At 67.4% G+C, this 230,686-nt stretch carries 192 protein-coding genes, 3 tRNA genes and 1 pseudogene (2 of these 196 cut by a window edge); 91 read left to right on the plus strand and 105 right to left on the minus strand.

The window, feature by feature from the left end; translation table 11 throughout:
* A protein-coding gene (gene oxlT, locus B9N97_RS04900; protein ID WP_085083918.1) for an oxalate/formate MFS antiporter crosses the window boundary here: on the minus strand, positions 1–1,131 show its 5' portion. 165 nt of this gene lie to the left of the window's left edge; only the first 1,131 of its 1,296 coding nucleotides appear in the window; its start codon is at positions 1,129–1,131; its stop codon lies off the left edge, out of view.
* 376 nt (positions 1,132–1,507) lie between these two features.
* Here oxlT (B9N97_RS04900) and B9N97_RS04905 point away from each other — a divergent pair, with 376 nt between their 5' ends.
* Entirely contained in the window at positions 1,508–1,720 is a 213-nt protein-coding gene (locus B9N97_RS04905; RefSeq protein ID WP_085083920.1) for a hypothetical protein, read from the plus strand.
* 17 nt (positions 1,721–1,737) lie between these two features.
* On the opposite strand, the gene B9N97_RS04910 is transcribed toward B9N97_RS04905, so the two are convergent.
* The 7 genes from B9N97_RS04910 to B9N97_RS04940 form a co-directional block, all read right to left on the minus strand.
* Positions 1,738–2,142: a hypothetical protein gene (locus B9N97_RS04910; RefSeq protein WP_085083922.1), complete on the minus strand. Its 405-nt coding sequence runs from the start codon at positions 2,140–2,142 to the stop codon at positions 1,738–1,740.
* Between the two features lie 197 nt (positions 2,143–2,339).
* A complete protein-coding gene (locus B9N97_RS04915) occupies positions 2,340–2,828 on the minus strand; it encodes a YajQ family cyclic di-GMP-binding protein (protein ID WP_085083924.1) in 489 nt (162 codons plus the stop codon).
* 119 nt (positions 2,829–2,947) lie between these two features.
* On the minus strand, positions 2,948–3,973 hold the full coding sequence (locus tag B9N97_RS04920; RefSeq protein ID WP_085083926.1) for a peptide ABC transporter ATP-binding protein: 1,026 nt from the start codon (positions 3,971–3,973) through the stop codon (positions 2,948–2,950).
* A complete protein-coding gene (locus tag B9N97_RS04925; RefSeq protein WP_085083928.1) occupies positions 3,973–4,962 on the minus strand; it encodes an ABC transporter ATP-binding protein in 990 nt (329 codons plus the stop codon). Before B9N97_RS04925 ends, B9N97_RS04920 begins: the two co-directional genes overlap by 1 nt.
* A 4-nt stretch (positions 4,963–4,966) precedes the next feature.
* Entirely contained in the window at positions 4,967–5,890 is a 924-nt protein-coding gene (locus B9N97_RS04930) for an ABC transporter permease subunit (RefSeq protein WP_085083930.1), read from the minus strand.
* 9 nt (positions 5,891–5,899) lie between these two features.
* Positions 5,900–6,910, minus strand: a complete 1,011-nt coding sequence (locus B9N97_RS04935) for an ABC transporter permease subunit (protein WP_085083932.1) — start codon at positions 6,908–6,910, stop codon at positions 5,900–5,902.
* 226 nt (positions 6,911–7,136) lie between these two features.
* On the minus strand, positions 7,137–8,735 hold the full coding sequence (locus B9N97_RS04940) for an ABC transporter substrate-binding protein (RefSeq protein WP_085083934.1): 1,599 nt from the start codon (positions 8,733–8,735) through the stop codon (positions 7,137–7,139).
* A gap of 401 nt (positions 8,736–9,136) precedes the next feature.
* On the opposite strand from B9N97_RS04940, the gene B9N97_RS04945 reads away from it, so the two are divergent.
* Both B9N97_RS04945 and B9N97_RS04950 read left to right on the plus strand, forming a co-directional pair.
* On the plus strand, positions 9,137–10,099 hold the full coding sequence (locus tag B9N97_RS04945) for a DMT family transporter (RefSeq protein WP_085083936.1): 963 nt from the start codon (positions 9,137–9,139) through the stop codon (positions 10,097–10,099).
* Between the two features lie 72 nt (positions 10,100–10,171).
* Positions 10,172–11,035 (plus strand): ChbG/HpnK family deacetylase, encoded by an 864-nt coding sequence (locus B9N97_RS04950; protein WP_085083938.1) that lies wholly within the window; start codon positions 10,172–10,174, stop codon positions 11,033–11,035.
* 9 nt (positions 11,036–11,044) lie between these two features.
* Here the strand turns inward: B9N97_RS04950 and B9N97_RS04955 are convergent, their stop codons facing one another.
* Entirely contained in the window at positions 11,045–12,679 is a 1,635-nt protein-coding gene (locus tag B9N97_RS04955; RefSeq protein WP_085083941.1) for an AMP-binding protein, read from the minus strand.
* Positions 12,680–13,034: 355 nt separating this feature from the next.
* Positions 13,035–13,538, minus strand: coding sequence for a hypothetical protein (locus tag B9N97_RS04960; protein WP_085083943.1), 504 nt, complete (start codon positions 13,536–13,538; stop codon positions 13,035–13,037).
* 955 nt (positions 13,539–14,493) lie between these two features.
* Between B9N97_RS04960 and B9N97_RS04965 the strand changes: the two genes are divergently transcribed.
* A complete protein-coding gene (locus B9N97_RS04965; RefSeq protein ID WP_085083944.1) occupies positions 14,494–15,297 on the plus strand; it encodes a response regulator in 804 nt (267 codons plus the stop codon).
* Positions 15,298–15,321: 24 nt separating this feature from the next.
* Here the strand turns inward: B9N97_RS04965 and purU are convergent, their stop codons facing one another.
* Complete coding sequence (gene purU / locus B9N97_RS04970) at positions 15,322–16,188, minus strand: formyltetrahydrofolate deformylase (protein ID WP_085083946.1); 867 nt, start codon at positions 16,186–16,188, stop codon at positions 15,322–15,324.
* Positions 16,189–16,440: 252 nt separating this feature from the next.
* Between purU and B9N97_RS04975 the strand changes: the two genes are divergently transcribed.
* Positions 16,441–16,827 (plus strand): hypothetical protein, encoded by a 387-nt coding sequence (locus B9N97_RS04975; protein ID WP_109074646.1) that lies wholly within the window; start codon positions 16,441–16,443, stop codon positions 16,825–16,827.
* A gap of 148 nt (positions 16,828–16,975) precedes the next feature.
* On the opposite strand, the gene B9N97_RS35495 is transcribed toward B9N97_RS04975, so the two are convergent.
* A complete protein-coding gene (locus B9N97_RS35495) occupies positions 16,976–17,143 on the minus strand; it encodes a hypothetical protein (protein ID WP_167393191.1) in 168 nt (55 codons plus the stop codon).
* Positions 17,144–17,412: 269 nt separating this feature from the next.
* Here B9N97_RS35495 and B9N97_RS04980 point away from each other — a divergent pair, with 269 nt between their 5' ends.
* The 3 genes from B9N97_RS04980 (at position 17,413) to B9N97_RS04990 (ending at position 20,592) form a co-directional block, all read left to right on the plus strand.
* Positions 17,413–18,249 (plus strand): N-acetylmuramoyl-L-alanine amidase family protein, encoded by an 837-nt coding sequence (locus B9N97_RS04980; RefSeq protein ID WP_085083948.1) that lies wholly within the window; start codon positions 17,413–17,415, stop codon positions 18,247–18,249.
* A gap of 222 nt (positions 18,250–18,471) precedes the next feature.
* Complete coding sequence (locus tag B9N97_RS04985; protein WP_085083950.1) at positions 18,472–19,077, plus strand: BON domain-containing protein; 606 nt, start codon at positions 18,472–18,474, stop codon at positions 19,075–19,077.
* 12 nt (positions 19,078–19,089) lie between these two features.
* On the plus strand, positions 19,090–20,592 hold the full coding sequence (locus B9N97_RS04990; RefSeq protein ID WP_085083953.1) for a hypothetical protein: 1,503 nt from the start codon (positions 19,090–19,092) through the stop codon (positions 20,590–20,592).
* 30 nt (positions 20,593–20,622) lie between these two features.
* On the opposite strand, the gene B9N97_RS04995 is transcribed toward B9N97_RS04990, so the two are convergent.
* The 7 genes from B9N97_RS04995 to B9N97_RS05025 all read right to left on the minus strand — a co-directional run bounded on the left by B9N97_RS04995 (position 20,623) and on the right by B9N97_RS05025 (position 29,453).
* A complete protein-coding gene (locus B9N97_RS04995; protein ID WP_085083955.1) occupies positions 20,623–21,621 on the minus strand; it encodes an NAD(P)H-quinone oxidoreductase in 999 nt (332 codons plus the stop codon).
* A gap of 399 nt (positions 21,622–22,020) precedes the next feature.
* Positions 22,021–22,938, minus strand: coding sequence for an IclR family transcriptional regulator (locus tag B9N97_RS05000; protein WP_085083957.1), 918 nt, complete (start codon positions 22,936–22,938; stop codon positions 22,021–22,023).
* A 123-nt stretch (positions 22,939–23,061) separates the two neighbouring features.
* Positions 23,062–23,937, minus strand: coding sequence for a succinate--CoA ligase subunit alpha (gene sucD, locus B9N97_RS05005; protein WP_085083959.1), 876 nt, complete (start codon positions 23,935–23,937; stop codon positions 23,062–23,064).
* A 1-nt stretch (position 23,938) separates the two neighbouring features.
* Positions 23,939–25,138 carry an ADP-forming succinate--CoA ligase subunit beta gene (sucC, locus tag B9N97_RS05010; protein ID WP_085083962.1) on the minus strand — a complete coding sequence of 400 codons (1,200 nt, stop codon included), beginning with the start codon at positions 25,136–25,138 and terminating at the stop codon, positions 23,939–23,941.
* A gap of 310 nt (positions 25,139–25,448) precedes the next feature.
* A complete protein-coding gene (gene frc, locus B9N97_RS05015) occupies positions 25,449–26,723 on the minus strand; it encodes a formyl-CoA transferase (RefSeq protein WP_085083964.1) in 1,275 nt (424 codons plus the stop codon).
* A 59-nt stretch (positions 26,724–26,782) separates the two neighbouring features.
* Positions 26,783–28,546 (minus strand): oxalyl-CoA decarboxylase, encoded by a 1,764-nt coding sequence (gene oxc, locus B9N97_RS05020; RefSeq protein WP_085083966.1) that lies wholly within the window; start codon positions 28,544–28,546, stop codon positions 26,783–26,785.
* A 43-nt stretch (positions 28,547–28,589) separates the two neighbouring features.
* A complete protein-coding gene (locus tag B9N97_RS05025; RefSeq protein ID WP_244560558.1) occupies positions 28,590–29,453 on the minus strand; it encodes a GntR family transcriptional regulator in 864 nt (287 codons plus the stop codon).
* A gap of 121 nt (positions 29,454–29,574) precedes the next feature.
* Between B9N97_RS05025 and B9N97_RS05030 the strand changes: the two genes are divergently transcribed.
* Positions 29,575–30,408 (plus strand): IclR family transcriptional regulator, encoded by an 834-nt coding sequence (locus B9N97_RS05030; RefSeq protein ID WP_085083970.1) that lies wholly within the window; start codon positions 29,575–29,577, stop codon positions 30,406–30,408.
* A 1-nt stretch (position 30,409) separates the two neighbouring features.
* The gene (locus B9N97_RS05035) at positions 30,410–31,498 is read left to right on the plus strand and encodes an AraC family transcriptional regulator (protein ID WP_143266357.1); all 1,089 of its coding nucleotides are present in this window, start codon (positions 30,410–30,412) and stop codon (positions 31,496–31,498) included.
* Here the strand turns inward: B9N97_RS05035 and B9N97_RS05040 are convergent.
* Both B9N97_RS05040 and B9N97_RS05045 read right to left on the minus strand, forming a co-directional pair.
* Entirely contained in the window at positions 31,379–32,122 is a 744-nt protein-coding gene (locus B9N97_RS05040) for an SDR family oxidoreductase (protein ID WP_085083972.1), read from the minus strand. The genes B9N97_RS05035 and B9N97_RS05040 overlap by 120 nt on opposite strands.
* A gap of 113 nt (positions 32,123–32,235) precedes the next feature.
* Entirely contained in the window at positions 32,236–33,156 is a 921-nt protein-coding gene (locus B9N97_RS05045; protein WP_085083974.1) for a LysR family transcriptional regulator, read from the minus strand.
* A gap of 262 nt (positions 33,157–33,418) precedes the next feature.
* Here B9N97_RS05045 and B9N97_RS05050 point away from each other — a divergent pair, with 262 nt between their 5' ends.
* Positions 33,419–34,228 carry a hypothetical protein gene (locus tag B9N97_RS05050; protein ID WP_143266358.1) on the plus strand — a complete coding sequence of 270 codons (810 nt, stop codon included), beginning with the start codon at positions 33,419–33,421 and terminating at the stop codon, positions 34,226–34,228.
* 71 nt (positions 34,229–34,299) lie between these two features.
* Here B9N97_RS05050 and gcl read toward each other — a convergent pair whose 3' ends face one another.
* Positions 34,300–36,069 carry a glyoxylate carboligase gene (gene gcl / locus B9N97_RS05055; protein WP_085083978.1) on the minus strand — a complete coding sequence of 590 codons (1,770 nt, stop codon included), beginning with the start codon at positions 36,067–36,069 and terminating at the stop codon, positions 34,300–34,302.
* Between the two features lie 124 nt (positions 36,070–36,193).
* A complete protein-coding gene (gene uraH, locus B9N97_RS05060; protein ID WP_085083980.1) occupies positions 36,194–36,544 on the minus strand; it encodes a hydroxyisourate hydrolase in 351 nt (116 codons plus the stop codon).
* Positions 36,545–36,726: 182 nt separating this feature from the next.
* Here uraH and puuE point away from each other — a divergent pair, with 182 nt between their 5' ends.
* Positions 36,727–37,656 carry an allantoinase PuuE gene (gene puuE, locus B9N97_RS05065; protein WP_085083982.1) on the plus strand — a complete coding sequence of 310 codons (930 nt, stop codon included), beginning with the start codon at positions 36,727–36,729 and terminating at the stop codon, positions 37,654–37,656.
* Positions 37,657–37,664: 8 nt separating this feature from the next.
* On the plus strand, positions 37,665–38,177 hold the full coding sequence (gene uraD / locus B9N97_RS05070) for a 2-oxo-4-hydroxy-4-carboxy-5-ureidoimidazoline decarboxylase (protein WP_085083984.1): 513 nt from the start codon (positions 37,665–37,667) through the stop codon (positions 38,175–38,177).
* Positions 38,178–38,254: 77 nt separating this feature from the next.
* On the opposite strand, the gene B9N97_RS05075 is transcribed toward uraD, so the two are convergent.
* From B9N97_RS05075 to oxlT (B9N97_RS05105), 7 genes are all read right to left on the minus strand, one after another.
* Positions 38,255–39,649: an NAD(P)(+) transhydrogenase (Re/Si-specific) subunit beta gene (locus tag B9N97_RS05075; protein ID WP_085083986.1), complete on the minus strand. Its 1,395-nt coding sequence runs from the start codon at positions 39,647–39,649 to the stop codon at positions 38,255–38,257.
* A 4-nt stretch (positions 39,650–39,653) separates the two neighbouring features.
* Positions 39,654–40,073, minus strand: a complete 420-nt coding sequence (locus tag B9N97_RS05080; RefSeq protein ID WP_085083988.1) for an NAD(P) transhydrogenase subunit alpha part 2 — start codon at positions 40,071–40,073, stop codon at positions 39,654–39,656.
* Between the two features lie 13 nt (positions 40,074–40,086).
* Positions 40,087–41,256 (minus strand): Re/Si-specific NAD(P)(+) transhydrogenase subunit alpha, encoded by a 1,170-nt coding sequence (locus tag B9N97_RS05085; RefSeq protein WP_085083990.1) that lies wholly within the window; start codon positions 41,254–41,256, stop codon positions 40,087–40,089.
* A gap of 153 nt (positions 41,257–41,409) precedes the next feature.
* Complete coding sequence (locus tag B9N97_RS05090) at positions 41,410–41,895, minus strand: CBS domain-containing protein (RefSeq protein ID WP_085083992.1); 486 nt, start codon at positions 41,893–41,895, stop codon at positions 41,410–41,412.
* 77 nt (positions 41,896–41,972) lie between these two features.
* Complete coding sequence (locus B9N97_RS05095; protein ID WP_085083994.1) at positions 41,973–43,004, minus strand: 2-dehydropantoate 2-reductase; 1,032 nt, start codon at positions 43,002–43,004, stop codon at positions 41,973–41,975.
* Between the two features lie 229 nt (positions 43,005–43,233).
* On the minus strand, positions 43,234–43,977 hold the full coding sequence (locus B9N97_RS05100) for a sulfite exporter TauE/SafE family protein (protein WP_085083996.1): 744 nt from the start codon (positions 43,975–43,977) through the stop codon (positions 43,234–43,236).
* A 276-nt stretch (positions 43,978–44,253) separates the two neighbouring features.
* Entirely contained in the window at positions 44,254–45,561 is a 1,308-nt protein-coding gene (gene oxlT, locus B9N97_RS05105) for an oxalate/formate MFS antiporter (RefSeq protein WP_085083998.1), read from the minus strand.
* A gap of 513 nt (positions 45,562–46,074) precedes the next feature.
* Here oxlT (B9N97_RS05105) and B9N97_RS05110 point away from each other — a divergent pair.
* Positions 46,075–46,518: a GNAT family N-acetyltransferase gene (locus B9N97_RS05110; RefSeq protein WP_085084000.1), complete on the plus strand. Its 444-nt coding sequence runs from the start codon at positions 46,075–46,077 to the stop codon at positions 46,516–46,518.
* 90 nt (positions 46,519–46,608) lie between these two features.
* Here the strand turns inward: B9N97_RS05110 and B9N97_RS05115 are convergent, their stop codons facing one another.
* Positions 46,609–46,830, minus strand: a complete 222-nt coding sequence (locus B9N97_RS05115; protein ID WP_085084011.1) for a hypothetical protein — start codon at positions 46,828–46,830, stop codon at positions 46,609–46,611.
* Positions 46,831–47,228: 398 nt separating this feature from the next.
* Between B9N97_RS05115 and B9N97_RS05120 the strand changes: the two genes are divergently transcribed.
* Positions 47,229–47,687 carry a CBS domain-containing protein gene (locus B9N97_RS05120; protein ID WP_085084013.1) on the plus strand — a complete coding sequence of 153 codons (459 nt, stop codon included), beginning with the start codon at positions 47,229–47,231 and terminating at the stop codon, positions 47,685–47,687.
* A gap of 71 nt (positions 47,688–47,758) precedes the next feature.
* Positions 47,759–48,688 (plus strand): histone deacetylase family protein, encoded by a 930-nt coding sequence (locus B9N97_RS05125; RefSeq protein ID WP_085084015.1) that lies wholly within the window; start codon positions 47,759–47,761, stop codon positions 48,686–48,688.
* Between the two features lie 125 nt (positions 48,689–48,813).
* On the opposite strand, the gene B9N97_RS05130 is transcribed toward B9N97_RS05125, so the two are convergent.
* The 3 genes from B9N97_RS05130 to B9N97_RS05140 all read right to left on the minus strand — a co-directional run bounded on the left by B9N97_RS05130 (position 48,814) and on the right by B9N97_RS05140 (position 52,059).
* The gene (locus tag B9N97_RS05130; RefSeq protein ID WP_085084017.1) at positions 48,814–50,538 is read right to left on the minus strand and encodes a pyruvate, phosphate dikinase; all 1,725 of its coding nucleotides are present in this window, start codon (positions 50,536–50,538) and stop codon (positions 48,814–48,816) included.
* The gene (locus B9N97_RS05135) at positions 50,535–51,116 is read right to left on the minus strand and encodes an NAD(P)-binding domain-containing protein (RefSeq protein ID WP_085084019.1); all 582 of its coding nucleotides are present in this window, start codon (positions 51,114–51,116) and stop codon (positions 50,535–50,537) included. The genes B9N97_RS05130 and B9N97_RS05135 overlap by 4 nt, the downstream gene beginning before the upstream one ends.
* A gap of 142 nt (positions 51,117–51,258) precedes the next feature.
* A complete protein-coding gene (locus tag B9N97_RS05140) occupies positions 51,259–52,059 on the minus strand; it encodes an NUDIX hydrolase (RefSeq protein WP_085084021.1) in 801 nt (266 codons plus the stop codon).
* 199 nt (positions 52,060–52,258) lie between these two features.
* On the opposite strand from B9N97_RS05140, the gene pyk reads away from it, so the two are divergent.
* Positions 52,259–53,728, plus strand: a complete 1,470-nt coding sequence (pyk, locus tag B9N97_RS05145; protein ID WP_085084023.1) for a pyruvate kinase — start codon at positions 52,259–52,261, stop codon at positions 53,726–53,728.
* Between the two features lie 136 nt (positions 53,729–53,864).
* On the opposite strand, the gene B9N97_RS05150 is transcribed toward pyk, so the two are convergent.
* Together B9N97_RS05150 and B9N97_RS05155 are read right to left on the minus strand one after the other, a co-directional pair.
* Complete coding sequence (locus B9N97_RS05150) at positions 53,865–54,554, minus strand: GntR family transcriptional regulator (protein ID WP_085084025.1); 690 nt, start codon at positions 54,552–54,554, stop codon at positions 53,865–53,867.
* A gap of 171 nt (positions 54,555–54,725) precedes the next feature.
* Positions 54,726–55,370: a thiamine phosphate synthase gene (locus B9N97_RS05155; RefSeq protein ID WP_085084027.1), complete on the minus strand. Its 645-nt coding sequence runs from the start codon at positions 55,368–55,370 to the stop codon at positions 54,726–54,728.
* A gap of 376 nt (positions 55,371–55,746) precedes the next feature.
* Here B9N97_RS05155 and oxlT (B9N97_RS05160) point away from each other — a divergent pair, with 376 nt between their 5' ends.
* Positions 55,747–57,054: an oxalate/formate MFS antiporter gene (gene oxlT / locus B9N97_RS05160; protein WP_143266359.1), complete on the plus strand. Its 1,308-nt coding sequence runs from the start codon at positions 55,747–55,749 to the stop codon at positions 57,052–57,054.
* A gap of 44 nt (positions 57,055–57,098) precedes the next feature.
* On the opposite strand, the gene B9N97_RS05165 is transcribed toward oxlT (B9N97_RS05160), so the two are convergent.
* The 4 genes from B9N97_RS05165 to B9N97_RS05180 all read right to left on the minus strand — a co-directional run bounded on the left by B9N97_RS05165 (position 57,099) and on the right by B9N97_RS05180 (position 59,206).
* The gene (locus B9N97_RS05165; protein ID WP_085084032.1) at positions 57,099–57,509 is read right to left on the minus strand and encodes a flagellar basal body-associated FliL family protein; all 411 of its coding nucleotides are present in this window, start codon (positions 57,507–57,509) and stop codon (positions 57,099–57,101) included.
* Between the two features lie 173 nt (positions 57,510–57,682).
* The gene (panC, locus tag B9N97_RS05170) at positions 57,683–58,564 is read right to left on the minus strand and encodes a pantoate--beta-alanine ligase (protein WP_085084034.1); all 882 of its coding nucleotides are present in this window, start codon (positions 58,562–58,564) and stop codon (positions 57,683–57,685) included.
* Positions 58,565–58,767: 203 nt separating this feature from the next.
* Positions 58,768–58,932 carry a sugar tyrosine-protein kinase gene (locus B9N97_RS05175; RefSeq protein WP_085084036.1) on the minus strand — a complete coding sequence of 55 codons (165 nt, stop codon included), beginning with the start codon at positions 58,930–58,932 and terminating at the stop codon, positions 58,768–58,770.
* A 199-nt stretch (positions 58,933–59,131) separates the two neighbouring features.
* A tRNA-Val gene (locus B9N97_RS05180) sits at positions 59,132–59,206 on the minus strand.
* A 160-nt stretch (positions 59,207–59,366) separates the two neighbouring features.
* On the opposite strand from B9N97_RS05180, the gene B9N97_RS05185 reads away from it, so the two are divergent.
* Entirely contained in the window at positions 59,367–60,248 is an 882-nt protein-coding gene (locus tag B9N97_RS05185; RefSeq protein WP_085084038.1) for a DUF3108 domain-containing protein, read from the plus strand.
* Here B9N97_RS05185 and B9N97_RS05190 read toward each other — a convergent pair.
* Positions 60,193–60,426, minus strand: coding sequence for a hypothetical protein (locus tag B9N97_RS05190; protein ID WP_208621145.1), 234 nt, complete (start codon positions 60,424–60,426; stop codon positions 60,193–60,195). The two genes, B9N97_RS05185 and B9N97_RS05190, sit on opposite strands and share 56 nt — an antisense overlap.
* A 1,100-nt stretch (positions 60,427–61,526) precedes the next feature.
* Between B9N97_RS05190 and istA the strand changes: the two genes are divergently transcribed.
* The 4 genes from istA to B9N97_RS05205 all read left to right on the plus strand — a co-directional run bounded on the left by istA (position 61,527) and on the right by B9N97_RS05205 (position 64,497).
* On the plus strand, positions 61,527–63,047 hold the full coding sequence (gene istA, locus B9N97_RS05195) for an IS21 family transposase (protein WP_085084042.1): 1,521 nt from the start codon (positions 61,527–61,529) through the stop codon (positions 63,045–63,047).
* Positions 63,034–63,765, plus strand: a complete 732-nt coding sequence (istB, locus tag B9N97_RS05200) for an IS21-like element helper ATPase IstB (RefSeq protein WP_085084044.1) — start codon at positions 63,034–63,036, stop codon at positions 63,763–63,765. The genes istA and istB overlap by 14 nt, the downstream gene beginning before the upstream one ends.
* Before the next feature lie 220 nt (positions 63,766–63,985).
* Positions 63,986–64,219, plus strand: coding sequence for a hypothetical protein (locus B9N97_RS34725; protein WP_143266360.1), 234 nt, complete (start codon positions 63,986–63,988; stop codon positions 64,217–64,219).
* Positions 64,216–64,497: a hypothetical protein gene (locus B9N97_RS05205; RefSeq protein WP_143266361.1), complete on the plus strand. Its 282-nt coding sequence runs from the start codon at positions 64,216–64,218 to the stop codon at positions 64,495–64,497. Before B9N97_RS34725 ends, B9N97_RS05205 begins: the two co-directional genes overlap by 4 nt.
* Positions 64,498–64,554: 57 nt before the next feature.
* On the opposite strand, the gene B9N97_RS05210 is transcribed toward B9N97_RS05205, so the two are convergent.
* Together B9N97_RS05210 and B9N97_RS05215 are read right to left on the minus strand one after the other, a co-directional pair.
* Positions 64,555–65,742 carry a tyrosine-type recombinase/integrase gene (locus B9N97_RS05210; protein ID WP_085084048.1) on the minus strand — a complete coding sequence of 396 codons (1,188 nt, stop codon included), beginning with the start codon at positions 65,740–65,742 and terminating at the stop codon, positions 64,555–64,557.
* A gap of 225 nt (positions 65,743–65,967) precedes the next feature.
* Positions 65,968–66,060: transfer RNA gene (locus B9N97_RS05215), tRNA-Ser, on the minus strand.
* A gap of 282 nt (positions 66,061–66,342) precedes the next feature.
* Here B9N97_RS05215 and B9N97_RS05220 point away from each other — a divergent pair.
* On the plus strand, positions 66,343–66,579 hold the full coding sequence (locus tag B9N97_RS05220; RefSeq protein ID WP_014188024.1) for a hypothetical protein: 237 nt from the start codon (positions 66,343–66,345) through the stop codon (positions 66,577–66,579).
* 55 nt (positions 66,580–66,634) lie between these two features.
* On the opposite strand, the gene B9N97_RS05225 is transcribed toward B9N97_RS05220, so the two are convergent.
* Entirely contained in the window at positions 66,635–68,413 is a 1,779-nt protein-coding gene (locus tag B9N97_RS05225; protein WP_085084050.1) for a PAS domain-containing sensor histidine kinase, read from the minus strand.
* Positions 68,414–68,578: 165 nt separating this feature from the next.
* Positions 68,579–70,030: an Asp-tRNA(Asn)/Glu-tRNA(Gln) amidotransferase subunit GatB gene (gene gatB, locus B9N97_RS05230; protein WP_085084052.1), complete on the minus strand. Its 1,452-nt coding sequence runs from the start codon at positions 70,028–70,030 to the stop codon at positions 68,579–68,581.
* A gap of 268 nt (positions 70,031–70,298) precedes the next feature.
* Here gatB and B9N97_RS05235 point away from each other — a divergent pair, with 268 nt between their 5' ends.
* Positions 70,299–71,039, plus strand: coding sequence for a Clp protease/crotonase-like domain-containing protein (locus B9N97_RS05235; RefSeq protein WP_085084054.1), 741 nt, complete (start codon positions 70,299–70,301; stop codon positions 71,037–71,039).
* Here B9N97_RS05235 and B9N97_RS05240 read toward each other — a convergent pair.
* Together B9N97_RS05240 and fliN are read right to left on the minus strand one after the other, a co-directional pair.
* Complete coding sequence (locus tag B9N97_RS05240) at positions 71,020–72,279, minus strand: diaminopropionate ammonia-lyase (RefSeq protein ID WP_085084692.1); 1,260 nt, start codon at positions 72,277–72,279, stop codon at positions 71,020–71,022. The two genes, B9N97_RS05235 and B9N97_RS05240, sit on opposite strands and share 20 nt — an antisense overlap.
* Positions 72,280–72,440: 161 nt before the next feature.
* Entirely contained in the window at positions 72,441–72,743 is a 303-nt protein-coding gene (gene fliN / locus B9N97_RS05245) for a flagellar motor switch protein FliN (RefSeq protein ID WP_085084056.1), read from the minus strand.
* A gap of 239 nt (positions 72,744–72,982) precedes the next feature.
* On the opposite strand from fliN, the gene B9N97_RS05250 reads away from it, so the two are divergent.
* A complete protein-coding gene (locus B9N97_RS05250; RefSeq protein ID WP_085084058.1) occupies positions 72,983–73,825 on the plus strand; it encodes a sulfurtransferase in 843 nt (280 codons plus the stop codon).
* Between the two features lie 229 nt (positions 73,826–74,054).
* Here the strand turns inward: B9N97_RS05250 and murJ are convergent, their stop codons facing one another.
* Positions 74,055–75,605, minus strand: a complete 1,551-nt coding sequence (gene murJ / locus B9N97_RS05255) for a murein biosynthesis integral membrane protein MurJ (RefSeq protein WP_085084060.1) — start codon at positions 75,603–75,605, stop codon at positions 74,055–74,057.
* Positions 75,606–75,737: 132 nt separating this feature from the next.
* Here murJ and B9N97_RS05260 point away from each other — a divergent pair, with 132 nt between their 5' ends.
* The gene (locus B9N97_RS05260) at positions 75,738–76,520 is read left to right on the plus strand and encodes an alpha/beta fold hydrolase (RefSeq protein WP_085084062.1); all 783 of its coding nucleotides are present in this window, start codon (positions 75,738–75,740) and stop codon (positions 76,518–76,520) included.
* A 147-nt stretch (positions 76,521–76,667) separates the two neighbouring features.
* Positions 76,668–77,945, plus strand: a complete 1,278-nt coding sequence (gene eno / locus B9N97_RS05265; protein ID WP_014188015.1) for a phosphopyruvate hydratase — start codon at positions 76,668–76,670, stop codon at positions 77,943–77,945.
* Positions 77,946–78,012: 67 nt separating this feature from the next.
* Here the strand turns inward: eno and B9N97_RS05270 are convergent, their stop codons facing one another.
* The gene (locus tag B9N97_RS05270; RefSeq protein ID WP_085084063.1) at positions 78,013–79,077 is read right to left on the minus strand and encodes an extracellular catalytic domain type 2 short-chain-length polyhydroxyalkanoate depolymerase; all 1,065 of its coding nucleotides are present in this window, start codon (positions 79,075–79,077) and stop codon (positions 78,013–78,015) included.
* A gap of 399 nt (positions 79,078–79,476) precedes the next feature.
* Positions 79,477–80,100: a peroxiredoxin gene (locus B9N97_RS05275; protein WP_432264183.1), complete on the minus strand. Its 624-nt coding sequence runs from the start codon at positions 80,098–80,100 to the stop codon at positions 79,477–79,479.
* A 341-nt stretch (positions 80,101–80,441) separates the two neighbouring features.
* On the opposite strand from B9N97_RS05275, the gene B9N97_RS05280 reads away from it, so the two are divergent.
* Together B9N97_RS05280 and B9N97_RS05285 are read left to right on the plus strand one after the other, a co-directional pair.
* Positions 80,442–82,070 carry a type I secretion system permease/ATPase gene (locus B9N97_RS05280; RefSeq protein ID WP_244560559.1) on the plus strand — a complete coding sequence of 543 codons (1,629 nt, stop codon included), beginning with the start codon at positions 80,442–80,444 and terminating at the stop codon, positions 82,068–82,070.
* Positions 82,071–82,118: 48 nt separating this feature from the next.
* Complete coding sequence (locus tag B9N97_RS05285) at positions 82,119–83,534, plus strand: HlyD family type I secretion periplasmic adaptor subunit (RefSeq protein ID WP_085084070.1); 1,416 nt, start codon at positions 82,119–82,121, stop codon at positions 83,532–83,534.
* Between the two features lie 200 nt (positions 83,535–83,734).
* Here the strand turns inward: B9N97_RS05285 and B9N97_RS05290 are convergent, their stop codons facing one another.
* Positions 83,735–84,070 (minus strand): hypothetical protein, encoded by a 336-nt coding sequence (locus B9N97_RS05290; protein ID WP_244560560.1) that lies wholly within the window; start codon positions 84,068–84,070, stop codon positions 83,735–83,737.
* Positions 84,071–84,568: 498 nt separating this feature from the next.
* Between B9N97_RS05290 and B9N97_RS05295 the strand changes: the two genes are divergently transcribed.
* The 4 genes from B9N97_RS05295 to B9N97_RS05310 all read left to right on the plus strand — a co-directional run bounded on the left by B9N97_RS05295 (position 84,569) and on the right by B9N97_RS05310 (position 89,311).
* A complete protein-coding gene (locus tag B9N97_RS05295; protein ID WP_143266440.1) occupies positions 84,569–86,308 on the plus strand; it encodes a PHA/PHB synthase family protein in 1,740 nt (579 codons plus the stop codon).
* Positions 86,309–86,478: 170 nt separating this feature from the next.
* Positions 86,479–88,524 (plus strand): protein kinase family protein, encoded by a 2,046-nt coding sequence (locus B9N97_RS05300; protein WP_244560561.1) that lies wholly within the window; start codon positions 86,479–86,481, stop codon positions 88,522–88,524.
* Positions 88,525–88,545: 21 nt separating this feature from the next.
* On the plus strand, positions 88,546–89,037 hold the full coding sequence (locus B9N97_RS05305) for a hypothetical protein (protein WP_085084074.1): 492 nt from the start codon (positions 88,546–88,548) through the stop codon (positions 89,035–89,037).
* Positions 89,038–89,071: 34 nt separating this feature from the next.
* Positions 89,072–89,311, plus strand: coding sequence for a hypothetical protein (locus B9N97_RS05310; protein ID WP_085084077.1), 240 nt, complete (start codon positions 89,072–89,074; stop codon positions 89,309–89,311).
* Between the two features lie 20 nt (positions 89,312–89,331).
* Here the strand turns inward: B9N97_RS05310 and bla are convergent, their stop codons facing one another.
* Positions 89,332–90,249 carry a class A beta-lactamase gene (gene bla / locus B9N97_RS05315; RefSeq protein ID WP_085084699.1) on the minus strand — a complete coding sequence of 306 codons (918 nt, stop codon included), beginning with the start codon at positions 90,247–90,249 and terminating at the stop codon, positions 89,332–89,334.
* A gap of 164 nt (positions 90,250–90,413) precedes the next feature.
* On the opposite strand from bla, the gene B9N97_RS05320 reads away from it, so the two are divergent.
* Positions 90,414–90,650: a hypothetical protein gene (locus tag B9N97_RS05320; RefSeq protein WP_085084701.1), complete on the plus strand. Its 237-nt coding sequence runs from the start codon at positions 90,414–90,416 to the stop codon at positions 90,648–90,650.
* 6 nt (positions 90,651–90,656) lie between these two features.
* Here B9N97_RS05320 and B9N97_RS05325 read toward each other — a convergent pair whose 3' ends face one another.
* Positions 90,657–91,925 carry a cytochrome P450 gene (locus B9N97_RS05325; protein WP_143266362.1) on the minus strand — a complete coding sequence of 423 codons (1,269 nt, stop codon included), beginning with the start codon at positions 91,923–91,925 and terminating at the stop codon, positions 90,657–90,659.
* A gap of 221 nt (positions 91,926–92,146) precedes the next feature.
* Here B9N97_RS05325 and B9N97_RS05330 point away from each other — a divergent pair, with 221 nt between their 5' ends.
* Positions 92,147–92,518 (plus strand): ArsR/SmtB family transcription factor, encoded by a 372-nt coding sequence (locus B9N97_RS05330; protein ID WP_085084081.1) that lies wholly within the window; start codon positions 92,147–92,149, stop codon positions 92,516–92,518.
* A gap of 87 nt (positions 92,519–92,605) precedes the next feature.
* On the opposite strand, the gene B9N97_RS05340 is transcribed toward B9N97_RS05330, so the two are convergent.
* A complete protein-coding gene (locus B9N97_RS05340; protein ID WP_085084085.1) occupies positions 92,606–95,884 on the minus strand; it encodes an efflux RND transporter permease subunit in 3,279 nt (1,092 codons plus the stop codon).
* Positions 95,884–96,939, minus strand: a complete 1,056-nt coding sequence (locus B9N97_RS05345; protein WP_085084087.1) for an efflux RND transporter periplasmic adaptor subunit — start codon at positions 96,937–96,939, stop codon at positions 95,884–95,886. The genes B9N97_RS05340 and B9N97_RS05345 overlap by 1 nt, the downstream gene beginning before the upstream one ends.
* Before the next feature lie 86 nt (positions 96,940–97,025).
* Between B9N97_RS05345 and B9N97_RS05350 the strand changes: the two genes are divergently transcribed.
* From B9N97_RS05350 to B9N97_RS05365, 4 genes are all read left to right on the plus strand, one after another.
* Positions 97,026–97,373 carry an ArsR/SmtB family transcription factor gene (locus B9N97_RS05350; protein WP_085084089.1) on the plus strand — a complete coding sequence of 116 codons (348 nt, stop codon included), beginning with the start codon at positions 97,026–97,028 and terminating at the stop codon, positions 97,371–97,373.
* Positions 97,370–97,573: a YgaP family membrane protein gene (locus tag B9N97_RS05355; protein ID WP_085084090.1), complete on the plus strand. Its 204-nt coding sequence runs from the start codon at positions 97,370–97,372 to the stop codon at positions 97,571–97,573. Before B9N97_RS05350 ends, B9N97_RS05355 begins: the two co-directional genes overlap by 4 nt.
* A gap of 96 nt (positions 97,574–97,669) precedes the next feature.
* Positions 97,670–98,959 carry an NAD(P)/FAD-dependent oxidoreductase gene (locus tag B9N97_RS05360; RefSeq protein ID WP_085084092.1) on the plus strand — a complete coding sequence of 430 codons (1,290 nt, stop codon included), beginning with the start codon at positions 97,670–97,672 and terminating at the stop codon, positions 98,957–98,959.
* Between the two features lie 117 nt (positions 98,960–99,076).
* Positions 99,077–99,700, plus strand: a complete 624-nt coding sequence (locus B9N97_RS05365) for a glutathione S-transferase family protein (RefSeq protein ID WP_085084094.1) — start codon at positions 99,077–99,079, stop codon at positions 99,698–99,700.
* 72 nt (positions 99,701–99,772) lie between these two features.
* On the opposite strand, the gene B9N97_RS05370 is transcribed toward B9N97_RS05365, so the two are convergent.
* The 7 genes from B9N97_RS05370 to B9N97_RS05400 all read right to left on the minus strand — a co-directional run bounded on the left by B9N97_RS05370 (position 99,773) and on the right by B9N97_RS05400 (position 108,329).
* Positions 99,773–101,002 (minus strand): phenylacetate--CoA ligase family protein, encoded by a 1,230-nt coding sequence (locus tag B9N97_RS05370; RefSeq protein WP_085084096.1) that lies wholly within the window; start codon positions 101,000–101,002, stop codon positions 99,773–99,775.
* A 53-nt stretch (positions 101,003–101,055) separates the two neighbouring features.
* Complete coding sequence (locus tag B9N97_RS05375) at positions 101,056–101,838, minus strand: ABC transporter ATP-binding protein (RefSeq protein WP_208621169.1); 783 nt, start codon at positions 101,836–101,838, stop codon at positions 101,056–101,058.
* Between the two features lie 147 nt (positions 101,839–101,985).
* Positions 101,986–103,266, minus strand: coding sequence for an ABC transporter substrate-binding protein (locus B9N97_RS05380; protein ID WP_085084100.1), 1,281 nt, complete (start codon positions 103,264–103,266; stop codon positions 101,986–101,988).
* A 53-nt stretch (positions 103,267–103,319) separates the two neighbouring features.
* Positions 103,320–104,393, minus strand: coding sequence for a branched-chain amino acid ABC transporter permease (locus B9N97_RS05385; protein ID WP_014187950.1), 1,074 nt, complete (start codon positions 104,391–104,393; stop codon positions 103,320–103,322).
* A gap of 7 nt (positions 104,394–104,400) precedes the next feature.
* The gene (locus tag B9N97_RS05390) at positions 104,401–105,288 is read right to left on the minus strand and encodes a branched-chain amino acid ABC transporter permease (protein ID WP_085084102.1); all 888 of its coding nucleotides are present in this window, start codon (positions 105,286–105,288) and stop codon (positions 104,401–104,403) included.
* 189 nt (positions 105,289–105,477) lie between these two features.
* On the minus strand, positions 105,478–107,421 hold the full coding sequence (locus B9N97_RS05395; protein ID WP_085084104.1) for a long-chain fatty acid--CoA ligase: 1,944 nt from the start codon (positions 107,419–107,421) through the stop codon (positions 105,478–105,480).
* On the minus strand, positions 107,421–108,329 hold the full coding sequence (locus B9N97_RS05400; protein ID WP_244560562.1) for an ABC transporter ATP-binding protein: 909 nt from the start codon (positions 108,327–108,329) through the stop codon (positions 107,421–107,423). Before B9N97_RS05400 ends, B9N97_RS05395 begins: the two co-directional genes overlap by 1 nt.
* A gap of 199 nt (positions 108,330–108,528) precedes the next feature.
* Between B9N97_RS05400 and B9N97_RS05405 the strand changes: the two genes are divergently transcribed.
* The 3 genes from B9N97_RS05405 (at position 108,529) to B9N97_RS05415 (ending at position 111,685) form a co-directional block, all read left to right on the plus strand.
* Positions 108,529–110,280 carry an AMP-binding protein gene (locus tag B9N97_RS05405; RefSeq protein ID WP_244560563.1) on the plus strand — a complete coding sequence of 584 codons (1,752 nt, stop codon included), beginning with the start codon at positions 108,529–108,531 and terminating at the stop codon, positions 110,278–110,280.
* Between the two features lie 71 nt (positions 110,281–110,351).
* Positions 110,352–110,921, plus strand: coding sequence for a TetR/AcrR family transcriptional regulator (locus tag B9N97_RS05410; protein ID WP_085084106.1), 570 nt, complete (start codon positions 110,352–110,354; stop codon positions 110,919–110,921).
* Between the two features lie 257 nt (positions 110,922–111,178).
* Positions 111,179–111,685: a hypothetical protein gene (locus B9N97_RS05415; protein WP_085084108.1), complete on the plus strand. Its 507-nt coding sequence runs from the start codon at positions 111,179–111,181 to the stop codon at positions 111,683–111,685.
* Positions 111,686–111,691: 6 nt separating this feature from the next.
* Here B9N97_RS05415 and B9N97_RS05420 read toward each other — a convergent pair whose 3' ends face one another.
* The 7 genes and pseudogenes from B9N97_RS05420 to B9N97_RS36940 form a co-directional block, all read right to left on the minus strand.
* Positions 111,692–114,658, minus strand: a complete 2,967-nt coding sequence (locus B9N97_RS05420; protein ID WP_085084110.1) for a methyl-accepting chemotaxis protein — start codon at positions 114,656–114,658, stop codon at positions 111,692–111,694.
* Positions 114,659–114,933: 275 nt separating this feature from the next.
* Complete coding sequence (locus tag B9N97_RS05425; protein ID WP_085084112.1) at positions 114,934–115,428, minus strand: Lrp/AsnC ligand binding domain-containing protein; 495 nt, start codon at positions 115,426–115,428, stop codon at positions 114,934–114,936.
* A gap of 144 nt (positions 115,429–115,572) precedes the next feature.
* Entirely contained in the window at positions 115,573–117,192 is a 1,620-nt protein-coding gene (locus B9N97_RS05430; RefSeq protein WP_085084114.1) for a sensor histidine kinase, read from the minus strand.
* Positions 117,173–117,997 carry a response regulator transcription factor gene (locus B9N97_RS05435; protein WP_085084116.1) on the minus strand — a complete coding sequence of 275 codons (825 nt, stop codon included), beginning with the start codon at positions 117,995–117,997 and terminating at the stop codon, positions 117,173–117,175. Before B9N97_RS05435 ends, B9N97_RS05430 begins: the two co-directional genes overlap by 20 nt.
* Positions 117,998–118,025: 28 nt before the next feature.
* A complete protein-coding gene (locus tag B9N97_RS05440) occupies positions 118,026–118,721 on the minus strand; it encodes a hypothetical protein (RefSeq protein WP_085084118.1) in 696 nt (231 codons plus the stop codon).
* Between the two features lie 720 nt (positions 118,722–119,441).
* Positions 119,442–120,044 (minus strand): hypothetical protein, encoded by a 603-nt coding sequence (locus B9N97_RS05445; RefSeq protein WP_085084120.1) that lies wholly within the window; start codon positions 120,042–120,044, stop codon positions 119,442–119,444.
* A gap of 33 nt (positions 120,045–120,077) precedes the next feature.
* Positions 120,078–120,269: pseudogene (locus tag B9N97_RS36940) on the minus strand (type IIL restriction-modification enzyme MmeI); the annotation flags it as partial.
* Positions 120,270–120,288: 19 nt separating this feature from the next.
* Here B9N97_RS36940 and B9N97_RS05450 point away from each other — a divergent pair.
* Positions 120,289–121,133 (plus strand): IS5 family transposase gene (locus B9N97_RS05450; protein WP_244560564.1). Its coding sequence is split into 2 segments (ribosomal slippage): positions 120,289–120,664 and positions 120,664–121,133, totalling 846 coding nucleotides; the frame shifts between segments, so codons are not numbered across the junction.
* On the opposite strand, the gene B9N97_RS05455 is transcribed toward B9N97_RS05450, so the two are convergent.
* From B9N97_RS05455 to B9N97_RS05490, 8 genes are all read right to left on the minus strand, one after another.
* Entirely contained in the window at positions 121,119–123,974 is a 2,856-nt protein-coding gene (locus tag B9N97_RS05455) for a class I SAM-dependent DNA methyltransferase (protein ID WP_143266364.1), read from the minus strand. The two genes, B9N97_RS05450 and B9N97_RS05455, sit on opposite strands and share 15 nt — an antisense overlap.
* A gap of 330 nt (positions 123,975–124,304) precedes the next feature.
* A complete protein-coding gene (locus B9N97_RS05460) occupies positions 124,305–125,204 on the minus strand; it encodes a hydroxymethylglutaryl-CoA lyase (protein WP_085084124.1) in 900 nt (299 codons plus the stop codon).
* 2 nt (positions 125,205–125,206) lie between these two features.
* Positions 125,207–127,210 carry an acetyl/propionyl/methylcrotonyl-CoA carboxylase subunit alpha gene (locus tag B9N97_RS05465; protein ID WP_085084126.1) on the minus strand — a complete coding sequence of 668 codons (2,004 nt, stop codon included), beginning with the start codon at positions 127,208–127,210 and terminating at the stop codon, positions 125,207–125,209.
* 5 nt (positions 127,211–127,215) lie between these two features.
* On the minus strand, positions 127,216–127,998 hold the full coding sequence (locus tag B9N97_RS05470) for an enoyl-CoA hydratase/isomerase family protein (RefSeq protein ID WP_085084707.1): 783 nt from the start codon (positions 127,996–127,998) through the stop codon (positions 127,216–127,218).
* Positions 127,999–128,009: 11 nt separating this feature from the next.
* On the minus strand, positions 128,010–129,617 hold the full coding sequence (locus tag B9N97_RS05475) for a carboxyl transferase domain-containing protein (protein WP_085084128.1): 1,608 nt from the start codon (positions 129,615–129,617) through the stop codon (positions 128,010–128,012).
* A gap of 30 nt (positions 129,618–129,647) precedes the next feature.
* Positions 129,648–130,781: an acyl-CoA dehydrogenase gene (locus B9N97_RS05480; protein ID WP_085084131.1), complete on the minus strand. Its 1,134-nt coding sequence runs from the start codon at positions 130,779–130,781 to the stop codon at positions 129,648–129,650.
* A gap of 68 nt (positions 130,782–130,849) precedes the next feature.
* The gene (locus tag B9N97_RS05485) at positions 130,850–132,031 is read right to left on the minus strand and encodes an acetyl-CoA C-acyltransferase (RefSeq protein WP_085084133.1); all 1,182 of its coding nucleotides are present in this window, start codon (positions 132,029–132,031) and stop codon (positions 130,850–130,852) included.
* 43 nt (positions 132,032–132,074) lie between these two features.
* On the minus strand, positions 132,075–133,247 hold the full coding sequence (locus tag B9N97_RS05490) for an isovaleryl-CoA dehydrogenase (RefSeq protein WP_085084135.1): 1,173 nt from the start codon (positions 133,245–133,247) through the stop codon (positions 132,075–132,077).
* A 299-nt stretch (positions 133,248–133,546) separates the two neighbouring features.
* On the opposite strand from B9N97_RS05490, the gene B9N97_RS05495 reads away from it, so the two are divergent.
* Positions 133,547–134,542, plus strand: coding sequence for a bile acid:sodium symporter family protein (locus B9N97_RS05495; protein WP_085084137.1), 996 nt, complete (start codon positions 133,547–133,549; stop codon positions 134,540–134,542).
* A 15-nt stretch (positions 134,543–134,557) separates the two neighbouring features.
* Here the strand turns inward: B9N97_RS05495 and B9N97_RS05500 are convergent, their stop codons facing one another.
* Complete coding sequence (locus B9N97_RS05500) at positions 134,558–135,976, minus strand: hypothetical protein (RefSeq protein WP_085084139.1); 1,419 nt, start codon at positions 135,974–135,976, stop codon at positions 134,558–134,560.
* Entirely contained in the window at positions 135,973–137,079 is a 1,107-nt protein-coding gene (locus B9N97_RS05505; RefSeq protein ID WP_085084141.1) for a hypothetical protein, read from the minus strand. The genes B9N97_RS05500 and B9N97_RS05505 overlap by 4 nt, the downstream gene beginning before the upstream one ends.
* Positions 137,080–137,480: 401 nt before the next feature.
* Here B9N97_RS05505 and B9N97_RS05510 point away from each other — a divergent pair, with 401 nt between their 5' ends.
* Entirely contained in the window at positions 137,481–137,885 is a 405-nt protein-coding gene (locus B9N97_RS05510) for a 6,7-dimethyl-8-ribityllumazine synthase (RefSeq protein WP_085084143.1), read from the plus strand.
* 224 nt (positions 137,886–138,109) lie between these two features.
* On the plus strand, positions 138,110–138,472 hold the full coding sequence (locus tag B9N97_RS05515; protein WP_085084145.1) for a hypothetical protein: 363 nt from the start codon (positions 138,110–138,112) through the stop codon (positions 138,470–138,472).
* 11 nt (positions 138,473–138,483) lie between these two features.
* Here B9N97_RS05515 and B9N97_RS05520 read toward each other — a convergent pair whose 3' ends face one another.
* From B9N97_RS05520 to B9N97_RS05530, 3 genes are all read right to left on the minus strand, one after another.
* Positions 138,484–139,488, minus strand: coding sequence for a LysR family transcriptional regulator (locus B9N97_RS05520; protein ID WP_085084147.1), 1,005 nt, complete (start codon positions 139,486–139,488; stop codon positions 138,484–138,486).
* Between the two features lie 29 nt (positions 139,489–139,517).
* Positions 139,518–142,001: a PAS domain-containing hybrid sensor histidine kinase/response regulator gene (locus B9N97_RS05525; protein ID WP_085084149.1), complete on the minus strand. Its 2,484-nt coding sequence runs from the start codon at positions 141,999–142,001 to the stop codon at positions 139,518–139,520.
* A gap of 120 nt (positions 142,002–142,121) precedes the next feature.
* Positions 142,122–143,045, minus strand: coding sequence for a LysR family transcriptional regulator (locus B9N97_RS05530; protein WP_085084151.1), 924 nt, complete (start codon positions 143,043–143,045; stop codon positions 142,122–142,124).
* Between the two features lie 75 nt (positions 143,046–143,120).
* On the opposite strand from B9N97_RS05530, the gene B9N97_RS05535 reads away from it, so the two are divergent.
* Together B9N97_RS05535 and B9N97_RS05540 are read left to right on the plus strand one after the other, a co-directional pair.
* Positions 143,121–144,362 (plus strand): MFS transporter, encoded by a 1,242-nt coding sequence (locus B9N97_RS05535; protein ID WP_085084152.1) that lies wholly within the window; start codon positions 143,121–143,123, stop codon positions 144,360–144,362.
* 5 nt (positions 144,363–144,367) lie between these two features.
* Positions 144,368–144,913, plus strand: coding sequence for a GNAT family N-acetyltransferase (locus B9N97_RS05540; RefSeq protein ID WP_085084154.1), 546 nt, complete (start codon positions 144,368–144,370; stop codon positions 144,911–144,913).
* 67 nt (positions 144,914–144,980) lie between these two features.
* On the opposite strand, the gene B9N97_RS05545 is transcribed toward B9N97_RS05540, so the two are convergent.
* On the minus strand, positions 144,981–145,235 hold the full coding sequence (locus B9N97_RS05545) for a hypothetical protein (protein ID WP_085084156.1): 255 nt from the start codon (positions 145,233–145,235) through the stop codon (positions 144,981–144,983).
* Positions 145,236–145,376: 141 nt separating this feature from the next.
* On the opposite strand from B9N97_RS05545, the gene B9N97_RS05550 reads away from it, so the two are divergent.
* Positions 145,377–146,276 (plus strand): LysR family transcriptional regulator, encoded by a 900-nt coding sequence (locus B9N97_RS05550; protein ID WP_085084158.1) that lies wholly within the window; start codon positions 145,377–145,379, stop codon positions 146,274–146,276.
* A 391-nt stretch (positions 146,277–146,667) separates the two neighbouring features.
* Positions 146,668–151,491 carry an NAD-glutamate dehydrogenase gene (locus tag B9N97_RS05555; protein ID WP_085084709.1) on the plus strand — a complete coding sequence of 1,608 codons (4,824 nt, stop codon included), beginning with the start codon at positions 146,668–146,670 and terminating at the stop codon, positions 151,489–151,491.
* A gap of 253 nt (positions 151,492–151,744) precedes the next feature.
* On the opposite strand, the gene B9N97_RS05560 is transcribed toward B9N97_RS05555, so the two are convergent.
* The 4 genes from B9N97_RS05560 to B9N97_RS35500 form a co-directional block, all read right to left on the minus strand.
* Complete coding sequence (locus B9N97_RS05560; protein WP_085084160.1) at positions 151,745–152,878, minus strand: glycosyltransferase family 9 protein; 1,134 nt, start codon at positions 152,876–152,878, stop codon at positions 151,745–151,747.
* Positions 152,875–155,514, minus strand: coding sequence for a tetratricopeptide repeat protein (locus B9N97_RS05565; RefSeq protein WP_280174736.1), 2,640 nt, complete (start codon positions 155,512–155,514; stop codon positions 152,875–152,877). The genes B9N97_RS05560 and B9N97_RS05565 overlap by 4 nt, the downstream gene beginning before the upstream one ends.
* 533 nt (positions 155,515–156,047) lie before the next feature.
* Complete coding sequence (locus tag B9N97_RS05570) at positions 156,048–156,851, minus strand: helix-turn-helix domain-containing protein (RefSeq protein ID WP_085084162.1); 804 nt, start codon at positions 156,849–156,851, stop codon at positions 156,048–156,050.
* Positions 156,852–157,077: 226 nt separating this feature from the next.
* On the minus strand, positions 157,078–157,242 hold the full coding sequence (locus B9N97_RS35500; RefSeq protein WP_167393192.1) for a hypothetical protein: 165 nt from the start codon (positions 157,240–157,242) through the stop codon (positions 157,078–157,080).
* Positions 157,243–157,916: 674 nt separating this feature from the next.
* Between B9N97_RS35500 and B9N97_RS05575 the strand changes: the two genes are divergently transcribed.
* The 4 genes from B9N97_RS05575 (at position 157,917) to B9N97_RS05590 (ending at position 162,643) form a co-directional block, all read left to right on the plus strand.
* On the plus strand, positions 157,917–158,864 hold the full coding sequence (locus B9N97_RS05575; RefSeq protein WP_085084164.1) for a replication initiator protein A: 948 nt from the start codon (positions 157,917–157,919) through the stop codon (positions 158,862–158,864).
* Positions 158,865–158,968: 104 nt separating this feature from the next.
* Positions 158,969–159,991 carry an AAA family ATPase gene (locus B9N97_RS05580; RefSeq protein ID WP_085084166.1) on the plus strand — a complete coding sequence of 341 codons (1,023 nt, stop codon included), beginning with the start codon at positions 158,969–158,971 and terminating at the stop codon, positions 159,989–159,991.
* Positions 159,981–160,835 carry a ParB/RepB/Spo0J family partition protein gene (locus tag B9N97_RS05585; RefSeq protein ID WP_085084168.1) on the plus strand — a complete coding sequence of 285 codons (855 nt, stop codon included), beginning with the start codon at positions 159,981–159,983 and terminating at the stop codon, positions 160,833–160,835. The genes B9N97_RS05580 and B9N97_RS05585 overlap by 11 nt, the downstream gene beginning before the upstream one ends.
* Before the next feature lie 287 nt (positions 160,836–161,122).
* On the plus strand, positions 161,123–162,643 hold the full coding sequence (locus B9N97_RS05590) for an ABC transporter substrate-binding protein (RefSeq protein ID WP_244560565.1): 1,521 nt from the start codon (positions 161,123–161,125) through the stop codon (positions 162,641–162,643).
* Positions 162,644–162,731: 88 nt separating this feature from the next.
* Here the strand turns inward: B9N97_RS05590 and B9N97_RS05595 are convergent, their stop codons facing one another.
* Positions 162,732–163,508 carry a glycine-rich domain-containing protein gene (locus B9N97_RS05595; RefSeq protein ID WP_208621146.1) on the minus strand — a complete coding sequence of 259 codons (777 nt, stop codon included), beginning with the start codon at positions 163,506–163,508 and terminating at the stop codon, positions 162,732–162,734.
* A gap of 147 nt (positions 163,509–163,655) precedes the next feature.
* Positions 163,656–165,593 carry an ATP-binding response regulator gene (locus B9N97_RS05600; RefSeq protein WP_244560566.1) on the minus strand — a complete coding sequence of 646 codons (1,938 nt, stop codon included), beginning with the start codon at positions 165,591–165,593 and terminating at the stop codon, positions 163,656–163,658.
* A gap of 221 nt (positions 165,594–165,814) precedes the next feature.
* Here B9N97_RS05600 and B9N97_RS05605 point away from each other — a divergent pair, with 221 nt between their 5' ends.
* From B9N97_RS05605 to B9N97_RS05665, 13 genes are all read left to right on the plus strand, one after another.
* Positions 165,815–168,976, plus strand: a complete 3,162-nt coding sequence (locus tag B9N97_RS05605) for a response regulator (RefSeq protein ID WP_085084174.1) — start codon at positions 165,815–165,817, stop codon at positions 168,974–168,976.
* Positions 168,977–169,122: 146 nt separating this feature from the next.
* Positions 169,123–169,698 carry a hypothetical protein gene (locus B9N97_RS05610; RefSeq protein ID WP_085084176.1) on the plus strand — a complete coding sequence of 192 codons (576 nt, stop codon included), beginning with the start codon at positions 169,123–169,125 and terminating at the stop codon, positions 169,696–169,698.
* Positions 169,695–171,071 (plus strand): 7-cyano-7-deazaguanine synthase, encoded by a 1,377-nt coding sequence (locus B9N97_RS05615; RefSeq protein ID WP_085084178.1) that lies wholly within the window; start codon positions 169,695–169,697, stop codon positions 171,069–171,071. Before B9N97_RS05610 ends, B9N97_RS05615 begins: the two co-directional genes overlap by 4 nt.
* A complete protein-coding gene (locus B9N97_RS05620; protein ID WP_085084180.1) occupies positions 171,064–172,254 on the plus strand; it encodes a helix-turn-helix domain-containing protein in 1,191 nt (396 codons plus the stop codon). The genes B9N97_RS05615 and B9N97_RS05620 overlap by 8 nt, the downstream gene beginning before the upstream one ends.
* Positions 172,255–172,270: 16 nt before the next feature.
* The gene (locus tag B9N97_RS05625) at positions 172,271–172,891 is read left to right on the plus strand and encodes a DNA-binding protein (RefSeq protein ID WP_244560567.1); all 621 of its coding nucleotides are present in this window, start codon (positions 172,271–172,273) and stop codon (positions 172,889–172,891) included.
* Between the two features lie 217 nt (positions 172,892–173,108).
* A complete protein-coding gene (locus tag B9N97_RS05630; RefSeq protein WP_085084184.1) occupies positions 173,109–173,852 on the plus strand; it encodes a hypothetical protein in 744 nt (247 codons plus the stop codon).
* Positions 173,853–174,003: 151 nt separating this feature from the next.
* On the plus strand, positions 174,004–174,888 hold the full coding sequence (locus B9N97_RS05635) for an SMP-30/gluconolactonase/LRE family protein (protein ID WP_085084186.1): 885 nt from the start codon (positions 174,004–174,006) through the stop codon (positions 174,886–174,888).
* A gap of 2 nt (positions 174,889–174,890) precedes the next feature.
* Complete coding sequence (locus B9N97_RS05640; protein ID WP_085084188.1) at positions 174,891–175,841, plus strand: LysR family transcriptional regulator; 951 nt, start codon at positions 174,891–174,893, stop codon at positions 175,839–175,841.
* 182 nt (positions 175,842–176,023) lie between these two features.
* Positions 176,024–176,560: a formate dehydrogenase subunit gamma gene (locus tag B9N97_RS05645; RefSeq protein WP_085084190.1), complete on the plus strand. Its 537-nt coding sequence runs from the start codon at positions 176,024–176,026 to the stop codon at positions 176,558–176,560.
* Entirely contained in the window at positions 176,557–178,137 is a 1,581-nt protein-coding gene (locus tag B9N97_RS05650) for a formate dehydrogenase beta subunit (RefSeq protein WP_085084192.1), read from the plus strand. The genes B9N97_RS05645 and B9N97_RS05650 overlap by 4 nt, the downstream gene beginning before the upstream one ends.
* Positions 178,138–178,160: 23 nt before the next feature.
* Complete coding sequence (gene fdhF, locus B9N97_RS05655) at positions 178,161–181,016, plus strand: formate dehydrogenase subunit alpha (RefSeq protein WP_085084194.1); 2,856 nt, start codon at positions 178,161–178,163, stop codon at positions 181,014–181,016.
* A 20-nt stretch (positions 181,017–181,036) separates the two neighbouring features.
* A complete protein-coding gene (gene fdhD / locus B9N97_RS05660) occupies positions 181,037–181,864 on the plus strand; it encodes a formate dehydrogenase accessory sulfurtransferase FdhD (RefSeq protein WP_085084196.1) in 828 nt (275 codons plus the stop codon).
* A 31-nt stretch (positions 181,865–181,895) separates the two neighbouring features.
* Positions 181,896–182,123, plus strand: a complete 228-nt coding sequence (locus B9N97_RS05665; protein WP_085084198.1) for a formate dehydrogenase subunit delta — start codon at positions 181,896–181,898, stop codon at positions 182,121–182,123.
* Positions 182,124–182,149: 26 nt separating this feature from the next.
* Here the strand turns inward: B9N97_RS05665 and B9N97_RS05670 are convergent, their stop codons facing one another.
* The 3 genes from B9N97_RS05670 to B9N97_RS05680 are packed head-to-tail and all read right to left on the minus strand — an operon-like array spanning position 182,150 to position 184,832.
* A complete protein-coding gene (locus tag B9N97_RS05670) occupies positions 182,150–182,911 on the minus strand; it encodes a class I SAM-dependent methyltransferase (RefSeq protein WP_085084200.1) in 762 nt (253 codons plus the stop codon).
* Positions 182,912–182,950: 39 nt separating this feature from the next.
* Entirely contained in the window at positions 182,951–183,331 is a 381-nt protein-coding gene (locus B9N97_RS05675; RefSeq protein ID WP_085084202.1) for a VOC family protein, read from the minus strand.
* A 7-nt stretch (positions 183,332–183,338) separates the two neighbouring features.
* On the minus strand, positions 183,339–184,832 hold the full coding sequence (locus B9N97_RS05680) for a L,D-transpeptidase family protein (protein ID WP_085084204.1): 1,494 nt from the start codon (positions 184,830–184,832) through the stop codon (positions 183,339–183,341).
* A gap of 356 nt (positions 184,833–185,188) precedes the next feature.
* Between B9N97_RS05680 and urtA the strand changes: the two genes are divergently transcribed.
* The 7 genes from urtA to B9N97_RS05715 all read left to right on the plus strand — a co-directional run bounded on the left by urtA (position 185,189) and on the right by B9N97_RS05715 (position 191,710).
* The gene (gene urtA, locus B9N97_RS05685; RefSeq protein WP_085084206.1) at positions 185,189–186,499 is read left to right on the plus strand and encodes an urea ABC transporter substrate-binding protein; all 1,311 of its coding nucleotides are present in this window, start codon (positions 185,189–185,191) and stop codon (positions 186,497–186,499) included.
* A gap of 127 nt (positions 186,500–186,626) precedes the next feature.
* Positions 186,627–188,249 (plus strand): urea ABC transporter permease subunit UrtB, encoded by a 1,623-nt coding sequence (gene urtB / locus B9N97_RS05690; RefSeq protein WP_085084208.1) that lies wholly within the window; start codon positions 186,627–186,629, stop codon positions 188,247–188,249.
* Between the two features lie 4 nt (positions 188,250–188,253).
* Entirely contained in the window at positions 188,254–189,405 is a 1,152-nt protein-coding gene (gene urtC, locus B9N97_RS05695; RefSeq protein ID WP_085084210.1) for an urea ABC transporter permease subunit UrtC, read from the plus strand.
* Between the two features lie 3 nt (positions 189,406–189,408).
* Positions 189,409–190,155 (plus strand): urea ABC transporter ATP-binding protein UrtD, encoded by a 747-nt coding sequence (gene urtD / locus B9N97_RS05700; protein WP_085084212.1) that lies wholly within the window; start codon positions 189,409–189,411, stop codon positions 190,153–190,155.
* A gap of 14 nt (positions 190,156–190,169) precedes the next feature.
* The gene (gene urtE, locus B9N97_RS05705; RefSeq protein WP_085084214.1) at positions 190,170–190,865 is read left to right on the plus strand and encodes an urea ABC transporter ATP-binding subunit UrtE; all 696 of its coding nucleotides are present in this window, start codon (positions 190,170–190,172) and stop codon (positions 190,863–190,865) included.
* A gap of 114 nt (positions 190,866–190,979) precedes the next feature.
* On the plus strand, positions 190,980–191,375 hold the full coding sequence (locus B9N97_RS05710; RefSeq protein ID WP_143266365.1) for a COG4315 family predicted lipoprotein: 396 nt from the start codon (positions 190,980–190,982) through the stop codon (positions 191,373–191,375).
* A gap of 137 nt (positions 191,376–191,512) precedes the next feature.
* Positions 191,513–191,710 (plus strand): hypothetical protein, encoded by a 198-nt coding sequence (locus B9N97_RS05715; protein ID WP_085084216.1) that lies wholly within the window; start codon positions 191,513–191,515, stop codon positions 191,708–191,710.
* A gap of 39 nt (positions 191,711–191,749) precedes the next feature.
* On the opposite strand, the gene B9N97_RS05720 is transcribed toward B9N97_RS05715, so the two are convergent.
* Both B9N97_RS05720 and B9N97_RS05725 read right to left on the minus strand, forming a co-directional pair.
* Positions 191,750–192,631, minus strand: coding sequence for a 5'-nucleotidase, lipoprotein e(P4) family (locus B9N97_RS05720; RefSeq protein WP_085084218.1), 882 nt, complete (start codon positions 192,629–192,631; stop codon positions 191,750–191,752).
* Between the two features lie 369 nt (positions 192,632–193,000).
* Complete coding sequence (locus tag B9N97_RS05725; RefSeq protein ID WP_085084220.1) at positions 193,001–193,633, minus strand: glutathione S-transferase family protein; 633 nt, start codon at positions 193,631–193,633, stop codon at positions 193,001–193,003.
* Positions 193,634–193,758: 125 nt separating this feature from the next.
* On the opposite strand from B9N97_RS05725, the gene B9N97_RS05730 reads away from it, so the two are divergent.
* The gene (locus B9N97_RS05730) at positions 193,759–194,658 is read left to right on the plus strand and encodes a LysR family transcriptional regulator (RefSeq protein WP_085084222.1); all 900 of its coding nucleotides are present in this window, start codon (positions 193,759–193,761) and stop codon (positions 194,656–194,658) included.
* 18 nt (positions 194,659–194,676) lie between these two features.
* Here B9N97_RS05730 and B9N97_RS05735 read toward each other — a convergent pair whose 3' ends face one another.
* On the minus strand, positions 194,677–195,627 hold the full coding sequence (locus B9N97_RS05735) for a formylglycine-generating enzyme family protein (RefSeq protein ID WP_085084224.1): 951 nt from the start codon (positions 195,625–195,627) through the stop codon (positions 194,677–194,679).
* 257 nt (positions 195,628–195,884) lie between these two features.
* Here B9N97_RS05735 and B9N97_RS05740 point away from each other — a divergent pair, with 257 nt between their 5' ends.
* Positions 195,885–196,406, plus strand: coding sequence for a ferritin-like domain-containing protein (locus B9N97_RS05740; RefSeq protein ID WP_085084226.1), 522 nt, complete (start codon positions 195,885–195,887; stop codon positions 196,404–196,406).
* A gap of 89 nt (positions 196,407–196,495) precedes the next feature.
* Here B9N97_RS05740 and B9N97_RS05745 read toward each other — a convergent pair whose 3' ends face one another.
* Positions 196,496–196,708: a hypothetical protein gene (locus B9N97_RS05745; RefSeq protein ID WP_244560569.1), complete on the minus strand. Its 213-nt coding sequence runs from the start codon at positions 196,706–196,708 to the stop codon at positions 196,496–196,498.
* A 195-nt stretch (positions 196,709–196,903) separates the two neighbouring features.
* On the opposite strand from B9N97_RS05745, the gene B9N97_RS05750 reads away from it, so the two are divergent.
* The 7 genes from B9N97_RS05750 to B9N97_RS05780 all read left to right on the plus strand — a co-directional run bounded on the left by B9N97_RS05750 (position 196,904) and on the right by B9N97_RS05780 (position 202,067).
* Positions 196,904–197,662 (plus strand): outer membrane lipoprotein, encoded by a 759-nt coding sequence (locus tag B9N97_RS05750; protein ID WP_085084228.1) that lies wholly within the window; start codon positions 196,904–196,906, stop codon positions 197,660–197,662.
* 75 nt (positions 197,663–197,737) lie between these two features.
* The gene (locus B9N97_RS05755; RefSeq protein ID WP_085084230.1) at positions 197,738–198,250 is read left to right on the plus strand and encodes a PaaI family thioesterase; all 513 of its coding nucleotides are present in this window, start codon (positions 197,738–197,740) and stop codon (positions 198,248–198,250) included.
* A gap of 182 nt (positions 198,251–198,432) precedes the next feature.
* Positions 198,433–198,897, plus strand: coding sequence for a 50S ribosomal protein L13 (rplM, locus tag B9N97_RS05760; protein WP_085084232.1), 465 nt, complete (start codon positions 198,433–198,435; stop codon positions 198,895–198,897).
* Between the two features lie 2 nt (positions 198,898–198,899).
* A complete protein-coding gene (gene rpsI, locus B9N97_RS05765) occupies positions 198,900–199,388 on the plus strand; it encodes a 30S ribosomal protein S9 (RefSeq protein ID WP_085084234.1) in 489 nt (162 codons plus the stop codon).
* A gap of 133 nt (positions 199,389–199,521) precedes the next feature.
* Positions 199,522–200,586: an N-acetyl-gamma-glutamyl-phosphate reductase gene (gene argC / locus B9N97_RS05770; protein ID WP_085084236.1), complete on the plus strand. Its 1,065-nt coding sequence runs from the start codon at positions 199,522–199,524 to the stop codon at positions 200,584–200,586.
* Positions 200,587–200,763: 177 nt separating this feature from the next.
* The gene (locus tag B9N97_RS05775) at positions 200,764–201,300 is read left to right on the plus strand and encodes a gamma carbonic anhydrase family protein (protein ID WP_085084238.1); all 537 of its coding nucleotides are present in this window, start codon (positions 200,764–200,766) and stop codon (positions 201,298–201,300) included.
* A 170-nt stretch (positions 201,301–201,470) separates the two neighbouring features.
* Complete coding sequence (locus tag B9N97_RS05780) at positions 201,471–202,067, plus strand: OmpA family protein (RefSeq protein WP_085084240.1); 597 nt, start codon at positions 201,471–201,473, stop codon at positions 202,065–202,067.
* 137 nt (positions 202,068–202,204) lie between these two features.
* Here the strand turns inward: B9N97_RS05780 and B9N97_RS05785 are convergent, their stop codons facing one another.
* On the minus strand, positions 202,205–202,879 hold the full coding sequence (locus B9N97_RS05785; protein ID WP_085084243.1) for a pyridoxamine 5'-phosphate oxidase family protein: 675 nt from the start codon (positions 202,877–202,879) through the stop codon (positions 202,205–202,207).
* Between the two features lie 121 nt (positions 202,880–203,000).
* Between B9N97_RS05785 and B9N97_RS05790 the strand changes: the two genes are divergently transcribed.
* Positions 203,001–204,503, plus strand: a complete 1,503-nt coding sequence (locus B9N97_RS05790; RefSeq protein ID WP_085084245.1) for a MocR-like pyridoxine biosynthesis transcription factor PdxR — start codon at positions 203,001–203,003, stop codon at positions 204,501–204,503.
* Here the strand turns inward: B9N97_RS05790 and B9N97_RS05795 are convergent.
* Positions 204,500–205,429 carry a glycosyltransferase gene (locus B9N97_RS05795; RefSeq protein WP_085084247.1) on the minus strand — a complete coding sequence of 310 codons (930 nt, stop codon included), beginning with the start codon at positions 205,427–205,429 and terminating at the stop codon, positions 204,500–204,502. The two genes, B9N97_RS05790 and B9N97_RS05795, sit on opposite strands and share 4 nt — an antisense overlap.
* Before the next feature lie 293 nt (positions 205,430–205,722).
* Here B9N97_RS05795 and treS point away from each other — a divergent pair, with 293 nt between their 5' ends.
* Together treS and glgB are read left to right on the plus strand one after the other, a co-directional pair.
* Complete coding sequence (gene treS, locus B9N97_RS05800; protein WP_085084249.1) at positions 205,723–209,058, plus strand: maltose alpha-D-glucosyltransferase; 3,336 nt, start codon at positions 205,723–205,725, stop codon at positions 209,056–209,058.
* A gap of 339 nt (positions 209,059–209,397) precedes the next feature.
* The gene (gene glgB, locus B9N97_RS05805) at positions 209,398–211,602 is read left to right on the plus strand and encodes a 1,4-alpha-glucan branching protein GlgB (protein WP_244560590.1); all 2,205 of its coding nucleotides are present in this window, start codon (positions 209,398–209,400) and stop codon (positions 211,600–211,602) included.
* Between the two features lie 100 nt (positions 211,603–211,702).
* Here the strand turns inward: glgB and B9N97_RS05810 are convergent, their stop codons facing one another.
* A complete protein-coding gene (locus B9N97_RS05810) occupies positions 211,703–216,469 on the minus strand; it encodes a TIR domain-containing protein (RefSeq protein ID WP_208621147.1) in 4,767 nt (1,588 codons plus the stop codon).
* A gap of 439 nt (positions 216,470–216,908) precedes the next feature.
* Between B9N97_RS05810 and glgX the strand changes: the two genes are divergently transcribed.
* The 4 genes from glgX (at position 216,909) to B9N97_RS05830 (ending at position 222,833) form a co-directional block, all read left to right on the plus strand.
* Positions 216,909–219,047, plus strand: coding sequence for a glycogen debranching protein GlgX (gene glgX, locus B9N97_RS05815; RefSeq protein WP_085084252.1), 2,139 nt, complete (start codon positions 216,909–216,911; stop codon positions 219,045–219,047).
* Positions 219,048–219,201: 154 nt separating this feature from the next.
* Positions 219,202–220,299 (plus strand): response regulator, encoded by a 1,098-nt coding sequence (locus B9N97_RS05820; RefSeq protein ID WP_085084254.1) that lies wholly within the window; start codon positions 219,202–219,204, stop codon positions 220,297–220,299.
* Between the two features lie 106 nt (positions 220,300–220,405).
* The gene (gene malQ, locus B9N97_RS05825) at positions 220,406–222,598 is read left to right on the plus strand and encodes a 4-alpha-glucanotransferase (RefSeq protein WP_085084256.1); all 2,193 of its coding nucleotides are present in this window, start codon (positions 220,406–220,408) and stop codon (positions 222,596–222,598) included.
* Positions 222,599–222,759: 161 nt separating this feature from the next.
* Positions 222,760–222,833: transfer RNA gene (locus tag B9N97_RS05830), tRNA-Gln, on the plus strand.
* A 560-nt stretch (positions 222,834–223,393) separates the two neighbouring features.
* On the opposite strand, the gene B9N97_RS05835 is transcribed toward B9N97_RS05830, so the two are convergent.
* From B9N97_RS05835 to B9N97_RS05860, 6 genes are all read right to left on the minus strand, one after another.
* A complete protein-coding gene (locus B9N97_RS05835) occupies positions 223,394–227,689 on the minus strand; it encodes an nSTAND3 domain-containing NTPase (RefSeq protein WP_085084258.1) in 4,296 nt (1,431 codons plus the stop codon).
* Entirely contained in the window at positions 227,679–228,560 is an 882-nt protein-coding gene (locus B9N97_RS05840; protein WP_085084260.1) for a hypothetical protein, read from the minus strand. Before B9N97_RS05840 ends, B9N97_RS05835 begins: the two co-directional genes overlap by 11 nt.
* Before the next feature lie 35 nt (positions 228,561–228,595).
* Positions 228,596–229,108, minus strand: a complete 513-nt coding sequence (locus tag B9N97_RS05845) for a GNAT family N-acetyltransferase (RefSeq protein ID WP_085084262.1) — start codon at positions 229,106–229,108, stop codon at positions 228,596–228,598.
* Between the two features lie 3 nt (positions 229,109–229,111).
* Positions 229,112–229,420, minus strand: a complete 309-nt coding sequence (locus B9N97_RS05850) for a type II toxin-antitoxin system TacA family antitoxin (RefSeq protein WP_136704085.1) — start codon at positions 229,418–229,420, stop codon at positions 229,112–229,114.
* A gap of 418 nt (positions 229,421–229,838) precedes the next feature.
* Positions 229,839–230,042 (minus strand): hypothetical protein, encoded by a 204-nt coding sequence (locus B9N97_RS05855; protein ID WP_085084264.1) that lies wholly within the window; start codon positions 230,040–230,042, stop codon positions 229,839–229,841.
* On the minus strand, positions 230,042–230,686 hold the 3' portion of the coding sequence (locus tag B9N97_RS05860) for a GIY-YIG nuclease family protein (protein WP_244560570.1). The gene runs 309 nt beyond the window's last position; only the last 645 of its 954 coding nucleotides appear in the window; the start codon falls outside the window, past its right edge; its stop codon occupies positions 230,042–230,044. The genes B9N97_RS05855 and B9N97_RS05860 overlap by 1 nt, the downstream gene beginning before the upstream one ends.

Here is a 230,686-nt window from a genome sequence, read left to right on the forward strand (position 1 = left end):
GCTGCTGATCGGGACCAGCAGCGCCGCCGTGCCCTTGGCGGTGTAGAGCATGCCGGCGTTGGTCGTCGCGAACTTCGAGCCGAAGGTGTCGCCGGCGGTGGCCGGGAACAGGCTGTAGATCTCGCCGAACACGCAGAAGAACATCGCCGTGAAGATCACGAACATGATCGGGTTGCGGCCCAGCTGCGTCACCAGGATGATGGCGATGGCGGCGGTGCCGAAGGCGATGAACATGGTGTTCTCGCGGCCGATGCGGTCGGACACCCAGCCGAAGAAGGGGCGTCCGGCGCCGTCCAGCACGCGGTCCAGCGAAATCGCCAGGGTCAGGGCCGGCAGGATGAAGCCGAACATGTTGATCGGCGAATCGGCGACGTGGAAGTCATGGGCGATCGGCGCGATCTGGGCCGCCGCCATCAGGCCGCCGGACGCCACCATCACGAACATCAGGTAGAGCAGCCAGAAGACCGGCGTGCGGATGACGCGGGCCGGCGGATGGTCGATCTTGGTCTGGGCCGGGCCGGTCCTGCGCGCCGCCGCGTTCGACTTCGGCGCCTTGCGCAGGAAGAAGGACAGCACGAAGATCACCACGCCCTGCCCGATGCCGAAGACCAGGAAGGCATGCTCATAGCCCTGGTTGGCGATCATGTTGGCGATTGGAATGACCGTGGCGCCCGCACCGGCGCCGAAGCCGGCGGCCGTGACGCCGGCGGCCAGACCGCGCTGCTGCGGAAACCATTTCAGCGCGTTGCCGACGCAGGTGCCATAGACGCAGCCGGCGCCGATGCCGGAGATCACAGCCGCGGTGTAGAGCATCGGCAGCGACGAGGCCTGGCTGTCGATCACCCAGGAGCCGCCGACCAGCAGGCTGCCGACCAGCACCACCGCCTGCGGGCCGTAGCGGTCGACGAACCAGCCTTCGATCGGGACCAGCCAGGTTTCGGTGAAGACGAAGATGGAAAAGGCGATCTGGATGGCTGCACGTCCCCAGCCATGCTTGGCGTCGATGGGATCGACGAACAGCGTCCAGCCATATTGCAGGTTGGCGATCATCGCCATGCACAGCAGGCCGACGCTGAGCTGGAACCATTTGTTTGTCAGAAGACCGCGGTCTTCGGTCGTCTCTGTGGTCATGCCCCAAAGTCCCGTTGAGCGTGGGGGCGCAGGAGTCTCGGAGTGCGGCGGTCCATCCGTATCGCACCGCGTCATGCGCCGTTCGGAGATGACTGTGCGCCCCAACTGTTCGTATTCCAAATACCGGATACTGAACGCGTAATTCTTTTCCACATTGTGGAATGCATTGAAAAGGCTCGCTTTTTCGCGATTGCTGGCATGCACACATTGCTTGACTTACGAACAAAACTGTCAAAGACAAGCCATGCGGCGCACACATATTTGAAATACGGTATCTGGTATACATAATATCTTGCTGCAGCGCAGAGCCGGGCGCATGATCCGCTCATGGTCGACGGCGCCGGCGGACGGTGCCGCAGCAAGGGGAAATCGCACGATGTCGAGCATTCTGAGCCGCCTGTTCGCCGGTCCCGCCGCCCTGGCGCCTGCCGGCATCGCTCCCGCCGGGTTCACCTTTGCCGAGGCGCTGCCGCAGATCGCGATGGCGGACCTGTTCGCCGGCCTCCGCACCCGGCATGGCGGCGGCAAGCGCAAGCCGGAATCGCCGGACGTCGCGCAGTCCTGGGCCGAGTTCGGTCGGGGCTTCTGAGCGATCCGCTTAAAGCACTACGCCGCGGAGTTCTGCGTCAGCAAAGTGGTGAGCCAGCGGAAGTTGGTTCCGTCGCCGGCCTGGATGGCGCTTTCAACCACCTGCATCGCGGTCGCGGGGTCCTGCGGATCGGGCACCATCGATGCAGGGTCCATGGCGGCGTCGCCCTGCCCCTCTTCCTGGGCGAACAGGGTGACGGCGCCGACGCCGAGACGGACGGAAGGCTGGGCGTTCGGCACCACCCCGGTGCCGTCGGCGGAGGTTCCGGCCTCCCCCACCCCATTGAGGGTTTCCAGCATCGCCGCGAACTGGCCGGCCAGCGCCCCCGCCTGCCGGGACGCGGACGTCCCTTTGCGCTCCAGGACGTCTTCCGCCCTGATGCGCATGGCTTGCGTGGCCTCGCTGTTGGCCATCATCGACATGGGACGATTCCCTGCGGTTAGTGGCGAACCGCAGGGACACACGCAATAATCACGCCATCAACACAACCGGCGGAACGCAAGGGCTCTACCCACTCCTGCGACGATTTGACCGGCAAAAATTTCCCAGCCGCCCGGCAGAAGTTTCCCAGCGGCCGGCAAGCCTTGCCGGCCAATGGCGTTCCATCAGTCGCGGCCCATCAATCCCGAAAATTCTGGTACTGCAGCGGCTGCTCGATGCCCAGCCGCTTGACCAGGGCGATGGCGTCCTGCAGGTCGTCGCGCTTCTTGCCGGTCACCCGCAACTCGTCGCCCTGGATCGAGACCTGGACCTTCATCTTGCTGTCCTTGATCCCTTTGACGATGGTCTTCGCCAGATCCTGCGCGATTCCCTGCTTGATGGTCACCGGCTGGCGAAGCGCGTCACCGGCGGCCCGCTCCGGCTTGGCGGAGAAGTCGAGCGCGGCGGCATCCAGCTTGCGGCGGGTCACATAGACGCGCAGCAGCTCCTGCATCTGCTCCAGCTTGGTGGCGTCGTCGGCCAGCAGAACGATCTCGTTCTCGGTCCGCTCGACCGTGCATTTGGAGCCCTTGAAGTCGAACCGGGTCTCGATCTCGCGACGGACGCCGGCGATGGCGTTGTCGACCTCGTGGACGTCCGTCTTGGACACGATGTCGAAGGACGGCATGGCGGTTCTCTCCCTGATAGGACGGCTGAAGAACGAATCGGCCGCACCGTAAAGAAGACGGCCGCCGCACTCAACAGCCGCCTTCCGCACATCTGCTCTCCAAACAACCGCCGGGCAGGTCAGTTCATCTCTTCGGCGTAGTGGCAGGCCACCAGCCTTTCATCGACCGGACGCAACGGCGGGACCTCCGTGGCGCAGCGGTCGGTGGCGAAGGGGCAGCGCTTGTGGAAGGCGCAGCCCGGCGGCGGGTTCAGCGGCGACGGCAGTTCCCCCTTCGGCACCACCCGGTCGACCCGCAGTTCCGGATTCACCCGCGGCGTCGCCGCCAGCAGGATGCGGGTGTAGGGATGGCGCGGCCGGGTGAAGACCACGTCCTTGGCGCCATGCTCCACCGGCTTGCCAAGATACATCACCATCAGCGAATCGGCGATGTGCCGCACCACGCTGAGATCGTGGGAGATGAACAGGTAGGCGAGGTTCAGCTCCTCCTGCAGATCCATCATCAGGTTCAGCACCTGCGCCTGGATCGACACGTCGAGCGCCGATACCGGCTCGTCCGCCACCACCACCCGCGGGTTCAGCATCAGCGCGCGGGCGATGGCGATGCGCTGGCGCTGGCCGCCGGAGAACATGTGCGGATAGCGGTCGACCTGATCGGGACGCAGGCCCACCTTCCCCATCATGGCCACCGCGCGGTCGCGCCGTTCGTGCTTGTCCATGTCGGTATTGATGACCAGCGGTTCGGTCAGGATGGATCCCACCGTCTTGCGCGGGTTCAGCGAGCCGTAGGGGTTCTGGAACACCATCTGCACCGTGCGGCGCAGTTCCTTCATCTCCGCCGCGCTGCGGCCGACGACCTCGCGGCCGTCATAGAGCAGCTCGCCCGAGGTCGGCGGCTCGATCATGGTGACGGAGCGGGCCAGCGTCGACTTGCCGCAGCCCGACTCGCCGACCACCGCCAGCGTCCTGCCGGCCTGCAGGCGGAAGGACACGCCGTCCAGCGCCTTCACCGTCGCCATCGGCTTGAAGGCGCCGCGCTTGACCGCATAGTGCTTGCGCAGATCGCGGGCCTCCAGGACGACCGACGAACCGGCGGTGGCCTCGAAGATGTGGGGTTCGGTCTGAGGCTGGGTCTCGGTGGTCATCACAGCGCCTCCCCGGCGGCGGGATGGCCGTCCGGCAGCGGGTAGAAACAGCGGGCGCGCCCGTCGTCCACATCGAACAGGGCCGGGCGCTCCGCACGGCAGCGGGCGTCGGCGAAGCGGCAGCGCGGGCTGAACAGGCAGCCGGCCGGTCGGTCGGCGATGCCCGGCACCATGCCGGGAATCGTCGGCAGCCGGCGCTTGCCCAGCGCCCGCTCCGGCAGCGCGTCGAGCAGAGCGCCGGTGTAGGGGTGGCGCGGCCGCTCGAACAGGGAATGGACCGGTCTCGTTTCCGCCACCTGGCCCGCATACATGACGACGACGCGCTGGGCCGTCTCCGCCACCACGCCCATGTCGTGGGTGATCAGGATCAGCGCCATGCCGCGCTCGCGCTGCAGATGGACCAGCAGGTCGAGGATCTGCTTCTGGATGGTGACGTCCAGCGCGGTCGTCGGCTCGTCCGCCACCAGCAGGCGCGGGTTGCAGGCGATGGCGATGGCGATCATCACGCGCTGGCTCATGCCGCCCGACAGCTGGTGCGGGAAGGCGGACAAGCGCGTTTCCGGCGCCGGGATGCCGACCTGCTCCAACAGAGCGATGGCGCGGTTGCGCAGCGCCTTGCCGGACAGCCCCTCGTGCACCCGCAGGGTTTCCATGATCTGGAAGCCGACGGTGAAGCAGGGGTTCAGGCTGGTCATCGGCTCCTGGAAGACCATGGCGACGTCCTTGCCGGTGATCTTCCGGCGCTGGGCGGCGGGCATGGTCAGCAGGTCGTTGCCGGCGAACATCATCCGGTCGGCGACCACCCGGCCGTTGGAGCCGAGAAGCCCCATCACGGCCAGCGAGGTCACGGACTTGCCGGAGCCGGATTCGCCGACGATGCCGACGACCTCGCCTTCGTCCACGGTCAGGTCGATGCCATCCACCGCGCGGAAGGTGCCGGCGCGGGTGGTGAACTCGACCGACAGGTTCTTGATGTCGAGAAGAGGCATGAGGTCAACGTTTCAGCTTGGGGTCGAGCGCGTCGCGAAGACCGTCGCCCAACAGATTGAAGGCCAGCACGGTCACCAGGATGGCGATGCCGGGCCAGGTCACGACCCAGGGCGCGCGCTGGAGGAACTGCAGCGAGGAGGCCAGCATGGTGCCCCATTCCGGCGTCGGCGGCTGCGCACCGAGGCCGAGGAAGCCCAGGGCGGCGGCGTCCAGGATGGCGGTGGAGAAACCCAGCGTCGCCTGCACGATCAGCGGCGCCAGACAGTTCGGCAGAACCACGATCAGCATCAGGCGCAGCGGCCCGGCCCCGGCGACGCGCGAGGCGACGACGTAATCCTTGTTCACCTCCGCCAGCACGGCGGCGCGGGTCAGGCGGGCATAATGCGGGATCACCACCACCGACACCGCCAGCATGGCGTTCACCAGCCCCGGCCCGAGGATGGCGGCCACCACGACGGCCAGCAGCAGCGACGGCAGCGCCAACAGGATGTCCATGGCGCGCATGATCAGCACGTCGGTCATCCCGCCGAAGAAGCCGGCGAGCAGCCCCAGCCCCAGCCCGACGGCCAGCGACAGGGTGACGACGATCATGCCGATCATCATCGACAGCCGCGCCCCGTACATCAGGCGGGACAGCATGTCGCGGCCGATGTCGTCGGTACCCAGGATGTAGCTCCAGCTGCCGCCATCCTGCCAGACCGGCGGGGTCAGGATTGCATCGCGGTACTGGATGTCGGGATCGTGCGGGGCGATGACGCCGGCGAAGATGGCGATCAGCGCGATCAGCGCGATGACCACCAGACCGCCCAGCGCGCCCTTGTTCTGGCGGAAGTGATACCAGAACTCGGTCAGCGGATGCGGTGGGCGCGAAACGGCGATCGGTTCGGGGGTTGCCGGCTCTGCGTTGGTCGAAAATTCAGCGGACATGGATTGGCCTCACCGCGCGTGACGGATGCGGGGGTTGAGGACGCCGTAAAGCACGTCCACCAGCAGGTTGACCAGGATCACCGAGGTGGCGATCAGCAGGACACCGCCCTGCAGGGCCGGATAGTCGCGGCGGTTGATCGATTCGATCAGCCATTTGCCGACGCCCGGCCAGGAGAAGATGGTCTCGGTCAGGATGGCGCCGCCCAGCAGCGTGCCGACCTGCAGGCCGATAACGGTCACCACCGGGATCAGCGCGTTGCGCAGCGCATGCATGCCGATGACCCGGCCGTCGGCCAGACCCTTGGCGCGGGCGGTGCGGATGTAATCCTCGCCCAGCACCTCCAGCATGGCCGAGCGCGTCATGCGCGCCACCACCGCCAGCGGCACGGTGCCCAGCACGATGGTCGGCAGCACCAGATGGCCCAGCGCGGAGCGGAACGCCTCGTAATCGCCGACCATCAACGTGTCGATCAGCATGAAGCCGGTCGCCGGCTCCACGTAATAGACCAGATCCAGGCGGCCCGACACCGGGGTCCAGCCCAGCCCGACCGAGAAGAACAGGATCAGCAGCAGGCCCCACCAGAAGATCGGCATCGAATAGCCGGTCAGGCTGAGGCCCATCACGCCGTGGTCGAACAGCGATCCGCGCTTGACCGCCGCCAGGATGCCGGCGGGCAGCCCGACCAGCGTCGCGAACAGCATGGCGCACAGCGCCAGTTCAAGCGTCGCCGGGAACAGCGTCAGGAATTCACGCAGCACCGAATTGTGGGTGATCAGCGACAGGCCGAAATCCCCATGCAGCACGTTGCCGACATAATCGAGGAACTGGTGCCAGAGCGGCCGGTCAAGGCCCATCTCGTGCCGCAGTTCGGCCAGCCTTTCAGGCGCGATGCCTCTCTCGCCCGTGCGCACCTCGATGGGGTCGCCGGGAACCAGCCGGATCAGGATGAAGGTCAGAAAGGTGATGCCGAGAAAGGTCGGAATCACCAAGCTCACCCGCGTCAGGATGAAGCGAAGCATCGACGGGTACTCGTTTTTTAAAAATTCGGTGAAAACCGGAACGGAGCGCCGAACCGACGACGCCCCGTTCCCTCAGGGGCACCTGCCCCACCTCGATCCCGCCGCCCGCTTTCGCAGGCGACGGGCACTGTCTCTCAACTCAGACCGGGGCGGGAGAGTGTTCATCACACCCCCGCCCCGGCAACCGGCTGCGAACGCGCCCCCTCTTGCGAGGAAGCGCCCCGCATCACTTCAGGTCGACGCCTTCGAAGCGATGGATGCCGAACGGATCCATCTTGTAGCCGACGACGTTCTTGGCGAGGCCCATGTAGACCACCGAATGGGCGATGGTGTACCAGGGGGCCTCTTCCTTGAAGATGACCTGCGCCTGCTCGTACAGCTTGGTGCGGGCGGCGATGTCGTTGGTGCGCTTGGCCTGGACGACGAGGTCGTCGAACTCCTTGTTGCACCACTTCGACAGGTTGTTGCCGCCCGGACGCGCCGCCTCGCAACCCAGCAGGGTGTAGAGGAAGTTGTCGGGGTCGCCGTTGTCGCCGGTCCAGCCGAGCATGCCCATCTGGTGCTCGCCCTGCTGCATCCGCTTGCGGTATTCGCCCCACTCGTACTGCACGATCTTCGCCTTGATGCCGACCTTGGCCAGATCGGCCTGCATCATCTCGGCGACGCGCTTGGCGTTCGGGTTGTAGGGGCGCTGCACCGGCATCGCCCACAGGTCGGTCTCGAAGCCGTTGGGGTAGCCGGCATCGGCCAGCAGCTTCTTCGCCCGCTCGACGTCGTACGGGTAATCCTCGATCGCGTTGTTGTACGACCACATGGTCGGCGGGATCGGGTTCTTGGCCGGGACGCCGGCGGCCTGATAGACCGCGGAGACGATGGCCTTCTTGTCCATCGCCATGCTGACGGCGCGGCGGACGCGGACGTCGTCGAACGGCTTCTTCGTCACGTTGAAGGACAGGTAGCCGACGTTCAGGCCTTCCTGCTCCTGCACGACGATCGAGCTGTCCTTCTTCATGCCGTCGATGTCGGCCGGGTTCGGGTACGGCATCACCTGGCATTCGCCGGCCTTCAGCTTGGCCAGCCGGACCGCCGCGTCGGGCGTGATCGCGAAGACGAGGTTGTCGAGCGGCTGCTTGCCGCCCCAATACTGGTCGAACGCCTTGTAACGGACGACGGCGTCCTTCTGGTAGGCGACGAACTGGAAGGGACCGGTTCCGACCGGAACCTGGTCCAGCTTCTCCGGCGTGCCCTTCTTCAGCAGCATCGCGGCATATTCGGCCGACATGATCGGCGCGAACGGCATGGCGAGGTTGGCCAGGAACGGCGCCTCGACCGCGTTCAGCGTGAAGCGGACCGTCAGGTCGTCAACCTTCTCGATCGACTTCAACAGCTTGGGCATCGCCATGTCGTTGAAGTAGTCGTAGGCGCCGCCCGACACCTTGTGGAAGGGGTTGTCCGCCTTCCACTGGCGCTCGAACGAGAAGATCACGTCGTCGGCGTTGGCGTCGCGGGTCGGCTTGAAATCGCCGACGCTGTGCCATTTGGCACCGGCACGCAGCTTGAAGGTGTAGACCAGACCATCGTCGGAGATGGTCCAGGACTCGGCAAGGCCGGGAATGACCTTGGTGCCGCCATGCTCGAACTGGACGAGATTGTTGTAGACCGGGAGAGCAACGTCGAAACTGGTGCCGGTCGTGTTCAACATGGGGTTGAAGTTTTCGGGGCTACCCTCGGAGCAATAAACAAGGGTCTTCGCCGCCTGGGCCGGCGCCGACAGCGCCAGCGCCGCGGCCATACCAAGCCCGGCACCCAGCAGGATGCGCTTCATTCGTCTTGCCTCCCGATTCCGGTTGGAGCGTACGGAAATTTGCCAGAACGCCTTTGGAAATAGCGCCGCCATTTGGCGCGTGGCAAAGCCGCCTGTCAACGCCAACATGCATACGTGGCTATACCGTGGCGCAGAGCATATTTTTGGGCACCAATACGTCCGTATGGACACATTTTCGCCGCCGAAAACGAAACAGTTGCAAAGCCAACCATCCGGTTGACCGAATCGGTAGATTCCTTCCCTTGCGACTCAGGTTATCCGGGTGGGCCATTCCGGCAATGCGCGCAGCCGATGGGAGTCGGACGGCTGCCATGCACAGCCGCCGTGAAGGGTGCTTTCGCCCGTCATGCTAGGCTCGGTTGCACCTGTCATGGAACCCCTTTTCGGATACCGGTCCGGCGATGTCGCTTCCGCTCCTGCCGTCTTTCCTGCGAACCGGTCCGCTGGCCGGCCCGCTGGCCGCCTATGGCCTCTACATCGTCGGCTCCGCCCTGCTGGCCTCCAACCCGGTGGTCGGGCGGGCGGTCGCGCATGTGGTGCCGCCGATCGGGCTGGCCTTCTGGCGCTGGCTGATCGCCTTCCTGATCGTGCTGCCCTTCGCCCTGCCGGGGCTGCTGACCCACCGCAACCAGTTGAAGCGGCAATGGCGGCGCTACCTTCTGCTGGGCGTGCTGGGCCAAGGGATTTCGGGCGCCATCGTCTATTACGGGCTGGAGCGGACCAGCGCCACCAACGCCAGCCTGATCTACGCCACCAGTCCGGCGATGATCCTGGCGCTCGCCGCCGTCTGGCTGGGCGACGCGATCCGGCCGCGGCAGGTGCTGGGCATCCTGCTGGCGATGGCGGGCGTTCTGGTGATCCTGACCCGCGGCGAGCTGGAGGCCTTGCGCCACCTGTCCTTCAACAGCGGCGACCTGCTGGTGCTGACCGGGGCGGTGTCCTGGTCGGTCTACACCATCCTGCTGCGGCAATCGGGCACACCCCTGCCGGTGGTCACCGCCTTCGCCGCCAACGCCTTCGCCGGGGTGCTGGTGCTGGCGCCCTTCTACGCGTGGGAGACGGTGGCGGTGCGGCCGGTGCCCTTCTCCGTCTCCACCATCCTGTCGATCGTCGCGGTGGCGCTGTTCGCCTCGGTCCTGGCGCTGCTGGCCTATCAGAAGACCATCGCGATGATGGGGGCCGCGCGCGCCTCCACCGCGCTGTACGTCTCGCCGCTGTGGGCGGCGCTGGCGTCCTGGGTCCTGCTGTCCGAGCCGCTGCAGGGCTTTCACCTGATGGGGGTGGCGCTGGTCCTGCCCGGCGTGATGCTGGCGACCCTGCAGGCGCGCAAGCCGGCGGCGGAGCCGGTGACCGAAGCCGCCTGAACGGAGTTGCTTGATCGGCACCCGCCGCCCGCCCATCTTGGCCGGAACCCCGCATCCTGCCTCCGTCCGGTCATGCCCGATACCGCGCCCACCCCGCTCCTGCTCTGCGCCGACGACTATGGTCTGGCGCCCGGCGTCAACGCCGCCATCCGCGACCTGATCGCCCAGGGGCGGCTGACCGCGACCTCCGTCATGAGCCTCTGTCCGCATTGGCGTGAGGATGCCGCGGCACTGCGCGAGTTGAAGTTCAAGGCCGATGTCGGGCTGCATTTCACCCTGACCGACCAGCCGCCGCTGGGCTCCATGCCGACGCTGGCGCCGGATGGGCGGCTGCCGCCGCTGGGCCGGCTGATGGGTTGGGCCTATCGCGGGAAACTGAACGCACCGACAGCGAGGGCGGAGATCCGTGACGAACTGTCGCGCCAGATCGCCGCCTTCACCGACGCCTGGGGGGGGGCGCCCGACTACATCGACGGCCACCAGCACATCCACCAACTGCCCGGCGTGCGCGAGGCGGTGGTGGAGGCGCTGGCCACCCTGCCCGGCGCCTATGTCCGCCTGTGCGGGGAGCCGGTGGCGGCGGTGCTGCGCCGGGGCGTGGCGGTGCCGAAGACGCTGCTGATCGGCGGGCTGGGCGGTGGGCTGAGGCGCATGGTGCGGGCGCGCGGCATCCCGGCCAACGACCGCTTCGCCGGCGTCTACGACTTCGCCGGCAGCCGGCCCTTCGCCGAACTGATGCCCCGCTTCCTCGATGGCATCGGCGGCCGCACCCTGGTGATGGTCCACCCCGGCCTACCCGACGAGGAACTGCGCCGCGTCGACACCCTGGTCGAGCCGCGGCGCACCGAATACGACTATCTGCGTGGGCCGGAGTTCGCCGCCCTGCTGCGGGCGCGCAACATCCGTCTGACCCGCTTCGCCGGCTTTCCCCGGTAGAGGGCCGTCCTACTCCTTGTCGTCCGGCTGCCAGGCCCGGCGGCGCAGCTTGAAGCGCTGGACCTTGCCGGTCTCCGTCCGCGGCAGCGCGTCGAGGAATTCCACCGCGCGCGGATACTTGTAGGGCGCGATGTGCTCCTTGACGAAGCTCTGTAGCTCCTCCGCCAGGCGCTCGTCGGGGCGGACGTCGTCGCGCAGCACGACGAAGGCCTTGGGGATGGTGCCGCGCACCGGGTCGGGGGCGGCGATCACCGCGCATTCCTGCACCGCCTCGTGGCTCAGCAGGATGTTCTCGACCTCCAGGCCGGAGATCTTGTAGCCGGCCGAGACGATCAGGTCGTCGGTGCGGGCGTGATACCAGAAGAAGCCGTCCTCATCGACGTGGAAGGCATCGCCGGTCAGGTTCCAGCCCTGCTGGACATAGCTTTCCTGGCGCGGATCGTCGAGATAGAGACAGCCGGTCGCCCCGCGCACCGCCAGCCGGCCGACCTGACCGGGGGGCAGCCGGCGGAACTGGTCGTCGACCACCATCGCCTCGTAGCCCGGCACCGGCTTGCCGGTGGAGCCCGGCCGGACATCGCCGGGGACGGCGTGCAGCACGGCGTTCAGCAGCTCGGTGGTGCCCAGGCTGTCGAGGATCTGCAGCCCGGTGGCGTCGCGCCAGCCCTCGAAGGTCTGCTGCGGCAGCGGCTCCCCGGCGGAGACACAGAGGCGCAGCGAGGACAGCCCCTTCGCCAGCCCGGGTTCGGCGGCCATGCGGCCGATCATGCCGCGATAGACCGTGGGCACGGTGAACATCACCGTCGCCCGATGGCGGGTGGCGGCCTCCAGCAGCCGGTCGGCGGTGCCGCGCTCCAGCAGGATGACCGACGCGCCGATGCGCAGCGGGAACAGCAGCAGCCCGCCCAGCCCATAGGCGAAGGCCAGCGTCGGCGAGCCGCAGAACACGTCCTCGGCCGTGGTGCCCAGCACGGAGCGCGGCGACAGGTCGGAGATCGCCAGCAGATGGCGGTGGAAATGGGCGGCCGCCTTCGGCGTCCCGGTGGTGCCGGAGGTGAAGGCGATCAGCGCGACGTCGTCCTGCGCCGTGTCGGCGGCCTCGAACCCGGCCGGCTTGGTGGCGATGCGGTGTTCCAGTTCGCCGTCGCGGAAGCCGACGATGCGCAGCGACGGCAGCGCCGCCTCTTCCAGATCGTCGAGGAAATGGGTGTCGCACAGCGCCATGTCGATGGCGGCGCGTTTCAGCACGTCGGCCAGTTCCGGCGCGCGCAGCAGCGGCATCGTCGGCACCAGGACGCCGCCGGCCTTGATGACCGCCAGCCAGCAGGCGGCCAGCATCGGCGTGTTGGGGCCGCGCAGCAGGACGCGGTTGCCGGGGACCAGCCCGTAATCCTCGGTCAGGACCCGGGCGATGCGGTCGACGGTGTCGCGCATCCGGCCATAGCTCCACACCTCGCCGTCGCCGCCGATCAGGCAGGGACGGCCGTCCCAGCCGCGCTCGCGCCAGCCGTCGATCAGGGCGGAGGCGGCGTTCAGCCGCTTCGGGTACTGGAGTTCGGGGCGTTCGAGAATCAGGTCGGGGCGTTGCGCCGGCGCCGGCAGCCGGTCACGGGTGAAGCTGTCCAGATGTCCGGATGGCGTCATACGCGGTGCTGCCTCCCCCCATTGGCTGACGGGGAGGATGGGGCCGGCGTGATCGGTGGGCGGAACCGGCCGCCACACGCGCGGTTCAGACACGGCCATGCCATCGGCCGGCGCGAATGCGCATCCCTTCATGGGCAATGCTCCATCTCCCCCCGCAGAGGACGCATGAACACGCCTCCGTCTTATCTTTTATGCTCCGACTATAGTGCCAGGGGGCGCGCGTGAGCCATGCAACGAACGAATGGTGGGTGCACCATCAATCGCCATTCGTGCCGGGACAAGTGACTGAAAATGCCTGTTTTTCGTTGGTAAGACGCATGATTCGGACCGAAAGTACGGGTCGGCGTACCAACCTTCAGCCGTTCTGCAGATAGATGTCGATCTCGCCCTGCTCCATCACATGGGCGGTGCCGTGGATGATCCCGTTGGCAACCTGGATGATGCGGTGGATCATCGCGACGGAGGCCTGGCAGTCCATCCGCAGCTTGTCGGGATCGCCGCTGTCGATGTCGGTGCCGATCCGCTCCAGCGTGTGGGCGATCACCTGATGGGCCTGGGCGATGGTGTCCTCGAAGGGGCGGAGGAACTTCGACGGCACATGGCCGTACGCCTCGATCGCCAGTTCCTTGTCGGAAAAGCCGCTGTCGCGGAAATGCTCGGCATAGCTCTTGGGCTGCCAGATGCGGCATTCCTCCAGCATGTCCGGCATGTCCGGGATCATCTCGATCAGCATCACGATTTCGTTGAAGTGATTGAGATAGTCGGTCGCCAGCAGCGTCTTTTCCGAGATGTTCGTGCCGCGCACGCGCTCCCGCCACCGGACGAAGTCGGCCAGCTCATCCGGCGGAATGCCATCCATCAGGGACCGATCCAACTCTTGGTCTTCCATGCACAAACCCGGACCCGATGCGGCAGCCCACGCGACACCCCGGCCGGCACGATCCGGCCGGCCCGTCACACGGACGGTGCGTCCCAGGACGCCCAACCCCAACCGTGTGCCGATGTCCTTAACGTTGGATTAAACGGCTTGCAAGCGTCGGGTTGTGAAAGTCACCAATTGACGAAATGGAAAAGGCGACAGGGCCGTTATCCATCCAGATAAAAATTCGCCGCCGGCACCCGTCCGCATGATGTCGCGGCGGCGCCCGGCGGCGATGAGGACTGGCGGTTCAGGGAGGAATCACACCATTGGCGGTTCCAACACCGCTCCTGCCGGTTGGTTCCCGGGCGTCATGCTTGGTTTTTTCAATCGCCGGACCGCGGTACCCGAAAGCGACGGCGCGCGGAAAGAAAAAACGCGCCGGCCTGGGGGTGGCCGGCGCGTTCGAGGATCGGGAACACTCGCCTCGCCCTCACACGGCAGATGCGCGGCAGATGCCGGAGGGCAATGTCAGAGTAGGCCGGTAAGTCTTTCGGAACGGTTAAGCCGTCTCCTCCACCAACCCCTATGCGGCGGGGGTCATAGACCGCCGGTCATTGCCATGGGGCCAGTTCCGGCCGTGCTTCATATTATGCATACTGAGTAATCCGTTGCAGGTATCTCGAATAAATCTTTCGGGTTCACTCCCGTTAGGCCGTGGACTGCGCCATATGAATTTGACCGTTGCAGGTCGCGATGCGTCAGTCTGCTGTGGAGGCAGCGTTGATGGCGTCGCGATCTCCGGCGGGAACCGACCTTCGGAATTTGTCGCCGGGATTCGTCGCCGAGCACCAAGCCCGGAAGGATCGGGTTGCACCGGCCGCATCCGGGTACCCGGAGCGGCATGTCGGGTGGTTGCCAGGAACACGCGCCGCAGAAAGGCACGGGGAGAGAGATGGAGCAGTACACCGGTCACTTCATGCAGCATTTGCCCTACCTGCGCCGCTATGCCCGCGCGCTGACCGGGACGAACGGGCGGGGGGACGCCTTGGTGACCCGCACCCTGGAATGGTATCTGGAGGCGGACGAGGCGGAGACCGGCCGGGGCGGCGACCTGTCGCGCGGCACGCTCTATCGCCATCTGAACGAGTTGCAGGACGAGGAAGGCGCGCCCCCGGCGGTGGCGCCGTACCATCCGGTCGAATCGGCCCTGATGACGCTGGAGGAGACCGACCGCCGGCTCTACCTGCTGGTCAATCTGGAGGATTTGCCGGTCGGCGATGCCGCCATCGTCCTGGGGATCGCCCCGGAAGAGGCGATGGAGCGGCTGAACCACGCCCGCGAGCGTGTCCGCGCCCGGCTGACCGCCACCATCCTGATCGTCGAGGATGACGCCATCATCGCCTACGATCTGGCGGAAACGGTGCGCGGCATGGGCCACATCGTCTGCGGCAACGCGGCGACGATGGACGAAGCGCTGTCGCTGGCGGCGGAACACCGGCCGACGCTGGCCCTGATGGACATCCGGCTGGCCGACGGCGACAACGGCCTGGAGGTGGCGCGCGAGCTGCGGGCCCGCCGGTTCCTGCCGGTGATCTTCGTCACCGCCTTCCCGGACGATCTGGCCAAGCATGGGCTGGAGCATCTGGGGCCGGTCATCCCGAAGCCCTTCACCCGCGACCAGATCGAACAGGCGATCACCCGCGCGGTGTTCATGCCCCAGCCGGAAGACGCACGCGAGACGGCGCAGCCCCACTGAGGGGCGGCGCCGCCTGATCCGGCTTTAGCGGAAGACCACCGTCTTGTTGCCGTTCAGCAGCACGCGGTGTTCCACGTGATAGCGGACGGCGCGGGCAAGGACGATGTTCTCGATGTCACGCCCGATGGCCACCAGGTCGTCGGGCGTCATCGTGTGGTCGACGCGCTCCGCCTCCTGCTCGATGATCGGGCCTTCGTCGAGGTTGGAGGTGACGTAGTGCGCGGTGGCCCCGATCAGCTTGACGCCGCGGGCATGGGCCTGATGGTAGGGCTTGGCGCCCTTGAAGCTGGGCAGGAAGCTGTGGTGGATGTTGATGACCCGGCCGGCCATCCGCTCGCACAGCGCCCCCGACAGCACCTGCATGTAGCGGGCGAGCACGACGAGGTCGACCTTCTCCTCCTCCACGATCTCCAGCAGGCGGGCTTCCTGCTGCGCCTTGTTGCCGGGGGCGACCGGCAGATGGTGGAACGGGATGTTGTGCCACGCCGCCAGCTGGTAGAAGTCGCGGTGGTTGGAGACGATGGCCGGGATTTCGATCGGCAGGTAGCCGGTGCGGTAGCGGTACAGCAGGTCGTTCAGGCAGTGGCCGAACTTCGACACCATGATCAGCACGCGCGGCCGGCGGCGGGCGTCGTGGATCTGCCAGGTCATGCCGAAGCGTTCCGCCACCTGGGCGGCGAATTCGGCCTCCAACTGCTCCTTCGTCGGCCCGGCGGGGTTGCCGTTGAAGCTGACGCGCATGAAGAACAGGCCGGAGATGCGGTCGCCGAACTGCGCGCTGTCGATGATGTTGCAGCTCCGCTCCGCCAGGAAGCCGGACACCGCGAAGACGATGCCGACGGTGTCGGGGCAGGAAACGGTGAGGATATAGTCGGAGCCGGTCTCAGACATCGCGCGTCCACCATGGCGTACAGCAAGAAAAGGGGGAAGCTTCCCTAGCACGAACGCCGCGATGTTGCACCCGCTTCATGAGCAGATGCGCACATGGCTGTATCGTCGCGTGGGCTGCACCGTCGCTTGGACTGCACCGTCAATCGGGATCGTCCGCCACTCCGGCGGCCCACGCCGCTCTGGCGTGGACGGGCCGGCGGTGCGACAATCGGCGGCGGCCGGACTGGCCGGCGAAGAGAGGCGGGATCACCCATGGCAACCGGCGGCAAGATCATCGGTGAATACACCAAGGGCAAGGTCGACAAGCTGATGACGGCGGACGCCGCCGACAGCAGCCGCAGCCAGCGCATCCGCCATTTCCTGGAAAACATGGATGCGGCGATCCTGGAGGCCAACTGCGAGGTCATCGGGCGCGAACTGCCCAACCTGGACCGCGACAGCTTCCTGCGCATGGCGGTGCGGGTGGCGGAACTGCGCGCCGACTATATCCGCGCCGGCCTGAAGATGTCCGAATCCCGGCACCCCGACTCCTCGACCGTCACCGACCTCGCCCGCCTGCGCGCGGCCTACGAGGAGATGCTGGCCGTCTATGAAGCCGCCGAACGGGTGATCGAGCGCGGATACGCCAAGCTGGGATGAAGGGCGGGGGATAGCTAGCCCTTTCCCCGAAAACAAAAATCCCCTCCCCCGCGATCCTGCGGAGAAGGGGCGCGACCGATCGGTCACATATTCAGTGGCGACCTTCCAAAGCGACGCCCGGTGGCCGGATGATGGCCGGCATTGGGTGTTACACGTCGTGGAAATGCTCCAACTCACGACGAAGGCTGGTCGCTTCCTGCCGCAGGCCGACGATCCGGCGGACGTCGGGACTGGGCTGCTGTTCCTCGCGTTCGAGCTTGTCCTCGATATCGCGCTGCTCTTGCCGGATGATGTTGAACAAGGCTTTCCTCAACATCGACACCTCCCGAGCTGATCGCTAAAATTTTAGCGCTTTTCCAATCGGTCATCAAGCAACCAATCACCTCTGTCGAATCCTCAGCCTGTCAAGTGTGCCCATATGACCGGAGGCTCACAAATATTCAGAAACGGTAACCTGCCCAGCCTTGACAATACTTTTTTGCAGCCGCATTGGTTAATGAATCAGGCTAGACCAACGGGTGGCACGGCGGGTCGGGCGACCTGACGCCGCGGTCTCCCCACCTTTGCAGCATGGTATTTCTGGCAATGGATCGACGGCAGCTGCTTGGGCTCGGGCTGAGCAAACTTTGGTTAACCGCTTTCGGCACGGCGGCGATGGCGCTGGCCCAGACGCCGGGCCCGGCGCTGGCTGCGGAGCGGCGGCCCGGCCGCAAGCCGGCCGGCGGCGCTTCGTCGCGGCCCCGGCTGGTCATGCTCGATCCCGGCCATGGCGGCAACGATCCCGGCGCGATCGGCACCCGCGGCACCTTCGAGAAGGAGGTGACGCTCGACATCGCCCGCGAGGTCGCCCGCATCCTGGCCGGCCGGACCAACGTCGCGGTGAAGCTGACACGACGCGACGACCGTTTCCTGGCGCTGGACGAGCGGGTGGCGCTGACGCGCGAGGCCGGGGCCGACCTGTTCGTGTCGATCCACGCCGACAGCGCCCCCAATGCCGATGCGCGCGGACTGTCGGCCTACATCCTGTCGGAAAAGGCGTCCGACTCCTTCGCCTCGCGCCTCGCCCAGCAGGAGAATCAGGCGGACCGCTTCGGAAAGCCGGGATCCTTCGGCGGTGGGCGCATCGTCAAGGACATCCTGCTGGACCTGACGGCGCGCCACACCCGCCATGCCTCGCTGGCCGCCCGCCAGCTTCTGGTGGAAGGCGCGGGCAAGGAGCTGCGCCTGCTGGAAAACCCCATGCGCTCGGCCAATTTCGCGGTGCTGAAGGCGCCGGACGTGCCGTCTGTGCTGGTGGAGACCGGCTTCCTGTCCAACCCCAGGGATGAGGAAATCCTGCGCGACGCCACGGCGCGGCGGGTGGTCTCGCGCGTGCTGGCCCGCGAAATCGCGGGTGTGCTCTCCAACCCAGCTTTCGCCTGATTTTGCCCCGAGACTGCACGAGGCGCTGCGACGAATCTGCTGTCTCAGCAGGCCCTTCGCAATCGCAGCGACTGCAACATCCGTGCATCACCTCGGGACAAAGTGACGATGACTGGTGAAAGCCCTGAATTTCCCCATTGCAAAGACCGTTCCGCCGTGACTTTTTCCGGCCGCGCGCCGCATCCGCCCGGCGCTCGACACGCAGGCAGGGGGAGGCACGCTGTGACGGGTTTGAGCCGCCTTTGGACGATGTTCGCGCTTGCCTGCGCCGCAGGAACCTCGCTGTCCGGTTGCGGGCCGCTGGTGCTGGGAACCGCCGGCGGCGCCGCCGTCGTGGCCTCGCAGGAGCGCGGCTTCAGCGGCTTCGTCAGCGACACCGAAATCCGCGCCCGCATCAATTCGCTGTGGCTGCAGCATTCGATCGATCTGACCAACCGGATCGGCCTGACCGTCGACCAGGGCCGCGTGCTGCTGACCGGCCGCGCCGCCGACGCGCAGATGCGCCTCGACGCGGTGCGGCTCGCCTGGCAGGCGGACGGCGTCAAGGAAGTCATCAACGAAATCCAGATCGACAACGGGTCCAGCATCGTGGACACCGCGCGCGACACCTGGATTTCAACCCAGATTCGCAGCCGCATCACGTTCGATGCGGATATTCATAGCCAAAACTACAGCATCGATACCGTCGATGGAGTTGTCTATCTGATGGGTGTCGCCAGCTCGCAGGAAGAGCTGGACCGCGTGCTCCAGCATTCCCGTTCGGTGCCCAACGTTCAGCGTGTCGTCAGCTACGTCCGTCTGCTCTCAAACCCAAACCTCCAGGGTTGAAACCCGACCGCCATGGCCTCCGCCCTATCCCGCGTCCTCGCCGTTCTCCGCACCGCCGCCGTCGCCGCAGCCCTGATCCTGCCGGCGGCGGTCGCGGCCGGTCCCGTTTCGGCACAGGACGCGGTGATCCAGGGCGATGTGATGGCCTCGGAAGCGATGATCCAGAAGGTGGCGGCCGAAACCGTGGTCGCCCAGGATCAGGTGGCGCAGGACCAGGTGGCCCAGGATCAGGACGGCGGCGGGGCGGATTCCCCCGCCGCCGGCACGCCGGGTCCGGCCAACCGTCTGTTCGTGCAGGCTCTGCAGCTGATCCGGCAGGCCGACAACACCTATGACGTCGCCGAGGAGTCGCGCCTTCTGAAGGAGGCGGACAAGCTGTTCAACGAGATCGTGACGAAATACCCCGACAGCCCGCTGGCGGTGCAGCTCGTCACCAACCAGTTCGTCGGCGACTTCGACTTCTACGAATTCCGTTCGCGCATCCGGGCGCTGGTCTGCAACGACGCGCTGAGCAGCCTGTGCTTCCTCCACCGCATCGGCGAGATGCTGCCGCCGGTGGAGACGCCGATCACCGCCGCGCGCTGGGACTGGCTGTCGCTGGCGGTCGCCTACCAGCAGCTGGGCGATCCCGGCCGCGCCAAGGAGATCATGGCGCCCTTCGTCAGCGCGGTGCGCCGCGGCGGCGTCGCCGACAGCTCCGGCCAGGATCTGTTCGTCGCCCGCGCCCTGTCGCTGATGGGGCAGTCGCCGCTGGCGCTCGACATCACCCGGCAGATCAACGACTGCTCGACCCGCATCTACAACCTCGCCGACATCGCCAAGGCGGCGTCCTGGCGCGGCGACGCGGCATTGACCAACGCGCTGGCCGACGAGGCCAAGAGCTATGCCTCCAGCCACAACTGCTCGTGGGAGCTGGGGCTGGTCGCCCAGACGCTGCTGCGCGCCGGCAAGGAGGCGCAGGCCCGCACCCTGTTCCTGAACACGGTCGAGACGCAGTTCTCCAAGTTCAAGGAAACCCGCGGCGACTGCTGCCCGCCGGAACTGGCGGTGGCGGCGGCCGACATCGGCGAGCCGAAGCTGGCGCTGGGGCTGCTCAGCACCGTGCAGGACGAAAACCCGTGGACGATCCCGGCGGTGCTGGGGCGGCTGGCCAAGCGCGGCGAGACGGCGATGGCCGTCGCCTATGCCGAACAGGTCGCCGACATCGACACCCGTGGCGAGGCCTATGCCGAGCTGATCGAGGCGGCGATGAAGCGCGGCGAGCCGGCCGTCGCCAACGACCTGATGAACCGCCTGAACAAGCTGGCGGACGACTCCGCCGGCCGCCGCCCCGGCCTGCTGGCGCAGCGGGCCAAGGCGGAAAAGGCCTTCTACAACGACGACCGCTGGCGCCGCACCTTCCAGCAGGCGATCAACGCGGCGGAAAAGGCCAGCAACTTCGTCCGCCGCGACATCGGCGCCCCGCTGCTGGCCGCACTGGTCAGGATCGAGACCGGCCTGCCGATGCTGGATTGAGGCGCTGGATCGAGGGGGAGGGAAACTCCCTCACCCCACCGCCAGCACCAGCTTGCCGACATGCTGATTGCTTTCCATCAGCCGGTGGGCGTCGGCGGCCCGGTCGAGCGGGAAGACCTCGTGGACGACCGGCTTGACCTTGCCCTGCTCGATCAGCGGCCAGACGCGGGCCTTCAACTGGTCGGCCACCGCCTGCTTGTAGGCGACCGGACGCGCCCGCAGGGTGGAGCCGGTCAGCACCAGCCGCTTGGTCATGACGGGGAAGAAGTTCACGTTGGCCGTCGCCCCGCGGACGAAGCCGATGCAGACATAGCGACCCTCGACCGCCAGCGCGTCGATGCTGCGGGCGACGTAATCGCCGCCGACGATGTCCAGCACCACATTGACGCCGGCACCGCCGGTCGCCTCCTTGACCACCGCGACGAAATCCTCCTCGGCATAGTCGACGGCCCGTTCGGCGCCCAGCCGGACGCAGGCGCCGCATTTCTCCGGCCCGCGGGCGGTGGCGAAGACGCGGGCGCCGAAGGCCGCGCCCAGTTGGATCGCCGTGGTGCCGATGCCCGACGTGCCGCCATGCACCAGCAGCGCCTCGCCGGGCTGGAGCGCGCCGCGCTCGAACACGTTGGACCAGACGGTGAAGAAGGTCTCCGGCAGGGCCGCCGCCTCGGCCATCGACAGGCCGGCGGGAATCGGCAGGCATTGCGCCGCCGGCACCACGCAGAACTCGGCATAGCCGCCGCCGGCCAGCAGGGCGCAGACCGGATCGCCGACCCGCCAGCCCTCCACCCCCTCGCCCAGCGCGTCAACCGTTCCGGCGACCTCCAGACCGGGGATGTCGGTGATGCCCGGCGGCGGGTTGTATTTGCCGAGCCGTTGCAGCACGTCGGGCCGATTGACGCCGGCCGCCTGGACGGCGATGCGGATCTCGCCCGGCGCCGGATCCGGGACCGGACGGCGGGCCGGGACAAGCACCTCCGGCTTGCCGGGCTGGCTGACCTCGATGGCCGTCATGCTTCTGGAATCTGTCATTCGGATCGCTCCCCTGCCCTGTCGTCGTGATGGGTTTGGCGGCACTGTGTCGCCGGGGCGAACCACCCGTCCACGCGGCGATGGATCCGATTTCGCCCAGCGGAAAAGGCAAAAAAATGGCCGTGCTGCACACAGCACGGCCAGTCTCCGAGAGAAGCGCGAACATGCAAAACAACACATCCGCCCGATGAGAAAGGAACGCCTTTCCCGAGACAGACAATCGCACCGATCCGTCCGATTTGCCCGAGAAAAACGACGCTTTTCCATTCCGTGGAAACGGCTCTTTTCTCAAGAAAAAGGGCCGCGTCCCGTGAGGAACGCGGCCCTAAGTGCGCCAGGGAGGAATGCCAACGTGCACCACCTGCCGTCAGCTCTTGGCGTTACTGGTCCGTGCAAGGGTCAGTTGGAAACCGGCACGCGGCCGCCCAATTCCTGCGTCACCGCGGCGGCGGCGCGCTTGACCATCTCGCCCAGGGCGCGCAACCGCGCGTCCTCGATGCGCCGGCTGGAGCCGGACAGCGACAGGGCGCCCATCACACGGGAATTCTCGTCGAAAATCGGGGCGGCGACACAGCGCAGGCCGGACACCCGCTCCTCCTGGTCCAGGGCATAACCGCGGGTGCGCACCAATGTCAGGTCGCGGTAGAGCGCCGGCAGCGACGACAGGGTGCTGCGGGTGAACTGGCGCATGCCGCGCTGGGTGACGATGGTCTGGACTTTGGTCTCCGGCATGCCGGCCAGCAGAGCCTTGCCGACGGCGGAGCAGTGCAGCAGCGTGCGGTCGGTCTGCGGAACCGCGACCTGGGCGGCGCGGGGACCACCGACGCGGGCGAGATAGAGCGCCTCGCCATTTTCCTCGACGGCGAGGTTCACGATCTCGCTGCTCTCCTCCATCAGGCGGCGCATGCGCGGACGGGCGACATCGACCAGATTGCGGGTCTTCAGGAAATTGGCGCCGGTCATATAGGCCTGGACGCCGACCACCCAGCCGCGCGCGCTCTGGTCGAAGCGGACGTAGCGCTCGTACTGCAGGGTCGTCAGCAGGCGATGGGTGGTGGAGGGCGACAGGTTCGCGGCCTCCGACAGTTCGGTCAGGGTCATCGGCCCGTCATTGGAGCCGAGGATCGTCAGGATGTTCAGCGCGCGGCACAGCGACTGGACCACCTGGCCCCGATCGGCCTTGGCGTCCTTGCCGTTGTCGTTCTTCACCCGCGGCGTCTCGATGATCGCGGTCTTGATGATCGCGGCGGCACCCTCGCTGGGGTCGTCGTGGATGATGCGGCGGGCCAGGATGCTGTTTTGGGCTTGCGCTTTCATGTCCCATCTCCCTCGGGGTCCGGCGCTTTGGCTGCGCCTGTCTGTTGCGGCTGATGGCGTGAGTGACAGAAGCTTCGATCAGGCCGCGGGACCGTCGCGGACGGCGGTCCCGCGGGATGGCGGTCAACCTTTGAAAATGGCCTGCATGGTGGAGCCCAGGCTGGCGGGGCTGTCGGCGACGGCGATGCCGACCGACTTCATGAAGTCGATCTTGAAGTCGGCGGTGTCGTTGCCGCCGGAGATCACCGCGCCGGCATGGCCCATGCGGCGGCCCGGAGGCGCCGTGCGGCCGGCGATGAAGCCGACGACCGGCTTCTTGGTGCCCGAGGCCTTGATGAACTCGGCGCCGCGGACTTCGGCGTCGCCGCCGATCTCGCCGATCATGATGATGCCCTCAGTCTCCGGGTCCTTCACGAACAGCTCCAGGCTGTCGACGAAGTTGGTGCCGTTGACCGGGTCGCCGCCGATGCCGATGCAGGTGGTCTGGCCCAGGCCGGCCGCCGTGGTCTGCGCCACCGCCTCATAGGTCAGCGTGCCGGAGCGCGAGACGATGCCGATCTTGCCGCGCTTGTGGATGTGGCCCGGCATGATGCCGATCTTGCACTCGTCCGGCGTGATGATGCCGGGGCAGTTCGGGCCGATCAGGCGGGTCTTGGAACCATTCAGGGCGCGCTTGACGCGGACCATGTCGAGCACCGGGATGCCTTCGGTGATGCAGACCACCAGCGGGATCTCGGCGTCGATCGCTTCCAGGATCGCGTCCGCGGCGAAGGGCGGCGGCACATAGATCACGCTGGCGTTGGCGCCGGTCTTCTCGACCGCCTCGGAGACGGTGTCGAAGATCGGCAGGTCGAGGTGCTTGGCGCCGCCCTTACCGGGCGTGACGCCGCCGACCATCTTGGTGCCGTAGGCGATGGCCTGCTCGGAGTGGAAGGTGCCCTGGGCTCCGGTGAAGCCCTGGCAGATCACCTTCGTGTTCTTGTCGACGAGAACAGCCATCTCACGCGGCCTCCTTCTTGACGGCGGCGACGATCTTCTTGGCTGCGTCGTCCAGATTGTCGGCGGACAGGATCGGCAGGCCGGAGTCTGCCAGGATCTTCTTGCCGAGAGCGACGTTGGTGCCTTCCAGGCGGACCACCAGTGGAACGTGCAACTGCACGTCGCGGGCCGCGGCGACGACGCCCTCGGCGATCACGTCACAGCGCATGATGCCGCCGAAGATGTTGACCAGGATGCCTTCGACCGCGCTGTCGGACAGGATCAGCTTGAAGGCTGCGGTGACGCGCTCCTTCGTGGCGCCGCCGCCGACGTCGAGGAAGTTGGCCGGCTCGGCGCCGTACAGCTTGATGATGTCCATCGTCGCCATGGCGAGGCCGGCGCCGTTGACCATGCAGCCGATGTTGCCGTCGAGCTTGACGTAATTCAGCTCATGCTTCGCCGCTTCGATCTCCGCCGGGTCTTCCTCGGCCTCGTCGCGCAGGGCGGCGACCTCCTTGTGGCGGAACAGCGCGTTGTCGTCGAAGCTCATCTTGGCGTCGAGAGCCAGGATGTCGCCCGAACCGGTAACGATCAGCGGGTTGATCTCGACGATGGCGCAGTCCAGCTCGGTGAAGGCCTTGTAGGCGGCCTGGATGAACTTGGCGGCGGCACCGATCTGCTTGCCTTCCAGGCCCAGCGCGAACGCCACCTTGCGGGTGTGGTAGCCCTGGATGCCGGTGGCCGGGTCGACGGCGACCTTGACGATCTTCTCCGGCGTGTTGTGGGCGACCTCCTCGATCTCCATGCCGCCTTCGGTCGAGGCGATGATGGTGACGCGCCCGGTGGCGCGGTCGATCAGCAGGCCGAGATACAGCTCGCGCTTGATGTCGGCGCCTTCCTCGACATAGAGGCGCTTAACCTCCTTGCCCGCCGGGCCGGTCTGCTTGGTGACCAGCACGCGGTTCAGCATCTCGGCGGCGTTGGACGCCACCTCTTCGACCGACTTGACGACGCGGACGCCGCCCTTGCCGGCCGGGTTGTCCTGGAACCGGCCGGCACCACGGCCGCCGGCATGGATCTGCGACTTCACCACCCAGACCGGACCGCCGAGTTCACGGGCGACCGATGCAGCCTCTTCCGGGGTGAAGGCCACGCCACCGCGCGGAACGGCGACGCCGTACCCCCGCAGCAGATCCTTGGCCTGATATTCGTGAATGTTCATGGTTTGCGTCTCAACCCTGTCGGGAATGGTCTTTTGGATGCCGCGGGGAGCCGGGAATTCATCGGCTGACGGGCGGCGGATTTTTAAAAACTGCGGGCTTCGGCTCTCGGGCGACCGGGAAGGGGACGGTCGGGGGAGAGCGAGGCGCGTTTCAAAAAAGCGATAGGCAACTTGAATTCTTGGGGCATTAGACCCCCACCTATCCTCCCCCGCTGGGCGGGGGAGGGACTGCCGCCACTCTCCCGCCTTAGTACCTGCTCCCTCCCCCGCCCAGCGGGGGAGGGTTGGGGTGGGGGTAATGGCGCGGAACCTACTCCGCCGCTAACCGCTCCACGACGCCGATGGCGCCGCTGTCGCGGATTTCGACGATCTCGCGCTCACCGAAACCCAGGACGTCACGCAGGATTTCGTCGGTGTGCTCGCCCAGCAGCGGGGAGCGGGTGACCTCCGTCGGGCTGTCGGACAGCTTGATCGGGTTGCCGACCGTCAGGTAGCTGCCGCGGGTCGGATGCTCCACCTCGACCAGCGTGCCGGTCTCGTAGAGCGACTTGTCCTCGGCGATCTCCTTCATCGACAGGATCGGGCCGCAGGGGATGTCGTACTTGTTGAGGATGTCCATAACCTCGAACTTGGTCAGGGTCTTGGTCCACTCCTCGACCGTGCCGAAGATCTGCATCAGGCGCGGCAGGCGGGCCACCGGGGTGGCATAGTCGGGATCGGTGATCCACTCTTCCTTGCCGATGACCTTGCAGATCGACTTCCAAACCGGCGCCTGGGCGATGAAGTAGATGTAGGCGTTGGGATCGGTCTCCCAGCCCTTGCACTTCAAAATCCAGCCCGGCTGGCCGCCGCCCGAGGCGTTGCCGGCGCGCGGCACGGTGTCGCCGAATTCGCCGTTCGGGTATTGCGGGTATTCCTTCATCGGCCCGTGGGCCAGACGCTGCTGGTCGCGCAGCTTGACGCGGCACAGGTTCAGAACCGCGTCCTGCATGGCGGCCAGCACCTTCTGGCCCCGGCCGGTCTCCTTGCGCTGGTAGAGCGCGGTGACGATGCCCAGCGCCAGATGGAGGCCGGTGCCGCTGTCGCCGATCTGGGCGCCGGTGACCATCGGCGGGCCGTCGTCGAAGCCGGTGGTCGAGGCCGCACCGCCCGCACATTGGGCGACGTTCTCGTACACCTTGCAGTTCTCGAACGGCCCGGGCCCGAAGCCCTTGACCGACGCGACGATCATCGCGGGGTTCAGTTCCTGGATGCGTTCCCAGGTGAACCCCATGCGATCGAGCACGCCGGGGGCGAAGTTTTCGACCATCACGTCGCAGGTCTTGATCAGAGCCTCCAGCACCTCCTTGCCCTTGGGCGTCTTGGTGTCGAGGGTGATGGACCGCTTGTTGTGGTTCAGCATGGTGAAATACAGGCTGTCGGCGTCCGGCAGGTCGCGCAGCTGGCTGCGGGTGATGTCACCCTCGCCCGGCCGTTCGACCTTGATGACGTCGGCGCCGAACCAGGCGAGCAACTGGGTGCAGGTCGGTCCCGACTGCACATGCGTGAAGTCGAGAATCCGCACGCCCTGAAGTGCCTTGCCCATGTATTTCTCCCCCTGCTTTTTGGTGTCGTGTGGTCGGCCCAGTTTCTTAAGGCCGTCTCTTAGGACGGCATTTTGCGGACCGAACTGGTCGGGTTCAGGCTGCCGATGTTGCCGCTTTCGGTGCCCGCCGCCGGATCGATGACGGCGTTGATCAGGGTCGGACGACCGCTGTCCATCGCCTCGCTGACCGCGCGGTACAACTCGTCCGGGTTGGTGACATGGACGCCGACGCCGCCGAAGGCTTCCATCATCTTGTCGTAACGGGAACCGGGGACGAAGACCATCGGCGACGGGTCGGCCCCGCCGGTCGGGTTGGTGTCGGTCCCGCGATAGATGCCGTTGTTGTTGAAGATGACGATGCAGACCGGCAGGTTGTAGCGGCAGATCGTCTCCACCTCCATGCCGGAGAAGCCGAAGGCGCTGTCGCCTTCCACCGCCAGGACCGGCTTGCCGCTCTCCACCGCGGCGGCGACGGCGTAGCCCATGCCGACGCCCATCACGCCCCAGGTGCCGACGTCCAGACGCTTGCGCGGCTCGTACATGTCGATGATGCCGCGGGCGAGGTCGAGGGTGTTGGCGCCCTCGTTGACCAGCATGGCGTCCGGCCGCTCCTTGATGACCCGGCGCAGAGCGCCGAGCGCACCGTGGAAGTTCATCGGCGACGCGTTGCTCATCAGCTTCGGCGCCATCTTGGCGACGTTCTGCTCACGCTTGGCCGCGACGGTGGCCATCCACTCGGTCGGCGGGGTCAGGCCGCCGTCGATGCCCTTCAGCATCACTTCCATGACCGACGCGATGTCGCCGACCAGCGGAGCGTGGATTTCGACGTTGCTGTCCATCTCCTTCGGCTCGATGTCGATCTGGATGAACTTCTTCGAGCCGGGCTTGCCCCAGGTCTTGCCCTTGCCGTGCGACAGCAGCCAGTTCAGGCGGGCGCCGACCAGCATGACCACGTCGGCTTCCTGCAGCACCAGCGAACGGGCGGCACCGGCCGACTGCGGATGGGTGTCGGGCAGCAGGCCCTTGGCCATGCTCATCTGCAGGAAGGGGATGCCGCTCTTCTCGACGAAGGAGCGGATGGTCTCGTCGGCCTGGGCATAGGCGGCGCCCTTGCCGAAGATGACCAGCGGACGCTTGGCGCCCTTCAGCAGGTCGAGCGCGCGGTTCACCGCGTCGGCCGACGGATACTGCGCCGGGGTCGGATCGACCACCTTGACCAGCGACTTGGCGCCTTCGGCCGCGTCCATCACCTGCGAGAACAGCTTGGCCGGCAGGTCGAGATAGACGCCGCCCGGGCGGCCCGACACGGCGGCGCGGATGGCGCGCGCCACGCCGATGCCGATGTCCTGGGCGTGCAGGATGCGGAAGGCGGCCTTGCACAGCGGCTTGGCGATGGCGAGCTGGTCCATCTCCTCATAGTCGCCCTGCTGCAGGTCGACGATCTCGCGCTCCGACGAGCCGCTGATGAGGATCATCGGGAAGCAGTTGGTCGTGGCGTTCGCCAGCGCGGTCAGGCCGTTCAGGAAGCCCGGTGCCGAAACCGTCATGCAGACGCCCGGCTTCTTGGTCATGAAACCGGCGATCGCGGCGGCGTTGCCGGCATTCTGTTCGTGGCGGAACGAAACGACGCGCATGCCCTCGGCCTGCGCCATGCGCAGCAGGTCGGAGATCGGAATACCGGGGACGACATACAGGTTGTTGATGTCGTTGAGCTTGAGCGCGTCGATGACGAGCTGGAAGCCGTCGGTCAGCGCCGGCGCGTCTTCGACAACAGATGCTTCCGTGGCCTGGTTCTTAGTGATCGTTGCAGCCGCAGTAGACATATGGGTGACTCCTCCCCGAGGCTCCAAAAAGGTTCAAGATCGGTTAGTCGAGGAAGGCGCAATGCCGTTCCACGTACTGTGCGAGACCGAGCGTGTGTTCCCGGACGCGGCGTTCCGCGAGATCGGCATCGCGGGCGGCAAGCGCCTCGATGATGTCCCGATGCTCGTGGATGGACTGGTCGGCACGGTCGCCGAGGCCCATCGTCGCGCGGCGGATCGCACGCATATGGATGAAGAAGCGGTCGGTCAGGTCCGAGATCAACGCGGAGCCGGAAGCCTGGACGATGCTTTGGTGGAAGACGATGTTGGCGTCCGAATACTCGGCGACATGTTCCGCCAACTCGGCTTTCGTGTATTTATCGAACGCGGCATGCAGGAGTTCCAGCTTTTCCGTGGTGGCGTTTTCGACGAACAGGCGTGCCGCCATGCCTTCCAGGGCGGCACACACCGTGATCATCTCCACCAGTTCGGCCTTCGTCTTGCGCACCACGAAGATCCCGCGCCGCGGTTGGGAGCGGATGAACCCCTCCTGTTCCAGCAGCGCCATTGCCTCACGCACCGGGGTGCGGCTGACACCCAACGCCTCGCACAGACGGCGTTCGTCCAACCTGATCTCGTTGCTCTGGCCGTAGATGTTCATCTGCGTGATGGCCTGTCGCAGCGATTGGTAGGCCTTGGCCTTGAAGCTCATCCCCTGCTCGAGGGGCTCGACACTGAATCTTTCCCGGTTCATCACGTTTCCGACCCTTTGCGCGCCGACGCCATCGGCGCCGCTTGTTGTCGTGAGCGTTCCTGTGCGAGCGTTCGGATGATCGCCCTCTGGTGCGTCGTTGTGAGCGGCGCGTCGTTTTGAATTATCGATACGGTATACCAGATGCCAGACACCCGCAACATCAATTGCGGGCACCTCGAACTATTTCTGCCGCAGACGGAGTTATGGGCGGTTTTGTTCGATTTTTCTGGCTATTGCGCGGTAATCGCCCTAACTTGGCCGTCCTGGGACCGCTCTTCGGGGAAGGAGCCATCGCATGGCCGACACGCAGCATCTGGCCAAGGCCACGGACAGCACATCGTCCGGCGCCGCGGAGGAGGCGTCCGACCCGAATTTCATGACCTCGCTGGCCCGTGGGCTGTCGGTGATTCGCGCCTTCACCGAACGCGAGCCGAACCTGACCATCGCCGACATCGCCAAGATCACCGGCCTGCCGCGGGCGGCGGCGCGGCGCTGTCTGCTGACGCTGATGCAGCTGGGCTATGCCGGTTCGGACGGCCGGACCTTCCATCTGAAGCCGAAGATCCTTGCGCTCGGCTATTCCTTCCTGTCGTCGGCCCCGCTGGCGACGATCCTCGATCCGCTGATCGAACAGGTGAGCGGGGCGGTGCAGGAATCCTGCTCCGCCGCCGTGCTGGACGAGGACGACGTGGTCTATATCGCCCGCGCGGCGACCAAGCGGATCATGTCGGTCGGGCTCAATGTCGGCAGCCGGCTGCCGGCCTACTGCACGTCGATGGGCCGCGTCCTTCTGGCGGCGCTGCCGGAGTCGGAACTTGACGCCTATCTGACGCGGGTGCCGCTGAAGCCCTATACGGAGCGGACCATTACGGCGGCCGACGCCCTGAAGCGCGAGCTGGAGCGGGTGCGCGACCGCGGCTTTTCACTGGTGGACCAGGAGCTTGAGCTGGGGTTGCGCTCCATCGCCGTGCCGATCCGCACAGCCACCGGCGGCGTGGTCGCGGCGATGAACATCAGCGCCCAGGCCGCCCGCGTCACCTGCCCGGAGATGGAGGTGCAGTTCCTGCCCCACCTGACCCGCGCGGCGGAAGAGGCGCGGGTGCTGCTGGTGCGGGCGCGGGGGGTGTGAGGTGGAGGTCCGCCCTTCTGCGGACGGCGATCCACTCTCGGACATCCTGACGCTGGCGGGCAGCCGCTGCGCCGTGTCCGGCCGGCTGGCGGCCGGCGGGGATTGGGCGTTGCGCTTCCCCCCGCCGGGGATGATCAAGTTCATCGCCATCATGACGGGCAACGTCTGGCTGGCGGTGGACGGGATCGACGAGCCGCGGCACCTTGACACCGGCGATGTGATCATGCTGGCCGCCGAGCGGCCTTTTCGGCTCGGCAGCGACCTTGCCCTGCCGGCGGAGGACGGAGCCGACGCCTTCGCCGCAGCGGCCGGCGATCCGACGAAGGGTGACCGGGTGACGGTCGGCAACGGCGCGGAGTTCCTGGCGGTCGGCGGGCATGTCACGCTCGACCCAACCCGTGGCCACCTGCTCCGGGACGTTCTGCCGCCGCTGATCCATGTCCGTTCGGGAGCGCCGGAGGCGCCGGCCATGCGCTGGCTGCTTGAGCAGCTCGGGGCGGAATTGGCAGGAGGACGGCCGGGCACCATGCTGGTGGCGGGACAGTTGGCGCAGATGCTGTTCGTCCAGATCATCCGCGCCCATCTCGCCACATCCGGCCCGCTCGGCCACGGTTGGACCGGCGCGTTGCGCGACCCACGCCTCGCTCCCGCCCTGCGGCTGATGCACGGCGATCCCGGCCGCCCCTGGCAACTCGGGGAACTGGCGCGGGCGTCGGGCATGTCGCGGACGGCCTTCGCCGTGCGATTCAAGGCGGCGGCCGGGGTCGGGCCGCTCACCTATCTGCTGAACTGGCGCATGCGGCTGGCCGAACGGGAGCTGTGCTGCGACACGACACCGGTGTCGGCCATCGCCCTGTCGCTCGGCTACCAGTCGGAAAGCGCGTTCAGCAACGCCTTCAAACGGACCTTCGGGATGGCACCGAGCCTCTACCGAAACCGGTATGCGACAACCGGGCCGTCGGCGCGGCGGTCAGGCCTGCGCGGTGGGGCGCACGATGATCTCGTTGATGTCGACATCGGCAGGCTGGTCGATGGCGAAAGCGATGGCACGGGCGACGGCGTCCGGCGGGATCCCAAGCGCGTCGCGTGATGCGGCATACCGCGCCCGCAACTCCGCACTGGCGATGCCGTCGATGAAGTCGGTGCTGATGAAGCCGGGCGACACGACCGTCACCCGAACGGTCTCGCCGGCCTCCTGCCGCAGCCCTTCGCAGATCGTCCGGACTGCGACCTTCGTTCCGGCATAGACGGCCATGGTCGGCACCGTGCGGTGCGCGGCGGTCGACGCCGTGGTGACGAAATGGCCGCTCCCCTGGGCGCGGAAGACCGGCAGCGCCGCGGCGATGCCATAGAGGACGCCCTTGATGTTGACGTCCACCATGTCTTCCCAATCCTCGACCCGCAACTCGTCGAGCGGCGAGATCGGACCGATCCCGGCATTGTTGATCAGAACGTCGAGCCGGCCGAACCGCTCGCACGCCAGCCCGACCAGAGCGGTCAGGTCATTGCGCCGACGGACATCGGTCGGCAGGAAGACCGCTTCGCCGCCGGCCTGCGCAATGCGTCGAGCCAATGCTTCCAGCCGATCCGCCCGGCGGGCGCCGAGGACGAGCTTCGCGCCGGATGCGGCCAGGCGCAGGGCCGTCGCCTCGCCGATGCCGCTGCTGGCACCGGTGATCGCCACGACCTTCGGAGTGGATGCTGAGGTGTTCATGAATCGTCTCCGCTGCGGTGGACGGAAACGATAGCCGTCGGGCGCCGAACGCTGAATGCGCTGGCGTTCGCAAGATCTGCGCGACCGTTCAGGAAACGACGGCGTTCACCGCCTTACAGGATCGTATCCGGCGAAATCGCCGTCAGCGCCGCCTTGATCTTCGGCACCATATGGTCGGCGAAGGCCCGCACCTTCGCCGGCACCAGCGCGCGGTGGGGATAGAGGACCGCCAGCGTCACCGGTTCCGGCGGGAAGTCCGGCAGAACCGGCACAAGCGCGCCGCTGGCGAGATGCTCGGCCACCTCCCACAGCGGCTTCATGGCGATGCCGCGGCCGTCCAGCGCCCAGCCCGTCAGCACGTCGCCGTCGTCGGCGTCGAAACGGCCGGACACCGGCAGCTTCACCGGTTCGCCGCCCTCCAGCACGCTCCATTGATATTGTTGGGTGCCGGGAAAGCGCAGCAGCAGGCAGTTGTGCCCGGACAGGTCCGCCGGCTTCGAAGGCACCCCGCGCTCCGACAGATAGGCGGGGGCGGCCACCAGCACGCGGCGCACGTCGGCGATCTTGCGCACGACGAAGCTGGAATCCTTCAGCGCCGCCATCCGCACCGCCACATCCACCGCCTCGCGCAGCAGGTCGAGCAGATGGTCGGACAGGCGCAGCCGCACCTCCACCAGCGGGTGGGCGGCGCAGAAGTCGGGGACCAGCGGCGACAGGATGCGGCGACCGAAGCCCAGCGGCGCCGTCACCCGCACGCTGCCCGACGGCACGCCGGACCCGGCGGCGATGCTGCTGTGCGCCCGCTCCACCGCCTCCAGCACCTCAAGGCAGCTCTGGTAGAAGTCCATGCCGGTCTCGGTCGCCTGCAACTGCCGCGTCGTGCGGTTCAGCAGCCGGACGCCGAGATGGGTTTCCAGCTGCTGGATGCGGTGGCTGACCATGGCCGGCGACATGCGCAGGTTCCGTCCGGCCGCCGACAGACTGCCCAACTCTACGACGCGGACGAAGATGCGCATGTTCTCAAGCAACGCCATGCTCGCGCGGACTCCCTGGCGGACGATTGGGCCGGACCGGTGGGTTACAGGTCGGGACGGACGCTAGCACGCCTCGCCCAGCCCTGGGAATTTGCCACTCCCGTTCGTGGCGTTGCAGTGCAAAAACTTACTCGTCCGGCGATCCAGGCGGAGATATGTACGGATGCCCGACCGGCCGGCCGTCGCGCGGCAGCCTATCGTCAACGGAAGGTCGCGCGGCATGCGGCCTTCGACAACGCAGGCGGTCAATCGGGAGGGCAGCATGTTCGAAGGCGATCGGTCCGGCAATTACGGCGGCAATTACGGCGGCGGTCATGGTGGGCACCATGGCAACGGCTGGGGCCACTGGAAGGGGCATGGCAGGGGGCATGACCATCATGGCGATGGTGACGGCGGGGGTGCCTACGAGGGGCTCTATGTCGTCGATGTCCAGGGTACCATCGACCTGCCCGTCCCCTTCCTGGACGAGGCGGTGCAGACCGGCGACCCGTTCCGCATGACGGTGGCGATGCTGTTCGACGATCCCGTCGTCACCACCGACGACACCAGCTTCCGGCGCTATTTCGACGACCAGCCCAACAAGTTGCTTCTGTCGGTGCAGGTCGGCGACAGCGAGGTGGAGCATGTGGTGGAGGCCACCGTCCATCCCGACGACGGCACCACGCTGGTGATCGGCGACGACACGCTCTACCGCGAATTCCTGGTGATCCCGGAGCCGCCGCGGACGCCGGAGGATCTGCTCTCCGTCATCGCCGCCGGCACCTCGACCGATCCGGCCAACGGACAGGAGGTTTGGCTGCGGGCGCAAATCAATGTGACCGATCCCACAGGCGCCATGATCGACGACCTGAACCTGGAGGACAGCGCCACCTTCGTCCCGCCGCCCGACAGTGAATCGGTGGCGAATTTCTCCCGCTTCCGCGAGGGACCGATCAATTTCGACGCCAACCTCTATGGCATCGTCACCTCGGTCTCGCTGAACAGCATCGACCCGACCGACGTGTTCTCGGCGGACAGCCTCGCGGCTATCGGCTATCCGCTCCAGACCGGTGGCGGCTGTTTCGCCGCCTGATGGGCGACCGGCCCGAAAAACGCAAAAGGCGCGCCGCCGGGCGCGCCTTTCGCTTTGAGAAGACCGGCCGTTCAAACCAGAACGGTCTCGCTCTCCTCCACCGGCAGGTCCAGCGTCTCCTCGAACTCGGTGACGTTGTCGATGTCGGTGCCCATGGAGATGTTGGTCACCCGCTCCAGCACCAGCTCGACGACGACCGGCACCTGATACTCGTCCATCCAGGCCTGGGCCTGGGTGAAGGCGTCCTGGATGCGGTCGGGTTCGGTGACGCGGATCGCCTTGCAGCCCAGCCCTTCGGCCACCGCGACATGGTCGACGCCATAGACGCCGATTTCCGGCGCGTTGATGTTCTCGAAGGACAGCTGCACCTGGAAGTCCATCTGGAAGGCGCGCTGCGCCTGCCGGATCAGGCCGAGATAGGCGTTGTTCACCAGCACGTGGATGTAGGGCAGCTTGTGCTGGGCGCCGACCGCCAGTTCCTCGATCATGAACTGGAAGTCGTAGTCGCCGGAGAGCGCCACGATGCGCCGCTTCGGATCGGCCACCCGGACGCCCAGCGCCGCCGGCAGGGTCCAGCCCAGCGGGCCGGCCTGGCCGCAGTTGATCCAGTGCCGCGGCTTGTAGACATGCAGGAACTGGGCGCCGGCGATCTGCGACAGGCCGATGGTGGTGACGTAGGTGGTGTCCTGGCCGAAGGCGCTGTTCATCTCCTGATAGACGCGCTGCGGCTTCATCGGCACCTGATCGAAGTCGCTGCGGCGGTGCATCGACCGCTTGCGGCCCTGGCAGTCCTTGACCCAGGCTCCGAGGTCCTTGAACTTGCCGGCGGCCTTCCACTCCTTCGCCACCGCGATGAACATGTCCAGCGCCGCGCCGGCGTCCGACACGATGCCGAGGTCGGGCATGAACACCCGGCCGATCTGGGTCGGTTCGATGTCGACATGCACGAACTTGCGGCCCTTGGTGTAGACCTCGACCGAGCCGGTGTGGCGGTTGGCCCAGCGGTTGCCGATGCCCAGCACGAAGTCGGACTTCAGCATCGTCGCGTTGCCGTAGCGGTGGGCGGTCTGCAGCCCGACCATGCCGGCCATAAGCGGGTGGTCGTCGGGGATGGTGCCCCAGCCCATCAGCGTCGGGATCACCGGCACGCCCAGCAGCTCAGCGAACTCCACCAGCTTGTCGGAGGCATCGGCGTTGATGATGCCGCCGCCGGCCACCACCAGCGGACGCTCCGCCGCCGCGAACATCGCCAGCGCCTTTTCAACCTGCTGGCGGGTGGCGGCCGGCTTGTAGACCGGCAGCGGCTCGTAGGCCTCGTCGTCGAACTCGATCTCCGCCATCTGGACGTCGATCGGCAGGTCGATCAGCACCGGGCCGGGACGGCCGCTGCGCATCAGATGGAAGGCCTGCTGGAAGACATAGGGAACCTGGGCCGGCTCCAGCACGGTCAGCGCCCACTTGGTCACCGGCTTGGCGATGTCCGGCACGTTGATGGCCTGGAAATCCTCCTTGTGCAGGCGGGCGCGCGGCGCCTGTCCGGTGATGCACAGGATCGGGATCGAGTCCGCGATCGCCGAATAGAGGCCGGTGATCATATCGGTGCCGGCCGGGCCGGAGGTGCCGATGCACACGCCGATGTTGCCGGCATTTGCCCGCGTGTAGCCCTCGGCCATGTGCGAGGCGCCCTCCACATGGCGGGCCAGCACATGGCGCATCGTGCCGCGCCGCTGCATCGCCGCGTAGAAGGGGTTGATCGCGGCGCCGGGGACGCCGAAGCAGACGTCGATGCCCTCCCGCTCCAGCACCCGCACCGCCGCTTCCGCCGCCGTCATTCTCGCCATCGCTCGACTCCTCACCAAACGCGATTATTCCTGAGGACAGCTAAGCGCGCGGATGGTGGGTACGGCAAATCAACGGGTTGCCTTTTCCACAGGCTGGAAAGCGGCGCGAAGGGGGGAGAGCGCGTCAGCTGCCGCGATAGGTGGAATAGGCCCAGGGCGAAACCAGCAGCGGCACATGGTAATGCTGGGACGCATCCTTGATGCCGAAGCGCAGCGGCACCTCGTCGATGAAGTCCGGGCCGTCGCCGGAGATGGCGCCGACGCGGCGGAAATATTCGCCGGCCATGAACAGCAGCTCATAGCGTCCGGGTTTGAAATCCTCGCCCTGGAGCGCCGGGGCATCGAGCCGACCGTCGGCGTTCGTTGTGAACTCGCCGAGAATGACGCCGGTGTCGAGCGCCGTCAGGCGGATGCGCATGCCCGGCGCCGGACGCCCGGCGGCGATGTCGAGGACGTGGGTGGTGAGGCGGCCCATGGCTTTGCGGTCTCCGGGACGATGCATCTCTGGATGCCGCAGCTTAAGCCCAACCGCCCTCCCCTGCCCACCCACCGAAATCCGGAAACTGTCTTCAGCCCCGCGCCCAATCCGCCGATTGAACCCCCTGCCGCCAATGGCTTAGCGTATGTCCCGCTTCGACCGCAGCGAGCGAGACGACGATGACCGACAGCGCCCAACCCCAGGGCTATCCCCGCGACATGATCGGCTACGGCGCCACCCCGCCGCAGGCCAACTGGCCGGGCGGCGCCCGGGTGGCCGTTCAGTTCGTCATCAATTACGAGGAGGGCGGCGAGAACTGCGTCCTCCACGGCGACGCCGCGTCGGAGGCCTTCCTGTCGGAGATCGTCGGCGCCCAGCCGATTCCCGGCGCCCGCCACATGAACATGGAGTCGATCTACGAATACGGCTCCCGCGCCGGTTTCTGGCGGCTGCACCGCCTGTTCACCGAGCGCAACCTGCCGGTCACCGTCTATGGCGTCGCCATGGCGCTGGAGCGCAATCCAGAGGTGGTCGCCGCGATGAAGGCCGCCGGGTGGGAGATCGCCACCCATGGCTGGCGCTGGATCGACTATCAGCATCTGCCGCCCGAGGTAGAGCGCGAACACATGCTGCGCGCCATCGATGTCCACACCCGCGTGACCGGCTCCCGCCCGCTCGGCTGGTATCTCGGGCGCTGCAGCCCCAACACCTGGCGGCTGGTCGCCGAGGAGGGCGGCTTCGTCTACAACGCCGATTCCTATGCCGACGACCTGCCCTATTGGGACGACAGCCATGGCCGGCCGCAGTTGATCGTGCCCTACACGCTCGACGCCAACGACATGCGCTTCGCCACCAACCAGGGCTTCAACAGCGGCGACCAGTTTTTCGCCTATCTGAAGGACAGCTTCGACACGCTCTATGCGGAGGGGGAGACGGCGCCGAAGATGATGTCCATCGGCCTGCATTGCCGTCTGGTCGGCCGGCCGGGCCGCGCGGCGGCGCTGGCGCGCTTCCTCGACTATGTGCGCAGCCATGACAAGGCGTGGGTGGCGACCCGGCTCGACATCGCCCGCCACTGGATCGCCGAACACCCCTACGTAGCGAAGTGAGAGCGCAGATGCCCTACAGCCTGGACGATCTGAACCGGATGGACCGCGCCGCCTTCGTCGCGGCGTTGGGCGCGGTGTTCGAGGAAAGCCCCTGGGTGGCCGAAGCCGCCTGGGACCAGCGCCCCTTCGCCGATGCGGCCGGCCTGCGTGCGGCGATGACCGGCATCGTCCGGAATGCCGGGACGGAGCGGCAGCGCGCGCTGATCCTCGCCCACCCCGACCTCGCCGACCGCGCCAGCCGCCCGGCCACCCTGACCGCCTTTTCCCAGACCGAACAGGCGAAGGCGGGCTTGAACGAACTGACAGAGGCGGAGGCGCAGGAACAGCGCAACCTGAACTGCGCCTATCGCGAACGCTTCGGCTTCCCCTTCATTATGGCGGTGCGCTTCAGCAGCAAACAGGAAATCCTGGCGGCGATGCGCGAGCGCGTGGCGAACGAGCCGGAGGTGGAGTTCGGCCGGGCGCTGGAGGAGATCTACAAGATCGCGGGGTTCCGGCTGGACGATCTGGTGGTGGGGTAGCGCCGGCCTACATCTCTCCAAAAAGAAAGCGCGCCGCCCCAGCCGGAGCGGCGCGCTTCATTACCGAACAACCTTCGTTACGCTTCCATCGCCTTGACCACCTCTTCGGTGACCTTCTTCGCATCACCGAACAGCATCATCGTATTCGGCCGGAAGAACAGCTCGTTCTCGACACCGGCATAGCCCGCCGCCATGCCGCGCTTGATGAAGAACACCGTCTTGGCCTTCTCCACGTCGAGGATCGGCATGCCGTAGATGGCGCTCGACGGATCGGTCTTGGCGGCCGGGTTGGTCACGTCGTTGGCGCCGATGACGAAGGCCACATCCGCCGTGCCGAAGTCGCGGTTGATGTCCTCCAACTCGAACACCTCGTCGTAGGGCACGTTGGCCTCGGCCAGCAGCACGTTCATGTGACCGGGCATGCGGCCCGCCACCGGGTGGATGGCGTACTTCACGTCGACGCCCTCATGCTTCAGCGCATCGGACATCTCGCGCAGGGCATGCTGCGCCTGGGCAACGGCCATGCCATATCCCGGCACCACGATCACCGACTGGGCGTTCTTCATGATGTAGGCGGCATCCTCGGCCGAGCCGGCCTTGACGCTGCCCTGCGGACCCTTGGCCTCGCCGCCCGCCGCGGCACTCTCGCCACCAAAACCACCGAGCACGACGTTGAAGATCGAGCGGTTCATGCCCTTGCACATGATGTAGGACAGGATCGCGCCCGAGGAGCCCACCAGCGCGCCGGTGATGATCAGCAGGTTGTTCTGCAGGGTGAAGCCGATGCCGCAGGCCGCCCAGCCCGAATAGCTGTTCAGCATCGAGATCACCACCGGCATGTCGGCGCCGCCGATCGGCAGGATCAGCAGGAAGCCCAGGGCAAGGGCGACCGCCACGATCAGCCACATCGCCGCATCGGCGTTCGACTGCACCAGCCAGAGGATCAGCACCACCGTCAGCACGCCCAGCGCCGCGTTCAGCGGGTGCTGCATCGGGAACACCAGCGGCTTGCCGGTGACCAGACCCTGCAGCTTGGCGAAGGCGACGATGGAGCCGGTGAAGGTGATCGCACCGACCGCCGTGCCCAGCGCCATCTCGACCAGCGAGCCCTTGGCGATGGCGCCGCGGACACCGATGCCGTAGGCCTCCGGCGAGTAGAAGGCAGCGAGCGCCACGAAGACGGCGGCCAGACCGACCAGCGAGTGGAAGGCGGCGACCAGTTGGGGCAGCGCCGTCATTTCGATCTTCTTGGCGACGACGTAGCCGATGGCGCCGCCGATGGCGATGCCCAGCACGATCATCCAATAGGACTGGACGATGGGCGAGGCCAGCGTGGTCAGGATGGCGATGGTCATGCCGACCATGCCGTAGATGTTGCCCTGGCGCGAGGTCTCCGGGCTGGACAGCCCGCGCAGCGCCATGATGAAGCAGATGGAGGCCGCCAGATAGAGAAGGGCCGACAAGGTTTCCATGGTCTTACTTGCCCTTCTTCTTGAACATGGAGAGCATGCGCTGGGTCACGAGGAAGCCGCCGAAGATGTTGACGGACGCCAGGATGACGGCGAGGAAGCCCAGGACCTTGGAGAAGCCGAACCCGGCGGGTCCGGCGGCGATCAGGGCGCCGACGATGATGACCGACGATACGGCGTTGGTGACCGCCATCAGCGGCGAGTGCAGGGCCGGGGTGACGCGCCAGACGACGTAATAGCCGACGAAGCAGGCGAGAACGAGCACCGTCAGGCCGGTGACGAAGAAGCTGCCATGGCCGCCGGCGGCCTCGGTGACGGGCTGAGCGCTGTGCGCGACCTGGGCGGCGAGCATATCGACCTGATTGCTCAGGTTCGCCAGGGTTTCACGGAATGCGGCGATGTTGCTTGCGGGATCCGGGTGTTCCATGGGATCCGCCTCCTCACGCGGGTTGCGCTTCGCGGGCGTCCGCGAAGGCAGGATGCACGATGGCGCCGTCGCGGGTCAGCGCGATGGCCTTGACGATCTCGTCGTCCCAGTTGACGGCCACGCCCGTTTCCTTGCCATGCAAGGACGTCAGCAGCGCCAGCAGGTTCTTGGCGTACAAGAGCGAAGCGCTCTCGGCGATGCGGCTGGCGTAGTTGGCATGGCCGACGATCTTCACGCCGTTGGCCGTGGTCACCACCTCGCCCAGCTTGGCGCCCTCGACGTTGCCGCCCTGCTCCACCGCCAGATCGATGATGACCGAGCCCGGCTTCATCGACGCCACATGCTCCGCCGTCACCAGGATCGGCGCCTTGCGGCCGGGGATCAGCGCGGTGGTGATGACGATGTCCTGCTTCTTGATGTGCTCGGCGACCAGAGCGGCCTGCTGGCGCTTGTAGTCGTCCGACATCTCCTTGGCGTAGCCGCCGGCGGTCTCCGCCTGCTTGAACTCGTCATTCTCGACGGCGACGAAGCTGCCGCCCAGCGACTGCACCTGCTCCTTCACCGCCGGGCGCACGTCGGTGGCCGAGACGATGGCGCCGAGACGCTTGGCGGTGGCGATGGCCTGCAGGCCGGCGACGCCGACGCCCATGATGAAGGCGCGCGCCGGCGGAACGGTGCCGGCGGCTGTCATCATCATCGGGAAGGCGCGGCCATACTCCGAAGCGGCATCGACGACGGCCTTGTAGCCGGCGAGGTTGGCCTGGGAGGACAGCACGTCCATGACCTGGGCGCGGGTGATGCGCGGCATGAACTCCATGGCGAAGGCGTTCACGCCGGCATCGGCGTAGGCCTTCACATGGTCGCGGCTGTTGTGGGGGTTGAGGATGGCGAACAGCAGCGCGCCCTTGCGCATCAGCGAAAGTTCGTCCACGTCCCCTTCGGCGGCGATCAGCGGGCGCTGCACCTTCAGCACGATGTCGGCATCGGCCAGCGCCGACGCCTCGTCGGCGGCGATGGACGCCCCCGCCGCCTCATAGGCCGCGTCGGTGATGCTGGAGCCGAGACCGGCCCCGCTCTCCACCACCACGTCCAGACCGAGAGTTTTGAATTTCTTGACGGTTTCGGGAGACGCGGCGACGCGGCGCTCGCCCGGGCGGCGCTCCCTGGGTATCGCGATCTTCATGTCGTTTGCTTTCGAAGGCCGGCCATGGCGGCGGGCAGAATCCACCCGCTTCCGGATCGGGGCCGGATCCGTGCTGGATCTGGGCGGGCAAGCGCCGAAGCGGCAAAGTCGGGCGGGCCGGCAACCGGCTTGCGCCGGCCCCACCGGCACCGGTCACTGGTTGGCGACGACCGGGAAGTCCCAGCTTTCGGCGGCCGAGGCCGCGATGGGCAGTTCGCCAGCCGGCAGATTGTCCGCCGGCAGCTCTTCCAACTGGCGGCGGATCAGGTCGCGGACGCTGACGACGCCGACCAGGGTCGTGCCCTCCAGCACCGGGACATGGCGGATGCCGTGCTCGTCCATCAGGCTCAGCACATGGCGCACCGAATCCGACGGGCTGCAGCAATAGGGATCGCGCGTCATCAGCCCCGAGACCGCCTGATCCAGGATGCCCGGTCCACGATCAACCAGCGCGCGGACCACGTCGCGCTCGGAAATGACGCCGACCACCGTGTTGCCTTCGGTGCGGCAGACGTCCTTGACCACCAGCGCGCCGGTGTTCTCCGCCTTCATCAGGCGCAGTGCGGTGGCGACCGTCTCGTTGATGCGCACCATGCCGATGCGCGTGCCCTTCTTGCGGAGAATGTCCTCGACCTTCATGACGCTCCTCCCCCTGTTCGATGCGGCCGGCCCCGTGAACCTTTCGGGTTCGACGCCGGCCGCGCCACCTGCCTTGTTTAGTGGACCGCGACCACTTCCGGTGCGGCAGCGGGAGCCGCCGCGGGCTGCGGCCGGCTGTAGCAGCCGGCGTTCTCGCCCCGCTGCTTCACCAGCGCCAGCACCACGTCTATGGTCGGCGTCGGCACGCCCACCATGCGGCCCATCTCCTGCACCACCGACAGCAGCGGATCGATCTCCATCGGCCGGCCGCGCTCCAGGTCCTGCAGCATGGAGGTCTTGTGCGCGCCCACCGCGGCGGCGCCGTTGATGCGGCGCTCCACGTCGACGCGGAAATGGACGCCCAGCCTGTCGCCGATGTCCTTGGCCTCCAGCATCATCGCCTTGGCGACGGCGCGGGTGTCCGGATCGCCGCAGATGCCTTCCAGCGTGCCGTGGGTCAGCGCGCTGATCGGGTTGAAGCACAGGTTGCCCCACAGCTTCAGCCAGATCTCGTCGCGGATTCGGTCGAGCACGGGGGCGCGCAGGCCGCCGGCCTCCATCGCCTTGGACAGGGCGACCACGCGCTCCGACTTCGAGCCGTCGGGTTCGCCGAGCGAGAACTTGTCGCCATAGACATGCTGGATGACGCCGGGCTCCACCACCTCGGTCGCCGGATAGACGACGCAGCCGATGGCGCGCTGCGGACCGAGACCGTTCCACTGGACCGCACCCGGATCGACCGTCTCCAGGGTGCGGCCGTCGAATTCGCCGCCGGTGCCGTGGAAATACCAATAGGGGATGCCGTTGACCGCGGTGACGACGGCGGTGTCGTCACCCAGCAGCGGTTGCATCGCGGGCACGACACCGGGGACGGAGTGGGCCTTCAGCGCGATGATGACATAGTCTTGCGGGCCGAGCTCGGCCGGGTTGTCGGTGCAACGGGGGTGGACGACGGTCTTCTCCTCCCCCATCAGCAAGGTGACGCCGTTCTCGCGCATCGCCGCCAGATGCGCACCGCGCGCCACCAGACTGACTTCGGCACCCGCCTGGTGCAGGCGCACGCCGAGATAGCCGCCGATGGCCCCGGATCCGTAGATGCAGATCTTCATGCCGGATTCCCCTCTCCCCCGATTTCACTTTTTGAATGCTGTGGGGCTGGACGACGCCAGCCTGCCCACACCGGCCGCATCCATCGGCAGACCGGTTGCTTTGCAGCGGCATCCAACAGTCTGTCGCGCAAACTGTGTTTGGAGTTTGGTATACCACATACCGTATGTCAATGCGGAATGTGGGGGGTTGCGGCAGAAGATTGCGGATCCGGGCGCCTACCCGATCGAATCAGGCTCCTTTCGCAAAGAAGTAGAGGGTCAGCGCCGTTCCGATGATGACCACCAGCGTTTTCAACAGCTTCGGGTCGACCCGCTTGGCCCCCATGGCGCCGGCATAGCCGCCGGCCACCGCCGCGACCGCCATGGCCAGCGTTTCCGGCCAGGACACGGCTCCGGCGACGATGAAGGTCCCGACCGCCGCGGCGTTCATCAGCATCGCCAGCAACAGCCGCAGCCCGTTCATGGCGTGGATGTCGCGCAGCCCGAACAGGGTCAGCGCCGCCAGCATCAGGAAGCCGATGCCGCCGCCGAAATAGCCGCCATAGATCGAGATCACGAATTGCACCACCAGCACGCTGCGCCCGCCCAGCCGCAGCCTGGACACGATTCCGGGTGCATAGGCGCCGACGGCGAAGACGGCGGTGGCGAACAGCAGCAGCCACGGCACGAAGCGCGCGAACACCGCATTCGGCGTCAGCAGAAGAAGCAGCGCGCCGATCAGCCCGCCGACAAGGCTGAGTGCGGCGAAGACCGGAACATTCACCTGCCCGCCGGCCGCGATCTCCCGCCGGTAGGCCCAGCTGCTGGCGGCCTGTCCGGGAAACAGCGCCACCGTGCTGGTGGCATTGGCGGCGACCGGCGCCACCCCGGCGAACAGCAGGGCCGGAAAGGTGATGAAGGCGCCGCCGCCGGCAACGGCATTCAATGCGCCCGAGGAAAAAGCCGCCAGCATCAGGACGACGATACCCAGCATGATCGATCCACCCCTTCCGATCGGTGTTGACGGTGCAAACCGTATTCTGTATACAGAATATCAGCCTTTGAAGCGGGCTCTGCCGGGACGGGTTGGTTTGTGACGCTCACCTCCTCGAGCGGTTCACGAAGCAGCCTCCCAAAACGCGACAAACCGACACCGGGACCAATGCGGTGGTCCCGATGCCGGCTTGTCTTGTCGTTCGGCGGTGATCTGTGCCGCCTTTTATCTGGAGTCCCGGCCGGCCCCCCGGTCGGCGGGGACTTCCCTTTCCTTTCAGTCGGCGCCCTCGGTGGCCAGCTTGCCGCCGACCGGCTGGACGGTGTCCTCGGCGATCTGGCGGGCACGCATCGGCTTCAGGACGAACAGGGCCATGAAGGCGGCGATGGCGTTGACCGCGGCGGCGAAGAAGAACACCGTCTGCCAGGACCCGCTGGAGGCCACTATGATGTTGGCGAAGGGAACGACCAGAGAGGCAGTGCCCTTGGCGGTGTAGAGCAGGCCGGCGTTGGTGGTGGCGAACTTCGACCCGAAGCTGTCGGCGCAGCAGGACGGGAACAGGCTGTAGATTTCACCCCAGGCGAAGAACACCAGACCGGTCAGGATGACGAAGGCGACCGGGTTGTGACCCCACTGGTTCAGCGCCAGGATGCCGACCGCTTCGATGGCGAAGGCGACGAACATCGTGTTCTCACGGCCGATGTGATCCGACACCCAGCCGAAGAAGGGACGGGTCACGCCGTTCAGCACGCGGTCGATGGTCAGCGCGAAGGTCAGCGCCGGCAGGGTCAGGCCCATGATGCTGACGGGGGCACCGTCGAGGTGGAAGTCCTTGGCGATCGGGCCGAGCTGGGCGGTGGCCATCAGACCGCCGGCGGCGACCATGACGAACATCAGGTACATCACCCAGAAGACCGGCGACTTCAGCGTCTCCTGCGGGGTGTAGTTGCGGCGGCTCTGGTTGACGGCGGACTTGCCCTTCGGCAGCAGGGCCGGGTTGGCTTCCTTCAGGAACCAGGCCAGCGCGAAGACGATCAGGCCCTGGCCCAGACCGAACACCAGGAAGGTCTGCTGGAAGCCGGAGGTCTGGATCATGTTGGCGATCGGCACGACCGTCAGGGCGGACCCTGCACCGAAACCGGCAGCCGTCAGGCCGGCGGCCAGACCGCGGCGATCCGGGAACCACTTCAGCGCGTTGCCGACGCAGGTGCCGTACACGGCGCCGGCACCGACGCCGCCCACGGCCGCGCCGATATAGAGCAGCGCCAGCGAGTCGGCGAACGAGTTGATGACCCAGGCCAGCGCGCAAAGAATGCCGCCGACCACGACGACGATGCGGGGACCGAACTTGTCGACGAACCAGCCTTCGACCGGCACCAGCCAGGTTTCGGTCACGACGAAAATGGTGAAGGCGACCTGAATGGCGGCACGGCCCCAATGGTACTTTTCATCGATGGGGTTGACGAACAGCGTCCAGCCATATTGCAGGTTCGCGATCATCGACATACAGATCACGCCGATGACCAACTGCATCCAGCGGCCGCCGAGCGGTGCTCCCTGCGCCTCCGAATTCGTATGCTGCATCTTCTATCTCCTCCTAGGAAGCGGTTTTCTGCCGGTTCGGGCGTCGCTTCTGTTTTGATGCTTAGGCTTTTACCTTTGGCGTCTTCTTAGATGCGTTCAGAGATTTGACGCTATTGTTCGCTTGTGCTTGGCAGCGCGGCGAGGATGCGGCCTCGGGGCGCTGCTCTGCTTGGGTGACGGATTTTCGCCTCCCGCCAAACCGGTGCGGTCCTGGTCCGATCTGGAATTATCAATATGGTATACCAGATGCCGGACACCTGACAAGCGATTAGTGGAATGGGCGAACTGTTTCTGCAGGCTGCATTCGCTTATGAGCCGGGGGCGAGAGTCGCGTTTTGATTTTCCGGCACGCGGAAAGCGGGGCGGCGTAGCTTTCGGCCGGACAATCTATTGGCATATGGTATGCCAGTTCCGACGGCACGGTTCGGCCCGGCAACCGCCGGCCGGCACGGTCTCCGCCGCCGGCGCTGACGCCCTTCCCGGCAGAACCCATATGATAAGGAGTCGACCGCCATGGACCAGCAGCAGAACATCGAGATCGTCGTGGCGCGTGACGATGCCGATATCGCCGCCAGCTACCCGATCATGAAGGAGCTGCGGACCCACATGACCGACCCCGAGGCCTACCGCGCGCAGATTCGCCGCCAGATGGACGACGGCTACAACCTCGCCCTTCTGCGGCTGGACGGCGAGATCGCCGGCTGCGGCGGCTTCCGCGTCCACGAGACGCTGTCGCGCGGTCGCTATATGTATGTGGAGGATCTGGTCACCAGCTCCGCCAAGCGGTCCTATGGGCTGGGCGACAAGCTGTTCGACTGGCTGGCGGGCGAAGCGCGGGAGCGTGGCTGCGCCCAGATGGAGATCATCTCCGGCATCCAGCGCGGCGAGGCACACCGCTTCTATCACCGCAAGCGGATGACCATCAAAAGCTTCCAGCTGGTGCTGCCGCTCGCCTGACCGGGGCGCGCGCCGCCCAGGCGCAGAAACGAAAAAGACGGCCTGGAATGGCCGTCTTTCTCACGAACTCGGGGGGTGTGGACCCGCGGATCAGAAGGCGCGGGGGAAGCTTGCCCAGGCGGGACCCGGCGGCAGCTCGTCTTCCGGTTCCTTGAGATCGGCTTCGGTCGGATTGGCGAGGCGAAGCGGCGCGGAAGAGAAATCGCGCTGAGACTTGCCCGCGGCGGCGATCTGCATCGACAGGATGTAGTGGACCGTGCCGCCGAAGACGGACAGCACAAGCGCCAGAACCAGCATTTCCAACATGTTCATCGCTCCAGTGTCTCGGTGGGGTGCTTTTTTTGTTTGGTCGGCTTCGGCGTGACCATTCTGTTATGACGCGCCGCAGCATTCGGTTCAAGTTTTTTGGTATACAAGGTACAAGATGCCGGACATGCGCATGCCGCATGCCTCCGGCCGTTTGCATGCGTATCAAACATATCGCATATCAAACATTTTGCCTCTTATGCTTTGGCATTACGGGTCCAACAGCGCGGCGGCGATTGCGCTGCACAATCGAATGGACCGCGGTCGAAATTGTTTGCGTGGCGTACTGTATCTGGCATACCATATTCAAAGCACGACGCCCGGCCGGGCGCCTTGCCGTCCCGAAGGGGAGCCGCCCGACAGACGGTTTTCCTGCCAGCCGCCAGCCGATCAGGAGTCACGCCATGAAGGTCGAACATATCCTGCGCACCAAGGAATCCCGCGTCGTCGCCGTGCGGACCAGCGCCACGGTCGCCGAGGCCGTCAAGCTGATGAAGGCGGAGAACATCAGCGCCCTGATCGTCAAGGATGTCTGCCGCACCGAAGGCAACACGCTGGCCGGCGTGCTTTCGGAGCGCGACGTCGTCCACGCCCTGCTGGAGCGCGGCGGCTCGCTGCTGTCCATGCCGGTGTCGCAGCTGATGACGCGCCAGCCGGTGACCTGCACCCCGTCCGACAGCGTCCAGCAGGCGCTGCAGCTGATGGACAAGCACCATATCCGCCATCTTCCGGTTCTGGAGGACGGCCATCTGGTCGGCGTCGTCAGCGCCCGCGACTTCACCCGCCTGCATCTGCAGGAGCTTGAAGGCACCGTCGCCTCGGTCGCCGAGCCGCCGCCGGCGCCCACCAGCTACGCCCACTGAACCATTCCCCGACCATGGCGCCGCCGGCACATCCTGTCCGGCGGCGCCTTTCCTATGGGAGAGGCCGCACCGTGACCACCCTGATCTTCACCCATCACGACTGCTTCGCGCATGACACCGGCCCCGGCCATCCGGAGGCGCCGGAACGGCTGGCGGTGGTGTGGCAAGTGCTGGACCGGCCGGAGTTCCGCGACCTGGAGCGCCGATCCGCCCCCGAGGCCGATGTGGAGCAGCTGTCACGCGTCCATGACCGCGCTTACGTCGATGCCGTGCTGGCCGCGGTGCCGGCCAACGGGTATCAGCGGCTGGACGGCGACACGCTGCTGTCGCCGGGGTCGCGCGGCGCCATCCTGCGCGCGGCCGGATCGGTCTGCGCCGCGGTGGACGCGGTGCTGGCCGGCGAGGCGACCAACGCCTTCTGCGCGGTGCGCCCCTGCGGCCATCATGCCGAACCGGCCCGTGCCATGGGCTTCTGCGTCTTCAACAACATCGCCGTCGGAGCGGAGCATGCCCGCAAGACACACGGGCTGACCCGCGTCGCCGTGGTCGATTTCGACGTGCATCACGGCAACGGCACCCAGGCGATGTTCGCCGACGACCCCGACCTGTTCTTCGCCTCCACCCACCAGTCGCCGCTCTATCCCGGCACCGGCAATTCGTGGGAGCGCGGCGTCGACGGCAACATCCTGAACCTGCCGCTGGAGCCCTACAGCGGCTCCGTCGAGTTCCGCCAGGCGGTGGAGCGCGCCATCCTGCCGGCGCTGGAGGCGTTCCAGCCGGAATTGCTGCTGATCTCCGCCGGCTTCGACGCCCACAAGCGCGATCCGCTGGCCCAGCTCGGCCTGACGGCGGAGGATTTCGAATGGGTGACGCGCAAGCTGGTCGAGCTGGCCGACCGTGTCTGCGGCGGCCGGGTGGTGTCGGCGCTGGAAGGTGGCTATGACGCGACCGGTCTGGCGGAGGGCTGCGCGGCGCATCTGACGGCGCTGATGCGGGGGTGACTGGTCCCCTCCCCCGCCCAGCTCTCGCACAAAGCTTCGCTTTGTGCTGACGCGGCAGGCGGACCGTAGGTCCGCTGAGAGCGGGGGAGGGTCAGGGTGGGGGTCTAACTCCGCACCCCTCCACCTCAATCCGCCGCCAACCCCACCCCGCACTCCCGCGCCCAATCCAGCAGCCGGGCGGTCGCACCGTCCGGCTCCGGCCGCTGCAGCGTCGCGGTTCCCAGCACCACGGCGCCATTGCTGCCGTCGATGGTCAGCAGGTCGCCGGTTCGGACGGTCACCTCGCCGGCCCGCATCACCTTCTCTTCCAGGTCGATGCGCAGCCCGCGGGCACCGCAGACGCAAGGGCGGCCCATGCCGCGCGCGACGGTGGCTGCGTGGCTGGTGAAGCCGCCGCGGGCGGTGACGATGCCGACGGCGGCCTGCATGCCGTGGATGTCCTCCGGCGAGGTTTCCGGCCGGCACAGGATCACCGGTGCGCCGCCGCGCGACAGACGCAGCGCGTCCTCCGTCGTGAAGGCGGCCCGCCCGGTCGCCGCGCCGGGCGAGGCGGGAAGCCCGGTCGCGATGGCGGCGGCCAGCGCCTCCGGCGTCAGGGTCGGGCGCAGCAGCTCGTCGAGCGCCTGCGGATCGACGCGGCGCACCGCCTCGTCGCGGGTGATGATCCCCTCCTCCGCCATGTCGACGGCGATACGGACGGCCGCTTCGGACGAGCGCTTGCCGCTGCGCGACTGCAGGATGAACAGGCGCCCGCCGTCCACGGTGAACTCGATGTCCTGCATGTCGCCGAAGGCGCGTTCCAGCCGTTCGGCCACCGCGCAAAGCTCCGTATAGACCGCCGGCATGCGGCGTTCCATCGAGCGGTCGGGGTGGGACTGGCTGGCGCTCAGCGGGTCGGGGTCGCAGGTGCCGGACACCACATCCTCGCCCTGGGCATCGGCCAGGAACTCGCCGCACAGGCCGGGCGCGCCGGTGGAGGGATCGCGGGTGAACAGAACGCCGGTGCCGGATTCCGCCCCGCGGTTGCCGAACACCATCGCCTGCACCGTCACCGCCGTCCCCAGATCCTCCGGGACATCGTGCAGGGCGCGGAAGGCGACCGCCCGCGGGTTCATCCAGGAACGGAAGACCGCCGCCACCGCCAGACGCAGCTGTTCGGCCGGATCCTGCGGAAAGGGACGGCCGCAGCGCGTCTCCACCAGCCGCAGGAAGCGCGGCATCAGGCTTCGCCAGTCCTCCGCCGTCAGCTCGCCGTCGCGCTGAAGCCCGCGCTCCTCCTTGTATTCGTCCAGCAGCGCCTCGAACCGGTGGCCGGGCACCCCCATCACCACGCAGCCGAAACACTGGACCAGCCGGCGATAGCAATCATAGGCGAAGCGCGCATCGCCCGAGGCCGCCGCCAACCCCTGCACCGTCCGGTCGTTGAGACCGAGATTGAGGATGCTGTCCATCATGCCCGGCATCGACACCGCCGCGCCCGAGCGGACGGACAGCAGCAGCGGACCGCCCCCTCCCGTGCCGTCGCCGAAACGCCCGCCCGCCTGCCGCTCCAGCGCCAGGACGGCGGCGTCGATCCGCTTCAGCAGCCCCGCCGGCAGCGCGTCGTCCGCGCCCAGCTCGCGCCCGGCCTCCGCGGCGATGACGAAGCCCGGCGGCACCGGAATCCCCAGCGCCGCCATCTCCACCAGACGCGCGCCCTTGTTGCCCAGCCGCTCCACATCGGCCCGCCCGGCGACCAGACCGGCGGCAAGCCCGGCCCCGAAAGGGACGATCACGTCATGTGCGGTCGCGAAGAGGCTGGAGGCCCGGCGGCGCATCGGGGCGATGTCGGGAGCGGTGGAGGTGTTCATGATGTGCCCAACCTGGATTCAGCCGGCCCGTCGAAGGCCATCAGACGCAGCAGCCGGTGCAGTCCATCCGGATCGTCGCTTTTCCTGTCCGTCCTCTTGCTGTCCGACATCTTCCTGTCTGACAGGCGGAGCAGACGCCCCCGCTGCCCCGAACCGGGACCGCCGGCACGGACGACGCCATCGGTAAACAGCCGCAGCAGCGGTTCGGCCCGCACACAGGCCGCGTCGCTGCCGCCGACATCGATGACCGGGCCGCTGCCGACCGGTGCATCGACCAGAAGCCCGCCCAGATCGGCGAGCCGCGCGGCGTTGGCCGAAGCCTCCGCCGGCGGCAGGACCGACAGGTCGATCACCAGCGCGCCCGGCGGCAGGGCGGCGGCAAAGCCGTCCTCGGCGAACAGGGCGCTCTCGACCGCGCAGGCGTCGGGCAACAGCATCATCACCACGTCGCACGCGCCGGCCCGGTCGCGGAAGGCGCCTCGGCCATGGGGGTGGCGGTGCAGCCGGTGCCCGGCCTCCCGCAGCCTGTCCATGATCGCCTCGGCCATCTCCCCGTCCCCGATGAATCCGACATCCATTCCGCGATCCTCCCGCCTCCGCGCGGAGCGCCGTCATCCGGCGCCGAGCGTCAGGCTGGAGATTGATTGCTCATGTCGCGTCGCACAATAGCACGCCCGCGCAATTTTCACATCGCGGAAACCCGCCTGAGCTTACCTAATCTTACCCAAGCCTAACACTTTCGGCGGAGGTCTCCAGTGGCAAAAAGCCGCAGCCGGCCGGAATCCGGAACATTGGGCCGGCGGCCGTTTCCACCAATTGCGGCAGGATCGGCGCGGGTAAGCCTTGGGCGGACGCCGCCGCAGAGGCTATCGCCGCACAGGCCATCGCCGCCGCCATGTCGGCGCATCCCGCCAGCCGCAGCAGGGTCATCCGGGTGGCGAAGACCAGCCGGCGGCGCCCGGCCTCCTCCTCCGCCAGCAGTCGGCGCGGGGTGGCCCACAGCGCGGCGACCGCCTCTCCGCCATCGCAGACCGGTTCCTGCCCGTCCGGTGCCGTGACCAGAAAGAACAAGGTGTCGAACCGGCGCGGCAGCATCTCCGGCGTGATCCAGCGGGCCAGCACCGCCATGCGGTCGAGCGCGGGGGCGACTCCGACCCGCGCCAGCGCCGCGGCGAAACCCTCCCCCGCCGCCAGCCCGCGGCGCAGTTCCGCCAGCGCCGCGGAGGAAGGCGGGGCGCAGGTCGGCAGCATGCCGCACTCCTCCACGCACTCCCGCAAGGCGGCGATCCGGTGCGCAAGGTCGGCAGGAGGCTCTCCCTGCGGCCAGCGGGCACGCCACAGCGGGTCATGGTCCGCCGGCTCCAGCCGCCCGCCGGGAAAGACGGTGGCGCCGGGGGCGAAGCGCAGGCCGGCGTGGCGTTCCATCACCAGCAGTTCCAGCCCGTCCGGGCCGTCGCGCAGCAGGATCAGCGTGGCGGCCGGATGGGGCGGAACAGGGCTTGGATTGGTCGTCTCGGACATGCCCCAGTGTCGCCGACGGGCGGTTCGGCTGTCCATGTGCGGCAGGAAGAACCACTCTCACGATGCGGAATAAGGGACGGGTGCCGTTTGACCGTCCGGCCTAGGACTTCCAGCATCCCGGCAACACCGAACCTCGCTCATCATCATTCGCCAGACCCGTCCCTTCTTGCAAAGGGCCGGGCGGAGGAAGGCTGTCGTCATGCCGTTTCACCGCAGCACAAAGATCGTCGCCACGCTGGGTCCCGCCAGTTCTTCGGAAAGCCAGATCACGGCCCTGGCCCAGGCCGGCGTGAATGTCTTCCGCCTGAACGCCAGCCATGGCACCCAGGCCGAGCATGCGGAGCGCTATGCCCGCATCCGCGCCGCCGAAAAGACGCTGGGCCGGCCGATCGGCGTCCTGCTCGACCTCCAGGGGCCGAAGCTGCGGGTCGGGACTTTCGGGTCCGGGCCGGTGGATCTCGCCATCGGCGACCGCTTCCGCCTGGACCTCGACCGCACTGCGGGCGACAGCCGCCGCGTCTGCCTGCCCCATGTGGAAGTGTTCGCCAGCCTGGAGCCCGGCCTCGACCTGCTGCTGAACGACGGGCGCATCCGGCTGCGCGTGCTGGACTGCGGCCCCGACTTCGCCGAGACGGAGGTGGTGGCCGGCGGCACCCTGTCCGACCGCAAGGGCGTCAATGTGCCGGGCGCGGCGCTGGCGCTGAGCGCTTTGTCGGAAAAGGACCGCAGCGACCTCGCCTTCGGCCTCGACCTCGGGGTGGACTGGATCGGCCTCAGCTTCGTCCAGCGGCCGGAGGACATCCTGGAGGCGCGTGAGCTGATCGGCAACCGCGCCCAGGTGATGACCAAGATCGAGAAGCCGGCCGCCCTGCCGACGCTGGACCGTATCATCGAGCTGTCCGACGCGGTGATGGTGGCGCGCGGCGATTTGGGCGTGGAACTGCCGCCGGAAGACGTTCCGGGCCTGCAGAAGAAGATGATCCGCCTCAGCCGTGCCATGGGCAAGCCGGTGATCGTCGCCACCCAGATGCTGGAATCCATGGTGTCGGAGCCGACCCCGACCCGCGCCGAGGCGTCCGACGTCGCCAATGCCGTCTATGACGGCGCCGACGCGGTGATGCTGAGCGCCGAGTCCGCCTCCGGCCGCTATCCGGTGGAAGCGGTGGCGATGATGGAGCGCATCGTCCGCCGGGTGGAGGGCGATCCGCTCTATCGCCGCATCATGGACGCCGATCATCCCAGCCCGGAGGCGACCGCCCCCGACGCGCTGACCGCCGCGGCGCGACAGGTGGCGGAAACCATCAGCGCCGCCGCCATCGTCACCTACACCACCACGGGTTCAACCACGCTGCGCGCCTCGCGCGAGCGGCCGACCGTGCCGATCCTCGGCCTCAGCGCCAACCACGCGACGGCGCGGCGGCTGTCGCTGGCCTGGGGCGTCCATGCCGTGCTGACCGACGACGTGGCGAATTTCTCCGAAATGGTCGGGCGGGCGCTGACCGCGGCGGCGGAGACCGGCATCGGCAGCACCGGCCAGTCGCTGGTGGTCACCGCGGGCGTGCCGTTCGGGACGCCGGGCAAGACGAACTCCCTGCGGGTGGTGACCATCGACGGCGACGACATGCCGAAGTTGGAGGCGGCGCAGAAGGAGGCGGTAACGGCTGCTTGAGGTTCGGGGGCGCTAGCCCCCCACCCTGACCCTCCCCCACTCTCAGCGGACCTACGGTCCGCCTGCCGCGTCAGCACAAAGCGAAGCTTTGTGCGAGAGCTGGGCGGGGGAGGTTAGGTGGGGGTCTAACTCCGCCTCACTCCAGGAAATCGCAATGCTTCTCCACATGCGCGGCCAAGCCCATGGTGTGCTCGCGCACCAGCCGTTCGGCGAGGTCGGCGTTGCGCTCTTCCAGGGCCTTGATGATGGCGCGGTGGTCGTGGATGGAGCGTTCGGCCCGGTCCTCCTGGCCGATGGTCAGCTTGCGGATCGCCCGCATGTGGATGAACAGGTTGTCGGTGACGTCCTGGATCAGCTTCGACCCGCTCAGCTGGATGATGCTCTTGTGGAAGGCGATGTTGGCGTCGGAATATTCGCTGACATGGTCCTTCGGGCTGCGCTGCTCGAAACTGCCGAACAGGTCCCACAGCTTGTGGATCTCCGCCGCCGGCGCATGTTCGGCGGCCATGCGGGCGGCCATGCTTTCCAGAGCCGCCCAGACCTGGATCATCTCGACGATCTCGGTCTTGGTCTTGCGGACGACGAAGATGCCTCGGCGCGGCTGCAGGCGGATGAAGCCCTCCTGCTCCAGCAGGGTCAGCGCCTCGCGGATCGGGGTGCGGCTGACGCCGAGCTTGTCGCTGAGCTGCCGTTCGTCCAGCCGGATCTCGCGGTCATGGTCATAGATGTCCATCTCCGTGATCGCCTGCTTCAGCGCGTGGTAGACCTGACTGCGGAAGGTGGTTCCGGTGTCGAGGGGCTGGACGTTGAGAGCGGGAAAAGTCATGGAGTGGATGTCCTCATGTCTCGCCGGCGGTCGCGGCGCACCCGGTAAGCCCCTAAGCGATGATCCATGGCATGGTTACGCATTAGGCTTCCGGCATTTTCGTATCCTACATACCAGATGCATGCAAGCCGTTGAAATGTCCAGTGCGACCGGCGTGAAACGCGCCTGGGGTCAGCGGGGGGACGGCAAGGCTGCCTTGTTCGGCGCCAGCGCGGCCAGCAGCGGCGCCAGCGCTTGCGGGTCGCGCATCGCCAGCCCCATCACCGCCACGCCCACCGCCCCGGCCGCCCGGCATTCCGCCACCGCGCCGGCATGGTCGATGCCGCCCAGCCCGATCACCGGCACACCCAGCTCTACCCATCGCCGCAGTCCCGCAGCACCCAGGCAGGGCCCATAGCCCGGCTTGCTGGCGGATGGGAAGACCGGCGACAGGGTCACGTAATCGGCCTGCTCCCTGCCCCGCTCGATCACTTCGGCACCGTCCGAGTCGTGGAGTGAAAGCCCGATCAGCGCCCCCGGCCCCAGAAGCGCACGCGCCGCCGCCGGATCGCCGCCGGAGGGCAGATGCACCCCATCCACCCCCGCCGCCGCCGCCAGCGCCGGGTCGCCATGCAGGGTGACGCAGGCCCCCCACGGCCGGGCGCGCACCATCAATGCGCGAGCCAGCTCCAGCCGCTCGGAATCGGGCAAATCCTTGTCCCGCAACGACAACCAGCGCACGCCGGTTGCGAACAGGCGTTCCGCCACCTGCGGCAACGGCTGCTTGGCCAAGCGGCGGTCGGTGACGACCAGCAGCAGCGGGTCGGGCAACGGCATAGGTCGGGGTCCTCCTGTTCGGCCAATCATCCTCGCGACGGCTTGGCGTGTTCGACCAGCCGCGAAGCACCGTATTTTCCGGATCGTGAAATTCCAGCGGATTCACATGGACAATTCGCATGCATGTCACTGCGTCGGCAAATGGTTCGTATTGACATAGTCAGTCAAACTGATGATCGTGAAGGAGGCATGGGGCATTTGGCATGCCAGCAACCATAAGTTGGCAGCAGAAGATCCCGTCCCGCCACCTTTTCCGAACCGGACAGCAGGAACCGAAAAACAAGGTCGAAGACCATACAAGTCCGGACATCCGAACAGAAGATGCCGAACAAAAGACGCCGAACAGAACATGTCGGGTGCAATGGGGAGGAAGGACATGGTGCGTGAAACGCACGGCAGCACGGCTCAGGTCGCACCCTGGGGCGGGCGCTGGATGCAGCTTGCCATCGGCATCGTCTGCATGTCGATGATCGCCAATCTGCAATATGGCTGGACCCTGTTCGTCGAGCCGATCGACGACAAGCATGGCTGGGGCCGCACCGCGATCCAGGTGGCCTTCACCATCTTCATCGTCACCGAAACCTGGCTGGTTCCGGTGGAGGGCTGGTTCGTCGACAAATTCGGCCCGCGCATCGTCGTGCTGGTGGGCGGCGCGCTGTGCGCCCTGTCCTGGGCGCTGAACGCGGTGGCCGATTCGCTGGCGCTTCTCTATCTGGCCGCGGTGATCGGCGGCATCGGCGCCGGCGGCGTGTACGGCACCTGCGTCGGCAATGCGCTGAAATGGTTCCCCGACCGCCGCGGGCTGGCGGCCGGCCTGACCGCCGCCGGATTCGGCGCCGGCTCCGCCCTGACGGTGGTGCCGATCGCCACCATGATCGAGTCCTCCGGCTTCGAGACCACCTTCATGACCTTCGGGCTGGGCCAGGGGCTGGTGATCCTGGTGCTGGCCTGCTTCATGACCGACCCGCCGAAGCTGGGCTATGGACAGGCGCGCGGCGCCACCGCCCCGCAGCGCCGCCACTACGCCCCGCAGGAGATGCTGCGCACCCCCGTCTTCTGGATCATGTACGGCATGTTCACCATGGTCGCCGCCGGCGGTCTGATGGTGACGGCCCAGCTCGGCCCCATCGCCGCCGACTTGGACCTGATCGACGCGCCGGTCAGCCTCCTGGGCCTGACCCTGCCGGCGCTGACCTTCGCCCTGTCGATCGACCGGGTGATGAACGGCATCACGCGGCCCTTCTTCGGCTGGGTGTCCGACCATATCGGGCGCGAGAACACCATGTTCATCGCCTTCACCATCGAGGCGGTCGGGGTGATGGCGCTCAGCGCATACGGCGCCGATCCGGTGGCCTTCGTCATCCTGACCGGACTGGTGTTCTTCGCCTGGGGCGAGATCTTCAGCCTGTTCCCGGCCTGCTGCGCCGACACCTTCGGCTCGCGCTTCGCCGCGACCAACGCCGGCATGCTCTACACCGCCAAGGGCGTGGCCGCCCTGATGGTCCCCGTCGGCAACCTGATGGTGGAGGCGACCGGCAGCTGGCAGACGGTCTTCTACAGCGTCGCCATCGTCAATGCGCTGGCCGCCTTCCTCGCCCTGTTCGTCCTGAAGCCGCTGCGCGCCCGCTATGTCGCGGCGGCCAGCAGCGCCGCCCCGCGCCTGACCACCCGGCTGGCCGACTGACCTTGTCCAATCACCTCGTCCAAGGGGGCCGGACGTTTCCGGCCCTACCTGACCACCATGCGGTCCAGCAGGATTTCCCTCACCCGCACGCCGCGCAGTTCGCGGTCGAGCACGCCGGCGATGGTGCTCTTCATCAGCTTCGCCCCGTCGGCGCCGGTCAGCTGCTCGGGGTCGATCTGGCGCATACGGTCGGACAGTCGGTCGGTGATGCGCGGGACATAGGGGTCGGCGACCTTGCCGTCCACCGACGGATCGATCTCCAGCAGGACCTTGACGTCCACCATCCGCGCATCGCCGCCGCCGAGGCTGAATGTCATCATCGGTAGGGCGGCGTATTTCTTGTCGGGACCCGTCTGCGCCTGCGGCGCCGGAGCCCGGTTGCGGCCGGCGATCACGGCGCCGCCCGCGCCGAGCGCCGCCAGCGTCAGCAGGAGGCCGGTCAGAACGAGCGGCATCAGGGAAACCGTTTCCCCCCGCCGGTTGCGACGGACGAGCCGCAAGATCGCCTTTCCGCCCCCATCGCGGGGGTCCGATTCCCATCGGGACCATGCCCGACGGAAATCATGTTAGGCGCGCAACAAATGCCGGTCAAATGCCATCGGGACAGCGGCCCTCATTCTCCGGTATGTCAACCGACGGGAGTCACCGGCACATTGTCGATCAGGCGGGCCTTGCCCATCCAGGCGGCGGCCAGCAGGCGGGCCGGACGGGTGACGGCGGTCACCGGCTCCAGCGTTTCGGCGTCGCGCAGTTCGACATAGTCGATGGCGCCGAATCCCGCCTCGGCGATGCGCCCGCGGATGCCGGTCAAGGCGCCGTCGGGCTCCGCCCCGCGCGCCAGCGCCTCGGCCGCCGCGGTCAGCGCCCGGTGCAGTTCGGGGGCGCGGGCGCGCTCGTCGGCGCTGAGATAGGCGTTGCGCGACGACATGGCGAGCCCGTCGGCCTCCCGCACCGTCGGCAGCCCTTCGACCCGAACCGGAATGTCGAGATCGCGGGTGAAGCGGCGGATCACCATCAGCTGCTGGTAATCCTTCTCGCCGAACACCGCGACGTCGGGCAGGGCCTGCAGGAACAGCTTGGTCACCACCAGCGCGACGCCGCCGAACATCTGCGGCCGGAAGGCGCCGCACAGCCCCTCCGCCGGGCCGCCGACCGAGATGGCGGTGGCGAAGCCCTCCGGATACATGGCGCGCACGGTCGGCGCATAGAGCGCGTGGCAGCCGGCCGAGGCCAGCTTGGCGGAATCGCCGCTCTCGTCGCGCGGGTAGCGGTCGAAATCCTCGTGCGGGGCGAACTGGGTCGGGTTGACGAAGACGCTGGCGACCACCCGGTCGGCCAGTTCGCGGCCGCGCCGCACCAGGCCCAGATGGCCGTCATGCAGCGCCCCCATGGTCGGCACCAGCGCGACGGTCAGCCCCTCCCGCCGCCAAGCTGCGACCTGGGCTCTCAGATCCTCCACCGTCCTCAGGATCGGCAGCGGACTGGAGGTCTGGGCAGTGGTCGGCGTCATGGCGTCGGTCCTTGGCGCAGCAAGATCGGGGGGCACGGCAAGATCGGGGGCACACCGACTATCGGGAGCACGGCGAAACCGGGCGCTGGATAACCCGACGGACCGTTCCTGTCCAGAAAAGCTTTCCGCGGGACAGACTGTTGCCGGACCCCAGGGGTTCGGCATCCGCGGCGGGGAAGGCTGCGCCCCGCCGCGGAACTGGATCAGCGCTTAATCGTGATGCCGACCAGATAGGCCAGATTGGCCCAGGCCAGCAGCGTGGCCAGCAGGGCGGTGAAGGACGGGACGAAGACCACCGAACCGATGATGACGGCGAGCACGGCGACCAGCAGGCCGAGGGAGAGCAAAGCGATACGGGTATCGTCCATCTGATTGGCTTTCCGAAGCGGGTGACAGGGATGGCCCCCCTATTACCGCATTGCAGCGCGAAGAGGGCTGATCTGCGTCAATCGACCGCGGATTCGTCAATCATATAAGCATTATATAATGAAGGTTTTCGTGCGGCCCACAACCGCCGGTGCCGAAAAGCAAAAAAGCTCCGGACTTTCGTCCGAAGCCTTTTCGTGATGGTGGGCGCGACAGGGATTGAACCTGTGACCCTTCGCGTGTGAAGCGAATGCTCTCCCGCTGAGCTACGCGCCCGAACCGTGAAACTCTTACCGAACTCTTTTGCGCCGCTGCCGTCTTTCGTCGGCCCCGCCGCTGCGGTGGGCGGGTTTCTACGGCCTTCCCCACCGGGTGTCAAGCACCAGTTTAATCCCCATCTTAAAAAAAGATCAGCCGCCCGCAGGAGCCCCGGACCGTGCCCCAGCCCAGCCCCCGCCGCCTTCCCAATCCTGTCCGGGCAGCCCTGATGGCGGCCGGCCTGTCCCTTTCCCTGCTTCCCCTCGCTGCCGCCAAGGCGTCGGCGGAGCCGGTCAAGGCGACCTACCGCGTCTTCGTCGGCGGCATCACCGCGCTCGACGTCGAAGCGATGCTGGAGGTGACCGGCGACCGTTACCGGATCGAGGTGTCGGCGGTGACCGGCGGCGCCATCGGCCGCCTGTTCAGCTGGCGCACGGATTCGCTGACAAACGGTTACGTCCGCGGCGACGACCTGCGGCCGGCCAGCCACCGCCAGACCAGCCAGCTTCGCGGCGAGCCGCGCAACGTCACCCTGACCTACGGGCCCCAGGGCGATGTCGACGCCAGCGTCACGCCGCCGCCGGAGAAGGACGACCGCGAGCCGGTGCCGCCGGCGCTGCAGCGCGGCACCCTGGACCCGCTGAGCGCCGTGCTGGACCTGCTGTTCGCGGTCGGGGCGAGCCAAGGCTGCGACCGGTCGCTGCCGGTGTTCGACGGCCGCCGCCGCTACGACATGGTGTTCAGCGAGGTGGGGCGGCGGATCGTCGACCCGTCGCGCTATTCGGTCTTCGCCGGCGTCGCCCAGCAATGCCGGGTCACCTACAAGCCGGTCGCCGGCTATGGCCGGTCATCGCCGACCGGCCGTTTCTGGCAGCGGAGCAACCCGGCCGACAGGCCCCCGGTCGATTTGTGGCTGGCCCCGGTCGCCGCCGGCTATCCGCCCCTGCCGGTTCGGCTGGAGACGGACAGCGATTTCGGCAGCGTGGTGGTCCACCTGACCGGCGTCACGCCGCCAGCGGCAAACCGCCGAACCGGTGCGATGCCGCCGCCGGCGCGCTGACCGCGGCAGGAGACCGGGTGTCCAGAATCAGGTCGGAGGGCGTGATGCCGGCCTGCCGCAAGGCCTCCGTCAGTGCCGGGACCGACGGCCAGAGGATGCGGCTGTCGAGTTCAAGCAGCGTGCCGTCCAGCAGCGCCGCATAGCCGCCCAGTTTGCCCATATGAACGATCCGAGCCATGCGAGAAACCATGGTGGAGTTCCTTCCCATCGGCCACCGCCGTGACGCCGGCCGGGCGGCGGCATGACGCGCCGCCGCCCGACCCGCACCCGGCAGGTTCTTGATTGCTTGTTGTGCCTGCCGGTTGCGGCCAGCGTCAGCAGCAGGAGGGTGGCGATGAAGGTCAGCGGACCGACCATCAGGGCATCCTCCTGCATCATGGCGCGTCCTCCCCCGGATCGACGTCCTGCCGCCCGGCGGAACCGGATCGACCCTAACAGTTTAGGGGCTTTAGCGAGCCGGTACGCGGGTCCTGAGGGATACCCCTGCTGTCCAAAGGGATAGTATCAGTGTATGCGACCGTCGGTGCCGCGTCCTGTACCGGCCGCGGTCCGGTTGGGGGGCGAGTTCACAAGAGGCGGCACTGCGCCTTCCTCCCAAGGATGGGGGAATTGCGCGCCGGCTTGCCGACCATTGGAAAGGTGGATGTGCCCCGAATTTCTCCATCGGCGCACCAATGGACCGTGCGCCATTGGTGCACGCTGAACACTTCAATCATTCGGGAAATTCAATGGCTTGGCACCTGCCAAGCAAGGTGGCGGAGGGGATGTCCGAAAATCCCCTATTAGATACAGCGCCTTAGACAAGCAACCACTTCAAAACCCATCATTCTACCCAACATCGTCTTCCCGATCGTCAGCGACGGCCAGCGAAGAATCAATGCGACTCGGGGCGTCCTCCAACCTGTCGCATTTCCTCTCGTGCAGCCTGTCGCCGATCAACTCCCACAGCGCGTCGCACAGCACTTCGACTTCCAAATACCCAACCAACGAAGCACACATTCATATTCGCATAACAATGCAACTGGGAACGTCAATAGAAGAACCACTATACAGACAGCAGAAATCACATTTTGTTTCGCCCTTATTTCCCAAAAATGTAATTTCAGGCACCGCTTCGTAGTGTTTTCACTTGATGCCCTCCGCCTGAAGGGTAACGCTGAATTGTGCATCGGCCTGCAACACTGGGCCAGTTTCAGGGGTGATCGGCGTCCAATAACCAGCCACCCCTGATCTGGCAGACTACCACCCTGGGTTTGGACGACAGGGTGGCGGACAGGGATGTTGACGGTGGAGACGATCGCACGGATACGACGCGAGCACGCGAAGGGGAAAAGCATCCGGGCCATTGCCCGGTCGCTGAAGGTGTCGCGGGAGACGGTGACGAAATACCTGCGCTCGGGCGAGACGGCGCCGCGCTACGAGCGCCAGCACCAGCCGCTTCCGAAGTTGTCCGGGTTCCAGGAGGAGCTGGAACGGCTGATCACGGAGAACGAGCGGCGGCCAGCCCGCGACCGGCTCGACTACCTGGGGCTCTTCGGACGGCTGAAGGATGCCGGGTTCCAGGGCGGCTACGACACGGTGCGGCGCTACATCAAGCGCTTCAAGCAGCGCCAGCCGCCGAGTGGGCCGGTGAACGCCTACGTTCCGCTCACCTTTGCCCCGGCCGAGGCGTACCAGTTCGACTGGGCGGAAGAGTGGATCATCCTGGACGGCGTGACGACCAAGGTGCAGGTGGCCCATGCCCGCCTGTGCCACAGCCGCATGCCGTTTGTGGCGGTCTACCCGCGCCAGACCCAGGAGATGGTGTTCGACGCCCACGCCCGTGCCGCGGCCTTCTACGGCGGCCTGTGCGAGCGCGGCATCTACGACAACATGAAGACGGCGGTGGACGCCGTATTTGTCGGCAAAGAGCGCCGCTTCAACCGCCGCTTCGCCCAGATGTGCTCGCATTACCTGGTCGAGCCGGTGGCCTGCACCCCGGCTTCGGGCTGGGAAAAGGGCCAGGTCGAGAACCAGGTCGGCACCTTGCGCCAGCGGCTGTTCACGCCGCGGCTGCGGGCCAAGACGCTGGAAGAGGTGAACGAACGCCTGCACGACGAGGTGATCGTCTGGGCCCAACAGACGCCGCATCCAGAGGATAGGAGCCGGACGGTGTGGGAGGTGTTCCAGGCGGAGCGGCCGGCGCTGATCACCGTGAGCGATCCTTTCGACGGCTTCCACGAGGCCACGCTCAGCGTCTCGAAAACCTGCCTGATCCACTTTGACCGCAACCGCTACAGCGTGGCCGCGATCGCCGCCGGCAAGCCGGTGCAGGTCCGCGCCTACGCGACACGGATCGTGGTGTGGTTCAACGGCGCGATCGTCGCCGAGCACCCACGAGCTTTCGGGCACGGCCACACGCGGTACAATCCGCTGCACTACCTGCCGGTTCTCGTCCGCAAGCCGGGGGCGCTGCGCAACGGGGCGCCGTTCCGGGACTGGGATTTGCCGCCAGCCCTGGCGACGGTGCGGACCCGCCTGGGCCGCGGCGACGACGCTGACCGGCAGTTCGTTGGCGTGCTCGCCGCCATCCTCACCGATGGCCTGGAGGCGGTGGAGGTCGCCTGCCGCGAGGCACTGGCGAGCGGTACGCACAGCCGGGACGTGATCCTGAACATCCTCGCCCGGCGCCACGACGTCACACCGGCACCGGCCATGGCGGTGCCGACGGCGTTGACGCTGTCCATTGAGCCGGCCGCCGACTGCGGGCGCTACGACCGCCTGCGCGCGGTGCGGGAGGGCTGCCATGGAACGGCATGAGCTGATGGCGATGATGGCCGAGCTCAGCCTGGCCGGCATGCGTGCCGCCTACGACGAGGTAATGAGCGATGGACTGAAGCGGCAGCGCACCGTCCAGCAGATCCTGGGCGACCTGCTGGCGGCGGAGCGGGCGGAGAAGCAGGCGCGCTCGATCCGCTACCAACTCGGCGCCGCCAAGCTGCCTCTGGCCAAGACGCTGGCCGAGTTCGACTTCACCGCCAGTCCCCTCAACGAGGGGCTGGTGCGCGACCTGCACGATGGCGGCTTTCTGGAAACCCAGCGCAACGCCGTGTTCATCGGGGGAACCGGGACCGGCAAGACGCACATGTGCATCGCCATCACGGCCAACTGCGTGCGCCGCGGCGCCCGTGCCCGGTTCTTCAACGTCATCGACCTGGTGAACCGGTTGGAGGCCGAAGCCCGGACCGGGCAGGCGGGCAAGCTCGCTGACCAGTTGACCCGCGTTGATCTCGTGGTGCTGGACGAACTCGGCTACCTGCCGTTCTCCCAGAGTGGCGGCCAACTGCTGTTCCACGCGCTCAGCCAGTTGTACTCGCGGACCTCGGTGTTGATCACCACCAACTTGAGCTTCGCTGAATGGCCGACGGTGTTCGCTGGCGACGCCAAGATGACCACCGCTTTGCTCGACCGGCTGACGCATCACTGCGACATCCTGGAAACCGGCAACGAGAGCTGGCGGTTCAAGAACCGCTCCTGATCCAAAGCCTTCCCCCTATCCGTTGCCCAGGGGGGCCCACAGGCCCCTCCCACGCGCGCCGCTGCGTCAGCCATAAGGGCACTCCGCGGCGCGCGCGGGACCCTCCCGTGGACTCCCTGGACAACAGGTTCTGCAACCGCAAGCGTGGCTGGAAATTGCAAGCCGATGCCGGCTGGAATTTGGAAGCCGATTGACAGCAGCCGCAGTTGCGACTCTACCCGTGGTCGCCATCACCACATCCACTCCTTCCGATCCTATACGCGAAGAACTCATGGCGATGTTCAACGAGTTGCCTCCAGAGGATACGGCGCATGTTGCTCGACTGGCCTGGGCTATGGCGAACCGGGACGTCGACGGAATGCTCAATGAAGCCGATGCACTCGGACTCAGGGAACCGGTGGAGGCCGACATCCATGCAGACCCCGAACGGTACGCTCACGGAGGTGCAGCATGATCGATCGTCGATCTATGTTGGCCGGCACTGCGGCGACCGTTGCCGTTGCCGCCCTGCCCACCACGGCATCGGTTACGTCTAGAATGACCGATCCCGACATGGCCGAGTTCGCTGCAGACCTCCAAGCGGCGCCTCTACCCGTGCGCATCGCCATCGGGCAGTTGATGCGGGGTATGGTGACCGGCGATCCGGACATGATGCTCACCGCTGCCGACAAGCTGGATTGTCGAGGTGAGGTAGAGGCGTACATCGAGCGAAGAGGAAGCCGACTCGCCTGACCTGTACCAGGGGAGGGCCACCGCGCCCTCCCACCTGACCGCTTCTGAACCGGCCCGTCATCCGGAGAGGAAAGCGGCCCACCCTTCCATCAACGCCCGCCGCTTTTCGAACAGGTCGCCGCGCTGATAGGCGGCCACCACCTTGTCGCCCTGGGTGTGCGCGAGTGCCGCTTCGGCCACTTCATGCGGCGCCGACGTGCATTCTGCCGCCCAGGTGCGAAAGGTAGAGCGGAACCCGTGCGGCGTCGCGTCCACCTTCATGCGGCGCAGAACCATCGCCATCGACATGTTGGACAACGGCTTTCCGGTCGTCATCCCCTCGAAAACGAATTCGCCTCGCTGGATCGCCGCCATCTTCTTCAGCAGCGCCAGCGCGGGATCCGTCAGCGGAACGCGGTGGGTGACGCCCGCCTTCATCCGCTCCCCTGGAATGGTCCAGGTGCGGGCGCCAAGGTCGATCTCCGACCATTTGGCGCCCAGCGCCTCGCCGGTCCGCGCCGCGGTGAGGATCGTGAACTCCAGCGCCCGCGCGCTGGCGCCGTCCTGGACCTGGAGGCGTGGCCAAAGGGCCGGCATATCCGAATAGGGCACGCTCGCATGGTGCTCGACCTTGGCGACCGCCGCCTTCGCCGGAAGGATCAGATCCAGGTGCCCTTTCCAGCGGGCAGGGTTCTCGCCGCTGCGCAGACCGGTCACCTTCGCGAAATCGAGCACCGATTCGATTCTCCCCCGGAGCCGGCTCGCCGTCTCGGTCTTCGTGGTCCAGATCGGTTGCAGCACCTGCAGGACGAGGGTCGTGTCGATGGCCGCCACGGGCAAGGCACCCAGCGTCGGGAAGGCATAGGTCTCCAGTGTCGCAACCCATTGGGCGCCGTGCTTGGCGTTCTTCCAGCCGGCCTTCATGGAGGCGATGTAGTCGACCGCGCATTCCTTGAAGGTCGCGGCCTTCGCGGTTTCCTGCAACTGAGCGGCCGCTTGCGCCTTGCGGGCTTCCAGCGGATCGACGCCGGCCGCCACCAGCTTCTTCGCCTCTATCGCCTTATCACGGGCCTGCGCCAAGCTGACCACGATCGCGCTGCCAAGCCCCATGTCGCGGCGCCGGCTACCCATGGCAAAGCGATAGATCCAAGACCGGGCGCCCGATGCGGTCACTTGCAGGTACAGGCCGTTCCCATCGGCGAACAGCCCAGGCGTCTTGATCGTCTCAACCTTCCGAGCTGTGAGCCCAGCGGCCTTTCGCGGCATTCCTACGCTCCGAATCAGCAGGCCCCGTTGATGGGTGCCGGATGATGGGTGCGGGTGTCCAAAGCCGTTCGGCATGATGGGCGGGACCGCTACCCACTAACGGACCCATCATCGGAACGCAGATTCCGGCGGTCAACGGCGAGCCGCAGCGGATTTCCCATTTAATTGGGAGCGTTGATTTCGTTGGGATTTTCGAAGCGCGGCGAAGCGGCGCGAGTGCCAAGGTGGCGGAGGGGATGGGATTCGAACCCACGATAGGGCTTTAAACCCTATGACGGTTTAGCAAACCGTTGCCTTCAGCCACTCGGCCACCCCTCCAGCCAGTGCGGTTGCCCGTGGGGCACCGCTGGCGTGGGGAGCGTTCTAACGGCCGGCCGTAGCCTTGTCAACGCTTACGGACACACAAATCCGCTTTTCCCGAAAATCGACAGAGAAGGACAAATCTGTATAAAATTTTAGGTACTTTTTAACGGAAGGCGGATATGATGCCACCATGAGCAATAAAAAGCCTGGGTGACGCACAACTCGGTCGCGCGGGGGTATCGCGAAGGCCCGCCCCGCCGGACAGTGACGCCGCACCCCGTCGCCGTGGAGGATGCCATGACCCTGTCACGCCGTTGCGCCGAAACGCTGATCGACCTTGTCGAGATCAAGCTGAGCTGCCTGGAGATCACCGACCGCGAGGACCAGCGCGAAAAGGAACTGCTGCAGCGCTGCGTCCAGGAACTGAACGCCGAGCTGCGCGGGGAAAACGGTGCGCTCGCCAATTTCGCGGCCCCCAAGCGCCGCGGCCGGCGGCCCAAACATCTGCAGTTTCACGAACTGCACGTCGCCTGATCCACCCGTGGCCTGATCCACCGCCACCCGCCGCCTGACCGGCCGCGAAACCGCCTCAGCCCAATGCCGGCTCCTCCGCCAGGGCCGGCTGCATGGCCGGCGCCTCGCGCGGCAGCAGGATGGTGAAGCGGGTGCCCTGCCCCGGCCAGGACTGCACCGACACGGTGCCGCCCAGCGGACCGGTGACGGTGTTGAACACGATGTGCAGCCCAAGACCCGACCCGCCCTGCCCGCGCTTGGTGGTGAAGAAGGGGTCGAAGACCTTCGACAGATGCTCCGGCGCGATGCCGGCGCCGTCGTCGATGAAGTCGATCCGCACCTTGTCGGACCCGTCCGGCTGGGCGGTGATCCTGATCGTGCCGGACGGCGTCTCCGACAGGCGCTCGCCGTCGCCATAGGCGTGGACGACGGCGTTGATCACCAGATTGGTCAGCACCTGCCCCAGCGCGCCGGGGAAACTGTCCATCGTCAGCTCGTCGTCGCACTCTACCGCCACCTTCAGGTTGGTGCGCTTCAGACGGGGCCGCAGCGAGAACAGCAGTTCGCGGATATAGCTGCCCAACTCGAACACCCGCCGGTCGCCGGAGGACTGGTCGACCGCCACCTGCTTGAAGCTCTGCACCAGCGACGCCGCGCGGTCCATGTTGGCCATCAGCAGGCGGCTGCTCTCGCTCAACCCATCCAGGAACTCCAGGAAATCCGAACGCCGCAACGTGTTGCCGGCGAAGCGCTCGCGCAGGGCCTGTGCCTGTTCGCCGATGTGGCTGGCGGCGGTCAGGCCGATGCCGATGGGCGTGTTGATCTCGTGCGCCACCCCCGCCACCAGCTGGCCCAACGACGCCATGGTTTCGGCCTGGATCAGGCTTTCCTGCGCCTCGCGCAGGTCGGCCAGCGCCTGTTCGGCCTCCTCCCTGGCCTGGTTCATCGCCGACTCGGCGACCTTGCGGTCGGTGATGTCGTAGAGCCAGGTCAGCAGCGCCGATTCGCCGTCCAGTTCGATGCTGTTCCATGAGGACAGCACCCAGACGATGCTGCCGTCCGGCCGGCGGAAGCGGATCTCGGCATTGCGGAAGGCGCCCTCGCGGTCGAACCGGGCGATCAGCGCCTCGCGGTCGGCGGGGTCGGCATAGAGGTCCGCCACCGGCGACCGCATCAACTCCGACCGGCCGCGCCCCATCAGCCGCGCCGACTGGGCGTTGCAGAACAGCCAGCGGCCGTCGCGGGTGGTGACGTTCACGGCGATGGGCGCCGCCTCCATGATCTTCAGCAGCCGTTCCTCGCTGGCGCGCAGGCGCTCCTCCTGCCGGCGGGCCTCGGTGATGTCGGTCATGATGCCGGCATAGCGCACCGCCCGGCCGCTCTTGTCGCGGAAGGCGCGGCCCTTGGCGGCGATCCACACCCAGCCGCCGGCCTCGTGGCGCAGGCGGTAGGAATAGGCGTAGGCCGAGGTCTCCCCCGCCAGATGCGAGGCGATGTGGGCCAGCACCCGGTCGCGGTCCTCCGGATGCAGCCGCCGTTCCCAGAAATCGGGCGGCATGGCCGGCCGGCTGCGAAAGCCCAGCATGCGCGGGAAGGTGTCCGACCACCAGCAGGTGCCGGCCACCAGATCGGCGTCCCACACGGCGGCCCCGGTCGCCTCCAGCGCCATTTCCAGCCGCTCGCCGATCTCCGGTTCATGGAGGAGCGGCGCCGCGACCTTGCCGGACCCGGTGCCCGAACCAATACCCGGCGGACGGGCGGCCGTCCGGCGCCCGGCATACCGGCCCAGCAGCACCCCGAGCAGACCGCCGGCCGCACCAGCCGCCAGCGCCATCATCACCGGCTCCGCCGCCATGGTTCCTCCACCGTTTCCAGCACTGTGGCGACGGAAACCGGGAAAATTCAACTGCGGCTTTACCGTACAGACGGACGATACCCAAGAAAAAAGCCCCTCCGCCGGACGGAGAGGCTTTCTTTCGGACAGGGCGGCGATTTCGCCCCGCCAACAGGCTGTGGCCGCTTAGCCTTTCAGCTTCTTGGTCAGGATTTCGTTCACCATGGCGGGGTTGGCCTTGCCCTGGGTCGCCTTCATCACCTGACCGACAAAGAAGCCGAACAGCTTGTCCTTGCCGCTGCGGAATTCCGCCACCTTGTCGGGGTTGGCGGCCAGGACGGCGTCGATCGAGCCTTCGATGGCGCTGGTGTCGGTGACCTGCCGCAGCCCCTTCTTCTCGACGATGTCGGCCGCCTTCTCGCCGGTCTCGAACATCGTCTCGAAGACTTCCTTGGCGATGCGGCCGGAGATGGTGTTGTCGGCGATCAGGTCGATCAGGCCGCCGAGATTCTCGGCCGACACCGGGCTTTCCTCGATCTCCTTGCCGGCCTTGTTCAGATAGCCGAACAGCTCGCCGGTGACCCAATTGGAGGCCAGCTTCGGATCGCGGCCCTTGGCCACCGCCTCGAAATAGTCGGCCTTCGACTTCTCCGAGACCAGCACGCCGGCGTCATAGACCGACAGCTTGTAGTCCTCGATGAAGCGGGCCTTCTTGTCGTCCGGCAGTTCGGGCAGCGTCTTCTTGATGTCCTCGACCCATTCCGGGTCGAGTTCCAGCGGCAGCAGGTCGGGGTCGGGGAAATAGCGGTAGTCGTGCGCCTCTTCCTTCGACCGCATGGAGCGGGTCACGAACTTCGTCGTGTCCCACAGCCGGGTCTCCTGGTCGATCTTGCCGCCTTCCTCGATGATCTCGATCTGGCGGCGGGCCTCATACTCGATCGCCTGCATGACGAAGCGGATCGAGTTGACGTTCTTGATCTCGCAGCGGGTGCCGAAGGGTTCGCCCGGCTTGCGCACCGACACGTTGACGTCGCAGCGCATGGAGCCTTCCTCCATGTTGCCGTCGCAGGTGCCGAGATAGCGCAGGATCGACCGCAGCTTGCGCACGTAGGCGCCGGCCTCCTCCGAGCTGCGCATGTCGGGTTCCGACACGATCTCCATCAGCGCCACGCCCGACCGGTTCAGGTCGATGTAGGTCTTGGACGGGTGCTGGTCGTGCAGCGACTTGCCGGCGTCCTGCTCCAGATGCAGGCGGGTGACGCCGACGGTGCGGCTGGTGCCGTCCGGCAGGTCCAGCACGATCTCGCCCTTGCCGACGATCGGCTGCAGGAACTGGCTGATCTGATAGCCCTGCGGCAGGTCGGCGTAGAAGTAGTTCTTGCGGTCGAAGACCGAGTTCAGGTTGATCTGCGCCTTCAGGCCCAGACCGGTGCGCACCGCCTGCTCGACGCAATATTCGTTGATGACGGGCAGCATGCCGGGGAACGCGGCGTCGACGAAGCTGACCTGGCTGTTCGGCGCGGCCCCGAATTCGGTGGCGGAGCCGGAAAACAGCTTCGCGTTCGAAATCACCTGGGCATGGACCTCAAGCCCGATCACCACTTCCCAATCGCCCGTTTCACCCTGGATGTACGACATCGTTCCGCTCTTCGACGTTCACGGCACGGGACCGGACGGGCGCCGCCCTGGAAAAGGGCGCCCCGGCCATACCCTTGGAATCCTGTTTCTTCTAACGCCCTTTGCGCCCGCGCGCACGCTTTATCGCGCCGCCGCCTTCCTGCCACGGCTCATACCCCGGCCCATACCCCGGCCCATACCCCGATTGTGCGGCCGGCCACAGACGGTTCGTTAACCTTCAGGCAAGCTTTGCCCGCCACGCTGAACCGGACGAGCGCGGGAGGGTCTGATGTCGGTGCGAAAGCTGCTGCGGAAGGTCGGGTTCGGTGTCGGTCTGGGCGCACTGCTGATGGCGGGCGCCGCCCTCGGCCATGCCGCCACCCGGCCGGACGGCCTGTCGCTCGGCCCGGCCGGCCCCGCCCCGGCCGTCGTGAACCCGGTCGTCGTGAACCCGGTCACCGTCAACCCGGCGCCCGCCGCGCCCTCCCCGTCCGACTATCCCGATGCCGCCATGTCCCGCGACGACCAGGGCGACATCACCATCCTGCGGCTGGACGGCATCATCACGCCGGGGGCGGAGCGCCGCTTCGTCGATGCCCTGCACACCCTGCCGGCCCAACGCCCGCTGGTGATCGAACTGTCGAGCCCGGGCGGCTTCACCGCCGCCGGCTACCGGATGATCGACGCCGTGCTGGCCGAACGCCGGGGCGGGCGGCCGGTCGCCACCCGTGTGCGCGATGGCGAGTCCTGCGAAAGCATGTGCGTCGGCCTCTATCTGGCCGGTTACCCGCGCTATGCCGCGCCGCGTGCGGAGTTCATGGTGCATGCGCCGCGCATGGCGGAGAATGGCCGGATGACGTTGCGCTCGACCCGGATGATGGTCGACCGTCTGGTGTCGCTCGGCGCCTCGCCGGCCTGGGTCCAGCGGGTGACGGCGGAGGGCGGCTTCTCCGGCGCCCGCGATTACCGCGAAACCGCCGACCGGCTGAGCGCCGACGGCGCCAACATCGTCACCGACCTGCTGCGCTGACCAGACCTTCTGCGACCGCCTCCGGCGTACGGCCGACGATCCGCTCATAGACCTCCGGGTCGGTCGCGCCCTCGGTCCCGAACACCAGCACGCGGGCGTCGGGCACGAGGCCCAGCGCGCGCCGGGTCTCCTCATGGGCCGCGGCGCAGAGCAGCCCGGCCAGTCCGGCGACGCCGGATTCTCCCGCTACCACCGGACGGCCGCCATGCCTGCCGTCCGCCAGCTTGCGCATGGCGGCGATCGCCCCTTCGTCGGGGATGGTCAGGAAATCGTCGGCGCCGCGTTCCAGGATCGCCCAGGCCAGCAGAGAGACCTCGCCGCAGGCAAGCCCGGCCATCACCGTGTCCAGGTCGCCCTCCGACCGCACCGGACGCCCGGCCACCGCGCTCTGGTACAGGCAGTCGGCGCTGTGCGGCTCCACCACCACGAAGCGCGGGCGCTGCCGGCCCCAGCTTTCCCACAGATGGCCACAGACCGCGGCCGGCAGCGCGCCGACGCCGCCCTGCACGAAGACATGGGTCGGCCGCTCGCTGGCGGGCAGCTGCGAGATCGTCTCCTCCACCATCATGGTGTAGCCCTGCATCACGTCGCGCGGCACATCCATATAGCCGGTGTAGGAGGTGTCGGAGACGACGAACCAGCCATGCTCCGCCGCATCGGCGGCGGCACGGCGAACCGCATCGTCGTACGACCCGTCGACCACCACCACCCGCGCCCCGTACGCCTCGATTGCGTCGCGGCGGCCGGGCGTACAGGCAGCGGGCACGTACACCACGCAATTGCAGCCGAACACCTGCGCGCCCCAGGCGACCGACCGGCCATGGTTGCCGTCGGTCGCCGTGGTGACGGTCAGCGTCCGCGTCACCTTGGCATAGCGGCCGACGACGAGATCCAGCGCGGTCACCGGCACGCCGGGCACCCGCGCCGTCACCTCCCGCGCAAGCAGCCGCAGCACGGCGTACGCCCCGCCCAGCGCTTTGAAGCTGCCGAGTGCGAAGCGGGCGCTTTCGTCCTTGTACCAGAGGCGGTCGATCCCGGCCTCCCGCGCCAATCCCGGCAGGGAGCGCAGCGGGGTGGGCGCATAGCCGGGCCAGGCGCCGATCTCCGCCATCGCCTCCTCGAAGGCGGCGCGGCTGAGGATCGCGCGTTCCGACGGGCCATAGACCCGCTCATGGTCGGCATGCGGATTGGAAAAATGGCGCGGCAGGCAGGAGGATGGGGAGACGGCGTGGTCGGTCATGGCATCGCTCTCCAGGCCGGCGATGCCGTCGGCGACGGCACATCCCACGACCACGCATAACGAGACCAAAAGCCACCGCCCGCCGTCAAGCCGCCAGCGCGGGCGCGGCTGCTACCGAATGAAGCATTACCAACGGTGCGCCCAAAGCCGGCATGCCGCGCTCAGCGCTTCCATTCGCGGCTGGACTTGATGAAGTCGGTCAGGGTGACGCCGATCTTGTCGTCGATGATCGCCACCTCGCCGCGGGCGACCAGCACGCCTTCGACATAGACGTCGGTCGGGTCCTTCAGGTGGCGGTCGAGTTCCACGACGGCCCCGCGGCCCAGCTTCAGCAGATCGCGGACGCGGAGCATGGCGGTGCCGATGACGACCTTGATCTCCACCGGCGCGTCGCCGATGGCGAAGGACGAGGCGTCGCCGTCGTTGGGATCGGCGGCGCCGAGCAGGTCGTCGATGTTGGCCATGGCTGTCCAAGCTCCCGCGCCGGAAATGGCGCCTTCTTACACGAACGGGACATCCTACACCCCGGACGGGTTACCCGGCAACGCCACCGACCGATGGGGATTGCGACAAGATTGGGCTTTTCCCATACCGGCGCTTCGCCCACACTGTCGGCCCCGCCCGCCTGCCGGTCTTTTCGTTGCCGCTACGCAACAATCCAGGCACCGCAGGGCATCGACCAACCGGAACCGGGTTCACCCTGATGACCGACAGCAGCATTTCCCCGCTTGTGGACGCCCCCTGGCTGAAAAGCCGGCTCGACAGCCCCGGCATCGTCGTCCTCGACGTGCGCACCCCGCCCGCCGGCGGCTTCGTTCCGGGATCGCTTCATTCCGACTACGCAACGGCCGGCTGGCGGACTGTGGTCGGCGGCGGGGCCGGAATGCTGCCGGAACCGGATGTTCTGGCGGGGCTGATCGGCGGGCTGGGGGTCGGCAACGGCGACCATGTCGTTCTGGTGGCGGCCGGCGCCAATGCGTCGGACATGGGCAACGCCACCCGCGTCTACTGGACCTTCAAGATGCTGGGTCATGACGCGGTGTCGGTGCTGGACGGCGGTTTCGCCGCCTGGACCGCGGCCGGCGGCCCGGTCGAACCGCAGCCGGCGGTGCGCAAGCCGGCGACCTTCACCGTCCACCCCCGCGCCGACCTGCGCGCCACCCTGGAGCAGGTCGAGGCGGCGGTGCAGGCCGGCGGCACGCCGTTGCACGATGCCCGCTCGCCCGAGCAGTTCGCCGGCAAGGCCAAGAGCCCGCAGGCCCGCGCCGCCGGCACCATCCCCGGCGCGGTCAATCTCGACATCGCCGCCCTCTTCTCCCCGGCGGAGCACCGCTTCGCCTCGCCCGAGGCGGTGAAGGCGATGGCCGACCAAGCCGGACTGCCCTTGCGCGACCAGCCCATCACCTTCTGCAACACCGGCCACCTCGCCTCGGTGTCCTGGTTCGCGCTCAGCGAGATCGCCGGCGTGCCCGGCGTGCGGCTCTATGACGGCTCCATGTCGGAATGGAGCGCCGACCCGCAGCGGCCTTTGCAGACGGAAGGGTGAGGCAGGAGGATATTTGGAAAGGAGCAGGAGGGTTCGGCAAGATCGACACGGATTTCACGGATTAGATCACGGATTTCACGGATGGCTTCACCGCAGCGTGCAGCGCCACCGCCAACCCGCAACAAGGCAAGCCAGAAGAAAAATCCGTGTAATCCGTGTCTAAATCCGTGACATCCGTGTCAATCTTGCCTGACAAAACAGTACGACGACAAAGCGTCATCCACCCGATTCACGCCTTCGCCCGGCGACGGCGCAGACGGCCGAGGTCGCTGCGCCGCACCAGCCCCAGCAGCACCGCGGCGACGGCATAGACCGCCAGCCCGACGACCGCCAGCACCAGCAGCCCGCCCAGCCGCTCCACCACCCCGGCGGCGCCCAGCCAGGGGGCAAGCCGCTCCGTCGCCAGCCATAGGGCGCCGGCCATGGCAGCGGCGGCGATGGCCATGCGCGGCAGATTCCGGGTCAGCCGCGCATCGGCGCGGAACAGGCCGCGCCGGTGCAGCAGCAGCGCCAGCAGCCCGGCATTCACCCAGGCGCCGACGGAGGTGGCGACCGCCAGACCGACCTGGGCCAGTGGTCCCATCAGCGCCAGCTTCAGCGCCACATTGATGCCGACCGCCGCCAGCGCCACCCGCACCGGCGTCGCCGTGTCGTGGCGGGCGTAGAAGCCGTTGACCAGGCTGCGGATCACCACGAAGGCCGGCAGCCCCAGCGCATAGGCCTGCAGGGTGAACGCCGATGCGGCGGCGTCCGACGGGCCGAAGGCGCCGCGCTGGAACAGCACCGACAGGATCGGCGTGCCCGCCACCAGGAAGGCGACGGCCGCCGGCAGGGTCAGCAGCAGCGACAGCTCGATGGCGCGGTTCTGGCTGTCGACCGCGCCGGCCTCGTCGCCGCTCTTGATCCGCTTGGACATTTCCGGAAGCAGAACGGTCCCGACGGCGATGCCGATCACCCCCAGCGGCAGCTGGTTCAGCCGGTCGGCGTAATAGAGGTAGGACACCGCGCCCGTCGGCAGGGCGGAGGCGATCAGCGTGTCGGCGAACAGGCTGATCTGGGTCAGTCCCGATCCCAGCGCCGCCGGCCCCAGCACCGTCAGGAAGCGCTTCACGTCGGGCGACAGGCGCGGCATCACCGGCCGCAGAGTCATGTCGGCCCGCCGGGCGTCCCAGGCCAGATAGAGATACTGCGCAACGCCGGACGCCAGCACGCCCCACGACAGCGCGTGTCCCGCCGTCGGCATCAGCGGCGTGCCGACCACCAGCGCCGCGATCAGGCAGAGGTTCATCAGGATCGGCGCCGCCGCCGCCGCTCCGAAGCGGCTCATGCTGTTCAGCACGCCGCCATAGAGCGAGACCAGCGAGATCAGCAGCAGATAGGGGAAGGTGATGCTGGTGAACAGCACCGCCAACCGGAACTTCTCCGGGTCGTCGGCGAAGCCGGGGGCGAAGACCGTCATGAACTGCGGCATGAAGGCCAGCACCGCCAGCAGCAGCAGCATCTGCACGATGACCAGCAGGGTCATCACCTCGTCGGCGAAGCGGCGGGCGGCAGCGGCGCCGTCCTGCACCAGCTTGCCCGAGAACAGCGGCACGAAGGCGGAGTTGAAGGCGCCCTCGGCGAACAGCGCGCGGAAATGGTTCGGCAGCCGGAAGGCGACGAAGAAGGCGTCGGCCACCGGCCCCGCCCCCAGCAGCGCCGCGGTCAGCACGTCGCGCAGGAAACCGAGCACCCGGCTGGCCAGGGTCAGGCCGCCGACGGACAGGATATGACGGAACACGATGGCAGGGTCGCTTCTGTGATGCGGATGATGCCCGGCGGCATCCTAGCGATGCCGCCGCATTCGTCATAGGATCGCCGCCCGGATTCGTCCAGAACGCATCTCCCGACATCACAGGTCGAAGGCCCCGACATGCCGCAGCAAGCCCTCCCCCTGACCTATCTGGAAGCCGGCGAAGCCAATGGCGGAACGCCGATGCTGGTCCTGCACGGGCTGTTCGGCTCGGCCCGCAACTGGCAGACGCTGGCCCGCCGCTTCGGCGAGCAGCACCGGGTCTATGCGCTTGACCTGCGCAACCACGGCGGCGCCCCCTGGGCCGAGAGCATGAGCTACCCGGACATGGCGGCCGACGTGCTGCGCTTCCTGGACGACCGCGGCTTCGCCCGCGCCACTGTCGTCGGCCATTCGATGGGCGGCAAGACCGCCATGGCGCTGGCGCTGGCCCATCCCGACCGGGTGGAACGGCTGGTGGTGGCCGACATCGCCCCCGTCGCCTACACCCACACCCACGCCCCCTATGTCGCCGCGATGAAGGCCGCGAAGCTGGAAGGCGTCACCCGTCGGCCGGAGGTGGAGGCGCAGCTGGCCGACGCCGTGCCGGAGGCGCCGCTGCGCTCCTTCCTGATGCAGAATCTGGTGCTGGAGAACGGCGTCTTCTCCTGGCGGATCAATCTCGACTCCATCGGGACGAACATGGAGGGGCTGATCGGCTTCCCCGATTTCGGCGGCGCCCGCTATGACGGCCCCACCCTGTTCATCGGCGGCGGCACGTCGGACTACATCCGGCCGGAGCACCACGACGCCATCCGCCGTCATTTCCCCAAGGCGGAAATCCGCATGATCGAAGGGGTCGGCCACTGGCTGCATGCCGAACGTCCGGCCGAATTCGCGGCAATGGTAGAGGGTTTCCTCTGATTTCCGCGGCAAAACCCCGCATTTTCGCGTGGTTGTAAGCCGAAGCAGATATTGCATCGCCCGGACGTCGGGGCTATCAAGCCTGCGCGCCTTAAAACGCGGCCTGCGAGACAACGCGGCTGCCATTCCTCGAAGGATCGACCGACCATGAGCGTCATCACCGAGATTCACGCCCGCGAAATCCTGGACAGCCGCGGCAACCCGACCGTCGAAGTCGACGTTGCGCTGGACAGCGGCGCCTTCGGCCGCGCCGCGGTGCCGTCGGGTGCCTCCACCGGCGCCCACGAGGCGGTCGAGCTGCGCGACGGCGACAAGGGCCGCTTCGGCGGCAAGGGCGTGCTGAAGGCGGTCGAATCGGTCAACGGCGAGATCTACGATGCGCTCGCCGGCCTGGACGCCGACGACCAGCGCGCCATCGACCTCGCCATGATCGACCTGGACGGCACCGAAAACAAGAGCCGGCTCGGCGCCAACGCCATCCTGGGCGTGTCGCTGGCCGTCGCCCGCGCCGCCGCCGAGGATGCCGGCCTGCCGCTCTACCGCTATGTCGGCGGCGCCTTCGCCTCGCTGCTGCCGGTGCCGATGATGAACATCATCAACGGCGGCGCCCATGCCGACAACCCGATCGACATCCAGGAATTCATGATCATGCCGGTGGGTGCCGAGACCGGCGCCGACGCCATCCGCATGGGCTCCGAGATCTTCCAGTCCCTCAAGAAGAAGCTCAAGGACGCCGGCCACAACACCAACGTCGGCGACGAAGGCGGCTTCGCCCCCAACATCGGCTCGACCGACGAGGCGCTCGGCTTCGTCATGAAGGCCATCGAGGCCGCCGGCTACAAGCCGGGCGACGACGTCATGCTGGCGCTCGACGCCGCCTCGACCGAGTTCTTCAAGAACGGCAAGTACGAGCTGGCCGGTGAAGGCAAGTCGCTGTCGCCGGAACAGATGGTCGCCTACTGGTCCGATCTGGTCGGCCGCTTCCCGATCATCTCGATTGAGGACGGCATGGCGGAAGACGATTGGGAAGGCTGGAAGGCGCTGACCGACGCCATCGGAAACAAGGTGCAGCTGGTCGGCGACGACCTGTTCGTCACCAACCCCAAGCGTCTGGCCCAGGGCATCCGCCAGGGCGTCGCCAACTCGATCCTGGTGAAGGTCAACCAGATCGGCACGCTGTCGGAGACGCTGGAAGCGGTGGATATGGCGCACAAGGCCGGCTACACCGCCGTCCTGTCGCACCGTTCGGGCGAGACCGAGGACAGCACCATCGCCGATCTGGCGGTCGCCACCAACTGCGGCCAGATCAAGACCGGCTCGCTCAGCCGTTCGGACCGTCTGGCCAAGTACAACCAGCTGATCCGCATCGAGGAGCAGCTCGGCGTCGCCGCCCGCTTCGCTGGCCGCGGCATCCTGAAGGCGTGATCGCCCTGATGTGAAAGAGCCCCTCTCCGGGATGCCGGAGAGGGGCTTTTTTATGCGGAGCGGGTGCTCACTCCCCCGCCAGCGCGCCGATCATCTTGCGGACGGCGGTCATCTGGAAGCCGCCCTTGCGGGCGAAGTCGTAGCCGGTGTAGCCGAACCAGTCCCAGCAGGCCTTGGGGTTGGAGGACAGCTTGGCGTCGCCGTCGATCTGCGGATAGAGCACGACAATGTTGTTGACGTCGGCCCAGCGGTTGTAGCCGGCATGCACGGCGAAATGGTCGCCGATCAGGTTCGACGCCATCTTGCAGCCATGGAAGGCGACATGGATGCGGCAGGTCTGCTTGCCGCCGTCGCAGGCTTCCGGAACATAGACGTAGCCGGTCTTGGCCATGCCGCTGCGGCTGGTGTCGCCGACGAAGGGCGCCTGGTTGAACAGCTGCGGCTGGCGGGCCGCGGCCGGGGCGTTCGGAATCTTGGCGTCGGCGTAGAAGAAGCGGACGATGGCACCGGCCTGATCGTACTGGCAGTTGTTGATGTATTCGCTCTTCTCATCCTCCTTCGGGATGAAGTCGCAGGCGGCGCCATAGCCGTCGGTGATGTAGGCATGCGCCGCCTTCGGCAGTTTCACATAGGTGAAATTGGCGTCCGTCACGCCCAGCGCCTTGTAGAACTGCTCGGTGGCGTCGGCGACCGGGCGCTTCACCGTCACGTCGTTGTCGCCGTTGAACAGGTAGATCTTCGACTTCGCCATGTTGACCAGCGGGTCGATGTCCTTGGCTTTCTCGCGCGCCTTGGCGTTCTCAACCAGTTTGCCGACGTCGGGCGCGCCCATCGCCACATCCATGCAGCGCTTCAGCGCCACCACCGCCGGGGCGATGCCGCCCTCCGACACCTCGGCACAATCATAGGGACCGCCGGCGACGAGGCCGGCCGCCTTGACCAGCCCCGAATAGGCGACCTGGAACTGCCCGGCCATATAGGCGCCGGAGGAGATGCCCGACACCGTGGTCTGAGCCGGGTCGATCTTCAGCTTCAGATCCGACAGCTTGACTTGCGCGGCGGCCGGAAGCGGCGCCAGGACGACGAACGCCGCCAGCGCGGATTTCAAAATGACTTGCTTGGAAATGCTCATCGGAAGGTCACCTTTGCCCTGCTAGGGGTATCAACGTCGCACGGACAGCGGCGATCTGCGCCCCGCCCCTTCGTCGCGTCTTCCGTCCCCGCCGTGCCGATCCTGTCCCGGCAAGCCGGGCGGCGCACGATCAGATTGTTGCCGGCCGCCTGGGAAACCGGAACCCTGGCTGAAGCCTGCGAAGAAGGTAGCAATGCAATGATGATTGTCTAATAAAAAGAATATCTGCCGCCGCAATACACGCATCCATACGCAATGCCGCACCCTGCCGTCGTCGGTGCCGCAGGCGCGGTGCGGACATGGAAAAGGCCGGCGGAGCCTTCGCCCCGCCGGCCTGTCACCCTGTACTCTGCATCCCGTCCCGCTCTCCGGCCCCCGGTGGACGCCGAATCGGGCGGGTCAGCTCCGCAGGTAAGCCAGAACGGTCTCCGGCGAGGATTCGCCGTAGGGATCGCCGTTCTCGCCCTCATCGTTGATGCCCGGCTCCTCGAAGAACTTTTCGATGACGCCGTCCTTCACAACCATGGCATAGCGCCAGGACCGATGGCCGAAGCCGACATGGTCCTTGTCGATCAGCATGCCCATGCGGCGGGTGAAATGTCCCGACCCGTCTGGGATCAGCTTCACCTTCTTCAGGTTCAGGCTCTTGCCCCACTGGTACATGACGAAGGCGTCGTTGACGCTGAGGCAATAGACCTCGTCGATGCCCAAATCCTTGAATTCGTCATAGAGCCGCTCGAAGGCCGGGCACTGCTCGTTGGAGCAGGTCGGCGTGAAGGCGCCGGGCAGGGAGAACACCACCACCCGCTTGCCCTGGAACAGGTCGTCGCTCCGCACATCCTGCCAACGGAACGGGTTGGGTCCGCCGACGCTCTCGTCGCGCACGCGGGTCTTGAACACCACCGAGGGGACCTTGCGCCCTTCCATCATCTTCTCCGGCTGTGGTTGGGGTGGACCGGCGGAACCGCCGCCGCGGGCCACGATAGCGGCAATGCCCGCCGCCACCAACCGGCCATAGGTCATGCGTCCCCGGCCGCCAAGCGGAGCAAATTACCCCGAAAGACCAATCAATACCGGAGTAAGTCTGCGCAAAAGTGGTGGCATCCGGTGGCAATCCTGTGACGTCCCCGAATGTTAAGGTCCCATTTACCAAGAAGGCGTTCTCTGACCTCGCCTGCATCCAGTGGGCACTGTGCCGACCGGTGACAATTGGAGGGCTGTTCATGCCTGTTTCTACCAAGACCAACTCTTTGCGACAGCCCGGCAACAATAAGCCGGAAGCCGCTTACGATCGCGGTTATTTCACCAGGATACTCGTTAGTACATTTGTCTTCAGCGCCACCATCAATGCCCTGATGCTGGCCATGCCGCTATATTCGCTGCAGGTGTTCAGCCGCGCCATTCCGTCCGGCAACTACGACACCCTGATCATGCTGACGCTCATCGTCGTGCTTGCGCTGACGCTGAGCGGGTTGCTGGAAATGGTGCGCTCGCGACTGCTGGCCCGCGCCGGCAACGCGCTGGAGGTGCGGTGGCGCCGCCGGCTGACCGCCGACGCGCTGGACGCCGCCGGCCGCGGCCGTCCGGACAACGGCCCGCTCGCCGACCTGATGGAGCTGAAGGGCGCCTTCTCGCGTCCGTCGCTGCCGGCGCTGATGGATCTGCCCTGGGCGCCGCTCTACGTCATCGGCATCTACGTCATCCACCCGATGCTGGCGCTGGTGCTGGTGGTGTCGATGGCGATCATGGCGGTGATGGGCTGGATCGGCTATGTGGCCGTCAAGGACATCAACGACGAAAGCAAGCTGCCGGCCGGCCGCGCCCAGAAGCTGTTCGAGGCGCTGGCCTCCCGTTCCGACACCGTGCGCGGCCTGCGCATGGGCAATGCCTCGCTGGACGCCGTCAACCGCGACTTCCTGACCGCCAGCGCCATGCAGGGCCAGGGTTATGAGCGCAGCGCCGCCATCGGCGCCGCCACCAAGTGGGTCCGCATGGTCCTGCAGATCGCCGTGACGGGCATCGGCGCCTGGCTGGTGATCGAGCAGCACCTGTCCTTCGGCGGCATGATCGCCACCTCGATGCTGGTCGGCCGCGGCCTCGCCCCGATCGAGCAGACCGCCGGCGCCTGGGGCGGGCTGGTCCGTTCCGCCCAGGCCGTCCGCCGCCTGCTGCCGCTGCTGAAGCGCCTGTCGCGTGAGCCGGAGCGTCCCTCCGTGCCCGTCGAGAGCGAGCGCCTGACCGTCGAGAACCTGCTGTTCGTCTCCCCCCGCGACCAGAAGCCGATCCTGCGCAGCGTCACCCTGTCGGTCGAGCCGGGCGAGACCGTCTGCATCGCCGGCCCCAACCGCTCGGGCAAGTCGGTTCTGGCCCGCCTGCTGGCCGGTGTCGCCCTGCCGTCGGCCGGTACGGTGCGTCTCGGCGGCCTGTCCGTCGCCACCCTGACCCCCGACAGCCCCGAACAGGGCATCGGCTACCTGCCGCAGCAGGTCGATCTCCTGCCCGGCAGCATCGCCGACAACATCGCCCGCTTCACCAGCGCGACCCGCGAACAGGTGGAGGAGGCCGCCAAGGCCGTCGGCATCCACGAGTGGATCGAAAGCCTGCCCATGGGCTACGAGACCGAGGTCAACGATCCGCTGTCCCCGATCACCGGCGCCAGCGCCCGCCTGATCGGCCTTGCCCGCGCCGCCTTCGGCCAGCCGCCGCTGCTGGTGCTGGACGAGCCGACCGCCGGCCTGGACGAACTGGGCATCAAGGCGGTCCGCGCCTTCGTCGCGGCCTGCAAGGAGCGCGGGGCGACCACCATCGTCATGACCCACGCCCCGATCTTCGTCGACATGTCCGACCACACCTATGTCCTGAAGAACGGCATGGCGATGGAGCTGCCGCGTCCGGACCAGCAGCAGGCCCAGCCCGGCGCCGTCAACCTCGCCCGCCTCCGCAATCTCGGCCCTCAGGGTCCGTCCGCCGCCACGGCGGGGGCCGCCGGCTGACCGCCGGCACCGCCCTAAAGACCGACCCGACAGAGCCAAGGAAGCACCATGACCACGATGACCACGACCTTTCCCGCCCCGCTGTCCGGTGACAACGGTTCCGAAACCCCCGCCGGCAAGCCGTCGCGCAAGACGGCAACCATCACCTCGATCCATGCGCTGCGGGCGACGATGCCGGAAACCAGCGTGCGCGGCCTGCTGCTGGGCGGCTTCCTGGTCCTGGCGGTCGGCTTCGGCGGCATGACCGGCTGGGCGGCGGTGGCCCCGCTGCACAGCGCGATCAGCGCCATGGGCTCGCTGGCGCCGGAGACCGGCCGCAAGGTGGTGAAGAACACCGAGGGCGGCGTCATCAGCGCCATCCTGGTCCAGGAAGGCGACCGCGTCGAAGCCGGTCAGGTCCTGATGCGGCTGGACAGCACCGAGGCGCAGACCCGCCTCGACATGCTGAACGCCGCGCTGGTGGACACGCTGGCCGCCGAAGCGCGCCTGTCGGCCGAGCTGTTCGAGAAGCCCGCCATCGAATGGCCGGCCGCGCTGACCGCTCGCCGCGGCAAGGAGCCGGCGGTCGACAACGCCATGCTGAACCAGGAGAAGCTGTTCCAGGTCCGCCGCAACCAGCTGGAGACCGAGGCCAAGCTGACCCAGGACCGCATCGCCACGCTGGGCGACGAGGTGAAGAGCCTGGAGCAGCAGCGCGCCTTCCTGAACCGCGAGATCAAGCTGTCGGACGAGGACATCCAGATCACCCAGGGCCTGCTGGACCGCGGCAACTCCACCCGCACCAAGCTGGTGGCGGCGCAGAAGGAGAACGCCCAGCTCCACGCCCAGGACCATGAACTGGAAGCCCGCATGTCGCAGTCGCGCCAGCAGGCGGTCGACGCCCAGGGCGATCTGGTCCGCCGCCGCAGCGACTTCCGCGAGAAGGTGCTGGTCGAGCTGGACAAGGCGCGCGGCGACGCCCAGAAGCTGGCCGAGCAGATCCGCGACGCCAAGAACCGCCTGGACAACCGCACCATCAAGGCGCCGGACGCCGGCAACGTCGTGATGTACGGCCACCCGGCCGTCGGCGGCACCATCACCGCGAACGAGCCGGTGCTGGACATCGTCCCCGACGACAAGGCCCTGCTGGCCGAGGTCCGCATCCAGCCGAAGGACATCAAGTCGATGGCCGTCGACCTGCCGGTGAAGGTGCAGCTGACCGCTTATGACAGCCGCGTCGTCGGCACCATCGACGGCACCGTCTCCTACGTCTCGGCCGACCGCCTGACCGACAACGCGACCCGCCAGGAATATTACCTGGCCCGCATCCGGCTGAAGGATGCCGACAGCCACGAGGTCCGCAACATGAAGATCAAGGCCGGCATGCCGGTGGAGGCCCGCATCGTGCTGTCCGCCCGCACTCCGCTGGACTATCTGATCCAGCCGCTGAGCCAGTCCTACGTGAAGGCGTTCATCCAGGAGTGATGCTGACGGCGTTAGACCCCCACCTTAATCCTCCCCCGCTGGGCGGGGGAGGAGACTGCCGCCACTCTCCCGAACAAGCACTCTCTCCCTCCCCCGCCCAGCGGGGGAGGGTTGGGGTGGGGGCATCGTCAGCCATCCCCTCCCCAAACAGAAAAAGCCCCCGTCCATCCGGCCGGGGGCTTTTTCTTTGCACAGGAACCTCAGCTTTTGCCCGGCCGCAAATCCGGCTTCGGCGGAATCGCCATCGGGGTCGGCAGCGGCTCCGGCATCTGGATCGCTTCCGTCTGCGTCCGCGTGCGGCGGGATGCCGCACGGTCCTCGGCGAGACGGTCCATCGCCTGCTGGCGCTGCGCCTCGGTGGTCAGGTCGGTCGGGCGCGGCGGGACCGTACCCAGGTTGGGGTAGTCGGTCCGCTCCCCGGTCATGTTGCGGATAGGCGACGAATTGTCGCTGACCGGCGAAGGCTCGCCGGTGACGGCGCCCAGAAGGCCGGTGTCCAGCGCCCGGTCGCTGCAGGCCGACATCCCGAAAACCATTGGTATTCCGACGACTAGGGCGCCGAATACCCGTCCGGCCGCCGCGATGCCCCGACCGTCCCCCTGATTGCCCGTTGCCATCATCCTTCCCCATCCCTGGCCGATACGCCACACTTGTGCGACGATCTATGAAATGAAATGTTCACATCAGCGGTGTATGAGAGGTTCCGGATTTCTCCCGCACCGCAACCGAAGGCCGGACCTCCGCACGCCATCGACAGCGACGCCACCAACAGCGACAAGGTGCAGACCGCCCCCAGAGAACGCCCGCAAGCCTATATAGCCGCCCGTCCGCAAGGCCCAAAGCCCAATCTGGGGCATGGCGGGCCGAGGCGGACCCCGGTGGCCGAGACGATGTGACCGAGACGACGCGACACCCGCCCAAAGAAGAAGGACCGTGCTCATGGCCGAGACCAAGGCCCCCCCCAGGCTTCCACCCCGGCTTCCCCCCAGGTGCCCGACGTCAAGCTTCCCGATCCGGTCGAGATGTCGCGGGCGATGACCCGCATCGCCGAACAGAGCCAGCGGCTGGTCTCCGAATTCCTCGCGCGCCAGGCCTCCGACGGCGCCGGCCCGAAGAGCCCGGATCCGATGGGCGTCGGCCATGCCTTCCTCGAGATGACCACCCGCATGATGGCCGACCCGGCCAAGCTGATGCAGGCGCAGATGTCGCTGTGGCAGGACTACCTGACCCTGTGGCAGCGCACCACCCAGCGCTTCTTCGGGCAGGAGACGCAGCCGGTCATCGCGCCCGCCAAGGACGACCGCCGCTTCAAGGACGCCGCCTGGGACGAGAACACGCTGTTCGACTTCATCAAGCAGTCCTACCTGCTGAGCGCCCGGTGGATGCAGTCGACCGTCAATCAGGTCGACGGTCTGGACGACCACACCGCCAAGAAGGTCGATTTCTACACCCGCCAGTTCGTCGACGCGATGGCGCCCTCCAACTTCGTCATGACGAACCCGGAGGTGCTGCGCGCGACCATCGAGAGCGGCGGCGAGAATCTGGTCAAGGGGCTGGAGCATCTGCTGAAGGACCTGGAGCGCGGCAAGGGCGAGCTGCGCATCTCCATGACCGACTACGACGCCTTCCAGCTGGGCAAGAACATCGCGGTCACGCCGGGCAAGGTCGTCTTCCAGACCAGCCTGATGCAGCTGATCCAGTACACCCCGACCACGCCGGACGTGAACAAGCGTCCGCTGATGATCGTGCCGCCCTGGATCAACAAGTTCTACATCCTCGACCTGCGCGAGAAGAACAGCTTCATCAAGTGGGCGGTCGACCAGGGCCACACCGTCTTCGTCCTGTCCTGGGTCAACCCGGACGAGACGCTGGCGGCCAAGGGCTTCGAGGACTACATGGTCGAAGGCCCGCTGGCCGCGCTGGACGCCATCGAGAAGGCGACCGGCGAGAAGGACGTGAACGCCATCGGCTATTGCCTGGGCGGCACGCTGCTGGCCTCGACGCTGGCCTACATGGCGGCCAAGAAGGACGACCGCATCAAGTCGGCCACCTTCTTCACCACCATGCTGGACTTCACCGAGGCCGGAGAGCTGTCGGTCTTCATCGACGAGGAGCAGCTGACCTTCATCGAAGGGCAGATGGCCGAGCAGGGCTATCTCGACGGCTCCAAGATGGCGACCACCTTCAACATGCTGCGCGCCAACGACCTGATCTGGTCGTTCGTCGTCAACAACTACCTGCTGGGCAAGGACCCGTTCCCGTTCGACCTGCTGTACTGGAACGGCGACAGCACCCGCATGCCGGCGGCGATGCACAGCTTCTATCTGCGCAACATGTACCAGAAGAACATGCTGGCGCAGCCGGGGGCGGTGACGCTGAAGGGCGTTCCGATCGACCTGGGCAAGGTCAAGGTCCCGACGCTGTTCCTGTCGGCGCGCGAGGACCACATCGCCCCGTGGAAGAGCACCTACAGCGGCGCCCAGCTGTTCAGCGGCCCGGTGAAGTTCGTGCTCGGCGCCTCGGGCCACATCGCCGGCGTCGTCAACCCGCCGGCGGCCAACAAATACTGCTACTGGACCAGCGACAAGCTGGCCAAGACCTCCGACGAGTGGCTGGAGAAGGCGACCCAGACCCCCGGCTCCTGGTGGCCGGAATGGAACAAGTGGGTCGGCCAGTATGCCAACGGCAAGGTTCCCGCCCGCCAGCCCGGCGACGGCGCCCTGCCCGCCCTGGAGGACGCGCCGGGGTCCTACGTCAAGGTCAAGAACGGGTAAGTCAGGGTTCGCCCGCTTATCCCTACGGAAAACCCCCGCCCCTCCCGGCGGGGGTTTTCCTTTCCGGTCCAATCCGATAGTGTTACGCACGCGCACGTTAAGGGTTTGTTTGCCCTTTTCACGCCACCTAAGGCCTGCGCACATTCGCACGCCCCGGGGATCCGCCGTCCATGCCATCCGATGCCCAAACCGCTACGATGGGAGCCGCCACGGCGGCGATGGCGAACGCCGAACCGGTGAAGCTCGCCGAACGCTACGAGATTCAGCCGGGCGCGCCGATCCCGCTGCTGAACGCGGTCGGCGGCAACGCCTTCACCGCCAAGGCTCTGCGCGAGAAGCGGATCGAGCCCTTCGCCGTCATCTGCCACGCCTCGATCCTGCCGCGGATGGACATCTGCTCCACCGTCGGCAGCCTCGACAACGCCACCCACATGCGGCTGCTCGACTGGGGGCTGGTGGACTGGCCGCAGGACCGCGGGCGGCGCTATTGCCTGGTGTTCGAACGGCCGGGCGGCAAGCGGCTGATGGGCTCGCTGACCGACACGCTGGATCCGATGCCGGAAGACCAGCTGACCCGGCAGATCATCCACCCGCTGGTCTCGGCGCTGAAGGAGCTGTCGAGCCGCGGCGTCGTCCATGGCGCGATCCGCCCGACCAACCTGTTCTACCGCGACCTCGCCGGCGGCGGGCTGATGCTGGGCGAGTGCGTGTCGGCGCAGCCCGGCTACGGCCAGCCGGTCCTGCTGGAGACGATCGAGCGCGGCATGGCCAATCCCGCCGGGCGCGGCACCGGCACCATGGCCGACGATCTCTATTCGCTGGGCGTCACCCTGCTGATCCTGGCGCTCGGCCGCAACCCGCTGTCCGGGCTCGACGACGAGGCGGTTCTGCAGGCGAAGCTGGAGCGCGGATCCTACCCGGCGCTGGTCCAGCAGCACCGGCTGCCGCTGGCGATCAACGAGGTGGTGCGCGGCCTGCTGGTGGACGATCCCAAGCAGCGCTGGACCCTGAACGACCTCGACCTCTGGGTGGCGGGCCGCCGGCTCAGCCCGAAACAGCCGCAGATCTCCCGTCGCGCCGCCCGGCCGCTGGAATTCCAGGGGTCGGAATACTGGCATTGCCGGACGCTGGCCCGCGCCTTCGCCCGCCATGCCCCCGCCGCCGCCTCCGTCATCGAAAGCGGCGAACTGGACAAGTGGCTGCGCCGGTCGATGGGCGACGACGTGCGGGCGGAGGCGGTCAACAACGCCATCCAGACCGCCTCCAGCGGCAAGGGCGGCAGCCAGGGCGACCGGCTGGTGGCGCGCGTCTGCATCGCGCTCGACCCCGCCGCCCCCATCCGCTACCGCGGCCGGGCGATGATGCCGGACGGTATCGCCACCATGCTGGCCGACGCCTTCATGCGCGGCGAATCCCCCCAGGCGGTGGCGGAGGTGATCGCCAACCAGCTTCCGATGTTCTGGGTCAACGTCCAGACCGACTTCAAGCCGGAATTCGTGCCGCTGGTGCAGACCTTCGACCAGCTGCGCGGCTTCCTCGACCGCTCCAGCCACGGGCTGGGGGTGGAGCGCGTGCTGTACGAGATGAACCCGACCATGCCCTGCATGAGCAGCCTGGTCGCCAAGCAGCTGCCGACCTCGCCGGCGGAGTTGCTGCGGGCGCTGGACTGGATCGCCGCCGGGGGCGAGCGACACAAGGACCCCATCGACCGCCAGATCGCCGCCTTCCTGGGCGCCCGCAACAAGCGCGGTGACGAGTTGCTCTATACCCAGCTCGGCAGCGGGGTGGAGCCGATGCGGCGCATCATCGCCATGCTGACCATCCTGTCCGACATCCAGGCCCGCACCGGCGTCGATGGGCTAACCCATCTGGCCAGTTGGGTGGTGGCTCTGCTCGACCCCGCCTTCCGCCGCTTCCACAACCGGCCGCAGCAGCAGGAGGTGCGCAAGATGGCCGACGCCGCCGCGCACAACGGCCGGCTGACCGAGCTTTTGAAGGTGGTGGACGATCCCGAGGCGCTGCGCCGCGACCGGCTGGCGTTCGAGGCGGCGCAGATCGCCTACCGCGAGGCCGATGCGGAGATGGACAAGATCCGCCACACCATCGCCGACCGCAATTCCATCATCGAGACGTCGGGCCGGCAGGTCGCCGCCATCGCGTCCAGCCTGCTGTCGACCGTGCTGGTCGCCGGCATCATCCTGTTCTTCGCCTTCTGACCGGAAAACGGGGGGATCGCCATGGCGCGCAAGAAGAAGAAGAAGGGCGGCGGCCTCACGCTGATCCTGCTGATCATCCCGGCGGCGCTGATCGTGCTGCCGACGACCATCCTGTTCGGCATCGGCATGATCCCGACCATCGTCGCCTATGTCGTCGACCGCGACCCCGACAAATCGGCGCCGATCACCGTCGGCGGGCTGAATTTCTGCGGCTGCATGCCCTTCGCCATCGATTTGTGGAAGCACCAGCACACCATCGGCGCCGCCGCGAAGGTGTTCGCCGACCCGCTGGCCTGGCTGGTGATGTATACCGCCGCCGCCGTCGGCTGGGGCCTCTATTACGGCATCCCGCCGCTGGTCGCCGGGATGGAGGTCACCCGCGCCGAAAAGCGGGTGGAGGTGCTGAAGCAGAAGAAGGTGGCGCTGGTCCAGGAATGGGGGCCGGACGTCGCCGGTGACTATTTCGACGAGTCCGGCGGCATGGAGCCCGACGCCGGGATGGAAGGCGCCTGACGGACGATCTTGCAACCGACACCATCGCCGGTGCATGATCGGCGGCGAAGGTCGCAAGGTCGGCCATGAGGTTCGGATGTTCAGCGTCAGCCAGGATGAAGCCGCCGCAATCCAGAAGGCGTTTCACGAGAGCGGCGAGTGGGCGGCGGTCGTCGAGTTGCGGCGGCATTTCCACATTCAGGACAATGTGCACGCCCTGAACGCCGTGCGGTCCATCGTGCGATGGGCCCAGCCCCCACAACCGCAGCAACCGGCGCCCGCATCTCCCGCCTGACCCCACCCGCTTGACATGCCTCAGACGGTCAGGGCGGCCACCGCCCGCGCCACCTCGGCATGGATGGAGTCCTGCTGCTTGAAGCCCTCCGCCGTTTGCGTCAGGTAGCTGGCGACCAGCAGCGGCGCGCGCCCCTCCGGCCAGACGATGGCGATGTCGTTGGCGGTGCCGTTGGTGCCGGTCCCCGTCTTGTCCCCCACCCGCCAGCCGGCCGGCAACCCGGCGCGCAGGCGTTTGTCGCCGGTCTTGTTGGCGACCATCCAGTCGATCAGCTGCCGGCGCGAGTCCGGCCGCAGCACGTCGCCGAGCATGAGCCGCTGCATGCTGCGCACCATGGCGGCGGGCGTGGTGGTGTCGCGCGGATCGCCGGGGATGGCGGTGTTCAGCGTCGGCTCGTTGCGGTCCAGACGGGTGGTCTTGTCGCCGATGCCCCGCATGAAGGCGGTGAGGCCGACCGGATTGCCGATGCCCGGCAGCAGCAGGTTGGCCGCGACATTGTCGCTGAGCGTCACCGCCGCCTCGCACAGTTCCGCCACCGTCGGCGGTGTGCCGTTCAGCCGCGTTTCGGCGAAGGGCGCATAGGGCACCAGATCGGCCTTGGTCACCGGGATCCGCCGGTCCAGCCGGTCCTTGCCCTGGTCCACAGTCTTCAGCACGGCGGCAGCCAATAGAAATTTGAAGGTGCTGCACATCGGGAAGCGTTCGTTCCCGCGCCAATCATGCAGCGTGCCATTCCCGCTGTCGAGCACCGCGACGCCCAGCCGGCCGCCGCTGCGCGCCTCCAGTTCCGTCATCTTGGCGGCCAGCGCATCGCTGCCCGATGCCTTTCCGGCCTTGGATTTGTTGCTTTCCGCAGCCTGCGCCCCAGCCACCGCCCCACCCGCCGACAGCAGCAGAACCCCGCCGGTCGCCGCCAGGAATCCCCGTCTTCCGATCATCTCCAACCCCGTTTTCCGCTGTTGCGATGGCCGGACGATAGAAAGCCGGGGGTCCGCGAACAAACGAGCTTTCCTTACGGAAGGTACAAATTAAACTTATGCCTCGCTTCGGCGGCGCCATGGCAGGCTATGGGCCGCCGCGGATCAGGGAGGGGAACGGGCCGATGCCTTTGCGTCAGGAGATGGAAACGGACCGCTTCGAGGCGACGGCCGAGGACGGCAGCACCCATGCCGTGGTCGAGACGACCAGCTTCATCCAGATGGTGACCTTCCGCGGCCCCGCCGGCTGGGTTCCGGAGAGCAAAAGCTATCGCGTCGACGGCGGCGAAGCGGTGGAGCCGACGCCGGACGGCGGCTTCCGCCTCGCCGCGTCGGGGCTGTCGCTGCGGCGCATCGGCTGAGCCGCCTCACGCCCCCTGCCTGACATTGCGCAGGATGAAGCCGCTCTGCGGCGGCGCCGGCATGCGCGACAGGTCGATGGTCAGGTCCTGCGGCGGCACCTCGTAGCGCATGGCTCCGCACAGTTGGCGCAGGGCGCCCTTGACCAGCGCGATGGTGATCCATTCCCCCGGACAGCGGTGACCGGCCCGGACGTCGCCGCCGCCCTGCGGCACCAGCGCATTCTCATCGGGCGGCTCGGGCGGCAGAAAGCGCTCCGGCCGGAAGGCCTCGGGGTCGGGCCACAGGCGGGGGTCGTGATTGGTGCCGTGCAGGTCCGCCAGCACCCAGTCCCCCTCTTCGAAGCGATGCCCGCGCCATTCGAAGGGCTGCAGCACCCGTCCGCCGATCATCGGGAAGAAGGGATAAAGCCGCCGCACCTCCTGGGTGAAGGCCTCCAGCTCCGCGTCGCTTCCGCCCGCCAGCCGCTCGCGCCACTCCGGATTGCGGTGCAGGGCATGGGCGGCGAAGACGATGTAGAGCGCGACGGCGACGGTGGGGCGCAGCAGGTTGATCAGTTCCACCGCCGCGACCTTCGCCGGCAGCGGCGATCCGTCGGCGTCGCGATGGCTGGCGACCGCCTGCAGCGCGCTATCCGCCGGCACGCTCAGCCGGCCCTGCCGCACCTCCTCGACCAGCCCGCGGATCCAGCGCTCCGACCGCCGGCGCAGCAGCTGTCCGCGCCAGTTGCGCGGCCCCGCCGTGCCCGACCCGTCGATCATCGCCGCGAATTCGCGCGTCCGTTCCTCCAGCTCGCCCTCGCCCAGCGGCACGCCGGCCCAGTCGCAGGCGGCGCCGCACAGGATCTCGCGGACCTCGTCGAGCAGGACGATGTCCCCGCCCCGTGCCTCCCACCCGCGGATGCGCGCCTGCCATCGTGCGTCAGCCAGCGCCACCAGCCGCTGGATGGACTGGGGTGACATCAGCCCCAGAAACAGGCGCTTGCGCTGGCGGTGCGCCTCGCCGTCCAGGGTCTGGACGCTGCCGCGGTCCTGCAGCAGGGTCAGCGTGGTGGTGGGCATGGCGCCCCTGCGGGTGAAGCGGCCGGGCACATAGAACTGCGCCACCGCGTCGCGCCCGCTGATGCAAACCGCCCGGCGCAGCATCAGGCGCGTCGTGAACACATCGCTGTGCAGGCGTCGGCAGCGCCGCGGAATGAAGTCGTAGCCCTCCCGCAGCAGCGCCAGGGTGCTGTCCCAGGCGCCGTCGCTGGGCAGGCCGTTCGAACGTCCGGTCATCGTCATCGCCAGGCCGACCCTCCTGCAGCCCCACCTCCTCCGGCCGGGGCGCCGTCGGTTCCGGGGACTGACGCCCAGTCAACACCGGGCGGCGCCTTCCGTTTCCGGGCTTGGTGCAGCGTGCCGCCCGCACGGACGACAAATCCCTTGAACCCACTCCGCCAAGGGATATGTTAGTTTATCCTAATTTACAGGCTTCCGACGTCAGGATGGTCCAGGCGATGACCTCAACGCTGGGCGACACAGAACTCAACACCTCGGATTTCGAGACACGGGCCGCGGAGGCGGAAGGCTTCCTGCGCTCCATCGCCAGCCGCCACCGGCTGATGATCCTGTGCAGCCTTCTGGAAGGCGAGATGCAGGTGGGCGAGCTGGTGCGCCGCCTCGGCCTGTCGCAATCCAATCTGTCGCAGCACCTCGCCAAACTGCGCGAGGAGGGTCTGGTCGCCACCCGCCGCCAGGGCACCGCGATCCATTACCGCATCGGCTCCGACCGCGTGCGTCCGATCCTCGGCGACCTCTACCACCTGTTCTGCGCCACGGGCGATCCCGGTGAAATCCCCCTCTCCCCCCCGGGGAGAGGGTCGGGGTGAGGGGGTCGCACGGCGGGACCCTTGTGAAAATCCTGCAACGCACCCCCCTCACCCTAACCCTCTCCCCGGGGGGGAGAGGGGACTCCCTCACGTCCCCACCAACTCCCCCGCCGCCGCCACCTTTTGCTGCCTCGCCCCCCGCTGCGGCGGCAGGGTGGGCGCGTCGCCACGCAGCACGACGTAGATCGCCGGGATCACCAGCACGGTCAGCAGCGTCGAGCTGAGCAGCCCGAACAGCAGCGAGATCGCCAGCCCCTGGAAGATCGGGTCGGTCAGGATGAACGCCGCGCCGATCATCGCCGCGACCGCCGTCAGCAGGATCGGCTTGAAGCGGATCGCCCCCGCCTCCAGCACCGCCTCGCGCACGCTCATTCCGCGCTCGCGCAGGTGTCGGACGAAGTCCACCAGCAGGATGGAGTTGCGGACGATGATGCCGGCCAGCGCGATGAAGCCGATCATCGAGGTCGCGGTGAAGGCCGCCCCGAACAGCCAGTGGCCGAGCACGATGCCGATCAGCGTCAGCGGCACCGGCACCAGGATCACCAGCGGAAGCTTGAAACTGCCGAACTGGCCGACCACCAGCAGATAGATGCCGAGGATCGCCACGCCGAAGGCCGCCCCCATGTCGCGGAAGGTGACATAGGTGATCTCCCACTCGCCCTCCCACAACAGCGCCGGCTTGCTCTGGTCCTCGGGCTGGCCGTGCAGCAGGATTTCCGGCTCCGCCCCCAGACCGGCGGCCTTCCAATCGACCGCCTTCAGGCGGTCCTGCACCGCCAGCATGCCGTAAATCGGCGCCTCGAACCGGCCGGCGAGGTCGGCCATCACCATCTCGGCATAGCGGCCGTTGCGGCGGAACAGCGGGTAGGAGGCCGGCTCCCGCGCCATGGTGACGAGGTCGCCCAGTTCCACGGTTCCACGCGCACCCGGCACCGGCGTGGCGAGGATGCGTTCGGACAGGAACAGCCCGGATTTCGGCAGCTGCACCGCGATCTCGATCGGATTGCGTCCGGCGCCGCGGTGGGAATAACCGACCGGCACGCCGCCGACCAGCGCCTGCAAGGTGTCGTAGACCGCCTGTTCCTCGACGCCGTGGAACTCCAGGCTTTCATGGTCGAGCGCGAAGCGCAGCCGCTCGCCCGGCGGACGGACGGTGTTGTCGACGTCGACGATGAAGTCGACGCTGCGGAAGGCGTCCTCGACGATGTGCGCCGCCTTCTGCCGCGTCGCCGCATCCGGGCCATAGACCTCGACCAGCAGGGTGGAGAGCACCGGCGGGCCGGGCGGCACCTCGACCACCTTGACCGTCGTGCCGTCCGGCACCGCCAGCGCCTTCAGCCGGGCGCGGACGTCGAGCGCGATCTCGTGGCTGCTGCGGCTGCGCTCGCCCTTCGGCGCGAGGTTGACCTGCAGGTCGCCCTGCTCCGGCTGGTCGCGCAGGTAATAATGCCGGACCAGACCGTTGAAGTTGAAGGGAGATGCGGTGCCGCTGTAGGCCTGGACGCTTTCCAGCTCCGGCAGGTCGGCGATCGCCCGCGCCGCATCCAACAGCACCCGCTCGGTCTCCTCCGGCGAGGCGCCGTGCGGCAGGTCGACGACGACCTGCAGTTCCGACTTGTTGTCGAAGGGCAGCAGCTTCACCGCCACGTCCTTGGTGTAGAACAGCGCGGTCGAGGCCAGCGTCGCCACGCCGACCACCAGCAGGAAGGTCCAGGCCCGCCGCTTGCTGCGGATCAGCGGCCGTGCCACCGCCAGATACATCCGCCCCAGCCTGCCGCCGCCGTCATGACCTTCGCCGTGACCGCCGCCGCCATGCCCGGCGGCCGGCGTTTCGCCGGGGCGCAGCTTCACCATCAGCCAGGGCGTCAGCACCATGGCGACGAAGAAGCTGAACACCATCGCCGCGGAGGCGTTGGCGGGGATCGGGCTCATGTACGGCCCCATCAGGCCGGACACGAACATCATCGGCAGCAGCGCGGCGATGACGGTCAGGGTGGCGATGATGGTGGGGTTGCCGACCTCGGCCACCGCCTCGATGGCGGCCTGCACCTTGGACCGGCCGTCCTTCATCGCCCAATGGCGGTCGATGTTCTCGACCACGACGATGGCGTCGTCCACCAGGATGCCGATGGAGAAGATCAGGGCGAACAGGCTGACCCGGTTGATGGTATAGCCCATCAGCCAGGACGCGAACATGGTCAGCAGGATGGTGGTCGGGATGACGATCAGCGTCACGATGCCCTCGCGCCAGCCGATGGCCAGCACGATCAGCGCGACGATGGTGACGGTGGCGAGCGCCAGATGGAACAGCAGCTCGTTCACCTTCTCGTTGGCGGTCTCGCCGTAGTTGCGGGTGACGGTCAGCGTCAGGCCCTTCGGCAGCGACTCCCTTTCGATGGCATGGACGCGCTCCAGCACCCGCTCGGCGATGGTGACGGCGTTGGCGCCGGCCCGCTTGGCAATGGCGAGGGTGACGGCCGGCGTGCGGACCAGCCCGCCCTTGCCGTCCGGCGTCATCGTCCAGGCCATGCTCTCGTCCGTCCGCGAGCCGACGACGATGTCGGCCACATCCTTGACATAGACCGGGCGTCCGTCACGGGTGGTGACCAGCAGCAGGCCGATGTCCGCCGTCCCCTGCAGGGTCTGGCCCGCCACCACCGGCAGGCTGCCGCCCTGGGCCCGCACCGATCCGACGATGAAGGACCGGTTGGCGTTCTTCACCTTGTCGACCAGCTGGTTCAGCGTCACCCCATAGAGCGCCAGCCTTTCCGGGTCGGGTTCCACCCGGATCTGGTCGGGCCGCCCGCCGACGAGATAGCTCTTGCCGACATCCTCGACCTGGACCAGCTGGGCCAGCAGCTCGTCGGCGACGCCGTGCAGCGCGGTGTCGGTCCAGCGCCCCGCCTCCTCCGGCTTGGGCGACAGCGTCAAGGTCAGGATCGCCACGTCGTTGATGCCGCGCCCGACGATCAGCGGCTCGGGAATACCAAGCGGGATGCGGTTCATGTTGGCGCGCACCTTCTCGTGCACGCGCAGGATGGCGTCGTCGGACGAGGTGCCGACCAGGAAACGGGCGGTCACCACCACCCGGTCGTCCATGGTCTGGCTGTAGGTGTGCTCGACCCCGTCGATGCCCTTGACGATCTCCTCCAGCGGCTTGGTCACCAGCTCGACCGCGTCGTCCGCCTTCAGCCCGTCGGCGCGGACCAGGATGTCGACCATCGGCACGCTGATCTGCGGTTCCTCCTCGCGCGGCAGCGACATCAGCGCGACGGCGCCGACCACCAGCGAGGCCAGCAGCAGCAAAGGTGTCAGGGGCGAGCGGATGAAGGTCCGCGTCAGCACCCCGGAAATGCCGAGCTTCATCACACGCCCTCCGGCCGGACGATCACGTCGCCCGGCTTCAATCCCGACAGCACCTCGATCCCGCCGGGCCGGCCGTCCAGCGCGGGGATCGGCCCGCCGACCTGGACCGGCGTTTCGCTGCCGTCGGCCAGCCGCAGGAAATCGGTGCCGAAGCGGCGGACGATCCAGTCCGGCGGCACCACGATGGCCTGCCGCGTGCCGGTCGCCACATAGACGCGCACCCGTTCGCCGACGAAGAAATCGCCCAATCCGCTGACCGTCGCGTCGGCGACCACCTGCCCGCCCGACAGCTCCGGATAGACCTGCCGCACCGTGCCGCGCTTCAACGCCGCATCGGCGGCCGGGGCAGTAGCCTGTGGCGAGGCCGGCGCCAGCCCGCGGTTGCCGACCAGCACCGGGTCGCCCTCATGCATGAAGCGGGCATGGCGCTCCGGCAGGTGCAGGCGCAGCACGTAGGTCTCGGTGGCGATGCTCGCCACCGTCTCGCCGGGCACCACCACCGCGCCGTCGATCGCCTTGACCTGCAGGATGCGGCCGTTGGCGGGCGCCAGCACCTCCCCCTCGCGCAGCTGCTGCTCGACCACCGAGCGCTCCGCCTTCATGGCGGCGATCTGGGCGCGGGCGACGTCCACCGCCGACTGCGCGTCGTCCAGCCGCTGCTGCGTGCCCGTCCCGCTGGCGCGCAGGCGCCGCGCCCGGTCCAGCTCCAGCTCGGCCTGATGCTGCTGCGCCTGCAAAGCCTGGATGCGGGCGTCCAGCGAGGCGATCTGCAGGGGCAGCTTCGGATCGCGGACGGTGGCGATCAGCTGTCCGGTGGTGACCTTGTCCCCCTCCTTCACCTTCAGCTCGGCGATGGTGCCGCCGATGCGGGTGCGGGCCAACGTCTCGTGAACGCTTTCCACCGTGGCGAAGACGGCCTTCAGATCCTCCACCGGGCGGGGCTGGATGGTGATGCCGGCCGGCTGCTGGGCACGTGACGCCGATGGAAACGCCACGGACAGCAGGGCCAGGGCGAGTGGGGCGGCCAGACGGGCTGGAAAGGATCGACGGGACATGGGGCCACCTCGGACGGCAGGAACGAACGGATAGGTGCGGCGGACGCCTGTTGACCTTTAATTTAGAATACTCTAATTTAGTGTCAATGAATGATTCGGATGGCCGCCATATCCGCTCCGCGGCGCGCCTGCTGAAGGCGATCGCCAACGAACGGCGCCTTTCCATCCTCTGCCATCTGGCGCACGGGGAGATGTGCGTCGGCGCGCTCGTGGCCGCCATCGGGCTCAGCCAGTCGGCCCTGTCGCAGCATCTGGCCCGGCTGCGCGCCGACGGCCTCGTCCGCACCCGGCGCGACGGACACTCGATCGTCTACGCGCTGGCCAGTGCCGAGGCCGCCGCGGTGATCGGCGTGCTGTCGGGCCTCTATTGCGACGGACCGCCGCCGGACCATTCCTCGACACCCCCTCCCTCCCCACCGGAGACACGGACATGAGCATCGATCGTATCGTGATGGCCTTCGCCGGGACCATGATCCTGGTCAGTCTGGTGCTGTCGCAGTTGCACAGCCCGCAGTGGCTGTGGCTGACCGCCTTCGTCGGCGCCAACCTGCTGCAGGCGTCCTTCACCCGCTTCTGCCCGCTGGCGATGATCCTGAAGCGGCTGGGCGCGCGCTCCGGCGTCGCCTTCTCCTGACGGGGCGGCGGCGCACATCTTCCACAAATGCAAGGCCCGCCGGTCGATCCGTCGAGATGACCGAGAAGAAGGCCTGCCTTAGGAGAGGAAACAGCAATGGCGCATATCGTCGTTCTCGGCGCGGGCATCGGGGGAATCCCGATGGCCTACGAGATGAAGGAACTGGCACGGCCGGAGGACCGGATCACCGTCGTGTCGAACAGCGACAGCTTCCAGTTCGTGCCGTCCAACCCCTGGGTGGCGGTCGGCTGGCGCAAGCGGGAGGACATCACCGTCCCGCTTGCCGAGCCCTTCGCCCGCAAGGGCATCGCCTTCACCCCCGTCGGCTGCCGCCAGGTGCGGCCGGAGGAGAACCGGCTGGAACTGAACGACGGCACCAGCCTCGACTACGACCAGCTGGTGATCGCCACCGGTCCCGAGCTTGCCTTCGACGAGATCGAGGGCTTCGGTCCGCAGGCCAACACCATCTCCATCTGCCATGTCGACCATGCGGTGGAGGCGGCCGAGCGGTGGGAGGCCTTCTGCCGCGACCCCGGCCCGCTGGTGATCGGCGCTGTGCAGGGCGCCTCCTGCTTCGGCCCGGCCTACGAGTTCGCGATGATCGCCGACGCCGACCTGCGCCGCCGGAAGATCCGCCACAAGGTCCCCATCACCTTCATCAGTTCGGAACCCTATGTCGGCCATCTCGGGCTGGGCGGCGTCGGCGACACCAAGGGGCTGCTGGAATCGGCGCTGCGCGAGCGTCACATCAAGTGGATCGTCAACGCCCGCACCGACCGCTTCACCCCCGACGCCGTGCATGTCACGGAAATGGACGAGGCAGGCCGGGAGAAGGCAACGCATGTGGTCGAAAGCCGTTTGACCATGATGCTGCCGGCCTTCCGCGGCATCGCCGCCCTGCGCGGCGCCGACGGGCTGGTCAACCCGCGCGGCTTCGTCCTGGCCGACAAGCACCAGCGCAACCCGACCCACCGCAACGTCTTCGGCGTCGGCGTCTGCATCGCCATCCCGCCGGTGGAAAAGACGCCGGTGCCGGTCGGCGTGCCGAAGACCGGCTATATGATCGAAACGATGGTCACCGCCGCCGCGCGCAACATCCGCTCCCTGCTCGACGGCAAGGAGCCGGTGGAGGAAGCGACCTGGAGCGCGCTGTGCCTCGCCGATTTCGGCGACAGCGGCGTCGCCTTCGTCGCCATGCCGCAGATTCCGCCGCGCAACGTCAACTGGTCGTCGCACGGGCGCTGGGTCCATTTCGCCAAGATCGGGTTCGAGCGATATTTCCTGCGCAAGGTCCGCAAGGGCATCAGCGAACCGGTGTACGAACGCTATGTGCTGAAGCTGCTGGGCGTGAAGCGGGTGCAGGAGCCGGCGACCGGCGAGGTTTGAGGCTGCGAGGAGGTGGGCGCGGTTTCCGCTGGCGCGGCCGGGCCGGTTGAGGCCATGCTCCCTGCAATGCCGGACACCGGTCGATCCGGTGTCCGCAATCCAGGGAGACAGAGCAAAGTGACCGCGCCCTTCATCCTCTACGGCAACGTGAATTCCCAGCCCGCGACCCGCATCGGGCTGTTCTTCCGCCTGGGTGGCATTCCCTTCCAGTACCGCCATATCGACCTGCGCAACGGCCAGCAGAAGTCGCCCGAGTATCAGGCGATCAACCGCTTCGGCCGGGTGCCGACATTGGTGCATGGCGACCGCTCGATTTCCGAATCCAGCGTGATCCTGACCTATCTGGCCGAGCAGACCGGCCAGTTCGGCGGCCGTGACGATCTCGAAAAGATCCGCCTCGCCGAATGGCTGAGCTGGCTGGCCGACGTGCTGCTGCCGGTCCAGCGCGCCCGCGCGGTGCGCAAGTTCAACGGCGACGCCAACGCCCTGCCCTGGATCGATGCTTCGGCTGCCAGCGGCCTGAAGCTGTTCGACCAGCATCTGGCCGGCCGCAGCTTCATCGAGGGCGAACGTCTGACCATCGCCGACATCTTCGCCTTCCCCTGGATCGACCTGCTGAACGAATCGGGGATCGACGCCAAGGACTACCCCAACGTCCAGGCCTGGGCCGACCGCATCCGTGCCCAGCCGGGCTACAAGCCGCAATACGAGCTGATGCCGTCGGCGGATGCGGAGTGCTGAGGGTCGTATTCTAGCGGAGTTAGACCCCCACCCTAACCCTCCCCCGCTGGGCGGGGGAGGATAGGTGGGGGTCTAACTCCGCATATCGTCGATCACCTTGCCGTCGTTCGCCAAGCTCCCCGGCGCCACGAACTCCACCGCGCCCTTCAGCTTGGTCACCGACGCCAGCGTCTCGCGGATGGCGGCGGACAGCGCCTCTCCGCTCTCCTCCGCCTCGCAGCGCAGCGTCATCGTATCGCTGGCATCCTGCCGCCCCACCACCAGACGGGCGCGGCCGATCTGCGGATGGCGGCGCAGCACCTCCGCCACCTGGGACGGGTGGACGAACATGCCCTTGACCTTGGTGGTCTGGTCGGCGCGGCCCATCCAGCCCTTCAGCCGCATGTTGGTCCGGCCGCAGGGGCTGGTCCCCGGCAGCACCGCCGACAGGTCGCCGGTGGCGAAGCGGATCAGCGGATAGGCCGGATTGAAGATGGTCACCACCACCTCGCCGACCTCGCCGTCGGGAACCGGGTCGCCGGTGCCGGGGCGGACGATCTCGACGATGCAGCCCTCGTTCACCACCAGCCCCGACCGCGCCTCGGTCTCATAGGCGACGATGCCGAGATCCGCGGTTCCGTAGCACTGGTAGACCTCCAGCCCGCGCGCCTCGTAGAAGGCGCGGGCGTCGGGCAGGTAGGGACCGCCCGACACGCTGGCGATGCGGATCGACGACACGTCCAAGCCCAGCGCGTCGCCCTTCTCCAGGATGATCTTCAGGAAGTCGGGCGTGCCGATATAGCCGCGCGGCTTCAGGCTGGCGACGACCTGGGCCTGCATCTCGGTGTTGCCGGTGCCGGCGGGAATGACGGCGCAGCCGACGGCGTGCGCCCCGGTCTCGAACATCGAGCCGGCGGGTGTCAGGTGATAAGCGAAACAATTGTGGGCGAGGTCGCCGGCGCGGAAACCGGCGGCGAACAGCGCGCGGGCGCTGCGCCAGGGATCGACGCCATGCGGCTCCGGATCGTGGATTGGGCCGGGGGAGGCGAAGACGCGGGCCAGCCGGCCGATCTCCACCGCCGCCAGACCGCCGAAGGGCGGGTTCGCCTGCTGCAGCGCAATCAGGTCCGACTTCCGCGTCACCGGCAGGGTGGCCAGCGCGTTCCGGTCGTGGATCGACGCCGGGTCGATGTCGGCCAGCAGCGCGCGGAAATAGGGCGCCGCGTCCTTGGCATGGTGCAGATGGGCGGGCAGCGCCGCGAACTGCTCGGCCTCGCGCCGGTCGGAGGAACGGGTTTCGAGGTCGTCGTAGAAATCGGTCATGGTCGTTCGTCCGTTCAGGGGTCGGCCGAGGTGACACGGGAGAGTTGCCGCCCTCAAATCCAGCGCTTGCGCCGCTTGAAGCTCTTCAAGTTCTTGAAGCTCTTGCGCTCCTCGTTGCCGCCGCCGAGGTAGAATTCCTTCACGTCCTCGTTGTTGCGCAGCTCTTCGGCGGTGCCGTCCAGCACGACCTTGCCGTTCTCCATGATGTAGCCGCGGGATGCTGCCTGCAGCGCCATGCGGGCGTTCTGCTCCACCAGCAGGATGGTGACGCCAAGGTCCTTGTTGATCTGCTGGACGATGCTGAACACCTCCTTCACCATCAGCGGCGACAGCCCCATGCTGGGCTCGTCCATCAGGATCAGCTTCGGCCGGGCCATCATCGCGCGGCCGATCGCCAGCATCTGCTGCTCGCCGCCGGACAGGTAGCCGGCAAGGCCGGTGCGTTCCTTCAGCCGGGGGAAATAGCTGAAGACCATGTCCAGGTCGTCCTTCACCCCGCTGTCGCGGCGGGTGTACGCGCCGAGCCGCAGGTTCTCCAGGCAGGTCATGTCGGCGATGATGCGCCGGCCCTCCATCACCTGGAAGATGCCCTTGCGGACGATCTGGTCGGGGTCGATGCCGTTGATGCGCTCGCCGTTGAAGGTGATGTCGCCGCGGGTGACCTCGCCGTCCTCGGTCTTCAGCAGGCCGGAGATCGCCTTCAGCGTCGTCGATTTGCCGGCGCCGTTGGCGCCCAGCAGGGCCACGATCTCACCCTCCGGCACCTCCAGGCTGAGGCCGCGGAGCACGAGGATCACGTCGTTGTAGACGACCTCGATGTTGTTGACGGACAGCATCATCCGCTTCGCAGCCGTGACGGGCGGTGCGACTGGAGCGTTGGTCGAAGCGGCCGTGGCGGTGGTCAGCATGCGGCACCTGAACTGTTCGGAAGAAGGGGGGCGCCCCCGCCGGAAACGGGGCGGAGGCGCCGGGTACTTGTCGACTTACCAGCCCAGCCATTCCGGCTTGCGCGGGACGTCGACGGTGGTCAGCTTCTCCAGCTTGATCGTGCCGGCCTTGACCAGCTCGTCCACGCTGGCGCCGGTGTCGCCGCCGACCTTGGCGCGGTAGATGTTGACCGCCGTCATGCCGCGGTGGTCGTTCTCGGTCCAGGTCGACGGAACGCAGACGCCCTCAAGCCCGGCCGGGACCCAGTCCTTCTTCTGGTACATCGCCTTGCGGATGTTCGGACCGGTGACGCCGCCGTTCTTCGACGCCCAGTCCATCGCCTCCTTCATGATGAAGGCGGTGCAGACGCCGGCCATGTAATGCACCGGACGGTAGGCGGTGCCGGCCGCGTCGGACATCTTGGAAATCTCCTTCAGCGTCTTCATGCCCGGCACCTCGGCGTTCCAGGTCACCGCGGTGCGCATCGGGAACACCACGCCGTCGGCGGCCGCGCCGGCAGCCTTGGCGGCGTTCTCATCCATGCCCCAGACGTTGCCCATGAACTGCACCTTGGCGCCGACCGTCTGGCAGGCCTTCAGCACCGAGATGTTGGAGCCGGCCGTGTTGCCGAGATAGGCGTAGTTGACGCCGGACTGCTTCAGCGTCAGGCACTGGGCGGTGTAGTCGCCGGGGGTCAGGGCGAACTGCACGGCCGGCAGCACCTCGAATCCCAGCTCCTTGGCCAGCTGCTCGCCGGCTTCCTTGGGCGCGTTGGGATAGGGGTGGTTGGCGCCCATGTGGACGTATTTCGGCTTGCCCTGGCCGCCCTGCTTCTTCCAGTCCTCCGCCGCCCACATCAGCATGCCGCGCAGCGCGTCGGAATATGAGGGACCGTAGAAGAAGTTGTAGGGCGCCGGCTTGGAGCCGTGCGGGCCCTTGCCGGTCGGGTCGGTCAGGTGGCCGGAGTAGGAACCGGAATAGGCCGGGATCTCGTCCTTGCCGACGAAGCCGGTCAGCGCCTCGGTGTCGGCGGTGCCCCAGCCCTGCAGGGCCGCGATCTTGTCGCTGCCCGACGACCACTTCTTGTACTGGCTGATGGCGCGCGGCGCCTGATAGCCGTAGTCGACGGTGTCCACCGCCAGCTTGGTGCCGTTGACGCCGCCATGGGCGTTGATATAGGCCAGCGCGTCCGACACGCCCTGCGCATAGGGCACGCCGACGTCGGAGGTGGCGCCGGACTGGTCCGCCAGATGGCCGACCGGGATGTCGGCGTAAGCCGTGGCGGAGGTCGCCAGCAGGAGCGCAGAGGTCGCGAAGAGCGCGGTCTTGATCGACATGGTGCGTTTACTCCCCATTCTGTTCTGTTTGTTGATCGGCAAAAGCGTACGCGTCAGTGCGAGAAGGGATAGAGCTTCCAATAGGCCTTGATCTGCTTCCAGCGGTGGGCCAGCCCGTCGGGCTCGAACACCAGGAACAGGATGATGACGAGGCCGATCGACATCTCGCGCAGGAAGGCGATGTTGTCCTTCAGGTTCAGCGCGGTATCGATGGCGGTGCCGCTGACCAGCTTGGTCAGGGCCTGCATCGCCTCGGGCAGGAAGACCATGAAGGCGGTGCCCATCAGCGTGCCCATGATCGAGCCGAGACCGCCGATGATGATCATGCCCAGGAACTGGATCGAGAAGAGGATGGTGAAGCCCTCGACCGACACGAACTGCAGGTAATGGGCGTAGAGCGCGCCGCCGATGCCGGCGTAGAAGGCGGAGATGCCGAAGGACATCGTCCGGTACTTCGTCAGGTTGATGCCCATGATCTCGGCGGAGAGATAATGGTCGCGCACCGCCACCAGGGCGCGGCCGTCGCGGGTCCGCATCAGGTTGGTGGCGAGGATGTACATCACCACCAGCGCCACCAGGGCGACGTAGAAGTACCGCTCGTCGGTGTCGAAGGCGAAGCCGAAGATGGTCAGCGGCTCGGCGATGGTGCCGGCGGTGCCGCCGGTGAACCAGTCGGCGCGGGCGAAGAAGTCCTGCAGGATATACTGCGCCGCCAGCGTGGCGATGGCGAGATACAGGCCCTTCAGCCGCGCCGCCGGCATGCCGAACAGCAGCCCGACCAGCGTGGTGACCACGCCCGCCAGCGGGATGGCCAGCGCCACCGGGACGCCCAGGCTGTTGTTCAGCCAGGCCGAGGCGAAGGCGCCGAAGCCGAAGAAGGCGGAATGGCCGATGGAGATCTGGCCGGTGAAGCCGACCAGGATGTTCAGGCCCAGCGCCGCGATGCCGAGATAGCCGATCTGGATCAGCAGGCTGAGCCAGTAGCGGTCCATGAAGGCCGGGCAGGCCAGCAGCAGGACCACGCCCAGGATCGCGAAGTTGCGGCTGGTCTTCGTCGGGAAGATGGTGGTGTCGGTCCCGTAGGACGTCTTGAAATCGCCGCTCGGGATGATGCTGATGTTCGCCATGGGGGCCTCACACGCGCTCGATGTCTTTGGTGCCGAACAGGCCGTATGGCTTGATCATCAGGATGGCGATCAGGACGTAGAAGGGCGCGATCTCGTACATGTTGCCCCAGTTCAGCCACTGGCTGTCCAGGTAGTGCGCCATGTTCTCCAGCACGCCGACGATCAGGCCGCCGACCACAGCACCGATGACGCTGTCGAGACCGCCGAGGATCACCGCCGGGAACACCTTGATGCCGAAGAAGGACAGCGCCGACGACACGCCGTTGACCACGCCCACCGTCACGCCGGCCACCGCAGACACCATGGCGGAGATCGCCCAGCTCATCGCGAACATGTGGCGGACCGAGATGCCGAGAGACTGCGCCACCTGCTGGTCGAAGGCGGTGGCCCGCATGGCGAGGCCGGTCCGCGAGTATTTGAAGAACCAGCCGAAGGCCGCCATGATCAGGATCGAGATGACCAGCGACATGACGTAGACGGTCTGCACCTCCAGCCCGAACAGGTTGACGGTGGGGCTGGCGAAGATCGGCGGGAAGGGCTTGGCGAAGACGCCGAACATCCACTTCATCGCCGCCTGGAAGACGATGGACAGGCCGATCGTCACCATGATGACGGAGATGATCGGCTCGCCGATCATCGGCCTCAGGACGACGATCTGCAGGATGACGCCGAAGGCCAGCATGAAGACCAGCGTGATCGGGAAGCCGATCCAGAAGGGCAGCTGCCAGCTGGTCAGCAGCCACCAGCAGGTCCAGGCGCCGATCAGCAGGAATTCGCCCTGCGCGAAGTTGACGATGCGGCTGGCCTTGTAGATCAGCACGAAGGACATGGCGACCACGCCATACAGCGCGCCGACGATCAGGCCGTTGACGAGAAGCTGAAACAGAAGGGTCATGGCGTGGCCTCTTTCTGTCCCTCTCCCGCCCCGGGAGAGGGGGACCGCGAAGCGGTCGGGTGAGGGGTCATCCAAGGATCAGGGCGCCCGTTTCTTGCCGGACCCCTCACCCTCCCCGTGCTGCGCACGGGTCCCCTCCCTCTCCCGGGGCGGGAGAGGGTGTGATTGGCGGTGTGCATCGCAATCTCCTCACGCCGCAACCGGCTGCCGCGGCGCCTTGGCGGCGGCGGGAGCCAAATCGATGACGGTCAGCGTCGTGCGGATGCGCTGCTTGGTGCCGTCCTGGAAGGCAATCGTGGTGTCCACGTCGATCTTCGGCTGGCCGGCATAGATGCTGTCGATGATGGTGCCGTACTTCTCGCCGATGACGCCGCGGCGCACCTTGCGGGTGCGGGTCAGTTCGCCGTCGTCGGCGTCCAGCTCCTTGTAGAGCAGCAGGAACTTGGAGATGCGCTGGTATTCGGGAAGCGTCTGGTTCACCCGCTCCACCTCCGCCCGCAGCAGGTCGTAGACCTCCTGCTTGGACGACAGGTCCGAGTAGGTCGTGAAGGCGATGCGGTTCTTCTCCGCCCATTTCGACACGATGGGGAAGCGGATGCAGATGATCGCCGACAGATACTCGCGCTTGTCGCCCAGGATCACCGCCTCCGCGACATAGGGCGAGAACTTCAGCTTGTTCTCGATGTATTGCGGGCTGAAGCGGTCGCCCTGGGCGGTGGTGGCGATGTCCTTGATGCGGTCGATGATGACCAGATGCCCCTTCTTGTCGAAGAAGCCGGCGTCGCCGGTGTGCATCCAGCCGTCGCGCATATCGGCGACGGTCGCCTTCTCGTTCCGGTAATAGCCGGCGAACATGTTGGGGTGGCGGGTGACGATCTCGCCGACGCCGTTGTGGTCGGCGTCGATCACCTTCACCTCGATGCCGCCGTCGAAGGGCACGCCGACCGTGTCGAAATCCACGTCGGTGCCGCGATGGACGGTGTAGGCGCCCATCGTCTCGGTCTGGCCGTAGATCTGGCGGAGCGGCACGCCCAGCGCCTGGAAGAACTTGAAGGTGTCGGGGCCGAGCGCCGCGCCGCCGGTCGCCGCCGATTTCAGGTTGGTGAAACCCAGCCGGTCGCGCAGAGCCTTGAACAGGATGGCATCGGCCATCGCCGAGCGCTGCCCCTTGGCCAGCGCCTCCAGCCCCAGCTTCATGCCGAGTTCGAACATCTTCTGCTTGAAGGGCGAGGCGTCCATCATGCGGGCGCGCACGTCGGCGGCGATCTGCTCCCACAGGCGCGGGGCGAACAGCACGAAGCTCGGCCCGATCTCGCGGAAGTCGTGCATCATCGTCTCGGCTTCCTCGACGAAGTTCACGCGCATCCGCGACACCATGCCCATGCCGACGGCATAGACCTGCTCCATGATCCAGGACAGCGGCAGGACCGAGACATACTCGTCCTCCGGCCCCTTGGGATCGGCCGACAGATAGCTGGCGACATGGCGGATCAGCCGTCCGGCCGGTAGCATCGCCATCTTCGGGTTCGACGTGGTGCCCGAGGTGGTGCAGAGGATGGCGACCTCCTCCCCCTTCGTCGCGGCGACCATGCGGTCGTAGAGGTCCGGCTGCTGCGCGTGCAGCTCCTCGCCCATGGCCACCAGATCGGTGACCGGCATCAGGCGCGGATCGTCGTATTTGCGCATGCCGCGCGGGTCGGAATAGATGATGTGCTGCAGCGTCGGCAGCCGCTCGGCAAGGTTCAGCAGCTTGTCGACCTGCTCCTCGTCCTCGGCGAACACCACCTTCACGTCGGCATAGGTGATGAGGTACGCGACCTCCTCGTCCAGCGCGTCGCGGTAGATGCCCAGGCTGTAGCCGCGCACCGCGTGGGTGGCGATCTCGCCCATCACCCAGTCGGGGCGGTTGTCGCCGAGAAGCCCGACGACCTCGCCGGGCACGACGCCCAGCTTGGTCATGCCCAGTGCGAAGGCGCGGACGCGGGTATGGACCTGGCTCCAGGTGAAGGTGCGCCAGATGCCGAAATCCTTCTCGCGCATGGCGATGTCGCCGCCATGCTCGCGGGCATGCAGGGCCAGCAGCTTCGGCAGGGTGTCGTTGGCCACCAGATCGGGAAGCGTGTTGGTCGTCATCACGCGACCTCCTTCCGGGGCGGAGGAACGGCGGCGGACACGGCGGCAACCGGCGCCTCCTCCTCGTCATCCTCGCCCAGATAGGCGCGGCGGACGCGGGGATCGGCCAGGACCTCCTCCGGCTTGCCCTCGGCGATCTTCTTGCCGAATTCCAGCACCATCACCCGGTGCGAGATGTCCATCACCACGCCCATGTCGTGTTCGATCATGACCACGGTCATGCCGAATTCCTCGTTCAGGTCGACGATGTAGCGGGCCATGTCCTCCTTCTCTTCCAGGTTCATGCCGGCCATCGGCTCGTCCAGCAGGATCAGGTCCGGCTTCAGCGCCATGGCGCGCGCCAACTCCACCCGCTTGCGCAGGCCGTAGGACAGCGTGCCGGCGGTCGCCTTGCGCACATGCTGGATTTCGAGGAAATCGATGATCTCCTCCACCTCGCGGCGGTGGGCCAGCTCCTCCTTCCTGGCCCCGGTCAGCCAATAGAGCGACCCGGTCAGGAAGTTGTTCTTCAGCAGGTGGTGGCGCCCGACCATGATGTTGTCGAGCACGGTCATGTGCCCGAACAGCGCCAGATTCTGGAAGGTGCGGCCGATGCCGAGCGAGGCGCGATGGTTCGGGGTCAGCCCCGTCACGTCGCGGCCCTTGAAATAGACCTTGCCGTCGGTCGGCCGGTAACGGCCGGAGATGCAGTTGACCATCGAGGTCTTGCCGGCCCCGTTCGGGCCGATGATCGAAAACAGCTCGCCCCTGCGGATGCCGAAGCTGACGTCGGTCAGCGCATGGACGCCCCCGAAGCGCAGATTGACGCCCCGAGCCTCGAAAATGGTCTCCGCCTGGGTGGTGGGCGAATTTTGGCCAAGGGAATTTTGGCCAGGGCCGGGGTGTGGTGCGACGGGCGCGCCTGACATTTCCTCCTCCGTTGCTGTTGGTACCGCTTCTCGGGGTCACGATCCGGCTCTTGGGGGCCGGCGGGGTCCATATTGTGGACCGTTTCATGAGCAACTTCCGCACTATATACCGAGCCTCATTCTGTTTTCAACACTGACATTCCGCCACTGCATGTTTTTTGTTGCGATAAGCGGCCGCACGGTCCATATGATGGACCTCATGAACAGCCCCGCCGACATCGCCCCCTCTCCGGCCGCTCCGAATGCGGCGGGCGGCACCCAGAGCCTGGAGCGCGCCATCGCCCTGCTGCGCGCGGTCGCCGACGCCGAGACCGGCGGCGCGCGGCTGGCCGACCTGATGACCGGGGTCGGGTTGTCGAAGGCGACCGCACACCGTCTGCTGATGGCGCTGGCGCGCGACGGGCTGGTGGAGCAGGACGCCCGCAGCAAGCGCTATCACCTCGGCCCCGATCTGGTGGCGCTGGGCGATCTGGCGGCGCTGCGCCACCGCCCGCCTGCGCCTCCCCCTGCCGCCCAGCCCCAAACCTCCGCCCAGCCCCCGGAAGCAGCGCCACCCTCGCCGGCACCACCTCCGCCGCCCGCCCTGATGGTGCGGCCGTCGGCCTTCCTGCGGCCGGAGTACCGCGGCGACTCCATCGCGCTGGCGACGCTGCTGTGCGACCGCCATGTCCGCGCCGCCGACGGCGCGCGGGCGGCGTTGCTGCATGAGAGCGTGGCCGGCCAGACGACGGAGCTGAGCTTCGCCCGGCTAGCTCGCGATTCGGCGCGCTTCGCCGCCGTGCTGGCCGGCATGGGGGTCGGCGCGGGCGACCGGGTGGCGGTGCTGCTGCCCAAGGGGCCGGAGCTGCTGATCACCGCGCTGGCGATCTGGCGGCTGGGCGGCGTCTATATGCCGCTGTTCACCACCTACACCGCCTCGGCGGTCGCCTACCGGCTGGCCGACAGCGAGGCGCGCGCCATCGTCACCAACGGCTTCCTCCGCCGCAAGGTGCCGCGCGACAACACCCGCCCGGTGGTGACGGTGGAGGGCGACGAGGCCTTCGGTCCCGACGCCGTGCCCTTCTGGTCGTCGCTGCACGAGGCCGCCCCGCTGGCCGAGGTGGCGCGCTACCGCGAGGGCGACGCCTTCGCCCTGATCTACACCTCGGAATCGGAACCGACGCCGCTCGGCGTGTCCCTGCCGGTCAAGGCGCTGTCGGGGATCGAGCAGTATATGCGCATCGGCCTCGACCTGCGCGACGACGACATCTACTGGAACATGGCCGATCCCGGCTGGGCCTATGGCGCCTATTACGGTCTGGTCGGGCCGCTGCTGCTGGGGCGGACGACGATCTTCTGCGACGGCCCCTACGACGTGCGGCAGGGCTACCGTATGCTGACCAAGTTCGGCGTCACCAACCTGACCGCGGCGCCGTCGCAGATCCGGGCGTGGCACGGCGCCGATCCCGGCGTGTCGCACCAGTTCGCCCTGCGCATCCTGTCGGTGGTGGGCGAGCCGCTGCCGCCCGACCTGATCGCCTGGGCCAATCGCACGGTGAAGGTCCCTCTGCTCGACCAGTATGGCCAGCGCGAGACCGGCATCTTCATCGTGAACCGTTACGACCCCGACGGGATCGGCCGTTACGAGTCCGACGCGCCGGAGGACGGCGACGCGGTCCAGCCGCCCAGCGGTTCGCTCGGCCGGCCGATGCCGGGCTTCCGCGTCGTCATCCTCGATCCCGACGGGCGGGAGGCGCCGGTGGGCGGCGCCGGCGAGATCGCCATCGACGTCGACCATTCCCCGCTGTTCTGGTTCGAATCCTATTCGAACAATCCGGAACGCACCGCCCGGCGGTTCCGCCACGGCCGGCGCTATTACCTGACCGGCGACCGCGCCTTCCTCGACGCCGACGGCAACATCCATTACCGCGGCCGGGCGTCCGACGCGATCCAGATGCAGCAGGGCGAATAGGCAGCGGCCCTGCTTTTCGGGTATAGATCGCCTCCGAGGATGCGGCAGCCGGAAAAGCGCGAAGGACGGGTATGGAATCCAAGACGAAGAACCGCGAATCCTGGCTGGCCGCCGCCTTCGCGGCACTGGCCGAAGGCGGCGTCGACAAGGTCCGGGTGGAGTTGCTGGCCAAGGCCCTGAAGGTGACCAAGGGCAGCTTCTACTGGCATTTCCGCGACCGCACCGACCTGATGAACGCCCTGCTCGACAGCTGGAAGACGGGCCGCATCGCCGCCATCAAGGAACAGACCCGGCTGGACGGCCGCGAGCCGGCGCAGCAGCTGCGCGACCTGCTGGCGCTCTATGGCGGCAGCAAGCCGCGCGGCATGGCGATCGAGCTGGCGGTGCGCGACTGGGCCCGCCGCGCGCCCGAGGCGGAAAGCGTGATCGCCGAGGTCGACCGCGAGCGCCTGCACAGCGTCGCCGGCCTGTTCGTGGCGCTCGGCCTGCCCCCCGACCAGGCCTTCGCCCGCGCCTACCTGTTCTACGCCTTCGCCTTCGGCCAAGGCCTTCTCGCCCCCGGCGCCGCCGCCGACCGCGCCGAGGTGGTGCGGGCGATCTGCGCCGACGTGCTGGTGCCGGCCGCCCAGGAAGACGCCTGAGATAAACGCCTGGGTAAGATGCCCGAGACACGCGTCCGGCGCCATGCGGCGGCCTCCGGCCCTGCCCCGCGACTATGCTGTTGAGGGAGATTGTCAGAAGGGCGCATTGGCGGTGGAATGGAAACCCTGGATCGCACCGAGGCATTGCAGGCGACGGTCCAGGACATGCCGGAACGGAGGCGGCGCCTTCCGGACCGGACGGACGCGCGCCTGCAGAACCTTGAACGCCATTCACCGCCTGAAGAAGGGGAAGCGCCATGCCCCAGACAAACCTCCCCGAGGATCATACCGAAGACCGGCGCGCCGATGCCGAAGACTGGCGGCACGGCGAGGAACGCCGCACCAGGGCGGAAGAGGCCCGCGACGCCGCCGAGCGGCGGCGCGAGGAGGCCGAAGAACAGCGCAACGCGATGTTCGAACGCCACATGGAGGCGGAAGACGCCCGCCTGATGGCCGAGGAGGGACGGATTACCGGCGAGACCCAACGGCGGGAAGCCGAAGACTGGCGGATCGATGACGAAAATCATCGCCGGGCCGAGGAAGTGGACAGGCGCTCGGCGGAGGAGAGCCGCCAAGCCGAAGAGCGGGCGCGCCGGCACCATGAGGAGGCCCGCTTTTCGGCCGAGCAGGCCCGGGCTTATGCCGAGCAGGCGCGGATCGAAGCCGAACGGGCGCGCGCGGCGGCCGACGAGCAGCGTCAACTGCTGGAGGAGATGCGCGAAACCGTCCGACGTTACGAAGCCCTGCTGGCACGGAACGGGTGAGTCCCGTCAGGAGGTATAGGCCAGCCGCAGGTTGCCCCAGTGACGGCCGCGCACGACGATCGGCGCATCGACCTCCTTCAGCCGCACCATCTGGCCGCCGCCCATGTCGCGGCGGTAGGCCTGCAGCAGGAACGGGCGGGTGTTGCGGGCGGCGGCGAGGCCGGAGCGGTCGGCGAAGACGCGCCGGTTGCGGCAATGGGCGGCGTTCCAGTCCGCGTCGCCCGGCCGCTGCTTCTCGGAATAGCGGGCGTTGTGGGTCGGCAGATAGCCGACGGCGTTGACCGCGGCACAGAACTGGAAGCGCGGGTTGGAGGCCAGCACCGGCTCCTGGATCGCCGGGAACAGCCGGTCGGTCAGCTCGGTGAAGGGGGCGAGGCACTGTTCCGGCTCGGTGCCGGGGATGGTGGACAGCTCCGTCGAGAACAGCGCCTCCTCGCCGATGCTGCCGTTGGACAGCGCCCCGTCCAGCGCCTTGGCCAGCGCCGCCGCGGTGTCCTGCACGGTGCGGATGATGGCCGAATCCGCCTCGATCATCGCGGTGTAGGCACGGTCCAACTGGGCGGTCTGGGCGTCCGACAGCTCGTCGAAGGCCAGATGCAGGCCGAGGTCGCTGGTGCCGGCGACGATGGCCGGCAGGTCGCCGACATTGCGCAGAGTCACGGTCAGCCGCGTCTGCTCGGCCAGCTCCGGCAGCCCCTTGCTCTCCACCAGCAGCCCGTCCAGCGACAGGTCGAGCATGGTGACGCTGCGGCGGTCGCCGGCAACCGTCAGGCCGATGGGCTCCTCGCACGGGATGCGGTCGGAGACGCGGCGGTCGCCCGCCACCGACTGGCGCAGCGCGATGACCAGCCGGCGCTTCAGGTCGGCCACCGCGCACTGGGTGTCGGTCATGCGGCGGCTGACGTCGGTGGCGATGCCGGTGATCTCGTCGGTCTGGTCGCGGATGTGCAGCACGCTGCCCGACACCTGCGAGGCGCCGCCGGCCGAGTTGGTGGCGCTGCGCCCGATCTCGGCATTGGCGGCCGACTGCTCCTCCACCGCGGCGGCGGTGGCGGCGGCGGCCTCGTCGATCTCCTCGATCACCGAGATGACGGTCTGGATGGCGCTGACGCTGCCGCCCACCGCCTGCTTCAGCTGTTCGATCTGGCGGGCGATGTCCTCGGTCGCCTTCGCCGTCTGGTTGGCCAGCGTCTTCACCTCGCTGGCGACGACCGCGAAGCCCTTGCCCGCCTCCCCCGCCCTTGCGGCCTCGATGGTGGCGTTCAGCGCCAGCAGGTTGGTCTGGCCGGCGATCTCGTTGATCAGGTTGGCGACCTTGGCGATCTCCTCCGTCGCGACCTCCATCTGGCCGATGGCGGTGGCGGAGCCGCGGGCGCTGTCCACCGCGCGCCGCGCCACCTCGCTGGAGCGCGCCGCCTGCCGGGCGATCTCGTGCCCGGCGGAGTTCAGCTCCTCCGTCGCGGCGGCGACCGACTGGGCGTTGGCGCTGGCCTGTTCGGAGGCGGCCGACACCACCACCGTGTTCTCGCGCACCACGCCCAGCGACTGCATCAGGTGCCGGATGCCGTCGCCGGCGCGGTTGCTGGCCAGTTCCACCCCGATCCAGGTGGCGTCCAGATCGCTCTCGATCGATTTGCAGGTCTCCAGCAGGGCCTGACGGGTCAGTGCCTTCTGGCGCAGTTCGGTCTCGTGCTTCTCGTGGATGCCATAGGCCAGCTTCGCCTTCATGGCGTTCAGTTCCGACGCCACGCGGCGGAATTCCGGCACGCCGACGGGCGGCATCGGGTCGGTCAGGGCGCCGCGGGCGATGCGCTCGAAGGTCCGTTCCAGCACCGCCAGCGGACGGCGCACCGTGCGCAGGATCGCCCAGCCGAACAGGGCGGCGAGCAGGGCGCTCAGCAGCATCGCCACGGCGACCTGGACGACGCGGCGTCCGTAATCCCGCTCCGCCTTGTCGAACTCCTCCCGCGCGACGCGGATCTGAAGCTCCAGCAGGGCGTCGGACACCCGGCGCAGGTCGGCGAAGGCCGGTCGGGTGGTGCTGCGCAGATGGGCGTCCAGCCCGGCGGCATCCTTCTGCTTGGCCAGCGCCAGCGCCGGTTCGATCCCGCGCTGCAGATAGGTCCCGACCAGCGGCTTGAACGTCTCGGCGAGGACGGCCTCCTCCGGGGTCAGGTAGGTCGCCAGATAGTCGGCCAGCAGGCGCCGCATCGCAGCGGCGTTGTCCGCCACCTCCTTCTCCACGGCGATCAGTTCACCGGCGCCGCTTCCCGTCCGCAGGTCGGCGGCAAGGTCGGTCAGGCGCTGCCGGCTGTCGCGGGCGAGGTTCTGGATCTCGCCGATCTGATAGGCGGGAACCGTGCGGTCCTCATACACCGTGCGCAGCGACCGGTTGGAATTCGACATGCCGTCCAGGCCGAGCCAGCCGGCCAGCAGCACCGCCAGGATCAGCAGCCCGAACACCGCGCCCAGCCGCCCCGACAGGCTGGCCCAGGCGAAGGCCGCGGCGCGGCCGGCGCGGCTCTTCCGCACCAGGGAACCTTCCGCCAGCGCCAGCGCGGCGCGGCCGTCGCGCATCTCCGCATAGAGCGCCTCGGCCGCCGCGACATCCTCGCGCGCCGGCTTTGAGCGGATGGAGATATAGCCGGTGACGGCGCCGTTCTCGACCACCGGGGTGACGTTGGCCAGCACCCAATAGTAATCGCCGCCCTTGGTCCGGTTCTTCACCAGCCCTTCCCAGGGCCGTCCCGTCTTCACCGTCGCCCACAGGTCGGCGAAGGCCTCCTTCGGCATGTGGGGGTGGCGGACGATGCTGTGCGGAGCGCCGATCAGTTCAAGTTCGTCAAAGCCGCTGATCTCGACGAAGGCCTGGTTCACGAAGGTGATGCGCCCGCCGGTGTCGGTGCGGGACACCAGGGGAACCCCCTCGGTCAGATGGACTTCCCGGTCGGTGATCGGAGTGTTGACGCGCATGACGGGGTTCCGCTCCAGCCAAAGCCTCGAAGGAATCGGCCGGGTGTGGAGGCGGAACGAAAGCCGCCGGACGACCATATCGGTCGCCACCCCGGTCCGGACCTTTCGCTGCAAGCGGTATGCCGGATCATTTTGTCAGCAAACGAACAAACTTCGCGTTGCCCCACAACGGCGGAGCGAAGTCCACCCGTCACATTCTTCGCAAAATGCATCCGGAAAAGAGGACTGGCCCAAAAGTATTATGCATTTTGGAAAATGCTTTGCTGTCTGATCATTCAGCCGCGCAACGACCCGTTGGACAGCCCGTCCAGCGGGATCGCGGTGACGCTCTTCACCTCTTCCATTACCGCGTAGGTGTGGGTTTCCCGCACGCCACGGGCGGTGGACAGCAACTCGCCCAGGAACAGGCGGTATTCGTTCATGTCGCGCACGCGGGCCTTGACCAGATAGTCGAAGCCGCCGGCCACCATGTGGCATTCCATGATCTGCGGCATGCGCAGCACGGTGGCCTTGAAGTCGTCGAAATTGTCGGGCGTGGTGCGGTCCAGCACCACCTCGACGAAGACCAGCATCCCCGCTTCCAGCCGGTGCGGGTCGAGCAGCGCGACATAGCGCTGGATGATGCCGTCGGCCTGCAGCCGCTTCACCCGCTCCAGGCAGGCGGCCGGGCTGAGGTTGATGCGGCGCGCCAGCTCCACATTGCTGAGGCGGCCGTCATCCTGCAGTTCGCGCAGGATCTTGATGTCGGTGGAATCGAGGCTGCGGTCCATCGGCGGCTCGGAATGCTGTTCGGCTGGCAGCCCCGATCCTAACGGAAAAAACGGGATCAGGCCATGCCGGACCATAGCCGGAGCGGCAAAGACGATGCCGCCCCGAAGCCCGTTCACCTGCAGCCCGGCCGAACGGGATCCCGGTCAGGCCGCCAGCGGCAGGGCCACCGTCATGCGCAGGCCGCCGGTCGGGCGGTTCTCGGCGAGGACACGGCCGCCGAAGGCCTCGATGTTGCGCCGGACGATCCACAGCCCGATGCCGAAATGGGCCGCGCCGGCCTGATGCGCCGCCGCCTCGTCCTCCGGCATGCCGCGGCCGGGCTCGCGGTGGGAGAAATAGCGCTCGAAGATGCGGTCCAGGTTGGCGGGATCGACACCCGGACCCTCGTCGTCCACCACCAGCTCGGCCCAGGCCCCTGTTCGGGTCAGGCGGACGCTGACCGTCCCCTCGGGCGGCGAGAAGCTGACGGCATTCTCCACCAGATTCTCGACGATGGTCTCCAGCGTCTCCTCGCTGGCGCGCACCACCAGCCCGGCATCGATGCGCGAGCGCATGTGCAGGCGGCGTTCGGCCAGCAGCCCGGTATAGCCGCCGGCCATCCGCTCCACCAGCTGCGACAGGTCGACCCGGCGGCGCGACGGGGCCAGCAGGTCGGCCGCCGCCTCGTCCATGCGGCGGGCGAAGGACACCAGCCCGTCCAGCTTGTCCAGCGACTTCTCGATCATGGTCAGGGCGCGCTGGCTGCGGGCGTTCTCCGCCGGCAGGGCGCGGCGCAGCGGTTCCACCGACTGGCGGATCACGGCAATCGGCGTCTTGAAGGCGTGGGCGTTGTCCTCGGCGGCCCGGCGCAGCGACTGGGCGCTGTCGCGCAGGGTGGACACCAGCCGGTCGAAATCCTCGGCCACGCCGGCCAGTTCCGGCACGGTGTTGCGCGCGGCGAAGGAGGCGTCGCGGTCCTCGCGCTCCGGCGTGTCGTCGCCGCCGACGATGCGGCGGGCCAGATCGCCGAAGCGGTTCAGGTTGCGCCAGATGCCGGCCAGCACCGCCAGCACCAGGGCGGCCATCGCCAGATAGATCGCGGCGGCGGCCTGGACCGCCGGCGTGCTCCAATAGGGCCGGCCGATGGAGGAGGAGATGTAGGCTTCCGTCGCGTGGCTGGTCACCAGCGCCCAGCAGCCGAAGCTGGTCTTGATCGGGGTGATGGAGGACAGCACCTCCTCCCCGCCTTCCAGATGGGGGACGCGCATCGCCAGCGTCGAATTGCCGGCGCAGCTCGACCCCAGCCGGTCCAGCACGCCCTGTTCCAGCAGCAGGCGCCGTTCGGCGTCGATGTCGGCGGTGGACAGGCTGGGGGCGGCGGCGACGTAGAAGAAGGGCTCCGGCCCGGCCTTGGCGCCGGACGGGGTGGTGGCGGCGCCGGATGCTGCCACGCGCGGGCGCACCAGCAGCTTCAGCCGCGTGCGGTCGTCGCCATAGCGGGCGAGCGCGATGCTCAGGCTGGGCAGCGCCGTGCGGTCGACGCCCAGCAGTTCGGGTTCCAGCGCGCGGGCGATCAGCTCGCCCTGGCGCTGGGCGCTTTTCAGCAGAAGCTGCTGCGACGCCTCGTCGGCGCGCTGGAACTGGTCATAGAGCAGGACCGGCACTGCGATGAAGACAAGGGTGAGCAGCAGCAGGCGGCTCGCCATCGAGCGCCAGAGCCAGAGCAGGCGGGCGGACGCCCGTCGGGGCGCCCGCATCGCGAGGTCAATCGGCAGCAGCGCCATCGATCAGCATATCCTCGCCCATACCATCCTCGTCGCGGCCCTGGTTGGCCGCGTTCTCGCCCTTGCCCCAGCGATAGCCGAAGCCGGGATAGTTCTCGATGCAGGCGAAGTTGGCGTCGACCGAGCGGAACTTCTGGCGGATGCGCTTGATGAAGGCGCGGACGTTGGCGCGGTAGCCCGACGGGCCGTAGCCGGCGACGAAGCCCTTGCCGTGGACGAGGTCGTAGATCTCGCGGTACGACACGTCCTCTTCCGGGCGGGTCGACATCAGCTTGACGATGTTGAACTCGGTCAGCGTCAGGTCGATGCGCTTGCCCTTCCAGAAGGCGCGGCTGTTGTCCAGGCGCAGCTCCAGCTCGCCCAGGCGGTGGCTGGTGCTGTTGCCGCCGGCCTCCGCATCCTCCGCTCCCTTGGCCGCATCGCCCTTGATGCCGTCGAGGATCAGGCGCATGCGCTTCAGCAGGATCGACAGGCTGCGCGACTTCTCGACGAAGTCCAGCGCGCCGCCGGCCAGGGCGGCCTCTTCGTAAATCTGGTCGGACAGCACGGTCAGGAAGATGACCGGCGTGGCGATGCCGCGGGCACGCATCTGGCGCAGAACGTCGATGCCGTCCAGCTTGGGCATGCGCCAGTCGAGGAGGACGATGTCGACCGACCCGCCTTCGGCGAAGAAGTCGAGCGCCGGTTCGCCACGGTCGAAGGTGATGACCTCGAACCCCTCGTCGCCGAGGTTGAGGCTCAGCGACTCGCGGAACAGGTCGTCGTCGTCCACCAGAGCGATGCGGGCAATGGTCGGATCGGTCATTGCGGACATTCCCTTGTTCGACTCCGCCTTACTGAATCCCGGCGCGGACAGGGCGCCCTGCGTCAGCTTGAGCGAGGAGTTGGGCGAAGCATCGGTGGTCGGCGTCAGGGACATTTTGGCTGCTCTTCATATCGTAGGAGAGGGCGCGGAAGTCCTGGGACGAGGTCATATCCATGAAGAAGAACACCTTGAGGGTGCAATCGCCCTTGGCATACCGCCAGATCTTGGCGGGAGGCGCCTCTTCCCGTGCAACGGGGGACCCCAGGAGTTTGAGAGTCTGGACTTCGTCCAGCCCGACAAGACTGTCGGGGTCGGCGTTGGTGGTTGCGGATTGGGTGGGCGTGCCCCCCGTCGGCGGTGCCGCCGCTTGCGCGGCGCTGTCGGAACCGATGGCCGCCAGATGGGCGGAGGCCTGATCGGCGGATTGGGCGGCGGTCAGCTCCCCGGCCGTCACCGGCGGCCCCGGCTGCGGCATCGGCAGGGCCGGCGCCAGGGTGGCGGCTTCGGAAGCCTTCCGGACCGGCTTGGGCTTCGGCACCGGCGGGGAGGCCGGATGGGCGTTCGGGCGGGCCGCCGTCACGTCCGCTCCCCCCCAGGGTCCGGCCGTGTTGGCCGGGCAACCGGCCAGCAGCAGGACCGCGACCAGCAGGCCCGCATGTCGGCCCCGGCCGGCGGCGTAGGCGCCGTACTGCGCCACATCGCGGAGGACTGCCGGCACGGTCATGGGGGCGGGCCTTTCAAATCCAAAGGGAAACGGGCATATCGGCATTAACACGGGACGAACCATTTCCATCTAGCCTGGAAGTCAACTTCGCGTGCTGGTTGGAGTTGGCCGCGTCTGATGTGCCTAAACTCAATCCAGTCTGGTTAATGGCGCGTTAAAGCCACAGCCCTTACCCCCATTTTGCGAAAGCCCATCAATATTTTTCGAAGTTTCGTTTGATTTTCGAGCGATTCCGGCAGGAGCTGCCGAGGTCTTTGCTCAAAAGTGGTATGAAATTCGGCAAAATCCATTACGCGCTGACCGCTGGCTCGGCGAATTGCGGAGCGGCACAGGACGTGACAGAAATGAGGCGGGAGGATGGCGGGGATCGGGCGGGGCCGTGGCGATTGCCCAAAAAACAGACGGCAAAAAACAGTCTGCCAAAAAACAATCGGCGGCGGAGCCACCCGGGTATGGCTCCGCCGCCGAACAGCCGGACGGGCAACAGGTCATGTGGCGGCGCGCGATGAGCGGCCGTGGGTCGTTGCCACTGGAACTCCAGCCGTGGTTCCGACCGATGCTCAGACCGGTCGGCGTCGTGGGAACAATGCGTTTTCGGCACCATCCATCACGCCGACCATGATGCGCCGGCCGGTCCGGATCGTCAAGTTTGTAGTACGTACAATTTAGTGGTCCGCATATCCGGACGATGCGGGCGGCGACCGACCGCGACGGTTCCGGTCAAGGCGCATAGCGGTCGTTGACCTGCCGGGCATGGCCGACCGACACCAGGATGTCGAGCAGTTCCTTGACCCGCGGCGACCGGGCGCCCTTGAACTGGCGGGCGAGGCTTTCGGCTTCGACGGCACGGCCGCAGCGGTTCAGCGCCGCCATCAGGCTGTGGACCTGTTCGGTCGGCGCCTTCGGCCAGACGATCCGCTTCGCCGTATCCGCCGCGATGTCGAGCGTCGCCGCGATCTGCACGGCGGGGCCCTGCCCGTTCGGGTTCTGGTACTCCGGCCGCAGCCAGCGGACGAGGCCGTCGCGTTCCTCGCGGTGACGTTCGGCGTTCAACGCCACGAGATTTTCCAGAACCCGCGCATCCTCCAGATCGGCCGGCCAGCCATAGGCGTCCGCCACCGCATGATCGATCCGGCTGTGGAGGTCCAGCATCACGCCGACCTGCCCCAGCTGGTAGATCTCCATCTCGCGCGCGGTCAGCTCCTCCCGGCTCCGTCCCTTCTCCAGCACATTGTAAAGCTCGGTCAGCGTCAGCCGGTCGGGATGCTCGGCCAGCACCCGCTTGCGATGGGCGTCGAGTTCCTCGGCAAGCTGACCGATCACCCGCTTCTGATGCGGCGTGGCATTGGGGAAGGGGAAGGTGTCGAAGCAGCGGGTTTTGTTATATACCGGCCTATCTTCAAGTGTTCCTCCGGTGGAAAGCGCCCAGTTCACGTGGAAAGCGCTGCTAAGAACCCCTAATACATACTGATCTTCTGACAGCCCGTTTCGAAAGTTGTCGCTGACGTGGTGAGGGTCTGACGTAAAGGCTGTTGGCAGGGGACACACACCCTGCCGGAGGCCGCCGATGTGGACGCCCGAGGACCGCCGGCTGGTTGGCGATTACGGCGCCGGCCAAGCCCTGAGCGATGACCAGTACCGCTTGATCGAGCCCCTGATTCCGTCAGCCAAGCCCGGTGGACGGCCCCGCAGTACGGACATGCGTCGGTTGCTGGACGCCCTGTTCTATGTGGTGCGGACCGGCTGCCAATGGCGCCATTTGCCGCCCCCGCCGGCCTTTCCGCCCTGGCCCACGGTTTACCGCTACTTCCGCGCCTTCCTGGAAGCCGGCGTGTGGGAGGCCCTTCGCCACCATCTGGTGGTGATGCTGCGCGAGCAGGAAGGCCGTGATCCGACACCCTCGGCCGCCATCCTCGACACCCAGAGCGTCAAGACGACGGAAAAAGGGGCGCCCGAGGCTTTGACGCGGCCAAGAAGATCAAGGGCCGCAAGCGTCACATCGCCGTCGACACCTCGGGCTTCCTGCTCGGCGTCCTCGTCCACGCCGCTGACATTCAGGACGCCGACAGCGCCGGAGCGCTGCTGACGCGGATCAAGCGGCTCTACTGCTGGCTGCGCGCCATCTTTGCCGACAGCATCTACAATCGGATGCCGGTGATCCTCGCCTGCTTCCTGCTCGGGCTGACGCTGATCATCGTCCGGCGCATCGCCGGCGGCGGCTTCATCCTCGTTCCCCGCCGCTGGGTGGTCGAACGATCATTCGGCTGGCTCGGACGGTGGCGACGCTTGTCAAAGGATTACGAGGAGCGCACCGACGTCGCCGAGGCCATGGTCACCATTGCCGCCATCAGGATCATGATACACCGCCTCGCTCACCCAAACCGAAAGCGGCTTCCTTCACCAGACTTTTGAAACGGGCTGTGAGGCAAAGCACACGATCCTGTTATCTGGAATAATATTTATCTCAATAAACTGAAATGATCGGTGCTTAGACGTCTCAATAGTTGCTATATATCTACCGATTCCACGGAAAGCCGACCGTAACTCCTTTCTTGGCTCACCAAACACCCACCAGTTCTCACGATATGACTGCCTGCCATTGGAGTTCCGTTCCGGCTTCACGCGATCCAACAGCCACTGATAAACCTTAGGATACTTCTGCCTGACTTCGGCTTCCGTCATGCCGAACAGGTCGATCACCATTATCCCACGGGAGCGCCCGGTCAGATCACGGCCATTCCGGTATTCGCGTATCCTCTGTTCCAGTCCAGCGATCCGCCCCAAGCCGAGAGCGCGCGCCTCTGCCGGGGTGACGAGAAAGCCCGACCCATGAAGCTTCACGCCGGGAGAGGACAGCCCGTCATTTGCCTTGAGCGCTTTCGCTGCCGCCACATCCGCTCCGACGGTCAGGTTCGCATGTATGCGCCCTTGCCGGACGGCGAGCACCACCGGCACCGCCCCGTCGCGATCCGGTGCCTGTCCCTCATGCACCACCGTCTTCAACAAGCCCGTCCGTTCGTCATGCTCGACGAGCGCGCCCACCGTCATCGCCACCCGCACCGCCGCCGCGCCCTGCCCGTCGGCCCAGGGGTGGTCCGGGATGGCGAAAGCCAGATACAGCGGCGTCTTCGCGTCCAGATGACGTTGGATGACCCGGCGGCTGAAGGTCTGGGTGATGCTGTTGGTGGTGATGAAGCCGAAGCGCCGGGCCGCTCCCTTGCGCACCAGATCGGCCGCCTTGTCCCACCAGTAGGTGACGAAGTCGGCGCCGCCGGGCATGTGAGGATAGGCCCGCCACAGCGCCTCGGCATAGCCGTCGCCCAGTTCGGCGCGCAGGTCCTTGCCGGCGATGAAGGGCGGGTTGCCGACGATGTAATCGGCCTCCGGCCAGTCCGCCGGCTTGGCTCCGACATGGCGTTGCAGCGGAACCGTCCGGCTTTCGTCCGGCACCTCCTGACCGGTGAAGGGGTCGGTCTTCCAGCTGAGGCCGTCCCACTTCACCCGCGGCTGGCCGGCTTCGTCCAGCATCGGTTCCACCCGCTCCCAGGACAGCACCGCGTCGCACTGCCGGATGTTGTCATAGGAATGGAGGATCGGCTCGCTCAGGCTTTCCGGCCCGCGCTGGCGTAGGTGGCATTGCAGATGGCCGATCCAGATAACCAGTTCGGCAATCGGCACGGCGCGGGGATTCTTCTCCAGCCCAAGAAGCTGGTGCGGCCCGACCGTGTGCCCGGCAAGGTCGAGATTGGCTTGTGTTCCGCCGCCGATGTCCTCCAGCGTCGCAATGACCTCCCCTTCCAGGGCCTTCATCTTCTCCAGGGCGACGTAAAGAAAATTTCCACTTCCACAAGCGGGATCCAAGACCCTGACAGAACAGAGCTTCCGATGGAAATCCTTGATTTCCTTGATGACCTGCGCCGGTTCTTTCTTTCGCTGGGCGTTCTCGGCGATCACCTGCGCCGCCCGCCACTCCGCCATCAACGGTTCGATCACGGCCGGCACCACCAGCCGGTCCACATAGGCGCGTGGCGTGAAGAAGGCGCCGTATTGGCTGCGCTCGCGCTTGCTCAGCGCGTTTTCCAGCAGGGTGCCGAAGATCGCCGGCTCCACATTCTTCCAGTCGCGTGAGCAGGCGGCGATCAGCTCGCCGATCTCCTGTTCGTCGAGCGCCAGCGCCTCGGCTTCGCGGAACAGCCCGCCGTTGAAATGCCGGACGCGCGAGCGGATGGTGATGTCGTGGTCGCTGCCCTTGTCCATGCTGCGCCAGAAGGGTTCCAGATAGCGCGGCAGGAACTGCGGGTTCGGCCGGGCGTCGTTCAGCACGCCGGTGAAGGCGCCGTCCGGCAGCAGCCCGACATTCTGCGCGAAGGCGGTGAACAGGCAGCGCATCAGGAACAGCGCCACCTGTTTCGGCTCGTACCGCTTTTCCAGGCTCTGCGCCAGCCGGGCGAGGCGCTGCGCGATGTCCCGCGTCACCTCGGCCCGCCGGGCGCTGGGGTCGAGGCTCTTGGGCGTTTCCCAGATCGCCTTCAGCCGCGCCCGTATCTCCGGATCGGCGAGATCCGCCAGCCTGATCCGGTGCGACCGGCTGTCGGGAAAGGGCATGTAGGCCTTGCCCAGCCCGGTGAAGTCGGCATAGGTCTCGATCACATGCCCGACATCGACGACGATCAGGAAGGGCGGCCAGCCATGATCGGTCGGCAGCGCCTTGGCATAGCGTTCGGCCTGGGCGCGCGCCTGCCGCATCAGCCGGTCCCATGACGGCCGCGTCCCGGCAGGCGGGGAGCTGTGGGGCAGCCCGCCGAACAGATCGCTCCCCTCCTGCCCGCCGCGCTGACGCTTGCGCGACTGCTTGGCCTCCAGAACGAAGCAATCCCGCTTGTAGCAGTCGAGATAGTTGTTGCGCCCGTCATCGCCCTCCAGGTCGAGCGCGCGAACCCTCTTCTCATAGACATAATTGTTGAGCGCGTCCTGTTCCGACGACGCTTCCGGCTCCGCCGTCCCGATCAGGGCGCAGAGCTGATTGATGAATTTCTGATAATTGGCGCGCTCCGACCCGCCCTTGTCGCTCCAATATTTGATGAAGGCTTCGGGGGAATGATGCGCGGCGGAATCGACAGCGACGCATCTGCCGTCAGCAACAGGACCGGAATGTGAGTCAATATGCAACTCGTGAGAGCTACATCCCTGTCTTACATCGCCCCTCATCCCATCACCACGGACAAATTCCCTAAATACGAGAAATTCGACCATGCGATAGATATTTTTATGCTGTCAAAACCTTCCCGCCGCTAACCGATAGATGCAAGAATGGATACACAAATCCGATAACTTAGCGGAAGCTGTCCGCAGAGTTGGCGACTAAATTCCTCATACAAAAGAAATCTATCAGGACATCTCAGCCGACTCGATACAAATAATACATTGGCGTGCAATGATCGGCTTTTCTTTTTGTTTTTATATGCTTGAGTATCATTAACAATCAACAAGGAATTTCCAACATCCCCATGCATTCATCTCCCTCAAATACGAAAGGGCCGCGCCCCCTTTCGGAAGCGCGGCCCTTCGTTGCCGAAGATTCCCTCACGCACAACCACGAGCGCGGGCCACCTTCGATGCGGTGGGGCGGCCGATGGCGTCGCTGATGAACGCTCCGGCCGCGATCAGCTTGTCCAGGTCCACCCCGGTCTCGATGCCCAGGCCGTTCAGCATGTACAGCACATCCTCGCTCGCCACGTTGCCGCTGGCGCCCTTGGCATAGGGGCAGCCGCCCAGGCCGGCGACGGAGCTGTCGACCACCGCCACGCCCATCTGCAGCGCCGCCAGGATGTTGGCCAGCGCCTGCCCATAGGTGTCGTGGAAGTGGACGGCGATCTTCTCCACCGGCACCCGCTCCGCCACCGCGGCGATCATCAGCTGCGCCTTGGTCGGCGTCCCCGTTCCGATGGTGTCCCCCAGCGAGATCTCGTAGCAGCCCATGGCGAACAGTCGCTCCGCCACGTCGGCCACCGCTCGTGGCGCGATCTCCCCCTCATAGGGGCAGCCGAGCACGCAGGAGACATAGCCCCGCACCGGCACGCCCGCCGCCTTGGCCTGCTCCATCACGGGGGCGAAGCGGTCCAGGCTCTCGGCGATGGAACAGTTGATGTTCTTCCGGCTGAAGCTTTCCGAGGCGGCGCCGAACACCGCCACCTCGTCGGCCTTGGCCGCCAGCGCGCCCTCCAGCCCCTTCACATTCGGGGTGAGGGCGGCATAGCGGACACCGGGCTTGCGGGTGATGCCGGCCAGCACCTCGGCGCTGTCGCCCATCTGCGGCACCCATTTGGGCGAGACGAAGCTGGCCGCCTCGACCACGCTCAAGCCGGCGTCGGACAGGCGGTCGACCAGCTCCACCTTCACCGCGGTCGGCACCATCGACTTTTCGTTCTGGAGGCCGTCGCGCGGGCCGACCTCCACCATGCGGACGAATTTCGGCAGTTGCATCATCAGCCCTCCGCGATGTCGAGAACCAGCAGGTCGACGCCTTCGGACACCTGATCGCCCGCCGCGAAATTCACGGCGCTGATGGTGCCGGCCGCCGGCGCCTTGATGGTGTGCTCCATCTTCATGGCCTCCAGCAGCATCAGCGGCGCGCCGGCCTCGACGCTCTGGCCGGCTTCGACCAGCACGCGGACCACGGTGCCCGGCATCGGCGCGGTGAGGCGGCCGGAGCCGCCCTCCTGCTCCGCCGCACGGGCACTGGGGTCGTCCAGCGTCAGGCGGGACACCGCGCCGTCGATCAGCACCGTGATGTCGAGCCCCTGCTGCACCACGGTGGCGCGGGTGCGCATGCCGTCCAGCGTCGCGGTCAGCAGCCCGTCCGACAGGCTGACGCCGGTCACCGGCATCGCCTTGCCGCCATCCACCGCGACCTCGTAGCCGTCGCTGCGGAAATGCAGCGTCACCTCGCGCGCGGTGTCGCCGTCCATCAGGCGCAGGTCGTAATGGTTCTCCTCGTTCAGCCGCCAGCCATTGGCGAGCAGCCAGGGCGAGTAGCGATCCGACCGGGCACGCAGAGCCGCCTGCGCCTCCTTCCGGCGCTTCAGCAGCACCGACAGTGCGGCGGCGGCCAGCGCCTTGTCGGCCACCGGGGCCGGCGGCGGCAGCAGGTCGGCGCGGTGGCGCTCGATGAAGCCGGTGTCGATCTCCACCGCCTTGAAGGCCGGGTGGCCGGCGATGGCGCCGAGGAAGGCGACGTTGGTGGTGACACCCACCACCTCATATTCGGCCAGCGCCACCCGCAGGCGGCGCAGCGCGCTGTCGCGGTCCTCGTCCCAGACGATCAGCTTGGCGATCATCGGGTCGTAATACATCGTCACCGAATCGCCCTCGCGGACGCCGGTATCGACGCGGACATGCTCATTCTCGGCCGGCGGGCGCAGCCGCACCAGCTTGCCGATGGCCGGCAGGAAGTCGCGCTGCGGATCCTCGGCGTAAAGCCGCGCCTCGAAGGCATGGCCCTTGCGGGTCAGCTGGTCCTGGCGGAGCGGCAGTTCCGCCCCGGCCGCCACCCGCAGCTGCCACTCCACGAGGTCCAGGCCGGTGATCTTCTCCGTCACCGGATGCTCCACCTGCAGGCGGGTGTTCATCTCGATGAAGTAGAAGCCGCCATCCTCATAGAGGAACTCGACGGTGCCGGCGCCGACATAGTTCACCGCCTTGGCGGCGGCGACCGCGGCCTCGCCCATGCGGCGGCGGAGGTCGTCGGGCAGGTTGGGGGCCGGCGCCTCTTCGATCACCTTCTGGTGGCGGCGCTGGACCGAGCAGTCGCGCTCGAACAGATAGACGCCGTTGCCGTGGGTGTCGCAGAACACCTGGATTTCAACATGGCGCGGCCGGCCGAGATACTTCTCCAGCAGCAGGCTGTCGTCGCCGAAGGCGGCCTTGGCCTCGCGCTGGGCGCCGGCCACCGCGTCGGCCAGCTCATTGGCGGCGCGCACCACGCGCATGCCCTTGCCGCCGCCGCCGGCCGACGCCTTGACCAGCACCGGATAGCCGATGCGCCCGGCCTCCGCCGACAGGGTGGCGAAGTCCTGGTCGGTGCCGTGATAGCCCGGCACCAGCGGCACGTCGGCATTCGCCATCAGCCGCTTGGATTCCGCCTTGGAGCCCATGACGCGGATCGCCTCGATCGGCGGGCCGATGAAGACGACGCCGGCCTCCGCGCAAGCCGCCGCGAAGCCGGCATTCTCCGACAGGAAGCCGTAGCCGGGATGGATGGCCTGCGCCCCCGTGCGCTTCGCCACGTCGAGGATGACGTCGCCGCGCAGATAGCTTTCGCCGACCGGGGCCGGGCCGATGCAGACGGCCTCGTCCGCCATCTGGACATGCATCGCCTTGGCGTCGGCCTCCGAATGGACGGCGACGGTCTTGATGCCCATGCGGCGGGCGGTGCGGATGACCCGGCAGGCGATTTCGCCGCGGTTGGCGATCAGGATCTTGTCGAACATGTGGGTCAACTCCGCCAGGACGGGGTGCGTTTGTCGAGGAAGGCGCCGACGCCCTCCTTACCTTCGGCGCTGGCGCGCTGGCGGGCGATGCGCTCCGCCGTGTCGCGCATCACCTCTTCGGTCAGCGGCCGGCGGGCGACGGCGCGGATCAGCTCCTTGGCAGCGGTGACCGCCGTCGGCGCGCTGTCCATCAGGTTCTTCACCGTCTTCGCCACCGCCTCCTCCAGCCCATCGGCGTTGGTCAGCTCATGCAGCAGGCCGATGCGATGGGCCTCCGCCGCGCTGAAGCGCTCGCCGGTCAGGAAATAGCGGCGGCAGGCGCGCTCGCCGATGGCGGCGATGACATAGGGGCTGATGGCGGCGGGGATGATGCCCAGCCGCACCTCCGACAGGGCGAAGGTCGCCGTCTCCACCCCGATGGCGATGTCGCAGGCCGAAACCAGCCCGACGCCGCCGCCGAAGGCCGGACCCTGCACCACGGCGACCGTGGGTTTCGGGCATTCGTCCAGCGTGCGCAACATGGTGGCGAGGCCCATGGCGTCGGCCAGATTCTCCTCACGGGAGTAGCCGGCCATCTTCTTCATCCAGGACAGGTCCGCCCCGGCCGAGAAGCTCTTGCCCACCCCGCGCAGCAGGACGACGCGCACCGCCGGATCCTCGCCGACCCGCCGGAAGGCCGCGGTCAGGTCGGCGATGACCTGCTCGTTGAAGGCGTTGTGCACGTCGCCGCGGTTCATGGTGACGGTGGCGACGCCGGTGTCGGCGATGTCGATGAGGATGTCGCTCATGCTCGCCTCCATCACATCCGGAACACGCCGAAGGGCGTCTTCGGCACCGGGGCGTTCAGCGAGGCGGACAGGCCTAGGCCCAGCACCATGCGGGTGTCGGCCGGGTCGATGATGCCGTCGTCCCACAGCCGGGCGCTGGCGTAATAGGCGTGGCTCTCGCGCTCGAACTGGGCGCGGATCGGCGCCTTCAACGCCTCCTCGTCCTCGGCCGACCACGGCTTGCCCTGGGCTTCCATGGCGTCGCGCTTGACCTGGGCCAGCACGCCGGCCGCCTGCTCGCCGCCCATGACCGAGATGCGGGCGTTCGGCCACATCCACATGAAGCGCGGGCTGTAGGCGCGGCCGCACATGCCGTAATTGCCGGCGCCATAGCTGCCGCCGATGATGACGGTGAACTTCGGCACCTTGGCGCAGGCGACCGCCGTGACCAGCTTGGCGCCGTCCTTGGCGATGCCGCCGGCCTCGTACTTCCGTCCGACCATGAAGCCGGTGATGTTCTGCAGGAACACCAGCGGGATGCGGCGCTGGCAGCACAGCTCGACGAAATGGGCGCCCTTCAGCGCGGATTCGCTGAACAGGATGCCGTTGTTGGCGATGATGCCGACGGGATAGCCGAAGATGTGGGCGAAGCCGGTGACCAGCGTCGTGCCGTAGAGCGGCTTGAACTCGTCGAAGCGCGAACCGTCGACCACCCGGGCGATCACCTCGCGCACGTCGAAGGGCTTGCGGGCGTCGCTGGGGATCACACCGTAAAGCTCGCGCGGGTCGAAGGCCGGTTCCTCCGGCTCACGCAGGTCGAGGTCGATGTGCTTGGCGCGGTTCAGGTTCGACACCACGCGCCGCGCCATCGCCAGGGCGTGGGCGTCGTTCATCGCGTAATGGTCGGTGACGCCCGAGGTGCGGGAATGCACGTCGGCGCCGCCCAGATCCTCCGCCGTCACCACCTCTCCGGTCGCCGCCTTCACCAGCGGCGGGCCGCCGAGGAAGATGGTGCCCTGGTTGCGGACGATGATCGCCTCGTCCGACATCGCCGGGACATAGGCGCCGCCGGCGGTGCAGCTGCCCATCACCACGGCGATCTGCGGGATGCCCTCGGCCGACATGTTGGCCTGGTTGTAGAAGATGCGGCCGAAATGGTCGCGGTCGGGGAAGACCTCGTCCTGGTTCGGCAGGTTGGCGCCGCCCGAATCCACCAGATAGATGCAGGGCAGGTTGTTCTGTTGGGCGATTTCCTGCGCGCGCAGGTGCTTCTTGACCGTCAGCGGGTAATAGGTGCCGCCCTTCACCGTCGCGTCGTTGGCGACGATCATGCACTCCTGCCCGGCGACGCTGCCGATGCCGGCGATGATGCCGGCCGACGGGATGTCCTCGGCATAGACGCCGTCGGCGGCCAGCTGCGACAGCTCAAGGAAGGGCGAGCCGACGTCGAGCAGCTGGCGGATGCGCTCGCGCGGCAGAAGCTTGCCACGGGCGAGGTGCTTTTCGCGCGCTCGTGAGCCGCCGCCCTGCTGGATGGTGGCGACCTTCCGGCGCAGATCGTCGACCAGCGCCTGCATGGCGTCGGCGTTGGCCTGGAACTCGGCGGAGCGCGCGTTCAGGGCGCTCTTCAGGACGGTCATGCCGTCTTCCTCCCGGTTTGGCGGTCTTGGTTATTGGGTGAGAGCGCGGCTGATGACCAACCGCTGGATGTCGCTGGTGCCCTCATAGATCTGGCAGACCCGGACGTCGCGATAGATGCGCTCCACCGGGAAATCGTTGAGATAGCCATAGCCGCCATGGATCTGGATGGCGTCGGAACAGACCTTCTCCGCGATCTCGGAGGCGAACAGCTTGGCCATCGCCGCTTCCTTCATGCAGGGCACCCCGGCATCGCGCAAGGATGCCGCATGCAGCACCATCTGCCGCGCGGCTTCCACGCGGGTCGCCATGTCGGCGAGGCGGAAGGCGACGGCCTGATGCTGGATGATCGGCACGCCCATGCTCTGGCGCTCCTGGGCGTAACGGATGGCATGGTCCAGCGCCGCGCGCGCCATGCCGACCGACTGCGAGGCGATGCCGATGCGCCCACCCTCAAGGTTCGCCAGCGCCACCTTGTAGCCGGCGCCTTCGGCCCCGAGCATCAGCTCGGCGGGCACCCGGCACTCCTCGAAGACGATCTGGCAGGTGTCGGAGCAGTGCTGGCCCAGCTTCTCCTCCGTCCGCGCCACCTGATAGCCGGGCGTGTCGGTCGGCACGATGAAGGCGCTCAGCCCCTTCTTGCCCGCCGCCGGATCGGTTACCGCGAAGACGATGGCGACATCGGCCTGCGAGCCCGAGGTGATGAACTGCTTGGTGCCGTTCAGCACCCAGTGGTCACCATCGCGCCGGGCGCGGGTCTTGATCGCCGAGGCGTCGGACCCCGCCTGCGGCTCGGTCAGGCAGAAGGCGCCCAGCATTTCGCCGCGCGCCATCGGCTTGAGGAAACGGTCCTTCTGGGCGTCGCTGCCGAACTTCAGGATCGGCATGCAGCCGACCGAGTTGTGGACGCTCATGATGGTGGAGACCGCACCGTCCCCGGCGGCGATCTCCTCGATGGCGAGCGCGTAGGCGACATGGTCGGTGGCGGCGCCGCCGAACTCCTCCGGCACCAGCATGCCCATCAGCCCGAGTTCGCCCATCTCGGCGAGTTCCGCCTTGGGAAAGGCGCCGCTGCGGTCGCGCTCGGCAGCGGTCGGGGCGAGCCGGTCCTGCGCGAAGGCGCGGGCCATGTCGCGGACCATGGTCTGTTCTTCGGTCAGGTGCATCGGGCGTTTCCTCAATCTTTATAGTCCCCTCTCCCCGGGGGGAGAGGGGGAATAAGGGCGGGAGAGCCTTACACCCGCTCCACCGCGATCGCCGTCGCTTCGCCGCCGCCAATACACAGCGACGCCACACCCCGCTTCAGGTCATACTTCTCCAGCGCGGCCAGCAGCGTCACGATGATCCGCGCCCCCGAAGCCCCGATCGGGTGCCCCAGCGCGCAGGCGCCGCCATGGACGTTCACCTTGTCGTGCGGCAGGTCCAGATCGCGCATCGCCGCCATGGTGACGACCGCGAACGCCTCGTTGATCTCGAACAGATCGACGTCGCGAGCCGACCAGCCCACCTTCTCGAACAGCTTCTGCATCGCGCCGACCGGGGCGGTCGTAAACAGCGCCGGCTGCTGGGCGTGGTTGGAGTGGCCCTTGATCTCGGCGATCACGCGCAGGCCGCGCTTGTCCGCCTCGCTGCGGGTGGTGACGATCAGCGCCGCACCGCCGTCGGAGATCGACGACGCATTGGCCGCCGTCACCGTGCCATCCTTGGCGAAGGCCGGCTTCAGCGTCGGGATCTTCTTCGGATCGCCCTTGCCCGGCTGCTCGTCGGTGTCGACCAGCACGTCGCCCTTGCGGCCCTTGACCAGAACCGGCGCGATCTCCGCCTTGAAGGAGCCGTCCTCCACTGCCTTGCGGGCGCGGTTCAGGCTTTCGATGGCGTAGTTGTCCTGCGCCTCGCGGGTGAAGTTGTAGCTGCTGGCGCATTCCTCGGCGAAGGTGCCCATCAGGCGGCCCTTCTCGTAGGCGTCCTCCAGACCGTCGAAGAACATGTGGTCCAGCACCTTGCCGTGGCCCATGCGATAGCCGGCGCGGGCGCGGTCCAGCAGGTAGGGGGCGTTCGACATGCTCTCCATGCCGCCGGCCACCACCACCTTGGCCGAGCCGGCCTTGATGACGTCATGGGCGAACATCACCGCCCGCATGCCCGATCCGCAGACCTTCGAGATGGTGGTGCAGCCGACGCCCTTCGGCAGCCCGGCGCCCAGCGCGGCCTGACGCGCCGGAGCCTGCCCCAGACCGGCCGACAGCACGTTGCCCATGAACACCTCGTCCACCGCGTCCGCGGCGAGGCCCGAGCGTTCCAGCGCCGCCTGGATGGCGACGGCGCCCAGCTGCGGGCCGGTCAGGCCCATGAGGTCCCCCTGGAAGCCGCCCATCGGCGTGCGGACGGCGGCGGCGATGACGATGCTGTCGGTCATGGTGGTCTGTCCCTTTCCCTCGATGCCTTGTTGCCGAACCGCTTTACGCGGTCTCTTTGAACAGTTCGCGCCCGATCAGCATGCGGCGGATCTCGCTGGTGCCGGCGCCAATCTCGTAGAGCTTGGCGTCGCGCAGCAGGCGGCCGGTCGGGTACTCATTGATGTAGCCGTTGCCCCCCAGCGTTTGAATGGCCTCCAGCGCCATCCAGGTCGCCTTTTCGGCGGAGAACAGGATGGCGGCGGCGGCGTCCTTGCGGGTGGTCTCGCCACGGTCGCAGGCCTTGCAGACGGCGTACACATAGGCCTTGGCGGCGTTCATGATCGTGTACATGTCGGCGATCTTGCCCTGCATCAGCTGGAACTCGCCGATGGGCTGGCCGAACTGCTTGCGGTCGTGGACATAGGGGATCACCACGTCCATGCAGGCCTGCATGATGCCGAGCGGACCGCCGGACAGCACCGCGCGCTCGTAATCCAGGCCCGACATCAGCACATTCACGCCGCGGCCGACGCCGCCCAGGATGTTCTCCTCCGGCACCTCGCAGTCCTCGAACACCAGCTCGCCGGTGTTGGAGCCGCGCATGCCCAGCTTGTCCAGCTTCTGCGCCACCGAGAAGCCCTTGAAGCCCTTCTCCACCAGGAAGGCGGTGATGCCGCGCGGGCCGGCATTGATGTCGGTCTTGGCGTAGATCACCAGCGTGTCGGCGTCGGGGCCGTTGGTGATCCACATCTTGGTGCCGTTCAGGACGTAGCGGTCGCCCTTCTTCTCCGCCCGCAGCTTCATCGACACCACGTCCGACCCGGCATTCGGCTCCGACATTGCCAGCGCGCCGATATGCTCGCCGGAGATCAGCTTGGGCAGATAGCGGCGCTTCTGCTCCTCATTGCCGTTCTTGCGGATCTGGTTGACGCAGAGGTTCGAATGGGCGCCGTAGCTCAAGCCCACCGAGGCCGAGGCGCGCGACACCTCTTCCATCGCCACGACATGCTCCAGATAGCCCATGCCGGCGCCGCCATACTCCTCCTCGACCGTCACACCGAGGATGCCGAGGTCGCCCATCTTGCGCCACAGCTCGTTCGGGAACTCGTTGCTGTGGTCGATCTCGGCGGCGCGGGGGGCGATCTCGTTGGCGGCGAAGCTCCGCACCGAATCGCGCAGCATGTCGGCCGACTCGCCGAGGTCGAAATTCAGGCTGGGGTACTGGTTGGACAGCATGGACGTATCGCTCCCCTGGGAAATCATCCGTTCTTTGACCATACGTTACCGTATGGCAAGGCCGGTGGCAAGGGGATAGCTGAGCGGCCAAAAACCTATTGAGCTTCAAGAGATTGGCCGCACCGCGCCTCCGCCTGAAATTTCCGCATCGTGGAAAGAACCGGGGGTGGGCCGATTTTCCCCAATCCTTTCAAGGCTGCCATGCATGTTGAATACTGTATTCCAGCCCGGCGAAGGTCGTTATAAGAGAAGCCAAGGCGCTATGTCCGGCCAGTGATAACGATTTGGGGGACCAACCAATGATTCGCGTGCCTCGCCCGAACATGGACGGCTTCACCATGGCCCTGGTGGCGACCGTCGGTCTGGCGACCGTGCTGCCGGTGGAGGGCCAAGCCGCCCAGGGCGTGCATTGGCTGGCGGAGGCGGCCATCGCGCTGCTGTTCTTCCTGCACGGCGCCCGTCTGCCGCGGGAAGAGGTGGTGGCGGGCATGGCGCATTGGCGCCTCCATCTGCTGATTTTCAGCCTGACCTTCGCCGCCTTCCCGCTGATCGGCTGGGCGGTGGTGGAAACGCTGCCGCACAGCCTGCTGCCGCCGGCCCTGGCGATCGGCGTGCAGTTCCTCTGCCTGCTGCCCTCCACCGTCCAGTCCTCGATCGCCTTCACCTCGATGGCGCGGGGCAACGTCGCGGCGGCGGTGTGCAGTTCCACCCTGTCCAACATCTCCGGCATCCTGATGACGCCGCTGCTGGTGGCGCTGTTCCTGAAGGTGCAGGGGAGCCCGCTGTCGCTCGACACGCTGCAGACCATCGCGGCGCAGCTCCTGCTGCCCTTCGTCGCCGGCCAGCTGCTGAGGCGCTGGGTCGGCGCCTGGGCGGCGCGGCACAAGACGATGCTGCGCTTCACCGACCGCGGCTCGATCCTGCTGGTCGTCTATCTCGCCTTCAGCGAGGCGGTGGTGAACGGCCTGTGGCATCAGGTACCGCCGGCCGCGCTGGGCATGGTGGTGCTGATCGACGGCGCCATCCTTGCGTTGTTCCTGATCGGCACGACGCTGCTCAGCCGCCGGCTGGGCTTCTCCCGCGCCGACGAGGCGGTGATCGTCTTCTGCGGCTCGAAGAAGTCGCTGGTCAGCGGCGTGCCGATGGCCGGCGTCCTGTTCGCTCCGGCCACCGCCGGTCTGGTGCTGCTGCCGGTGATGGTGTTCCACCAGATCCAGCTGATGGTCGGCGCCGTCCTCGCCCGCCGCTACGCCGAAGAGGACGAAGCGAGGGACGCCCTGCCGGCGACCTCGTAAGGGAACGAACCGCCCCTACTCCTCCGCGAACTCGCCCGTCGCGGCCATGATGGCGGTGCGGAACTGGTCGGCCTTGGCAGGGCCGGCGACCAGCTCCAGCAGGCGCAGGGCGTAGAACAGGCCGATCTCCGCCGTTTCCGCATCGTCCGGGTCGCCGGCCGCCTTGGGATACTGCGCCAGCAGGGCGTGCGCCCGCGCCATCAGCCCCTTTTCCATCGACGCCATCGCGGTCTTCAGCGGCTCGTGCAGGCCAAGCGCATCGGCCAGCCCCTCGCAGCGGCGCAGGGCACGGGCGTGGTCCTCGGCGGCGGCCTGGGCGTCCTCGTCCACCGCGGCGGGGCGGCCGTTCTCCGCCGGGGCCGCGACGGCGGTCAGGATGCCGCCGGGCGCGGTGTCGAGCACGGTGCCGGTCACCATGGTCCGCACCGCCGTCTTCACCGCCTCCAGCCGCTCGCGATAGACCGGCTCGGCCAGGAAGTCCATGACGGCGGAGGTGGTGGCGACGCTGGCGACCAGCCGCTCGGCGATGGCGATGGCCTCCTCCGGCGCGATGGCGGCGGCGGCCACCCCCGGTCCGGCGCTGTAGCCGTTGCCGTCCAGCCGGGCCGACCGCTCTTCCAGATTGGTGACCACCAGCCCGCTCAGCTGGGCGAAGATCACCGGCTGCTCGCGCCGCGCCTTGCCGAAATCCAGGTCGTTCAGCACCGTCAGCAGGTCGGCCGGGTTCGCCATGCGCGAGGCGGCGACCAGCAGCAGGTAATAGACCAGCCCGGTGGATTGCCGCGCCACCGCCTGGACCGCCTGCTCGATGACGCCGACATGCTCGTCCTCGAAGGCCGGCAGCGGCTTCGGCGCCAGCGCGTCCTTCAGCGATTCCACCGTCAGCCCGATCTCCAGGAAGGCGGCGATGTCCAACACCTGCCGCTGCAATTCCTCGTCGCCATGCAGCACGCGCCACAGCGCATGCCGGGCCCCGTCCTGCTCCACCGCCCCCCGAATGGCCTGGGCCGCCATCGGCCACAGCCGGCGCCCGATGTTGCGCAGCGCGTTGAGGTTGCCGGGCGCCGTCTCCTGCACCTGCCGGTCGAGCTGGTCGATCAGGGCGGTGTCGCCGCACTCCGTCACCAGCCGCCAGACCGGCTCGATCACCCGCCGCTCGATGCGGCCCAGCGGCACGTCGACGCCGCTGAAGCTTTCCAGCACATCCTCGAACGGCATGCACAGCACGCGCTTCAGCGTCGGGCGGCGGTTCGGGCGCACCTGGACCAGCCGCGGGCGGATGGCGGCGAAGGTCTGGCGCACGTCGGGATGGTCGCGCACCCGCTCCAGCAGGCGGACCACCTCGATGAACTTGTCCTCGGGGATGTCGAACAGCCGGCTTTCCAGCCCCGGCAGACGGTCGGCCTGCCCTTTTCCCCCCGCCCCTCCCGTCATGGCGCGCGCGCTTTCACCGCCTCGATCCGGCGGATGGCGTCGATGTCCATCTGGCCGGTGCGCCAGTCCTCCAGCATGCGGACGGAGCGGCGGTGGGCCACCTTGACCTGCTTGGAATCCCCGACGAAATCGCGGGTCGACTCCTTGCGCGGCAGCAGCGGCAGGATGCGGAACAGGTCGTTGACGGTCGCCGCCTGCTGGTGGTGGTCCTCGGCCTGCGCCACCTCCCACGCCCCGGTGATGTGGCTCCAGCCGTCGAGCAGCCACGCCATGCGGCCGGCCTGGGCGCGCACACGCAGGACCTCGCTGTCCCAGTCGCGCATCAGCGGCCCGATGGCCTCGATCCGACGGTGGAAGTCGCCCAGGACCTTGTCGCCGATGGAGATGGTGTGCTGCGCCACCTCGGCGCAGAACTGCGCCACCGGGGCGGCGTCGCTCGGCACGTCGTTCGCCCAGCCGGTCATGCTGTCGCGGAAGGCCTTCAGGTCGTTCAGCCCGCGCGTCAGACGGCCGGGCCGGGGCGAGCGCGCCAGCCCGACCGGCGCGGTGACCGCGGCGATGTCGGCCAGCCGGGAATAGAGCAGCGTGGCGTCCATCTTCAGGCTTTCCGCCGCGCGGGTCATCAGCTGCCGGGTCAGCCGCTGCCCCTCGTCGGTGTCGATGCCGGCCTTCAGCATCTCCGGCGATTCCAGGCCCACCGCCTTCAGGATCGCCAGGATCAGCAGATAATGGGTCAGCGTGCTCTGTTCCTCGTCCTCCTCCAGGGCGCGGCGGGCCGCCTGCGCCGCCTGCGGCCCGGCAAGCCCGCGCCGCGCCGCCTTCAGCGTCGCCCGGCGGATCTCATAGGGGGAACAGGCGTCCTCCTTCACGATCAGGTCGTGCAGATAGCGGTCGTGCATGGTCATCGACACCATGTCCGGCACCGCCTTCCAGGCGACGACATAGATGCCCATGCCCTGCGACAGGCTGGGGATCAGCACCTCAAGCTTCGACCGCTCGCCGCGGCGCACGCGGGTCTGGGACAGCAGCGGCGTGGTGAAGGCCACCGCGGCCCCCCGCTCCTCGAAGGTCGACGGCGCGTATTCGATCGCACCTTTCAACATGATTGCCGTTCCGGATTCGCCTGGTCGTTCTCTTGCGCCGGCGACGTCCCAGCCCCCCGGGTCCGTCGCAACCGCCACGCCCTCATCATTACATGGTCGTAAGAAAAGCGGCGGCGACCAATTTGTGCTGAATTGTAGCGCAGTGCGACGGCCTGTCGCACTCGGCAACAGTTCGCATAGCGAGACCGAGCAGTCCATAAGGGTTTTTCCTTGGATTACCTCCGCGACAGCTTGGCCGTCGCCGCAACGCGGCCGGATTTACCCGCGCAACTTTATAATGCGGGCAGGAAATCTCCGTACGGCCCGAGCCGCCTTCAGCGCCTCGCGACGCCCCTTGCGCTTTGCGCGGCGACGCGACAGTTTGGGCGCAGGTTACACCGCGAACATGGGAGAAGCAGAGGGTGAGCAACATCGGCATCGTGCTCGGACGGTTCCACCGCAAAGAGGTGGAAGAGATGCTGGACGAGGCGCGCACCGTCGCCGCCCGCCGCGGCCTCGGCATCGTCGCGGAGGTCTGGGTTCCCGGCTCGATGGAGAAGCCGCTGGCGATCAAGCGCCTCTTGATGCGCGACGACGTCGCCGGCGCCGTGGCGCTGGGCATCATCGAGCGGGGCGAGACCGAGCACGGCAACGTCATGGGCCATGCCGTCATCTCCAGCCTGATCGACCTGCAGCTGCAGTTCATGAAGCCGGTCGGCGTCGGCATCCTCGGGCCGGGCATCAACCCGTCGCAGATCCCGCCGCGCATCCGCCCCTACGCCGCCGCCGCGGTGGACGCCTGCGCCGACCTGATCGAGCAGGGATAAAAATCCTTCGCAGAAGACGGCGGACCGGCCGCTCCGGTCCGCCCACTCTGCCGGGCCGAACGCCGTCACCAGCCATTCACACCGCCAATATCGCACATAACAACTATCGATTTCAGGAATAGGGCAAGGACCTCTACATCAAGGTGCACAACAGCGGGGCGCCGCGCCGAACCGAAAGGCGGCACAGCGGTCCGCAGAAGAAATCACCGATGTTGGAGACACTTATGTCCATTCGCAAAACCGCCGCCACCGCCCTGTTCTCGGCCGTCCTCCTGGCCTCGGGCGCGTCCTTCGCGGCGTCCTCCACCGGCAGCGCTTCCTTCGCCGACCAGTTGAGCGAAGCCCGCGCCGCCCTGCAGCAGACCCTGCCCGGCGGCGTCGGCCGCACCGAGGTCCTGCAGGTGGAGCGTGACCTGTCCATCGCCCAGGATCTGAACCGCCAGGGCAAGACCGCGCAGGCGCAGAGCTATCTGAACCACGCCCGCGGCACGCTCGACCTGCCCTTCCGCGACGGCGAGGCGCCGGTGGCGTCGAACCAGGGCGGTTTCACCACCGCCAGCGGCGACTACGGCAGCATCTATCGCTGACCCACCTGTCGCTAACTGGCCAACCGCCCAGGCGACAGGGTCTGTCCGGTCATCCGCTGCGCCGCCTCGGCAACGAGGCGGCGCAGCCATGTGTGGGAGGCACGGGCCGTCACCTGCCGGTGCCACAGGCCCTGGATTTGAACCGCTTCCAGCGGACATGGCAGGTCGCGCACCGCCACCCCGGCCAGCCGGTGCAGCGATAGAGCCACCCGGTGCGGCAGCAGCGTCACCAGATCGGACTGCATGACGATCGGCAGCACCGCCGAATAATAGGGCACCGTCAACGCCACCCGCAGACGCAGGCCTCGCTCCTCAAGGCTGCGGCGCAGGGCCAGATGGCTGCGCGTCATCACCTGCCGGCGCAACCCGTGGCTCAGCAGATAGCCGTCGGACGATCCGTCATCCTCCTGGCCGGTCTGGGAAATCAGGATGTGCGGCGCCTCGGCCAGCCGTTCCAGGCTCATCGGCCCGGACGCCAGCGGGTGGTCCCAGCGGGCGACCAGCGACACCGACTCCGCCCACAGCGGCATGGCATCCAGCCGTTCCGGGATGGTATCGAAGAAGCCGATGGCCATGTCGCATTCGCCGTTGTCGAGGAAATGCATCAGGTCCAGCGTGTTGGCCGGAAGCACACGCAGGCGCACGCCGGGCGCGCGGTCGCGCAGCAACTCGGTCAGCGGCGGCAGCAGGGTCGAGCCGATATAGTCGCCGGCCGCCAGCGCGAAGGACAGCTCCGCCGTCGCCGGGTCGAACCAGGACGGCTCCAGCGCGTCCTTGATCTGCGCCAGCGCCTGCTGCACCGGGCCGGCGATCTCCAGCGCGCGGGCGGTCGGCTGCATGCCGGCGGGGGTGCGGATGAACAGCTGGTCCTTCAACAGCAGCCGCAGGCGTGACAGCGCGTTGCTGACCGCCGGCTGGGTCAGGCCGACGCGCCGGCCGGCACGGGTGACGTTACGCTCCTCCATCAGGGCGTCGAACACCACCAGCAGGTTCATGTCCAGTGCGGCCAGATTCATGATGCGGCGTTCATCTCACGGCATTCCTGTCACTGACCACCCAGCAGCTCACCCAGCGCGTGGCTCAGCTGGCGCGGGGTCACCGGCTTGTGGATGATGCCCAGCCCATGGGCGGCGGCGTCGCGTTCACAGTCGGGGCCGGTCTCGCCGGTCAGGATCAGGCCGGGAATGGGCCCAGGGGAAGGGGACTTGCCGGGATCGTCGTACAGCGCGCGGATGCGGGCGACCGCGTCGGTCCCGAACTGCCCTTCGCGCAGGCGGTAGTCGGCGACGATCAGGTCGGGGCGCCGGCCGGCGCGGCTCAGCCCCTCCACCGCCTTCTGGGCGGAGCCGGCGACCAGCACCTCGTACCCCCATTCGCGGAAGATCGTCTCCAGCCCCAAGAGAACGATGGCGTCGTCGTCGACCACCACGGCGAAGCGCCCGCGCCCGGCGGTCGCCGCCTCCGCCGCGGTCACCGGCGCCTCGATGCTGCGGCCCATCGGCAGGGCGATGACGAAGCTGGTCCCCTGCCCCGGCCTGGACTGGACGTCCACCGGATGGTTCAGCAGCTGCGACAGCCGCCGCACGATGGCCAGCCCCAGCCCCAGGCCGCGGTTGCGGTCGCGCTCCGGGTTGCCGACCTGATGGAACTCCTCCCAGATGCGCTCCAGATGGTCGGGCGGGATGCCGATGCCGGTGTCGCGCACCTCGATCAGCAGCCGCCCGCCGGCCCGGCGGCATTCGATGTCGATCCGCCCGCTCTCGGTGTAGCGCAGGGCGTTCTCCACCAGATTGCGCACCATGCGGGTCAGCAGCGTGCGGTCGGTGCGGGCGGCGGCCTTGCAGGAGGACACATGCAGCTCCAGCCCCTTCGCCGCCGCCACCGGCCGGTACGACGCGGCGATGTGGTCGAACAGCGGGGTGACCGACACATTCTCGATGTTCGGCTGGACCACGCCGGCATCCAGCCGCGACATGTCGAGCAGGCTGTCCAGCAGCTCTTTCAGCGCGTCCAGCCCGCGGCCCAGATGCATCAGCGCGTTGGCGCCCTGGCTGCCCTGCACATGCGGCTTCAGCACGTCGACGAACAGCAGCAGCGCCTGCAGCGGCTGGCGCAGATCGTGGCTGGCCGCGGCCAGGAACTTGCCCTTGGCGAGGTCCGCCGCCTCCGCCGTTTCCTTGGCCTGCAGCAATGCCTGCTGCGCCTGCCGCCGGGCGGTGATGTCGCGGAAATACACCGAAAGGCCGTCGGGGCTGGGATAGATGTTGACCTCCACCCAATGGCCCAGCACGGGAGACACCACCTCGATGGCCATCTCCCGCCCTTCGCGCGCCGCCTGCTTTTGCGCCTCCAGCGACTCGCTCCCCAACGTTTTGGGAAACACTTCCCAGAGGCGGCGACCCAGCATCGTGTCGCGCGACCGGCCCCAGAGCTGTTCCGCCTTGCGGTTGATGTAGGTGAAGCGCCAGTCGTGATCGACGGCATAGAAGGCGTCGCTGATGCTCTCCAGGATCTTCACCGCCCGCTCGTGCGAGGCGCGGGCCTCCTCCTCCGCCCGCTTGCGCGTGGTGATGTCGCGGAAGAAGCAGCCCACCCCCTCCGGCGTCGGCAGGAAACGGATCTCCAGCCACAGGGTGGTGCCTTCGCCGTCGAAGCGCTTTTCGACGCCGGTCGGCTGGCGCTCCATCATCGTCTTTCGGCACAGCGCTTCCAGGTCGGAACCGGCGAGCTGCGGCCACACCTCCCACAGGCGGCGGCCGCGCATCGCCGACAGCGACTGGTGGTCGAGCTGCTCGGCGCGGCGGTTCTGGTAGATGACGCGATAGTCGCAGTCCAGCGCCACCAGCGCCTCGTCGATGCTGTCCAGGATGTCGGTCGCGCGCCGGCGCGCGTCGGCGATGGCCTCCTCCATCCGCCGCTCGTCGGAGCGGTCGTGCAGGATCCACAGGAAACCCTCCTCGTCGCCCTGCAGCGGCAGGATGGTCAGCGCGCCCCAGACGACGAATCCGTCCCGGTGGCAAAAGGCACGCTCCTCCTGGATGCGGCCCTCGGCCAGCGCGCGCACCCGCAGCGCGTCGGGCACGCCGGCGGCGACCTCTTCCGGCGGAAACAGGATATCGACCGGCTGGCCCCGCGCCTCATCCTCCGTCCAGCCCAGGATGCGGACGGCGCCGGGGTTCCAGCTGGTCACCCGGCCGTTCGGCGACAGGGTCAGGATGGCGTGGCCGATGGCGCTGTCCAGGATCGCGCGCAGCCGCCGTTCGCTGTCGGCATGGGCGGCGCGGCTGTGTTCCAGCGCGTTGAAGGCGGTGCGCAGGTCCTCGTTCAGCGCGGTGACCGTCAGCAGGTCGTCGCAGCCGCTGCAGGCGGTGGACAGCGCGGTCTGCAGCCGGGCGTTCTCCCGCTCCAGCTCCTCCAGCCGCGCCAGCAGCGTCGCATCGGGACCCGAATCCGGTTGGCCATGCCGGTCACGCCCGCCTTTTATTCGGTTATCGGCGGACTCGTTCGGAACGGACTGCTGCTTGGTCATAGGCGCCCAAGAAAAACGAAAGTCTCATTGAATGAGAGTGCGCAATGACTAAAGCCTCTGTAAACCATCCAAAAGCAATATTCCGCATGATGGTCAGAGTGCGAAATTTAATCGATGTTGTTACCGCATATCGGTGATCGACTTCACCATCGCCCGCACGCCCGCATCGAGCACTTTATCACGCCGCAACACCAACCCCAGCTTGCGGATCAAGGGCGGCATCAGCGGCTGAACTGCGAAGCGGTCGCAATCCTGCGGACTCCCGACGGTGACCGACGGCAGGATCGACCGGCCCAGCCCGGCGGCGACGAGGTTCTTGATCGCCTCCACATTGCCCAGTTCCATCGCCGGGCGCGGCTGGATGCCGCCCGCCATGAACCAGCCGTCGATCACCGCGCGCATGGTCCCGCCGCGCTCGTACAGGATCAGCGTCTGGTCGGCCAGCGCCGCCGGGGCCACTCCCGCTGCCGGATCCTGAGCGCCGCCGCAAGGGTCGCCGCAGGGGTCGCTATTGGGGCCACCTCTGGGACCGACACAGACCAGCTCCTCGGCACAGACCGCTTCGATGGACAGGCCGGGGCGGCCGGCCGGCAGCGTGACCAGCGCCAGATCGAGCGATCCGCCCTCCACCGCGTCCAGGATGTCCGGCGTGTTGCCGGTGACGACGATGATCTCCAGCCCCGGATGGGCGCTGCGCAGCGCCGTCAGGATCGGCGGCAGGCGATAGATGCAGGCGGTGGCGCCTGTGCCGATGCGCACGCGCCCGACCTGCCCGGCGCGGTGGCGACCCATGGCGACAGTCGCCGCCTCCATCTCCTCTCGGAGGCGGCGGATGAAGGGCAGCAGGTCGCGCCCGGCCGCGGTCGGCAGGGCCCGCTTGCCCACCCGCTCCACCAGCCGCACGCCGAAGCGCTCCTCCAGATTGCGGATCTGCATGCTGACCGCCGGCTGGGTCAGGCCGAGCCGGCCGGCCGCCTCGGTGAAGCCGCCATGCTCGACGACGGTGGCGAAGGTGATGAGCTGGTCGAGGTTCAGGCCACGCATACCCACAGTCTTCCTTATGATTCCGATCAAATCAATAAATTTGCCTTTTTATCGGCCCTCCGCGACGGTGTGCCCATGACGACCGCCGCCATTCCCGCTCCCGCCGCCCGCCAAAGCTGGCTTCTGCTGCTGTGCGCCAGCCGCTTCGCCACCTCGCTGTCCTTCATGGTCTATGCCGGCGCGCTGGGTCCGGCGATGCAGGCCTGGGGCATGTCGGCGGGGGAGGCCGGGTCGATCCAGACCGCCTTCAACGTCGGCTATGCCCTGTCGCTGGTCGGGTCCTCCTGGTTCGCCGACAGCCTGGGCGCCAAGCGCGTCTTCCTGTGGGCAGGCTGGGCGACAGCGCTGACCGGCCTCGCCTTCGCCTTCTTCGCCCGCTCGGCGGAAAGCGGGCTGCTGCTGTTCGCGCTGGTTGGGCTGACCCAGGGCGGCACCTACGCCCCCTCCATCATGCTGGTGGCGCAGGGCGTGCCGCCGGCGCGGCGCGGGGCGGCGGTGGGCTGGCTGCTGGCGGCGGGGTCGCTGGGATATTTCGGCTCCATCGCGCTCGCCGCCGGCCTGTCGGAGCGCTTCGGTTACGAGGCCGCCTTCATCGCCTGCGGGCTTGGGCCGCTGCTGGCGGCACTGCTCGGCACGGCGGGACTGCGTGGCCGGGCCAATCTGGTGGCCGGCGGCGGAGCGCGGCGGCTGCGCGGCGCCTTCCGTTTCCTGGCCGACCGCCGCTCCCTGCTGCTGACCGTGGGCTACACCACCCATTGCTGGGAGCTGCTGGGCATGTGGGCGTGGCTGCCCGCCTTCCTGACCGCCAGCCTCGCCGGTTCCGGCGGCGCCGGGGTTCGCGGGCTGTGGATCGCCGCGGCCATCCACATCTCCGGCTTCCTGTCCTCGCTGCTGATGGGGCGCGCGTCCGACCGGCTGGGCCGGCGAGCGGTGCTGATCGCGATGGGCGTGCTGGGCGCGGCCTGTTCCTTCACCATCGGCTGGATGGACGCCATGCCCCTGGCACTGGTGCTGGCGGTGGCGGCGCTCTACGGCTTTTCGGCGCTGGGCGATTCGCCGGTGCTGTCCACGGCGATGACGGAATCGGTCGAGCCGGGCAGCCTGGGTGCGGCGCTCGCCGTGCGCTCCATCCTCGGCTTCGGCGCCGGCGGTGCCGCACCGCTGGCGGTCGGTCTGGTGCTCGACCATGCCGGCGGCGCGGCGGAAGCCATGGGCGGTTCCGGCTGGGGCTGGGGGTTCGCGCTTCTCGGCGTCGGCGGCGGGTTGGCGACCGTCTGCGCCCTTCTTCTTCCCGCCGACCGTCCTCAACGGAGCTGAGTCCAATGTCTGCCATCACGGTGCGGGCGTCCGCCGACGCCGACATTCCCGCCATCACCGCGCTCTATGCCCACCATGTCCTGCACGGCACAGCCTCTTTCGAGGAGGTCCCGCCGGACGAGGCGGAGATCGCCCGCCGCCGCGCCGACATCCTGGCCCGCGGCCTGCCCTATCTGGTGGCGGAGTGCGAAGGGCGGCTGGCCGGCTACGCCTATGCCGGGCCGTACCGCACGCGCAGCGCCTACCGCTTCACGCTGGAGAACTCGGTCTATGTCGCGGACGGCATGGGCCGTCGCGGCATCGGCCGGGCGCTGATGATCCCGCTGCTGGAGATGTGCGAGGCGGCGGGCTACCGCCGGATGATCGCGGCGATCGGCGACAGCGCCAACCACGGCTCGATCGGCCTGCACAGCGCCTGCGGCTTCCGTCACGTCGGCATCCTGCCGTCGGTGGGCTTCAAGTTCGGCCGCTGGCTCGACGGCGTGCTGATGGAGCGCCCGCTGGGCGAGGGAAGCGACAGCCTGCCGGTCGAGCGGCCGGCGCAGCCTTGATTATAGTGCAGCCGTGCCGCCTCGCTGATCCTGGGCGTCATCCTGATCCGGTTCTGACGCATCGGGCTCAGTCCGCCCCCAACAGCTCGTCCCGGTGCGGCCTGGGCGCCTTCGCCATCGGCACCGTCCGCGGCAGCTCCACCGACGGCAGTTGCCAGTCCATCGGCGGCGCCGACCCCGGCGTCGGCCGGTATTGGTCCAGCAGCGCCAGCAGGGTCAGCAGCGCCAGGGCCAGCGCCACCAGCAGCAGCCGGCGGTCCACCCCGGCCATAGGACCTTTGCCGTCGCCGGGTCCGGTGTTGTCGCGATCCAGCAGAGCCATGCTCCGTCCTCCCGTCCAGTCGGCCTCGTTCTCTGGAACAAGCTTGATCGATGCGGCGGATGGTCACAATGTGGCTTTGCCGCAGCCTGCCTTCGGCTGAGACGAAGGCAGGCTGCGGCTCTTGGGCTTATGAGAATCGCCATGCGCTTCGACCTGACCGACCTGCGGCTGTTCCTGCACATCGTGGAGACCGGCAGCATCACCGCCGGGGCGGAGCGCAGCGCCATGGCGCTCGCGTCGGCCAGCGCGCGGGTGCGGGGGATGGAGGAGACGCTGGGGATTCCGTTGCTGGAACGGTTCCGCCGCGGCGTCCGCCCCACCCCGGCGGGCCGCGCGGTGGTCCACCATGCCCGCCTCGTCCTGCACCAGCTTGAGCGGATGCGCGGCGAACTTGCGGAATACGCCAAGGGGCTGAAGGGCCATGTCCGGCTGCTGTCCAACACGGCGGCGATCAGCGAATTCCTGCCCGACGCGCTCGCCGGCTTCCTCGCCGACAATCCCAGCATCGACATCGACCTGGAGGAACGGCCGAGCCACGCCATCGTCGAGGCGGTGGCCGCCGGGCTGGCCGACCTCGGCGTGGTCGCCGACATGGTCGACCTCGGCGGGCTGGAGACCCGGCCCTTCCGCAGCGACCGGCTGGTCGCCGTCCTGCCGCTGTCCCACCGGCTGGCGGACCGCGACCGGATCGCCTTCACCGACCTGCTGGACGAGCCCTTCGTCGGCCTCAGCGCCGGCAGCGCCCTTCAGGAGTATCTGAACAGCCACGCCACCCGCGCCGGGCGTAGCCTGTCCTACCGCGTGCGGGTGCGTGGACCGGTGGCGCTGTGCCGGCTGGTCGAACGCGGCGTCGGGGTCGGCATCGTGCCGGAAACGGCGGCGCTGCGGGCGCTCGACAGCGGCGGCCTGCGTGTCGTGCCGCTGACCGACCCGTGGGCGCCCCGTCTGCTGGTGCTGTGCGCCCGCAATTTTGCCGATCTTTCCGCCCATGCCCGCCGGCTGGTCGATAGCTTGTCGGAAAACACCGCGACGGTGATCTGAAATACCATTAAGGCAGTGGTGCTGCCCTATTTTCCGGCCTCTCGCCTGGCTTTCCGCCGTTTCGTCGGCGAAAGAGCGATCCCACCGAATCGAGTCGGTGTTCCCGCCAAAAGGCCCGCCATCCAACCACCGCCGGATGCGGCGGATGGGCGCTGTGCGCCTTTGCCGCGGCACCGCTCATGCCGGGGATGTGAACGCGCTATGGATAAATTTGGCGGACATGTCACTGGATTGTCCGAATCTTTGGAGAAATACCCCCAAAGGGGTGCAAATCGCCGCTTGGTCAGAAATCCTGCCGTTTATTTGCCGTCGAAAAGTCGTTTGGGGGGTGGTACTACCAATCCAAAGAAAAACCCGACCAATGAAAACCCAAGAGGAGACATCCACCATCATGCGGACGGCGACGAAGGATCTGGCGGGCGACTTGCGGCAACAGCTGGCCGAGCTGGTGCGCAGCCGGGTTCCGAACGCGCGGGCGGAGCGCTTCGTGAAGCGCTTCTATGCCAACGTGCCCCCCGACGACCTGCTGCGCGGCACGCCGGAACAGCTTTACGGCGCCGCTCTCGCCATGTGGCAGTGGGGCCAGCAGCGTGTGCCCGGCGTGCCCAAGGTGCGGGTCTACGCCCCGCGGCTGGACGAGCATGGCTGGCAGACCGAACGCTCGGTGGTGGAGATCGTCAACGACGACATGCCCTTCCTGGTCGATTCCGTCACGGCGGAGCTGAACCGGCAGGGCGTCACCGTCCACCTCATCATCCATCCCGTCACCCGCGTCGTCCGCGATGCCGAGGGCCGCATCGTCGAGCTTCTCGAACCGGGCGAGGAGAAGGACGGCGCCCGCGATGAATCCTTCATGCACTGCTCGATCGACCCGCTGTCGGACCCAGCCGCCCAGGCCCGTCTGCGCGAGGGGATCGAGCGGGTGCTGGCCGATGTCCGCGCCGCGGTTGAGGACTGGACGCCGATGCGCGAGCGGGTGCGCAGCGCCCGCACCGACATCGCCAACGCCCCCGACGCCGAGGAATCGAAGGAGGCCGCCGACTTCCTGACCTGGGTCGACGACGGCAACATGACCTTGCTGGGCAGCCGCCTCTACATCGCCACCATTGGCGGCGAGGGGCAGGAGCCCTGGCTGGAGCTGGTGGACGGCAGCGGTCTCGGCGTGCTGCGCAACCCCGAGATCACCGTGTTCGACGAGCATGGCCACGCCGCCGTGCTGCCGGAGGAAATCCGCGCCTTCCTGCGCCAGCCGCGCGCGCTGCTGGTGACCAAGGGCACCCGCCACGCCACCGTGCACCGCTCGGTCCCGCTGGACGCCATCCTGGTCAAGCGGTTCGACGACCAGGGCAACGTGGTCGGCGTCACCCTGGCGGTCGGCCTGTTCACCTCCGTCGCCTACAACCGCAGCCCGCGCGAGATCCCGTTCCTGCGCCGCAAGGTCGCCCGCGTCATGGCCCGCGCCGGCTTCGACCCGACCGGCCATGACGGCAAGGCGCTGCTGAACATCCTGGAGACCTACCCGCGCGACGAGCTGTTCCAGACCCCGTCCGACGAGCTGTTCGAGACGGCGGTCGGCATCCTGCACCTGCAGGAACGCCAGCGGCTCGCCCTGTTCGTCCGCCGCGACCCGTTCGAACGCTTCGTCTCCGCCCTGGTCTTCGTGCCGCGCGACCGCTATGACACCGCGCTGCGCCGCAAGATCCAGTCGGTGCTGGAAACCGCCTTCCACGGCACCTGCGCCTCCTACTTCACCCAGCTGTCGGACAGCGCGCTAGCCCGCCTGCACCTGATGGTGAAGACGGAGCCGGGCAAAATCCCCGCCGTCGACATCAGCGAGATCGAATCCCGGCTGGTCCAGGTCTCCCGCAGCTGGGCCGACCGGCTGCGCGACGCCCTGGTCGAGGCGCTGGGCGAGGAAACCGGCAACGCCCGCCTGCGCCGCTACGCCGACGCCTTCCCGGCCGGCTACCGCGAGACCTTCACCGCCGAGACCGCCGTCCACGACATCGACCGCATCGAACGGGTCCTGACCGAACAGCGCCTCGGCATCGTGCTGTTCCACCCGCTGGAGGCCGATGGCGACGAGCTGCACGTCAAGATTTACCACCAGGGCCGGCCGGTGCCGCTGTCCGACGTGCTGCCGATGCTGGAGCACATGGACCTGAAGGTCATCACCGAACAGCCCTACGAGGTGCGCCCCGCCGGCGGCGCCACCCCGCTCCAGTCGGTCTGGATCCACGACTTCGCCGCCCGCACCCAGAACGGCCTTCCGGTCGACTGCGTCAAGGTCAAGCAGACCTTCCAGGATGCCTTCGCCGACGTCTGGGACGGCCGGATGGAGGATGACGGCTTCAACCGTCTGGTCCTGCGCGCCGGGCTGACCGGCCGCGAGGTCACGGTGCTGCGCGCCTATGCCAAGTACCTGAAGCAGGCCCGCTTCGCCTACGCCCAGGACACCATCGAGGCGACGCTGTCGGCCCATCCGCAGACCGCGCGCCTGCTGGCCCGGCTGTTCGCCGCCCGCTTCGACCCGAAGAACCTGAGCGACGAGACCCCGATCCTGGAGCAGATCGAGGATGCGCTGGACGCCGTCACCAACCTGGATGACGACCGCATCCTGCGCCGCTTCGTCAACCTGATCCGCGCCACGCTGCGCACCAACGCCTACCAGACCGCCCCGGACGGCACGCCGAAGCCGCACCTGTCCTTCAAGCTGGACAGCGGATCGATCGAGGAGCTGCCGCTGCCGCGTCCGTGGGTGGAGGTCTTCGTCTTCAGCCCGCGCATGGAAGGCGTCCATCTGCGCGGCGGCAAGGTCGCCCGCGGCGGCATCCGCTGGTCCGACCGCCGCGAGGATTTCCGCACCGAGATCCTCGGCCTGATGAAGGCGCAGATGGTGAAGAACACCGTCATCGTGCCGGTGGGATCCAAGGGCGGTTTCGTCGTCAAGCGGCCCCCGCCCCCCAGCGCCGGCCGCGAGGCCGCCCTGGCCGAAGGCATCGAGTGCTACAAGACGCTGATGCGCGGCCTGCTGGACATCACCGACAATCTGGCCGCCGACGGTTCCGTCGTGCCGCCGAAGGATGTCGTCCGCCACGATTCCGACGATCCCTATCTGGTGGTCGCCGCCGACAAGGGCACGGCCACCTTCTCCGACATCGCCAACGGGGTGTCGGTCGATCACGGCTTCTGGCTGGGCGATGCCTTCGCCTCCGGCGGTTCGGCCGGCTACGACCACAAGGTGATGGGCATCACCGCCCGCGGCGCCTGGGAATCGGTGAAGCGCCATTTCCGCGAGATGGGCACCGACATCCAGACCACCGACTTCACCGTGGTCGGCGTCGGCGACATGTCGGGCGACGTGTTCGGCAACGGCATGCTGCTGTCGAAGCACATCCGCCTGCTGGCCGCCTTCGACCACCGCCACATCTTCCTCGATCCCGCCCCCGACGCCGCGGTCAGCTGGGAGGAGCGCAACCGGCTGTTCGCCCTGCCCCGCTCCTCCTGGGCCGACTACGACCGCTCCAAGCTGTCGCAGGGCGCCATGATCGTGGAGCGCAGCGCCAAGACGGTGGAACTGACGCCGGAGGTCCGCGCCTGCTTCGGCATCGAGCAGGCCCACCTGTCGCCGGCCGAGCTGATGCGCCGCCTGCTGACGGCCCCGGTCGACCTTCTGTGGTTCGGCGGCATCGGCACCTACATCAAGGCGTCGGCCGAGACGAATGCCGAGGCCGGTGACAAGGCCAACGACGCGCTGCGCGTCGACGGCGGCCAGATCCGCGCCAAGGTGATCGGCGAGGGCGCCAACCTGGGCGTCACCCAGCGCGGCCGCATCGAGGCCGCCGCGGCGGGTGTCAAGCTGAACACCGACGCCATCGACAACTCCGCCGGCGTCGACACCTCCGACCATGAGGTGAACATCAAGATCCTGCTGGGCGACGTCATGGCGCGGGGCGACATGACGCTGAAGCAGCGCGACACCCTGCTGGCCGCCATGACCGACGAGGTGGCGGGGCTGGTGCTGGCCGACAACTACCGCCAGACCCAGGCCCTGACCATCGCCGAGGCGCAAGGGCCGGCCCTGCTGGAGGCGCAGTCGCGCTTCATCCGCAACCTGGAGCGCAGCGGACGCCTAAACCGCGCCATCGAGTATCTGCCGACCGACGAGGAGCTGGCCCAGCGCATGGCCGAGCGGCGCGGCCTGACCCGGCCGGAGCTGGCGGTGCTGCTGGCCTACGCCAAGATCACGCTCTATGACGAGCTGCTGGCCTCGGAGCTGCCGGACGACCCGGCGACGGTCGAGGATCTGCTGCGTTACTTCCCGCAGCCGTTGCGCGAGGGCCAGCGCGAGGCGATCTTCCGCCACCGCCTGCGCCGCGAGATCGTGGCATCGGCGGTCACCAACAGCCTGGTCAACCGCGTCGGCGCCACCTTCGTCCGCGACATGGTGGAAAAGACCGGCCTCGGCCCGGCGGACGTCGCCCGCGCCTATGCCATCGCGCGGGACGTGTTCCAGCTGCGCCCGCTGTGGGACGCCATCGACGCGCTCGACAACGTCGTGCCGGCGGCGCTGCAGACGGCGCTGATGCTGGAAACCGTCCATCTGCTCGACCGCACCGTGGCGTGGTTCCTGGCGCACAGCCCGCACCCGCTGGATCTGGGCCGCGAATCCGCCGCCTTCCGTCCGGGGGTGGAGGCTCTGGCCGCCGGTCTGGACCGCTTCCTCGACGAGGAGGAATCCTCCCGCCTCGCCGCCCGCATCGCCGATGCCATCGCCCAGGGCGTTCCGGAGGATCTGGCCCGCCGGATCGCAGCATTGCCGGTGCTGGCCGCCGCCCCCGATCTGGTGCGCATCGCCGAACGCACCGGCCGCGCGGTGGAAGGCGTCGCCTCGGTCTATTTCGGGCTGGGCCGCCGCTTCGGCCTGGAATGGCTGCGCGACCGCGCCGCCGGCGCCAAGGTCGACAACCACTGGCAGCGTCAGGCGGTCGCCGCCATCGTCGACGACCTGTTCGCCCACCAGAGCGCGCTCACCGTGCGCGTTCTGGAAAGCGAGGGCGACGAGTCCGCCGCGGTCGATGCCTGGATCGCCAGCCGCAATCTGGTGGTGGATCGCGTCGAACAGCTTCTGGCCGAACTGCGCGCCCAGCCGGCGGTCGATCTCGCCATGCTGGCTGTCGCAAATCGGCAGCTGCGCGGCCTGATTGCGGGGTAACGGTGTCACAGGGATAGGAGACCCTCGGTTCGGACGGTTCGGCTGCCCTGTCCTGCGCAGCCGGGCCTCCGGAACGCCGGTGCCTTTTCAGGCACGTTCGGGCACCGGCATTCAGTCTCCTCGCCTTGGGCGGATCCACGACCCCGTGGATCCGCCCACTTTCTTTTTCGAAAGCAACTTCTGCGATTTGTGGTCCGGGGAAGGACTCAACCATACTCGCCCTCTCCCGCCCCGGGAGAGGGAGCCACTTTCGTTAGCTCACCCTTCCCCCGGTCGCGTCCACCAGGGCCAGGATGCGCCGGGCAGCCTCACCCGGTTCGATGGCGCCGATGCAATGCGCCTCGGCCGCCAGACAGGACACGGTGCAGGGCGGCACCGCCGCCTCGGGCCGCAGCACCAGCGCCCGCTCCTCCCGTCCGCCGGTCCAAGGCCGGAAGCGTTCCGGCGCGTGGAAATGGTTGGGATCGCCGCCGATGGGATGGCAGGAGAACACCGCCACCGGCACCCCCATCGCCGCCGCCAGATGGGCCGGGGCGGAGTCCATGGTGATCGCCAGCGCCGCCTCCGCCATCACCGCGGCGGCGACGCGCAGCGGCGTGGCGCCGGTCATGTCGATGGTCCTCCCCGGCAGCGCCGCCGCGATCACGCCGGCCGCCGGCCGCTCATCCGCGGTGCCCAGTACGGCGACCCGCGCATCCAGCGTCGCGGCCACGGCGGACACCACTGCAGCCAGTTGGTCGGCCGGGTACATCCGGCGCGGGCTGGCCGCCCCCGGCGCCACCGCGATCAGCGGCCTGCCCTCGCCGCTCCCGAGCAGCCGTCGCGCCTGTTCGCGATCCTCCGCCGTCAGCGTCAGCTCCAGCGGACCCAGATCCGGCCGCGCCCCCAGCGCCTCCAGCAGGGCGGCGTTCTGCTCCACCTCGTGCCGCCCCGGCGGCGGGTGCAGCGCCAGCCCATAGGCGCGGTCGAAGCCCTGGTTTCCCTCCGCCTTCCACGGCGTCACCCGCTCGGAAAAGCCGGCGACCAGCCGCGCCCGGCTGTTGGCGGCGAGCGTCGTCGCGCCATGGCGGTCGAAGTCGTAGCGCGGCACCAGCGCCAGATCGAAGCCGGCGCGATAACACTCGGCGAACAGTTTCAGTCCGCCGGGGGTGATGCCGCGGAAATCGATGCCGCCGCCCTCCTTCGGCCGCGGGGCGATCACCCCATCGACCCAGGGGCAGGTCAGGGCCAGATCCGCCACCGCCTCGCGCACCGCCAGCAGGATGCGCGCCTGGGGCGCGGCAGCCCTCAGCCCGCGCAGGAAGGGGGTGGACATCACGAAGTCGCCGGCCTCGTCCAGCTTGATGACCAGGATGCTGCGGACGGTCGCCAGATCGCAGACACTCATGCCCGCCCCTCCCCTTCCACAACATCAATGGCCACCGGCGGCAGCCCGGCGCACCAGCGGCGCCATGCGCTGCGATAGCCGGCCTCCACCGCACGGGCATAGCCGGGCTCGTCCATCAGCGCCGACCGCCGCATCCGCTCGCGCAAATCCTTGCGCTGGGCGTCGAGGAAGCCACGGTCGGTCGCCAGCCGCACGCCCTGCGCCAGATAGCCGTCATCGTCCCGCGTCACCAGCTCCCCCATCCCGACGGCATCGAGCATGGTCGCGCCCCAACGGCCGATCTTGGTCGGCCCGCTCTGGTTCAGCACCGGCACGCCCATCCACAGCGCGTCGCAGATCGTCGTCCCGCCATTGGCGAAGACGGGGTCCAGCGCCACGTCGATGGTGACGTAATCCTGATAAGGATCCGGGGTGATGCCGCGCAACTCCAGCCGCTCCGCCGCGATGCCGTGCCGGGCGAAGGCGGCCAGCAGCCGCCGGTCGGCGCCGCCGCCGCTGCCCAGCCCCCGCCATTTCAGCACCAGCTTCGCCGTCGGCACCGCCGCCAGCAGCCGCGCCCACAGCGCGATGGTGGCGGCATTCACCTTGGTGATGTTGTTGAAGGACCCGAAGGTGACATGGCCGTTGCGCTCCAGCGGCGGCCGGTCCGGCGGTGCGAAGCCGGACTCCGCCGGGCGGTAGCACAGCACGCATCCCGGCAGCCGGATCAGCGTCTCCGCATGCAGCCCATCCGCCCCCGGCGGCGCCACGCGGGGATCGGCGATCTGGTAATCGACGGCGCTCAGCCCCGTCGTGTTGGGATAGAGCGGCAGGCTGACCTGCAGCGGCGCCGGGCGGCGCGCCACCAGCGGCATGCGGTTGCGCGACATGTGGCCGCCGGCATCGACGAGGATGTCGATGCGGTCCTGCCGGATCCGGCGGTCGAGTTCCTCGTCCGACAGGGCCGCGACATCGCGCCAGCGGTCGGCCGCCGCCTGGAAACGCTCCGTCGTTGCGTCGCGGCTGCGGTCGTTGTGATAGCAGGTGACCTCCACCGCCCGGCGGTCGTGCCCCTCGATCAGCGGCAGCAGGAAATGGTAGCCCGGCCCCGGATAGCGCTGGAAATCCGGCGACAGGTAGCCGACGCGCAAGGTTCGCTCCGGATCGCGGTTCTCCACCGCATGCGGAGCCGCCGGGACGGCGGGCAGATGCCGCTCGAAGGCGCGGTGTTCGCGGAAGACCTCCACCGGATCGGCCCGGTCGTCGAAGCACAGGCAGAACAGCATGTTGGAGCGGATCGCCGCATCGTCCGGCGTCCGGTCCAGCGCGGCGCGGAAAGCCGCCACCGCCTCGCCATGCAGCCCGAGCGCCATCCAGGCGACGCCCAGGTTGGAGTTGGCCAATGCCAATTGTCCCGGATCGCCCAGCCTCCTTGCGCGCTCCAGCGGTGGGATCGCCTCCTCCGCCGCGTTGGCATCCAGCAGGAGCGTGCCGATGTTGACCCAGGCCGCCGCGTCGCCGGGCATCAGCGCCAGCGCCCGCCGGTGCCAGGACAGCGCCGCCTCCGGCTGCAAGGCCAGCTGGAAGGCTGATCCGGCATTGGCCGCCGGCGCCGCGTCGCCGGGCGCCACGCGCACCGCGCGCAGGCTCCACCGCGTCGCCCCTTCCATCCCCAACGTCGCCCGCGCCAGCCCAAGCCCCGACAGCGCCAGCCCCGAGGCCGGCGACAGCGCCAGCGCATGGCGGTAAGCCCGCTCCGCCTCCGCGGTCCGCCGGCCATAGAGCCGCCCGGCCAGCGCCAGCACCGCCTCCTCGGCCAGCGGCTCCAGCCTCACCAGCCGCGCCAGCCAGACCGGATCGCTTGCCGAGCCCCCCAGGCTCCGCACCGCCGCCGGACGCCCCGGATCCAGCGCCAGCAGCCGGCGCGCCGCCGCCAGGGCCCCCGCCCCGTCGCCGGACTGCTGCCGGATCTGCAGGCATTGCTCCAGCGGCTCCACCATCAGCGGCGCCAGCCCGGCCAGCGCCCGGAAGGCCGCTTCCGCCAGATCCGTCCGGCCGGCGTCGCGCAGCGCCGCCCCCCGGTTGAAGGCGGCCAGCACCCGGTGCGGCTCCAGCCTCGCCGCCCGCCCATACCAGTCGGCGGCATGCAGGAAGCGCCCGCAGTCGTACAGCGCGTCGCCCAGATCCGCCGCGCTGCCGGCATCCACCGGTTCCAGCGCCATCGCCCGCAGCAGCGCCTGCGCCGCCGGCCCCTGCCGGCCCAGCCGCGTCCACACCGCCGCCTCCATCCGCGCCAGCGTCGGGTCGAGCGGCGCCAGACGGGCCGCACTGCGGAAGGCCGTCGCCGCGTCCTCCCAGCGTTCCGCCGCCTCCAGCAGCCGGCCCAGATTGGCATGGAAGACCGGCTGCTTCGGGTCGGCCTTCATCGCCTGCCGGATCCGCTCGATCCCCTCCGCCGGCGCACCGGTCTGCGCCTTGATCAGGCCCGACAGGTGCAGCGCGTCCGCCTGCTTCGGCAGCCGCTTCAGCACCTGCTCGTAGAGCGTCGCCGCCTCGGCCAGCTGCCCGTTCTGGTGATGGGTGACGGCACGGGTCAGCAGCACCTGTGCGTCGGCGGTGCCCGGCGGGCGTTGCGGCGGGCGATGGTTCGGTTTCATCCGCTGTCGGCACTCTCTGGTGGTCCGGCGGATAATGCGGGTCGCCCGGCGGCGGAACAAGCGCCAGTTGGCGCTGCCGCTCGGCCAGGGCCGCTTCACGAGCGCGGGTGCGGCGCCGCTGCTCTTCGGTGCGGGCGCGCAACCGCTGTTCCTGGCGCAGCCGGCCGGCCAGCCGGCGCAGATCGTCGGCGGCGCGGCTTTCCGCCGCCGGCGGCAGGGCGCCCAGCGCCTCGCGGAAGTCGCCCAGCGTCGGAAAGCGGCTCCAGCCGCTGCGGAACCCCGCCCACACCGCCTCGAAGGCCGCCATCCAGCGGTCGGCCGGCCACGCCGCCATCGCCCGCACGTCGGCCTCCAGCAGGTCGGCGTCCGGCAGTTCCAGCGCGAAGCGCTCGGCCAGCTTCTCCAGCCCGATCAGCACATTCTCGATGCCGATCGCCGGGGTCAGCGCGCCGATGGCCTGCTCCACCCGGTTGGCGAGCGCGCCGATCTCCTCCGGCGACAGATCCTGCGTCTCGAACCGCAGATCCGCCGCCTCAAGCCTGGCCAGCGAGGCGAAGGCGCAGGGCTGCAAGGGTTTCGCGGTTGCGGCCGGCGGCATCGGCGACAGGTCCGGCACGCAAGGAAGATGAGCGGCGGTCATGGCGGGGCTCCCGGCGGAACTGAGGGGCGGAGGGCTGGGCAGGTGCGGCGATTGGCCGTTCGGCGGTCGGTTCGGCCGGCGCCACCAGCTCGCGGGCGATCCAGCGGCGCCAGGCCGCTCCCGGATCCGGCGGACGGTAGCCGTTGCGGCGGTGGGCCTTGCGGCACCAGGACACGAACTTGGCGGTTACCCGGCTGGCATCGACCTCCGGCCGCTCCACCGCCGCCCAGGCCAGATCGGCGGCATCCGGCTGCCAGTCCGCCGCCAAAGCCTCCTCCCGCCGATCCATCCCCCCGCCCGAGGGGGAGGAGGAGGATTCAGGATTCTGGGATTCCAAGGAGATGCCGGCCGGCGAACCGCTGCTGTCAGCCGGCTGACAGGACAGGCCGGCGGTAACCCCCTCCATCCCCGCCAGCTGATAGGCGAACCCGCGCAGTCCCCGCCGCGGCTTGGCGCAGACCAGCGCCGCCGCAGAGTCCGAAGGAGCGTCCTGCGACGCCTTCTCCTGCAGGCCCTTCAGCACGGCGTTGAACCAGGCGCGGCTTTGCCCCAGCTCCTCGGCCAGCTCCCCTTGCGTGGCGGTGCAGACACCGTCGCGGTCGGCATGGGCGTAGAGCGCGGACAACACCGCGATGTCGGCGGCCTGGATGCCGGGCACGGCGATCCAGCGCCTGTACATGTCGATGTATGGCTTCATTGCGTCACCCGTCTGTCGGTCGATCCGTGGACGGGCGGAGACAAGGGGGCAGCGTCAACGGACTCGCTCTGAATCCGCTTGGCTTTGCGGGCCTGCCCTGCCATCATGGAGTCGCCAAACCGCCAGATGTGGGGTGCCCGGGTTTCCCTCGGTCTCCTCCGTCCGACACGAAGGGCCCGGAGCAATCCGGGCCTTTTGTGTTTGCGGAGGTCGGTTGTCCGTTACCTCATGCTGCTCGTTCCTTCAGAAAGCACGGGATGCAAGCACCCGTGGCGCCGGCCAGCATCTGGCAGGGGCGCATGTCGATGCGCGTCAGGGCGGTTTTCGCCCGTTTTTTGAAATGTGTACGTGCCGTCGCGCATCTGTCCACGGTCTTGGAAAAATCGCCCATGGGCGGCATTTCGCGGACACCCGGCGGGATTCTCACGGAGGAATCAACCACTTGGGCTGGAGCCGCCACGCCCGGCCGCCGGCAAGTGTCGCCGTTGTGCCGAAAGATTCGGGTCCAAACGTCGCCGTTGTGCCGAAAGATTCTTGGACATCGGCAGCGTGCGACGGCCGGATCGTGCCGTCGAACGTCGCCGTTCTGCCGAATGATGGAGCGGATCCCTCCCCTCCCCCACCCTCCCCAGGATGGAATCGGCGGGGAATCGGGCGGGAATCGGCCCTCCGGCATATCGTCCGAATGTCGCCGTTCTGCCAGTCAAAGGCCATCCAAGGGGGCATTCAGCCGTCACAGCAGGGGAGAGGGCCCACAATAACCCAATGAAAACAGCCTCTTGCCTCCCAACCCCCTGCCCTCGCCACCCTCCGGCACGGCAGAACGCAGACGTTGGCCCCGCCATCCAGTCGGCGGCAGCCTGTCCGTCGCCACCCATTCGCCGCCGTCCGCCGCCGGCCGGCAAAACTGGCAGAACGGCGACATTCGGAGCCCCAATCCGCCCCGGTCCCGGGAATCTTTCGGCAGAACGGCGACGTTTGAGCCGGCAGTGTGGAACAGGGCGGCAGGCTTGTGGATTATGGCTAGGACCCCTTCAAGCCGCACGGGACCCGCGGAGAGATCGCATGACCCAGACCACCAACGCCGAGCTGCTCGACCGGCCGCTGCAATTGGCTCTGCGGCTCGATTCCCCGCTGACCGGCGATGTCCAGAACGACCGCCACATGATGGTCTACAGCCTGTTCGGCCTGTCGAAGGACAAGGCGGAATCGCTGCCGACCTATGATGACGGCAAGGTGCGGATCGAGGTGCGGGCGCCGAAGAATGTCGGCGTTGCGACGATCTGGGACAAGGCGGTGCTGCTCTACGCCATCTCGCTGCTGCGCGAGAAGATGGACTCCGGCAAGGGCCCCTCCAAGCTGGGCGAGTTGCACTTCACCACCAGCGACCTCCAGCGCATCGTCGGCAAGACCGCCGGCGGCAGCGCCTACGACAAGATCGAAGGCGCGCTGGAGCGGCTGCAGGGCACCCAGATCAAGACCAACCTGGAAACCGGCGGGGAGGGCGAGAGCGGCGCCTTCTCGTGGATTTCCGACTACAAGCTGCTCTACCAGCGCAAGAAGGACGGCGAGCGGGCGGTGCGCGGTCTGAAGCTGACGCTGTCGGGCTGGGTCACCCGCGCGGCGCTGGGCCACAATCTGCTGAGCTACGACGACCAGTATTTCGCACTGAAGCCGGTGGAAAAGCGCCTGTACGAGATCGCCCGCGCCCACCTCGCCCGCGGCCATGCCTTCTGGATGGCGCTGGAGCCGCTGCGCAAGCGCGTCGGCTCCGACAACGACCTGCGCAAGTTCAAGAACGCGCTCGGCCCCGTCCTCGCCGCCGACCGCATCCCCGGCTATGGCGTCCGCATCGTCGAGACGGCGGAATACAAGGAAACCATGAAGGCGCGCGGCGCCGTTCAGGGCCGCGTGCTGAACGCCGAGTTGCCGGTCCTGTTCTGGAAGAAGGACCAGGGCCAGCCGGAAAACTGGATCGACGTTCCCAAGGTGGAATACGACGAAACGGTCTGATCCCCTGCCCCTCCGGCCACACCCGTTTGGTAGACACCCGTTGCCGGAGTCGCGACAACTTGCTAGGGTCGCTGCCAACCGGTGCCGGGGCAGGAGGACGGGGCGTGACAGGGGAACAGTTGAAGGCGTTGCGGGAACGGCGCGGCCTGACCCAGACGCAGATGGCGGCTTATGTCAATGAATTGACCGGCCGCAAATATGACAAGCAGCGGCTCAGCAAGTGGGAAACCGGCAAGGAGGCCCTGCCCCGCGACCTGCTGGGCCGGCTTCTGCTGCTGGATCTGGAACGGCCGGAAAGCGCCCTGCCCCGCCGCGGCACCACCGTCGCCGTCGGCCTGCAGAAGGGCGGCACCGCCAAGACCGCGACCTCCATCAACCTTGCCTTCATCCTGGCGCGTGCCGGCAACCGCGTCCTGCTGGTCGATGCCGACCCGCAGGGCAACGCCACCGTCCATGTCGGCGTGCCGCAGACCGACGTGGTGGCGCTGACCGAGGCGGGCAAGGTCCTCTACCACGCGCTGATGGGCAAGACCCCGCTCGACGCGGTGATCCTTCCCACCAGTGTGGAGGGGCTGGACGTCGTCCCCTCCAGCATCGCGCTGGCCAGTGCCGACACCGAGCTGCCGGGCAACCTGACCAACGCCCAGACGGCCCTTGCCGAGATGCTGGACGGCGTGCGCGAGCGCTATGATGTGATCGTCATCGACTGCGCCCCCAACCTCGGCGCCGTCACCATCAACGCGCTGACCGCCGCCGATTACGTCCTGGTGCCCTGTCAGGCGGAACCGCACGCCATCCTCGGCGTCAGCGCCTTCCTCGACACCGTCGCCAAGATCCAGCGTCGCCTCAACCCGCGGCTGGAGGTGCTGGGCATCCTGCCCACCATGGTCAACCCGCGCCAGACCCAGGACCGCTCGTCGCTCGACGACATCCAGCGCCTGTGGGGCGACAGCCGCCGCGTGTTCCCGCCGGTGCCGCGCGCCACCATCTACGCCCAGGCGGCGGGCGCCAACGTCATCACGCTGGACGCCGACATCGGCGCCCCCGGTGTGGAGAGCTATGCCGCCATCGCCTCCGCTCTGCTGACCGCCATGGGCCGCCTGCAGGAGACCGTCGATGCCGCCTAAGAAGCTGACCCGGCAGACCGCCGCCACCGTTCTTCAGGCCAAGGAGGCCGGCTTCGCCGCCGAGACCGACCGCATGTTCGGGCTGAGCGGCGTGCTGCCCCGGCTGGTCGAGGTCGATCTGGACGCCGTCGAGACCAACCCCGGCCAGCCGCGCACGGTGTTCGACGACGAGTCCCTGCGCTCGCTGGCCGACTCCATCGCCCGCCACGGGTTGCAGCAACCCGTGCTGGTGCAGGAGGGGACGGAGAAGGGCCGCTATCGGCTGGTGGCCGGCGAACGGCGGTTGCGCGCCCACCGGCTGCTCGGCCGCGGCACCATCGCCGCCATCATCACCAAGGGCCGGCCGGAAGAGATCGCGCTGATCGAGAATGTCCAGCGCGTGGACCTCGACGCCATCGACCTCGCCCGCGGCCTGTCGCAGCTGATCGAGGCGCATGGCTACACCCAGACGGAGGTGGCGGCGGCCGTCGGCTGCTCGGAGGCCGAGGTGTCGAAGCGCCTGAAGGTGCTGCGCCTGCCCGACGACATCCTCGCCGACTACCGCGCCAACCCCGACGCGGTGTCGCGCTCCGCCCTGGTCGAGCTGGCCTTCGTCGAGGACGAGGCGGAACTGCGCCGGCTGTGGCAGACGGCGCGGACCGGCGGGCTGACGGTCGGCGCGGTGCGGGCGGCCCGTCCGGCGGCCTCCAGCACGGCGGAGCCGCTGCGGGTGCTGGGCAAGGCGATCAACCGGATGGACAAGGACCTCGCCGCCATCGACACCGTCGCCCAGGCCCTCCAGCGCGAACACCGCGAACGGCTGCAGGCCCTGCGCGACCGCATCGACGCCCTGTTGAACGGCTGACCACGCCAGCCGCAGCTTTCGAATGCGAAAGCTCGCGATAATTGTACCGGGACGACGCAGCACCCCAGAGTTGCTTTCGATCGCGAAACCCCCTGACGCCAACCCAGAGGCTAAACGCCTGTGGTTCCCTCTCCCGCCCCGGGAGAGGGCTATTGCCTCCAAACCCGAAAGCCTCTGCCGCTCGCTCAGCGTGACCGCCTGCCCTGCCCCGTGGTAAGGATCAGTGACGAGACCATCGACCTTACGGAACAGCAATGCCGGCGGTGCAAAGACGACAGTTCCTGCGATTGCTCGGCAGCCTCCTTGGGGTGGCCGGTCTGGCCGGCGCGCTGCCGCGTCCGGCGATGGCCGCCGCCCCTGCCCTGCGGATCGGGCTGAAATCCCTGCCCGGCGCGATCAACCCGCTGACCGTCAATGATCTGGTCGCACGTCAGGTCCTCGGCTCGATGTATGAGAGCCTGACCACGGTCGATCCGGAGGGCCGCATTCTTCCCGGCCTCGCCACCGCCTGGGAAGGGTCGGAGGACGCCCGCCACTGGCGGCTGACCATCCGCGACAACGTCACCTTCCACACCGGCCGGCCGCTGACCGCCGCCGACGTCAAGCGCAGCTTCGAGGCGGCGCTCGCCGGCGACGGCGCCAACTTCGCAGTGCTGGCCCTGTCCAAGGTGCGGGGCTTCCGCGAATTGCGGGCAAAGACCACGACCGAACTGTCGGGCATCACCGTCATCGACGACCGGACGCTGGAGGTGGTCTGCGACGAACCCTGCGCCGTCTTCCCCTTCGCCCGGCTGAACATCGTCGATGTGGATGCGGCGGAAAAGGCCGGCCCCGACTGGTTCCGCACCATGTCGGCCGGAACCGGCCCCTACCGGCTGGTGCGGTCGAACGACGGCATCCGCATGGATGTGGAGGCCATTCCCGGCTGGCGCGGCGGTGCGGTGCCGTTCGAGCGGGTGTCCTTCCTCGCCACCGGCATCGGCAACGACGGCATCACCCTGTTCAACGACAGCCAGATCGACTTCACCTTCGTCGACACCGACGCGCTGCGCGGGGTGATGGACGATCCCGGCTTCAAACGCTGGCTGTCCAATGTGCCGCGCATGCAGATGCGGGTGGTCGCGCTCGATCCCCGGCGGGTGAAGGCCTTCGCCGATCTGCGGGTGCGCCGGGCGATGTCGCTGCTGATCGACCGCGCGGCGATGGCGGAACGCTTCTTCCGCGGGGTGGCGACCGTTCACAACGGCATCGTTCCCCCGGCGCTGCTGTCGAACGAGAAGCTCCAGCCGCTGGCCTACGATCCGATGCTGGCGAAGCAACTGCTGGAGGAGGCGGGCTATCCGGAAGGCCGCGGCATGGATCCCTTCCAGGTCGCGGTCATTCCGGAATACCGGCGGGAGTTCGTCTATTACGTCTCGCAATGGAACAATGCGGGCATTCCGGCGAAGCTGGTGATCTCTCCGCGGCAGGAGTTCATCTCGCGATCCCGCCGGCGCGACTATGATTCCTTCCTGTTCGGCTGGACCGCCACCTATCCCGATCCGATGAATTTCCTCGACGAGCTGTTCAGCAGCCGCAGCCGCTTCAACCCGGTCGGCTGGTCGAATGCGCAGTTCGACGCCCTGATCGAGCAGGCGATGGCCATCCCCGATTCCGGCCGTCGTGCCGAGGTCTACAAGGACGCCGAATGTCTGGTGATGAACGACCTGCCCGTGATTCCGCTGGTCGTGCCGGACTATGTCGCACTGCGCGGCAATGTGCTGAGCGAGAATTTCATCACCCCGTTCGGCGGCCTGAACTTCGGCTGAGCCGGCGCGGGGGCAGGGCAGGGTGACCGCATGAAAAAAGCCCCTGTCCGCTGCCGGACAGGGGCTTTTTGCCGAAGCCTCTGACGGGTCAGACGGCGCCCTGCGACCGCGCTTCGCGCAGACAGTCGGCCGGCTTGGCCTCACGGAGACAGTCAGCCTTCGCGGCCTCACGGAGGCAATCGGCAGTCTTCGCTTCGCGCAGGCAATCGGCCTTCGCGGCCTCACGGAGGCAGTCGGCAGTCTTCGCTTCGCGCAGGCAATCGGCCTTCGCGGCCTCACGGAGGCAGTCGGCGGTCTTCGCCTCACGCAGGCAATCGGCCTTCACGGCCTCACGGAGGCAGTCGGCCGGCTTGGCTTCACGCAGGCAATCGGCTTGCGCGGCTTCGCGCAGACAATCCGCGGCCTTCGCTTCGCGCAGGCAATCGGCCTTCGCGGCCTCACGCAGGCAGTCGGCAGTCTTCGCTTCCCGCAGGCAGTCCGCCTTTGCGGCCTCGCGCAGGCAATCGGCCCCGGCGAACAGGCGGGCGCTGTCGGTGCGGGCGGCGGCCATGCGCTCGGCCGGAACGGCGACGCCGTTGTGATGCAGGTATTCGCCATAGACCGCCTCGCAGAAGCGGAAATAGGCGCGGGTGTCGGCGACGATGAACTCGTGCCACAGATCGTCGCAGGCGGCGGATTGCGGGACGATGTCGCGATCCGGATGCTCGGCGCAGGCCAGCAGGAAGTCCTTCAGCTGGGCCAGGGCGATCCCGGACGTGCTGCGGGTCATGCCTGCGGCGACGGCGCGTTCGACCACATAGCCGAAGTCGAAGCCGGCGATGATGTCACGGGCACGGGTGGTGTCGGTCGGGGTGGCGCCGCGCATGAAATCCTCCGAGGTTGCTTTTTCGCCCTTGGACGGGGTTGCAGGAATGTCCATGGGCACCGCCCGATTGTTGTGCCACAGCACAGCCGGATATGTGAGATAATTTTGGTACTAAATATCCGCTGCCCGGAGGATGTCCGCAATTGGTCAGGTCTTATGCGGAGAGGCGGTGTCGAGCGGAAGCGCTGCCGCCGGCCGTCCGGCCGTCATCTGCTCCACCAGAACCGACAGCCGGTCCGGCATGATCGGCTTGGCGGCCACGGTGACGCCCATCGCCGCCGCGCGCGCCGTCACCGCGCCGTCCAACCGGCCGGAGATCAGCACCGCCGGGATGCGCAGCCCCAGCCGCCGCCAAACCGTCTCGATGAAGTCCAGGCCGTTCTCGCTGGCCGACAGGTGGTAATCGGCGATCACCGCGTCGGGGCGGACGGTGCCGTCCTCCACCGCGCGCAGCCCTTGCGCAACCGTGGAGGCGCCGACGACGCGGTGTCCCGCCGTGGTGAGGAACATCGAAATGGCCGACAGCACGAACTGGTCGTCGTCGATCACCAGGATCGCGATCTCGCCGTCCTTCGCCGGCGCATCGGCCAGCGTCGCGACCGCCGCACGCTCGGCAGGAGCGGGGGCAGGGGCAGGAGCGGGGGCAGGAAATGGGGCAGCCGCAAGGGGTGCCGGCTCGTCCACCGCCCCTCCGGCAAGCTCCACCGGCGCCAGCGGCACGGTGACCGAGAAGACCGACCCCTTGCCCGGCGTGGAGCGCACCTTGACCGGATGGTCCAGCACCGTGGCCAGCCGCTGGACGATCGACAGGCCGAGCCCGATGCCGTTGTCGCGGTTGCGTTCCGGGTTGCCGATCTGGTGGAACTCCTCCCAGATGGCATCCAGCCGGTCCTCGGGGATGCCGATGCCGGTGTCCCGCACCTCGACGATCAGGCTGCCGCCCGATTCCAGGCAGGCGACCTGAACCTGACCGGAATTCGTGTAGCGGATCGCGTTGTCGATCAGGTTGCCCAGCAGCCGCAGCAACAGCACCCGGTCGGTCAGCACCGCCGCGCGATGCTGCGGCACGGCGAAGACCAGCCCCTTGCCGCGGGCGACCGGGCCATACTGCGAATCCAGCGCCTCGAACAGGTCGGCGACCTCATGCACCGCCTTGTTGGCGGTGACGCCGCCGGCATCCAGCCGCGACACCTCCAGCAGTTCGTCCAGCAGCTGCTTCAGCGTCATCACCACCTGTTCGATCTTGCGCGCGGAGTCCGCCACCTTCGGATTGGGGGCGGTGGCGCGCAGCATGGCGGTCAGCATCAGCAGCGATTGGGCCGGCTGGCGCAGGTCGTGGCTGGCGGCGGCCATGAACTTGGCCTTCGACGCCACCGCCTGCTCCGCCCGCTCCTTGGCGGCGCGCAGGTCGATGGCGTTCTGGCGGAAGGTGCCGAGCGCTTTCGCCATCCGTCCGATCTCGTCGTCGCGGTGGCGCACCGGCACGGTCACCGTCACGTCGCCGGCCGCCAGATCGTCCATGGCGCGGGTCATGCCGGCGATGGGCAGCGTCACGCCGCGCGTCGCCCAGATCACGCCCAGCACCACCAGCAGAAGCGCCGCGATGCCGATCCCGCCCAGCACCAGCACATGGTGGCGGATGGCGTCGTCGGTCGGCCCGGTGTCCAGCCTGACCAGCAGGGTGCCGATGCTGCGGGCGGCGCCGCTGCGGTCCTGGTGGGTCAGCGGCACCGCCGCCACCGTGGCGGTATCCTCCGCGCCGATGCTGGTGCCCGGCTTGCGGTAGACGGCGAAGCGTTCGCCGTGCGTGCCCATGATCACCGCTTCGGCGAAGCTGTCGATCGAGCGCAGCGGGCTCAGCGCCGTCGCCGCCTCTTCGGGGTCGAGGTCCCACAGCGCGTTCGTCACGTCGTCCAGCACGATGCGGGTCGCCATCTCCGCCCGGATGGCCAGCTCGGCCCGGGTGTTCCGCACATCGGCCTGGATCAGCACGATCATCGGCACGGCGACCAGCACCGACACCAGCAACACCGCCGATGCCGTCGTTCGGGCGACCAGGCTCCGTGAGAAGATCTTCAAGAACATGCCGAAGCCACCGAGAACAAGACGACCACGAACAACTCGCCGCGCCATCCTAGCCGAACCGCCGGGCAAACACGACAGCCACGTAACGCCGCCGGTCAAGCCGCCATCATCGGTAGTAGTAGGAAAAAAGGCGGTATGACTGTTTCGAATCGTTTCTTCTTCTTGTTCGATTGCCTGTGTAGAAATTCGCGTCGAGCCGGGGGAGCGGGGAGGGCGGAGGAATGGGAACAGGCATCGTCATCGCCCTGACGCACGGCATCGGCCTGCTGGCGCTGGTCCTGCTGGCCTACCGCCATGTGCTGCGGCGCTTCGGAGCCCGCCGCCGGCCCTTCGCGCTGCTCTCCGGCCTGCTGTTCGGGGCCGCCGCCGCCATCTCCATGCTGGACGCCTACCCGGTGGCGGGCGGGGTGCTGATCGACCTGCGCAACGCGATGATCGGGCTGGCCGGGCTGTTCGGCGGCCTGCCGGCGGCGCTGCTGTCGGCCGCCATCGCCGGCGCGGTGCGGCTGTGGCTGGGCGGTGTCGGCCTGCCGACCGGCCTCGCCGGCATCCTGCTGACCGCCCTGGTCGCGCCGCTGCTGGCAAAGCCGATGGAGCGCCGCGCCGCCGCACAAGACCGCAACGGCAAGGGGAGCGGCAAAGGCGCCTTCGGCTTCGGCCTGCTGTCGCTGTTCGGCTTGGCGATCACGCCGCTGACCCTGCTGGCCTTCCTGCTGCTGCCCGACCTCGACCTCGCCCTGCGGGTGATGGAGGAGGCGGCGCTGCCGCTGATCGCCTTCACCACGCTGGGCATCGGCCTGCTCGGCACCATGCTGGCGCGGGAGCACCGCCGCATCACCGACGAAGCCGCGCTGGACGAGAGCGCCGCCCTGTTCCGCGCCGTCTTCGACAGCTCCGCCGACTGCCTCGCCGTCCTGCGCGTCACCGCCGACGGCGGCTTCACCCTGCACTGCGCCAACGCCGCCGCCCTGCGCCTGATGGGCGACCGCGCCCAGCAGGCGGAGGGCCAGCCGCTCGACCGCCTGCTGCCGCCGGACCTCGCCGCCAAGGCGATGGCCGACCTGCAATCCTGCATCGACGCCGGCGCCCCCACCCGCTTCGAGGAGCAGCACACCCACAACGGCGTCACCCGCTGGTGGGAGGTGTCGCAGGTGCCGATCCGCGACGACAGCGGCGCCATCGTCATGCTGTCGGTCGGCGCCCGCGACATCACCCGCCGGCACGAGGCCGAACGCGCGATCCGCGCCAGCGAGGCGCGCTATCGCCTTCTCGCCCGCAGCGTCACCGACATCATCGGCCGCATCGGCCTGGACGGCGTGCGCCGCTTCTGTTCGGAGGCGACGCGCGACAGCCTGGGCAGCCCGCCGGCCGAGCTGATCGGCCGCCCGCTGGTCGAGCGCGTCCACCCCGACGACCGCGACGCCCTTGCCGCCGGCCTTGCCCGCCTGACCCCCGACCGCCCGACCCTGAAGACCACCTATCGCCTGCGCCATGCCGACGGCCGCTGGATCTGGATCGAAGCGGCGGTGCGGCTGGTCACCGACGACTGGGGCGCCCCGCAGGATTACGTCAGCGTCGAGCGCGACGTCACCGCCCGCAAGATCATGGAGGCGGAGCTGCAGGACGCCCGCCACGCCGCCGAATCGGCCAGCCGCAGCAAGACCGAGTTCCTGGCGAGCCTGAGCCACGAGCTGCGCACGCCGATGAACGCCGTGATCGGCTTCGCCGACCTGATCGCGCGGGAGTCGGAGGGGCCGGTCGGCACCGCCCATTACCGCGACTTCGCCGTCAACATCCGCGACAGCGGCCAGCATCTGCTGGAGCTGATCAACGAGATCCTCGACAATGTCCGCGCCGAATCCGGCCAGCTGACCCTCGACGACGACCCGGTCGACCTCGACGCCGCCGCCACCTTCGCCATCCGCCTGCTGACCCCGCGCGCCGCCCGCGCCGGCATCGCCCTCTCGGCAAGTGTGGAGCCCGCCGCCCGCCACATGCGCGGCGACGAGCGGCGCATCCGCCAGATCCTGCTGAACCTGCTGTCGAACGCGGTGAAATACACCCCCTCCGGCGGCACGGTGTCGCTGACCGCCGCACCCGCCCCGGACGGCGGCCTGCTGCTGGAGGTGCGCGACAACGGCGTCGGCATCCCCGAACAGGATCTGGGCCGCGTCCTGCAGGCCTATACCCGCGTCGACAGCCCGGAGAACCGCCAGACCGAGGGCGCCGGCCTCGGCCTGCCGCTGACCCGCCGTCTGGTGGAACTGCATGGCGGCACGCTGACCCTGGCCAGCCGGGTGGGGCAGGGCACCACCGTCACCATCCATTTCCCGCCCGACCGCGCGGCCCCCGAGGGCGCCCCCCCGCCCGCCGGCACCCATCTGCCCGCCGCGCAGCGCCCCGCCCCCCGGCCCACCCTGTCGATCCTGATGGTGGAGGACGACCACAACATCCGGGAGCATGGCTGCGCCCTGCTGCGCAGCTGGGGCCACCGGGTGACCGCCGCGTCGGGGGCCGGCGAGGCCCTGCTGGTGCTGCGCGGTCCGGAGCCGCTGGACCTGCTGTTCAGCGACATCGTGATGCCGCCGGGCATGAACGGGGCGGAGCTGGCGCGCGAGGCGCGTCGCCTGCGCCCCGACCTGCCGGTCCTGCTGGCCTCCGGCTTCGCCGCCCATGCGGTGGTGGCCGACGACGTGGCGATGGGCGGCTACGACCTGATCGCCAAGCCCTATGACGCGGTGGAGCTGCGCGAGCGCCTGGACCGCCTGCGCCCGCCACCCCCGCCCGCCACCCTCCCGTCCTCCGCCCCGGCCCCGGTGCCGCCCCCGGAGTTGCCGGCGGAGCCGCCCGCCGGGTCGGCCCCCCGCTCGGCCCCCCAGTCGGCAGCCGAGCCGCCCCCGCCCCCCGTCGCCGCACTGCCTCCCCCGCCGCCCGCCGAGCCCGCCCCGCCCGCGTCGTCACCCGCGCTCCCGGCGACCCCGGCGACGGAGTCCCTGCGCATCCTGGTGGTGGAGGATGTGGAGATGAACCGCCTTCTGGCCGTCACCCTGCTGAAGCAGGCCGGCCACAGCGTCGCGGCGGTGGCGGACGGCGCCCAGGCGGTGGAGGCGGTTGGCCGCGAGCGGTTCGACGCCATCCTGATGGACATCAACATGCCGGTGATGGACGGCCTGGAGGCGACGCGCGCCATCCGCGCCATGCCCGGCCCGGAATCCCGCGTCGCCATCGTGGCGTTGACCGCCAACACCTTCCCGGACGACATCGCCCAATGCTACGAGGCCGGCATGGACTGCCATGTGCCGAAGCCGATCGACCGCGTGCAACTGCTGACCGAAGTCACCCGCTGCGTCGCGTCGCGGAGGGCGGTGGAGGCGATGGGGTAGGGGGCGGTGACGTCTGCTCGGGGTCGGAAGCTGCAACTCACCTCGCTGACATAAGGCCGTTGGGAATCTGTCAATGTCAGATTAATCGCAGCAATGTGTTGACAATGTCAGGATCTTTCCCCATCCTTCTGTCATGGGAGGTTGCCATGACCGATGGACCGTTCAGAAATTCGGAGTTGAGCCGTCAATGGAAACGGTATGGCGAGGACCTTGTCAGCGACGCTGCAAGTCCAGACGAGCGGGCCAAGAAGGCACTTCACAGTATGTTCGGCGACGTAGATTTGGAAGAATTTAGCAATCTGCTGCGAGAACTCAATCATTATGCGCAGAGTCAGCAAATGGATTTATATCCATCCAGCGGAGTTGAAGATATATTCGAAAGAAATCCCAATTCAACATTGATCAATTATTTCTATAGGGAGCTATTTTCAGAGTTAAAAGAGCAAAGCAACCTTCAAATAGCTTTGGACAAGGCGCTCGTCAGCACCGCTAAGGATTGGATCAAAATCGCCAAAGATCGAATAGACGATGAGTGCATTTGCGCACGCGATCTCGGCAACATGACGCGCGAAGATTACCGTAAAGCAATTTTGCGTAATCAAGAGGCTTTCTCCCAAATCAATCCAAATGATTTTTGCGGCGCTTTGATTGCGGGAAATAAGCGAACGATCTCGCATGCATTGAAAAAGAAGAGTGGCGTAGACGAAGGACCGGATGAATGAATATCGATATGAAATTGCAAGGAGCGCACGTCAAGAATTTGCGCGTTATAGAAAGTGGGCAAAAGTTAGGGTCTTCGTCTTTAAAAGATACCGCAATAGCTGAAATAGGTAGAGAAATTTCATTTGATACCGAAGCGTTGAATGCCTTTGATATAAGGGGGTGTCAGCCGCACCACTATGATTTACTAGTACTCAGTGCTGCTATTGAGTTCGCTGACCGTAAATGGAAAAGGCCGAAAAGTTGGGTTCGTAACTTCCACGTGACAATTCCGGTAGTTGACTTGGCAAATTGGCGGCGACCACTCGTAATTAATACCCTTGAGAGGGTATTAAAGCACCTGACTTGTGACTTGTGGCAATTTAACTTCGTGCAGGCAAAGAGTCTTTCGCCTATCGGTTCGCGCCAAATTCATTTCGACTTCGGAAAAAATAAGGCCTTAGCTATTGCCTACAGTGATGGTCTGGATTCTAGAGCTGTCTCGGCTCTCTGTGGCGATATAAATGAAGTCCTTTGTATTCGAGTCGCTAAAAAGCGCCAACGCCGTAAAGAAGGTGATAGTCCTTTCTCTCAGCTCCCGTTCGAGGTCAAAGGTCATCGGGGCGAGGAAAGCAGTTTTCGGTCGCGCGGATTCCAGTTCGCAGCGGTAACGGCGATAGCATCACAGCTTGCGAACGTGGAACGCATCGTAGTTCCTGAGAGTGGCCAAGGCGCACTTAGTCCGGTGTTGGCGCCTCTGTATGTAACTTACCCGGATTATCGCAACCATCCCACCTTCTTTCGTAAGATGGAGCAGTTCATCGCTGCGGTGCTGGGGCACCGGGTTAAGTTTGAGCAGCCGCGCTTGTGGTTTACAAAAGGTCAGACGCTGCGCGAGTTTTTGGGTCTTCAGGGGAAAACCTCGAAGCATCTGGAGAGCACCCGTTCTTGTTGGCAGAAGCGCAGAGTGGTCAATGTGCCTGGCAAAAAACAATGTGGGCTTTGCGCAGCCTGCTTGCTAAGACGGCTTAGCCTTCACGCCGCTGGTGTCAACGACGCACCTAACAATTATGTAGTGTCGAACCTTGGCGCTTCCGACGTGATCAAGGCTCTAGATTCAGTTTCCCGGAAGGCTGATAGAGAACTCATGATCAATTATGGAAGTGTGGGTGCGCGCCATTTCCAGAAACTCGCTAACATGGCAAACTGGACTGATGATGATCTTCGAGTACATGTCTCAGAAATATCGACGGCTCTGGGGGCTGATTACAAGGAAACTCTAAAGAACCTAAGATCTCTGTTGGCAACGCATGCGGAAGAATGGCACTCATTTGTCGCTGTGCAGGGAAGGGACAGCTTTTTGATGAGTTGGACGCAGGGGGAGCGTTATGGCTGATTTGAACGAGCTAAGCGCACAAGAAATTGGCCGACGCCTTAAACTCGCACGCGAGAATGCAGGTATTCGACAGGAAGATGCCGCGCAAATCATCGGAATGTCACGACCGACCCTTGTGTCTATTGAGAAGGGCATGCGCCGAGTGCGCATCCAAGAAATCCAGATACTTGCCCGCCATTATGGAATATCGGTGAACGCCCTTCTGCGTCGTGAGGCAGTTCACACCGACTTAATGCCTCGCTTCCGTAAATTGCAGGATGCGGAAGACAAAGATTCAACTGAAGCCATTCGGCAATTCAACGATTTGATCAAAGCGGACGTCGAATTGGAGAATACGCTTGGCATCGAGCGCCGGAGAAACTACCCACCGGAACGCGGTATTAACGAGGGCGACGTTATATCTCTTGCTGAGAAGCATGCCAAGGAACTCCGTGACTGGATAGGAATTGGTGTGGGACCAATTGCAGATATATTTTCTGTTATCGATTCGGGGCTTGGTATTAGATTGTACCAGCGCCGTCTTTCCCCAAATTCAAAGATCGCAGGGCTATTCACTTATGATGAAGCGGTTGGAGCATGCATTTTCTTGAATGCTAACCATCCGTTGCCACGACGAGTTCAGTCAGCTGCGCACGAACTCGGCCACTTTTATGGCACTCGCCATAACCCGGAAGTTCTTGAAGAGCATGAAAATTTTCTGTCGCGTGATGAACGCTATGCAAACGCATTCGGCCGCGCATTCCTGGCGCCGGCGGAGAGCTTCGCCGATAGCTTCCGTCAACTGAAGGCGATTACCGGGAAAATAACCCGGCGGCTAATCGTTCTCCTATCTCAGCAGTACAATATCTCTCGGCAAGCGTGTACTCTTCGTTTGGAAGATTTGGGGCTTGCTAAGAAAGGAACCTGGGCATGGTTCGAAAACAACGGCGGCATCACTGAAGAGCATGTTCGAGAGGTGTTGGGTGAAATGGCAAACCGCCCCGATCCTGCAAAACACGATGCGGATCGCGTTATATCCCAACGCATGAGCCTAATGGCGCACGCTGCCTGGAAGAGAGAGCTTCTGTCCGAAGGCCAGTTAGCGGAACTGCTGAGGGTCGGGAGAGTCGAAATGCGTCGCATTATCGACCAAATCGAGCTTGAGGAAAGAGAAACGGATGGGTTACTCAAGCTTCCTGAATGATAACCGAGAGTCGCTCGTGCTGGATACCAGCGTTCTCATTAACCTACGCGCCTGCACGCAAGGCGGGCGCGTTCTTGCATCGTTACCCAACAACATTCTCGTACCACAGATCGTGGCTGGCGAATTGGAGCACGAGTCGAGCGTTAGAAATGGGGACATTTCCTTTCTGCATGAAGTTGCAGAAAGAGGCATTGTAGAGATTACCGAATTAACTGATGAAGAGTACGATATATTTTATAATTTAACTTCTTTATCTCCGTCCTTAGATGATGGCGAGGCTGCCACTATTGCCGTTGCAATGTCGAGAAACAATCTTCCGGTAATCGACGAGCGAAAAGGGCGATCCCGTGCTAGTTGCCTTATGAATGGACGAGAGCCAATATGGTCTCTAGATCTGTTCCGCCATCCATTTTTCATAGATTCTCTTGGTGATCAAGCAGTTGAAGTGCTTTACCTTGCATTGCGTGATGGCCGAATGAGAATCCCATCTGCAAGCGCAGACATGGTCATTGCGTTATTAGGAATTGAGCGTTCGATTGACTGCACTTCCCTTCCGGGTTACCGGGAACGATTTTCTGTAAGTGAGCGGCGCCCAGACGTCAATGAAGCGCGACTTTCTATTCGACGGGATGATTAGTAGGGTGCATGGGGTAAACTTGCCGTAAAAGATAATAATGTGTCTTTTCCATAGTGGCTCCCATCTCTAGAAAGACGCGCCATAGCGACTGGGCTGCATTGGAATACCACCGCACGTTACGAACCTGTTTGCGCCCCCCATTTCCCAAAACCTCCCCACCACAGGACCAAAATCCCATACCCTCTCCGCAATGCCCACTCATTCGCGGAGCCGCCCCATGCCCCTCGACAGCCGCACCCTCGCCCCCGACGCTCTTGGCGACCGTTTCCCCTGCTGGGCGGAGGAGCCGCCGGTGCCCGCCGAAGGCTCGCTGGTGCCTGGATCGCAGTTCCACGAGGAGCAATGGATCATGGCCGCCGGCATGCTGGCGCGCGGCAGCAGCTTCCTCCATGTCTCCCGCGCCATGGGCTGCAGCCGCACCACGCTCTGGCGCGCCTATTACGGATCACAGGATTTCCGTCACAGGGTGTGGTGGGAACGGCAGGCGCTGAACCGCGAGGCCGAGCTGCGCCTGTCCTCGCTGCGCATCCTCGTCGCCGAGCAGATCGAGCGGCTGGTCTCCTCCGGCGATCCGGCGACGGTGCGCTGGCTGGCCGAGCGGCTCGGCCTCTTCGCCGGCCTCGACATGGCCGCACCCAAGCGGCAAGCCCCGCAAGCCGACCGCCGGCTCGATCCTCAGCCCGCCCCCAAGGACGCGGCCGAACCCGCCCCCAAGCCTGCCCCAAAACCTGAAGATTCCCCCGCCGTCACCGTCCCCGAACTGGACGACGACCTCCCCGGCGCGTTGCGCGAGCGCATGCCGCCCGACCCGCGCGCCGTCGCCGCCATCCTGGCCCGGCCGGAGGGCGAGGGGCCCCAGGGCGTCTTCCCCTGGACCGTCAACCGGCACGAGCCTTACCCCAACCTCACCCCCGGCCCGGTCAGCCGCCGCGCCGCCGGTCCCGTCTCCCCGTGCCGGTAGCGGCCCCGCCGGCCGATGGAACATCCGCCGGATCCTGTTCCACCCTGTTCCATCCTCCGCCGGCCCCCACCGGATCGCCCCACCGGCGGGCTTGATCGGGCGGCCGATCTGTCCGACCCTGCGGGTCCGTTGGAACAGTGAGGATCACGCGATGACCGCCTTCACCTGCGTGCTCGACGCCCGTGCCAAGCTGGGGGAGGGGCCGGTCTGGTCGGTGGACGAACAGGCGCTCTATTGGGTCGACATCAAGGGCCGGGCGCTGAACCGCTTCGATCCCGCCACCGGCGCCAACCGCGTCACCCAGTTGCCGGAGGAGATCGGCTGCGTCGCCCCGCGCAAGGGCGGCGGCTTCATCGCCGGCCTGCGCTCCGGCCTGTGGCAGCTGGACGGGGAGGGGGGATTGGTCGCCTGTCTCGCCGCCAATCCGGAGGACCAGGGCGCCAGCCGCTTCAACGACGGCAAGACCGATCCCGCCGGCCGCTATCTCGCCGGCACGCTGGACGAGCCGAAGGCCGGCGGCAAGGCGCATCTCTACCGTTATGACCGGCGCGGGCTGGCGGTGCTGGCCGGCGGGCTGCTGACCTCCAACGGCCTCGCTTTCAGCCCGGACGGGCGGACGCTCTATCACGCCGACACGCCGACCTTCACCGTCCGCCGCTACCGCTACGACCCGGCCACCGGCGCGATCTCCGACGGCGAGGTCTTCATCCGGCTGGAGCCGAAGGAGGGCGACCGCGGCCGGCCGGACGGCGCGGCGGTGGATGCGGAGGGCTGCTATTGGACGGCGCTCTATGAGGGCGGGCGGGTCGCGCGCTTCTCCCCCGATGGCCGCCTGCTGTCGGAACACCCGCTGCCGGCGCGCTGCCCGACCATGGTGGCCTTCGGCGGTCCCGACCTGCGCACCCTCTACGTCACCACCGCCAGCGCCGGCCGCCCGGCCGAGGAGCTGGAGCGCTTCCCGCAGTCCGGCGGCCTGTTCGCCATGCCGGTGGAGGTGCCGGGCCTGCCGGTGCCGCCCTTCGACCCGGCGGCCTGAGCATGTTCCGCAAGTTCGTCTATCTGCTGGCTCTGTCCCGCGAAAAGCATTTCGGCCGCGCGGCGGAGAGCTGCCACGTCTCGCAGCCCACCCTCTCCAACGCCATCCGCCAGCTGGAGGAGGAGCTTCAGGTCCCCATCGTCGAGCGCGGCCAGAAGTTCGAAGGCTTCACGCCGGAGGGGCTGAAGGTGCTGGAATACGCCCGCCGCATCGTCGGCGAGCGCGACAACCTGCGCCACGAGCTGCTGGCTCTCGCCCAGGGCGTCACCGGCCATCTGCGGCTCGGCGCCATTCCCACCGCCCTGCCGGCGGTGCCGCATGTGCTGGCGCCCTTCGCCACGCGATACCCGCACATCCGTTCCAGCATCGTCTCGCTCAGTTCGCGCGAGATTCAGCGCGGCCTCGACGAATTCGAACTCGACGCCGCCATCACCTATCTCGACAACGAGCCGCTGAACAACGTCCGCACCCTGCCGCTCTACACCGAGCGCTATTACCTGCTGGCGCGGCGCGACGAGTTGCCGGAGGAACTGGTCGCCCAGGGGGCGGCGCAGTGGGAGAAGGCGGCCGAGCTGCGGCTCTGCCTGCTGACCCCAGACATGCAGAACCGCCGCATCGCCGACACCGCCTTCCGCATGACCGGCCGGACGGTGCAGGCGGCGACGGAGACCAACTCCATCGTCACCCTCTACACCATCGTCCGCACCGGCAGCTGCGCCAGCATCGTCCCCGGCCAGCTGCTGACCTTCGTGCCGCCCCACCCGGACATCGTCGCCCTGCCGCTGGTCGATCCGGAGCTGAGCCACGTCGTCGGCCTCGCCTACGCCGACCGCGACCCGCCGCCGCCGCTGGCAAGGGCGCTGGCGGTGGCGGCATCCGACGCCGACATCGCCCAGCGCATGGCGATCAGCGTCGCCGAAGCGATGATCCCCTGGCGGGTGGCGATCCGCTGACGGGCCGTTCCTGATAGCCAAAAGCTATCAGCCCATCGGAAAATACAATTTGCTGGCATACCGTATCCTCCGACACTCTGACGGTGCCGGGCGCTGAGAGACGCCCGGAAAAAGCCAACAGAGCCAAGCCAGAACGACGCCGACCCCAAGCGCGGCGCGGACGATCGCAAGGAGGGACACCCGTGAACGCAAGCCATCCGTGGAGCGCTGAGCGCGCCATGACGATTGTCGAAGACAATCGGCATCTGCGCGGCGCCCTGCTGCCGATCCTTCACGCGCTGCAGGAGGAATTCGGCTATATCGACGAACAGGCCATCCCCCTGCTGGCGACGGAGCTGAACCTCTCGCGCGCCGACGTGCATGGCGTCGTCTCCTTCTATCACGAATTCCGCCGCGAAAAGCCCGGCCGCCACATCATCAAGGTCTGCCGGGCCGAGGCCTGCCAGTCGATGGGCGCCAACGCGCTGGTCGACCACATCAAGAAGCGCCTGCAGGTCGATTTTCACGGCACCACCGCCGACGGCGCCTTCACCCTGGAACCGGTCTTCTGCCTCGGCAACTGCGCCCTGTCCCCCGCCGTCATGATCGACGAGAACCTGCACGGCCGCGTCTCCCCCGACCGCTTCGACGAACTGGCCACCGAAACCCGGACCAACCCGACTGCCCACCAGCAAATCCCCCGCGCCCCCAGCCATTCCCATAAGGGTCACGCGCAATGAGCGGCCATCTGATCACCGTCTTCGTCCCGCGCGATTCCGCAGCCCTGTCGGTCGGCGCCGACGCCGTGGCCGCCGCCATCCGGGCCGAGGCCGCCAAGCGCGACCTGCCGCTGCGCATCGTCCGCAACGGCTCGCGCGGCATGCTCTACCTGGAACCGCTGGTCGAGGTGGAAACCCCGGAAGGCCGCGTTGCCTACGGCCCGGTCACCGCCGCCGACGTGCCCGGCCTGTTCGACGCCGGCTTCCTGACCGGCGGCGAGCATGCGCTCGGCCACGGCCTGACTGAGGAAATCCCCTACTTCAAGAAGCAGGAGCGGCTGACCTTCGCCCGCTGCGGCATCATCGATCCGCTGTCGGTGGAAGACTACCGCGCCCATGGCGGCTTCCGCGGGCTGGAGAACGCGCTGGCGATGTCCCAGGCGGAGATCGTCAAGGTCGTCACCGACAGCGGCCTGCGCGGCCGCGGTGGCGCCGGCTTCCCCACCGGCATCAAGTGGAACACGGTGATGCAGGCCAAGGCGGACGAGAAGTTCGTCTGCTGCAATGCCGACGAGGGCGACAGCGGCACCTTCGCCGACCGCATGATCATCGAAGGCGACCCCTTCTGCCTGATCGAGGGCATGACCATCGCCGCCATCGCGGTGGGCGCGACCTCCGGCTATGTCTACATGCGCTCGGAATACCCGCACGCCACCGCGATCCTGCGCCACGCCATCAAGCTGGCCTATGACGAGGGCTGGCTCGGCGACAACATCCACGGCACCGACCGCACCTTCCATCTCGACGTCCGCGTCGGCGCCGGCGCCTACATCTGCGGCGAAGAGACGGCGATGCTGGAGAGCCTGGAGGGCAAGCGCGGCATGGTGCGCGCCAAGCCGCCGCTGCCGGCACTGGAGGGTCTGTTCGGCAAGCCGACGGTGGTCAACAACGTGCTGTCGCTCTGCTCGGTGCCGATCATCCTCGACAAGGGCGGCGAGTATTACCGCGACTTCGGCGTCGGCCGGTCGCGCGGCACGCTGCCCTTCCAGCTCGCCGGCAACATCAAGAACGGCGGCATCGTCGAGAAGGCCTTCGGCATCACCCTGCACGAGCTGCTCTACGAGTATGGCGGTGGCACCATCACCGGCCGGCCGATCCGCGCCGTGCAGGTCGGCGGGCCGCTCGGCGCCTACCTCCCGCCCTCGCAGTTCGACCTGCCCAAGGATTACGAAGCCTTCGCGGCGCAGGAGGCGATGGTCGGCCATGGCGGCATCGTCGTCTTCGACGACAGCGTCGACATGGCCCAGCAGGCGCGCTTCGCCATGGAGTTCTGCGTCGCCGAGTCCTGCGGCAAATGCACCCCCTGCCGCATCGGCTCGACCCGCGGGATGGAGACGCTGGACAAGATCATCGCCGGCAAGAATGTCGACGCGAACTTGGAACTGCTCGCCGACCTCTGCGACGTGATGGTGGACGGCTCGCTCTGCGCCATGGGCGGCATGACGCCCTATCCGGTGCGCAGCGCCGTGAAGCACTTCCCGGAAGACTTCCGGAAAAAAGCCCCGGCAGTCCGCGTCACCCACATCGCCGCCGAATAACGAGCGACCCAGGAGCACCCGAGATGACCCTCATCCACGAGACCGACTACGGCACCCCCGCCCGCGTCTCCGAGACCCTGGTGACGCTGGAGATCGACGGCCGCAGCATCACCGTTCCCGAAGGCACCTCCGTGATGCGCGCCGCGATGGACGCCGGCATCACCGTGCCGAAGCTGTGCGCCACCGACAGCCTGGAGCCCTTCGGCTCCTGCCGCCTCTGCGCGGTGGAGATCGAGGGGCGCCGCGGCACCCCGGCCTCCTGCACCACCCCCGTCGCCCCCGGCATGAAGGTCCACACACAGACCGACAAGCTGGCCAAGCTGCGCCGTGGCGTGATGGAGCTGTACATCTCCGACCACCCGCTGGACTGCCTGACCTGCGCCGCCAACGGCGATTGCGAGTTGCAGGACATGGCGGGTGCCGTCGGCCTGCGCAACGTCCGGTACGGTTTCGACGGCGAAAACCATCGCGCCGCCGCGAAGGACGAGAGCAACCCCTATTTCACCTTCGACGCGTCGAAGTGCATCGTCTGCTCGCGCTGCGTCCGCGCCTGCCAGGAGACCCAGGGCACCTTCGCACTGACCATCGACAGCCGCGGCTTCGCCTCGTCGGTGTCGGCGGGTGCGAAGGAAAGCTTCATGGACAGCGAGTGCGTGTCCTGCGGCGCCTGCGTCCAGGCCTGCCCGACCGCGACCCTGACCGAAAAGTCGATCATCGAGCACGGCCAGCCCGAGCACAGCGTCATCACCACCTGCGCCTATTGCGGCGTCGGCTGCTCCTTCAAGGCGGAGATGCAGGGCACCACGGTGGTCCGCATGACCCCCTGGAAGAATGGCGGCGCCAACGAGGGCCATAGCTGCGTCAAGGGCCGCTTCGCCTGGGGCTACGCCACCCACAAGGACCGCATCATGAAGCCGATGGTGCGCGAGAAGATCACCGACCCGTGGCGTGAGGTGTCGTGGGAGGAGGCGATCGCCTATGCCGCCGAGCGGCTGAAGGCGGTGCAGGCCAAGTACGGCCGGGGCTCCATCGGCGGCATCACCTCGTCGCGCTGCACCAACGAGGAGGTCTATGTCGTCCAGAAGATGATCCGGGCCGCCTTCGGCACCAACAACATCGACACTTGCGCCCGCGTCTGCCATTCGCCGACCGGCTACGGCCTGTCGCAGACCTTCGGCACCTCGGCCGGCACCCAGGATTTCCGCAGCGTCGACAAGTCCGACGTCATCCTGGTCATCGGCGCCAACCCGACCGACGGCCACCCGGTGTTCGGTTCGCGCATGAAGAAGCGGCTGCGCGCCGGCGCCAAGCTGATCGTCATCGACCCGCGCCGCATCGATCTGGTGCGCAGCCCGCACGTCCAGGCCGAATACCATCTCCAGCTCCAGCCCGGCACCAACGTCGCCGTGGTCAACGCCATCGCCCACACCATCGTCACCGAGGGGCTGGTGAACCGCTCTTTCGTCGAGGAGCGCTGCGACCCGAAGGAGTTCGCGAAGTGGGAGGCGTTCATCGCCGAGCACCGCAACTCGCCGGAATATCTGGAATCGCGCACCGGCGTTCCGGCCGATCAGGTCCGTGCCGCCGCCCGCCTCTACGCCACCGGCGGCAACGCCGCGATCTATTACGGCCTGGGCGTGACCGAGCACAGCCAGGGCTCCAGCACGGTGATGGCGATCGCCAACCTCGCGATGGCGACCGGCAACATCGGCCGCGAGGGCGTCGGCGTGAACCCGCTGCGCGGCCAGAACAACGTGCAGGGCTCCTGCGACATGGGCTCCTTCCCGCACGAGCTGCCGGGCTACCGCCACGTGTCGGACGACCTCGTCCGCCAGGAGTTCGAAGCCGCCTGGGGCGTCACGCTGGATCCGGAACCGGGCCTGCGCATCCCCAACATGTTCGACAGCGCCCATGACGGCAGCTTCCGCGGCCTGTTCGTGCAGGGCGAGGACATCGTCCAGTCCGACCCCAACACCACCCACGTCACCTCGGCGCTGGAATCGCTGGACATCGTCATCGTCCAGGACCTGTTCCTGAACGAGACCGCGGCCTTCGCCCACGTCTTCTTCCCCGGCACCTCCTTCCTGGAAAAGGACGGCACCTTCACCAACGCCGAGCGCCGCATCAACCGCGTCCGCAAGGCGATGCCGTCCAAGGTGGGCAAGGACGAGCATTGGGTCGCCTGCGCCCTGGCGACGGCGATGGGCTACCCGATGCATTACGAGACCACGTCGGAGATCATGGACGAGATCGCCCGGCTGACCCCGACCTTCCGCGGCGTCAGCTTCGAGAAGCTCGACCGCGTCGGCAGCGTCCAGTGGCCCTGCACCGGCTTCGAGGATGACGACACCGGCATGGCGATCATGCATGGCGAGACCTTCGCCCGCGGTCTCGGCCGCTTCATGATCACCGAATATGTGCCGACCGATGAGCGGACCACGCGGATGTATCCGCTGGTGCTGACCACCGGCCGCATCCTCGCCCACTACAATGTCGGCGCCCAGACCCGGCGCACCGCCAACGTGGCTTGGCATCCTGAGGATGTGCTGGAGATCAACGCGGTGGATGCCGAGATCCGCGGCGTCAAGGACGGCGACATGGTCTCTCTCGCTAGCCGCATGGGGGCGACCACGCTGCGCGCGGTCATCTCCGACCGCATGCCGGCCGGCGTCGTCTACACCACCTTCCACCATCCGGTGACCGGCGCCAACGTCATCACCACGGAGAATTCGGACTGGGCGACCAACTGCCCCGAATACAAGGTGACGGCGGTGCAGGTCACCCGCAGCAACCAGCCGTCCGACTGGCAGGTCGACTACGCGAAGAACGACGTCGAGCGCAAGCGCATCGCCGCCGCCGACGTCCTCGCTGCCGAATGACGCCCTGAGGAGTGGAAAGCATGACCGCGATGCCTTCGGGTTCCATCCGTCCTGACGACAGCCTCATGTGCTCCATCGCCGTCACCGGCACCGGCTTTCCCGCCGGTGCCGGGGTGGAGGAGGGGGCGGACGTCGAATGGCAGGTGCCGGAGGAAACCGCGGTCGCTTTCGAATACAACGGCCGGTCCCATGCCGTGATGATGGCGACCCCCGCCGATCTGGAGGATTTCGCGCTGGGCTTCAGCCTGGCCGAGGAGATCGTCGGGACCGCCGCCGATATCGAGAACATCGCCGTGCGGGAAACGCCGCTGGGCTTCGTCGTCAACATGACGGTCGACCCGCTGCGTCTCCTGCGCGGTAGCCTTCGCAGCCGCTCCATGGAGGGGCGGAGCGGCTGTGGCCTGTGCGGCGTGGACAGTCTTGTCCACGCCGTTCGGGAGCCCCGCAAGATCGAAACCTGGCTGGAGGTCGATCCGGCCGCCGTGGCCGCCGCCTTCCGCGCCCTGCCGGATCACCAGCCGATGAACCGGGCCAACCGCTCGGTCCACGCCGCCGCCTGGTGCGCGCCCGACGGCGGCATCCGGCTGGCCCGCGAGGATGTCGGCCGCCACAATGCGCTCGACAAGCTGATCGGCGCCATCGCCGCTTCGGGCGCCGACCCGGCCGGCGGCTTCGTGGTGATGACCAGCCGCTGCAGCTTCGAACTGGTGCAGAAGACCGCCGCGGTGGGCATCCCGCTGCTGGCGACCATCTCGGCGCCGACGGCGCTGGCGCTGGAACTGGCGCGCAACGCCAACCTGACCCTGGGTGCGCTGTCGCGCCGCGATACCGTCATCCTGTTCCGCTGAACCCAACATCGCTTCGTCAATGGAGACACCGATGAGCCACACGAACCATGCCAAGGATCTGGTCCGGATGGCGAACCAGATCGCCGTCCACTTCGCTTCCTACCCGCGGGAAGAGGCGGTGACCGAGACGGCGACCCACATCCGCAAATTCTGGGATCCGCGCATGCGCGCCGGCCTGTTCGCCCATGTCCAGGCCGGCGGCGAGGCCGACCTGCACGAGGTCGCGCGCGGCGCGGTTGGGGTGCTGCAGGCTCGCTGAGGCGAAGCGGTCGCGACCGGGTTTCGTCAGACCTTGCGGAAGGCGAACATGACCGTTTCGTAGGGGAAGGCGATCTCGGGGCGATCAGCCAGTTCCGGCGTCCGGGCGATCAGCGCGCGGGTTGCGCGCTCGACGTCCGCCTGCCGTTCCGGCGGCAACGCCGCAATGAAGCTGACCGAAAGCGTGCGCTTGACGATGACGTCCTCCGGACTTCCGACATGGGCATGCCGGACATGGCGCTCGCCGGCGGCTTCAAATCCAGGAGCGGGAAAGACCCGGCGCCAGTTGCCGGTCCGATAGCGCGGGGTATCGCCCTCCCAGTGGTCAGTGATGTCGGTCAATGCCGCCACCCAGGGTACGCTCTCGTCGCGCGCGTTCCAGATCAACCCCAGCCTGCCGCCCGGAGTCAGGACCCTGCGGAACTCCTCCAGGGCGGCCGTTGTGGCGAACCAATGAAAGGCTTGCGCGCAGACCACGGCATCGACGGAGCCGTCCGGCAGGGGAATGGACTCCGCGGTTCCCGCTAGGACGGTGATTTCGGGAAAAGCCCGGACCAGCTGCTCGCGCATGCCGGCAACCGGCTCGACGGCGGTGATCTCGCCGCCGCAGTCCTTCAGCACCGCGATGAATTTGCCGGTGCCGGCGCCGACCTCCAGAACCTTTCGCCCCGGACCGACCCCCAGATCGTCGCGCAGCCATTCGGCGGCTTCAGGCGGGTAGCTCGGCCGGCCTTTGACATAGGTCGCGGCTCCCGTCTCGTAGCCTCTGGAGGAGTGATGAATCGGCATGTCGACCTCGATCCTTCCAGTGTGCCTCGAACCGGACCCTCAGACGTAATTGGCGACCTCGACCAGATTGTCGTCGGGATCGCGGAAATAGACGGAACGGATCGGTCCGGTGGCGCCCGTGCGGCTCACCGGGCCTTCTTCTATGGCGATGCCTTTGGCCTGGAGATGGGCGATCACCTCCTCCAGCGGCGTGTCGGCGATCAGGCAGAAATCGCCGCTGCCGGCGGTGGGCCGGGCCGCCTTCGGTTCGAACTCCCGCCCGACCTCGTGCAGGTTGATCTTCTGCGCGCCGAAGGACAGGGCGCGGCGGCCGCCGGCGAAGGTGACGATCTCCATCCCCAGTACGTCGCGGTAGAAGGCGCAGGTCGCCTCGATGGAGGCGACCGTCAGCACGAAATGGTCGATCCGGGCGATCCGCATCCCGGCCTCACATCCCCGTCGACGCTGGCAGCGGCTTGATCGGAGCGGGGGTGGAGGCGGAGGACAGCGGCGTCGGCGCATGGGCGGCCGGGACCGGCAGCGGCGCCGGCTTCGACAGCGGGCGCGGCGTCGAGACCGGCGTCACCGGACCGGCGGCCGTCGGATTGGCCGACATCGCCGCGCCCGACTGGCCGGACGGCGTCGCCAGCGTGGGCGGATCCTCGTAGATGTCGGGGTGGACACGCACCACGCCGGCGGTGTCGACCGACGCGTTCCAGTAGACGAAGCGCACGGGGATGGCATTCGGCAGCCGGATGGTCTTGGTTTCCCCGGTGTCGAGCTGCTGGCTGATGACGGCCGGCGTCACCTTGGCCGCGCTCAGCAGCGTCTCCGCCATCATCCGGGCATCCTCCAGCCGGACGCAGCCGGAGCTGGCGGCGCGCAGGTCGCGGCTGAACAGCTTGGGATCGTTGGTGCCGTGCAGGAAGATACCGTCGCCGTTGGTCAGGTTGAAGCGGAAGCGGCCCAGCGCGTTGTCGTCGCCCGGCTTCTGGACGATGCGCACGCGGCCGGGATCGACCGACCACCAGTTGACCGACTGGGTGTTGACCACCTCCGTCCCATCCAGATAGACGGCGGCGTTCTTGATGCCGGTGGTGCCCTTCTTGCGCAGGGCAGGCAGCTTGTCCTCGCTCAGCACCGTCGGCGGGACGGTCCAGGTCGGGTTGATGGTGACGCTGGTGATCCTGTCCTGCAGCAGCGGCGTCTTGCGCGACGGCCGGCCGACCACCGCCCGCATGGTGAAGGTCGGGCGGCCATGCTCGATCAGGGTGACGGACTGGCCGGGCAGGTTGACCAGCACCGTGGTGTCGGGGATGGAGGCCTGCTGCGCCCGCATCGCCGCGGCGGCGCGGCGCAGAAGCGCCACGGTCTGCGCCGGGGTGCGGTCCAGCGCCTGTCGCGTCACCTCGCCCACCTTGCCGTCGGGCTGCAGCCCCTCGGCAAGCTGGAAGGCGCGCACGGCGGTTTCCACATCCTCGTTGAAGCTGTCGGTCCATTTGTCGGCGGGCAGATAGCCCAGCTCGATCAGGCGGCGCGCGACCCGGCCGACGCGATCGGCCAGCGGCGAGCGCACGGAGATCACCACCGGCGGCGCCGGTTCGACCGGGGCGAGGCCGGGCAGGGTGGGGGCCTGCGCCTGCACGTCGGCGGGGGGCACGTCCATCGCCGGGGCGATGCCCTCGACCATGCCGCCGTCGCCCAGCTTCACGACCGCGCCGTAGCCGACGCGGGTGGCCGGCGCCTTGGGTGCGTTCTGGATTTCCTGCGCGCGGCTTTCCAGCGCCGCGGCCCAGCCGGCGACCAGCGAAGGCTTGGCGGCGTGCGCCGCCTCCTTCGCCGCTGCGGCCAGCGCCGGACCGCTCAGGACGACGCCGACCAGACCGCCGACCAGGCAGAGGGCGGCGGAGCGGCGGGACATCGGGCGGCGGAGATCATGCATGGCGATGGGACCGGAACGTGAACGGAAAGGATCGTGCGCTGTATCCTTCGATGAGCCTTCCGCAATCCGCAAGCGACATTTGGTGTCGGCAGCTCTGCTGTTCACACTGTTGCTCCCGTGCATCGCCCTGTCACTCGGGGACGGCCATGGCCGTTACACGCCCTGATTACGACTGTTGGACGCCACGGCGCCGGTTTTATTCCGAACCTCCGACCGATATAGGGCCGGGAAGGCCGGAGCCTGGCCGTATGTGTCATTTGACGTAGATACCGCCTTTCGCAGGCGCGGTAGCTTTTCCCCCGACGATGTGGCGAAGCCCCGGAGCAACCGGGGCGCCAAAGGAAGGGGGCAACTTCATGCGGACCAAGCAACTGACGTCGAGCTTCGGGATCAGCGCGCTGGCCGGTCTGGCCATGGGCGCGATGGCGTCCTTCGCGATGCCGGCCCAGGCCGCGGACGACACCATCAAGGTGGGCATCCTGCATTCCCTGTCCGGCACGATGGCCATCAGCGAGACGACGCTGAAGGACGTCATGCTGATGCTGATCGACGAGCAGAACAAGAAGGGCGGCCTGCTGGGCAAGAAGCTGGAGCCGGTGGTGGTCGATCCGGCCTCCAACTGGCCGCTGTTCGCCGAGAAGGCGCGCGAGCTGATCAGCAAGGACAAGGTGTCGGCCGTGTTCGGCTGCTGGACCTCGGTCAGCCGCAAGTCGGTGCTGCCGGTGTTCGAGGAGCTGAACAACATCCTCTTCTACCCGGTCCAGTATGAGGGCGAGGAGTCCTCCCGCAACGTCTTCTACACCGGCGCCGCCCCGAACCAGCAGGCGATCCCGGCCGTCGACTACCTGATGCAGAAGGAAAAGGTCCAGCGCTGGGTGCTGGCCGGCACCGACTACGTCTATCCGCGCACGACCAACAAGATCCTCGAAGCCTACCTGAAGAGCAAGGGCGTCAAGCCCGAGGACATCATGATCAACTACACGCCGTTCGGTCATTCCGACTGGCAGTCGATCGTGGCGGACATCAAGAAGTTCGGATCGGCCGGCAAGAAGACCGCCGTCGTCTCCACCATCAACGGCGACGCCAACGTTCCCTTCTACAAGGAACTGGGCAACCAGGGCGTGAAGGCCGAGGACATCCCGGTCGTCGCCTTCTCCGTCGGCGAGGAAGAGCTGGCCGGCATCGACACCAAGCCGCTGCTCGGCCATCTGGCCGCCTGGAACTACTTCCAGTCGGTCGAAACCCCGGCCAATTCCGCCTTCATCAAGGAATGGAAGGCCTTCACCAAGAACGACAAGCGCGTCACCAACGACCCGATGGAAGCCCATTACATCGGCTTCAACATGTGGGTGAAGGCGGTCGAGGCGGCCGGCACCACCGAGCCGGACAAGGTCATCGACGCCATGGTCGGCGTGTCGGTCCCGAACCTGACCGGCGGCTATTCGGCGATGCTGCCGAACCACCACATCACCAAGCCGGTGCTGATCGGCGAAGTGCAGGAGAACGGCCAGTTCGACGTCGTCTCCAAGACCTCGGGCCTGGTCCCGGGCGACGAGTGGTCGGATTACCTGCCGGACAGCAAGGACCTGATCGCCGACTGGCGCAAGCCGATGTCCTGCGGAAACTTCAACGTGAAGACCGGCAAGTGCGGCGGCAAGGGGTCGTGAGGGTAGCGTTCGCTCCCTGAGCTTTAAGTGGTTGCGACGCTTGTCCTTTCCCCAATCCCGCTGGACGGGGGAGGGGAGAGGGCAAGCGTTTCGCGTTGTTAGACACCCCCGCACCGAAGGACCCGCGATGCGACGCGCTCTCCGCTGGCTGATGGCGCTCTGTGTGGTGGTCGCCACATCGACCGCCGCCCATGCCGCCGATCTCCGCCCGCTTGTCCAGGCCCTGGGCAGCGGCGGCTATTCCGGAACCGAAAAGGCGCTGGAGCAACTGTCCGAGACCGGCGACACGGCCGCCGTGCCGGTGATCGAGGCGCTCCAGGCAGGCGATCTCCATGTCCGCAAGTCCGACAATGCCGTGGTGATCGCCCGCAAGTCCGGCGACGCCTTCGCCCTGAGCGACCCGCTGAGCGGTCAGGCGCTGGGGCAGGCCACCGCGGCGGACGTCACCCGGATCCGCATCAACAATTCGCTGCGTCGCGCCATCAGCGCCTCGCTGGGCGCCCTGACCCTGATGAGTCCCGATGCCGGCGTCCGCCGCTCCGCCGCCGATGCGGTGTTCAAGAGCCGCGACGCCAACGCGCTGCCGACGCTGCAGAAGGCCATCGACAAGGAACAGGACAAGGCCGTCCGCGCCGCCATGGAGCAGGCGCGCGCCGCCATCCTGCTGACCGGCGAGGCCGCGTCGAAGATGACCGATGCCGACATCCAGTCGGCGGTCGACACGCTGGCCGCCCGCGGCGACCGCGATGCACTGGTGCTGCTGAACATGGTCGCCGGCTCCGGCGCGTCGGACGTCACCAAGAAGTCCGCGGCGGCCGCCATCTCCACCGTCGAACAGAAGCTGGCCTTCTGGGCCGCGCTGCAAAATCTCTGGTACGGGCTGTCGCTGGGCTCGGTGCTGCTGCTGGCCGCCATCGGCCTTGCCGTCACCTTCGGCGTGATGGGCGTCATCAACATGGCCCATGGCGAGATGGTGATGATCGGCGCCTACACCACCTTCCTGGTGCAGGAGTTCTTCCGCGCCCATGCCCCCGGCCTGTTCGACCTGTCGATCCTGGTGGCGCTGCCCGCCGCCTTCATCGTGTCCGGCGGCGTCGGCATCATCATCGAGCGTAGCGTGATCCGCTGGCTCTACGGCCGTCCGCTGGAAACGCTGCTCGCCACCTGGGGCCTGTCGCTGGCGCTCCAGCAGGCGGTGCGCAGCATCTTCGGCCCGACCAACCGCGAGGTCGGCGCGCCCAGCTGGATGTCCGGCGCCTTCGAACTGGGCGGCCTGACCATCACTTACGGCCGGCTGTGGATCGTCATCTTCGCCTTCGCCGTCTTCGCGGCCCTGCTGGTGGCGCTGAAGCGCACCTGGTTTGGCCTGTCCATCCGCGCGGTGACGCAGAACCGGCCGATGGCCAACGCCATGGGCATCCGCACCGCGCGGGTGGACGCGCTGACCTTCGGTCTCGGTTCCGGCATCGCCGGGCTGGCCGGGGTGGCGCTGAGCCAGATCGACAATGTCAGTCCGAACCTCGGCCAGGGCTACATCATCGACAGTTTCATGGTCGTGGTGTTCGGCGGGGTGGGCAACCTGTGGGGCACGCTGGTCGGCGCGCTGACGCTGGGGTCCATCAACAAGTTCCTGGAGCCTTACGCCGGTGCGGTGCTGGGCAAGATCCTGGTGCTGATCTTCATCATCCTGTTCATCCAACGGCGTCCGCGCGGCCTGTTCGCGCTGAAGGGCCGCGCGGTGGAGGCCTGATCCGATGCTGCTGCGCTTTTTCCTGATGGGGCTGGACCGCAAGGCCGGGATCGTCCTGACGATCCTCGCCATTCTCGCGGTGGCGGTCCCGGTGATGACGCTGTGGGTACCGGCGGACTCGCCCTTCCACCTGTCGGTCTTCACCGTCTCGCTGCTGGGCAAATACCTGTGCTTCGCGCTGCTGGCGCTGGCGCTGGACCTCGTCTGGGGTTATTGCGGCATCCTGTCGCTCGGCCATGCCGCCTTCTTCGCGCTCGGCGGCTACGCCATGGGCATGTACCTGATGCGGCAGATCGGCCCGCGCGGCGTCTACGGCAACCCGGTGCTGCCCGACTTCATGGTCTTCCTGAACTGGAAGGAGCTGCCCTGGTACTGGCTCGGCTTCGACCAGTTCTGGTTCGCCGCGATCATGGTGCTGGTGGTGCCGGGTGCGCTGGCCTTCGCCTTCGGCTGGTTTGCCTTCCGCAGCCGCGTCACCGGCGTCTACCTGTCAATCATCACCCAGGCTCTGACCTTCGCCCTGCTGCTGGCCTTCTTCCGCAACGACATGGGCTTCGGCGGCAACAACGGCCTGACCGACTTCAAGGATATCCTCGGCTACGACATCCAGGCCGACACCACCCGCGTCGCCCTGTTCGTGGCGACGGTGGCCGCCCTGGCGCTCTCCTACATGATCGCGTCCGGCGTCATCGCGTCGAAGCTTGGCAAGGTGCTGGTGGCGCTGCGCGACGCCGAAAGCCGCGTCCGTTTCATGGGTTACGACACCGAAAGCTACAAGCTGTTCGCCTGGACCCTGTCGGCCTGCATGGCCGGCGTCGCCGGCGCCCTCTATGTCCCTCAGGTCGGCATCATCAACCCGTCGGAGTTCGCCCCGGCCAGCTCGATCGAGGCGGTGATCTGGGTCGCCGTCGGCGGGCGCGGCACGCTGGCCGGCGGCATCCTCGGCGCGGTGCTGGTCAACATGGGCAAGAGCTATTTCACCGGCGCCCTGCCGGAGCTGTGGCTGTTCGCGCTTGGCGGCCTGTTCGTGGCGGTCACCCTGTTCCTGCCCAAGGGCCTGCTCGGCCTGTGGGGCCAGCTGACCGCGAAGCTGCCCCGCCGCAACAAGCCGTCCGCCCTCCCCAACGCCCACCCTGCCGACCAGAAGGGAGCCTGACCCATGAGCGCGGAATCGACCCTTCTCTATCTTGACGGCGTGTCGGTCAGCTTCGACGGCTTCAAGGCGCTGAACAGCCTATCGCTGGTGATGATGCCTGGCGAGATGCGGGCGATCATCGGCCCCAACGGCGCCGGCAAGACGACGATGATGGACGTCATCACCGGCAAGACCCGCCCCGATACCGGCACCATCCTGTTCGAGGGCGACACCGACCTGACCCGCCTGCGCGAGGCGGCCATCGCCAATCTCGGCATCGGTCGCAAGTTCCAGCGCCCGACCGTCTTCGAACCGCACACGGTGTGGGACAACCTGGAACTGGCGCTGAAGGCACCGCGCCGGCCGCTGAAGACGCTGACCTACGCCATCAGCCGCGACGACCGCTCGCGGATCGAGGAAATCCTCGACATCACCCGCCTGTCCGCCCTGCGCAACCGTCAGGCCGGCAGCCTGTCGCACGGCCAGAAGCAGTGGCTGGAGATCGGCATGCTGCTGGCCCAGGACCCCAAGCTTCTGCTGGTCGACGAGCCGGTCGCCGGCATGACCGACGCCGAGACCGAACAGACCGCCGAACTGCTGTGCAGCATCGCCGGCAAGCATTCGGTGATCGTGGTGGAGCATGACATGAGCTTCGTCCGCGCGCTCGGCGTCAAGGTGACGGTGCTGGCCGAAGGCTCCGTCCTGGCCGAAGGCTCGCTGGATGCGGTGAGTTCGAATCAACAGGTCATTGACACCTATCTCGGCCGCTGACGGGAGATCCCAGGATGCTGGACGTTCGTTCCCTCGATCTGCATTACGGCGCCGCCCAGGCCCTGCGCAGTGTTTCCATGAAGGCCGAAATCGGCAAGGTCACCTGTCTGGTCGGCCGCAACGGCGTCGGCAAGTCCAGCCTGCTGCGCGCCATCGTCGGGCTGAAGCCGGTGTCGGGCGGCTCCATCGGCTGGGACGGCGCCGACGTGACCAGGATGGCGCCGGCCGACCGGGCGCGCCGCGGCATCGCCTACGTGCCGCAGGGACGCGAGATCTTCCCGCTGCTGACCGTGCGGGAAAATCTGCTGACCGGCTACGCCCCGCTGCCGCGCTCGCAACGCTCCATTCCCGACGAGGTGTTCGAGCTGTTCCCGGTGCTGAAATCCATGCTGGAGCGCCGCGGCGGCGACCTGTCCGGCGGGCAGCAGCAGCAGCTCGCCATCGGCCGCGCTTTGGTGACGCGCCCGCGCCTGCTGGTGCTCGACGAGCCGACCGAGGGCATCCAGCCCTCCATCATCAAGGATATCGGCCGCGCCATCTCCTACCTGCGCGACAAGGGCACCATGGCGATCCTGCTGGTGGAGCAGTATTTCGATTTCGCCCGCGACCTTGCCGACGACTGGGTGGTGATGGAACGCGGCGAGGTGATGCTGTCCGGCCCCCGCAGCGGCCTGGACGAGCAGGAGGTGCGCAAGTACCTGACGGTGTGATGCCGATGGCGGTGATTTTCGGCCGGTGACCTACGGAATAACCGCGTTTCCATTGCGTCCTTCATCCATCGGGTCCGCCGTCCGGCGGACCGGTTTTTGGGGAGCAACCACGCAATGATGTCCGCACTCCGTGTCACCGCCGCCGCCATCGGTCTGGGCGCCGTCCTGTTCGGCGCGCCCGCCTTCGCTCAGGACAAGGAGCCGGCCATGACGGGGAAGACCGCGATGGGTCCCGTCCTGACCGACGCGAAGGGCATGACGCTCTATGTCTTCGACAAGGACAGCGCCGGCAAGTCGGCCTGCAACGGGCCTTGCGCGACCAACTGGCCGCCGCTGATGGCTCCCGCCTCCGCCAAGCCGATGGGCAAATACACCGTGGTCACCCGCGACGACGGCAGCCACCAGTGGGCCTACAACGGCAAGCCGCTCTATACCTGGGCCAAGGACATGAAGCCCGGCGACACCACCGGTGACGGCGTGAACAATGTCTGGCATGTGGCGAAGCCGTAAGGCCCCGCCACGCGGTGCCGTGGTGGTGAATCCGCCCCACGGTGCCGCGCAATTTCGGAGTATACTTCGCCTGTCGAGGTAATTCGCAAACATCGGCTTCGCAGCCGGCGCTCTTTAATGGTCGTTAAGGATCGAAGATGCAAGATGTCCTCACCGTCATCTTGCTCATGGAGCAGCAGGCCATGTCGATCTACAACGCCGCCTCGTTCGAAGCCACCCCCTCCGCCGAACCGAAGGTCCGCAAGATGAGCGGCCTGCCGCGACTGGCGGTGTGGGCCGTGATGATCGGCGCGCCCTGGGTGGTGATCGTGCAGGCGGTGCGCCTGATCTTTTGAGGTTTTATCCTTCAGGCCTGGCGCACCTCCTTCGCATCGTTACTGGGCCGTCGGCACCCAGGGTTCCAGCGCGCCGATCTTCTTGGCCCGCTTCTCGTCCGCCGACAGTTTGAAATTGTGCCCATAGGGCGCGCTCTCGAACGAGCCGTATCCGGGATTGGCCAGCATCAGCCAGTCGCGCCCGAAATGCTCCTTCACCGTCTCATAGGCCTTCATCCGCTCCGCCTCGCTGCCGTTGGCGGCGTCGGTGAAGTCGCCGAAATTGTCGCCGAACAGCAGAACGATCCGGTAATCCTTGGCGATATAGGCGCGGCGCGCGCTCTTCGCCGAACCCCATTCCGGCTTTTCCTTCGACATCAGGAAGGTATCGACGTTCCCGCCCATCGGGAAGCCCAGCGCCTGCGCGTTGCGGCGGGTCGGCTCCTCCTGGTCGGCACTGCGGTTGGTGACATAGAAGACCTTGACGCCCTTCGACTCGGCGTACTGGGTGAACTCCACCGCGCCCGGCACCGCCGTCGCCTTCTCCGCCTTCACCCAGGCGTCCCAGGTCTTCGGCGAGAAGTCGGTGCCGCTGGTCACCAGACCGGTCTGGTAGGCGGAGTTGTCCATCGCCGTCTCGTCCAGGTCCAGCACCACGGCCGGCGGCAGCTCCTGGTAACTGCCGGTCTGCTCGGTCGCCGAGGTCCAGTTCTTGTCGGCCAGCGCCTTGTCCAGCTGGATCCTGCCCAGCGCATAGACCGCCAGCGCGTTGGCCTTGTATTCGACCGACCGCTGCATCCACAGCTCGGCGTTCAGCAGGTCGTTCTGGGGCACCGGACCTTGGGGCGCCGGATCTGCCGCCAGGGCGGGGCCGGCGAGAAGGGAGAGGACAACCGCACCGGACAGCAACGACCAGCGCCCGGAACAGGCGGAATTGCGCATCGACACACCCATCCATCAAGTGTCATGGAACCGTCATCGAAGCACAGATCCGGGCGCTTGGCGACGGTCGCGTGACGCTTGCGTCACGGTATCTCGGTACGCTCCTCCGGTTCGTTCCCCGGTTCCGTCCGACGCAGTGGGATCGCGGCCTTCCGCCGCCATCCGCGCTCCACCTGCAGGCTCCAGCTCCGTTGGGCGTTGGGCAGGGCATGGTCGGGCTCCCGATCGATGCCGACCGCCCCGGTCATCACCGTCGACCCGGATGAAACCCGCCGGCCCGCACCTGCGCCTCCCGCTCTCCGGGATGGAAGGGGTCGGGGATGCGGTCCTGGTCCATGGCCGTGCTCCTGCCATCAAGGGTGAAAGCATTCAGGCGGTCTGCGGAATCGCACTCTGGGGCATCGGGGTCAGCGCCGGGATCGCCTCCACCCGCTCCAGCCAGCGGCGGACCGCCGGGTAGGGATCGAGCGGGATGTGGCCTTCCGGCGCGCGGGCGACATAGGCGTAGCAGGCGATGTCGGCGATGGTCGGCCGTTCCGCCGCCAGCCAGTCGCGGCTTGCCAGATGGCCGTCCATGAAGCGCAGCACGCGCCCGGCGACCGCCTGCGCGTCGGTCAGCGACGCGGCCCCGCCCCACAGCGTCAGGATGCGCGCCAACGCCGGCCCGAAGCGCAGGTCGCCCGCCGCGACCGACAGCCAGCGCTGCACCCGCGCCGCGTCCTCCGGCGCCTTCGGATTCCACAGGCCGGAGGCGTCATAGCGGTCGGCGAGATAGACCAGGATGGCGACCGAGTCCGGCAGCACGAGGTCGCCGTCGACCAGCACCGGGATCTGCCCGAAGGGGTTGAGGGCAAGGAAGCTCTCCGACCGCCGCAGCTCGGCGCCGGCCTCGACGAAGCGGTAAGGCAGGCCGAGGATGTTCAGAAACGCTTCCGCCCGGTGGCTGTGCCCCGACAGCGGCGTGCCGTAGAGCGTGATCGCGGGTTCGGCGGTGGTGCTCATCGGACAGGTCCCTTTTGGCGGTGTTTGGCGATGTCTGTTTCGCGGATGCGCCCATCCAACCACTTGCGCGCTTCCGCAGGAATGCGCTTTCATCACAAGGAACTCTTTCAGAAAACGGAACAATCGTGGACCGGCTCGACGAATTGGCGATCTTCGTCGCGATCCTGGAGGCCGGCAGCCTCGCCGGCGCGGCGAAGCGGCTGCGGCGGTCGGCGCCCGCCGTCACCCGCGCGTTGTCCGGGCTGGAGGAGCGGCTGGGCCTGCGGCTGATCGAGCGGACCACCCGCAACCTCGCACCCACCGATGCCGGCCGTCGGCTGGCCGAGCAGGCGCGCCGGCTTCTCGCCGACTATGACGAGGCGCTGGCCGCCACCGGCACCGACCGGCCGTTGCGCGGGCGTCTGCGCGTCACCGCGCCGGTGATGTTCGGGCGCAAGCATGTGACGCCTCTGGTCCTCGACTTCATGCGGGCCTTCCCAGACATCCGGGTCGAGCTGGTGCTGTCCGACGGCAACCTCGACCTGATCGAGGAGGAATTGGACGTGGCGATCCGCATCGGCCCCTTGCCCGATTCCGGCCTCGTCGCCCGGCGGGTGGGGCAGGTCGGGCGCTATCTGGTCGCCAGCCCCGCATATCTGGCGCGATGCGGCAGGCCCTTGATGCCGGAGGATCTGGCCGGCCACGACCTCATCCTGTCGACCGCCCGGCCCCGGCCGCCCGACTGGCGCTTCCTGGTCGACGGGCGGGAGCGGGTGGTCCGGGTCACCCCGCGCCTGTCGGTCAGCCACATCGAGCCGGCGCTGCTCGCCGCCCGCGATGGGCATGGCATCGCCCGGCCGCTGTCCTATCAGGCGGCCGACGATCTCGCCGCCGGCACCCTGGTGCGCCTGATGCCGCACACCGAACCGGCGCCGCTGCCGGTCCATGTCGTGGTGCCGACGGCACGGCTGATGCCGGGCCGGGTTCGCGCCTTCCTCGACCATGCGGTGGACGGGCTGTCGGCGCTGGCCGTCCTGCGTGGCTGATTGACCCCGAGCGGGGCCTCAGGGGTCGCGGGCGACACGGATGCCGTAGGCGGCATAGCCGATCTCCGCCCCGTCGATCCGGCGGACGGCCGAGCGGACATAGCGTGGATGGCTGTGCCATGACCCGCCGCGCATCACCCGCTGCGTGCATTTCCCGGCGCCATCCGCCGCGCAGTCCTCCACCCACTGCCAGACATTGCCGAGCATGTCGTAGAGGCCGAAGCCGTTGGGCCGGTAGCTGCCGACCGGCGCGGTGAACAGGGCGCCGTCGCGGCAGTTCGCGACCTCCCAGTCGGTGAAGCGGTCCTTGGCGCTCAGGTCGGCACCGTTCGCGGCGTCGCACCCCTTGGCCGGATCGTCGCCCCACCAGCGGGCGGTCCGGGTGCCGGCGCGGGCGGCATATTCCCACTCCGCGTCCGTCGGCAGGCGGTAGGGCTTGCCGGTCCGCCGGCTGAGCCAGTCCACATAGGCCCGGGCGTCGTACCAGCTGATGCAGACAGCCGGGTCGCGGTTCGTCTGGTCGAAGCCCGGCCGGCGCCAGGAGAAATGCCAGCGCGGCAGCAGTTCCGTCTCGCCGGCATAGCCGCGGCAGGTCGTCCGCGATTTGTAACCGCTGTCCTGGATGAACCGGGCGTACTCGCCGCGGGTGACCGGATATTTGCCGATGGCGACGGGATGCCGGATCGACACCGGGTGTTGCAGCGGTTCGTCGGGAAAGCGCTCCCGTTCCGAGTCGGGCGAACCCTGGAGATCGCTGCCGGCGGGAATCGCCACCAGGACCGGGGCGTCGGGATGGTCCCAGATCTCGCCGTTCGGACTACCCGCCTGCCAGTGCTGGAAGGCCGCCAGCCGTTCGGCGCGCCAGCCGGACAGGTCCTCCGGCTCCGTCCGGCGCCAGCCGGCAAGCGCCGCCAGCACGAGAATAAGGACGACCACCGCGCCCACGGAGCCGGGCAGGGTGACAGACATGGCGGGGAGCCCTCTTGCAGGGGTGGCTTCGGCGGGAATGCGGGTGCGGATCATGCCCACCATTTCCCCGCGATGCCGCGCATCGGGCAACCGCGCGTCCGTGTCCCGGTCGTGGCACTTCCCCGCCGGTGCGGGACACGGGTGGCCGACGCTCTGCCCCTTTGAATTATGGCGGAAGCGGTAAGCGTCGAAGACGGTGTCCTGCTGTTGGTGCGGGCAGACGTTCAACGGAGCGTTGACACCACAGGAGCACACACATGGCTGCCTATCCCGCGGACCTCACGCGCGCGCTGTTCGTCGCCGGCCTGCGCAACGCCCATGCGCTGGAACAGCAGGCGCTTGCCCTGATGGACCGCCAGCTCGACCGCCTCGTGAATTATCCGGAGGTCTCCGACCATCTGCGCATGCACCGTGGCGAGACCGAGTCCCAGATCACCCGCATCGAGCAGATCCTGGACCAGCTGCAGGAAAGCCATTCCGGGCTGAAGGACACCGCCATGTCGATCATGGGCAATCTGGCGGCGCTCGGCCATACCTTCGCCGAGGACGAGATCCTCAAGAACTCCTTCGCCAACTACGCCTTCGAAAATTTCGAGGTGGCGAGCTACCGCTCGCTGCTGACGGTGGCGGATGCCGGCAACTTCGCCTTCGCCACGCCGTTGCTGCAGACCTCGCTGCGCGAGGAGGAGGCGATGGCCTCCTGGGTGATCGAGAATGTGCCGAAGCTGACGCTGAAGTACCTGTCGCTGAAGGCCGGCGATCACACCGCCGGCCGCTGACGCCGAGATTGAGGGTATGAGAAAGGCCGGGGAGGACAGGCTCTTCCCCGGCCTTTTCCGTGCGGCACCTTTCCAGCGCCTGACGGCGGTCAGACGTCGTAAATCGGGCCGGGGGTCTTCCTGTTGGCGCCGCCGGCCTTTTCCTCGGACTTTTCGGTCAGGGTCTTGTCGCGGTCCTGGTCGGTGCCGGCGGTGGATGGCTTGCCGCCTCCGGCGGCGGTGGACGGCTTGCCGCCCTTGGCCTTGTCGGCCTGCGCCGTTTCGGTCTGCGGTTTCTCATGCTTGGACGCATCGTTCATCATGGGTGCTCCCGCTTGTGGCGATGCTTTCCCAACAGCGTGAACCGGCTGCCGTTGCCGACAATCCGCTGTCGGCCCCCGGCCCGCCATCGCTGCACTGCAACGCAGCCCTCCGGCCTTGTCCGGATTTTGCCCGGTGACGAGCCGGGGGGCTTTGCCGTAAGAAACTGGGCGGGTTTCAAAACGGATGGCTCCCCCGTGTTCCGATCGGTCTCACTCTGCCTGTTCATCGCCGCGGCCGGCGGTCTTGCGGGCTGCACCTCCGACTATTCTCCCAACACCTACGCCTCCAGCGCGGTCCAGCAGGCCAACAAGGTGGAGCCGGGCGTCGTCGTCGGATTCCGTCAGGTGGCGATCAGCGCCAACGGCACGGTCGGCGCGGTCAGCGGCGGGGCGGCCGGCGGCATCCTCGGCGCGCAGGTGGGGTCGGGCGGCATGAACGCCGCGTTGGGCACCGTCGGCGGCACGGCGATCGGCGGCCTGCTGGGCACGGCGATGGAGCATATCGCCGGCGACACCACCGGCTGGGAATACATCGTCCGCAAATCTAACGGCGATCTGCTGTCGCTGACCCAGAAGGAGCCGCAGCCGCTGCCCATCGGCCAGAAGGTTCTGGTCATCACCGGCAGCCAGGCCCGCATCGTCCCCGACTATTCCAGCCCGGCCGATCCCGCGCCCGCCAAGCCCGACTCGCCCAAGCCCGAAGCCCCCAAGCCCGATTCGCCGCGTTCGGAAGCGCCGAAATCGGACATCAAGGCGATCCCGCTCGCCCCGCCGACCGAATCGGCCGCGCCGGCGGCACCCGCTCCGGCGGAGCAGTCCGCCACCGAACCGGCATCGCCCGCCAGCGGCGGCGGCCCGATCCGCCTGACCGCCCCCACCGACTCCGCTCCCGCGTCCGCGGCGACCCCGGAGCCGGCAAGCCCGCCCCCCGCAGAGCCGAAGCCGGCCGAATAGCAGCACCATACTTGTCCGAATGGCCGGGATGGCGCACAGTCCGTTGGTCCAACAGAGATCACCGGCCGAGGGTCCATGTCCGCCGTCGATACCGCACAGAACGCCGCTCCCGCTCCGGCCCCCACTCCCGCCATGACCAGGGAGGAGCTGGAGGAGTTGATCCGCGAGGGGGTTCCCCTGGTCGGGAACTTCGGCATCGTCGTGGAAAGCCTGGGCGCCGGGACGATTCGCCTGCGCCTGCCCTACAAGGACGATTTCGTCCGGCCCGGCGGCACCGTCACCGGCCCGGCGATGTTCGGGCTGGCCGACGTGGCGCTCTATGGCGCGGTACTGAGCCTGATCGGCCGGGTCGAGCTGGCGGTGACCACCAGCATGACCATCAACTTCCTGCGCCGCCCGCCGCCCGTCGCCATCATCGCCGAGGCGCGCGTCCTGAAACTGGGCAAGCGGCTGGCCTATGGCGAGATCCTGCTGTTCTCCGAAGGCGATCCGGAGCCGGTCGCCCACGTCACCGGAACCTACTCCATCCCGCCGCATGCCCCCGTCACTGTTGCGGTATCTCATTACCGCGTGGATGAGGTGCCATAAAAAGTCGTTTCGAATCAACGGGTTTGCTTGACCGGTATCTGAATACCGCGCTCGCAAGGCCTTGAAAGTAAACGGAAATTTTTCCGTTGACAGAGGTGTGCTCCGGCCCGTAGAAAGCCGTCCGCTTCGGCGCCCCGGTATCGGCGGCCTGCCGATCCGTATTCGAAGAAACGAGTGTGGCGATGAAGACCTTCAATCTGAAGCCGACCGAAATCGAGAAGAAGTGGTACGTCGTCGACGCCGACGGCCTCGTTCTCGGCCGGCTCGCCAGCATCCTGGCGAACATCCTGCGTGGCAAGAACAAGCCGACCTACACCCCGCACATGGATTGCGGCGACCATGTCGTCGTGATCAATGCCGAGAAGGTGAAGCTGACCGGCAACAAGCGCGACGCGGACATCTTCTACTGGCACACCGGTTATCCGGGCGGGATCAAGGGCCGTTCCAAGGGCCAGATCCTGGACGGCAAGTATCCGGAGCGTGTGATCGAGAAGGCCGTGGAGCGCATGGTTCCGCGTGGTCCGCTCGGCCGCAAGCAGATGACCCATCTGAAGGTCTACAAGGGCGCCGCCCACCCGCACGACGCCCAGCAGCCGGTCGCTCTCGACATCGGCGCGATGAACCCGAAGAATAAGCGGAGCGCGTAAGCATGGCTCAGGTCACCACCACCCTCTCCAGCCTGAAGGATCTGACGGGCGCCGCCGCGACCGCGACCGTCACCGAAGAGCTGGCCGCTCCGAAGCTGGACGCCCAGGGCCGCGCCTACGCCACCGGCAAGCGCAAGGACGCCGTCGCCCGCGTGTGGATCAAGCCGGGCTCCGGCAAGGTCACCGTGAACGGCCGCGACCAGTCGGTCTACTTCGCCCGTCCGGTGCTGCGCATGATGATCGCCCAGCCGTTCGGCGTGACCGAGCGTCTGGACCAGTTCGACGTCGTCGCCACCGTCGCCGGCGGCGGTCTGTCGGGCCAGGCCGGTGCCGTCCGTCACGGCATCTCCAAGGCGCTGACCTACTTCGAGCCGGCCCTGCGCCCGCCGCTGAAGGCCGCCGGCTTCCTGACCCGCGACGCCCGTACGGTCGAGCGTAAGAAGTACGGCCGCGCCAAGGCCCGCCGCAGCTTCCAGTTCTCGAAGCGCTAATCCCTACACGGGCCCGCGGCTTTACGGTACAAGCGAGGGGCGTCCCGAAAGGGGCGCCCCTTTCTTTTTGCCTTTACCCTCACGCCTACCCAAGCCTCAACGTTCCTCCCGTCAAGCGAAGGACAACGCTTTCATGGCCTCGATCAGCACTTCCGGCGGTTCGAAGATCCGCGTCGGCATCCTGGGCGCTTCCGGTTACACCGGCGCCGAACTGGTGCGCATGCTGCTGCGCCACCCGAACGTGGAGATCGCCGCGCTGACCGCCGAACGACAGGCCGGCAAGCCGATGGCGGAGGTGTTCCCGCATCTGGGCGGCTATGGCCTGCCCGATCTGGTGAAGATCGAAGAGCTGAAGTGGGACAACCTGGACTTCATCTTCTGCGCCCTGCCGCACGGCACCACGCAGGAGGTGGTCGCCGGCCTGCCCAGCGGCCTCAAGGTGGTCGACCTGTCCGCCGATTTCCGCCTGAGCGACCCGGCCGAATACGCCACCTGGTACGGGCATGAGCACCGTGCCGTCGACCTGCAGAAGGAGGTCGCCTACGGCCTGACCGAGTTCAACCGCCAGGGCGTGCGCAAGGCGCGGGTGGTGGCGAATCCGGGCTGCTATCCGACCTGCTCGCTGCTGCCGCTGCTGCCGCTGCTGATGGAAAACCAGATCGAGCCGGGCGGCATCATCATCGACGCCAAGTCCGGCGTGTCGGGCGCCGGCCGCGACGCCAAGCAGGCCAACCTGTTCACCGAGGTGTCGGAGGGCTTCAACGCCTATGGCGTCGGCCACCACCGCCACATGCCGGAGATCGAGCAGGAGCTGCGGCTGGCCGCCGGCCGTCCGGTCACCGTCTCCTTCACCCCGCATCTGGTGCCGATGAACCGCGGCATGATGGCGACCATCTATGTCCGCATGGCCGACGGCGTCACCGCCGACGACCTGCGCGCGACGCTGGCGGCCCGCTATGCCGACGAACCTTTCGTCGGCGTGACCCCGGCCGGCGTGGTGCCGGCGACGCGCCATGTCCGCGCCTCCAACCACAACCTGATCGGCGTTGTCGCCGACCGTGCGCCGCGCAGCGCCATCATCGTGTCGGTGATCGACAATCTGGTGAAGGGCGCCTCGGGGCAGGCCATCCAGAACATGAACGTCATGATGGGGCTGGGCGAGACGACCGGCATCGATCAGGCGCCGCTTTTCCCGTAATCGGCTACCGCGATCGGAGCGGGCGGGGGCTGTGACAGCGTTGTGGCCCCCTGTCCGCACTGTTGCACAGAGGCACCAATCGGGATTTGCTTTGGCCTGTCAATGCGAAATCAGGTGGTGCCTTAAGCCTTACGGTGTTTCAATCCCGCCCGTCATGCACGACTTCGGTACGACCTGATGACCGGCCTTGTCCGCGCCTTCAACGGCATCCTGCCCACCGTCGACCCGACCGCGTTCATCGCGGAAACGGCGGCGGTGATCGGTGATGTCGTGATCGGGGCGAACAGCAGCATCTGGTACGGCTGCACCGTGCGTGGAGACGTCAACGAGGTCCGAATCGGCGCTCGCACCAACATTCAGGACGGCACCGTGATCCACGTGGCCTCCGAAGGGCAGGGCACCTACATCGGCGACGACATCACCGTCGGCCACATGGCGTTGCTGCACGCCTGTACGCTGGAAGACGGCTGCTTCATTGGCATGAAGGCCTGCATCCTGGATGGGGCCTATGTCGAGTCGCGGGCGATGGTCGCGGCCGGTGCTCTGGTGACGCCCGGAAAGCGGGTGACGTCCGGATTCTTGTGGGCCGGCAGCCCTGCTAGACCGGTTCGCGAGCTTACGGAAAAAGATCTCGCAGTTTTTCCTGTGCTCAGCCACCGTTATACGGATTTGGCGGAAACCTACCGGAAAAGCTGCTATGGAAGTGGAGCATAGGTCAAGGTACAGGTCGGGTTCGGCCGAACGGCTGAGGTGTCGGAACGTCGCCGCACACCACATGTTGGGAAGGTCGCTGCCGCGCTTGCACGTGGGCTGATGCTTCGATTGATAGGTTCATCCCCCGCAGGCACTCTGATGGGGAAGGGTTCTGGAAGGGAGTGAAGACAATGAAGACTATTGTTCGCGCGGGTCTGGCTGCCATCCCGGCCGCCATCGTCGCTTTCGGTCTGTCGGCGGCCGCCAATGCCCAGGACGCGAGCCTGGTCGGCAAGGGCACCGAGTGGTGCAACCCGGTCATCGGCTGGGGCAACGTCGCCGCCCGCACCGGTGACGGCGGCTACGTCATCCATCAGGGCAGCTATCCGTGCCCGCCGGCCGCTGCTGCTCCGGCTCCGGCCGCCGTCGCTGCGGTCCAGAGCGAATATCTGGTGTTCTTCGACTGGGATAAGTCGAACATCACCCCGGCCGCCGATCGCGTGATCGGTGACGCGGTGTCGGCCATCCTGAAGAACGGTGGCGCCAAGATCCATGTCGTCGGCCACACCGACACCTCGGGTTCGCCGGCCTACAACCAGAAGCTGTCGATCCGTCGTGCCGACGCGGTCAAGAAGGCCCTGATCGCCAAGGGCATCCAGGCCGCCAACATCACGACCGAAGGCAAGGGCGAGAGCCAGCTGCTGGTCCAGACCGGTCCGAACGTCCGCGAGCCGTCCAACCGTCGTGCGCAGATCCTGCCGCGCCTGCTGAACGCTCCGTCGTCCTAAGGACGGTTGGCAGGGGGCCGTTCCGGGGGTATCGGACCGGCCATCCCGCCAGCGGGAGAAACCGCAGGAAAAAGGCCGCGCCGGGCTTCCCGGTCGCGGCCTTTTTCCATTTTGGACTGCCGTCGGCCGGCGGTCCTTCAGCCCTTGATCTGGGCCGGATCCTGTTCCGGTTCGCCGGCGGTCAGCCGTAGCGGCACCACGCCTGCCCACACTGGGTGGTCCATATCCTCCGGATCGTCGCCCGGCGGGCCGGAGCGCCGCTTGGCCGACGCCTCGGCAATGGGGAAGGCCAGCACGGACGTGGCCTTCAGCTCCTGCACATTGGGCGCCCGCACCTTGGCGCTGCGGCCGGGTTCAATCTTCTCCATCAGCGCGTCGAGCGCCGCGCGCTTCTCCGCCTCCTCCGCCACCAGCCGCGGCCGGCCGAACAGCATCACCGAGCGGTAGTTGACGGAGTGATGGAACGCCGAGCGCGCCAGCACCCACCCGTCGATCAGCGACAGCGTGATGCAGGCCTCGCCCCCCTCCTGCAGCCGCCGGATCATCCGGCTGGAGGACGCGCCGTGGATCATCAACTCGTCCCCCACCCGCCAGGGAATCGTCGGGATCACCATGGGGGAGGGCTGGCCATGGCCCTTGATGGCGTCGTCGACGAAGCCGACATGGCAGATCGGCGCCTCGTCGATGATGGAATGGATCAAGGCGACGTCATGGCTGCCGCGGTCGCCCAGCCGCACCGGCCGGGTGCGCGGGGTCTGGGCCAAGGTGGCGGGGGAATCGGTGGTGGAGGAATTGGTCAGAAGGCTGGTCATGGTCGTGCTCAAGGCCGGAACTGTTGCGATGGCCCAGATTGACCGGCAGAATGGCTCCTTCGAAAGGTCCGGAATGTCGATTCCATAGGTACCAAATCGCCACCCTCTCAGGAGCCTCGCCATGGCCCGCCCGGCGCGTCCGGTTCTGTCCAGCCTCGGGCCGGTGGCGCTCGACCGCGACGGGGCTGAGCCGTTGCACCGCCAGCTCTACCGCGCGCTGCGTCAGGCGGTGCTGGACGGACGCCTGCGTCCGGGGGAGCGGCTGCCGCCCAGCCGGGCGCTCGCCACCGAGTGGGGGCTGTCGCGCAACACGGTGGTCACCGCCTACGACACGCTGCTGGCGGAGGGTTATGTCAGCGGCCGGGTCGGGGCCGGCACCTTCGTCGCGCCCTCGCTTCCCGATGCGGCGCCCGGCGGCGTTCCGGCCCGTGACGAGGTCCGGCGCGGCGTCGGCCTGTCCGCCCGCGGCCGGGCGCTGGCGGAGGCGCCGGCCATCGCCCGCGACCGGGCCGGACGGCCCTTCGCGCTCGGCACGCCGGACCTCTGCGCCTTTCCCGTCGAGCTGTGGGCGCAGCTTCTCGGCCGCTGCTGGCGCCATGGCGGACGGGCGCTGGCGACCGATCCGGACCCGCTCGGCTATGCGCCGCTGCGGGCGGAGATCGCCGCCTATCTCCGCGCCGTCCGCGCCGTGCGCTGCGAGGCGGAGCAGGTCGTCATCGTCTCCGGTGCGCAGCAGGGCTTGGCGCTGATGGCGCAACTGCTTCTCGATCCGGGCGACGAGGCCTGGGTGGAGGAACCCGGCTGGCCCGGCAACCGCGCCGCCCTGCTGGGGGCCGGGGCGCGGCTGGTCCCGGTGCCGGTGGACGGCGAGGGCATCGACGTCGCCGCCGGCATGGCGCACGGGGCCGGCGCCCGGCTGGCGCTGGTCACCCCGTCCCACCAGTTCCCCTTGGGCGTCACCATGAGCCTGGCGCGGCGCCTGCGCCTGCTGGACTGGGCGGCGGCGCGCGACGCCTGGATCGTCGAGGACGATTACGACAGCGAGTTCCGCTATGCCGGCCCGCCGCTGGCCGCCCTCCAGGGCCTGGACGGCGCCGGCCGTGCCATCTATGTCGGCAGCTTCAGCAAGGTGATGTTCCCGGCGCTGCGGCTCGGCTATGTCGTGGTGCCGCCCGATCTGGTGGAGCCGGTGCGCGCCGCGCGCCGCCATTTCGACGGCGGGACCAGCGTGGTGCCGCAGGCGGCGCTGCACCGTTTCCTGGCCGACGGCCATTTCGCTTCGCATCTGCGGGCGATGCGCTCCCTCTACGCCGCCAAGCGCACCGCCATCCTGGAGTCGATCACCGACGCCTTCGCCGGCTTCGCCAGTGCCGAGGCGGGGGAGGCCGGCATGCACATCCTGCTCCGCCTGCCTCCCGACTGCCCCGACCATCTCCTGGCCGAACGCGCCGCCCGCGTTGGCCTGACCACGCCGTGCCTGTCCAGCTACCACCGCTCCGCCGATCTGGCTGCTGGCGCCGGGACCATCGGCAACGGCCTCCTCCTCGGCTTCGCCGCCCACGACCCGGCGACGCTCGACCGCGCGGTGCGCGATCTGGCCCGGCTGGCGTTGCCGAACCGCTAGACCGCCTCCGCCACCCGCTCCACCGCCGGCACTTCCCAGGCCGGGTAGCGCAGGCTCAGCTGGTGCGTGCGGTCCTGCATGTCCAGCACCGGGCGCAGCACCGACGGGTCGGCGCGCATGGCGTCCTCGCCGGCCATGTGGACGATGCCAAGGCGGCGGTTGGGCAGGTAATACTCCACCAGTTCCCGCCGCTCCGGGTCGAAGCGCCAGGGGCCGATGTAGTTGCACCATTCCGGCAGCAGCTCGACCGGCAGCCCGTCCAGATAGACCGCCCCCGCCATCGCCAGCTGATCAGACGTGAACAGCCGGCCCTTGCGCAGCACCCGCTTCTGCCAGCGCTGGAACGCCTCCCAATGCGGCGCGTCGGCCTTCAGCGCATAGGCGCCGGCATTCAGCGTCGGGCGGGTCGTCAGCGCCCGGCATTCCGTCGTGGTCAGCCCGGCGCGGCTGGAGTTCTTGTACAGGATCGACCGCACCCGCGCGAAGCGGCCGAACAGCCAGTCCAGCCGCAGCTCCGTCTCCGAAAAGCGGCCGAACTGGGCGACGATGGCGAAGCGGTTCAGCGCCGCCCCCCGCCGCAGCATCTCCACCGCCTCCCAATCCTGCACCCAGGCGTCGGCGTCGATCCAGATCACCGTGTCGTAGCCGGGGAAATATGTCGGCAGGTGGAGCTTGGCGAGGTTGGCCTTCAGGTGGATGCGGTTGCGCAGCTTATGCGCGGGAATGCTGACCGGCCAGGGCGGCGTCACCACCGCGGCGCCCTGCGCCTTCAACTCCGCGATCTGCCCGTCCGTCAGGCCGGCGTCAATCACGCCGACGGGGGACTCGGCCGCCGGCTTCAACGCCCGCAGCGACGCGATCAGCTCGCGGATCAGCGGATGGTAGCGGCTGTCGCCGCCGGTGACGACGATGAAGGAGCCCAGCATGGTTTATCCGATACGCAATAGGCGTAAAGTTGTACTTACACCCACCCTGCCTGGATAACCCTTCGGCGTCAATCCATGTCCAGTCCGGATTGCTGCGCTTTTGAACGGTTGCTCCGAACCTCCGGCAGTCCCCCTCTGACCGTTGTACGCCCTGGCTTTTGCCGTCCCGCCTATCCGGAAGTCAGGGGTTGCCTGATGGCCCTTCGGGTGAAACCTTCGACCGGGTGGCTTGTTTCCGTTCCGTGTTCCCGCGACACGTGTTCCGTCAAACGCTTCTCGAAAGTGCTCGACCCATGATCGATCGCCAGGACCGGCTTTGGTACAAAGACGCCGTCATTTACCAGCTGCACATCAAGGCGTTCTTTGACGCCGACAATGACGGCATCGGCGATTTCGCCGGCCTGACCCAGAAGCTGGATTATATCCAGGAGCTGGGGGTGACGGCGGTGTGGCTTCTGCCCTTCTATCCGTCGCCGCTGCGCGACGACGGCTATGACATCGCCGATTACACCTCGGTCAACCCGACCTACGGGAACCTGGACGATTTCCGGCGCTTCATGGAGGAATGCCACAACCGCGGCCTGCGGGTGATCACGGAACTGGTCATCAACCACACCTCCGACCAGCACCCCTGGTTCCAGCGCGCGCGGGAGGCGCCGGCCGGCTCCAACCATCGCGACTATTATGTCTGGTCCGACAGCGACCAGAAATACCAGGGCACGCGGATCATCTTCTGCGACACGGAAAAGTCCAACTGGACCTGGGATCCGGTCGCCAACGCCTATTACTGGCACCGCTTCTATTCGCACCAGCCCGACCTGAACTTCGACAATCCCGAAGTTCTGGAGGAGGTGCTGAAGGTGATGCGCTTCTGGCTGGACATGGGGGTGGACGGGCTGCGGCTCGACGCCATCCCCTACCTGAAGGAGCGCGAGGGCACCAACAACGAGAATCTGCCGGAGACCCACGACGTCCTGAAGGCGATCCGCGCCGCGCTGGACGCCGAATATCCCGACCGCATGCTGCTGGCCGAGGCCAACCAGTGGCCGGAGGACGTGCTGCCCTATTTCGGCGATCCGGAGAAGGGCGGCGACGAATGCCACATGTCCTTCCACTTCCCGCTGATGCCGCGCATCTACATGGCGGTGGCGATGGAGGACCGGCATCCCATCGCCGACATCATGCGCCAGACCCCGGACATCCCGGCCGATTGCCAGTGGGCCATCTTCCTGCGCAACCACGATGAACTGACGCTGGAGATGGTCACCGACAGCGAGCGCGACTATCTCTGGAACTTCTACGCCGCCGACCGGCGCATGCGGATCAACCTCGGCATCCGCCGCCGCCTCGCTCCGCTGCTGGAGAACGACCGCCGCAAGATCGAGCTGCTGAACAGCCTGCTGATGTCGATGCCCGGCACGCCGGTGCTCTATTACGGCGACGAGATCGGCATGGGCGACAACATCTATCTCGGCGACCGCGACGGCGTGCGCACGCCGATGCAATGGTCGATCGACCGCAACGGCGGCTTCTCGCGCGCCGACCCGGCGCGGCTCTACCTGCCGGCGGTGCTCGACCCGATCTACGGCTTCATGGCCGTCAATGTCGAGGCGCAGGCCCGCAACCCCTCCTCGCTGCTGAACTGGATGAAGCGGCTGGTGGCGGTACGCAAGCAGCGCCAAAGCTTCGGCCGTGGCAGCTTCTCGCTGCTCTATCCCGGCAACCGCAAGGTGCTGGCCTATGTCCGCTGCCTGGAGACCGAAAACGGGTCGGAAATCGCACTCTGCGTCGCCAACCTGTCGCGCTCGGCCCAGGCGGTGGAACTGGACCTGAAGAATTGGAAGGGCCGCATCCCGGTCGAACTGCTGGGCCGCACCGTCTTCCCGCCGATCGGCGACCTTCCCTATCTGCTGACCCTGCCGGCCTACGGCTTCTACTGGTTCGCCCTGACGGCGGAGGCGGAGCTGCCGACCTGGCACGAGACCCCGCCGGAGCCGGTGCCGGATCTGCTGACCATCGTCGTGCGCGACGGCTGGCACAGCCTGACCACCGGCAAGGCGGCGGACGAGCTGGGCCGCGACATCCTGCAGGCCTTCCTGCCGCAGCAGCGCTGGTTCTCCGCCAAGGATCGCCGCATCACCCGCTCGCACGTCACGCTGGCCGCCCAGCTTCCGGGACCGGGCGAGGGCTTCATGCTGGTCCGGACGCAAGTCGGTCTGGACGGCGACGCCGCCGACCAGAGCTATTTCCTGCCGATGGCGATGAGCTGGGAGAGCGGGGCCGGCGGCACCGGCTGGCCGCTGCTGCCCTACACGCTGGGCAAGGTGCGGCGCGGTCCCAGGACCGGCGCCATCTATGACGCGGTGCAGGCCGACGGCTTCGCCCTGGCGCTGATCGAGGCGCTGCGGCGCGGCGACACGCTGAAGGCCAACGCCGGCGACGACACCGTCCGCTTCACCGCGACCGAGGCGCTGGGCGCCATCGAGCTGTCGGAAGAGGCCGAGGTGCGACGCCTGGGCGTCGAGCAGAGCAACACCTCCGTCCTGGTCGACAGCCAGATCGTGCTGAAGGTGCTGCGCCGTCTGGTGGAGGGCGAGCATCCCGAGGTCGAGATGGGCCGCTTCCTGACCGAGGTCGGCTTCGCCAACACCCCCGCCCTGCTGGGCACGGTGGAACAGGTCGCCGCCGACGGCACGCCGACCGCCCTGGCGGTGGCGCAGGCCTTCGTCCGCAACCAGGGCGACGGCTGGGCCAGCACGGTGGAGGAGCTGGAACGCCAGCTGGAGGACATCCGCCTCGGCGTCGCCGGCACCACCGAGGACGCCGCCGAATCGGGCGAGCCCTTCGGCATGCATCTGGTGATGATGACCACGCTGGGGCAGCGCACCGCCGAACTGCACCGGGCGCTGGCCCAGAGTACCGGCAAGCCGGCCTTCGATCCGGAGCCGATCACCGCCGAGGATCTGGCGCGCTGGGCCGATGCCGCGCGCGTCCAGGCGGAGGCCGCCTTCGCCGCCCTGCCGGGAACGCTGGACCGCCTGCCGGCCGACGTGCGCGCCGATGCCGAACAGCTCCTGTCCCGCCGGGCGGAGGCGATGGACCGGCTGGCGGCGCTGGCGTCGATGCCCGCCGACGGCGTCAAGACCCGCATCCATGGCGACTATCACCTGGGTCAGGTCGTGCGGGCGCAGAACGACTGGTACATCCTCGATTTCGAAGGGGAGCCGGCCAAGACGCTGGAGGAACGCCGCGCCAAGTCCAGCCCGCTGCGCGACGTGGCCGGCATGCTGCGCTCCTTCAACTATGCCGCCTGGGCGGCGCTGTTCCGCCTGGACAGCGCGGGCGAAGGGTCCAACAGCGGCGACAGCCCGGCGCTGGCCGCCGCCCGCGACTGGGAGCGCCGCAGCGTCGAGTCCTTCCTCGACGGCTACCGCACGGTGATCGAAGGTTGCCCGGCCTGGCCGTCCACCGCCGGCACCGCGCGCGGGCTGCTGACCCTGTTCCTGCTGGAAAAGGCCTTCTACGAGATCGTCTACGAGGCGGCGAACCGGCCCAACTGGATCGGCATCCCGGTCAAGGGCGTGCTGGGCCTGCTCGACGACGCGCAGGAGGCGGGCGCGAAGGGGTAACCGGGCAAATCCGCGGCGGGAATGGTGTGACGAAACCGCCGCGGGTATGTTCACCTCCGGAGAAGGCGTTCCCTGCGTCTGCCGTCATTCCCGCGAAGGCGGGAATCCAGGGCTCCCCAAAGCGGGGTTTAGCGCGTAAGCCTGGATCCCCGCCTTCGCGGGGATGACGGGGATGGAACGGTTATGGTCCATGAAGACGACGGCGCCTCCACGAAGAAGGGCACTTGGCCAATGGCGAGCGACATGACGACGGACACCCGCAAGGACCAGGCGCAGACCGGCGTCCCCGAAAGCCGTAACGGCGATCAGCGTCCCACCGATCACCGGCCCGATCACCGGATGGAGGCCCTGCGCGCGGCGGCGGACGCCATCGCGCGGGCCGACCATGGCGATCCCTTCGCCGTGCTCGGCATGCAGCAGGAGGCCGCCGGCCGCCCGGTCGAGGTCCGCGCCTTCGTGCCCGGCGCCGAGCGGCTGTGGGTGATCGACAGCGCCACCGGCGAGCCGGCGGGCGAGGCCGAGCGCATCCATCCGGACGGCTTCTACCTCGCGGTGATGCCCGACCGGACGGAGCGCTTCCGCTACCGTCTGCGCGCGCAATACCCGCTGGCGACCCAGGAGTTCGAGGACGCCTATCGCTTCGGCAACATGCTGGGCGAACTGGACGTCCATCTTCTGGCCGAAGGCACCCACCTGCGCACCTACGAGAAGCTCGGCGCCCACCCGCGCGAGGTCGACGGCGTCGCCGGCGTCTCCTTCGCCGTCTGGGCACCCAGCGCCCGCAGCGTCAGCGTCGTCGGCGACTTCAACAACTGGGACGGCCGTCGCCTGCCGATGCGCCGGCGCGTCGAGGTCGGGGTGTGGGAGATCTTCGTCCCCGGTGCCCGTCCCGGCCAGCGCTACAAGTTCGAGATCCGCGGCCCCAACGGCAACCTGATGCCGGCCAAGGCCGACCCCTACGCCTTCCAGGCGGAGATGCGCCCGGCCACCGCCTCGGTCGTCCACGGCCTGCCGCCCTACGAATGGCGTGACCAGGAGTGGCAGAGCCGCAAGGTCGCCACCTCCGACCGCACCGCGCCGATCTCGATCTACGAGGTGCATCTGGGATCCTGGGCGCGGGTGCCGGAGGAGGACAACCGCTTCCTGACCTACCAGGAACTGGCGGAGCGGCTGATCCCCTATGCCAAGGACATGGGCTTCACCCATATCGAGCTTCTGCCGATCACCGAGCATCCGTTCGACGGCTCCTGGGGCTACCAGCCCATCGGCCTCTATGCGCCGACCGCCCGCCACGGCTCGCCGGAGGATTTCAAGGACTTCGTCAACGCCTGCCACCGCGCCGGCCTCGGCGTGCTGCTGGACTGGGTGCCGGGCCATTTCCCGACCGACCCGCATGGGCTGGGCGAATTCGACGGCACGCATCTCTACGAGCATGCCGACCCGCGCCAGGGCTTCCACCAGGACTGGAACACCCTGATCTACAATTTCGGCCGGACGGAGGTGCAGAACTTCCTGCTCGGCAACGCGCTGTTCTGGCTCGACCAGTACAAGCTGGACGGCCTGCGCGTCGATGCCGTCGCCTCCATGCTCTATCTCGACTACAGCCGCAAGGAAGGGGAGTGGATCCCCAACAAGTTCGGCGGGCGCGAGAACCTGGAATCCATCGCCTTCCTGAAGCGCATGAACGAGCTGGTCTATGGCCAGCAGCCGGGCGCCATGACGATTGCGGAGGAATCGACCTCCTGGCCCATGGTGTCGAAGCCGACCTATCTCGGTGGTCTCGGCTTCGGCTACAAATGGAACATGGGGTGGATGCACGACACGCTGCACTACATGCAGAACGACCCGATCCACCGGCGCTACCATCACCACCAGATGACCTTCGGGCTGATCTATCAGTTCTCCGAGAACTTCGTGCTGCCGCTCAGCCATGACGAGGTGGTGCATGGCAAGGGCTCGCTGATCAACAAGATGCCGGGCGACGACTGGCAGAAGTTCGCCAACCTGCGCGCCTATTACGGCTTCATGTTCGCCCACCCCGGCAAGAAGCTGCTGTTCATGGGCGGCGAGTTCGCCCAGTGGAACGAGTGGAGCGAGGCGCGCAGCCTGGACTGGCACCTGCTCGACCAGCCGATGCACCGGGGCATGCGCGACCTCGTCCGCGACCTGAACGGCCTCTACCGCGAGCTGGAGCCGCTGCACAAGACCGACTGCGACCCGTCCGGCTTCGAGTGGATCGAGTCGAACGACAACGAGAACTCGGTCTACACCTTCCTGCGCAAGGCCGACGATCCCGAGCACATCGTCATCGCCGTCTGCAACTTCACCCCGGTCCCGCGCCAGGGCTACCGCGTCGGCGTCCCGCTGCCCGGCCGCTATGTGGAGCGGATCAACACCGACGCCGGCAAATACGGCGGCAGCGGCATCGGCAATCCCGGCGGCGGCGTCTATGCCGAGGAAATCCCCTGGCACGGCCGCACCCACTCGCTGGACCTGACTATCCCGCCGCTGTCGACCCTGATCCTGGAGCGGAAGGCGGAGTAGAAAAAACAGCCCTCTCCCAGGGCCGGCTACGGACTGCCCTCGACCCGCAAGCGGAACCGCGCCGGAACCGCGTGCGGGACGAGGTGCTGGCATAGACTGGTTATGCAGGGGTGAGGTTTTGCAGATGTTGAGGGGCCGGCAGGGGGCCGAACACCTCGGCGGGGTACGGGATGGGGCCGTCGGGAGTTTGGTCGATCCAGGCGAGATAGCGCCATGCGTCGCCGCCGGCTTCGATCAGGCGATTGTTTTCGATATCGAAGCTTGCCCATCCGCCGCCTTTGAACATGTGGATGCATCGCACATTTCGGCCCGTCGCAACATCCCACAGGCGCGACGTTCCATCCTGCCCAACCGAGACGATGTGGGCGCTGTCGGGCGAAAAGGCGCAGGCATAAATCCCGCCCTCATGCCCGCGAAGAATGGCGCTGACCTCCCCGCTGGCAGCATCCCACAGACGCAGCGTTCCATTGGACGCAGCCGAGGCGATGCGGGTGCCGTCCGGTGAAAAGGCACAGGCCACAACCACGCCCTCATACCCCTGAAGAACGGCGTTGATTTGGCCGCTGGAAGCATTCCACAGACGCAGCGTTCCGTCCGACCCAGCCGAGGCGATGCGGGCGCCGTCCGGCGAAAAGGCGCAGTCATAAACCCCACCCTCATGTCCGCGAAGAACGGCGCTGACCTTGCCGCTGGCAGCATCCCACAGACGCAGCGTCCCGTCTGAACTGGCTGAGACGATGCGACGTCCATCGGGCGAAAAGGTGCAGGCCCAAACCCCGCCCTCATGCCCGCGAAGAGCGGCGCTCACCTTGCCGCTGGCAGCATCCCACAGACGCAGCGTTCCGTCTGACCCAGCCGAGGCGATGCGGGAGCCGTCCGGTGAAAAAGCGCATGCATAAACCCCGCTATCATGCCCACGCAGAACGGCGCTGACCTCGCCATTTGCAGCATCCCACAGACGCAGCGTTCCGTCTGACCCGGCCGAGGCGATGCGGGCGCCGTCCGGTGAAAAGGCGCAGGCAAAGACCCCACCCCCATGTCCGAGCAGCATTCCGACGGTCGTGCCGCGGGCGGTGTCCCACAGACGCAACGCTCCATCGTGGCCAACAGAAAGGATGCGAGAGCCATCCGGCGAAAATGCACAGGATCTGACCCATTCCGCATGTCCGCGTAGAACGGCGACGACCTCGCCGTTGATAGTATCCCATAGACGCAGCGTTCCGCCCGCACCGGCCGAGACGATGCGGGCGCCGTCCGGTGAAAAAGCGCAGGCTCTGAGCCATTCCCCATGTCCGCGCAGGATGGTTCCGGCTTCGCCGCTGGCGGCATCCCACAAACGCAACGTGCCATCGTCGCCAACCGAGAGGATGCGGGAGCCGTCCGGCGAAAAGGCACAGGCTCTGACCCATCCCTCATGTCCACGTAGAACGGCGACGACGTCGCCACTGGCGGAATCCCACAGTCGCAACGTGCCGTCCTGACCAGCCGAGGCGATGTGGGCGCCGTCCGGCGAAAAGGCACAAGCCCTGACCCATCCCTGATGCGCCCGAAGAACGGCACGGGACTCGCCACCGTGAGCGTCCCACAACCGCAGTGTTCCATCCTCACCGGCCGAGGCGATGCGGGCGCCATCCGGTGAAAAGGCACAGGCCACAACCACGCCCTCATGGCCGCGAAGAACGGTGCTGGCTTTGCCGCTGGTGAGGTCCCACAATCGCAAAGCGCCATCCTGACCGGCCGAGGCGATACGGGCGCCGTCCGCAGAAAAGGCGCAAGCCCAGATCCTGCCCTCATGCCCACGCAGGACAGCGACGGCCTCTCCGCTATTGGCGTTCCAAAGCCGCAGTGTTCCATCTTCACCGGCCGAGACGATGCGGGCGCCGTCCGGCGAAAAGGCGCAGGCCCAGACCCTGCCTTCATGCCCACGAAGAATGGCACCGACATCGCCACTGCCGGCGTCCCATAGTCGCAACGTACCATCGTGACCAGCCGAGGCGATGCGTCGTCCATCGGGGGAATAGGCGCAGGCAGTGATCTCGCCCACATGCCCGTCCAGCACCTCCAGCCGCGGTCCCGAACGGGGCCGTCGCCCCATCGCCGGCTCGCAGGCTGCGAACAGCGCGGCCGGAGGTTCGGTGGTCGGGGGGTGGACGTTCGCCATGCGGCAGCGCAGCCATCTGGTCCGGTGCAGGCGCGTCTCGGTGAAATCCGCGTTGTCGAGCGTCATGCGATGGAACAGTGTGCCGATCAGGCTGGCGCCGGTGAAGCGGGCTGCCACGGCGCGCCCATCCAGGAATTCGGCACGGTCCAACAAGGCGGTGGAGAAATCGGCGCCGTCCAGCGCGACGCGCTGGAACACCGTTCCCTCCAGCCGCGCCCCACGGAAGCTGATCCGCGTCAGATTCAGTGGCACATCCTCCGGTTTGCCTTGAATCTTCCACCCACGCAGGTCGGCCCCGTTCAAACGAAAGCCGGCCAGGGAGGGTGCCGGATAGCCGCCGGCCTGGGCCACCAGCGTATAGTCGAAGGCCAGTTCGGCAACCCGCGCCCCGCCTGCTCCAGTCCCCGCCCCATCGCGAATGGCGCGCAAGGTGGCGAGCGCCGCCTCTGCGTCCTCCCCGCTCATCATCATCTGGCCCAGAAAGTCCAGCGTTTCGCGGCTGGGGCGAGGCAGGTCCCAATCGGTCGGGCGGCGGTCGATCAGGGCACGGTATAGGTGGCTCGCTAGGAAATACTCCTGAAGCGAGCTGTGGGCGAAGCGGAAATCGGCGTCTCCCTCGCGGGCCAGGAAGGTGGCGGTGCGTAGATCCTCCTTCAGCAATTCGCGATCCTTGCCGTCGTAATGGGCGGCGATGTCGGGACGGGCGCGCAGAAGGTCGATCAGCGCCTGTTCGATGGCACCCACCCCCCAGCTTTTGCGGCCCGACCGCCACAGGGCGGCGGCGAAATGCTCCATCAGAAGCTGTTTGTGGTCGGGGGTGAGCTGGTGCTTGCCGGTGTCGCGTTCCAGCCAGGACAGCACCATGTGGCGGTAGAGGTCGACGCCGGTGACGCTCTGCCCCTCGGCCCGCCAGCCCTCGATGACGGCGATGTGCTGAGCCAACAGGCTGAGCGTGTAGGGGCGTTCCGCCATTTCCGTCAGATTGTGCACGGAATGGATCAGGTCCAGCACCTCTTGGGGATCCCGGCCGGGCAGTGCCTTGACCAGATAGGCGCGGATCTGATCCTCGGTGAAGGGCAGCAGAATGAAGGTGCGGTAGAGGTCGGGGCCGACACCGTCGCGGCCCTCCGCCGTCAGATAGTTCTGCTGGTCGCGCAGGGTGCGGAAATAATGCGTGCGGCAGGACAGCAGCAAACGCCCCGCCCCGGGCTGCTTCGCCCGGTCGGGCGGCAGGATGCGGAACAGCTCGCGGGTGAAGCGCTGGCCGGCAGCGGGGGACAGATGGACCAGCACCTCGTCCAGCCCGTCGAACAGGACTAGTGCGCCGGTCTCCCGCACCAGCCGGATCACCTCCGCCGCCGTCAGGCCAGGGTCGGTTTGGCCGCCGCGCCACATGCCCTTCAGCACGCGGTCGAGGATGGAGTCCAGCGACAGGTCGCTGCCGGCAACCTCCCCCAGATGCCGCAGATCGAGGTAGATGGGCAGCGGCGGCTTGTCAGCGCCCGCCGCCTCCCGCGCCCGCAGCAACGCCTCGGTGAAGGCCATGCAGGTGGTGGTCTTGCCCATGCCCAGGTCGCCCAGCAGAGCGAAATAGGGCCGTTCGTTGGGATTTTCCGCCCATTCCATCAAAAAGGTCAGCGCGTCCCGCCGCTCCCCCTTTTCTCCGGCAGCGGTCGTGGATGGCGTCTTGTCCAGCTTGTCGAGCGTTCCACAATAGCCGTCACTTGCCACGCGGTGATCCGGCAACCGCTCCGCCACCGCCCTGCGCAGCGAACCGTCCAGATCGGGACCGCGCGGCGTGGTGGGGTCGGTCGGGGGCAAGCCGGCGACGGCCTTCAGCATCTGGGCATAGAGGCCATCGGCGAAGTCGTCGCGCTGGATCCCTGTGCAGCGTTGGAAATCACGGCGCTTGTTGTCATGGAATACCTGGACCTCTTCCAGTCCCTTCAAGTCCATGCTGCCGTCGAAGGCCAGCCGCTTCAGGGCGATGGGGATCGCGCGTTTGCCGGTGGCAGTTTCGTTCGGGGTACGAGGGACGAAGCGCGGCAATTCCTCTACCGTAATGAAACGGCTACCAAGAAAAGCTGGGCTGGTGAGCAGCAACCCGACCGGGCAGCGCTCGACCGCCTTGCTAATCTCCTCCCGCCACCGCTGCCCCGGTTCCAATTTCCGGTCGTCCCACCGCTCGAACACGTGAGCGGGGGCCAGCGCGAGGCGCTGCTCCAGCCGCTTCAGCAGCTCGAACGCCAGGGCTTCGTCATCATGGGCATAGGACACAAAATATCGAATGACCGGCTTGCCGTCGCGCACCTCTATGCCATCCTGCGGCTCGTGCCGATGGTCGCGGACCTCCTGCCTGTCCAGTTGAGTGACCGCTGCCACCGCGCCGTCGTCGCCGCTGAACCAGCAGACACGCTGCTCCGGCGGGGTGCGCGTGGCGCCGTCGGTTTGAAGCGTCAACGCCACCCCGGCTCCCTCCGCCGCCGCCTGGACGCGGGCGCGGAACTGACGAAACGCCGTCAAAGCCGCCGCACGCTCCTGATCCGGATAAAGCGCCTGAAGCACGTCGGCGAGCGAAAGCGTTCCGTCCGTCCGCATCAGGCCGATGAGAAGGTCCAACCGCTTACGGTCGCTTCCCCCCAACTCCCCTTCGATGGAAATCGCAGAGCGGCGGACGGCGGGAACTAACAGGGGCTTTGGGGGCATGACCATCTCTATACGATATCTACGTTATTGATACGGTATTGCAGAGTTGCGGGACTTTCAACCCATATTGAGACCATGACCTCCTGACGATCCATCGCCCTTTTCCCGCATCCTGCGAAACCTCTTCGCCAACCTCCCTTGACGCCGCCGGGGGGAGGCTTTCTTATTGGACCCCTTGTGTCTTTTCGGGGAACCGGTGAGGCGTGCACAGGCTGATGGTCGACAGGAACCCCGTTCCCTCCTTTGATGACGCACTACGCACCCGGCCGGCAAACCGCAAGGCGCCGTGCCGCCAGGACCGTGGAACAATGGAACAGGCCCCGAAAACTGTTTCATCCTGTTCCAAACGTTCCATCCGCCGGCCTTCCAACCGCCGACCCTCCGCATCAGCGGCCCTGACGATCACGTTAAAGTACTCCACCACACAGGCCGCCCGCTGATGCCCTCCACCCCCGCCCGCACCCCGGTCTGGCCCGGCAAGCCCAATCCGCTCGGCGCCACCTGGGACGGGTTCGGCGTCAACTTCGCGCTCTTCTCCGCCAATGCCGAACGGGTGGAGCTTTGCCTGTTCGACAAGACCGGCCAGCGCGAGGTCGAGCGGATCACGCTGCCGGAACACACCGACGAGGTCTGGCACGGCTACCTGCCCGATGCGCGTCCCGGCCTGCTCTACGGCTACCGCGTCCATGGGCCCTACGAGCCGGAGGAGGGGCACCGCTTCAACCCGAACAAGCTGCTGATCGACCCCTATGCCCGGGCGCTGTTCGGCGGCTTCAAATGGTCGGATGCCCATTACGGCTACCGGGTCGGTTCGACGAAGGAGGACTTATCCTTCGACCGGCGCGACAACGCCCGCGGCATGCCGAAATGCCGGGTGGTGGACGGCGCCTTCACCTGGGGCCATGACCGCCACCGCCGGGTTCCCTGGACCGACACGGTCCTCTACGAGACCCATCTCCGCGGCTTCACCATGCGCCACCCGGAGGTGCCGGCCCATCTGCGCGGCACCTTCGCCGGCATGTCGACCCAGACCGTCATCGAGTATCTGCGCGCGCTCGGCATCACCTCGGTTGAGTTCCTGCCGGTCCAGGCCATCGCCGACGAGCAGCATCTCGTCACCCGCGGCCTGACCAACTACTGGGGCTACAACACCATCGGCTTCTTCGCGCCGGAACCGCGCTACATGAACACCGGCGTGTTGTCGGAGTTCAAGACGATGGTCGCCCGCCTGCACGAGGCGGGGATCGAGGTCATCCTCGACGTCGTCTACAACCACACCGCCGAAGGCAACCATCTGGGGCCGACCCTGTCCTTCAAGGGCATCGACAATCTCAGCTATTACCGGCTGATGCCGGACAGCCCGCGCTACTACATCAACGACACCGGCACCGGGAACACGCTGGATTTCAGCCATCCGCGCGTGGTCCAGATGGTGATGGACAGCCTCCGCTACTGGGTGACGGAGATGCATGTCGACGGCTTCCGCTTCGACCTCGCCACCGTGCTGGCGCGGGAGCCCTACGGCTACGATCCCGGCTCCGGCTTCCTCGACGCCGTGCGGCAGGACCCGGTGCTGGCCGACGTCAAGCTGATCGCCGAGCCGTGGGACGTCGGTCCCGGCGGCTATCAGGTCGGCAATTTCCCGCCGGGCTGGGCGGAGTGGAACGACCGCTACCGCGACACCGTGCGCCGCTACTGGCGCGGCGACGACGGCATGCTGCCGGAACTGGCCGGCCGCATCGCCGGCTCCGCCGACCTGTTCGAGAAGCGCGGGCGCCGCCCCTGGGCCAGCGTGAATTTCATCACCGCCCATGACGGCTTCACCCTGCACGACCTCGTTTCCTACAACGACAAGCACAACTGGGCGAACGGCGAGGAGAACCGCGACGGCCATTCCTCCAACTGTTCCTGGAACCATGGGGTGGAGGGGCCGAGCGACGATCCGGCGGTGACCGAACTGCGGGCGCGGCAGAAGCGCAACATGCTGGCGACGTTGATGCTGTCGCAGGGCACGCCGATGATGCTGGCCGGCGACGAGCTGGGCCACAGCCAGGACGGCAACAACAACGCCTACTGCCAGGACAACGACCTCACCTGGCTGGACTGGTCCAAGCGGGACGGGACGCTGGTGTCCTTCGTCCGCCGGCTGATCGCGCTGCGCCGCATCCATCCGGTTCTGCGCCGCCCGCTCTTCCTGCATGGGCGGGAGGTGGCGGCCAATGGGCTGAAGGACATCGTCTGGTACAATGCGCAAGGGGTGGAAAAGACGGCGGAACATTGGCGCAACACCCAGGCGCGCTGCATCGTCCTGCTGCTGAACGGTCGCGCCGGCACCCATGTCGGCCCGGACGGGCAGCCGCTGTCCGACGGCGTCCTGCTGATCGTGCTGAACGCCCATGCCGACGTGCTGACCGTGACCCTGCCCGACGTGCCGGGCGGCCGGGGTTGGCGCTGCGTGCTCGACACCCGCGTCGCCGACGGGGCGGGGGACGAGCGCATCCATCTGGCCGGACGCTCGGCCCTGGTCGACGGTCGGACGGTCCTGGTCTTCACCCTGGTGGAGCAGCCGGGCATGTGAGGGGCGGACATGAAACCGAGGGCGCATTGCCCTGCGATCCTTTGCCCACTGTCCATGCCCAGGCCGGAGATGCTACCGCGACGGGCGGAGACAAAGCGTGTTACGCTGCGCCGCGCGTTCCCGTCACAGCCGCAGCGGAGCTTCGGGTAGGACGATGCCGGATTACGATTTCTCGCAGGTCGACGCCGCGATCATCGACAGCCAGCTCAACACCGCGCGCGTGTTCCGCGACGTGCTGATCCGGCTGGGCTTCCGCCGGGTGGAGCTGTTCGATTCGGTGAAGGCCGCCGCCGGCCTGCTGGCTGCCGCCATGCCCGATCTTGTGCTGGTCGATGCCGACGGCGAGGATTCGGAGGCCTTCCGCTTCATCCGGTCCCTGCGCAACGAACCGGCGGTGCCCAACCCCTTCGCCTGCGTCATCGTCACCACCTGGGCGCCGACCCCGGCGCTGCTGACCCGCGTCACCAATGCCGGCGGCGACGACCTGCTGATGAAGCCGGTGTCGCCCAAGCAGGTGCGCGAGCGCATCGTCAGCCTGATCGAGGCGCGCAAGGGCTTCGTCGTCACCGCCGACTACACCGGTCCCGACCGTCGCAAATCCCCGCGCGAGGGGGCGCAGGTGCCGGTGCTGGATGCCCCCAACACGCTGCGGCTGAAGGCGACCGGCCAATGGACCCAGTCCGGCGCCCGCATGCGGCTGAACGAGGCGATTGCCACCGTCACCACCCAGAAGCGGCTGCGCGCCAGCATCCAGGTCGCCTTCCTGGTCGAATTCGCCCTGGTCGGGCTGGCGCGGCCGGTTCCCGACCGCATGTCCATCGACCATGTCGGCCGCATCGGCGGCTTCCTCGACGATCTGCTGCGCCGGCTGGGCGACGACGGCGACCATGCCCCGGTCGAGGCGGTCGCCCGCGCCATCAAGTCCCTGGCCGACAAGGTGCGCGCCGCCGCCGAAGCCGGACCCGTCTCCGCCGACGACCGTGATCAGCTGCAGGCCCTGTCCCGCGCCCTGATGCAGGCCGTCGATCCCGACCGCCCGCTGGAGGCGATGGCCCAAGAGGTTTCCACCGCCGTCGCCGGATATCGCAGCCGGCTGGAGCAGATCGCCCAGGCCAAGGCCGCCGCTGCCGCTTCGGCGCTGGCGGCGTCATCCGCCGATGCGGCGGGCGAGGGCGGGACCGAATCCATTGCATCCGCCGCCCCGCCGCCGGCAGCGGCCGGGCCGGCGAGCACTGCCCTGCCGGCCGGCTAATGGGGGAGTGCCGATGGCATAGGCCGCCGGGCGGCATTGACGCCGCGGGCCGCGACCCCAATCCCTAAGCCCCACCCTCTTTCCGTACAACCCGCGGGGACCCTGCATGAGTGATCTCGACCGGCTGGCCGATCTGCTTGGACTAGAACCCCACTATCACGACATCTGGGGCAACCGGCGGGAGACCTCGGCCGCCACCAAGCGGGCGCTGATCGCCGCCATGGGGTTGCCGGCCGCCACGGATGGCCAAGTCGCCGACAGCCTGCGCACGGTCGAACGCCGGTCCTGGAGCCGCCCGCTGCCGCCGGTGCTGGTGGTCGGGGAAGGGCAGGGGATCGCTCTGGACGTCGCCCTGCCGGCCGGCCTCGACGATGCCGTCCTGGCGTGGGACCTGACGCCGGAAGGCGGGACCGCCCAGGGTGGCCGTACTGCCATCCGCGACCTGCCCGTCACCGATCGCGCCACCCTGGACGGCACGGCCTACGAGCGCCGCGCGCTGGGGGCCTTGCTGCCGGTGTCGCTGCCCATCGGCTATCACCGGCTGGACCTGCATGTGGAAACCACCGGAGGGGCGTCGGGGCCGTCCGGATCCGCCACCCTGATCGTGGCGCCGGATCGCTGCGTGACGGTGGAGGAGATGGTGCCGGCCGGCCGCAGCTGGGGCATCGGCCTGCAGGTCTATTCGCTGCGCTCGGAGCATGACTGGGGCATGGGCGATTTCGCCGACCTCGCCGGCTTCGCCGAGGTTGCCGGGCGGCTCGGCGCCGGGCTGGTCGGCCTGAACCCGCTCCACGCCCTGTTCCCGGCCGATCCCAACCACATCGGCCCCTATTCACCGTCCAGCCGCCAGTTCCTGAACATCCTTTACATCGACCCGGCTTCCGTCCCCGAATTCGCCGGCGCCGACGACCTGCGCGCCCGCATCGAGGACCCCGCCTTCCAGTCCGCGCTGGCCGCCGCCCGGCAGGCTGAGCTGGTCGATTACCCCGCCGTTGCCGCGCTGAAGCTGCCGCTGCTGGAAGCTCTGCACGCCCGCTTCTGCTCCCTCCCCGACGACCACCCGCGCAAGGCCGCCTATGCCGCCTTCCGGCGGGACATGGGCGCGGCGCTGGACCGCCACGCCCTGTTCGATGCCCTGCACGAACATTTCTTCCGGCAGGATTCCTCTCAATGGATGTGGCGGAGCTGGCCGGCCGCCTTCCAGGACCCGCAGAGCGCCGAGGTTGCCGCCTTCGCCGCCGAGCATGCCGACCGCGTCGATTTCTTCGCCTGGGCCCAATTCGAGGCTGACCGCCAGTTGGGCGATGCCGCTGCGCGTGGACGGTTCGCCGGGCTTGCCATGGGCTTCTACCGCGACCTCGCCGTCGCCGCCCATCCCGGCGGTGGGTCCGCCTGGGCCGACCCGTCGATGCTGGTGCAGGGTGCCAATGTCGGGGCGCCGCCCGACCAGTTCAACATGAACGGCCAGAACTGGGGGCTCGCCCCCCTGTCGCCGCTGGGCCTGCGCGAGTCCGCCTACCGCCCCTTCATCGAGCTTCTGCGCGCCAACATGCGCCATGCCGCGGCTCTGCGCATCGACCATGTGATGGCGCTGCAGCACCTGTTCTGGATACCGGAGGACGGCAGCCCCGGCGCCTATGTCGCCTATCCTTTCCACGACCTGCTGCGCATCGTGGCGTTGGAGAGCCGCCGCAACCGCTGTGTCGTGATCGGCGAGGATCTGGGCACGGTGCCGGAGGGTTTCCGCCCGGCGCTGGAGCAGGCCGGCATCCTCAGCTACCGCGTGCTCTATTTCGAGCGCACGCCCGACGGCGGCTTCAAGCCGCCCGGCGACTATCCCGCCGGGTCGATGGCGACGGTCAGCACCCATGATCTGGCGCCTTTCAAAGGCTTCTGGACCGGCCGCGACCTGGACTGGCGCCAGCGCCTCGGCCTTTATCCGGACGATGCCAGCCGCGACAAGGACATCTGGGACCGCGGCGTCGACCGCTGGCGCCTGCTGCAGGCGCTGTCGCGGGAGGGGCTGCGCCCGGACAGCTATCCGACGGAGGATGGCGACCAGCCTTTCCACGTCGACCTGTCCGCCGCCGTCCACGCCTATCTGGCACGCACCCCGTCCCGCATCGCGATGGTGCAGATCGAGGACGCGCTGGCCGACGACGAGCAGCCCAACCTTCCCGGCACGGTGGACCAGCACCCCAACTGGCGCCGCCGCCTTCCCCGCAAGCTGGAGGAATTGGAGTCCGACGACGATCTCCGCCGCATCATCGCCCCGGTCGCCGCCATCGCCCCGCGCTGACCGCAGTCCACCACCGGCGGCCCTGGGGGAATCCGGGCCGCCGGTGGCCGTTGGAAAAAAATGCATCCCAATCGAAAAAAGCTCTTCACAGCCCGGCACATGGTCGCTATAAACCCGCCCACACCACGGGGCACGGCAAACGAGCCGCCCCGGTGACGGTCTGGGGGATCGTCTAGCGGTAGGACAGCGGACTCTGACTCCGCCAGCCTAGGTTCGAATCCTAGTCCCCCAACCAACCTTTTCAATCACTTAGCGACTGCGTTTGGGCCGGTTGGGTGCTCCAGTAAGCACCCAGTAAGCACGGTCCTTTGTACTGAGCAGGTCTTGCTGGTTGGCCGCATTTACCGAACCACCCACTTTCAGGCTCATAACCTGAAGGCCGCAGGTTCAAATCCTGCCCCCGCAACCAAATCAAAGCCCCTGAAAACAAACAGTTTTCGGGGGCTTTCCGTATCCGGAGGCAGCCCGCTTCCGACCGTTTCCGGAATCATATCGGAATCATTTGGGCGGAAATTCCCGCGTGTTTTGGCGTAGGGCTCTGGCGTAGGGCGCCAGTGCGTGGACGGGCACATAGACTTTGGAGAGGGCAGGGCGGTGGGTCTAGCTCAGCGACTCGCCAGACGGTCGCACAGCTTCGACCAGCGCCTGCTTCCCCGACTATCAAGTCACCGCACTTCCCCACCAACGACATGCCTGCCCAAGCCGTCTTCATCGCCGATCTGTTGGGGCGCTGCCTAACGTTGCAGAGGCTGAACTCCTTATCACCCGTGTTCAGACTTTGCAGCGGAACCCCGGTCACGTGCCGTCGTCAACCTGACTGCCTCCCTCTTCCCTGTAGGGAGTTAGGGAACGCATCGTCAGGACGCCAATCCGTTCAGGAAGAGCGAAGGCGCGGATATTATCGAGTTCGCCGTTGAGCGGCAGCCTGAACGCCGCCTCTGCGATCCAGGCGATGAAGCGCTCGAATCCGCCCTTGAGATCCAACGCTTGGCTCCACGTCTCCAGGACAGCACGATCCTCCGGGCTGAGCGAGTCCAACGCCTCGCCGCGTGCCAGACGCCAAAGGCTCTGTTCGCGATCATCCAACGACATCCCGGCGATGGCGTCGACCGCGACGGCCACCGTGCGGACGACCGCCTCGCGGTCGAACTGACGGGATGCACGGAGCCGCTTCAGAAGGTTCTCGCGCATCTCACCAGGGTGGACGCCAAAGGCGATGAGCAACGGACCCGCTACGGCCGCCTCATCCTGTTCTGCTATCCGTAGCGCATCAGCGCTCAGCATGTCCGATCGACCACTCGTCGCTCGATCGCAGAGCGACCAGGCGGCTGCTTGCGCGCGCGGCCGGTGGGATCGTGAATGGTCGAGCCCTGGGCTTGCGAGCGCGGATAGCATCACAGGAATGGTCCGCGGATCGTCCTGATTGGCTAGCGCGGACAACGCCCCGCACGCGACGAATGGATCCGGAGCCTCGGCTTGCGCGGCCTCCAACAGGGCTTCAATCGCTGGGGCCGGTAAGGCCTCATAAGCGCCCAATGCGCGTGCCGCTGCCCGCGCCACGCTGAACTTCGACCACGAGGACCCAGCGCCGAGATGGCTGGCGAAATTGCGTGTGTCACCCAGCAGCTTCACCAAGGCGTTGACCGCTTCGGGCCAGCAATACTCTTCCATGAGGGTGGCGAATGCCAGTCGGACGTCTGCGCTGTGATCGTTGGCGCATTCGATCAGGCGTGCGCGTTCCGTAGCCGGTGCATCTGCTGCAAGGACACGCAGGGCGCGTCGGCGCACGTTATAGCGCTTGTGTGCCAGAGCCTTCAGAAGCTTCGCGCGCAGGTCAGCGCCATTTGCGATCAATATCACCTGGATAGCCGCCTTGCCATCTGCGGCGTCGTCGGTTGACAGCAGCCGGGTAGCCGCATCGTCTATGTTCAGGCCACCCCCTGCCGCCAGACATGCCAATGGCCCCAGTAAATCGACCGAGGCGCTTGCGAGCATCAAGGCCAAAACTTCTCGACTTGGCTGCGACAGCGCACCCGCCACTGCACGGATGTCGCCGCCCGCGAGGATATCTACCAAGGCCTGAGCCAGCGCGCGTTCACCGCCGGTCAAGCTCTGCAACAGCCGCTCAGCCCGTGCCCGCCGGGCCGTCGTGCCATCCTCCCCCTCTGGGTCGTCATCGAGCTTGGTCGTGAAGACGTCGTAGACCAGCTCCAAACGGCGCCCGAGCGGCACGCGCCCGAATACCGCGACAAGGTCGGGCATGGGATCGCCACGGCCGTGAGCCGCAGCAATTTCGACAAGTTGGTGGCGCAGGCTGGTGTTGCCGATATCCGGACGCGCCAGCTCGTCGACGAGAACGCCGCCGAGAGAATCGTCCCAGTGCTGCTTGGCAGCCCGCCAAGCCTGGTCTCGAACCCAGTCGTCCGCGTTCTCCAGCAGGAACTTAAGTTCCGCAATCGGCGGCGCTCGACGGGTTTGCGCGATCAGATCGCCCAGTGCATAGAGAAGAAGCTTTCGATGCGGACTGGCGGCGATCCACATCACGCCCTCGTGCGCCCGCCGCAGGCGCACAACCATCTTCATGCCTTCTCGCGCGTTGAAATACTGCTCGCTCGGTTCGTCAACGATGTGGTCGGCTGCGTCGGCGTCGACCGCGTGTTCCTGCGCCTGATAGGACTCATCGGCAAAACCCTCAAGCCAGGCATCAGCCTCGGCCTCGGAGCGGGCGAAGCGCTCGGTCGCGCGCTCGTAATCGGGAGCGGCTCCCGTCAAGGCGCCCGTGACGATCACGTCGATGTTGTCGTGCGGACCACCAGGGCCAGCGATCGCGCCCAAAGCGTCCCAGAACGCGGGTCTGAGATCGGTTGCGAGCCTTTCGAGCAGCGGAATCAGCTCTGAGTGATAGTCCCGGTGCGAAAACGGCAACACTTCGCGGATGAACCGCTCAATCATCGGCTGCGTCCGGCTATCACTGCGGAGCGTCGACACGTCCGTCTCGGCGAGGGAGGGCGCGCGCCAGCGTTCGCGAAAGACAATGGAGTCCGTCTCGGGGCCGCCCTCGATCAGAATCCTGGCCAGCCGGGCCGGTGGGTGGTCTTCTGAGCCAAACCGTTCCAGGTCCCGCAGTGCACGCTCAAAGTCGGCACGCTTCTCGGCGGAGAGAGCAACAGCTTCTAGGTGCTGGTCAAGGCGTTGCGTGGTTGCGGCCGACAAATCCAGTTGGAGCTTTCCAACTTTCGCGGTCGCCCGCAGCACGTTGAGGCCTGTCTCCAAACCCCAATCCTCTCCGGATCGGTCCCAGCCCAACAGGACATCCACCAAGGTCGAGAGGGTCTGCTCGGCGTCGCGGGGGCGACCCATGAAAGTCAGCCGCAGTCCGTCTTCGACGCGAGGGTGGTAGAAGGCCAGCGCTGCGCCGTCCTGCCGGAGATTTTGGCCCGCCACGAGGAAGTCGATGAGGCCATCGATATCCGGCCGCAGATTGGGTTCGGCTGATCTGAGGCGTCGGCCGAGTTTGGCGAAAACATCACGCGAGACCGCGCCGCGCGCGCTAAGCATGGCCCAGATGATTGCAGCGGCCTCAGCGCCGTCCGCACCGAGCGGCGCGATCTGGTCGGCAATGACCTTGGATATGGCCTCGATTTGAGAGTCGGCCAGAATCTCATCGATCTTGCGCGGCTTTCGCCGATCTTCCCGACTGAGCGCGACCAGGAAGCGCTTCACCTCATACGGCCGCGTCAGCTCTTTGAGGGCTCGCTCGCGATGCTGCGCCGCCAGTTGCCTCGCGTGGTCACCAAGGTCCGCTGCGATACCGTCATAGATCTCGGCCAGCCGCTTTGGCCCATAGTCCTCGACCTCAATGGACACGACGTAGGGCTGCAGCTGCTTCATCAACTGATGGCCAGCGCTCTGTAGAACGTCCGAGCGCGAGGTGATCAGGAATTTTCGCCCTGGGCCGGCGTTGTCGAGCAGCTTGGGAAGTTCGCCACTCCAGCGGTCGGCGCCGGGCATTAGGCGATTGCCACCCCAGGGGTCGCGCAAATGAAACAGGACCGAATCGGCGCGGGTGAGATTTCGTCGGATGTAGCCGGGCCCGTTCTCTTCGCCGATCACATCGAACACAGGGGATCCCCGGCGCAGATCGAGCTCGAGAATATCGGCCGTAAGGGTTTTGCCGGTCCCCGACGGCCCCGCAATGACGACGGCGTGCGCTTTGTCGAGCTGAGTCTTGATCGCGTCGAATGACTTCGGGCGAACGTAGCGGTCCATGTCACGAGTTGGTGCCAGCGAGCCACCATGACGAACAAGCACGTCCATCACCTCTGATCGCTTCCAACGGCCCCCGTGTGCGCCCTCGATCCGCTGGCGAACCGCCTCGCGCAAGTCGCGCAAGCAATCGTGGTGCTTTGAGATCGGGACGTGGCCGTGCTGCGAAAGAAGCGCGCCGATCCGAGCGCCGAGCACCTCACGGGTGACGCCGGTCAGTAGGAGGATGCGAGGGGCGAGCGAAGCTTGTGCCGTGGAGTCGTAGCCGGCGCGCGTGTGGGGCGGTAGCTCATCGACTTCAGGAAAGTCAAACAGGTGCTCGCCCTCGTGGGCCCTTAAGCCTTCCGCCGACGCTTCATTCGTCACGAAGACATACCTGCGCTGCGGATCGTCCTGAAGCATCGCCAGCGGCCGGCTGCGCTTGGCGCCTCGATCAGATTCCTCGCCGTCCCTGCCGAGAAGGACATCGGCGATGGCCGTCGTTGGCCAAGGCGAGCCTGAGCGGGTCTTGGCCTGTAAGATCAAGTCGAGCCGCGCGCCTTGTGCCGTCAGGCCAAGCGAAGCCGCCGAGGGATCCCTCACGGCCGCTTCGAGATCTTCTTCCGAGCGAGGCTCGATTACGACCTCCTCGGTCACGCCCTTGGCGAGCATAAGATCGAGCGCCACCCAGACCGTGACCTCGATCTGGTACTCAAAGCCCGAAAAGCCGGGGTTGCCGGGTTTGCGGCGCGACCGTGCGGGCGGCCCACCGCTCGCGGCGGTGCGCCGCCCGCCGGCCTTATTCGGGGCGGCTCGCTTCGACCGTGCAGGCTTCTTATCCGCCACGACCCGTTCCCCTCAGTACGAGCCGCACGAAGGCGAACATCCGGGTGAACAGATACTCGATGTGATCCGCTGAGGTCAGAGCTTCCTGGGTGACTTCGAAATGTCGGATACGGAAGCTGTTGCCTATGCTTGTCAGTTCGGCCGCCTCGCGCCCAAGCGCTTCTCGAAACGCCGAACCCGGCGCTGCGACACGATCCAGTAACGCGTCTGCTTGGATGCGCTTGTTGGGCCCCGGCTCGAGGGTCTTCATTCGCTCGAACGCGTCCCAAAGCTTCTCCAGCGCATCCTGACGCTCTTCCGGCTTCGGCAACAGAATCCGGCGCCGGGCAGCCTCAAGAAGCCGGTCGGTTTCGGCATCGCCAGTTTGGAAGAGTGCCCAGCCGATCGTGTCGGCCAACGGCGCCGGGAGAACACGGCGAGCTTCACCGGCGGAAGTGAGTTCAAAGGCCAACGAGTTGCGCCGGAACAGCATGTTCACATCGGCGACGAAGCGCTCGAGCCCGGCTTCGCGGTCCCAGCTCAGATGGTAGTGCCGGAAGTATGAATGATACGCTCCCTGAACAGGCTCGCCCACAGCCTTGGCGCAGAACTCAAGCAAGTCGAGAATGACCGGGGTTTCCGGCACCTCCGTCGCTGATAGAGGCCACTCGATCCATGGAACCTCAGCCGCCAAGACTCTGCGGAATGATTGCTCATCACAGCCGCATGGACCGTTTCCGTCGGGGCACTGTCCAGGAAAGCGTAGCCCGAAGGAGCCGTCCTCGATGCGGGTTTGGATCAAGCTGTAAAGGCCCGCCCACAGCCGCTCGTCGATCGTGTCGATGGACGGAGGGCGCGCCCCGTATTCGCGCTCTGTGTAATAGGTGGACATACTGGCCTGCTATTCCCCGCGGTTTCCGTCTCTGTTCATTTGAAGAGCTGCTTTATGTCTGCCATCGGCCGAAACAGCTTCATGGGCTGATCTGGAAACGGTAGAAAGCTTTCCCGCTCATAGAAGCGGCGGGCGTTGTCATCCTTCGCATTGACGATCACCGCGAACGAGGCGATCTCACTCTGGGCGGCGCGGTAGAGAGCATTGGCCAGGAGAAACCGGCCGTGCCCCTTTCTCTGTTGCCGCCGGTCGACTGCAAGCCGGCCCAAAAGCGTCGCCGGCATCAACGGGTATCGCGGCAGCTTCCGCACCGTTTGCTCCGGCAACTCGCCGAGCTGCACGGAGGTCGACGAGAGCGTGTAGTAGCCTGCGATCGTCCCATCTAGCAGCACCAGAACAAAGGGCGCGGCCATATTCTTCCGTGCGTCCTGGCCGGCCTGCACCCGAAAGTACCTGTCCAGGGGCTCTACGCCGCTCTCAAACCCGGATCGATCATGGCTTGGAGTCAGCGGCTCGACGCGGAGCTTCTCTTCTGCTTGATCGTTCACGCGTCAAACGCCAGCTCTCTCACGATAGCGGCGTACCGTCTCGCGGAGGCGGTCGTTGACCGGCTTTGGATTTAAGAGCGCATCAACGAAGGCTTCGCTGTCGCGAACAGACAGTGAGAGCTGGTGGTGCTCCTCAATCGCACGCCGGGCAGCGTCCTGCACGCTTGTCAGCACGAAGTCGGTCACGGTCCGCCCCTGCAGCGCAGCCGCCTGCTCGATCAGGCTCTTTTGCTCCGCAGTGACACGGGCCTCCAAGCGTTCTGCGCGGGTTCGCCCGCTGCTCGATTTGGATGCTGCATTTGGCATGGTCATTCTCCTGTCCAAATGTACGGCCAATGGCCGGCCACTTCAAGAGATGCGCCCTTCGAGACCGATTTCCCGAACAGGGTGACGAGATACTTGCGACCGCTCGCCGCAATCCGCAGCACGCAGTGGCCGTTCTCAGCGTGGTGCTGGGTGGCGCGCTCCACCAGCCCGGACAGCGGCTCGCGGTTCTCAGCGGCGGGATGGGGCAGAGAGCGACGGCTTCGGCATGGCCCTTGAGGATGGAGCAGCGGCGGTGGGTTGTCACCCGCTCCCGACCGCGAGGCGCGCGGAGCTTCACCTGGGTCTCCTCCGAGTGGGAAAGACGATCCGGCGCCAGCTGCGCTTCCCCAGCGGGGTTCCGTCTGTCCAGATGCCCTGATCAACTGCATCGCTTGCGGTGCGGACAGCGCAGTGCTCACCTCCTTTACAATCGTCTGAACAGGGTTGGATCGGTGAGCGCGGAGAGCGCAATCAGCAGGCGGTCTCCACCGCTCGACGCTGTGGACACGAACGCATGCGGCGGCCGACCGGGACGGTCGTCCACAGCCATGACGATCAACACCCTCGACGGCTGGCCGACCTTGGTGAAGCGGTCGCCGACTGAGATGCTTGCCGGACGCCCAAACATCAGCGGTCCTCCGGCCGATCTGCGAGTTCGTCAATGAGATGACCGTAGCGCTCCGGCGGTAGCTGCCGCGGGCTGGCCGCAATGGCCCGCAGCGCGGTGTATCCCGACTCGGTGAAATGGGCGCGGGGAAATCCCCGATCCGTTTCGGCGATCGTTACCAACCCAAGCTCCAGCATGATCTGGATGGTGGCCGTGAGTTTCGGTTCGCCTCTTCTCGGGCCGGTCGCCCACCGCTTCAGAAGGATGCCGTCCGCCAGCCGCGGCGGTTCCGACCAGCGGCTCATGAACTCGCGGCGGATCAGGTCGCGCTCGGCGGGGGTGAAATCCAGGTTGTTGGTCATGGCCGTGACCGATAGCACCCGGACCACGTCCGGTCCAGCGGCGGCCAGGGAAACGTCCGCAACGTCGAAGGGCAGCGCGACGCCGTCGGGCCATATCAGGAGATGGCTCCGGCAAATGGTGCAGTCGCTGCTGCCGAACCCTGGAACCGGGATCGGCAGGGCGGCGATGCGTGTGATCAGCGCGCATTCGTCGCCGGCGGGAAAAGCCCAGCAGCCGGTCACCGTGCCCGCCGCGGTCAGGCGGTCGATGTGCCAGCGGAAGGTCTTGTCTCGGCGCATGTGGCGGCCGACACGGGCACACAG

This window comes from Azospirillum oryzae (assembly GCF_900177515.1).
In the GTDB taxonomy this organism is placed as follows: domain Bacteria; phylum Pseudomonadota; class Alphaproteobacteria; order Azospirillales; family Azospirillaceae; genus Azospirillum; species Azospirillum oryzae_A.

Excerpts from the sequence above, each read along its gene's own strand:
- B9N97_RS04905 (WP_085083920.1), top strand. The coding sequence starts at position 1,508 with ATGTCGAGCATTCTGAGCCGCCTGTTCGCCGGTCCCGCCGCCCTGGCG.
- B9N97_RS04910 (WP_085083922.1), bottom strand. The coding sequence starts at position 2,142 with ATGTCGATGATGGCCAACAGCGAGGCCACGCAAGCCATGCGCATCAGG.
- B9N97_RS04915 (WP_085083924.1), bottom strand. The coding sequence starts at position 2,828 with ATGCCGTCCTTCGACATCGTGTCCAAGACGGACGTCCACGAGGTCGAC.
- B9N97_RS04920 (WP_085083926.1), bottom strand. The coding sequence starts at position 3,973 with ATGACCACCGAGACCCAGCCTCAGACCGAACCCCACATCTTCGAGGCC.
- B9N97_RS04925 (WP_085083928.1), bottom strand. The coding sequence starts at position 4,962 with ATGCCTCTTCTCGACATCAAGAACCTGTCGGTCGAGTTCACCACCCGC.
- B9N97_RS04930 (WP_085083930.1), bottom strand. The coding sequence starts at position 5,890 with ATGTCCGCTGAATTTTCGACCAACGCAGAGCCGGCAACCCCCGAACCG.
- B9N97_RS04935 (WP_085083932.1), bottom strand. The coding sequence starts at position 6,910 with ATGCTTCGCTTCATCCTGACGCGGGTGAGCTTGGTGATTCCGACCTTT.
- B9N97_RS04940 (WP_085083934.1), bottom strand. The coding sequence starts at position 8,735 with ATGAAGCGCATCCTGCTGGGTGCCGGGCTTGGTATGGCCGCGGCGCTG.
- B9N97_RS04945 (WP_085083936.1), top strand. The coding sequence starts at position 9,137 with ATGTCGCTTCCGCTCCTGCCGTCTTTCCTGCGAACCGGTCCGCTGGCC.
- B9N97_RS04950 (WP_085083938.1), top strand. The coding sequence starts at position 10,172 with ATGCCCGATACCGCGCCCACCCCGCTCCTGCTCTGCGCCGACGACTAT.
- B9N97_RS04955 (WP_085083941.1), bottom strand. The coding sequence starts at position 12,679 with ATGACGCCATCCGGACATCTGGACAGCTTCACCCGTGACCGGCTGCCG.
- B9N97_RS04960 (WP_085083943.1), bottom strand. The coding sequence starts at position 13,538 with ATGGATGGCATTCCGCCGGATGAGCTGGCCGACTTCGTCCGGTGGCGG.
- B9N97_RS04965 (WP_085083944.1), top strand. The coding sequence starts at position 14,494 with ATGGAGCAGTACACCGGTCACTTCATGCAGCATTTGCCCTACCTGCGC.
- purU (WP_085083946.1), bottom strand. The coding sequence starts at position 16,188 with ATGTCTGAGACCGGCTCCGACTATATCCTCACCGTTTCCTGCCCCGAC.
- B9N97_RS04975 (WP_109074646.1), top strand. The coding sequence starts at position 16,441 with ATGGCAACCGGCGGCAAGATCATCGGTGAATACACCAAGGGCAAGGTC.
- B9N97_RS35495 (WP_167393191.1), bottom strand. The coding sequence starts at position 17,143 with ATGTTGAGGAAAGCCTTGTTCAACATCATCCGGCAAGAGCAGCGCGAT.
- B9N97_RS04980 (WP_085083948.1), top strand. The coding sequence starts at position 17,413 with ATGGATCGACGGCAGCTGCTTGGGCTCGGGCTGAGCAAACTTTGGTTA.
- B9N97_RS04990 (WP_085083953.1), top strand. The coding sequence starts at position 19,090 with ATGGCCTCCGCCCTATCCCGCGTCCTCGCCGTTCTCCGCACCGCCGCC.
- B9N97_RS04995 (WP_085083955.1), bottom strand. The coding sequence starts at position 21,621 with ATGACAGATTCCAGAAGCATGACGGCCATCGAGGTCAGCCAGCCCGGC.
- B9N97_RS05000 (WP_085083957.1), bottom strand. The coding sequence starts at position 22,938 with ATGAAAGCGCAAGCCCAAAACAGCATCCTGGCCCGCCGCATCATCCAC.
- sucD (WP_085083959.1), bottom strand. The coding sequence starts at position 23,937 with ATGGCTGTTCTCGTCGACAAGAACACGAAGGTGATCTGCCAGGGCTTC.
- sucC (WP_085083962.1), bottom strand. The coding sequence starts at position 25,138 with ATGAACATTCACGAATATCAGGCCAAGGATCTGCTGCGGGGGTACGGC.
- frc (WP_085083964.1), bottom strand. The coding sequence starts at position 26,723 with ATGGGCAAGGCACTTCAGGGCGTGCGGATTCTCGACTTCACGCATGTG.
- oxc (WP_085083966.1), bottom strand. The coding sequence starts at position 28,546 with ATGTCTACTGCGGCTGCAACGATCACTAAGAACCAGGCCACGGAAGCA.
- B9N97_RS05030 (WP_085083970.1), top strand. The coding sequence starts at position 29,575 with ATGGCCGACACGCAGCATCTGGCCAAGGCCACGGACAGCACATCGTCC.
- B9N97_RS05040 (WP_085083972.1), bottom strand. The coding sequence starts at position 32,122 with ATGAACACCTCAGCATCCACTCCGAAGGTCGTGGCGATCACCGGTGCC.
- B9N97_RS05045 (WP_085083974.1), bottom strand. The coding sequence starts at position 33,156 with ATGGCGTTGCTTGAGAACATGCGCATCTTCGTCCGCGTCGTAGAGTTG.
- B9N97_RS05050 (WP_143266358.1), top strand. The coding sequence starts at position 33,419 with ATGTTCGAAGGCGATCGGTCCGGCAATTACGGCGGCAATTACGGCGGC.
- gcl (WP_085083978.1), bottom strand. The coding sequence starts at position 36,069 with ATGGCGAGAATGACGGCGGCGGAAGCGGCGGTGCGGGTGCTGGAGCGG.
- uraH (WP_085083980.1), bottom strand. The coding sequence starts at position 36,544 with ATGGGCCGCCTCACCACCCACGTCCTCGACATCGCCGCCGGGCGTCCG.
- puuE (WP_085083982.1), top strand. The coding sequence starts at position 36,727 with ATGACCGACAGCGCCCAACCCCAGGGCTATCCCCGCGACATGATCGGC.
- uraD (WP_085083984.1), top strand. The coding sequence starts at position 37,665 with ATGCCCTACAGCCTGGACGATCTGAACCGGATGGACCGCGCCGCCTTC.
- B9N97_RS05075 (WP_085083986.1), bottom strand. The coding sequence starts at position 39,649 with ATGGAAACCTTGTCGGCCCTTCTCTATCTGGCGGCCTCCATCTGCTTC.
- B9N97_RS05080 (WP_085083988.1), bottom strand. The coding sequence starts at position 40,073 with ATGGAACACCCGGATCCCGCAAGCAACATCGCCGCATTCCGTGAAACC.
- B9N97_RS05085 (WP_085083990.1), bottom strand. The coding sequence starts at position 41,256 with ATGAAGATCGCGATACCCAGGGAGCGCCGCCCGGGCGAGCGCCGCGTC.
- B9N97_RS05090 (WP_085083992.1), bottom strand. The coding sequence starts at position 41,895 with ATGAAGGTCGAGGACATTCTCCGCAAGAAGGGCACGCGCATCGGCATG.
- B9N97_RS05095 (WP_085083994.1), bottom strand. The coding sequence starts at position 43,004 with ATGAAGATCTGCATCTACGGATCCGGGGCCATCGGCGGCTATCTCGGC.
- B9N97_RS05100 (WP_085083996.1), bottom strand. The coding sequence starts at position 43,977 with ATGCTGGGTATCGTCGTCCTGATGCTGGCGGCTTTTTCCTCGGGCGCA.
- oxlT (WP_085083998.1), bottom strand. The coding sequence starts at position 45,561 with ATGCAGCATACGAATTCGGAGGCGCAGGGAGCACCGCTCGGCGGCCGC.
- B9N97_RS05110 (WP_085084000.1), top strand. The coding sequence starts at position 46,075 with ATGGACCAGCAGCAGAACATCGAGATCGTCGTGGCGCGTGACGATGCC.
- B9N97_RS05115 (WP_085084011.1), bottom strand. The coding sequence starts at position 46,830 with ATGAACATGTTGGAAATGCTGGTTCTGGCGCTTGTGCTGTCCGTCTTC.
- B9N97_RS05120 (WP_085084013.1), top strand. The coding sequence starts at position 47,229 with ATGAAGGTCGAACATATCCTGCGCACCAAGGAATCCCGCGTCGTCGCC.
- B9N97_RS05130 (WP_085084017.1), bottom strand. The coding sequence starts at position 50,538 with ATGAACACCTCCACCGCTCCCGACATCGCCCCGATGCGCCGCCGGGCC.
- B9N97_RS05135 (WP_085084019.1), bottom strand. The coding sequence starts at position 51,116 with ATGGATGTCGGATTCATCGGGGACGGGGAGATGGCCGAGGCGATCATG.
- B9N97_RS05140 (WP_085084021.1), bottom strand. The coding sequence starts at position 52,059 with ATGTCCGAGACGACCAATCCAAGCCCTGTTCCGCCCCATCCGGCCGCC.
- pyk (WP_085084023.1), top strand. The coding sequence starts at position 52,259 with ATGCCGTTTCACCGCAGCACAAAGATCGTCGCCACGCTGGGTCCCGCC.
- B9N97_RS05150 (WP_085084025.1), bottom strand. The coding sequence starts at position 54,554 with ATGACTTTTCCCGCTCTCAACGTCCAGCCCCTCGACACCGGAACCACC.
- B9N97_RS05155 (WP_085084027.1), bottom strand. The coding sequence starts at position 55,370 with ATGCCGTTGCCCGACCCGCTGCTGCTGGTCGTCACCGACCGCCGCTTG.
- oxlT (WP_143266359.1), top strand. The coding sequence starts at position 55,747 with ATGGTGCGTGAAACGCACGGCAGCACGGCTCAGGTCGCACCCTGGGGC.
- B9N97_RS05165 (WP_085084032.1), bottom strand. The coding sequence starts at position 57,509 with ATGCCGCTCGTTCTGACCGGCCTCCTGCTGACGCTGGCGGCGCTCGGC.
- panC (WP_085084034.1), bottom strand. The coding sequence starts at position 58,564 with ATGACGCCGACCACTGCCCAGACCTCCAGTCCGCTGCCGATCCTGAGG.
- B9N97_RS05175 (WP_085084036.1), bottom strand. The coding sequence starts at position 58,932 with ATGGACGATACCCGTATCGCTTTGCTCTCCCTCGGCCTGCTGGTCGCC.
- B9N97_RS05190 (WP_208621145.1), bottom strand. The coding sequence starts at position 60,426 with ATGGCTCGGATCGTTCATATGGGCAAACTGGGCGGCTATGCGGCGCTG.
- istA (WP_085084042.1), top strand. The coding sequence starts at position 61,527 with ATGTTGACGGTGGAGACGATCGCACGGATACGACGCGAGCACGCGAAG.
- istB (WP_085084044.1), top strand. The coding sequence starts at position 63,034 with ATGGAACGGCATGAGCTGATGGCGATGATGGCCGAGCTCAGCCTGGCC.
- B9N97_RS05205 (WP_143266361.1), top strand. The coding sequence starts at position 64,216 with ATGATCGATCGTCGATCTATGTTGGCCGGCACTGCGGCGACCGTTGCC.
- B9N97_RS05210 (WP_085084048.1), bottom strand. The coding sequence starts at position 65,742 with ATGCCGCGAAAGGCCGCTGGGCTCACAGCTCGGAAGGTTGAGACGATC.
- B9N97_RS05220 (WP_014188024.1), top strand. The coding sequence starts at position 66,343 with ATGACCCTGTCACGCCGTTGCGCCGAAACGCTGATCGACCTTGTCGAG.
- B9N97_RS05225 (WP_085084050.1), bottom strand. The coding sequence starts at position 68,413 with ATGGCGGCGGAGCCGGTGATGATGGCGCTGGCGGCTGGTGCGGCCGGC.
- gatB (WP_085084052.1), bottom strand. The coding sequence starts at position 70,030 with ATGTCGTACATCCAGGGTGAAACGGGCGATTGGGAAGTGGTGATCGGG.
- B9N97_RS05235 (WP_085084054.1), top strand. The coding sequence starts at position 70,299 with ATGTCGGTGCGAAAGCTGCTGCGGAAGGTCGGGTTCGGTGTCGGTCTG.
- B9N97_RS05240 (WP_085084692.1), bottom strand. The coding sequence starts at position 72,279 with ATGACCGACCACGCCGTCTCCCCATCCTCCTGCCTGCCGCGCCATTTT.
- fliN (WP_085084056.1), bottom strand. The coding sequence starts at position 72,743 with ATGGCCAACATCGACGACCTGCTCGGCGCCGCCGATCCCAACGACGGC.
- B9N97_RS05250 (WP_085084058.1), top strand. The coding sequence starts at position 72,983 with ATGACCGACAGCAGCATTTCCCCGCTTGTGGACGCCCCCTGGCTGAAA.
- B9N97_RS05260 (WP_085084062.1), top strand. The coding sequence starts at position 75,738 with ATGCCGCAGCAAGCCCTCCCCCTGACCTATCTGGAAGCCGGCGAAGCC.
- eno (WP_014188015.1), top strand. The coding sequence starts at position 76,668 with ATGAGCGTCATCACCGAGATTCACGCCCGCGAAATCCTGGACAGCCGC.
- B9N97_RS05270 (WP_085084063.1), bottom strand. The coding sequence starts at position 79,077 with ATGAGCATTTCCAAGCAAGTCATTTTGAAATCCGCGCTGGCGGCGTTC.
- B9N97_RS05275 (WP_432264183.1), bottom strand. The coding sequence starts at position 80,100 with ATGACCTATGGCCGGTTGGTGGCGGCGGGCATTGCCGCTATCGTGGCC.
- B9N97_RS05280 (WP_244560559.1), top strand. The coding sequence starts at position 80,442 with ATGCCGCTATATTCGCTGCAGGTGTTCAGCCGCGCCATTCCGTCCGGC.
- B9N97_RS05285 (WP_085084070.1), top strand. The coding sequence starts at position 82,119 with ATGACCACGATGACCACGACCTTTCCCGCCCCGCTGTCCGGTGACAAC.
- B9N97_RS05290 (WP_244560560.1), bottom strand. The coding sequence starts at position 84,070 with ATGGTTTTCGGGATGTCGGCCTGCAGCGACCGGGCGCTGGACACCGGC.
- B9N97_RS05295 (WP_143266440.1), top strand. The coding sequence starts at position 84,569 with ATGACCCGCATCGCCGAACAGAGCCAGCGGCTGGTCTCCGAATTCCTC.
- B9N97_RS05300 (WP_244560561.1), top strand. The coding sequence starts at position 86,479 with ATGCCATCCGATGCCCAAACCGCTACGATGGGAGCCGCCACGGCGGCG.
- B9N97_RS05305 (WP_085084074.1), top strand. The coding sequence starts at position 88,546 with ATGGCGCGCAAGAAGAAGAAGAAGGGCGGCGGCCTCACGCTGATCCTG.
- B9N97_RS05310 (WP_085084077.1), top strand. The coding sequence starts at position 89,072 with ATGATCGGCGGCGAAGGTCGCAAGGTCGGCCATGAGGTTCGGATGTTC.
- bla (WP_085084699.1), bottom strand. The coding sequence starts at position 90,249 with ATGATCGGAAGACGGGGATTCCTGGCGGCGACCGGCGGGGTTCTGCTG.
- B9N97_RS05320 (WP_085084701.1), top strand. The coding sequence starts at position 90,414 with ATGCCTTTGCGTCAGGAGATGGAAACGGACCGCTTCGAGGCGACGGCC.
- B9N97_RS05325 (WP_143266362.1), bottom strand. The coding sequence starts at position 91,925 with ATGACCGGACGTTCGAACGGCCTGCCCAGCGACGGCGCCTGGGACAGC.
- B9N97_RS05330 (WP_085084081.1), top strand. The coding sequence starts at position 92,147 with ATGACCTCAACGCTGGGCGACACAGAACTCAACACCTCGGATTTCGAG.
- B9N97_RS05340 (WP_085084085.1), bottom strand. The coding sequence starts at position 95,884 with ATGAAGCTCGGCATTTCCGGGGTGCTGACGCGGACCTTCATCCGCTCG.
- B9N97_RS05345 (WP_085084087.1), bottom strand. The coding sequence starts at position 96,939 with ATGTCCCGTCGATCCTTTCCAGCCCGTCTGGCCGCCCCACTCGCCCTG.
- B9N97_RS05350 (WP_085084089.1), top strand. The coding sequence starts at position 97,026 with ATGAATGATTCGGATGGCCGCCATATCCGCTCCGCGGCGCGCCTGCTG.
- B9N97_RS05355 (WP_085084090.1), top strand. The coding sequence starts at position 97,370 with ATGAGCATCGATCGTATCGTGATGGCCTTCGCCGGGACCATGATCCTG.
- B9N97_RS05360 (WP_085084092.1), top strand. The coding sequence starts at position 97,670 with ATGGCGCATATCGTCGTTCTCGGCGCGGGCATCGGGGGAATCCCGATG.
- B9N97_RS05370 (WP_085084096.1), bottom strand. The coding sequence starts at position 101,002 with ATGACCGATTTCTACGACGACCTCGAAACCCGTTCCTCCGACCGGCGC.
- B9N97_RS05375 (WP_208621169.1), bottom strand. The coding sequence starts at position 101,838 with ATGCTGTCCGTCAACAACATCGAGGTCGTCTACAACGACGTGATCCTC.
- B9N97_RS05380 (WP_085084100.1), bottom strand. The coding sequence starts at position 103,266 with ATGTCGATCAAGACCGCGCTCTTCGCGACCTCTGCGCTCCTGCTGGCG.
- B9N97_RS05385 (WP_014187950.1), bottom strand. The coding sequence starts at position 104,393 with ATGGCGAACATCAGCATCATCCCGAGCGGCGATTTCAAGACGTCCTAC.
- B9N97_RS05390 (WP_085084102.1), bottom strand. The coding sequence starts at position 105,288 with ATGACCCTTCTGTTTCAGCTTCTCGTCAACGGCCTGATCGTCGGCGCG.
- B9N97_RS05395 (WP_085084104.1), bottom strand. The coding sequence starts at position 107,421 with ATGACGACCAACACGCTTCCCGATCTGGTGGCCAACGACACCCTGCCG.
- B9N97_RS05400 (WP_244560562.1), bottom strand. The coding sequence starts at position 108,329 with ATGTCAGGCGCGCCCGTCGCACCACACCCCGGCCCTGGCCAAAATTCC.
- B9N97_RS05405 (WP_244560563.1), top strand. The coding sequence starts at position 108,529 with ATGAACAGCCCCGCCGACATCGCCCCCTCTCCGGCCGCTCCGAATGCG.
- B9N97_RS05410 (WP_085084106.1), top strand. The coding sequence starts at position 110,352 with ATGGAATCCAAGACGAAGAACCGCGAATCCTGGCTGGCCGCCGCCTTC.
- B9N97_RS05415 (WP_085084108.1), top strand. The coding sequence starts at position 111,179 with ATGCCCCAGACAAACCTCCCCGAGGATCATACCGAAGACCGGCGCGCC.
- B9N97_RS05420 (WP_085084110.1), bottom strand. The coding sequence starts at position 114,658 with ATGCGCGTCAACACTCCGATCACCGACCGGGAAGTCCATCTGACCGAG.
- B9N97_RS05425 (WP_085084112.1), bottom strand. The coding sequence starts at position 115,428 with ATGGACCGCAGCCTCGATTCCACCGACATCAAGATCCTGCGCGAACTG.
- B9N97_RS05430 (WP_085084114.1), bottom strand. The coding sequence starts at position 117,192 with ATGGCGCTGCTGCCGATTGACCTCGCGATGCGGGCGCCCCGACGGGCG.
- B9N97_RS05435 (WP_085084116.1), bottom strand. The coding sequence starts at position 117,997 with ATGACCGATCCGACCATTGCCCGCATCGCTCTGGTGGACGACGACGAC.
- B9N97_RS05440 (WP_085084118.1), bottom strand. The coding sequence starts at position 118,721 with ATGACCGTGCCGGCAGTCCTCCGCGATGTGGCGCAGTACGGCGCCTAC.
- B9N97_RS05455 (WP_143266364.1), bottom strand. The coding sequence starts at position 123,974 with ATGGTCGAATTTCTCGTATTTAGGGAATTTGTCCGTGGTGATGGGATG.
- B9N97_RS05460 (WP_085084124.1), bottom strand. The coding sequence starts at position 125,204 with ATGCAACTGCCGAAATTCGTCCGCATGGTGGAGGTCGGCCCGCGCGAC.
- B9N97_RS05465 (WP_085084126.1), bottom strand. The coding sequence starts at position 127,210 with ATGTTCGACAAGATCCTGATCGCCAACCGCGGCGAAATCGCCTGCCGG.
- B9N97_RS05470 (WP_085084707.1), bottom strand. The coding sequence starts at position 127,998 with ATGAGCGACATCCTCATCGACATCGCCGACACCGGCGTCGCCACCGTC.
- B9N97_RS05475 (WP_085084128.1), bottom strand. The coding sequence starts at position 129,617 with ATGACCGTCCTGAAGAGCGCCCTGAACGCGCGCTCCGCCGAGTTCCAG.
- B9N97_RS05480 (WP_085084131.1), bottom strand. The coding sequence starts at position 130,781 with ATGCACCTGACCGAAGAACAGACCATGGTCCGCGACATGGCCCGCGCC.
- B9N97_RS05485 (WP_085084133.1), bottom strand. The coding sequence starts at position 132,031 with ATGACCGACAGCATCGTCATCGCCGCCGCCGTCCGCACGCCGATGGGC.
- B9N97_RS05490 (WP_085084135.1), bottom strand. The coding sequence starts at position 133,247 with ATGCTGTCCAACCAGTACCCCAGCCTGAATTTCGACCTCGGCGAGTCG.
- B9N97_RS05495 (WP_085084137.1), top strand. The coding sequence starts at position 133,547 with ATGATTCGCGTGCCTCGCCCGAACATGGACGGCTTCACCATGGCCCTG.
- B9N97_RS05500 (WP_085084139.1), bottom strand. The coding sequence starts at position 135,976 with ATGACGGGAGGGGCGGGGGGAAAAGGGCAGGCCGACCGTCTGCCGGGG.
- B9N97_RS05505 (WP_085084141.1), bottom strand. The coding sequence starts at position 137,079 with ATGTTGAAAGGTGCGATCGAATACGCGCCGTCGACCTTCGAGGAGCGG.
- B9N97_RS05515 (WP_085084145.1), top strand. The coding sequence starts at position 138,110 with ATGTCCATTCGCAAAACCGCCGCCACCGCCCTGTTCTCGGCCGTCCTC.
- B9N97_RS05520 (WP_085084147.1), bottom strand. The coding sequence starts at position 139,488 with ATGAATCTGGCCGCACTGGACATGAACCTGCTGGTGGTGTTCGACGCC.
- B9N97_RS05525 (WP_085084149.1), bottom strand. The coding sequence starts at position 142,001 with ATGACCAAGCAGCAGTCCGTTCCGAACGAGTCCGCCGATAACCGAATA.
- B9N97_RS05530 (WP_085084151.1), bottom strand. The coding sequence starts at position 143,045 with ATGCGTGGCCTGAACCTCGACCAGCTCATCACCTTCGCCACCGTCGTC.
- B9N97_RS05535 (WP_085084152.1), top strand. The coding sequence starts at position 143,121 with ATGACGACCGCCGCCATTCCCGCTCCCGCCGCCCGCCAAAGCTGGCTT.
- B9N97_RS05540 (WP_085084154.1), top strand. The coding sequence starts at position 144,368 with ATGTCTGCCATCACGGTGCGGGCGTCCGCCGACGCCGACATTCCCGCC.
- B9N97_RS05545 (WP_085084156.1), bottom strand. The coding sequence starts at position 145,235 with ATGGCTCTGCTGGATCGCGACAACACCGGACCCGGCGACGGCAAAGGT.
- B9N97_RS05550 (WP_085084158.1), top strand. The coding sequence starts at position 145,377 with ATGCGCTTCGACCTGACCGACCTGCGGCTGTTCCTGCACATCGTGGAG.
- B9N97_RS05555 (WP_085084709.1), top strand. The coding sequence starts at position 146,668 with ATGCGGACGGCGACGAAGGATCTGGCGGGCGACTTGCGGCAACAGCTG.
- B9N97_RS05560 (WP_085084160.1), bottom strand. The coding sequence starts at position 152,878 with ATGAGTGTCTGCGATCTGGCGACCGTCCGCAGCATCCTGGTCATCAAG.
- B9N97_RS05565 (WP_280174736.1), bottom strand. The coding sequence starts at position 155,514 with ATGAAACCGAACCATCGCCCGCCGCAACGCCCGCCGGGCACCGCCGAC.
- B9N97_RS05570 (WP_085084162.1), bottom strand. The coding sequence starts at position 156,851 with ATGAAGCCATACATCGACATGTACAGGCGCTGGATCGCCGTGCCCGGC.
- B9N97_RS35500 (WP_167393192.1), bottom strand. The coding sequence starts at position 157,242 with ATGGGCGATTTTTCCAAGACCGTGGACAGATGCGCGACGGCACGTACA.
- B9N97_RS05575 (WP_085084164.1), top strand. The coding sequence starts at position 157,917 with ATGACCCAGACCACCAACGCCGAGCTGCTCGACCGGCCGCTGCAATTG.
- B9N97_RS05585 (WP_085084168.1), top strand. The coding sequence starts at position 159,981 with ATGCCGCCTAAGAAGCTGACCCGGCAGACCGCCGCCACCGTTCTTCAG.
- B9N97_RS05595 (WP_208621146.1), bottom strand. The coding sequence starts at position 163,508 with ATGCGCGGCGCCACCCCGACCGACACCACCCGTGCCCGTGACATCATC.
- B9N97_RS05600 (WP_244560566.1), bottom strand. The coding sequence starts at position 165,593 with ATGTTCTTGAAGATCTTCTCACGGAGCCTGGTCGCCCGAACGACGGCA.
- B9N97_RS05605 (WP_085084174.1), top strand. The coding sequence starts at position 165,815 with ATGGGAACAGGCATCGTCATCGCCCTGACGCACGGCATCGGCCTGCTG.
- B9N97_RS05610 (WP_085084176.1), top strand. The coding sequence starts at position 169,123 with ATGACCGATGGACCGTTCAGAAATTCGGAGTTGAGCCGTCAATGGAAA.
- B9N97_RS05615 (WP_085084178.1), top strand. The coding sequence starts at position 169,695 with ATGAATATCGATATGAAATTGCAAGGAGCGCACGTCAAGAATTTGCGC.
- B9N97_RS05620 (WP_085084180.1), top strand. The coding sequence starts at position 171,064 with ATGGCTGATTTGAACGAGCTAAGCGCACAAGAAATTGGCCGACGCCTT.
- B9N97_RS05630 (WP_085084184.1), top strand. The coding sequence starts at position 173,109 with ATGCCCCTCGACAGCCGCACCCTCGCCCCCGACGCTCTTGGCGACCGT.
- B9N97_RS05635 (WP_085084186.1), top strand. The coding sequence starts at position 174,004 with ATGACCGCCTTCACCTGCGTGCTCGACGCCCGTGCCAAGCTGGGGGAG.
- B9N97_RS05640 (WP_085084188.1), top strand. The coding sequence starts at position 174,891 with ATGTTCCGCAAGTTCGTCTATCTGCTGGCTCTGTCCCGCGAAAAGCAT.
- B9N97_RS05650 (WP_085084192.1), top strand. The coding sequence starts at position 176,557 with ATGAGCGGCCATCTGATCACCGTCTTCGTCCCGCGCGATTCCGCAGCC.
- fdhF (WP_085084194.1), top strand. The coding sequence starts at position 178,161 with ATGACCCTCATCCACGAGACCGACTACGGCACCCCCGCCCGCGTCTCC.
- fdhD (WP_085084196.1), top strand. The coding sequence starts at position 181,037 with ATGACCGCGATGCCTTCGGGTTCCATCCGTCCTGACGACAGCCTCATG.
- B9N97_RS05665 (WP_085084198.1), top strand. The coding sequence starts at position 181,896 with ATGAGCCACACGAACCATGCCAAGGATCTGGTCCGGATGGCGAACCAG.
- B9N97_RS05670 (WP_085084200.1), bottom strand. The coding sequence starts at position 182,911 with ATGCCGATTCATCACTCCTCCAGAGGCTACGAGACGGGAGCCGCGACC.
- B9N97_RS05675 (WP_085084202.1), bottom strand. The coding sequence starts at position 183,331 with ATGCGGATCGCCCGGATCGACCATTTCGTGCTGACGGTCGCCTCCATC.
- B9N97_RS05680 (WP_085084204.1), bottom strand. The coding sequence starts at position 184,832 with ATGCATGATCTCCGCCGCCCGATGTCCCGCCGCTCCGCCGCCCTCTGC.
- urtA (WP_085084206.1), top strand. The coding sequence starts at position 185,189 with ATGCGGACCAAGCAACTGACGTCGAGCTTCGGGATCAGCGCGCTGGCC.
- urtB (WP_085084208.1), top strand. The coding sequence starts at position 186,627 with ATGCGACGCGCTCTCCGCTGGCTGATGGCGCTCTGTGTGGTGGTCGCC.
- urtC (WP_085084210.1), top strand. The coding sequence starts at position 188,254 with ATGCTGCTGCGCTTTTTCCTGATGGGGCTGGACCGCAAGGCCGGGATC.
- urtD (WP_085084212.1), top strand. The coding sequence starts at position 189,409 with ATGAGCGCGGAATCGACCCTTCTCTATCTTGACGGCGTGTCGGTCAGC.
- urtE (WP_085084214.1), top strand. The coding sequence starts at position 190,170 with ATGCTGGACGTTCGTTCCCTCGATCTGCATTACGGCGCCGCCCAGGCC.
- B9N97_RS05710 (WP_143266365.1), top strand. The coding sequence starts at position 190,980 with ATGATGTCCGCACTCCGTGTCACCGCCGCCGCCATCGGTCTGGGCGCC.
- B9N97_RS05715 (WP_085084216.1), top strand. The coding sequence starts at position 191,513 with ATGCAAGATGTCCTCACCGTCATCTTGCTCATGGAGCAGCAGGCCATG.
- B9N97_RS05720 (WP_085084218.1), bottom strand. The coding sequence starts at position 192,631 with ATGCGCAATTCCGCCTGTTCCGGGCGCTGGTCGTTGCTGTCCGGTGCG.
- B9N97_RS05725 (WP_085084220.1), bottom strand. The coding sequence starts at position 193,633 with ATGAGCACCACCGCCGAACCCGCGATCACGCTCTACGGCACGCCGCTG.
- B9N97_RS05735 (WP_085084224.1), bottom strand. The coding sequence starts at position 195,627 with ATGTCTGTCACCCTGCCCGGCTCCGTGGGCGCGGTGGTCGTCCTTATT.
- B9N97_RS05740 (WP_085084226.1), top strand. The coding sequence starts at position 195,885 with ATGGCTGCCTATCCCGCGGACCTCACGCGCGCGCTGTTCGTCGCCGGC.
- B9N97_RS05745 (WP_244560569.1), bottom strand. The coding sequence starts at position 196,708 with ATGATGAACGATGCGTCCAAGCATGAGAAACCGCAGACCGAAACGGCG.
- B9N97_RS05755 (WP_085084230.1), top strand. The coding sequence starts at position 197,738 with ATGTCCGCCGTCGATACCGCACAGAACGCCGCTCCCGCTCCGGCCCCC.
- rplM (WP_085084232.1), top strand. The coding sequence starts at position 198,433 with ATGAAGACCTTCAATCTGAAGCCGACCGAAATCGAGAAGAAGTGGTAC.
- rpsI (WP_085084234.1), top strand. The coding sequence starts at position 198,900 with ATGGCTCAGGTCACCACCACCCTCTCCAGCCTGAAGGATCTGACGGGC.
- argC (WP_085084236.1), top strand. The coding sequence starts at position 199,522 with ATGGCCTCGATCAGCACTTCCGGCGGTTCGAAGATCCGCGTCGGCATC.
- B9N97_RS05775 (WP_085084238.1), top strand. The coding sequence starts at position 200,764 with ATGACCGGCCTTGTCCGCGCCTTCAACGGCATCCTGCCCACCGTCGAC.
- B9N97_RS05780 (WP_085084240.1), top strand. The coding sequence starts at position 201,471 with ATGAAGACTATTGTTCGCGCGGGTCTGGCTGCCATCCCGGCCGCCATC.
- B9N97_RS05785 (WP_085084243.1), bottom strand. The coding sequence starts at position 202,879 with ATGACCAGCCTTCTGACCAATTCCTCCACCACCGATTCCCCCGCCACC.
- B9N97_RS05790 (WP_085084245.1), top strand. The coding sequence starts at position 203,001 with ATGGCCCGCCCGGCGCGTCCGGTTCTGTCCAGCCTCGGGCCGGTGGCG.
- B9N97_RS05795 (WP_085084247.1), bottom strand. The coding sequence starts at position 205,429 with ATGCTGGGCTCCTTCATCGTCGTCACCGGCGGCGACAGCCGCTACCAT.
- treS (WP_085084249.1), top strand. The coding sequence starts at position 205,723 with ATGATCGATCGCCAGGACCGGCTTTGGTACAAAGACGCCGTCATTTAC.
- glgB (WP_244560590.1), top strand. The coding sequence starts at position 209,398 with ATGGAGGCCCTGCGCGCGGCGGCGGACGCCATCGCGCGGGCCGACCAT.
- B9N97_RS05810 (WP_208621147.1), bottom strand. The coding sequence starts at position 216,469 with ATGCCCCCAAAGCCCCTGTTAGTTCCCGCCGTCCGCCGCTCTGCGATT.
- glgX (WP_085084252.1), top strand. The coding sequence starts at position 216,909 with ATGCCCTCCACCCCCGCCCGCACCCCGGTCTGGCCCGGCAAGCCCAAT.
- B9N97_RS05820 (WP_085084254.1), top strand. The coding sequence starts at position 219,202 with ATGCCGGATTACGATTTCTCGCAGGTCGACGCCGCGATCATCGACAGC.
- malQ (WP_085084256.1), top strand. The coding sequence starts at position 220,406 with ATGAGTGATCTCGACCGGCTGGCCGATCTGCTTGGACTAGAACCCCAC.
- B9N97_RS05840 (WP_085084260.1), bottom strand. The coding sequence starts at position 228,560 with ATGTCCACCTATTACACAGAGCGCGAATACGGGGCGCGCCCTCCGTCC.
- B9N97_RS05850 (WP_136704085.1), bottom strand. The coding sequence starts at position 229,420 with ATGACCATGCCAAATGCAGCATCCAAATCGAGCAGCGGGCGAACCCGC.
- B9N97_RS05855 (WP_085084264.1), bottom strand. The coding sequence starts at position 230,042 with ATGTTTGGGCGTCCGGCAAGCATCTCAGTCGGCGACCGCTTCACCAAG.